This window comes from Gilliamella sp. CG16, from assembly GCF_046635785.1.
In the GTDB taxonomy this organism is placed as follows: Bacteria; Pseudomonadota; Gammaproteobacteria; order Enterobacterales; family Orbaceae; genus Gilliamella; species Gilliamella apicola_I.
On the sequence record NZ_JBIDFL010000002.1, the window covers coordinates 173014 to 354878 of the forward strand.

Below are 181865 nucleotides of genomic sequence, written 5' to 3' on the forward strand. Positions count from 1 at the left end.
TCAATTAGAAGGGGCTTGGCAAGCGGGTGGAAAAGGAATAAGTGTTGCCGATGTCATGACCGTTGGTTCGCCAAAAAGTTATCGTAAAATTACCGAAGGAATTATTGAAGGTGAGTATTATCCTAATCATGAAGCCATCGACTTTTATCATCATTATAAAGACGACATTAAACTTTTTGCCGAAATGGGCTTTAAATGTTTTAGAACGTCGATTGCTTGGACACGGATCTTTCCTAAAGGTGATGAGCTTGCGCCAAATGAAGAAGGCTTGAAGTTTTATGATGATCTGTTTGATGAATGTTTAAAATATAATATTGAGCCAGTTGTCACCCTATCTCATTTTGAATTGCCTTATTATTTAGTCACCGAATACGGTGGATTTCGTAATCGAAAATTAATCGATTTTTTCGTTCGTTTTGCCGAAGTGTGTTTTGATCGTTATAAAGATAAAGTCAAATATTGGATGACGTTTAATGAAATTAATAATCAAGCCAACTTTGATGAGGACTTTGCGCCATTTACCAATTCAGGGATTTATTATCAAGCAGGCGATAATCGTGAAGAAATTATGTATCAAGCGGCTCATTATGAGTTAGTTGCCAGTGCTAAAGCCGTGCAAATTGGTCATGCGATCAATCCCGATTTTCAAATCGGTTGTATGATTGCTTTTGTACCTATCTACCCCGAAACCTGTAAGCCGAGTGATATATTAATGGCGCAAAAAGTCATGGAACGTAAATACTTTTTTGCCGATGTGCATGTTCATGGTCAATATCCAAATCATATTATCAAATATTGGCAACATAAAGGCTTTAAGTTAGATGTAACCAGCCAAGATTTAGAGGTACTGGCAAACGGCACCGTCGATTATATTGGCTTTAGTTATTATATGTCCAATGCGATCAGGCATAAAGCTGGCAACGATCGTTATGAATTTAATGAAAAAACCGATTTGATCGGTAATCAATACGTCAAAAAATCGGATTGGGGTTGGCAAATCGATCCTGAAGGATTGCGATACGCATTAAATTGGTTTACAGATATGTATCATTTGCCGTTATTTATCGTGGAAAATGGTTTTGGTGCTTATGACAAAGTCGAGGCTAATGGTGCAGTACATGATCATTATCGTATTGAATATTTGCGTGAACACATTAAGCAAATGAAGCTGGCTGTTTTGCAAGACGGTGTTGACTTAATGGGCTATACCCCTTGGGGCTGTATCGATTTAGTTTCAGCAGGTACGGGCGAAATGGAAAAACGTTATGGTTTTATTTATGTCGATAAGGACAACAAAGGGAATGGCACGTTAAAACGTAGTCGCAAAGATTCATTTGCATGGTACAAAAAAGTGATTGAGTCAAATGGTGAAGTTTTATAAAAATTCTGATTTATAACCCATTTTATGGATAACAACTTTTTAGGAGAAGCTATGAAAAAAGCGTTAATTATTTGTGCTGCGGGTATGTCTTCATCGTTAATGGCAAAAAAAGCAACCGAATATTTTACCAATAAAAATAAGGCGATTTCAGTTGATGCTGTTTCAGCAACCGAAGGCAGTAGTATGATTAAAAATAGTGATTTTTCCCTGTTTTTAATTAGTCCACAAACGATGATGATGTTAGATAAATTCAAAAAATTGGGCGATGAAGTCGGTAAGCCTGTTGTCAGTATTCCTTTTCAAGCTTATATCCCTACCCCTTCGGGGATTGAACAATTAGCAAAATTGATTGAGGAAAATATCCAATAATTTTAGATCATTGCTGTTTTCAGTATTGGGCGCCGTTTTTTGACCGTTTTAGGATCGGCGCCCGGCGATGTTGCTTAGAGTGTGTCTGATTAGCAAACTAAAGCAACCACACTATTCTTTATCTTTTTAGCTGTTATAGGTGTGGATGATAATGATTAAAAATAAACAACGCGATCTTATTAGCCTATTAGTCGGCTCAAAAAATCAGTTTAAAAGCAGTGCGTTGCTGGCAACTGAGTTATCATTATCCGATAGAACTGTTCGTACTTATCTTAACGATTTAAAAGCATTGATTGAATGTAATGGCGCCAAAATTGTCAGTAAACAAGGCTATGGTTATCAATTGCAAATCTTGGATAGAACGGCGTTTAATTCGTTTTTGATTGAACATCATTTATTAGATCGGCATGAAGAACAAGCCAATATACGAGAAGTCTGTCACCGCAAACACTACATTCTTAATCTGCTATTACTGGAATGTCAAAAAATCGATATTGAAGCATTATCCGAACAGTTATTTATTAGTTCATCACAACTCAATAAAGATATGCTGGAAATAAAAACTCAGCTTCAACCTTTTGAACTGACTTTAAAGAAAAATAAACGGCTGTTTTATGTGGACGGTGCAGAAAAAGCCAAACGTCATTTTATTATGAGCTATTTTTTTCATGAAGAATCCATCAACTTTTTGCAGCGTTTAACTTATTTAAATAAGTTTAGTGATGCAATCAGTTTTGACACGTTAACCATTATTATTTTAGATGAGTGTCGTGAAGCAAACATAAAATTGTCCGATGTGATGATGCAAAATATTGTGTTGCATCTTTCTTTAAGCATTAAACGTTTACAATCTGGTCTGACCATTCAAAATCTGGATATGCCAGAAACAACTAAAAGTTCATTGGAATTTCACGTTGCGAAAAAAATAATTCATCGCATTGAGACAGTAATTGGTTTTGCTTTTCCGAAAGAAGAACAGATGTATTTAACCTTGCATTTGATGAGTAAATCTAACTTTATCCAACAAGATTTAGATGCGCAACTGAGCTTAATGTTAACCGATTTATTACTTAAGATTCAGCTTGAAACAGGCTATCAATTTTTGAAAGATGAGCAATTAAAAAATGGCTTGGTTCAACATTTAAAACCGATGTTAGTAAGGTTAGCGCAAAATATCAAACTTGAAAATCCATTACTGAATGAGATCAAAACCTGCTCGCCCGAATTATTTGACTTAGTTAAGCACTATTTTAAACAACTCCCTAATCTAACTAAGTTAACTGTTTCTGATGATGAATGGGGTTATTTAGCCCTGCACTTTTTGGCTTCGGTTGAAAAACTGAAAAATGCGCAAAAAATGAGAGTATTAATTATTTGTGCAACCGGATTGGGTAGCGCTCAACTTTTAAAAAATCGGATCGAGTGTGAATTTGATGAGCGTATTAAAATTATTGATACCCGAGGCTATTATGAAATTGAACCCGACATGTTAAACGAAGTGGATTTTATTATCTCTTCAGTCGATCTTTCTGCCAAAGTCTTTAAAATTCCGGTTTTTCATGTTTCTGTTTTTTTTACTGAAGAAGATGTGCAAAAAATTCGGCGTTATCTTTCTTCACGTCATGTCATAACTTCATCCAATCTGAACACGATATCATCGGCTTATATCGTCAATGAAAAAAGCCATTTGTCCTATCTTGAGCAAGTCGTTGAAGAGGTGACCGCTGATTACTTTTATTATTGCCAATGTCCATTAACGAAAGACGATATTTTAGATCTTTTATTGGAGCGTTTAGCGGTCAATGAAGCCTGTTGTTATAAATCAAAGATGATTAAACAAATGGCTAAACGAATGGCGTTAGGAGATATCTTTTTTAGTCCTAACATTGTGGTACCGCATCCTGCTGTTCCTGTAGGAAGATTATCTAAAATGGGGATTGCGCTGATTCCTCATGGTGTCTATTGGGATAAAAACTACCCTGATATTCGCTTTATTTTTCTTATTTCACCGTCTGTTTATCAAAATCCTTCTTTAGCAATGATGACAAAAGCAATCGTCAATTTGATTGATGATTCAGCGATGCAACACCAGTTATTGCAATGCCAAACTTTTTCCGAATTCAAATCACTGTTTATTAAACTTATAGAAAAGGGAGCGTAACAATGATTTCAAAAATGAGCTCAGAAGATATTCAACTAGTCGCTTTTAATATTATTTTGCATAGCGGCAATGCCAAAACCAAAATCCATGAAGCCTTTCAGGCAATGCGAACAGCCAAGTTTGACCATGCTAATCAACTTCTTGAAGAGGCTAATCATGAAATTTTAGCAGCCCATCAATCTCAAACCGAATTACTGCAATCTTATGCCAATGGTATGCAAATCGAAATGGAAATTATTATGGTGCATGCTCAAGACCATTTAATGACAACCATGACAATGCGTGAAATTGCAATTGAGATGTCATTTTTATATCAAAGATGTGATCAGCTATCGACTAACTAAAGAGGTTAAGCAATGATGATAAACGCCCAATTTGATAAGTCTAAAAAATTGAGTTTAACTAATCTTTATTTTAATCGTTTTTTAGCGATTCGCTACTCGACTGCTTTTTTGCTATTTTTGAATCTTTACTGGGCTGTTTTTTTGCTTGGCTCGAAGTCCTACACCGCTATTTTGCCTATTACGCTTTTTATTTTGGGTGCATTAACCGCTTTTGAACAAGTAAAGCTTTATCGCAATCATGATAACTTTATGCCATTTGCTAAGTTATTTTTTCAAATGATGCTTTTAATGTGTGGCGTGTTAGTTATCACCCTTTATACATCTTTATTTCATCTCTTTTTTCCATTTTTAAAAGATTCGCAATCTGTTTTAAATACGATCATGGGGCTACTAATTGGGAGTGGTGTAATGGCTTTTTTAATGCTTAAAAGATTGGCAAAAATTCAACGTAACGAGGATAAACATTTTAAACGAATCCAAGCTTATGAAGAAATTATTAATTAGATGAGGAAAACAAAATGAATACCGGATTTGTGTTTTTACAAAAGTATTTAATGACACCAATGGCAAAAATATCACAATTTAAAATTGTGCGCGCGGTAATGGCTGCCGGTATGGCATCAGTACCTTTTTCAATTGTTGGCTCTATGTTTTTAGTTTTTAATACCTTGCCAATGACATTCACGGGTTTAGAAGGTTTTTTCGAAAATACGTTTTTTCGGGTCAGTGATCTGTATATGATTGCCAATACCGCTACAATCGGTATTTTAGCGCTCTATTTTAATTTTGTTGTGGGCTATGAATTAACCAAAATTGAAGCGGAAGAGACAGGCTTAAAAGTGAATGCCCTTAACGGTGCAATGTTATCGGCTTTTGCATTTTTTATGACTTTACCGGAATTAGTCATGCAAAATGGGGTGATTACATTATTCAGTGATCAAAGTAACCTTGTGTTTAATGGTCTACGTTTAACGCCTTTTGTGTTTCGCTTAGGCACATCGGGGATCTTTATTGCTATTGTCATGGCAATAGTCGCCACGCATCTTTATTTTTTATGTGTCAGACGAAATTGGGTTGTTAAAATGCCCGAAACCGTACCATTAGGTGTTTCACGCTCCTTTACGGCGTTGATTCCAACGTTTGTTATTGCTTTTTGTATCATTATTTTAAATGGCTTTTTAGTGTTTATGGGGACAGATATCTTTGATATTGTCAGTATTCCGTTTACGTTTGTGACTAACTTAACCAAAAGTTGGTTAGGGATTATGGTTATTCTTTTTTTAATCCATGCATTATGGGTTGTAGGTATTCACGGGGCAAGCATTATTGGGGCGTTTATTACGCCAATTATGTTAGCCAATATGACCGAAAATACCGCAGGTGCACATATTCCATTCGCGGGTGAATTTAATAATTCATTGGTCATTTTAGGCGGCTCAGGTTCGACACTGTTAATGACGTTTTTTATTGCTTTTTTTGCTAAATCAAGCCAGTTAAAAATTTTAGGTCGTGCGTCTGCTGTTCCTGCCATATTTAATATTAATGAGCCGATTATTTTTGGTATGCCGATTGTTTATAATCCCTATTTAGCTTTACCTTTCTTTTTAGCGCCAATGGCATGTGGAACATTAGGTTACTTTGCTATTAGTTCGGGTATTATGAATCCCATCATTGCTTTAGTTCCTTGGCCATCACCAATGGGATTAGGCGCCTTTATCGGGACAGGTGGAGATTATAAGGCGGCCATTGTTGCGATACTGTCTGCTATTTTAGCGCTATTTATCTATCTTCCGTTTGTTAAACTTTATGACAATAAATTATTTAAAGAAGAGCAAGGCAAACCAGTTGATGATGTTCAAGAAGTTGGCGAAGCCGATTAAAAATAAACAAGTATAACCGTTTTATCAATTTATAAGTGTTAATTTAAGTCACGATTAATCATTCATCAATCGTGATTTTTTTTGATGAGTTTTTGCAAACTGAAAATTGTGTTGAATTATCAATACGTCCATTAACAATCACTGAACATAATTTACTCAATGCATGAATCTTCTATGCTATATTCATCTATTCCTCCACTTCAATTTTTGACTCGCTTTTCACATTAATAATAACGATGCCTAGCGACAAAAGTGGGGGAAGTTATCATGTATTTAGCAGGAGGTGTTGTATGTCCTATTTGAAAAATCTGTTCATTAAGTATTGCTGTTTTGCTTTGTTTTTATTGGTATCTCAGCAAGTGCTTGCTGTTGAAACTCATCAACTAAAATTAGAAGCAGGTGCAGTTGCTTCACCGGATAATTATGGTGCTATGGCAGCGAAGGAAATACTTGAAAAAGGTGGAAATGCAGCCGATGCCGCCGTGGCTACTGCATTTACCCTTGCCGTGACCTATCCTGAGGCTGGCAATATTGGCGGTGGTGGATTTATGACACTTTGGATGGATGGAAAACCTTATTTTATCGATTATCGTGAAGTTGCCCCCCATAATGCCTATAAAACCATGTTTTTAGATAGTAATAATGAAGTGAGCCCTGGTTTAAGTCTTTATTCTCATCAAGCTTCTGGTGTACCGGGTACGGTTGCCGGTATGTGGGCTGTTCATCAACGCTTTGGTCAATTAACCTGGCAAGAAGTGATGGCGCCAGCAATCCGCCTTGCTAATGAGGGTTTTATTGTCCCACCGCAACTTATTGAACGTTATCAAGAAGCGGTTGTGACTGCGCCAAACAACGGTTATTTTAAGCAATATTTTGGTAATATGAAAACCAATAAACTATTTAAACAACCTGAATTAGGTAACGTCTTAAATAAAATAGCGCAGTTTGGTCGTGACGGATTTTATAAAGGGGAAACAGCCAAACTGATCGCCCAACAAATGAAAAACAATAATGGTTTTATTACTGAATGTGATTTAGCAAATTATCAGATTAAATGGCGTGATCCTTTGATTGCCAATTGGCATGATATGCAAATCGTAACCGCTCCCCCACCAAGTTCAGGTGGCATTGGGCTGATTCAACTATTATTAATGAAGCAAGTAATAGCTGACATGTTTAAGGATATTAAGCCCAATTCTGCGCAATATATCCATTTATTAGCAGAAATTGAAAAACGTGTTTTTGCTGATCGCGCCGAATACATGGGCGATCCTGATTTTATCAGTGTCCCCGTTGCAAAACTTATCGATCAACAATATTTAGTTGAGCGTGCCAAACAAGTTAATCCTATTGCGATTTCAAAAACTGAGCAAGTGAAACCGGGTTTAGACTGGCAACATGAAAAGTTACAAACAACGCATTTTTCAATTGTTGATAAGTGGGGAAATGCAGTATCAAATACTTATACGTTAAATGGTTGGTTTGGTTCGGCTATTGTTGTCAAGGGTACAGGTATTTTACTTAATAATGAAATGGATGATTTTAGTAGCAAGCCCGGTATTGCCAATCAATTCGGTGTGGTCGGTAATGATGCAAATGCCATTGAACCCAATAAACGTCCATTGTCATCCATGTCTCCAACCCTATTTATCAAAAATAATAATGTAGAAATGGTGATAGGCACCCCTGGTGGTTCACGCATCTTTACCTCTATTTTTCAAGTCGTGGCTAATGTTTATGATAATAAGATGTCATTAAAAGATGCAGTGAATGCGGCACGTTATCACCACCAATTATTGCCGAACAATGTGATTTTTGTTGAGCGGTTTCAAACAAATGTACCGAATTTGTTTAAAAAAGAGTTAGAAAACATGGGATATCGCTTCGTGCAACAAGATTTTAGCGGAGATATTCAGGTGATTAAAATTCATAATAATAAACCAGAAGCCGTGTCAGATATTCGTGGTAGAGGTCAAGCGATTATCGTCAATTAGAGGATAAATTTAAGATTACATTAATAATCAATGTGTTGGGTAAATTGTGCTATCAATGATTAGGATTACACTTAGATTTTTTCTAGATAAGTATGGTAAAAAGTAAATAAAAAGCCCGTCAATGAGACGGGCTTTTTATCGCGATTTGAAGATAATTATTCTGCAATAATTTCAACAATAACTTTAGCAAAAGCTTCGCTGTGTACTTGGAATAACACTTCAAACTCACCTGTGTTACGTAATACACCATTTGGTAAGCGAACTTCGCTTTTTGATACTTCAATACCACGAGCTTTAACCGCATCAGCGATATCACGTGTACCGATAGAACCAAATAAACGACCTTCATCACCAGCTTTAGAAGTAATAGTCACTTTACCAAGTGCATTAATTTCAGCAACACGCTCTTCAGCGGCTTTTAATGTCTCAGCAAGTTTTGCTTCTAATTCAGCACGACGCGCTTCAAAAAATTCGATATTCTTTTTAGTCGCAGGTACTGCTTTACCTTGTGGAATCAAAAAGTTACGCGCATAACCCGCTTTAACATTAACTTGATCACCTAAGCTGCCTAAATTAGCAACTTTATCGAGTAGAATAATTTGCATTATATGTTCCCTCTGTTGCTAATTACTGATGGTTGTCAGTATATGGTAATAATGCCAAGTAACGAGCGCGTTTGATAGCGCGAGCTAATTGACGTTGATATTTTGCACTAGTACCAGTAATACGACTTGGTACGATTTTACCACTTTCAGTGATATAGCTTTTTAATAAAGAAACATCTTTATAATCAATTTCTTTAACGCCTTCTGCAGTAAAACGGCAGAATTTGCGACGACGGAAATAACGTGCCATTTGGCTATTCTCCTAATAGTTTAATTTGGTCAGCATGTAACACAAGTTGACTTGTTTGATTACGTTTAGTGTGTGTACTAATAAAGCCACTCACTAATACTTTGCTGCCTTTTTTTATGTAACTTAACTCTTGTTGTCCGCTGGCAATAACGGGCATTATACACCATGCTTGCCTTGTGAGTTCTGCTTCAATTTGTTCAGAAACATGTTCTAAATAAAATTGGCAGTGTGACACTCCACTTGGACTGATTTTTCTTATCGGGGTCTTGGTAACAATACCCGATAACACCAAACGATTATTCTTCGGAATCATCGTCCATGTTTACTTCGCTAAAATCTTCTTCAGCGTTACGACGCTCATCTTTAGCTTTTAACATTGGTGAAGTTTCAGTTACAGCATGTTTAGTACGCATAATTAAACTGCGAATGACTGCATCATTGAAACGGAAGTTATCTTCAAGCTCGTTAACAGCTTCTTGAGTCGCTTCAACATTCATTAACACATAATGTGCTTTGTGCAGTTTTTCGATAGGATAGGCTAATTGACGACGACCCCAATCTTCTAAACGATGAATTTTTCCACCATCAGTCGTTAATGTACCAGTATAACGTTCGATCATACCCGGTACTTGTTCACTTTGATCTGGGTGAACCATAAAAACAATTTCGTAATGACGCATTATCGCTCCCTACGGATTAATCAGCTTTCTGTCGGGGCAACCGCAACCCATTGAAAGCAAGGAACATGAAAATTTGGCGGTTGAAATCGACGGGGCATTATATATCAACTGACCATAATTGACAAATGAATATGTTAAGTTTAATAAATTTTTGTGCCAGACTAATACTGATGATAATTGTTTGATAACAATAAATTTAAGGAATACTTCACGCAAATTCTTAAATAATTCTTGATAAGTTTAATCATATTTTCATTCTCGGCTTTCTTTACCAATTAAAAAGGTCACCCTTTGGTGACCTGAATATAGCAAAACATTTATTGTTTATCTTTATGTTGTAATCTTATTTTGCCGCTTTTACGGCTAAGCCTAACTGCCATACTGCCATTGCATAATAGCTACTGTGATTATAACGGGTAATGACATAAAAATTAGGTAATCCATACCAGTATTGATAACGATTCCCCATATCAAGCCTTAACAAGCTAACCTGTTTATTGCCATCTAATGTGCTTTGTGGTTTCAATCCTGCTTTGGCCAATCTTTCAATCGAATATTTGGTACTAAACCCTGTTTCAAGCGATAATGCCTGTCCATCGGCTTTTACAGCCACTTTTTTTCCTTTTTGCCAACCATAGGCTTTAAAATAGTTGGCAACGCTGCCAATCGCATCTACCGGATCCCACAAATCAACATGACCGTCATGATTAAAATCCACCGCATGATTTCTAAATGCTGATGGCATAAATTGACCGTACCCCATTGCCCCAGCAAATGATCCATTTAAATCAAAAGGATCAACACCTTCATCTCGACACATAATTAAGTAATCTTCTAACTCTTTAGCAAAATAGGCCGAGCGTCTTGGGTAATAAAAAGTAAGTGTCGAGAGTGCGTCAATAATTTTTGTTTTTCCCATGACTCTACCCCACCCTGTTTCAACACCAATAATACCGACAATAATTTCAGGTGGAACACCATACTCTTTATAAGCTTGCGCTAACTCTTTTTCATATTTATGCCAGAACTCTACTCCTCTTGGCAGATTGCTAGGCGTGATAAATTTATTTTTATAGCGGATCCAAGCACCATTAGGGCCAGTCGAAGGCCCCGACTGTGGTGCTTGTTTGTCCATTAAATTTATAACCCAATCAAGTTTTGTGGTTTGTGCTAGTACTTCTCGAAGTTGTTCCCGATCAAAGCCATGTTTATTGACCATTTTATCGATAAACTTTTCTTGTTCAATAGCCAATGGCGCATCGTTGACAATGACAAGATCATGCTCTTTTTCAAGATAAACACCACCCGCTACATTTGATTGACCTCGATGTTGTTGCATCGGCGATGTTGTCGAGTTGTTACTTTGGCAAGCAACAAGTAACCATACCATACTGAATAAAATGACAATACGTTGCATAACCCATCCACATTTAAAGAGTTAAATAATAAACAGCATAATAATGTATTTCATGCTATTCAACAATGTTTTGACAAGGTTGCCCTTGAGAAATCTGCTTGATATTGGTTAATGTGGTTTCGGAGATATTCAATAAGGCTTCTTGCGTTAGAAAAGCTTGATGCCCTGTAAAAATCACATTATGACACGATGATAATCGACGGAACACGTCATCTAAAATAACATCATTCGATTTATCTTCAAAAAAGAGGTCTCGTTCATTTTCATAAACATCCATTCCTAATGCGCCAATTTTGGTTTGCTTTAAGGCATCGATTGCGGCTGTCGCATCAAGTAATCCACCACGACTGGTGTTAATAATCATGACGCCATTTTTCATTTTTTTAAATGAATCTTTATTAAGTAGATGATAGTTTTCAGGGCTCATTGGACAGTGAAGCGTAATCACATCGGATTTTGCATAGAGTTCATCAAGTTGGACATATTGCGCACCTAATTCGACTGCAATATCATTTGGAAAAGGATCATAAGCTAAAATATTCATACCAAAACCTTTTAGGATTCGGATCACTGCTTGTCCAATTTTACCAGTACCAATCACGCCTGCGGTACGATTATGCATGTTAAATCCAGTTAAGCCATCAAGGGCAAAATTCGCATCGCGAGTCCGTTGGTAGGCTTTGTGAGTACGTCGATTAAGCGTCATCATGAGTGCAACGGCATGTTCGGCTACTGCTTCAGGTGAGTAAGCTGGTACACGAACAACCGTAATGCCTAATTTTTTGGCTTCAGCAATGTCAACATTATCAAATCCGGCACACCGTAACGCTAAGATTTTTACCCCACAATGCGCAAGTTTTTGTAAAACGGTTTTATCAACTTCATCATTAACAAATACACAAACGGCATCATAACCTTGTGCTGTGACTGCTGTTTTATGACTGAGTTTATGATCATAATATTCGATATTAAAACCAAATTTTTTATTGGCAATCTCTAAATGTTCTTTGTCATAGTGTTTACTACTGAAAACCGCAATTTTGATTGAATGTTTCATTTTTTTGCACCTCTGTTCATGGTGATTAACGCATGTTTAGTTGTCTCTGTTTTTTATAGTTTTATTAAAACTATACAGACATTGTAAACCTAAATAAAATAATTTCAGCCAAATACCAAAATGAATGAATTGTTTGCTTTGACCTTAGTGATTATTTTGACAATGATATGTTATGATAGCACTTTGCTAAAAAACTAACCAATAATGTTAAATAATGAATAAGAAATTAACTGGTACATTTTTAAATAGAAAAATGTTGCTTTGTGTTTATACAGGCTTTTGTTCTGGATTACCATTTTTCTTTATAATTCAATTAATTCCGGCTTGGTTAAAAGTTGGTGGTGTCGATATTAAAACAATTGGCGCTTTTACACTAACACAAATACCGTATTTATTAAAATTTCTTTGGGCACCATTATTAGATCGTATTTCACCTTTTTCGCTTGGATATCGCAAAGGATGGTTGCTTTTAACACAATTAAGCTTATTGTTCATCATACCTATTTACGGTTTTCTGACACCGAAAAACAATATTGATATCATTGTGTTCCTTAGTTTACTGACTGCATTTATTTCAGCAACACAAGATGTTGCTATCGATGCATATCGAAGAGAAATTTTAAGTGATAATGAACTTGGTAACGGAAATAGCATACATATTAACGTTTATCGAATTGCTGGATTTATTCCTGGTGGTTTATCTCTAATTCTTGCTGATTATTTATCTTGGATTGAAGTTTTTGCTTTCACTGCAGCTTTCATTGTTCCAATGCTAGTTATTACAATGATGTTAAAGGAACCAATGCATAATAATTACATTCCATCGGATAAATCCGTTTTCGTGCAATCCATAATTGAATTTATTAAGCGTATATCGTTCCCAAAAGTTTTATTTGTATTATCTTTTGTGGCTCTGTACAAACTCGGGGACAGTCTTGCAACATCTTTAGCGACACCTTTCTATTTGGATATGAAGTTTGAAATGAGGCATATTGGTACTATAGCTAAAAATGCTGTCGTATGGCCTAGCCTTTTGGGGGCATTAATTGGTGGTGTATTTATATCAAAATTTGGATTGAATCGTTCGTTATGGATATCTGGTTTTGTTCAGATGTTTTCAATTTTAGGTTTTGTTTATTTATCTTGTGAAGGACCTTTTCAATCAATAACCTATAAACAATTAATTATGTTGGGGATTGTAATCAGTTGCGAATCAATAGGAGTGGGTATGGGTGCAACAGCATTGGTTACCTATATTTCTAAAAATACAAGCCCACTATTCACAGCAACCCAATTTGCTTTATTAACAGGTTTTTCAGCTATACCGAGAACATTAATCAATTCTATGTCTGGCTTTTTAACCTCTTATTTAGGCTGGACTAATTTTTTTTGGTTGTGCTTTTTTCTTGCTATACCAGGAATGTTATTACTTTTTGTAGTTGCGCCATGGAATAAAAAAACTTAGGAGAGAATATGGATCAATTAACTCAAGCATTAAATTTTCGGCATGCATGTAAAAAGTTTGATGACACGAAAAAAATCGCTCAGGCTGATATGGAATACATTTTAGAAGCGGGTCGATTATCACCGTCTTCTTTTGGTATTGAGCCTTGGCATTTTGTCGTTGTGGATAATGATAAAATCAAAACGGAATTACGTGCTGCTTGTTACAATCAAGAACAGGTAACTAGTTGTTCACATTTTGTCATTGTGCTTTATCGTAAAGCCAATAATTTTACATTACAAAGTGAATATTTGCGTCGTACCGTCGCCCGTGGATTACCGAATGCTAATGATCAAACTGCAATCGATACGGCAAGTCAATATTTCATCAATTTTTATGAGCATGGTTTAGCAAATGGATTAACCGTTAATCATTGGTCAGAAATGCAAGATTATCTTGCTTGTGCCAATATGCTAACAGCGGCAGCGTATCGAAGTATTGATTCGTGTGCTATTGGGGGATTTGAATACGACAAAATTGTGCAAATACTTGAAAAATATATGCCGCAATTTAGTGCTGAATCTTATGGTATTGGACTTGGTTTAGCGTTTGGTTATCGATTAAAAGAGCCAACAGCAAAAATTCGCTGGCCACTAAAAGATCTTACAACGTATTTATAAAATTAAAAAAAACTTCCGTGCCTAATGGCGACGGAAGGAACAAAATGAAAAAAACAACACCGAATTTATTTAACCGATTGGTATAAGGTTTCGGCATCTGTTGATGCCGAATCCATAATAAACACCACGCCAGATAAAATATTGCCAATTTGTGGATCGGTAATATTTTGTTGTAATGACGTTAATATTTCTTGCGCCCAATTGATTTTTCGTAGTACGGCTTCTACGTTTTCTTTTGAAGGATTATTCACTTTCATTTCCCTCCATCTTGCTAGGATTTCATCTTTAAAAATAATGAATAATAGTTATCAAAATAAGTAACAGGTTTTGAATAAGAAAAAAACACATTTTAAAGGCAAAAAAGATAAAAATAAAACAAATGTTGTTTTAAAAAACTTAAATTCAATTAAAAAAACCGAAAAGAAAAAGATAATCGCATTTTAACCAATTAAATAAATATATTGTGTCTACCTATCGCTACAATAATCAATTTTTTTGCCAGAATGAGATCGATAATGATAGACTTGTGAGCCAGAAATATCGTTAATATCAATTGGTAGACTGTTTGTTGGCTGTCAGTAATTAAAAAATTTTCTGCACGAAAATTGACAATAAGATGCCAGAACAAAAATGAGTAAGGATTTTAAAGATGAAGACTAAACATGTACGTTTGTTAATACTGGGTTCTGGTCCAGCTGGATATACCGCAGCGGTGTATGCCGCACGTGCTAACCTTTCCCCTACCTTAATTACCGGATTACAGCAAGGCGGACAGCTTACCACTACAACAGAACTCGAAAATTGGCCAGCAGGTGCACCTGATTTAACAGGCCCTGAATTAATGGTCAAAATGCGAGAACATGCCGAACGATTTAATACAGAGATTATTTTCGATCAAATTGATCGTGTCGATTTTAGCAGTAAGCCTTATAAGCTTTATGGCAGTGAAACAGAATATCATTGTGATGCATTGATTATTGCAACGGGTGCGTCTGCCCAATATCTAGGCTTGCCTTCTGAAGAAGCTTTTAAAAGTAAAGGGGTATCAGCTTGTGCGACTTGTGACGGATTTTTCTATCGTAATCAGAAAGTGGCTGTCGTCGGTGGCGGTAATACAGCTGTCGAAGAAGCACTTTACTTAGCTAACATTGCAAGTGAAGTTCACTTAATTCATCGTCGTGATACCTTTAGAGCAGAAAAAATATTAATGAATAGATTGCACGAAAAGGTACAACAGGGAAAAGTGATTTTACATACTCATCGCATTGTTGATGAAATTTTGGGCGACAATATGGGCGTAACGAGTGTCAGGTTACTCAGTACACAAGATCCGAATATCAGTGAAGAAGTCGCTGCTATGGGCGTTTTTATCGCCATAGGTCATAAACCAAATACCGAGATTTTCGAAGGACAACTTGAGTTAAAAAATGGTTATATCAAAGTCAAATCAGGTACTGAAGGGCGAGCAACACAAACCAGTGTCGAAGGAATTTTTGCAGCAGGCGATGTGATGGATCACATTTATCGGCAAGCCATTACTTCGGCAGGTACGGGTTGTATGGCGGCATTGGATGCAGAGCACTATTTAGATAATTTAAAATAGAAAAATATTGATATTCATGTCATTAGATAAACAACGTCAAACTTATTTATTAAATTGGCTAAAGCAGCATGCAAAAGGATATAAATCTGACTTGCGTGCCTCGACTTTAACCGGCTTTTTGTTAACCATTTTTGTGATCTTTCAAGCGGCTTTGTTAGCGACGATCTTACAAAAGTTAATTATTGAGCAACACAGATTTTTTGACATTTTGCCTTATTTTGGTTGTTTGGTTATTGTGTTTCTTGTCCGCGCTGGTTTACTTTATTTACGAGAGAAAATTAATTTTATTTTAGGCAAAAAAGTTAGAAAACAGATTCGTCATCAATTAATCAATCAGCTTGAAAAAATGGGCCCTGCTTATCTAAATCGAAGCACCACCGGTGCATGGAGTACATTAATTATTGAACAAGTTGATAATCTCCAGGATTTTTTTGCCCGCTATTTACCGCAAATGCGTTTAGTGAGTATGGTACCTATTTTAATTTGTATCGCAATTTTCCCTTTTAATTGGGCAGCAGCACTTATTTTACTCGCTACAGCCCCATTAATTCCGATTTTTATGATTTTAGTGGGTATGGGTGCTGCGGATATTAATCGTCGCCACTTTAAAGCATTGAGTTATCTAAGCGGTCATTTTTTAGATCGATTAAAAGGTCTAAATACCATTCGGCTGTTTAATCAAGGCGAAAAACAAGCTCAAGAGATTAAGCGTGCATCCGAAGATTTTCGCGTTAAAACGATGCAAGTTTTAAAAGTCGCTTTTTTGTCTTCTGCCGTTTTAGAGTTTTTCACCTCGATTTCAATCGCCATTGTGGCGGTATATTTTGGATTTTCTTATTTAGGCGAGTTTGATTTTGGTTCTTATAATGGCACAGTCACGCTTTTCGCTGGTTTTTTTGCGTTAATTTTGGCGCCAGAATTTTTTCAGCCTTTACGTGATTTAGGCACTTACTATCATGCGAAAGCCGAAGCTATTGCTGCCGCTGATAATATTGAATCTTTTTTAAATGATGAAAATTCATCAATAAATGCTGAACATCAAGTAAAATCGATTCCCTTTAATGAGCCATTAAAATCTATTGAAGCAGATAACTTAATCGTATTATCCAACGAGCGACACCCTATTGTTGGCCCTTTATCTTTTTCGCTAAAGGCGCCTTTTAAATTAGCATTAATAGGAACCAGTGGCGAGGGGAAAAGTTCGTTAATGCAAGTTTTACTTGGTTTTTTGCCTTATCAAGGTTCATTAAAAATCAATGGGATTGAGTTTAATCAGTTAAATATCACTGATTGGCAAAAACAAGTCAGTTGGATTGGTCAACATCCCTATCTTTTAAATAGTTCTGTACGAGATAATATTTTACTTGGTAATCCGCTTGCCAGTAATGAAGAACTTCAAGCCGTCATTTGTAAAGCACAGCTTATTGACGTTGTAGCTAAACTGCCCGAGGGGTTAGATACCCTTATTGGCGAAGATGCTATCCGGTTATCGATTGGACAAGCACAGCGCGTGGCTTTAGCCAGAGCGATGCTAAAGTCTTGCCAATTATTGATTTTAGATGAACCTACAGCAAGCTTAGATCAAGAAACAATTAATCATTTAGAACGACATAATATTGCCCCTAATACGATTACAATTACCCATCAGTCGGACGATATGCAGTACGCAGATCAAGTTTGGCAACTGGCTCATGGTCAATTAAATTGTAACGTTAAGGAGATCACATGCTAGCAATTTTGCGTCCATACATTGCTCTGTATAAACACTATTTTTGGCAAATCTTAATTGGATTATCTTTATCGATTCTCACCCTGTTTGCAAGTGTGTTTTTGCTCTCTTTATCTGGCTGGTTTTTAGCGTCAACCGCTTTTGTGGGGGTAGCTGGTTTGTATTCTTTCAATTATATGCTTCCTGCTGCTGGGGTTCGGGCAGCAGCGATTACCCGAACGGCAGCACGCTATATGGAGCGTTTAGTTGATCATAATACAACCTTCAAAATTCTTGCTTACTTAAGGACATTAGCTTTTCGCAAACTATTACCATTAAGTGCCAATCAATTAGCACAATATCAAAAAGCGGATCTGCTTAATCGATTTATTGTCGATATTGATGCGCTTGATCACCTTTATTTAAAACTTTTTTCACCCATTGTAACTGCATTGATAATGATCGCAATTTTATTTATCGGATTAAGTTACATTAATCTACCTATTGCGCTCATCATTACCATTATTCTCACGCTGACTTTGCTTACTGTACCTGTAATTTTTTATTATGCCGGTAAACAATTAGGCGAGACATTGGCAAAACAGCAAAGCGATTATCGTTCACAACTGATTAGCTATTTACAAGGACAAGCTGAACTCACTTTATTTAATGCCCAAGCAAAGTATCGTGATAAACTTGATGAACTTGAATCACAGTGGCTTAGTAATCAACAACGTCAATCAACATTAGTGGCGCTATCGAGTGCATTAATTTTATTAATCTCAGGTTTTTTAACACTGCTGGTATTATGGCTGATCACTCAATATACACTTTCGCCATTAGTTGCCTTATTTGTATTTGTTTGTCTTGCCAGTGCAGAAATTTTAATGCCCATTCCTAATGCCTTTATATTTTTAGGGCAAGTCATCGCTTCGGCATCCCGTATAACGGCTATTTTTAGTCAAACACCTGAAATTACCTTTGTGAAAGAAGGTAAAACACTTGATTTGACAATGGCTAAATTACAATTTGATAAAGTTAATTTTAGTTATCCAAATCAACCTTTTATCATATTAAAGGATTTTTCGTTAACGGTTGAATCTGGTGAGCATATTGGGTTGATTGGTAAAACCGGCTCAGGTAAATCAACACTGCTCAATCTGATTAATCGCATTTGGGAACCCAATTCGGGGTCAATCTATTTGAATGATACCCCTATTAACCAGTTGGATGAAAAAACACTTCGCCAAGCTATTGCTGTCGTTCCGCAAGTTATTACCATTTTTAGCGATACGTTACGGCAAAATTTGCTGATTGGTAATGAGCAGGCTACCGATCAGCAATTGATAGATGTTTTACATCAAGTTGAGCTGGATAAATTACTTATTACGGAAAAAGGTCTCGATTTACTTATTGGGCAAGGTGGGCGTGCGTTATCGGGTGGTGAAATTCGCCGTATTGGGATTGCTCGAGCATTACTGCATCATTCACCCTTGATTTTAATGGATGAACCAACCGAAAGCTTGGATCAACAAACGGAACAGCAGATCATTAAACTTATCCAACAATCCTGTAAAGGTAAAACTTTACTTATGGTAACACATCGTTTAATTGATAATCCGTTATTTGATCGAGTAATTTCGCTCTAACTTAGCGTGTAACATAGTGTTATTATTTATATGTTTTTTAGGATAAATTTTTAGAGAACGTACATTTTGTGACTGTTTAACATTTTAAACAGTCAAACTTGAATACGTGACAAACCAGTTAAGATGTTTAAATTTTTTGTAAGATAACTTTTGCCTAATGGTTATCTACACTGCAATTTTTAAAATATGTTATACTAGTGCTTTATTTAGATTGATAGAGAGTTTATTTTGCAACAGTCATTACAAGATTTCATTACAGATAAAATTGATGATTTAAAAGGCAAGGATATTGTCATTCTTGATGTGAAAGGTAAATCAAGTATTACTGATTATATGGTCATTTGCACCGGTACATCAAATCGTCACGTGTCTTCAATTGCAGGGCATTTAATTGATGAAGCTAAAAAGCATGGGTATCTTGTTTTAGGTAGTGAAGGACAAAGTGATGCTGACTGGGTTGTTGTCGATATGGATTCTGTGATTGTGCACATCATGCAAGAAGAAAGTCGTCAACTTTACGAACTTGAAAAACTTTGGGGTTAATTAGGTGAAAATACAGCTCATTGCTGTAGGCACTAAAATGCCTAATTGGGTCACAACTGCTTTTGATGATTATCGCTTTCGTTTTCCGAAAGATATGCCTTTAGAATTAATCGAAATACCGGCAGGAAAACGTACTAAAAATGCCGATATCGTTCGTATTTTAGATAAAGAAGGCGAATCGATGCTTAGTGCTTGTGGCAAAGGTAACCGTATTGTCACGCTAGACATTCCCGGTAGACCTTATACTACTCATAATTTAGCCGAGCAATTGGAACGTTGGAAGACAGATGGACGTGATGTCAGTTTATTAATTGGTGGGCCTGAAGGACTTTCACCAGCTTGCAAAGCAGCAGCAGAACAAAGCTGGTCATTATCCCCCCTTACCTTACCTCATCCTCTTGTTCGAGTTATTGTGGCTGAAAGCCTGTATCGAGCTTGGAGTTTAACCACTAATCATCCTTATCATCGTGAATAATGACAGAGTTTATCATGAGTGAAATTATCTTAGATCTGCAAATAGCAACAACGCTAACTGATCGCCTTCCCACTGAACAACAAATCATGCAGTGGTTAAACGTTATTCTGCCTCAATTTATGGATCAAGCAGAAATAACGATTCGTATTGTTGATGAAGCTGAAAGCCAACAATTAAATCATACCTATCGACAAAAAAATAAACCGACCAATGTGCTATCTTTTCCTTTTGAGTCGCCAATTGATATTGAAGTGCCACTTTTAGGTGATCTCATTATTTGTAAACAAGTCGTCGAAAAAGAAGCACAAGAACAACATAAATTATTAATTTCGCATTGGGCTCACATGATAGTGCATGGCTGTTTGCATTTACTCGGTTATGATCATATTGTTGACGAAGAAGCAGAAGAAATGGAAAGTATCGAAATTGATATTATGAAACAGTTAGGATTTGATGATCCTTATCAACCCATTGACTAATTAAAACAAATCATTACACTATTCTCATTCAATTTATAATTCACATTAACTAAGCTGAGTATAAGAATCATTTACATCATGCAAAATAACTAAGGAATCAAGCAAATGAGTGATGATAATCACCGGAGCCCTAAAAAAGGGTTTACTTTATGGTTAAGTCAGTTATTCAATTCAGAGCCCAAAGATAAAGAAGAACTGATTGAAGTAATTCGTGAAGCCGAAGAAAACGAACTGATTGATCCTGATACTCTCGACATGATCGAAGGAGTAATGGATATTGCAGAACAGCGTGTTCGCGATATTATGATTCCTCGTTCTCAAATTGTAACAATTAAAGATAATTACACGCTTGATGAGTGTTTGAATATTATTTCTGAACATGGACACTCTCGTTATCCTGTCATAAGTGAAGATAGAGATCACATTGAAGGTATTTTGTTAGCTAAAGATCTTCTTATGTTTATTCGTCAAGGTGTGGATAATTTTGATCTGAAAAAAATTTTACGCCCTACTGTTGTTGTGCCAGAAAGCAAACGTGTTGATCATATGTTGAAAGAGTTTCGAATGGAACGCTATCATATGGCTATAGCTATCGATGAATTTGGTGGTGTTTCGGGCTTAGTCACCATTGAAGATATTTTAGAGTTGATTGTTGGTGATATCGAAGATGAATTTGATGAGATTGAAGATCGTGATATTCGTCGCTTATCCCCTCAAGTCTATACTGTTCGAGCACTGACACCTGTTGAAGACTTCAACGATGTTTTTAAAACCGATTTTAGTGATGAAGAAATGGATACCATTGGGGGGTTAGTCATGCAACATTTTGGACGTTTACCCTTACGAGGCGAAAGTATCACTATTGAAGGTTATCAATTTAAAGTGACCATTGCCGATCGTCGACGGATCATTCAGCTTCATGTCACTATTCCTGAAGGGGCAACCGTTCCTAATCTAGAGTTACCTGAAAATGCTTAAACATCTGGCATTAGCTATAATTTTCGGGAGTATCGCTGTTTTCAGCTATGCTCCTTTTCAGATTTGGCCTTTAGCATTTATATCCTTTGCAGGACTGTTATGGCTCATAGCTAATAAGTCTAAAAAGCAAGCGATGCTGATAGGGCTTTGCTGGGGAATCGGCTATTTTACAGCCGGTGTGCATTGGATTTATATTAGTATTAAACAGTACGGCGAATTGCCATCATCTGTGGCATTAATCATTTTAGGATTTTTGATCCTTTACCTGTCACTTTATCCAATGCTTTTTGCGCTATTACTTAGCTGCTTAAAACGATTTGCACCGCCGTTTTCATTGAAACAGCTAGTCTTTGCTGCTCCTATTTTTTGGCAATTAACTGAATTTTTACGTGGTTATATTTTAACTGGTTTTTCATGGCTTGAGTTAGGTTACAGTCAACTTGACAGCCCATTACGAGCTTATTTTCCCCTTATTGGTATAAATGGTGTGACACTATTAACCACCATTTTATGTGGTTTAATAACATATTGTTTGTATAGACTTAAACAAAAAGCTTTCACAAAGCACTTTTTTGGTGCATTAATTGCACTTTTTACGATCTCGATTGCACCATTTTTATTCAATCAGATCAATTGGACTAAGGTAGATAATCACAGAGTAGCTAATTTTGCGTTGATACAAGGTAATATAGCACAATCATTACGGTGGTCTCATCAACAACTAAATCAAACTATTGATACCTATACCAAATTGACCAAAGCAAACTTTGGAAAAGATAAAATCATTATCTGGTCAGAAGCCAGTATTACAGATTTTGAAATAAATCAACAGTCATTATTGCAGTATCTTGATAATCAAGCCAGAGCAAATGAGACAGAAATCGCCGTTGGTATCATCGATTATCGTTTCAATGGAGGAAGATATGATGATGACGGTAATGTGTATAATACGCTACTGGTATTAGGTGATAAAACACCTTATGAATATCCAACCAATAATCGGTATCAAAAACACCACTTAGTGCCATTTGGTGAATTCACTCCATTGGAAGCCGTACTTAAACCGATTACGAATCTATTGGGTATTCCCATGTCATCGATGCAATCAGGTGACATAAAGCAAGCACCATTAATAATGAAAGGGTTTAAATTTACTACTGTGATTTGTTATGAAGTGATTTTGTCTGATTTAATGTGGCAAAATTTTTCAGCTAATACTGACTTTTTACTGACCGTTTCTAATGATGCTTGGTTTGGTAACAGTATTGGGCCTAAGCAACATCTTCAAATGGCACAAGCCAGAGCATTAGAGTTTGGTCGTCCTTTGATAAGGAGTACCAATAATGGCATCACAGCCATTATCGATCATCATGGTAAAATCATCCAACAATTACCCCAATTTGAAACATCAGTGTTATCTCAAACCTTATCCCCTACAATCGGTTTAACACCTTATGCAAGATGGGGAAACAGACCTTATTTAATTATCATGCTTCTTATGACACTTCCTTTTTTTATAAAAAAAAGGAAGTGATGTTGAGACTGGCATAATTATTGCTTAAATCTAACTAATTCTGATTAAAATTACTTCGTTCAGTTGTGACAAAATTTTGGTCACAATTGTTCGCATCTAGCTCCAATGATATATAAATAAACAGTAAAAAGTACTTTTATAGTAAAAAATAAGTTATAATATACTCCCTTTGTAAAAATATTAAATATATTTAATATGATACAAATTAAACAGTAGGAGATGAGTATGAACATAAAAACAAAATTAACCAAATTAGTGTTATCATTTGCAATGTTAGGTCTAATAAGTGGTTCAGCAGTTGCTGAAGAACTGACTGGCACATTAGCCAAAATTAAAGATAGTGGTGTGATTGTTGTTGGTCATCGTGAATCTTCTATTCCATTTTCCTACTATGGTAAAAACCAAGAAGTGATTGGCTATTCACAAGATTACTCTAACTTGATTGTTGACGCCGTCAAAAAAGAGTTAAATATGCCTGATCTTAAAGTAAAATATTTACCGGTTACCTCTAAGACACGTATACAATTACTGAATAACTACACATATGATTTTGAATGTGGTTCAACAACCAATAATCTTGAGCGTCAAAAAACGGTTGGTTTTTCAAATAGCATCTTTATTGTTGGTACACGTTTTTTAGTTAAAGCGGATAGCAATATCAATAGTATTGAAGACCTTAAAGGTAAGAACGTTGTAACTACGGCAGGAACAACGTCAGAAATTCGTTTAAATCAAATCAACAATAAGGAAAAATTAAATATTCGTATTATTACACCAAAAGATCATGGTGATGCATTTAATGCGCTTGAAACCGGTCGAGCAGCAGCATTTTTAATGGATGATGCATTATTAGCAGGAGAGCGTTCTCGTGCCATTAATCCAAGTGAATGGAAAATTATTGGCGAACCACTTTCTTATGAATCTTATGGTTGTATGTTAAGAAAAGGTGATGTCCAATTTAAGCAATTAATGGATAAAGCAATTGCTGATGCTCAAACATCCGGAAAAGCATTAGAATCATATAACAAATGGTTCACTCAACCTGTGCCACCAAAAGGGGCCAATATGGAACTTGAAATTTCACCAAAAATGGTTGAGTTATTTGCAAATCCTAATGATAAAGCATTAGATTAACACTTTTCTTCTCTTTCTAATCCCATGTACTAAATGTGAAAACATTTAGTACATAATCTAATTTATGTGAATTAAATATATTATGAGTTTTAATCGAATACTAGCTTTGGAACCTTTTACAGCCTTTTGGAAACATCTTTGTGATTCCATAATGAGCTTTAATTGGATGCTATTTTTTGAACCGACACCTTATGGAGACGGTATTTACTTAAACTGGCTACTCGATGGCGTTTTTGTGACAGTTTCGTTAGCAATCACCGCATGGATCATTGCATTTATACTAGGATCATTGGTTGGTATTTGCCGAACATTAGACAACAAGCTGTTAAACAAGTTTGCTGCTTGCTATGTCCAGCTATTCCGTAATATTCCTTTATTGGTACAAATGTTTTTATGGTATATGTTATTTCCTGAATTATTAAGCGGAAGTTTCAAAACATGGTTTATGTCTGAACTGTCCCCAAATATCAGTGCGTTTATTACCGCTGCAATTGCGTTGGGATTATTTACCTCTGCACGTATCGCTGAGCAGGTAAGAACAGGTATTCAAACATTGCCAAAAGGTCAACGATATGCGGCAATTGCTCTTGGTTTAACAAACAGACAAGCGTATTGTTATATTTTATTACCGAATGCTTATCGGCGCATCATTCCGCCATTAACTTCCGAGATGACCAATATTATTAAAAATTCATCCGTTGCTTCTACAATTGGGTTGATCGACTTAATTGGACAAATCGAACGTATCAATGATGCAACAAACTGTATTATTGAAGTGTTATGTGGCGTAACGCTTGCTTTCGTGTTGATAAACTATGCGGTTCTTTTCATTATGCGAAATGTTGAAAAACACATGCGTTTACCAAATATGAGTCAAGGAGGATAATATGCAGTTAATTAATTGGATTGCCGATATCCCTTCATTGGTCATTGAAAATTATCCATTATTATTAAGTGGATTATGGTTAACAACCAAAATTACTTTTATTGCCGTTGTTTTTGGTATAGTTTGGGGAACGGTACTGGCGTTAATGCGTCTATCAAATATTAAAATATTGAATGTTTTTGCCAAGTGCTATGTCAATTTATTCCGTTCCATTCCACTTTTATTAGTGCTGTTATGGTTCTATTTGGCACTACCACAGGTTATTAAACATTTGTTTAATCTTCCTCCTTATGCAGATGTGCGTATTGCTTCGGCTATGATTGCTTTTGCGCTTTTTGAAGCCGCTTATTATTCTGAAATTATTCGAGCAGGAATTAGCGCTGTTGCTAAAGGTCAATATCATGCTGCTTATGCTTTAGGAATGACAAAAAGCCAATCCATGCGTTTGATTATTTTACCTCAAGCATTCAGATCAATGATTCCATTACTGTTAACTCAAGGAATTATTTTATTCCAGGATACGTCTTTGGTTTATGTAATGAGCTTAATTGACCTGTTTGGTGCAAGTGTCACTCAAATTGGTAGTGTGCAAGGCGGCACAGTCAAATATTCTATGATTATTTTTGCAGCAGCAATTTATTTTATAATTTGTTTTACTGCTTCATGTTTAGTTAATTATTTCAAAAAAGGGATAAGTCGATGATCTCCTTAGAAAATGTATCAAAATGGTATGGACAATTTCAGGTATTAAAAAACTGTACTACACGAGTTGGTAAAGGTGAAGTTGTCGTGGTTTGTGGTCCTTCTGGATCAGGTAAGTCAACGCTGATTAAAACGGTTAATGGTTTAGAGCCCGTACAAAAGGGTAAAATTATTATTGATGGCACTGAAGTGACCAGCAAATCAACTAATCTAGCAAAATTACGCTCTAAAGTCGGGATGGTGTTTCAGCATTTTGAACTGTTCCCACATTTAACGATTTTAAAGAATTTGACGTTAGCTCAAATCAAAGTGTTAAAACGATCTGAAAAAGAAGCGCGTGAAAAAGCATTATCATTGTTAGATCGTGTTGGTTTACTTGCACATGCCAACAAATATCCTGCGCAACTTTCTGGCGGTCAACAACAGCGTGTTGCCATTGCACGTGCACTCTGTATGGATCCAATTGTCATGTTGTTTGACGAACCGACTTCAGCACTTGATCCTGAAATGGTTAATGAAGTGTTAGATGTCATGGTCGAACTAGCTTATGAAGGCATGACCATGATGGTGGTGACCCATGAAATGGGCTTTGCTCGAAAAGTGGCACATCGTGTTATCTTTATGGATGCTGGCGAGATTATTGAAGATACATCTAAAGAGCAATTCTTTAGTAACCCAGAATCAGATCGTGCTAAAGACTTTTTAGCAAAGATTATTCATTAATATTTAAAAACAAAAAAGCACTTGTTATTTCATCAAGTGCTTTTTTAATTTCTCTCTTTTTAAGCTGAGCAATACAGTCTTAAATTTTCAAACAAACAATGACTGATCCTTTTAACGCGTTATGCTATTTATCTTTTTGATTTCCATTAAGAAGATTGTAAATGGCTCAAAGTTATTACATTAGATCATTTGAAACAAATAATATACTTGGTGTTATTTTTTATTACTTCCTTTAATTTGCTGCGCTAAACCACTTTCACGATGTATTTGGTTTTTTACCGATAACGCTAAAATTTTACTTTCAGCATAAATCGCTACCGTTCTTTTCGCTCGAGTAATCGCCGTATAAAGTAAAGAACGATTCAACAATGGTGAATAATCAGTAGGTAAAATAATATTTACATGATCGAACTCCGATCCTTGCGATTTATGAATCGTCATTGCATAGGCGGTTTCGTGTTCTGGCAATCGATAAGGTGAAAAACCTTTAATTGATCCATCCGAAAAAGGAAAATAGACCCGTAATTTTGACTTATCATGTTCAGCGGTGAGCGTAATACCAATATCACCATTATACAATCCCAAAGCGGTACTGTTTCGTAAAATCATAATCGGTCGACCGATGTACCAGCCGTCCTTATGCTTTGGCTGTATTAATTTATTCTTAATGAGTAACGATTCAATTTGCTTATTTAAACCTTGTACACCAAATAAACCTTCCCTGACAGCACACAATAAACGATATTGTGCAAATTTTTCTAGAATTAAAGCTATATCATTATTGCCATGGTGCACTATCGCATCTAAATAATGCTGATAATGTTTTACACTATCGTGTAATAAAGCTTGATAAGATGATTTTGATGACAAAGGATGATAATTAATGTCATCCAATATTTCATCTTCTAATAACTGGCTAACTTTACTGTCATATCCTTCTTTTACTGCATTAGCTAATAGTCCAATCCCAGAAGATTCATTAAATCGGTAACTCTTTTTTAACAGACAAATACTATCGGTAATAGAAGCGACACTGGGTATAGAAGGAACGACATATCCGGTTAATTGGCTCAGTTCTGATGCTCTTGACTCACTATATCCATTCTCAATAAAATGACAAAGATCACCAAATACAGCACCCGCTTCAACTGATGAGAGCTGATCTTTATCACCTAATAATATTAAACGCGCTGATGGCGGTAATGCCTCGATCACTCTCGCCATCATATTTAAATCAACCATAGATGCTTCATCAATGACTAATACATCTAAATTAAGTGGATTTTTTTTATGATAGGTAAATGATCGGTTATCCGCTTTTGCACCTAATAATCGATGTAAGGTTATTGCTTCTGTTTTATTATTTAAAGATTCAAAAGGAAGCTTATTTAAGGCTTGGCTTAGTGATTCAGTCAGTCTTGAGGCCGCTTTACCTGTGGGTGCTGTCGTGACAATTCGAGCAGTAGGTTGTGTTTGTAAAATGGCGGCTAAAATTTTGGCAACTGTTGTGGTTTTCCCTGTCCCAGGCCCCCCTGAAATAATCGCAACTTTACGTGTTAATGCCACCGCAACAGCGACTTTTTGCCAATCTATTTCGGTGTGATGTTCGGTAAACAATTGATCAAGTATGGTGTTGAAATTAACGCTGCTATCTGTTTTTTCATTAAATGTTGTATGATTAAAATAGTATGCAACATTTTTTTCATCTAACCACATTCGTTGAAAATAGAGTTTGTTGTTAATAAAGATTAGTGGCGTTAGCGTAAGACCATCACTCACAACCTGATTATTTTGAGCTTGTTTGAGTGTATGTTTCCAATCAACATCTTGAGGGGATTCTAAATCTAACCATAATTTTGGAGCAATGGATGACTGATTTAATAAAGTAAGATCAAGGCAAACATGCCCTAATCTTACCTCTTTACTTAGTGATAGCACCATATAACTAAAGCGTTTAAGTGTGAGATCATCATTTAATTTTGCTTTATGACTTAAAAATGCAGCCAAATGAATGTCAAGTAAACTAATTTGACTGTCTTGTTTAAATTGGTTTAACCACTCGTTTACCATGCGTAGTTTCTGTTTTAACTGATTTATAATCCAATTATATCGTCAACATCATCTTTTGAATAAGATAATTTAAAACTTAAATTAAGATTTTTACTTTCGTTTGGATTTAACTTAAATTTCCACGTAAGCTTACCTGTATCTTTGTCATAGTCCGCATTACCATATTTAACATCATCCAGTGATATGGCTTTATTTAAGATTACCGGTAACTGATCATAAACAATAATATCTATCGGTAATGATTTATTGTTTTTTACATCAATCGTATAAGCATATTTTTGTGAAATACTGTTACCAAAGAAAGAAGGTTTAGATGTTTCATTCACATTGCGATTACGATTGATCAAAATATTTTTATCACGTCCTAAAGCGATGTCGAGAGTATCTTTAATATATTTGGTATCGATAAAACTTTCGCCAATATAACTACCATTGAAAAAAACTGTCAATTTTCCTGGTAAAAGATTGAGTCTATCCCAATCTGTTATTTGTGCCTGTAAATAGACATAGTTATTGATTTTTGGTGTTGCAACGTAATGATAATTTGCTACAACCTCTCTGTTTTGTAAGATCAGGATATTATCATTTTGATTTGATAGTATAGGGTAAGATAACTTCAAAGATAGTACTTATACCTAAAGTGTTAATCGTTGCATTATTTACAGTATTTGTATGACTCAATGACATCATATCATCTCTATCTTCTAACAATGGATAACCAATACCTAGCCTGTAATCACCCATATCGGGATTACTGGTTTTTATATACCAAGGAGATAAATTAGGGGCTGTTATTCCTTCGCTAGGATTCGAGGTGGATAATTTAAAATCAATGTTTTTCCAATCTAAACCGCTGTTTTGATGAATTTCAGCTTTATAAGTTAATTGTACTGGGGAATTAATATCATCAACACGTACATCATAAGTGGGATTCCAACTTGCTTCATTGGTAACATAAGATAAAGTAATCGGTAACGTGATATCTTGATCTGAGTACACTTTAACATCAATTGCATTCGTTAAGTTTTTTGTTGTTCTTGCTAACTTTTCAAATTCTTCCTGACATTGTTCGATTTGTTGTTCAAGTTGTTGGATTTCCTTTTCTAATGTGTATTGTTCGCTGAATGCAGACACTAAATTGGCTTTAATAAAATCCAATATATTTTTCATTCCGTTTACATTATCATTAGTCACTTTAGTGAGTTGATCTAAATGGTTTCCTTGTAAAAGGTTGATTTGCTCAGATACAGCTTTTAATTGAATTGCAGTAATATCATATTTTTCCTGCAATTGCTGTAACTTTTCAAGTAATGGTTTGGTATCATGATTTTGTTCATCATTATCAACATAGTTCTTATTTAATGAAGTCGACAATACTTTTACGTTGTTATTATTAAACCCAATACTTATCGAATTTGCTTTTGCCCCATTGGCAATACCTGTTAAAACAATTGCATTTTCACCCTTTTTTAATGAAACTATCGACTGACCTTGTAATTCAGCACCTTGTAGAAACAACGTTACCTTATTGAGTATTACGTCATTAGCGGCTAATACGTTGCTTGATATTAACGCACTTAATAATAATAATTTTTTCATTGTTTTTCCTTTGTTTATAATAAATTTACATTTTTCATTTTATTGAACTATTCCCGCGGACATGACTATTTTGTCTTAATTAATAAAAAAATCTAATATTTTTTGATATTTTTTTTGTTTAATATATTGAACATTTTATAAAATTAATATAAATTATGTTACAGATATAAAACACAAAAAGAGAGGTGTTGCTATGAGTAATTTTAGCTATCTAAAACAGGCAATTAAGCGAAAAAATTTATCCCTACAAACCGTTGCCGATGCTTGTAAAATGACAAAAGGTTATTTAAGTCAACTTATCAATGATAAAGTTAAAAATCCTAGCGCACAAAAATTACAATCTCTACATCACTATTTACAAATAGAAGAATCGACGATAAATAAAAAAGTCGGTGTTATATTTGGTAAATTTTACCCTTTACATACTGGTCATATTCATTTAATTCAACGGGCGATTAGTCAAGTCGATGAACTTTATGTTGTGCTCTGTTCAGATACTTTCCGTGATATGGCACTGTTTGAACAAAGTGCAATGTCTCGCCAACCAACAATTAATGATCGTATTCGTTGGTTACTGCAAACGTTTAAATATCAAAAAAATATCCATATTGAATTATTAAAAGAAGATGGAATTCCTGCGTATCCAAACGGTTGGCTTGAGTGGAGTGATCGTGTCAAAAAACTATTTAGAGAAAAAGGCATAAAACCTAATTGCGTCTATTCGAGTGAACCTCAAGATGTCGCTATGTATAAAGATTTATTCGATTTAGAAACAGTACTTATCGATCCAGAACGGAAATTTATGCAAGTCAGTGGGACTCAAATCCGTCAAGCACCGCTGCAAAATTGGCAATATATTCCGACTGAAGTAAGACCATTTTTTGTTAGAACCGTTGCTATTTTAGGCGGAGAATCCAGTGGAAAATCAACACTGGTTAATAAACTCGCCAATGTATTCAATACGACTAGTGCATGGGAATATGGTCGTGATTATGTATTTTCACAGCTTGGGGGGGATGAACGTGCCTTACAATATGCTGATTACGATAAAATCGCATTAGGTCACGCACAATATATTGATTTCGCAATAAAGCATGCCAATAAGGTCTCTTTTATTGACACTGATTTTGTCACCACTCAAGCTTTTTGTAAAAAATATGAAGGTAAAGAACACCCTTTTTTACAGGCGATGATCAACAACTATCGTTTTGATTTGGTGATACTGTTAGGTAATAACACGCCATGGGTTGCTGACGGACTACGTTCGCTAGGCAGTCCAAAACAACGTAAAGATTTTCAACAATTACTTATCTCAATTCTTGAAAAAAATAATATCAAATATATTCCAATTGATTCGCCTGATTACGAAGAACGCTATTTACGTTGTATTGAATTGGTTAATCAACTTATTAATGATAAAGAGTATTAATTATGAATAAATTAAGTCATCTTGCTATATTTATTGGACGTAATAAATTTTACCCTCTATTTTGTGTACTTTGTGTTACGTTAGCCTTTTTATATACTGATCCTTTTACCCATTTGAATTTACGTTATTTTGTTTCGTATATTGGTGCTTTTTGTGGGCTACTATGTGTTATTTTATTGGCTAAACGCAAAAATATGGGAAATGTTATCGGTATGCTGGCAGTGGTTGCTGAATGTTATGCCAACTACTTGGGTAACAATATTGGTGCAGGCTTGCCAACTTTCTACTATTTTGGATCGCATATTGTTGGGTTAATCACTTGGGAAAAAAATCAAGACTCACATAAAAATGTTAAAGTGCGTTCGTTGAGTGAAAATGCTTTTCTATATACCCTGATTTTTTTAATCGCAGCAGTATTTTTCAACGTCTACTTAACCAACGCAATTGGTGTTGAAAATACCGTTTATCAATTAATTACAAACTGTTTTATCTTCGGATTAGGCGTTGTAGCTCAACTACTATTAATGATGCGTTATTCATTCAATTGGTATTTATGGGTGATATTAAATGTGTTAGTGATTGGGTTAAATATATATACAAATAATATCGTAATCGCAACGCAATACTTAATCTACCTGTTCAATGCCATTTACGGGATTTGTGAATGGAAACAATCTGAATCAAAACAAACGACCTAACATATTGTTTATCATTAGCAGATTGTTGTTAAATGGATAATTTAATAAGCAAAAAATAGAAAATAATAAACTTATTTTCTATTTTTTGACTAGCAATGAGATAAACCTAAATTGATATTTTAATTTTTGAAGTTACCCTATCAAGATATTGGCATTAACATAAATAAACAGCCATTATTCAATTTCACCTTTCACCAAAGGTACAAATTTTACTTCGCCCATATTTTTCGTTATATAACTATCGCCATTACGCTCAATTAATTGTAAAACCTGATGGTTTACCCCTACGGGTATCACTAATCGACCTTTATCTGCTAATTGTTTAACAAGATTAATTGGTACTTCAGAAGCGGCTGCGGTAACAATAATACCATCAAAGGGACCACGCTCTGGCCACCCTAACCAACCATTACTATGTCGAGTGGCAATATTGTGAATGTCGAGTTGTTTTAAACGACGTTTAGTATTCCATTGTAAACTTTTGATTCTCTCGATCGAACAGACATGATCAACTAATTTTGCCAAAATTGCCGTTTGATAACCTGAACCTGTCCCTATTTCAAGAACTTTTGAATCGGGTTCAAGCTTTAACAATTCAGTCATTCGGGCAACGATATAAGGTTGTGATATAGTCTGTCCACTACCAATGGGCAAAGAACGATCATCATAAGCTTGATGAGAAAGGGCTTCATCAATAAAATGCTCTCGAGGTGTTGAGGCTATCGCGGCTAATACACGTTCATCTTTGATTCCTTGCTGACGCAATAATTGAATTAGAGACTGCATTTTTAAACTTTGCATGTTAGTTACTCATTTCCTGTAATCAATTCTCGTATTACACTTGTTGCATAACAACCTGATGTTAAATAGAAGTTAATCTCAATACTATTATCATTTATCCATTGCCAATTAAGTTGCTGAGGACGCAATAATATCGAACGTCTTGAGGTTTCAAGACGCTCTTTTTTAAATAATTCAGTAAATAGTGACCAGTTGACTAAACATTTTTGCTCAAATTCAAGTGAGCAAGATTGAGTACCAAGTTGAGAATCCCCTATCATTGGAGCAGTAATATTAACTTCCCCGTTTAACAGCCGAGATTGTAACAATGAAAGGTCATTTGATTGCGCAACAAACCAACTTCCTCGTTGAGCTAATTGCAAAATATCACCTTCTAAAACGGTTTGATGTAGACCTTGTTCTATACGTTTACTGACAACATCATTAAAAATGGCACTTCGTGCTGCTGAAAGATAAAAACTCCGTTTTTTACGATCTTTAACGGTAATTTCACCATTAGCCCATTTTAATGCTTGAGTTATATTATTATCATCTCGGCCAAAGCGCTGTTCGCCAAAATAATTGGGTACGCCATGTTGTTTAATGGAAGCTAATTTTGATTCAAGTTCAATAGTATCACTTAAGTGAGTTAGCTTTATTTTAAAATAATTACCTTTTAACGCACCTATTTTTAATTTTTTATTATGCCTTGTAACCTTTAAAATCTGACAGCCTGCCAAATCAAAACCAGTAAAATCAGGTGATTCCTTTCCTGGCATATGTAAACTGAACCATTGCCGTGTCACCGCATGGCGATCTTTAAGACCGGCATAACTCACCAATTTAGACGAAATACCGACATATTTAGCTAACTGTTCAGCAACAAAAATAGTATTATAATCTTTTTTTTCAAGATAAACTAAAACATGTTCACCTTCGCCAGTTAATTCAAAACCAAGATCTTCTGTCACTACAAAGTCTTCATATTGTTGCTTGTATTGTCCCGTTGTCTTCGGCTTTCCATATAAAAAATTAAGTTCTGCTAACACGAATAATGCCTATTATGTAAATGAATCAATTTAACGTTTTTGAGAAAGTAATACTACCGCTTCACATGCGATACCTTCTTTGCGACCAGTAAAACCTAGTTGTTCAGTCGTGGTGGCTTTAACACTGATTTGATCAAAATGAACATTGAGATCTTCAGCAATATTAACTCGCATCTGATCAACATGAGGACGCATTTTGGGTTCTTGTGCAATAATAGTGGTATCTAAATTGACCAACTGGTAACCTTTTGCTTGAACAATGCCATAGACCTCTTTGAGTAATATTCGACTATCAATACCTTTATATTTAGAATCAGTATCAGGAAAAAGTTTTCCAATATCGCCTAGTGCTAATGCGCCAATTAGCGCATCAGTAATCGCATGTAACACAACATCACCATCAGAGTGTGCAACCAAACCATATTGATAGGGTATTTTTACACCAGCTAAGGTGATGGGTCCTTCCCCTCCAAATTTATGAACATCAAATCCGTGCCCTATTCGCATAAATCACCTTTGTGCATTTGGTTAGTTAAAAAAAATGAGGCCAGAGCTAAATCTTCTGGATGTGTAATTTTTATATTATCCCGACGGCACTCAACTAATAGAGGATGTCCACCAGCATATTCAATCGCTGAGGCTTCATCAGTAATTGGCACATGATTATTTAAAGCAAGTTGTAAACAAGACTTCAACTCACCAACCTTAAATAGTTGAGGCGTTGCAGCCCCCCACAAATACGTACGATCTTCTGAAGATTCGATAACGTTGTCATTGGTCCGGTAAGCTCGTTTGACAGTATCACTGATACGCGTTGCTAAAATAGCACCTTGTTGTGTTTCAAACACGGTGTTTATCAAACGATTTATATCATTATGATCAACACAAGGTCTGGCTGCATCATGCACTAAAGCCCATTGTTTATCATTTAAAACCTGTAGCCCAGCTAAGACTGAATCAGCACGCGTTGAACCACCTTTGACAACATGAATTCGAGGATGAGTTGCAATAGGTAGAGTTGCAAAAAGATGATCTTTAGCATGGATAGCAACAATAATCTTGCCTATTCGTGGATGAGATAGTAACTTTTGTAATGTATGTTCTAAAATGGTCATTGAACCAATTTTAAGATACTGTTTAGGCGTTTGGCTATTCATTCGGCTACCAATCCCAGCTGCCGGAACGATTGCAATAATATTACTCGTGTTGTTCACATAATGCCTTATTATTGATGAGAATTTGAGTCGATAATGATTCGGTAAAAATATTCATTAGGCTTAACCATGCCTAAATGGCTACGTGCTCGCTCTTCTATCGCTTCTGAACCACGTTGCAAATCATTAATCTCGGCAAACATCTGTTCATTACGGACTTTAAGTTTATTGTTTTGTTCATGCAAGCTTGCAAGCATTTGCACATTTTCTTGATAATCATAGACATTATTTTTTCCAAACCATAAAGAGTATTGCAGATAACCAAGTAACACCAGCAATATTAATACTATTTTCCATTGCCTCATACGTTTAATTTTACCTTTAATCTAGATACATTTTACTGGTTTAGGTAATCCAGCCAATTTCGTTGCTTGTTTTGCTGGTCCTTCTGGGAATAATTTATATAAGTAACGGCTATTGCTTTTTTCTGGTCCAAATTTTTTTTCTAATGCTTTGACTAATGCTCGAATCGCAGGTGACGTTTTATATTCCAAATAGAAATCACGAACAAACAAGATAACATCCCAGTGCGCCTGAGTTAATTCGATCGATTCTTGTAACGCCAGTTCTGGCACAAGTTCAACAGACCAATCCTGCCAATTTTTTAAATAACCGTTATCATCTGTTTTTATCTGTTCTAACATTTTTTTAGTACGCTGTTTTATTTTCTGGATATTATACTCAATTATATGCAATCCAACACTAATTTTGATGTTTAAAGTCACAGTATGGAGCCAATAATGCTTAAAATTGACGAAAATTAAAGCAAACAAGCTTTTTTTCAAAAATAGCTATTTACAAATAAGTCCGACTCCTTTAATATTCACAGCCATTGCGGAAGTGTGGCTGAGCGGTTGAAAGCACCGGTCTTGAAAACCGGCGAGGGGCGACCCTCCCAGAGTTCGAATCTCTGCGCTTCCGCCATCTTCTTCAAAGAATCAACGTTTCCATATTCATTGGAATTCAGGTCTAATCGATCTTTTCTAACTTTTATTCTGATTTTTTAAAATAATTAATTATTGCGTCAGTGGTGGAATTTTTTCTTAAGTTTTTTCGCCAAATTAGAAAAATATCGATTTTTAATTTTAAATCTTGACTCCTAATTAATTTTTTATATGCAACTCCCTCAACTTTTGCTTGTGTCATTGACTGAGGCAATAGCATCATTCCTTTACCTAACGATACTTCAAGTAACATAGATAAATTATCTTGTAGTTCTGCACGCCGTACAATTGGAAGTTTGAGCGTTTTAAATACTCGTTCACACTGTTCATAAAAAACAGGATTTAAGTATTGTTTAAACCAAAAGAGTGGTAAATCGGTCACATCATCAAGATCTACTCTTTCTTGCTTACTACAGGGGTGACTAGTAGGTAAAACTAAAATCATCGGTTCTTTATAGACTAATAGCGAATTTTCGTTGATATCTCTCATTTGATAATCAGAAACAAAAGCAAAATCAATATTTTCTTTTTGTAGCTCTAACAACAGCTCTTTGGATGTGTAGTTGTGTTTATAAATTTCGGTTTCTTCGCTAAAATCCGACAAAAATAATCTAAAGTAAGGAATAAAGTCAAAACAAAGTGTTTTAGTTGTCCCTAGCACTACTTTTTTCACTTCTCTCGATTTGATCGATTTGGTTATGGAACAAAGATCATTTAATAATCGTGTTGCTTTTGATTTAAGATCTTCTCCTTCTTTAGTTAAAACCACATTATGGGAATTTCTCAAAAAAAGGGTGACCTTTAACTTTTCTTCTAAATCCCTGATTTGAATTGAAAGCGGTGGTTGGCTTACGCCTAACTTTTCAGCCGCTCCTCTAAAACTACGTTCTTCACAAACTGCTACGAAATACTGCAACTGCTTTATAGTAGGTAATCTTTTACTATAAATATCCACTATGCCTTAAACCTCTATACATTTAAATCCACATAATTTTCAATATGTTCTTTGAAAATTCTTACTCTATTAGGCATGTAATTTCTATCCTTAAATATTAAATAAATAGGTCTAGTGCTGCCAATCCAATCTGGTAATATTTGTATCAACTCCCCCTTTAATATACTATTTTTGACAAATTGAGATGGGACAAAGCAAATTCCCATTCCTTCTTTTGCAGCCTCAATGATCAGTTCCGTATCATCCATGACTAAACATGGGATTGACCTCACTTCATAATACTCATTTTGGGTTTTATTGGTCAGTGACCAAGTTAAATTATGATTAATATTGATTAAATTTTTATCCAATAAATCAATTGGATGAGCACAACCACCAATTCGTTCTAAATATTCTTTAGAGGTACACAATATATTTTTGGATAATAAGATTCTTTTAGCTACCCAACTGCTATCGGTTAGATCTCCTACTCGGATAGCAATATCAATATTCAAATCAGCCAAATCGACAACTTTATTAGTTGCCATCAAATCTATTTTTATATCTGGGTATTTTTTCATAAAAGAAAAAATACACTTACCAAACCATTGATGTGTCAGGCTTATTGGTGCTGTTATTTTAATTGTGCCCGATAATTTTATATAATAATCATTTAAATTTTCAGCTGTTTCGACAAACTCCTCTACTAAATTGGTAAATTTAGCAATATACATTTGTCCCAATGTCGTCAGCGTTATTTTTCTACTGCTTCTGAACATCAAAAGACCACCAATAGCTTCTTCTAACTGAGTTAAGCGCCTACTGATTGTCGGAGATGGTATTGAAAGCTTAGTTGACGCTTTAACGATACTACCTTCTTTAATTACATTAACAAATATGAGTAAGTCATCGATTGATAATTTCATTTTTGGAATTTAATGTTGTTATTTTGATCATAGTACTATAAATGAATTCTAAATAGAATGAAAAATAGTTTATTTATAATTTTTTATTTTAAGAGGAAAAATATTCATGAATATATTTGTTACTGGTACAGAAAGTGGAATTGGTCATCAAGTGGTAAGCATTGCTTTATCACAAGGGCACAAAGTTTTTGCTACTTATCTGTCAGAGAAAAAAATAAACGAGCTTAATTCAGATAGTTTATTTACTTACAAACTTGATTTGACAGATCCACTACTAATTAAGAATGCAATTTTAGAAGCCGGAATACATTTGGGAACCATAGATGTTTTAATAAATGTCGCTGGAGTATCATATTTTAACGATCCTTTCACAACAACAGATACAGAGTGGGTAAATACACTTAACGTCAATGTAAGTGGATATTTTTTCTTAACCCGTGGAATACTTCCTTTTTTGAAAAAAAGTCAAAATCCTCACATAATTAATATTTCATCAATATGGGGATTAAAAGGAAGTAAAGATATGTATTCTTATTCAGTGTCTAAACATGCAGTACAAGGTCTTAGTGAAGGATTAAAAGAATATTGCAAGCCTATAGGTATTAAAGTTTCCAATCTTGTTTTGGATAAAGTTGACACTGATTTTAGAGAACATATGGAAAAATATATAAGTTTTAACGATGAACAAAAATCTCGCATGCTTAAACCAAGTAATGTTGCTGAAATAATCATGTTTTTAATTAATACGCCGAAAGAGTTATTAGTGTCATCAATAACGTTAGATGCTTTTTTATGGAAATAAGGAAGATTAAAATGAAAAACAATAAATTAGCTTTTTTACTTGTCACTTTATCTGCCTTTTTTTGGGGTTCTAATTTTAATGCGGGCTCGATTGTTGTGGCATCTGTCACCCCTCTTACAGCTGCATCTGAACGTTTTATTATCGCTGCTATTGCCATTTTTATTTTTATGCTTATTAAAGATAAAAATAATATCATTGCATTTAAATCAAATTGGAAACCGTATACTCTTCTTGGTTTATGTGGTATCACCGGATTCAATTTGGCTTTCTTTATGGGATTACAAACAACATCTCCGATTAATGGTGCACTTATCATGGCAACGTCACCTATCACAACAACGTTAATTGCGTCAATTGTTGATAAATATCGAGTGTTATGGTCACAAGTAATTGGCATGTTAATAAGTTTGGTTGGTGTGATTTTTGTTATCAGTAATGGCGATATTAATAATATTATCAAGTTGCATTTTAACCGTGGTGATTTAATCATTTTATTGGGTAATTTAGCCTGGGCAATCTATACTGTCGGATGTCGTAAATTTATCAGCAACTCAACACCACTACAAACCACAAGTTTTACCATGTTAATAGGTACAGTAGGCATTGTTCTATTTACAATATTTCAGGGTAATTTAGTGAATGCAATCATTAATATTTCATTGTGTCATCACTTAATACTTATTTACATGGGAATAATTGGTTCAGTACTGGCTTATTTATTTTGGAACGTCGGTATAAAAAATCTTGGTGCGGCAAAAACGTCTGTATTTTTCAATTTAGTCCCCGTTTTTACTCTATTATTGGCTTTTATAAATGGCTTGATACCAACTGCTTTACAGTTAATCGGTGCTTTCATGGTGATTGGTGGCGTTATAGGTGCAACAGGTGCGTATAAAACTGTTATGAAAAAGGATTAATCAAAACGATGTAATAAATATATTCACAAACTGATTTAATAGTGTGGCAACTGACCACATTATTGAACAAATATCTTTATTAGCGAGTTTTGTCATGGCAATTCAGAATATCACAATACAATAATATGGCGATAACAGATTAATCATAATAAAACTCAATACCCATCTTTTTAGATCAGACAAATGGAATTTAGTTATTCAAATCCTTGCGTCAATATCAAAACACACTCTCTTGAATGATTTGTGTATAGCACTCTGCCTTTCATTCTAAATTTCTAACCATCATCACGAAATCATATTAAGAAAAACATTTAATTGGCAATTAAATCATCAAGTTAATGTTTAATAATTCCAATCAAATTCAATCGACTTAACACAGAAAATATTCTCTTTGATATCAATTTCATATCACAAAATAAGTATTTTTGTATTTTGTTATTTCCGTTTAGTCTTTCAACAGTTGTACAACTAATGATCACTTTTGTATATCAGAAAGAGGAAATAAAAAATGCCATCACAATATTTATTAATAAACCGATATCCTGTAAAAAAAGAAAAAGGACAGGAAATTGAAACATTCGCTTTAACCAAATCTAAAGATCTTATCAACAAACATAGTTCTTATATTTCGGATGATAAAGAAGAATTGATTGAATTTATCGAGTTAGGCTCGTTAAATGAATTAGCAGATTACGAAAAAAGTTTTGCACAGGATTTTACCGAATATGCTAACTATCTGTGCGGCGATATTAAGCGTGAATTACTTTTTTATGTTGAAAGTCCTATCCGTTCCGTTACTGTCATTCCTCAAACAAATTTTGTTCAACTTCGTCATGTCGAAGTATTACCTACAGCCTATAACGCTTATTTAAAATGGCGCAACGAAACTATTTTCAATGTTGTTAAAAGTAACGCTGACAAAATCACTTCTTTTGATGCTTATCATTCACTCATTAGCCAAATTCCTGGCGTAATGTTTATCTCATGCTTTAACGGAGCTATTGAAGATTACATAAAACCATTTACAGATGAGCATTACAAAACGATTGTTGCACAAGCAGGAGACAGCTACATCACCGGTGGTAAAGAAGGACTTTATACAAAAATCTATAGAAAATTAGGTGGTTAATAGATTTTCACTATTAATTATAAGGAGAATCATTTTGAATAAATTAGTTGTTGTTGGCGATAAATTCAATGAATTTGCAAAACTTGATGGAACGATTACGTTAAGCCAACTTGCCATAATGGCACAAATGCCTGCAAAAGTTTTTAACATTAAAAATCATTTATTTCCTGGATTGGGGTGTAAAAATGATGAAATAAGTAAATTTAACATTAGCAACAATAGCCCTGAACATTTGGATTTGAGTTCATTATTTTCATTTTATGGTAATAATTTTGCACCGAATATTTATACTCATCAACACAACACTTATAACGTGCTAATCGGTCAAGCAAAAAAATTGGATCAATCTAATTTTGAATTACCTTTTATTCTTGATGAAAGAAATATGCTTATGGGTGATCATCAAACTGGTAGTCATGTACAGGGAATGATTATTACTGAAGCTTTCAGACAAACTTTTATTGCAATAACAGAAGAATTTTTTCTCGCAAAAGAAAATAAAAAAGACACCTATTTTGTCATCAATGAAATGAATGTCAATTTTGAAAACTTTTTATTTCCTTTACCAGCCATCATTCATTTTGAACTTCTCGACATAGACCAAAATAATTATCGGTCAAAGTTGAAAGCCAAAATAACAATCAAACAGGCAAATAAAATTTGTGCCACGATGTTGACCAGTTACGTGGTATATCCGGCGAAAGAACTTTTAGAAAAAGAATCAAAGTTAGCTAAAGATGCAGTGGCTTTATATTTGATTGAATATAAAAGTTTTATGGCATAAAAAAGGAAAGCGTTATGTCAAAATTCCAATTAATTCCAACAACACAAGGCCCTTTATATCCACCTTCTGAAGTGGTTGATAAGCACGGTAACTTTGTCGTTGTAGGAAATTTAATCAAGGAGAATAATGCCATCTCGTGGGGGATGGCGTTAGTTTCCCCAAAAAGCCAATTACCCAAATTTGGTGAAACATGTGCTTATACAATTACTGAAGAATTAGATATTAAAAATGAAAAAAGACTCGCAGAAATAGAGCTTTTTACATTACCGCTTCCGCTACCTTTAAATAATTATCCAATGGTCTTTGCACCGGAACAATGCCCTAATGCTTCACAAATCCAACGCCCTAGTCTTCCATTAAGTAATGGTTATATCTATGACTATCGGGAAAATGACGGACTTCGAAAACTCAATAAAATTGTACTGAGTGATTGGTTAAAAGCGCAAGGAACACTTGATGTAACCATTGATGGTTCCGTTGCTCGATTTGATTTTTGTTTTAAAAACTTAATACCAAATAGCCTTTACACCGTAATGAGCTTAAGAGAAAAAGATCTTAATCCGCAAGAATTAACCCGCCCTGGGCCTTTAGGAATTCCTAATGTTTTTGTGACTGATAATAACGGTTTTGCTAACTATTATGCCATTTTGAACAATCCTTTTCCAAAACATGAAAAAGACAGTAATCGAATTATCAACGTCATTGTGCTGTTCATGAGTTCACAACAGTCTTATGGCGGTGCAATTGGATATTTTGGACTAGGAGGCGATGTCCATGCCCAACTCAAATTGAGTCAAATAGATTTATTTGACCATTTAATTACAACCCCAATTAAGGAGAAATAACATGCCACATATCAATATTATCAGCTGGCCGATATCTGATGATGAAAAAGCTAAAAAATTACTCGAGGAAATAACAGTTGCGACGCATAAAATTTTAGGTTGCCCTATCGATAAAATCTCGATTAGCCTTCAAGAAGTTTCCCCTTCACGGTAGTCAGATGCAGGCGTGATAGGAACTGATCCTAACTTTCTAACCAAAAGCAGGGCTTATATAAGTAAGGACTCTGAGCATGATGCAAACAAAAAGTAATACAAATCAAGCTATAGCTGCATTTTTTGATGTGGATGAAACACTTATAACGATCAAAAGTATGTTTAATTTTTTTGAATATCTGTCTGAAGTAAAAAAACTTCATGATCTCAAAGTTCAATTTGATGACGCATTCAAACAAGCAAGAGCTAACAATCGACCAAGAGAAGAACTCAGTTCCATGTACTACCAATTACTTTCGGGTATGAGCATGGATGAACTATTTTCAATCGGTAAGATTTGGTTTGAGCAAAATGTTGTCAACAAGAATGCCTTTATTCAAAAAACAGTTGATCGCTTACATCAACATCAAACTAGAGGCGAACGAACAGTATTTGTTTCTGGGTCAATGCTACCGCTTTTAAAACCGATTGCTGAATATTTAAAAGTAGATGACATTTTGTGTGTTAATCCGGTTGTTGACCAACAGCGAATTTTGACAGGTGAAATTACAGGGATACAAACTATTGGAGCGGGTAAAGCCACCGCAATCGAAAAATTTGCCTTAGAACAAGGAATCGATTTAAGCAGTAGCTACGGGTATGGAGATGATATTTCTGATTTAAATATGTTGTCTTGTGTCGGTCATTCTGTTTACGTCGGCGATCATCCTACGATGTTACAACTTGCCAAACAAAATAACTGGCAAGTTTTATGATTTAAAAAAAGCAATGTTAAAGATAATTAACATTTAGATTGGAGAAATTTTAATATGGAAGAAATTGTAATTGTAGCGGCCAAAAGAACCGCTATTGGAGCATTTCTTGGTAGTTTTGCTGACATACCAGCAACAGAATTAGGCGCAATGCTCATTAAAAATATGCTAAAAGAATCGAATATTCCTGCTAACGAAATCGATCAAGTCATTATGGGACAAGTTTTAACCGCAGGTTGTGGACAAAATCCAGCAAGACAAACAGCGATCAAAGCAGGTTTACCCGAAAAAGTAACGGGATTAACGGTGAATAAAGTCTGTGGTTTGGGTTTGGTGGCTATCAATTTAGCTGTTCAAGCAATTAGAAATGGCGATGCGCAAATGATCATCGCAGGAGGACAAGAAAGCATGTCAACCGCAGCGCATGCTGTTAAAGGAATTCGTAAAGGTAACCGTTTAGGGAATTCGGCATTAATTGACACACTCGTTCATGACGGATTAACCGATGCCTTTCATCAGTATCACATGGGGGTAACAGCTGAAAATATTGCAGAAAGTCATCATATTACTCGTGAAGAACAAGATATTTTTGCACTGTCCTCTCATCAGAAAGCCTTAAATGCAATACAGAATAATTGTTTTGCCAATGAAATCATTCCAATAACTTTAGCCACCAAAAAAGGTGAAGTCGTGATTGATAAAGATGAAGGACCGAGAGAAACAACACTGGAAAAATTATCAACATTAAAACCTGTCTTCAAAAAGGAGGGAGTTGTCACTGCCGGTAATGCATCATCCCTTAATGATGGTGCAGCAGCGGTAATAGTATGCAGTAAACAAAAAGCAATATCTTTAGGATTAACACCTATGGTCACGATATCTGCTTTTGCCAATACTGGTATCAATCCTTCTGTTATGGGGCTGGGTCCGATTAGTGCCATCGAAGCTTGTTTGAAGAAAACAGGTATGTCTATTGATGATGTCGATCTGTTTGAATGCAATGAAGCATTTGCTTCGCAATCTTTAGCTGTCCAAAAAGTATTAGCGTTAACTAACGATAAACTTAATGTTAACGGTGGTGCAATTGCATTAGGACATCCGATTGGTGCATCAGGTTGTCGTGTCTTGGTTACACTTATACATCAACTAATATCACAGAAACTCAATGTCGGTATTGCTGCATTATGTGTCGGTGGAGGTGAAGGGGTGGCAATGAGTATTCATCGAAATTAAAGAGGAATTAGATTATGGAATCAGGCATGAAATCAATACAGAAACAAGAACAATCAACTACAAGTATTCTTGTTTCTGCCGTACTTATTGTGCTTTTGGTCGGTTCAGTTTATATCAGCCAACTCATTTTTCAGGAAATTTCAAAAAGTTTTAACATTGATATTTTAGATGCAAGAAGTATATTTAGCTTATCTTGTTTTTTCTACGCTATTTCCTTTTTTATTTATGGTCCATTATCAGATAAAGTATCAACAAGATTTTTAGTGGTATTTGGGAGTATTGGGACCATTATTTGTCTTGGTTTATCTGGTATCGTCGAATCATTCAGTCTCTATTTAATCATTATGTCATTAATCGGTTTTTTTGCAGCATCAGTTCCGGCTGCATTATTTGCCTATACGGCTAAGAATACACCTAATGAAAAATTGCCTCAAGCAATGGGAGTGATGATTTCCGCCTCTATTGTCGGTATTATTTTTAGCCGTAGTGTAGTAGCCATGATGACTGATTATTGGTCTTGGCAAATTGCCTTCTTTATTTATGCATTGTTAATTGTTTTTGCTTGTCTTTTTATTCCAATGGGTATAAAAAACACGAACAACAATACTTCCAACATGAGTATCGCAAGTACTTATCTCACCGCGGCTAAGTTACTGCTAAATAAAACGGTACTTATTTTTCTGTTTGTTGGTTTTCTTCTGTTTTTTGTTTACCTTGGATTATCATCATTATTAACCTTCTATTTAAAAGGCTCGCCTTTTTATCTTTCATCAACGGTATTAGGATGGTTAAACTTTGCAGGAATCAGCGCCGTCATTGGTACTATCATCACAGGCAAATTATCTCAATTTATGACTAAAGGTAGATTATTAATTATTTGCCTTGTATTTGTCAGCATATCAGTTATCACTATCGGATTTAGTACCAATTTATTTTTTATCGCCTTAGGTATTTTTTGTTTATTTCTTTTTGTGTTTGGACTGCAACCTATAGTCATTTCAATACTTAATCAAATTGTACCGATTAATTCAAGAGGCGCTATTTCTTCTTTATATCTTTCATCTTGTTTGGCTGGAGGAAGTATTGGTACTTACGTATTAGGTATTTTCTATGAGAACTTTAATTGGAATGGGGTAATGATTACCAGTATTAGTCTGACGATCATCAATATAGCGATAGCGCTATTCGGTCTCAAATTAACAAAATAATAGGAAAAAATAAAATGGAAACTATCATGGTAACGGGTGGAACTGGGTCAATTGGCAAAGGGATTGCAAAAGTTCTTCTAGAAAATCATTATAAGGTTATCCTTGTCGGAAGAAATTCAGATAAATTATCCGCTACGCATCAAGAATTAGAGTTGTTAACAAACAATAAGCATATTCTTACTCAAATCATCGATATTACTCAAGAAGATCAAGTTGCCGAAAAATTATCGTCTATTTGGGCAAACACGCCAATTGACGGATTAATCAATGCTGCAGGTCTAGGGGAACCGATTGATTATTTTTTATCCACCAAAAATGATTGGGACGAATCTCTTCAAAGTAAACTTTGGGGCTCAATCAATATGACCAAACAGATCACAAAATTAATGGCAACCAATAAGCGTGAAGGAAAAATTGTCATTATTAATGGAACATTTTGTTACGATCCAAACCCCGATTTCATTATAAATAGTACCGTCAATGCAGCCCTATCAGGCTTTACTAAAGCTGCTTCAAAGTATTTAGGAAAGCATGGAATTCGCATCAACGTCATTAATCCTTGGATTACCGAATCTGAATCTTGGTACAAAACCTCAACCAGACTCGCACAATCTTTCTCAACAACTGCGGAATCATTAAATGATAATTTCAGAAAAATGAATCCATTAAACAAATTTACTGATGTCAATGATATAGGCAATGCCATTGTATTTTTATTCAGTAAAAAAGCTGGTTATATCAACGGTGCTTCAATCAATCTTGATGGTGGAGCATCAATCGGTTATTAAAACAATTTTAAGGAGAATACCTATTATGAAAAAATTTTTACTATCTACCCTCATTTTTATCTTTTCCACTTTTTATGGAGCGATGAGTATGGCCGAATTAAAAACTGTTTCTAAGTCATTTAATGCTCCAACTGGGATTGCCTTTGAAAGTTCTGGGGCGATGTATGTGACCAATTGGTCTGGTAATTCAGTGGTTAAAATAGATACTAAAGGCAACAAACAAACCGTTTATTCGAATATTTCCTCACCCGCTGGAATTGTCATAGATAAACAAGATAATATCTATGTATCTTCTTATAGTGATGATTATATTTTAAAAATTACCGCAAATGGAGAAGCTCAAAAAATTTCTGACGGTTATCATACTCCGACAGGCATTGCATTTTCAAATTCTGGAAATTTGCTTATTACCAATCGTTCGACGGGTGAAATCGTTTCACTCAATTTGAACAGTGGTCAGAAAGAAATTATCGTACGAGGATTATCTACTCCAGTCGGCGTCACACAACTTCCTGATAATAGTTTAGTGGTTTCTCAATATAGCGGTCGTTTAACAATGATTGACCCGAATGGCAATAAAACTGAGTTAGGTAGTGGATTTACTCGACCAGGTGTTGGTATTGTCACTGTTTCGCCTAGTGTGGTTGCGGTAATTGATAATGGAGCCAATATGGTACGTCAGATTGATGTAAAAACTAAAAAATTAGATACATTAGTTTCATCGTTATCAGGTGCTGTAGCATTAGCTTTATACAATAATCATTATTATATAGGAACATGGGGAGATGGAGCGGTATATAGGTTTAATAATGATTAATTATGACGGACAAATTGGAGAACTTTTAAATGCATAAATTACCACAAAGAGCGTTAGGCTCAGATATTAGTGTCAGTGCAATAGGTTATGGAGCTATGGGACTGAGTGAGTTCTATGGCCCTACTGATGATCAGCACTCAATTAGGTTGCTACATTCCGTTGTGGATAGTGGCATAACCTTGATTGATACAGCTGATATGTATGGTCGTGGGCAAAACGAATTACTCATTGGAACATTGCTAAAAGAATTAACTTCATCACAACGAGAACAATTATGTATTGCAACTAAATGTGGAATAGATAGAAGCAATACTATTGGCTATGAAAGAAAAATAAATAATGCTCCTCAATACATAAAATCATGCTGTGAAGCATCTTTAAAACGATTAGGTATTGAACAAATCGACCTCTTTTATATTCATCGAATCAATCCCGAAAACCCCATTGAGGAAACAATGGAGACGATGGCAACATTAGTAAAAGAGGGAAAAATTAAGCATGTTGGTCTTTGTGAAGTACCTAAAGATTTATTAATCCGCGCACATTCAGTCTTTCCAGTCGATGTTGTTCAAACTGAATATTCACTTTGGACTCGGGATATTGAAGATAATCTATTACCGCTATTAAAAGAGTTAAATATTGGGCTGGTTCCCTATTCTCCGCTTGGGCGTGGTTTTTTGACAGGAAAATATCAGTCAGGAAAAGATTTTGCAGACGGTGATTTTCGTAAAACTAACCCAAGATTTTTAGATGCGAACATAGAGCACAACAAACTACTATTAAATGCACTAAAACCGATGACAATTAAATATGATTGTACAAGTGGTCAAATTGCTTTAGCGTGGTTGCTTGCGCAATGGGAAGGTGTTGTTCCTATTCCTGGTACAAAACAAGAAAAATATTTGTTCGAAAATGTTAATGCCTGTTTTGTTACGCTTGAAAAAGAAGATCTTACCATTCTCAATGATTTAAAAAATCGTATTGATATTAAAGGAGACCGCTATACACCAGAAGGTATGAAAGGTATCTTTTAAAAATACTCTGACTGAGCATTGAACAATGAGAGCCTAATGTTGCTTTATTGAAACAATCAATCAGCAATATAGGTAACAGGTAATACACAATTATTGCTTAAATATTATTTTTATACCGCATAGAGATAATAAAAATCATAAAAAATAATCAGTTTGGAATATCCATAAACGCTATTTTATTTTGTTCATTATTAAAATTTTGATATTAGATATTAAATAAAAAAAAGCCCGAATAATTAGGGCTTTTTATGTGATTTATTATAACGATTAAGTTCGTTTTCTATTTTTTCTTGCCTTTGTATTCATCATAATACTCTTGAGCCAGTTTACGCATCGATAAGCCAATTGCCGCATATTGATATTCATTTAAGTTAGCTAATGAAGCACGAGCTGAAGGATGTTGTACAGCAAACCCTTTACCCGGTAATAGCACCACACCCGCTTCATCAGCAATTCTAAATAGCAATTCAGAAGGATTTTTATTTTTAAGAATCCATTTGGCAAACTTATCATCATAAAGTTCACGACAAATGTGTTCAAGGTCGATTAGCGTATAATAATCAACACTGTTTCCATCTGTTTTATGTTTCAGACCCACATGCTGATATAGCGAAGCCGCACGACGACGTATTAATGTTTTCAACGTTGTTTTATAGCTCTCATCCGTGTCCATCATTTCACAAAGTGCAAATAATACCATTTGCACTTGTTGAGGTGTTGAAAGTCCTGCCGTATGGTTTAATGCAACTGCACGACTGTCAGCAACTAAACGATCAATAAATTTAAGATTTTCAGGATCGGTAACAATTGAGCTATAACGTTTATTTAAAACTTGTTTTGCTTTACTTGGCAATGATCGAATTGTTTTATCAATGACATTATCTTGTGCGGTTGCAATTACCCCTAAACGCCAACCGGTTGCCCCAAAATATTTAGAGAATGAGTAAACTAAAATGGTATTTTTAGGGCAAATAGCAAACAAAGATTGGAAATCATCGGCAAATGTACCGTACACATCATCCGTTAAAATAATGAGATCAGGACGTTTTTTAACAATATCAGCTATAATTTTTAAGCTTTTATCATCAATTTTTACGGATGGTGGATTGGAAGGGTTAACAAGGAAGAAAGCTTTAATAGCAGGATCTTCTAATTTGCGTAATTCAGATTCAGGATACTGCCAATTTAAATTAGGATCCGAATTAATTAATACTTCAACTAATTGATAATCATTTAAGGCTGGAATTTCAAGATAAGGGGTAAAAATTGGTGCACCAATTGCAATTTTATCGCCATTATGAATCAAACCATTTTCTTTCATCGAATTGAAAACATAAGCCATGGCGGCTGTACCACCTTCGGTTGCAAAAAGGTCGATATCATCGATATTTAGATAGCTTGCCCCCATTTGTCTTAACACATAGGATTTGACGACTTTTTCGCTGAACCGTAGCATTCGATCAGGAACAGGATAGTTACAACCTAAAATTCCTTCTACCATTTCTTGTAAAAATGCATTTTCATCAAGACCAAGTTGATCACGAATATACGAAAATGCTTTACCTAAGAATGGAACACCAGGGGTATTGTAATTTTGACGAATAAAATGCTCAAAGCGCCCTGTTAATCCACCTTTAATTGGAAAACCACCTACCCCTTCATTGAGATAAGAATAAGACATTTCGGATTCTTGAATCGCAAAAACACCAAGCTGGAAAAAAGCTTGACGCGGCCAAGTTGCTAAAAAATTAGGATTACCACGTCCTGCATTTAACATAGCATGATCAGGATGGCTTTGGGCAAGTTTAATTAAGTTATCTTTTAATTCAAAAGGACTTAAATTAGCATATTTTGCGTAATCTGATTTGTTCTTCATAATCTTTTACCTTTAATTTGAGTTTTTGCTTAAACAAAAGCCACAACCAATGGACCTAATAAAGTTAGGAATACATTCGCCAGTGCGTAGGTAATAGCAAAAGAATTAGTCGGTGTTGAATTACCTGCTTTATTTAGCACTTCACCAAAGGCTGGGTTAGCACTTCGTGAACCCGCTAAAGCTCCGGCAAATACAGCGGAGTTTTTATAACCAAGCACATATTTACCAAAATAAATCGCCAGTAACATCGGTAACAGAGTAACCACAACCCCGATTAAAAACAGTGATAACCCTTGTTCTTTAATGGTATCGATTGCTTGAAGACCAGAACTTAAACCCACGACAGCGACAAAGCCTGCTAAACCAAAATCTTTTAAAAGTTGCAAAGCGCCAGTTGGAATATTGCCTACGGTTTGATGGAAAGATCGATACCAACCAAATAAGAGACCAGAAAGTAATGCACCACCACCTGCGCCTAGGGTAATTGGAATATCGCTAACACGAATTACAATTAATCCAATAATCAGCCCAACGACAAGACCTAAACCATGAAATATCCAATCTGTTTTTTCGCTTTTGGTAATCGGTGCACCAATTCGATCTATAACACGTCGAAGATCACTATCCGCCCCATAAATGGTTATCACATCACCTAGTTTTAAAACAATATCATTGTTTAATGGAAGGCTTTGACCATCGCGATGAATCGCAACTAAATAGATACCATGTTTTAAACTGATTACTTCGTCAGATGAAAGTACTTGTGTTAAATTCTCACCAACATAACGAGAATTACGCATTTCAACATCTTGAGTATTCATCACCACATCCATTCCTGATGCAGAATTAATTTCTGTACCCAAAAGATCATTCGCTTGAATCATGGCATCACGGTGACCAACAACTAAAATAATATCTTTAGCTTTAATCACTGTTTCAGGTGTTGCCTCAAGAATTTTATTGCCTCGTTTTATTCGTTCAATGCTAATGCCATTTACCGTTTTTTCAATATCAGAAACACTTTGATTGATCTTATTTGTCACCCGATACAAACGACCACTAATATCAGATAAAGCAAAATTTTGATTAGCACCTAATAACATCGAGCCATGAAGTTGTTCAGCCTGCGCCTTAATTGCATCATCGCTGATATCTCTACCCATGATTTTAGGTAAAATATTAACACAAACAATAATGGCACCAAGGGAACCAAAGATATAAGTTACAGCATAGCCAATGGTAACATTACCTTGTAAACGACTTAGCTCTTCTGCGCTTAAACCAAGCTGAGTTAACGCATCAGAAGCAGTACCCATAATAGCAGATTGTGTCAATCCCCCTGCGGCAAGACCGGCTGCCAACCCTTTATCTAAATCGAATATTTTTGCTAAAACAACGACAGTCACAAAACCTGCAACCGCAATGAAAAGTGCTAAAAAGATTTCTCGTAATGTTTTAATACCTAAAGATCGGAAAAACTGGGGGCCACTTTCAAACCCAACAGCATAAATAAATAGTGCGAAAAGTACCGCTTTAACGCCAGCATCAACAGTTACACCAAATACACTCAGTGCTACAGCGACAAGCAATGAACCGGCTACGCCACCCAGCTGAAATTTACCGATACGAATCCCACCAATTAAATAACCTAAACTCAATGAGAGAAATAATAATATTTCTGGTGAGTGTTTGAGTCCATCTAAAATCCAATTTGAAAGCCATTGAAACATAATCATTGTCCTCAAGTGCTAAAATGATGAATTAAGAATATATGAAAAGATATAAAAAGGAATTTGAAGAATATTCACTAATTTTTATGAATACATTAATATATTAAACTGCTATTTAAAGAATAGAAAGTTAATTTTAACAATTGATATCATCGTTAGAAAAATGGTAAAAAATTTTTTTTGTTCCTTTTTGAAAATAAGGAATTTTTACTGTAATAACTTATTTAAACTAATTCGAGAATACTTTAGAAGATTAGTGCGTTATCATTAAAAAATGATAACGCACTAAAATAGGTAATTATTAAGTTCACAATAAAGTGAGCTTAATTTTTATCAATTTTGGACAAATTTATGTTGAGATTAAATTCCATTCCAAATTGATTTTATTTACTGGACTTTGAAGATATTTTGGCGAATTCTATAATCTAGATCATTGACCCAACGATTATAGTTACGATGAACTTCACCCTTCTTATTAATTAAATTTGGGCTGACTGATTTATATTGAATTTTATAGCCTTCTGAAGAGAAATTGATATTCATGGTAGCTTCATATTTTTGATTTAATAGCGATGCACGAATATTGTTGTTATCAATTAAATCTAGTTTCCAAATACCATATCGAGTATCACGTTTTTTATTCACCGCTAAAATAGCATTTTTAACCTGCTCTTTACTCAAACCTTGCGATGATGACTCAACTGTTCTTGGTGCCTCATACTTATTGGCACAACCAAATAATAGACAGATAAAAAAAGTGGCTATTATCAACTTAAAAAACTTCATTTGTTTACTCCTTGAATAAAAGTGATTAATTTTTGATTTAACGTTTTTTACAAATTAACAACGTATGTCCATAACCTAAGCTATCAATATCTTTTTCAACATGAAACCCTGCTTCATTTAAACATTGATAAAATATTTTAGAATGGTAAAAACGACTATTGCCATTTGCTAAACAGGTGAAATATAAAGACGAGGCATTCAGACTTAATGCACCGGCCTCAAATGTCTGCCTATCCCAAAACAAATCCATAATGCAAACCGTTGCATCATCTTTCATACTGCGATGAATTAGTGTTAAAATGCGAGTAATTTGTTCACGACTAAAACAGTCAAGAAACTGACTCATCCACCAAACATCAGCTTGATTGGGTAAAATCTCATCTTTCAATAAATCAACTTCAAAGCCCTCAATCCGATCAGATAAACCAGCTTGTTGAATATTTTGCTTGGCAACATGAATTTGCTGCGGTAAATCCAAAAGCGTTATTCTAATATTCGGATTTTGTTTAGCACAAAAAAGTGCCCATTTACCGGTATTGCCACCCACATCATAAATATGCTTTGGATTTAATTGTTCAATATGTGAAAAAGCGGCAGGAAAGGAATGATCAGAATAGAAATGGTCAAATTCAAACCAGCTTTTTTTGGCTTTTTCAGGTAACACTTGTAAGGCAGGATATATGGTTGACCAATCACCAAAAACTTTTAAACCTTCTGGTTTTCCCGATTCAAGAGCAGATTGAAGATAGCGCATGCTTTCATAACAAATATCTTGAGTAAAATTAAGATTAACTTTCGTCATTTTGTCATGCAATAAATAATGACCAATTTTTGCCAAAAAATAACGGGAATGCTGTTGATAAATGACATGCATACTTAAACCAATATCGAGTAATAATTGAATTGCATATTCAGATAAATCAATCTCTTTAATGATTTCATCAACCGTTATTCCGTCAGTACTTGCTCGGTCTATACTTGCTAATATTCCTTTATCTCTCATACAAAGGACAGCTTGAAATAAAATAGGCGAAAATGCGATTTTTTGTGCTTCCGTTATCGCCTCTAACGCAGAGTATTTATCTTCGTTATATCCATATCTAATGTTTTCTTGTCCAGTCAATCTATTGCCTTTTTGTTGATTTAATGTATTGTATTAGTAAATTATCCGTTAAAGGATATTTTTTTGTAATAATATTACAAAATAGTGTTAAGTAAAGAATTAAATAATTAAAATGCTAAAAAATTGAAATAAAAATGAATTTTTCTTTTACCATTGAAAATTGGTTTGCTTTATCTTCTGGTCTCTCAACAAAATCTGACTGGGAATTATGGTCAACATCTTTTAATCATAATTGGGATATGCCCTTACCAAAAACGAAAAAAATACCGATGATGCAAGCCCGTAGAATGAGTATGGGCTCTCGATTAGCTGTGGATGTTGGACTTGAACTGATTGACAATCATCATTTGGATTTAGCGATTTTCACCAGCCAACATGGTGAATTGGAAAGAACCCATAAAATCCTAACTTCGATGAATCAAAATCATGATATTTCACCGACCGATTTCGCACTTTCTGTGCATAATACGGCATCGGGATTAGTCACTATCATCAGTAATAGAAGTATACCTATTAGCTCAATTTCTGCACACAATGACAGCTTTCAACAGGGGTTAATTGAAGCATTTTCAATCTTACATCATGGTAACAAAAAGGTCTTGCTTGTCGATTTTGATGGTTTTGTTCCAGAAACCTATCAAAAACAGATTAATTATCATGTTCCTGCTTATGCCGTTGGCTATATATTAACAAGCGGTGATCAATTAAGTTGTCAAAGCATCGATAAATCATCACAGGTCTACCAACCTATTTATCCTCAATCAATCGCTTTTTTACACGCTTATTTGTGTAAACAAAAACATTTTATTATTCAAGGAAATTCTCAAGATTGGCAATGGACATTAAATCAGTAACCTCAAAAAAAATCTATACTTTAAATCAATGTTGGCGATTATTCGCAATAGCATTTGGTTTCCTATTGTTTGGCGTTTTTGGTTTTGTTGTCTTATCAATTTTTTGGTTTAGTTTATTAAGACTAGCCATTTGGAATAAAAACGACCGAATAACAGTTGCTCAGTATAGTATAAGTATTTGCTTTAAAATTTTTATCGGCATTATAAAATCATTAGGGATTATTCAATATCAATTTGATGGACTAGAAAAACTGAAACAAGATAAAAATTGTCTGATTGTGGCTAACCACCCTTCTTTGCTTGATGTGGTACTGTTAGTTTCTGTTATGCCACGTTGCGATTGTTTAGTCAAAGGCGCATTATTAAATAACGTTTTTATTAGTCGTATTATCAAAACAGCCGGATATATATTAAATGCGGAATCGGAAAAGATATTACCACAATGCCAACAAATATTATCCAATAATGGGCGAATACTCATATTCCCAGAAGGAACTCGAACCGTTCCAGATCAACCGATGAAATTACAACGAGGTGCAGCAAATATTGCATTACGTTGCCATGCCGATATTCGGCTTATTCATATTCAATGCGATCCTCCTTTTTTGATAAAACAACAAAAATGGTATGACATCCCTATCAAAAAAACATCATTCAACGTTACGATTGGTGAAAAAATTTCGATTGATGATTTTGTCGAGCCAAATACAACTGTCGCAGCAAGAAAATTAACACGATATTTAACCTCTGTCCTGATTAAGGCTGAGAATAGTTAAGTTATAGCAAAGATAAAGGTACTTTAATGGAACAACTACACAATGAAATTAAAACGTTAATAATTAATGTATTAAATTTAGAAGACATCACTCCTGAGGATATAGATACTGAAGCCCCCCTATTTGGTGAAGGCTTAGGCTTAGACTCTATTGATGCGTTAGAACTGGGTTTAGCAATCAAAAACCAATTTGGTATTGTATTATCCGCTGAAAGTGATGATACCAAAAAAATGTTTTATTCTGTTAAAACATTAGCTGATTTTATCGTGTCTCAACAACAAGGAGCCTAAATATATGGACAAGCAACAAATTTTTGAACAAGTTCAATCTGCACTTGTACAACTTTTCGAATTATCGCCAGACGATATTAAACCCGAATCAAAACTTTTTGAAGAGTTAGATCTTGATAGTATTGATGCTGTTGATTTAGTCGTTCATCTACAAAAAAAGATTGGTAAAAAAGTTGATCCTGAGACATTTAAATCGGTAAGAACAGTCCAAGATGTTGTTGAAGCAGTAAACAAACTAGTTAATAATCAATAATAAAATAATAATATGAACAAAGTTAAGTCAATAATAAACAAGATAACCAATATTTTATTTGTCTTTTATCCATTTATTATTTACTTATCACTACACTACCAACATGTTGAATTAGCTATTTTTTATTTGATATTTTTATTTGTTTTTAGGTTAATCACATTACCAAAACTATTTTCAAATATTAAATGGCTAAGTATAGTTGTAACATGTTTTGGGTTATTGTTGACCGTAATTAGCTGGCTATTTTCAAAATATCAACTCCTACTGTTTTATCCAGTAGCCGTTAATTTGATATTTTTTATTGTATTTAGTTACTCATTAACTCAACCACAAACAATAATTGAAAAATTTGCCAGAATGAACAATCCACAATTACCCGATCAGGCTATACGTTATAAACGTAATGTGACTATTTTTTGGAGTCTATTTTTTATTTTTAATGGCTCTGTCGCCTTAATAACATGCTTACTTGAAAACATGTATTGGTGGACAATTTATAATGGCTTAATTAGCTACCTTTTAATCGGAATTTGTATGGGAATGGAATGGCTAATCCGTCAAAAATTTCAACGTTAAATCTATTATCACAGCAGTTACTGCGATCAGAACAAGAAGTTATCGCATTTAGACACAAACAACCTTTAACCGTTGCGGATCTTAAAACCAAAGTATTCGAAATTTGCCATGCATTAAAACACGATAATAACCAATTATGGGCATTATCAATGCATGATAGTTTTAATTTCGTAGCGGGATTATTGGCATTATTTTATTCAGGAAAACAGCCTCTACTCCTTAATCCATCTCATCAAGAGATGCACCAATACTACACCGCTCTTTTAACCGATAACGAGCTGAATAGCAGTCAATTTATCGATAAGAAGATCATCAATATTAATCAATTACCATTAGCAAATTTTTGCAATGAAAAACAGCAATTAACTTATGATTTTAAACAACAGACATTAACGCTCTTTACTTCTGGCTCAACGGGTCTGCCAAAACCTATTGAAAAATCGGTTTATCAGTTACAACATGAAATTGAAATACTTAATAAGGATTGGGGAAAATCAACTTCTGATCTTGTCATTGCATCTGTGTCACATGAACACATGTATGGATTAACGTTTAAAATCATGTTATCACTGTGCTGTAAAATACCTTTTGTTTGTGAACCCGTGCTTTATCAAGAACATTTGGCAACATTCAAGCATAAACGTATTATTTACATCACAACCCCATCGATTATTAAAACGTTAGATAATCATTTACCCGTGATAAATTGTGATAAAGTGATTTCATCAGCAGGTAAATTAAGTTATCAAGAATCACAATTTTGTTTCGAAAATTTAGGCGTTTTACCAAATGAAATCTATGGTTCAAGTGAAACCGGTATTATCGCTACTCGACAACAAACCCAGCCTGATACGCCATGGACGCTTTTTTCTTCTATGCGAATTGAGTATGATCAACGTTGGCAACAAGCCATTTTATACACGCCATTATTAGATCAACCTGAAGTTCTGAATGATAAAATTAAAATAGTCAGTAATAAGTACTTTCATCTATCGGGACGGAAAGACAAAATAATTAAGATCTCTGAAAATCGAGTATCACTTACCCATATAGAAAATAAAATTAATCAACTTAACGAAGTTGAACAAGTAATAATTATTCCATTAGAACAAAATAATCGAACAATACTTGGTGCCGTAATTCAATTAACGCCAAGCTATAAAAAACTTTTGCAAACCTACAATCACTTAAAATTAACACAATATTTTCGACTTTTATTAAAAGATACATTATCATTAATTGAAATGCCCAAAAGATGGCGATTTGTTGAGTTTCTTCCTAAGAATTCTCAAGGAAAATCCAGTTACATTGAATTAAAAGCATTGTTTAATGCGTTAAAGAAGAATAATGAATAAAAAATATGTAAATGAAATAATAACCAATGTTAGCGAAATAGATCATTTGACTAAAACTGAAGCAAGCATTGAATTTACTATTCCAGATGATCTTTTCTGGTTTAAAGGACACTTTCCGTCTCAACCATTATTACCGGGCGTTGTTCAACTAAACTGGGCGATTTATTATGCTAATCAAATCTTTGGCAGAAAATTTAATCTAATATCAATCGATCTTGTCAAATTTCAATGCCCTGTTTTGCCTAATGATCCTATTATTTTAAATTTAGTTTGGCATAAACAATCCAATAAACTTGAATTTAACTATACTATTACCAACAATGATAGTCATAAAGTTGCTAGTTCAGGAAAGCTAACCTTATGTCAGTAGCGTCATTACATCCAGCAACAGATTATTGCTTTGTTATTCCTTGTTATAATCATAGCCAAACGCTATCAGACGTACTTAAACGCATTGAATCTTATCAATTAACTTGTATTTTAGTCGATGATGGTAGCGACCCCGATGCAGCGCAGCAACTTAAACAAATCACGAGCCAATTTACGTGGGTAACCTTAATTCATTTACCGATTAATCAAGGTAAAGGAGCGGCGGTTATGGCGGGGCTCAATTATGCTTTAAATCAAGGCTATACCTATGCGATACAAATCGATGCAGACGGACAGCATGATACCAACATTATTGCCGAATTGATTCATCAGTCACAATCAAATCCGTATGCACTTATCTCGGGTTGCCCTGTTTATGATAGCTCTGTTCCTAAACATCGGCTCATTGCCCGATATATTACTCATTTTTGGGTCTGGGTTGAAACCTTATCATTTTCAATTAAAGATAGCATGTGCGGATTACGTATCTATCCTTTGCAACAAACATGTAATTTAATTGCGCATTATCAAATTGGCAAAAGAATGGATTTTGATACCGATATTATGGTGAGGTTGTACTGGCAAGGTATGCCATCGATTTTTGTTCCTACTCAAGTCACTTATCCTAAAGATGGCATTTCACACTTTAAACCATTAAAAGATAATTTACTCATCACATGGATGCATACCCGATTATTTTTTGGTATGTTGCCACGTATCCCAACATTAATTAAACGAAACACATCCCAAAAGGCTTCACCGTCACATTGGTCACAGATAGAAGAAAGAAAAGGTCTTTGGGGAATCAAATTGATCCTCAAACTTTACCAAATTTTTGGTAAAAAAGTGGCAAAAACGATCATGTTTCCGGTTATAAGTTATTTTTGGTTAACCGGAAAAAAACAACGTCAAGCATCAAAAAACTATTTGCAACAAGTTAAACAATTTTATGAAAATGTCCCGTTAGTTGATAAAAAACAACTGACTTCTTTTCGGCATTTTCAGCGTTTTGGCGATTCACTCTTAGATAAATTAGCCAGCTGGCAAGGGGATATCAACATTCAAGATATTTATTCATCCAGCAAACAAATATTTTTCGATTTAATAAATGAAAAACAAGGCATAGTATTAATCTGCTCACATCTCGGTGACATAGAAATGTGCCGAGCCATTGCAGAATGTTCACATGATGTAAAAATTAATGCATTAGTGTTTAAAAAAAATGCCGCACGATTTAACCAAGTATTAAAAGAAGTCAATCAAGCCTCAACCTTTAATTTAATTGAAGTTGATAGCTTAGGGCCAGATACAGCAATCTTACTTAAACAAAAGCTTGAAGCCGGTGAATGGGTCGCTATTGTGGGTGATAGAACATCAAGCAATCCTCACCAAAGAATTCAAGAAAACAGCGTAATCTGGGCTGATTTTTTGGGTAAACCAGCGCCATTTCCTAAAGGTAGTTTTGTTTTGGCATCAGCTTTAGGTTACCCTGTCTATTTAGTTTGGGGACTGAAACCCAATGGGCGTTATCAAGTCTATTTAGAGCATTTTGCCGATAAACTGATTACATCAAGAAAAAATCGCCAAGCTGAACTTGAAATGATCATTCAAAATTATGCAAAAAGATTAGAACATTACTGCCTTTTATCCCCTTTAGACTGGTTTAATTTCTTTGATTTTTGGCAATTCAGTCAACCCGATCCCAATAAATTAAATATAAGAAATAAAAGCAATGAACAATGATTTGAAACACAGCGTAACAATTGAATATACCACTTCATTCCATGATACAGATGCAATGGGAGTGGTATGGCATGGTAATTATCTAAAATTTTTTGAAAAAGCAAGAGAAGCCCTATTCCAAAAATTTAATTACGGTTATCAAAAAATGATCGACTCTGGCTATTTGTGGCCGATTGTTGATACACGAATAAAATACATATCGCCGTCGATAGCAGAACAAACATTAAAAATTGTTGCTACCTTGGTAGAATACGAACATCGGATAAAAATTAATTATCTCATTTTAGATGCTAAAACCGAAAAAAAAATGACATCGGGCTATACCATACAAGTTGCCGTCTCTGCTTCAACACAAGAAATGAGCTTTATCACCCCTCAAATTTTCTTAAATCAATTTGGATTATAAAAATGAATAAATTTATTGCGCTCCTATTGACTACCCTTGCAATATTTTTTTCAAGCCTAACTTATGCTATCACACTTGATGAACTACAACACCAATTCAGTAAAAATGAGGTGATTCGAGCGGATTTTACACAAAATCGTTATATAAATGGATTATCCAATCCGCTTCATTCAACCGGAAAGATGATTTTATCCCAAAAACGGGGATTATGGTGGCAACAACAAACGCCTTTTACGATGACTTTGAAAATGAATAATCAAAGAATGGAGCAACGCATCGATGATCAAACGCCTCAAATTATTACCGCTGAAAATCAACCTCAATTATTCGAATTTAACCATTTGCTAACAGCTATTTTCACTGCTGATAAACAAAAGTTAGAAAATAACTTCATGATAAATTTGTCTGAACAAGAGCATCAATGGACACTTATCCTTACCCCCAAACTTGCGCCATTGAACAAAATATTTAAAGAGATAATTCTGACTGGTCATAAACATTTAAATACGATAACACTCAATGATATGCAACATGATAAAACAGTGATCACTTTTTCAAAACATCAAACGACTAATTTGACAGAACATGAACTATCATTATTCAAATAATTCAATGAAATCAAAAAAACGAGCTTTTTGGTGGCTGTTAGTCGTTATGGGTTTGATGCTTGCGCTCGGTTATCTTATTTTGAATAGCAAACTTAACAGTAGTGTCTTATCACTGTTACCGAAAGAACAAACTCACGATGTGCCGACAGAACTTATTAATGGATTTCAAGACAGGCTTGATAAACAACTGGTTTGGTTAATCAAACCGACAGATCCCCATAATTTAGCCCCCATAACATGGTGGTACCAAAATCTAAAACAACAGTCTTTCATCGCTCAAGTTAATGGGCTAATTGACGAAAATTTTCAGCAAAATTGGGGGACTTTTACTTATCAATATCGTTATCAATTATTGGATGCAAAAACCATTGAACGACTTAAAACTGGTACTCAATTTAGTTGGATTCAAAGCCAACTTTATTCGCCATTTAGTGGTGTTAGTGCAGCCGAACTTAACCACGATCCCTTATTACTTACCCGTTCATCTCAACTAAATCAACTAAGTGACACGCATCATTTAACAATAAAAAATAATTGGCTAGCAGCCCATGATGCACAAGGTGACATTTGGTATATGATTTATGCCGAATTAAACGGTTCATCGTTTAATATGAACGCTTCACATCAAATGGTGACACAACTTAATTTGTTAGCTGAACAGTTAAAAACAAAGTGGCCTGATACTCAAATTTTAAAACGGGGCGTACTGTTCTATAGTGATCACGCAAGTACTGAGGCAAAAGCAGATATTACCACGATTGGCAGTTTATCCATTATTGGCATTATTATATTAATGATTACGGTATTCCGCTCTGTAAGACCTGTTTTTCTTTCATTGTTATCAATTTTTATTGGTATGATTTGTGGATTAGTTGCGGTTCTCTCAATATTTGGTGAAATTCATATTATGACACTTGTCATGAGTACCAGTATCATCGGCATCACAATTGACTATTCTTTGCATTATCTAACCGAGCGTTTGCTTCATGGCAACCGTGAATCAGCAATATGCAGTTTAAAAAAATTAATTTCTACATTGTCCATTGCATTATGCACCAGCTTTATTGCCTATCTTATTTTATTAATTGCCCCATTTCCTGGTTTAAAACAACTTTCTGTTTTTGCTGTATTTGGGTTAACCGGTGCATTTTTAACAGTCGTATGTTGGTATCCTTTTTTAGTTAAAAAATTACCTGTTCGTGAACAAGTTGGTCAACATTTATTAACATTTTGGCTTCAACTTTGGCAATCGAGCGTGATGCAATGGGGCATGATTATTTTTGCGTTAATCTTTATTGCTTATGGATTAATACATTTAAAAGTTGATGATGATATTAGTAAATTACAAACTTTGCCAGCCGAACTACAACAACAGGAAAAACAGATAGTGAGTATTACACACCAATCAAACGAACAAAAGTGGTTTATTGTTTTTGGCGATAATGCTCAGCAAACATTACAGCGGCTTGAAAATTTTATCCCGCAATTAGAACATGCAAAACAACAAGGCGTATTTACACAATATCAAACGATTAATTTGCCTTCTATTAAAAAACAGCAAAAAAATGTTGCGCTAATTCAGCAAAATGCCCCTAAAATCCTAACTTCATTGCAACAATTAGGTATTAATGCAAATCCACCAAACATTGTGCAACCTATTGATGTTATCACTCCCGAACAATGGCAACAAAGTGTAATTAGTCAAGGTAGAAAGTTACTCTGGTTATCATTGAAAGATGGGAAAAGTGCAACATTAATTCCCATTAGTGGGATTGAGCAATTAACTGAACTTAAAGCGTTATCCAAACCAGATCAAGGTATTTATTGGTTAGATCGCCGTTCAGAATTTAATACCATGTTTACCCATTATCGAATCCATTTATCACAATTAATGACTGGAGCCGTATTATTTATTTGTTTGTGCTTTATTTTTTATAATATCAAACAAGGTTTAAAATTTGCGTTAAAAAGCACATTACCTACACTGTTATCAATTGGTATCGCGCTATCGGTACATGGTATAATAGGGCAAACAATAAATTTATTCTCAATGTTAGCACTGATTCTTGTCATTGGCATCGGTATCGACTATAGTCTATTTTTAAGTAATGATAAAAGCCAAACTCAAAGTGCACTATTGGCAGTGATTTTGGCTGCCTTAACAACATTATTATCGTTTGGTCTACTCATTATTAGCCATACTAGTGCAATTATGGGATTTGGTTTAGTTTTAACAAGTGGCATATTTGGCGCTTTTTTATTTGCTCCACTTGTTATAAGAAATAAAACATAAAACACAAATAAATAGAAATATCAGGAATTTTTGGATGAAGAAATATTTAGTTTTACTGATTTTAGCACTAACAACACTCATTTCAGCGTGCGCACATCAATCTGAACAACCAAAAGCTTGGTTAACTAAGCAAATTAATATCAAATTGCCATCGCCCAAATTTAATCAACCTTATCACGACCAACAACTTCTTAAATTTAAATACCACAATCACGAAAATTCAATTATTACGTTAGTGGATGCGAATCAAAATCAATTGAAAGTTGTGGCATTATCTGCATTAGGAGTGCGGCTATTTGAACTTGAATATGACGGAAAAAATGTTAAAACTAAACAGAACATTTTTGTTAAAGAACTGCCTCCTCCAGAGCAAGTTCTATCAGATATTTTGTTTAGCATTTTACCAACCAAAGAGTGGCAATCTTCATTACCGAAAGGTTGGATTCTGGTTGATAATGAATTTAACCGAATCTTATCAGATGATAAAAATGAACCTATACTGACCATAACTTATCAAGAAAAACTGTCTGATCAGATCCGCAAACCGATCCGAATTGAACATCAAATATTTGGATATCAAATTATTATACAAAGTATGGATACAGCTAAATGATATATATAGCGGCACTTGGTGCAATTAATGCTTTAGGTAATAACCTTACAGAGATAAAACAAAATTTAACAGAAAAATCTGGCGCCAGACACTGTCTGGTTGAAGAAAATCACTGGTTATTAAATGGTAAAAAAACCTGGTTAGGCAAAGTGAAAGACAACTTGCCTGATATTCCAGAACATTTATCCCAATATGGAACACGCAATAATCAATTATTGTATGCAGCTTATTTACAAATTCAGCATGAAATTCATCAAACTATCAAAAAATACGGTACTCAACGTGTTGCTATCATAATGGGAACCAGCACATCAGGAATTCATGAAGGTGATATTTATATTAAACATTGTTTAACCAATAATAACCAACAAAACTTATTTACCTACAATCAGCAAGAATTGGGGGATCCTTCTTCGTTCCTTAAGGCTTTACTAAAATTACAAGGCCCAAGCTATACCATATCAACTGCTTGTACGTCTAGCGCAAGAGCAATTATCAGTGGTAAGCGACTTATTGAAGCAGGTATTGTTGATGCTGCAATAGTGGGCGGTGCAGATAGTCTTGGCAGAATGCCTATCAATGGTTTTAATGCCCTAGAAGCCCTATCAGAAAATCCTTGTATGCCTTTTGCCCAAAATCGTAATGGAATAAATATTGGTGAAGCAGGCGCAATATTTTTATTAACGAAAACTGAAACTAGTGACATTGCTGTTTTAGGTACTGGCGAATCCTCCGATGCTTATCATATATCTTCACCTCATCCCGAGGGCATTGGCGCTGAACAAGCGATGCAATTAGCGCTGGATGATGCCAAATTACAACCAAGCCAAATTGGTTATATTAATTTACATGGTACAGCAACCATATTGAATGATATCGCTGAAAGTAAAGCAGTCTACCGATTATTTAATCAAACATTACCACCCTGTAGCTCAACAAAACATCTGACCGGGCATACTTTAGGTAGTGCGGCTGCCACCGAATTAGCTATTAGTTATTTATTACTTGAACAAAATATTTATCTACCTAAACAAGATTTTTCAATATCGCAATATGATGAAAATCTGGATAAAATCAACATAGTTACTCAAGAAATGATGTTAAAAAAACCTATTATAATGTCAAATTCTTTTGCATTTGGAGGCAATAATACATCACTTATAATTGGAAAAGTTTAATGCAATATCATTTAGCAAGTTATTATTTACCACACGAAAAACCAATGGTCATGATTGAAAAGGTTCACTTTGTTGATGCACAGCAATGCATTTGCAGTGTTGAGGTAAATAAACAAGGCATACTATCCCCTTTTTTAAATGAAGATGATACGTTACCAAATTTTTATGCCATTGAGTTAATGGCTCAAACTATAGGTGTATGGAATGGTTATCATGGCATGGTGAATGATAAAAAACCCACACTTGGTATGTTATTAGGCGGACGCGCAATTAAAAGTACGTTAAACGCCTTTCCATGCAATAGTCATTTAATGATTCATGCAAATTTGGTACTTAATGATGCCAAATTGGCTAATTTTGAATGCAAAATTATGATCAATCAAGAAATCGTTACAACCGGAAAATTAAATGTTTATGAACCAGATGAATGCGAATTAGACAATTTATTTGGTCAACAGCGATTTGGATAGGAGAAGAACAATAATGGAAAGAACAGTACTTGTCACTGGGGCAAGTAAAGGAATTGGTCAAGCGATTGCTTACAAACTTTCACAAGATGGTTTCACTATCGCCGTTCATTACCACAGTGATAAGCAAGGCGCACTTGATACTCTAGCTACCATTGAAAAATTGGGTGGTAAAGCACGTTTAATACAATTTGATGTCAGTAACCATTCGCAATGTCAACAAACGATTGAGCAAGATATTGCACTTAACGGCGCCTATTATGGTGTTGTGAACAATGCAGGAATCATACGAGATGGCGCCTTCCCTGCACTAACAGAAAATGATTGGAAAGATGTTATTCATACAGATCTCGACAGTTTTTATAATGTTCTTCATCCTTGTATTATGCCAATGATTGGACTACGCCGTGGCGGGCGTATTATTGTTATCTCATCTGTCTCTGGCATAGCAGGCAATCGAGGGCAAGTTAATTATAGCGCAGCAAAAGCGGGGGTAATCGGCGCAAGTAAAGCATTAGCACTTGAACTGGCTAAACGAAAAATCACTGTTAATTGTATTGCTCCGGGATTAATTGATACTGGCATATTAGATATGGAGCCCATTGCACTGCAAGAAGCAATGAAAATGATTCCATTAAAACGAATGGGACAGGTTGAAGAAGTTGCGGGGCTTGCCAGCTATTTAATGTCAGATTTAGCAGGATATGTCACACGCCAAGTCATTTCAATCAATGGAGGAATGATATGACCAAAAGAGTCGTTATAACAGGTATGGGTGGTGTCACGGCATTTGGCAATGACTGGTTAAGTGTACAAACAAATTTAAAGCAATTAAATAATGCCGTCAGATATATGCCTGAATGGGAAATTTATGACGGACTGCACACAAAATTGGGTGCCCCTATCGACAATTTTACCTTGCCAGAACATTATACCCGTAAAAAAACTCGCTCTATGGGTAGAGTATCATTACTGTCTACTAAAGCAACAGAACTAGCGTTAGAAAAAGCAGGATTATTAGATGATCCAATCCTAACGAATGGTGAAACAGGTATCGCTTTTGGTTCTTCAACAGGAAGCACTCAGCCGGTTGCTGAATTTGCAACTATGTTAAACGAAAAACATACTAACAACATAACGGCGACCACCTATATACAAATGATGCCACATACAACAGCGGTAAACACTGGCTTATTTTTTGGATTAAAAGGTAGATTGATAACAACCTCGAGTGCTTGTACTTCCGGAAGCCAAGCTATTGGATATGCTTATGAAGCCATTAAATACGGGATGCAAACTATTATGGTTGCTGGAGGAGCTGAAGAGTTATGCCCTTCCGAAGCTGCTGTATTTGATACTTTATTCGCAACAAGCCAATTAAACGATCAACCAAAAAAATCACCACGACCTTATGATCGGGATAGAGACGGACTAGTTATTGGTGAAGGAGCTGGTGCACTTATACTGGAAGAGTATGAACATGCCAAAGCCCGAGGTGCTAAAATATATGGTGAAATTATCAGTTTTAAAACCAATTGCGATGCTAGTCATATTACACAACCACGCCAAGAAACAATTCAAATCTGTATGGAACAAGCTTTACAACAAGCAAGATTAGATCCTAAACAAATTGGTTACATTAGTGCTCACGGTACAGCTACCGCCAGAGGTGATATAGCCGAAAGTAATGCTGTTGCCAATATCTATGGTAACCAAACCCCAATATCGTCATTAAAAAGCTATTTTGGACATACACTTGGGGCTTGTGGTGCAATTGAAGCTTGGTTATCTGTCGAAATGATGCATAGTGGTTGGTTCAACCCAACTATTAACCTTGAAAATGTCGATCCTGCTTGTGGTGACTTGGATTATATTGTCGGTTCAGGCCGAAATTTGGATATTGAATATATGCAAACCAATAATTTTGCTTTTGGCGGTATCAACACTTCAATTATTATTAAACGTATTTAGTTTTTCTAAAAATAACAACTGTATAACTTAATTACAGTTGTTATTTTCTAGGGGGAAGTAATTAATACTCCGTTTCAAGCGAATAAAAAGGGCATTACAGCCCATTTCCTTGTCTGAAAAACAATTTTTCAACGCTTTTTACCACATTTTTTGAGATTTTCTCAGAAAGTTTTTGTCTACGTTGATAACTGACAGAAATAATCTTATGCGAATCTAAATGAGATAAAATAAAATCATCACTGGTACTGATTTGATCCACCAAGCCTTTATCTTTCGCTTGTGTTGCAAACCAGTGTTCACCCGTTGCCACTTGATCGATATCGATATTGGGACGATACTCTTTAACAAAATCTTTAAATAACAGATGAGTTTCTTCAAGTTCTTGTTTGAATTTTTGGCGACCTTCATCAGTGTTTTCACCAAACATAGTTAACGTCCGTTTATACTCCCCTGCTGTTTGTAACTCAATATCCACATCATGCTTTTTAAGTAAGCGATTAAAGTTAGGAATCTGAGCAACCACGCCAATCGAACCAACGATAGCAAAAGGTGCTGCAACAATTTTATTGGCAGTACATGCCATCATATATCCACCACTTGCGGCCACTTTATCAACGACAGCAGTAAAAGGAATATTACGAGTTCTGAAACGTAATAACTGTGACGCAGCTAATCCATAACCATGTACAACACCACCAGGACTTTCAAGTTTAATCACAACTTCATCTTCAGGTTTAATAATCGCTAATACCGCCGTAATTTCTTGACGTAATTCTTCAACTTCGTGCGCATCCATACTACCATTAAAAGATAACACAAATAGTTTGGGTTTGGTCTTTTCGTCCGTTTGGTTAATGGTCTGTGAATCAGACGAATCTTCGGAGATCCCTGCTTTAGGCTGTTCGCCCGCTTTTTCCTGTTTCTTTTTTTGCTTAGCGGCTAATTTTGCCTGTTTCTTCTCAAGCTTTTTCTGTTTTTTGAGATCTTTCATAAACTGCTTAGCTTCGAGCTCGTCCATGCTCGACATTAACATTTCATCTTTAACTTGTTCATACTCTTGACTGACATCTTTTACCGATAAGCGACCAGCAATCGTTGCCGATTTGCGACGCTGACTTAATATGAAGATCAGCACGGCTAAAATTGCAACAACAACAGTAGCTGTTTCAGCTAAGAAAAGAGAATATACTGAAAACCAATTCATTTAATAATTATCCTTTGATTGAATGTTTTATTTATTATAACAATATAATTGAGGATTGTGCCGAAAATCAACAAAGATAAAAATTGTCGCTTTATTCGGCAATTCAAATTATTTATACTGTTAGCCCAATTTATTGTTATATGAGAACGAATATGTCTTTACGCCCAATTACCGAAATTGCCAATCACTGTAATATACCTGAAGAATTTGTCCTTCTTTATGGTAAACATGTAGCCAAGATCGATTTATCCATTATCAAAGAAAATCAAAACAAAACAACAGGAAAATTGGTACTTGTTACTGCTATTACGCCAACTCCCCTTGGAGAAGGTAAAACGGTCAATACCATTGGGCTAAGTGAAGGATTGAATTACTTAGGCAAAAAAGCGATTGCTTGCATTCGTCAACCCAGTCTTGGACCGGTATTTGGTGTAAAAGGTGGCGCAGCCGGTGGTGGGCAAGCCGAAGTATTACCGATGGAGACATTAAATTTACATTTAACGGGTGATATCCATGCGATAACAGCAGCGCATGATTTAGCATCGGCAGCATTAGATTCACGACTTTATCACGAAGATCGTCTTGGTGATGAATTCACAAACGAAACGGGATTACCTCGTTTAAATATTGATATTCATCGCATTGTTTGGAAACGCGTCATTGATCATAACGATCGAGCATTACGTAAAATTACTGTTGGCGTCGGTGGCGGTGTAAATGGCGTTGAACGTCAAGATGGATTTGAAATTACCGCTGCTTCGGAGCTTATGGCAATTTTAGCTTTAGCTTCGGATTTACAAGATATGCGGGAACGCATTGGACGTATTATTTTAGCTTATAATACTAATGGCGAACCGATAACGGCTGAGCAACTTGAAGTAGCAGGTGCAATGACAGTTCTACTTAAAAATGCCATTAACCCAAATCTGATGCAAACTGTCGAAAATACACCGGTTTTAATTCATGCCGGCCCTTTTGCCAATATTGCGCATGGTAACTCTTCTGTTATTGCGGATCGCATTGCATTAAAACTTGCTGACTATGTGGTGACTGAAGCAGGATTTGGATCGGATATGGGGATGGAAAAATTCTTCAATATCAAATATCGCCAAGCAGGAATCAAAGCTGATTGTGTTGTATTGGTAGCAACTGTACGAAGTTTAAAATCTAACAGTGGTAAATATAACATTAAACCGGGTCAACCCATTCCAAAAGAGATATCGGAATCTAATGTTGAATTACTTGAAATTGGCGCAGCTAACTTGGCATGGCATATTAATAATGCCAAAAGTTATGGTTTACAAGTCATTGTGGCTATAAACCGCTTTCCACATGATAGCGAAGAAGAACTTGCTTTCTTACAAAAATACGCGGTTGAACATGGCGCATTGGCGTGTGAAATTAGTGAAGTCTTTACACAAGGTGGTAAAGGTGCTGAAAAACTGGCTGAGCATGTTATCAAAGCTTGCGCTATGCCGAGTACAATTCAATTGCCCTATCCAGATAACATGCCATTGATTGATAAGATTCAAACTATGGTAAAAAAATATGGCGCTAACAAAGCAAATTTATCAGCTAAAGCATTGGAAAACATTAAAGAGATCGAAGCATTGAAACTGGATCATCTGCCACTTTGTATTGCTAAAACACCTATGTCAATTAGTGCTGATGCCAACTTAAAAAATGTCCCTACGAACTTTGATGTCGATATCAGTCATCTAGCCATATCCGCTGGTGCTGGTTTTATTCGAGTTTATGCAGGAAACGTCATGACCATGCCAGGACTTGGTACCAATCCAGCTTATAGGCAAATTGATATTGACAAAGATGGTAATATTATAGGTTTAAGCTAATGCAAGAAGTGATTATGCAAACCAAACAACAATATAAAGCATTTATAGATGAACAAAACTGTATTGGCTGTGGCAAATGTATTCGCGTTTGTCCAACCGATGCAATTGTTGGCAGTAAACAAGTTTTACATACCATTTTGCCACAATTATGTACCGCATGTAGTAATTGTATTAATACCTGCCCAACGGACTGTATTACTTTAAGCACATTAGGCGTGAGACTAAGTGACGCAGAAGAGTTACAGTTAACGCAGAAAAAACAGCAACGGCTCAATCACAATCAGTTAGTCCCACCGACAATATTATTTCCTCGCACTGTGCCAGCAAGTAATACTCAAAAATCGGTCAATCAAACCGATCGTAAACAGTCAATTGCTGATGCGATTGCCAGAGTAAAAGCTAAAAAAAACCTCGCTAAGTAGCGAGGTTTTTATTTAAGACTCAATGCCAACCAATTATTCATTCGGTTAACATCAAACATGTATTAGTCTTTATTGCCACTTCTGAATGCTCGTTTACGATCATTTTCAGTTAAATGACGTTTACGAATACGAATCGATAATGGTGTAACTTCGACTAATTCATCATCATCAATAAACTCTAATGCTTGTTCTAATGACATCTTAACAGGTGGTGAAAGCGTTGTCGCTTCATCGGTACCTGACGCACGCATATTGGTTAATTTTTTACCTGTTAAACAGTTAACCGTTAAATCATTTGATCGAGTATGAATACCAATAATTTGACCTTCATAAACTTCAGCACCATGACCTAAGAATAATTTACCACGATCTTGCAAACTATAAAGCGCATACGCTAATGCTTTACCCGTACCGTTCGAAATCATTACCCCGTTATTACGTTGTCCAATTTCACCCGGACGCACATCATCATAATGACTGAATGTAGAATAAAGTAAACCAGTACCCGAGGTCATTGTCATAAATTCAGTTCTAAAACCGATAAGACCACGGCTTGGAATCACATAATCTAAACGTACACGTCCTTTGCCATCAGGTAACATATTAGTTAAATCACCTTTACGTAAACCAAGTGCTTCCATCACTGAACCTTGATGCTGCTCTTCAATATCAAGCGTCACTTGTTCAAATGGTTCTTGTTTTTTACCGTCAATGTCACGATAAATAACTTTCGGGCGTGATACCCCTAATTCATAACCTTCACGACGCATATTTTCGATTAATACTGATAAATGCAATTCACCTCGACCAGATACTCTAAATGCATCCGGATCTGGCGTTTCTTCTACACGAAGCGCAACATTATGCACGAGTTCTTTTCTTAAACGTTCCAAAATTTGACGTGAAGTGACATATTTACCTTCTTTACCGGCAAAAGGTGAACTGTTGACATTAAAGAACATCGTTACAGTTGGTTCATCAACACTTAAAGCAGGTAAAGCTTCAACACAACTATTATCACAAATCGTATCAGAAATACCTAACTCACCTAATCCGGTTAAAGCAATAATATCACCAGCTTCAGCAACTTCTGCTTCATAACGTTGCAAGCCTAAATGACCTAAAACTTGCCCTACTTTACCCGTTCGTTTATTCCCTTCACTATCAATAATAGTGACTTGTTGATTTGGTTTTACACGACCTCGTTTAATGCGACCAATGCCTATAACGCCAACATAATTATTATAATCAAGTTGTGAAATTTGCATTTGGAATGGGCCGTCTAAATCAACTTTCGGTGGCTCAACATATTTTACAATCGCTTCGAATAATGGAGTCATATCTTCAGCCATATTTTCATGGTCAAGCCCTGCGATTCCCATTAAAGCTGAAGCATAAACAATCGGAAAATCTAATTGTTCATCAGTCGCACCTAAATTGACAAACAAGTCAAACACTTGATCGACAACCCAATCAGGACGCGCACCCGGACGGTCAACTTTATTAATAACAACGATTGGTTTTAAACCATGAGCAAACGCTTTTTGTGTCACAAAACGTGTTTGTGGCATTGGGCCGTCCATTGCATCAACCAGCAATAGCACAGAATCCACCATAGACATAACACGTTCAACTTCACCACCAAAATCAGCATGTCCTGGGGTGTCAACAATATTTATTCGGTAACCATTCCAGTCAATCGCTGTGTTTTTAGCTAAAATGGTAATACCACGCTCTTTTTCAAGCGCATTTGAATCCATTATTCGCTCGTTATCGTCACCACGCAAATTATCAAGCGTACCTGACTGTTTCAACAATTTATCAACCAAAGTTGTTTTACCATGGTCAACGTGAGCAATAATGGCTATGTTTCTTAAATTTTCAATCACAATTAAAATCCCAATTAGGAGACAGATTCTTTAGGCGCAATATTGTACACCTTTTTGATCCAAATGTTGATCTATATCATAAAGTTTCTTTAAAAGAGTGCAATAAATTGATAACCATTTAGAATTTTTAAATTATATTACAAAAAATTAGATTATTAACACACTTCGGCATAAAACTGATCAGCAAACTCTTCTACTTTTGACCAATCTGTATATTCAATCATGGGTTTACTTACATCGGTATCACCTTTTCCAAGCCACATAATAAAACGGATCATATTACGGTCAAACCAATTATATTGTGGATAATAAAGTGCCCCGGCAAAGACAGCTTTGATGGTCGGTTTCCATAATATTTTAGCTAAAAACTTTCTGGTATATAAATTGGTTTCAGGGGTATTTTTATTGGGCTTTCTTGCCACCATATTCACCCCAAAAAATCCAGACTTTATTTGATTTAATTGCTGATAATGAGCATCAATAAATTTTTTCATTATTTTACTGTAAAAACCATAACGAATTGAACTTCCAAGTAGCACAGCTTGATAGGGTGTTAAATCGATTTTGGTATCCGGTAATAACTCAATCACGTCACAATTACACTTGTGACCCAAACGATTTTTTATTCGCTCCATAATTTTGAGTGTTTGTTTTTCGTGCGTAGTATAAAGTAACAAGACTTTAATAGCAGTGGTCATAACATTGCCTCTTTATTTTAAATATCGACTAATTATCAATATTACTTTTTTTATGATAAAAATTAACAAATTCGGGATGATTTCATGCAAAACTTTGATTATAGTATTAAGCTAATTTAACCAGACCGGAACTGAATATGACGATTTCACCTCCAAAACTGAGTGCAATTATTTTGGCGGCAGGAAAAGGCACACGGATGTATTCCAACCTTCCTAAAGTTTTACACAAAATCGGCGATAAACCGATGTTACAACATGTTATTGATACTGTTCAACAACTTAATCCCCATTATATCAATATTATCTATGGACATGGCAAAGATCAGCTTGAAAAGGCACTGGAAAATCAATCTGTAAATCTTGTTTTTCAAGCTGAGCAACTTGGAACAGGACACGCAGTCCAGCAAGCCATACCTTATATTCAAGATGAAGAAGATATTTTGATTTTATATGGTGATACGCCACTTATATCGGTTCAAACATTGCAAACTTTAATTAACAATAAACCCAAACAAGGTATTGCACTGTTAACCGTTAAACTAGATGATCCAACTGGTTATGGACGTATTGAGCGTAATAATGGCAAAGTGACCGCCATTGTTGAACAAAAAGATGCCACGCCAGAACAGCAAAAAATTAATGAAATTAATACGGGTATTATGATCGTAACAGGAAAACTATTGAAAAACTGGTTATCTCGTTTAACAAATCATAATGCACAAAAAGAGTACTATCTGACTGATATTATCAATTTTGCTTATCAAGATGGATATGACATTATTACTGCTCACCCTATTGAACAATTTGAAGTTGAGGGAGTCAATAATCGTCTACAATTGGCCACACTAGAGCGCCACTATCAACAGCGACAAGCAAAACGTTTACTTACCGCTGGCGTGACTCTACTTGATCCCGAGCGATTTGACTTACGAGGTACACTTTCACATGGTATGGATGTCACCATTGATTGTAACGTCATCATCAATGGCAATGTCAAATTAGGGAATAACGTCTTTATCGGTGCTGGATGTATCTTAAAAAACTGCATCATTGGCGATAAGAGTGAAATTAGTCCTTATAGCATAATTGAAGATTCAATCATTGCTGAACAATGTACGATAGGGCCTTTTGCTCGATTACGTCCAGGCTCAAAACTCGATGAAAAGACACATGTCGGCAACTTTGTTGAACTTAAAAAAGCCCATTTAGGCAAAGCCAGTAAAGCGGGTCATTTAAGTTACCTTGGAGATAGTGAAATAGGGAGTAACGTTAATATCGGTGCAGGCACTATCACTTGTAATTATGATGGTGCAAACAAATTTGAAACCATTATTGAAGACGATGTCTTTGTTGGCTCTGATACACAGTTAATTGCTCCAGTGAAAATTGGAAAAGGCGCAACCATTGCAGCAGGAACAACGGTTACTAACAACGTGGGGGACAATGAACTTGTGGTAAGCCGTGTTAAACAAAGACAAATTAGTGGCTGGAAGCGACCTACAAAATCAAAATAGCGAGGAGTAAACTGTGTGTGGAATTGTCGGTGCCATTGCTAACCGTGATGTAGCAGAAATTCTGTTAGAAGGCTTAAAACGATTAGAGTATCGGGGTTATGATTCGGCTGGTCTTGCCATTATATCGCCTCAAGGTGAATTACAAAGAGTAAGGCGAGTTGGAAAAGTCAATAAACTGAAAGAAGCACTTGATAGCAAACCATTAAAAGGCTCGATAGGCATTGCGCATACACGTTGGGCTACACATGGTGAACCGACAGAACTCAATGCGCATCCCCATATTTCCGATTATATTGCCGTTGTTCATAATGGTATTATTGAAAACTATGAACCACTCCGTGAAAAGTTGATTGCTAAAGGCTATCAATTTCGCTCAGAAACAGATACGGAAGTTATTTCCCACTTAGTTCACGATATTATTTCAACTGATAATTGTTCATTAATTAATGCGGTAAAAAAAGCCATACCATTACTACGAGGAGCTTATGGTACCGTAATTATGGACATACGAAATCCTGACCAACTTGTGGCGGCTCGTTCCGGTAGCCCGTTAGTAATTGGTTGTGGTATCGCTGAGCATTTTATTGCCTCAGATCAACTTGCTTTATTACCCGTGACCAATCAGTTTATCTATTTAGAAGAAGGTGATATTGCACTGATTACACACAAAACCGTTTCTATATTTGATAAAAATAACAATCAAGTTAAGCGCCCATTTGTCACCTCTGATGTTAAATATGATGCAGGAAGTAAAACAGGCTATAACCATTACATGCAAAAAGAGATATACGAACAACCTAATGCAATTAAAAATACATTGGAAGGTCGTATACAGCATGGCAAAGTCAATTTATCCGAATTAGGCGAACAATCTAACACGATACTTAAGCAAGTTGAGCATATCCAAATTGTTGCTTGCGGTACCGCGTATAATGCTGGTATGGTTGCTCGCTATTGGTTTGAAGCATTAGCAGGGATTCCTTGTGATGTTGAAATAGCCTCAGAATTTCGCTATCGTAAACCTGCTAAGCGTAAAAATAGTTTATTTATTTCACTATCTCAATCGGGTGAAACCGCTGATACACTTGCCGCATTAAGGTTAGCAAAAGAAAATCACTATTTAAGCACCTTAGCCATATGTAATGTCGCTGCTTCAACGTTAGTACGTGAAGCCGAACTGGTATTATTAACCAAAGCAGGGGTTGAAATTGGTGTAGCTTCAACGAAAGCATTTACCACTCAATTGACTATATTACTACTACTTGTTGCAAAATTAGGTCGATTAAATCAGATGGCTCAAAGCACGGAACAAGCAATTGTCCATGCTCTTCAAACCTTGCCCAATCGTATTGAACAGGTACTCATTGCGGAACCGAAAATCAAAAAACTGGCCGAACAATTTGTTAATAAACATCATGCGCTCTTTTTAGGGCGTGGCGAGCAATACCCGATTGCCATGGAAGCATCATTAAAATTAAAAGAGATCTCTTATATCCATGCAGAAGCTTATGCAGCAGGTGAATTAAAACATGGGCCTTTAGCCCTTATTGATGCCGATATGCCCGTCATTGTGATGGCGCCCACAAACGACATGCTAGAAAAGTTAAAATCAAATATTGAAGAAGTTCGGGCTCGGGGCGGTCAACTTTATGTTTTTGCCGAACAAGATGCAGGATTTATAAGCGATGATACAATGCATATCCTTAACCTGCCTTATATTGAAGAGTTAACGTCACCTATCTACTACACCGTACCGACACAATTATTAGCCTATCATGTGGCTTTAATAAAAGGTACAGACGTTGATCAACCTCGTAATTTGGCAAAATCGGTGACTGTTGAATAGCTTTTTAAATATATTATCTAACAGTCTTAAATTTTAAATTGACCTATCAGACAAGCCTCTTTTTTAACGAGTTTAAATAACCCAATATTATCCTTAGACTGATTGGGTTAAGTAAAAATGGATTAATTCAAAAATTATTTAAGTTTAAGCTGTAGCTTTTTTCTTTTTGAATATAAAGAATAGAATGAATGCGATTAGCATTAAAATGACATGGAAACCTACATAGAAAAAATAAACACCGCTATTTCCGCCATTATTAGCTGCACTTGCTAGTAATAATGAAGGCGATAAAAACGCAGTACTAATAATATTGATTCCGAATGTAACGCCTGAAAGTGTAGGGAATTGGACAAATGTGATCAAAGCTAAAATGCTACAACCCATAGCAATCCATAAACCACCAACTGGAATAAAAATAGATAATGCTGCAAAGATTAATGCAATAATAGATAATGCTTTCATGTATACCTCAATGTAAAAAACTAATCCTAAAATGAATATTTCATTTTCGAAATTATAAATATTAAAACTGCCTTGTAAAGGCAGGTAGTAATGATAACAGAAATTAACTTTACATCAAGTTAAAAGAATCAAATGGTTATCTAAAATATTTCGCTAAAGACCCACTGCAAAGCTTGTTTGAATTGTAATTCAATGACAATCAACAACCGATAAACGGAGTTATACAAAAGGTGACAGCAAAAATTTACTTAAAATATCCTTCTGATTAAATTCATATAAAAATAAGAAAAATTATTAAACCATATAGCGAAGTTAATTTTTCTTAACTCATTTAAAGCTATTTAACATATTGATTAACTACAAAAATATAATATCATTTCTAATTCAAATAATTATTTCCCACGATTGAAAATTAAATTTTTACCTATAATTAACGAATAATTTAAATTTTCGTTGACTTTAAAAATTTAATAACTTAGCATTTATTTTACTTTGTTAACATTTTCTTTACGAATTAATTATAAGAAGCTATTATTCATATAAAAAAATGCGAGACACATCTAAACTCAATGGGTCTCAAATAATCGACCTTAACGAAAATGAGATTAATTTAGTTAACGGTAGTCGTCGAGGAGTCATTAAAGATGGTTATCAAATTTCAAGGGGAAAAAGGTATAGATAAGTGGCATTATGATATTAATATCTGCACGTCATGGTAAATTCTAACTGAGTTTCACTAATATTTATGCAGTAATATAAACTTTTACTGCATAATTTTTTGTCATACAAATTATAGAACAGTTAAAATGAAAAAAATATTATTAAGTGTAGTTTTTTTTGCAATAATTCCATTTTTATCACAATCCCAAGAATTAGAATGGTTCTTAGATGAAGATGAGCAAGGTCTACTATTTATAGCATTAAAAATTAATGATCTTGATGAAGAACTTGTATGTATACTAGATACAGGAACTACAGAGGTCTTAAATTTACCAATAGATACTATTAATAAAATAGAAGATAAAGTTGAAAAAGATGATAAACGAAAGCGTACTGATATACTAGGCAACTTCCAATATTCTCGTCAATTCATGTTACGAAACGTTAAAATTAATAATTTATTTTATGAAAAATTAGAAATTGAAGAGTATAAACCTTGGGGAGCTATTTTAGATATAAATACTGGAGAGAAAAAAGCAAAAAAAGAGCAAAATTTTGATTATCAACATGTTGCAGTAGCTGGTTTAGGCTTTTTTGTAAATAAAGTCGTTACTTTTGATATCATAAGTAACAAACTCATTTTATCTGATAATTTTACAAAACAAATTGAAAACGATTGGTTAGAAATACCTTTCACTAAAGGTTCAAAAGGACATTTAATATTAAATGCTACTGATGATGTCAAAAGTTATGCATTAATATTCGATACTGGTGCAGGAAAAAATATAATTAGTTCTAAAAAACTTTCTAATAACAAAGAATTAATAAAATTAAAGGAGTTTCCTTTTTATATTACGGAACTATCTTTTGTCGATATTCCTAATTTCAAAGATGATTTTATAGTACTTGATGGGTTAACTGATGATTTGCCTGCTGATGGCATACTTGGCAATGATTTTTTATATAGTTATATCGTTAAGATTGATTTTAAAAATCAGAAAATGTGGATAAAACCTCAACCGGAAGAATAATATATCGTAAATTTACGGTATTTAAACTTACTACTCTATCAACATATGCAATATATGAAACAAGAACCAATTTTAAACAATAAAATTGGCATTAAATAAAAAAACTCCATCATAACTAAATTTATAGTAATAATGGAAAAAATTGAATAAGTTAAGAATTAAATTAGAAAGCATGACAAGCAAAAAATATAAATATTTATTTCCATTTTTTCTTTTTGTTAAATTCTTTAGGGTATTCAACCCACCATATCGCAAAAAAATCAATAAAAAACAATACAAATGTTGACCATATTAAAAAATTATAATCTGAATTATACTTGGAAATATCTCCCCCTTTAGATAATAAAAAACCATGAGAAATAGTGACAATATAGCTATAAATTAGACTGATACGCCTCTTCCATATTAACTTAGCATTATATCGATAATCATTAACGGTATATTTTCTAAATTGAAAAGAAATAATAATTCCGAGAAAAGAATACAAATAAAATAAAAAATAATTTAAAAACACCACGTTTATTCATTAACCTCTTCATTATTTTCATCGGAATATATAGGATATGTTGAACCGTCTGGTGTGATACATTTGTAATAACCCGAACTTTTATTAGGATCCGAATTGTCTGCCATAACAAAATTACATGAATGGATTATTTCACCTACATTATTAATATTTTCTGGTTGAGGAATATATAATGCAGGTTCATCAGTCTCTTTATTTTTAAAGAAAATATTTTTAGCTTCATCTACAATGTCAGTTAGAGATATAGCATCACTCACTATCTCAACCGTTAGCCATTTTCCACTCATCTTTTTGAATGCTCTTTGCAAATCCTGAACACCATAATAATATAATTTAAAAACTTCTTTATTTACTGGATTAAATTCATTGATTTTTAATGTTTTATCTAATTTAGGTTCTAATTTTAGTTTACCATGAACTGAAATGCCCAAATCGACGAAATCATAAGCAAGCGAACCAACATATTTAGACACACCCAACACTTGAGCAAATTTTGATCGTGATGATTTTATAAATATTAAACGATATTATCAAGGCAAATAATTTAATTAACTTTATGATTTAAAATTTCTTTTTTTATTATTGGTTATATTTTAAACCGATTACATATAACCATGATCAACTATAATCAGTCTTTTTGATAATCATTTTTGTTATCGTTTTAAATTATCAATTAAAAATATTAAATACTGTTTTTTCAAAATTTTTCAGATTTTTTCCTGCTGCTTTTGAATATTTTTAATTCATCACTCTTAAAATGTGATTTATATCACAAATTTTAAAAATACCCCTCCTTTTGCAACGTGATCTTGATCACGTTTACTGACATTTTCTAATGAATCCACGCCATGAACGTATCTAAAATAATGTTAATTCAATGACATCAATCAATAAGGAAGGTAACGAAAATGAGTCGTTCAAACATAAAAGTTAAAGTCCAAAATTTTGGGCGTTTTTTAAGCAACATGGTTATGCCAAATATTGGCGCATTTATCGCATGGGGGTTGATCACCGCTATTTTTTTATACAATGCAAGGGATCCCAGTGCTGGGGGCTGGTTTCCAAATGAACGTGTATCAACATCGTTTATTGGACCGATGATCACTTATTTACTGCCACTATTAATTGGTTATACCGGCGGTAAACTCATGTATAACGACCGTGGCGCCGTTGTTGGTGCGATTACGACTATTGGCGTAATTGTCGGGTCATCTATACCAATGTTTTTAGGCGCAATGATAGCGGGTCCTTTAGGCGGCTTTATGATCAAGCAATTTGATCGCTTAATAGATGGTAAAGTTAAAAGTGGTTTTGAGATGTTAGTCAATAACTTTTCAGCTGGCATTCTTGGTATGATGCTTGCACTAATTGCTTATTTTGCTATTGGTCCAGCCGTGGCTTGGTTAACCAATATATTGATTATCGCCGTCCAATTTATGGTTGATCATGGATTATTGCCACTCACCTCTATTTTGGTCGAACCGGCTAAAGTTTTGTTCCTCAACAATGCCATTAATCATGGTGTCTTTACCTCATTGGGTGTGACACAAGTAGCAGAAACCGGTAAATCGATTTTCTTTTTAATTGAAGCCAATCCTGGTCCCGGTTTAGGGCTTTTATTAGCCTATATGTTTTTTGGTAAGGGTGTCGCAAAAGGATCGGCTAGTGGTGCTGCGATCATTCATTTTTTTGGCGGAATTCATGAGATCTACTTTCCCTATGTGTTAATGAATCCCCGCTTGATTATTGCCGTTATTATGGGCGGAATGACCGGAATATTCACGTTAACAGTTTTTCATGCAGGTTTAACAGCTCCAGCTTCGCCCGGTTCGATTTTTGCTGTAATGAGTATGGCAAAAGGTTCCTATCTTGGCGTAATGCTTTCGGTCATGGCGGCGACGGCTGTCTCTTTTGTTATGTCAGCGATTTTATTAAAAACAACCAAAACATCGTCTAAAAGTCTTGATGATGCCAAATTAAGTCTCTCAAGCATGAAAGATGAGGCTAAAGGAAGAAAAAATGAAAAGTTTGATCTAACTAAAGTCAAAAAAATAATCGTGGCTTGCGATGCTGGCATGGGCTCAAGTGCAATGGGTGCCGGTGTTTTACGCAAGAAGATTGAAAATGCCAACTTGGCAATCAATGTTAGCAATCTAGCCATTAATGATCTGCCCGATGATGTAGATATCGTCATTACGCATCAAGATTTAACGCACCGAGCCAGACAGTATGCCCCCAATGCTTGGCATATTTCGTTAACTAACTTTTTAGATAGTGAGTTATACAGTCAATTAGTCGACCAACTTAACCAGGCATTAGGAATTGAACAAAAGATAACGACAAAAAATGCCCCCCAAACTTCCGATAATTCCCCTCTCTTCCAATTAACCGACAAAAATATTTTTTTAAATTTAACCGCCAAAACAAAAGAAGAAGCAATCCGTTTTGCCGGTCAAAAATTAGTAGAAAATGGCTATGTTTCCCCTGCCTACATTGAATCGATGCTAGAACGTGAAAAATTGACTTCAACCTATTTAGGTGAATTTATCGCTGTCCCTCATGGCACTATTGAATCTAAAAACAGTGTAATTAATACAGGTATCGTATTTTGCCAATACCCCTCAGGTGTTCAGTTCGGTGATAACAAAGAGGATTACGCCAAAATTGTTATTGGGATAGCTGCACGTAACAACGAACATTTGGACGTGATTGCAAAGCTGACCAACGCTCTCGATAACCCCAATACCATTACAAAACTCACAACAACTCACAGCGTGAAAGAGGTTTTAGCCTTATTAGGCTAATGCTGTTTTTGTACGCCTTACGTTTAGGTAAGAAAACTCGAACATTATTGAAATTCACAAGATATAAGGTATAAATTATGAAAGCATTACACTTTGGCGCGGGTAATATTGGACGCGGTTTTATTGGTAAATTATTATCTGATGCAGGATTTCACGTCACTTTTACCGATGTCAATCAGCAAATCATTGATGAATTGGCACATCGTCATCAATATTCGGTCAATGTAGTTGGAGAAGAAGCAAGTACTGAGATAGTCTATCACGTCGACGCCATTAACAGTACATCACCTAACATTTGCCACCACATTGCAACGGTCGATTTAATCACTACCGCTGTTGGTCCACAAGTATTGAATAAGATTGCCCCAATTGTTGCTCAAGGTATTTTGAAAAGATATCAACACGATAATCAAGCGCCGCTAAATATTATTGCCTGTGAAAACATGGTTCGTGGTACCACTCAATTTAAGCAAGCAATCTTTGCACTATTACCTAAAACATTACATCAATGGGTAGAAACTCATATTGGTTTTGTTGATTCCGCAGTCGATCGCATTGTGCCACCGACCCTATCACCATCAGGTGATATATTAGCCGTAACGGTTGAAACCTTTTCAGAATGGATTGTCGATAAAAAACAATTTATTGGCACTATTCCGAATATAGCCGGTATGGAGCCTGTCGATAATCTTATGGCTTTTGTTGAACGTAAATTATTTACGCTCAATACTGGGCATGCCATTACGGCCTATTTGGGCTTTTACTACAATTTCACAACTATTCGTGATGCAATATTGAATGATCAAATTCGTTTCATTGTTCGTGGAGCAATGGAAGAAAGTGGGCAAGTATTGATTCATCGCTATAATTTTGATGATCAAAAACACATGGCATATATCGAAAAGATTTTATCCCGTTTTGAAAATCCCTATTTACACGATGATACCGCCAGAGTTGGACGTCAACCCATACGAAAATTAGGAGCAAGTGATCGTCTCATAAAACCACTACTTGGCACATTTGAATATCAGATTAACAATTGTAATTTATTGATTGGTATAGCTGCTGCTCTTAACTATCGGAATAGTGATGATGAACAAGCAGTGCAATTGGCAAAACAGATTATTAATCATGGTGTGATACCCACTTTTTGTCAAATTTCGGGCATTGATAGTCATAATTCAGTTGTTCAACCAATCGAAGAACTTTATACTGCAATGCAAAATCATCAATTTTCATTAAAAGATGTCCAATAAAAGATTACAAGAAGATAGGATTCTGGAAAAACTCAATCAGCAAACTGATATTCACAGTTTGCTGACTGTTGCTATTAAACTAATCAACAAAAGTGTGAATCGGTTGATTCTCAATATTTTTTGTAAGGAACCCCATGCTATTAAATTCGTGATTCCGTCACTTGTTGGTAAAAATGGACCTTTAAATGATACATCTGTTTGTTTGAAATTGCTTTTTGCTTTGGGCATTTTAAGCCGTGCAGATTATGAAGATATCGAATTACTTATTGCCATTTTAGATGAACTGGATCTTAGTGATAAACACTATCACTATAGTGACGACGAAATTCTTGGCCCGATAAGCTTATTGCATGATATGGTTTTACCTCAAAATTGGGCATTACAGCAGGATCAAGCAACCGAACTCGGGATTGTCGATAATTTTAAATCATCCATTTTACAAAATCGTTATCAGCAAATGATCCGTTCAGCGCTGATTATTGCGATCACCGCTCTTATACTTCGAATAAGTAATAAATCCAAACATAAAGATCATGATTAACTGTCTATTACCGACTTTTTAACGTAAAAATTATTTTAAGTGGGTAAAGTTAGCGGTAATGATCGGCTTTATTTCCCACTCTTTCATTTAGTCGGTATAATGCCACCATTTTATTGTAAATTGGGTTATTCATGAAAACGTTATTTGCCAGCACCTCGCGCGGACTTGAGGAGTTACTTAAGAAAGAGTTAGAAGAGTTAGGCTCGATCAATTGTAAAATTACTCAAGGTGGTGTCTATTATGATGCCGATGAAACAACGTTATATCAGTCTTTATTATGGTCTCGTTTAGCATCACGCATTCTATTACCTCTTGCTGAATTTGATATATATAGTGATTTGGATCTCTATTCTTGCGTTTTTAATCTAAAATGGACTGATATTTTTGCCGTCGATAATTCATTTGTCATCAATTTTGTCGGGGTAAATGATTTTATCCGTAATAGTCAATATGGTGCATTGAAAATCAAGGATGCAATTGTCGATCATTTTGTCCGACAAACAAATACACGTCCTAATGTTGCAAAACACGATCCCGATATTCGAATTCATGCTTATCTTCATAAAAATCGTGTTACGCTATCCCTCGATTTAAGTGGAGAGAGCCTGCATCAACGTGGTTATCGTCAACAAACAGGTCAAGCACCACTAAAAGAGAGTTTAGCGACAGCAATCATTTTACGATCAGGCTGGCAAATTGATGAACCGCTACTTGATCCTATGTGTGGTTCGGGTACATTGTTAATTGAAGCAGCCATGATTGCAGCTAAAATCCCACCAGGATTTCATCGAAAACAATGGGGCTTTTTAGCATGGAAAGGGTTTAATCCTACACTTTGGAATGATCTGCTATTAAGAGCAAAACAGAATATTTGCCACCCCAAAGGCGTTTTTATTGGTTATGATAATAATGCAATAGTGTTGGAACGTGCACAACAAAATGCACGTTATGCAGGCGTGAGCGATTATATTAGTTTTGCCAAACAAGATGTAACTCAATTAATCAATCCACTTTCATCCGAATCATCAGGCATGATTATCAGCAATCCGCCTTACGGTGAGCGTTTAGAAAGTGAACCTGCACTCATTGCCCTACATACTGCGTTAGGTCAACTTATTAAACAACATTTTGGTGGTTGGCGCCTATCACTGTTTAGTGGAGCCCCACAACTATTAGATTGCTTACAAATGCGTGCAGATAAGCAATTTAAGGCAAAAAATGGCCCACTGGATTGTGTGCAAAAAAATTATGTCATCGCCAAACGTGATAACACGCTACCGGTTTCTAATCCTAATTTACCGGCAGCGGATTTTGCGAATCGATTACGTAAAAATAAGCAAAAACTGGAAAAATGGGCTACTCAAGAGCAATTGGAATGTTATCGTCTTTATGATGCTGACCTGCCGGAATATAATGTTGCCATTGACCGTTACAAAGACAAAGTTGTCGTGCAAGAATATGCAGCGCCCAAAAATATTGATCCTCAAAAAACACGGCAACGGCTATTTGATATCATTAATGCGACTATGTCTGTATTAGAATTAACAGCCGATCAACTGATCTTAAAAACACGGGAAAAGCAAAAAGGTAAACAACAATATCAAAAACTTGCTCAAAAGCAGGATTATTTTTTAGTGCATGAATACCCCATCAATCACCGTAAAACCCAATTTTGGGTAAATGTGACTGATTATTTAGACACAGGCCTGTTTTTAGATCATCGCTTGGCACGTAAAATGATAGGTGAAATGAGTGATAATAAAGATTTTCTTAATCTGTTTGCTTACACAGGAACTGCCACCGTTTACGCAGGGTTAGGCAATGCAAAATCAACTACCACCGTGGATATGTCACGTACCTATCTGGAATGGGCAGATCGCAATTTAAAACAAAATGATTTAACGGGTAAAAAACATCGCTTAATTCAAGCTGATTGTTTGCTCTATCTTGCACAATGCAATGAACAATTTGATCTCATTTTTATCGATCCCCCGACATTTTCAAATTCTAAACGCATGAATGAGACATTTGATGTTCAACGTGATCATCTTAAGTTAATGAGCGATCTAAAACGATTATTAAGACCAAATGGCGTTATTGTCTTTTCGAATAATAAACGAGGTTTTAAAATGGATGCGCAAGGTATGCAAAAATTGGGCTTAACCTTTCAAGAAATCACTAATAAAACACTCTCATTAGACTTTAAACGCAATAAACAGATTCATTGTTGTTTTATTGTCAAACATCTATAATTACAAACCCTCTTACGAGGGTTTGCTTAATCCCTTAGTGTCTGTTTTGCTATTTGCTTAAATTAACTGTTTTTTGGATTTTTTAGCGCACCACTAAAACCGAGGTTTGTGCGCCACGAACAACACCTGACGCATTCGATCCAAGCAGGTGAGTCGTGATATTAGGACGTCTGGATCCTAAAATAATTAAGTCTGGCTTGATTTCGTTTGCTATTGATAAAATTTCGTCACGTGGATTACCAAATGCAATTGAAAAGGATAAATTTTCGCGCGGAAGATTGATGGTATCGAGTAACCGGTGAAATGCTTGTTCTGTTTGCACCGTTGCCTTATCTTTAAATTCATCAAAACCAAATGAATAAGCATTTACTATAGCGGATGCAATAGGTAAAACGTGGAAAAAAATAACGTCTGCATTCGATAATTTGGCTAAACATTCCAAATGTGGGATCACTTTTTTGGTTAGATTATCTTCAAGAATATCAATCGGAACTAGAATTTTTTTATACATAATAAGTACCTCGCAAATAACATCTGATAACATATCTTTTATGTTAAAAAATAGAGTTAGTGAAAATTATCATACTAGTTTTAAATTTATTCGCTAATGTTTTTTCGATAAATAAGCTTGAAGAAACTTGCCACTGTTTTAACTTGTTTTCGATAAAACTAAATATTAGGTACTATGGTATCAATCTTGTTCCTAATCGTTAAAATGGTTTACCGTGGTGATCTAAATCAACTTATCGTAAGCAATAAAGTTATTTCAAAAATGTAATTTAGGTGAACGCTGAATCATTGATGATACTTTACACTTTCAATCAATGTTTGATAATGTTAATTTTATGATTACTTTATCGGGGGAAAAGAGACTAATTGAGATCATCTATTGTCCAGACCAATTCAGCCGATGTTACAATTAATGTAAACAATCAAAAAAAGCGTAGAAGTAAACAATTAATAGAAGAAGTCCCCCAAAATTCCAATGAATATTAATTTATTACATTATCCGCAACGCAACCCCTAAGACTATTGATTATTAGGAGCATATCGGGTTTAATGCTCTTCCTTCAGCTTGGATTTTAGAAGATAACTTAACATGAAAATCATATTAGCATCCACATCACTTTCACGAAAAAAAGTACTGGAAAAATTAGCCATTCCATTTGAGTGCGTGGCCCCTATTTGTGACGAAACTCCACTCCCAAGAGAATCTGCAAAACAATTAGTTGTGCGTTTAGCAAAGCTTAAAGCCCAATCATTAGTAGCTCAATACCCAAATAGCTTAATTATTGGTTCTGATCAAGTAGGCGTTTTAGATGATCACATTGTTTGTAAACCCCATACTGTCGAAAACGCCCGTATGCAATTAAGAAATAGCAGTGGTAAAGCGTTTTATTTCTATACTGGTATGACTGTTATCAATACCGTCAATGGACAATCCACCACAATTTGTGAACCTTTTAAAGTTACTTTTCGCCAGTTAACCGATGCTGAAATTGACGCATATATTTTAAAAGAGATGCCATTACAGTGTGCTGGTAGTTTCAAATGTGATGAGCTCGGCATTACTTTATTTGATAAATTAGAGGGTGAGGATATCAATTCGTTAGTGGGTTTACCCTTATTAAAATTGAATAAAATTATGATAACAATGGGATATAATCCGCTTTTGATCTCATAAGTCAGTGTTCACTAAGTAACACACTGACTTATCTTTATTCATCGGTCAATCGACCCGCTGACATTTTCATGATTTTTTGGCTATAACTTGCCACATCATTATCATGAGTGACAATTAATAACGCAGTACCTTGATGATGTATATCGGATAAAAGTTGCATAATATCGGCGGCGCTTTCGTCATCCAAATCACTTGTTGGTTCGTCTGCGATAATGATTTGAGGCTGGCAAATCAGTGAGCGTAAAATAGCAACACGTCGCATTTCACCGCCTGACATATTAGCAGGATAAGCATCTTGCAGATAACTGACCTTCGCCTTTTCAAGTAGGCTTTGTGCATAACTTAAACACTGTTGATTTTGGCGTTTGGTTAAATAAAAAGGTAAGCGAATATTTTCTAATACTGTTAAATTTGGCAATAAACTGCTACCTTGTGGAATGTAACCAATCTGTTGATTACGGAACGCAGACACTTGCTGATCATCCAGCTCAAATAAATTGGTCTTATTAAGTATGATTTTACCTTGAGTTGGCGTAAGTAAACCGGCAATCATGTTAAGTAAAGTTGTCTTACCACTGCCTGATTTCCCCATTATGCAAACAAACTCATCTTTATTCATTGTAAAACTTACGTTATTTACTGCTGAAAAAGTTTGCTTACCTCGTTGATAATCCTTGCGTAAATTTTTAATCTCCAACAACATTACTCACCCTCTCTTAATGTGCGATAAGTATCAAATTTAGTTATGGATAACGCAGAGTAGATACATGAAAATGGCCCTATAATTAAAGTAAGAATAAACACTATTGTGGCATAGATTAATGCATCTAACAGTGAAATGCTCATACATGGCAAACCAATAGACTGGCAAATCAATAAGCTAAACGCATATAACAACACCGCAGCAATGACAATTCCAGCGATAGCGCCTAATGCACTAATAATTAATGATTCACGTAGTAACATGCTGACAATATCACGACGTGAGGCGCCTAAAATACGCAGTAGTCCAATTTCTCGTTTACGCTCATTTAATGTCGAAGAAAAAATGATAAAGATCACCGCAATAGCCAGTATCCAGAAAGTAGCAGACAGACTATACACAATGGTCGAAAAGCTGTTTAAATATTTAGCTATATTGCTTAACATACCTTTAGTCATAACAAAGTCAATATTATAATCTATAGCATATTTGGGCATGATTTGATTGACGACATCTTTAGGTTGAGAATCGGGATCAACCTTGATAAAAATCGACGAGGCATAATTGGCAAAATGATCGACATCACCTTCAATTAATTTTGCTTCTTTCATTAAAGACTGTGCCGCTGACATGGTCATAAATACCGAGGTGTCAAACCCCATACCTGTTGAATCCATTTTTGCTGCCACTTTATAGGGATGATTATAAAACATAATTTCATCCCCAATATTTGATGTAATTTTTGCGCCGACCACGACTTCATTATCGTTTAATGGTTTAGTTAGCTGGGTTTGCAACCAAGGTTTTATAACAAAATCGCTATGTTGATCAAAACCAATTAATTGCACTTTAGAACTGCAACATCCAGCGTTTAGCGAAGCAATAAAAAGTTGCGGTGAAATGGACTGTATTCCTTTAATATTTTTGATTTTTTCCATTAAATCAACTTTCAAATAAAAGCTACTCGGTTCTCCACGCAATAATGCAACTTCAAGATTTTTTTCATAGCCATAAGGGACAATCAGGATATCCGCACCTAGACGATCGGCCATACCCGAAATCCCTAAACTCAGGTTTTTCATTAAGACACTACCACCAAACAACGTCGCCGAAAATAGCATAATAATGATAATTAAACTACAACTACGAAAAGGTCTACGCTGTATATTTCGCCATGCTAAATTAGCAATAGTTATTGGGGTTTCTTGCATGTTTTAAATCCATCTATCTACTATTTTTTAATATTCTTATAATTCACACTCAAATTTTTTTAACGATTTTATTCAAATAGAATACATTAATTAAAGACACCAAAAATAAAACACCAGATAGTAAAACTAAAGCTGGTTTAGCGCCCATATTACAACGCATCATCTCGTTTGAGCATACCCCAATTAAAACAGTCGGAATGGCGATAGCCAAAAGTGAGATACAAGCTAACGCCATACTTAAACCAAGACGAACAAACATTGTCCGACTTAGTAACATTAATGTGCCAATGGCGATAATCAAAGCACCAATACCTAATTCGGCTCGGGCTGTCCAAAAGCACTTCATAATTTTACCAGCTCCTGTATGACTATGTCCGGTATTAGCAACCTGATTATGTATGTCGTTAGCCGTATTTATTAGGGTATCGGGATGTGGACAGACAGGTAAAATATACAACGGAAATAGGATAATCATCAATCCAAGAAACATAATAAATAGTGATAAAATTATTCGATTTTTCATATCATTGAAGCCTTATTCATTATTAATCACACGGGCAACTTTGCCATGCTCTAAAACAACCGTGGTTTGTGCATGTTTTGAAACTTCAACAGAATGTGTTACAACAATAATAGTGCTGCCCTCTTCATGTAGTTGATGAAGTAAGTTCATTACCATTGCTTCATTACTTTCATCTAAATTGCCAGTAGGTTCGTCAGCTAATATTAATTTTGGATAGTTAATTAAGGCTCGCGCGATACATACACGTTGTTGTTCACCACCAGACAACTGACGCGGTAAATGTTTAGCTCTTGCAGCCAACCCTACTCGTTCTAATGCCTGCAAAGCTTCGTTTTCGTCAACCATACTATGATAATATTGCGCTACCATCACGTTTTCGAGTGCCGTTAAATAAGAGACTAAATGAAACTGCTGAAATATTAATCCAATTTTATCTCGGCGAATTTCGGTTAATTGTGGTAATGAGAGTTGAGTAATATCCTGACCATCAAGAATTACTGACCCAAGTGAAGGTTTATCCATGCAACCAATAATATTCATCAACGTGGTTTTACCACTCCCCGACGGTCCCATTATAGACAACCATTTTCCTTCTTCCACGGTTAAATTCACTTCCGATAATGCATGCAGTGAACCATAAATTTTAGAGACATTATTAACTTCGAGTATATTCATACTTATTTCCTATTCGCCACGTAACACAAGCGCTGGCTCGACTTCAAGCGCACGTTTTACGGGAATTAAACACGCAATGACTGTCACAATAGCTGAAATAACAATTGTTATTGGGATAAGATAAAACTCAATTACAATAGATCGACCAAATACATTAGTACTTATCACCTGTGCAAAAATCAGTCCACACACCACGCCTATCACTCCACCGATTATGCCTAAGATTAACCCTTCAGCCAAAAACTCTTTAGCGATACTTTTGTTATTTGCACCAATGGCTTTTTTCAGTCCAATTTCTTTTCGACGCTCCATGACAACCGTCATCATAGTCGTCGCAACACAGATCATGGTCAGTATTAGCACCACCAAAGTGACTAAATAAAGTAAGGAAGACAGTTTACCCAATACGGAGGATTCAGATTGAGTTACCCATTTAATTAAATGAGGATCGACCGTTAAAGAGTTTGCTTTTATTTTATCAATATAGTGTTTTAACTCATCTTGTGTGGCTGTAATACTCACTTCTACCACTTCGGCTTTATCGCTATCTTTCAAAAATTCATCTAAATCATGTAAACCAATAAAAATATAACCGTCTTCAGTGCGTCCTGTTTTAACAATACCCGTAATTGTTAACTCCTCGTTATAGCGAGAATTTTGTTTGGTTTTTCCTAAAACCGGCATTGTGCTACCAATGCTTAATTTGGCAAAGTTTGCAATATCGGTACCGATTAAAATTTCATGAGAATGTTTAGGTAGTTCGCCTTCAATTTTCCAGTAAGGACTTGTTTTAATCACTTGTTCAAAATCCGTACCGACCATAATATAAGGCTGTTGGTTACTGCGAATAGATTCATAACGAAACGGGGTTACGCCAAGTAGTTTTTCTTTGGGTAATAAACTTACCACTTGTGAGACATCTGCTATTGTCATCATTGATTGATTATCAGCAGGCAAGAACAACATATTGGCGCCATAGGAGCGAAACTCTTTTCCCATTTGGCGAGGAATATCATAACAAAGTGTTATCATACCAAGTAAAACTGTTGCCCCTATTGCCACACCAAGTAAAGCAATAAGAATACGTGAACGGCGACGAATAAGAGAGCTAAATATTGTTTTGATGATAAAGCGCTGATTTTTATTAATCATGATTTTGACCTTTCAATTACCGTCCATGTAAAACATCAGTTGGGCGTAAAAACATCATAAAACGCAATGCCGGTAAACTTCCCATAAACGTAATAAAACTCACCATAATCAATACCAATGGGATGATGAGCATTTTAGGCTCAATAAAAGAACCAAATACCGTGTGACCAATAATCTGTGCAAAGCCAAGACCGATAAAATAGCCGAAAATTCCGCCTAATAATGCAATAATAAAAATCTCGGTTAATACTAGCATTGCAACAGCTTTATTGGTTGCGCCAAGTGCCTTTAAAAGTCCGATTTCAGTACTCCGCTCAATGACATTAGCAGTCACTAAATTTGAAATAGCAAGTGCTGAACAAATTAACGATAGAACCGTTAATAAAAGCATTAATAACTGCGTTTTTTGTAAAATAGATCCCTCTGATTCGGCGACTTGCATAATGGCTTTTACTCGCACATCTGGCATCAACTCTTCTATTTGATAGGCGATCGAACTGATATATGCTGTACAATACCAAGTATCCCATTCTGCTCTTGATAAGCTATTAGGATCTTGCGCTGCTTTACGAGCCAATTCATTCTCTGGCGTTGTTAATGCACTCACTTCGACCCGTTCAACAAGCCCTTCTTTATTGGCTAAGTGTTGCGCAACAGGGAGAGAAACATACAGTTGAGAATCCTCAATTCCGCCACTATGAAAAATATTATTGATGGTCAATGTAATCGTATTTTTAGTGTGTGGCGAAATCAGTTCAATAGTATCGCCGATTTTTAAATTCCACTGTTTAGCGACTGTCTCGCCAACCATCACTCCTTGCAAGTTATCATCTTGCATGGCGCTTCCTTCAATCGTCCACCATGACTTCATCGCTAACATCCCCGTATCCACTTCATCGCCCGTTGGAATATTAAGATGCTTATTAAACCATGTTCCGACCAGAGTAATTGGTTTATCATTAAAGGTTGCTTGTGTGGTGAAATATGGGGAAAAATCAACAATATTATATGCCCAGAAAATCATTTTAATTTTGACTAAATCATCTTGCTTGATATATTGAATAGTGGCTTGATTTTCATCATTATCAATTTGATACAGTTCACTAACCAAAGCCGTTCCACGTGGCACAATGTTTAAATTAGCGCCATAGGCTTTAAGTTCTTGATTCACTTTATCACCTACATCAAACATGACATTCAACATGGCGGTTGCTAACGATACTCCTAAAGCAACGGTTAATGCTATCAAAAACAGCTTCTTTTTTTGACGAACTAATACGCTTAGTAACATTGTGCGAAACATATCTTCTTCCTTTGGGAAACCATTTACTTAAAGCGGCTTTTTTCTGCTTCAAGGTGAGCTGTACGAATTACCATGTTTCCGTCAATAATTTCATATTTAAGTGGAACCGGATTACAACCACCTGAAAATCCGATAGTGGCAATATTCATAACGACATCACATAAAATACAAACGACTTGATTGCCACGCTGATAATAACCACTTGCACCACATATATCACAAGCATCAAAGCCTACTCCATAAGCATTTTCACTCTTCTTGATAACGATAAAACGCACTAGCGTTCCATCGCTTGCTTGAAAACCATACCGATGCAAATTGCCGTCATTGACTTGAGTAAGTGGGATAACAACTAAACCCTCTTTATTTGCTGAAACCGGTTCAGCTGGCGTTAACTCTACCCCTTTTTCAAATATATAACGCGCACGTGTAACGGTATAAGCGGTCATTGCCATGCCAGCCATGAGTAATAACGAGGTTCTTCTATCTGTGCGTAGCTGTGCTTTAAGTTTACGAATCTGAGCCGGATTACTTCCTACTAACGAAGTCGTTTTAGATTTTATATATAAAATAACCGTGAATAACAGCACAATTGCCATAAAAATAAATGTAAATAAATTGACATGTGCCAGAATAAAAATAACTAAATCCATCATCCATTTTTGTGTGGAGATAAGACGTCGGACAATTAAAATTTGAAGTAAATTAATGCTGTTTGCAATCGTGTATATCAGCAAGGATAAAACAGAAATGGTAATAACCCATTTAGTTGATAACCGTTCACATATTCGACAAGTCAATTGACCAATTAATACCGCTAATAGCAACGCAAAACCATAACCAATCCATTTAAACAAATAATCATTATTAAAAATCGACTCCATTCCTACATCAAATTGGAAAGGATAAAGCATTAGATTAGGTAAGCACTGTGACATTATTAAACCAATTGCCAATATGAATAAACCATTAAATATGCGGTTAAAAAATAACGCCGACGAGCGGACTTGAATAAGTATAATAATTAACAACGGAATAGTAATAACTAACCAACAAATAATGACACCAAGATCATAATATTCACGCACTGCAAATGCTGTGTTACGTTTTAAAATGGTATAAGTTAATGCAACAATAGAGCCTAAAATAAAACCGACAACGATAAATGTTTTGATAGGACGGGGATTGAATTTAGTCAGTAGCGCACAAAGCAACGCTATCATAATTGCGGGAACAAAAGTATTATCAGTGACGTTGATAAGGTATTGAAGCATAATAATTGCCTAGCCATTACAATTTATTATTGACGAGTTTAAATCTCGTCAATAATAGAGTACTTTTTTAAAATTTTCTTATTGTTACAAAACAAAAGTTACCAAGCTCGTGGGATATAATCAAAGTCCCAAGATACTTCAATAGGTTTACTCCAGAAACGACCTTCTACGCCAGTTTCTTGATCTACATGTAATAAGTAACCTTGTTTTTCTGGATTTTCAATAGTGAAGGTAACTTTATATTTTCCAGCTCCATCAAGTTTAACGTTATTACCATAGTGAGGACCGTCAGAAGCATTCATCGGCATGAAATTACCTTCGATTGTTTTATCACTACCTTGTTTTTGAATTTTATATTTTACGGTTAAGTAAGGAACAAAATCACCGACACCATATCCTAAATTATTATCAGCTGTAGCTGAAATGTCAGCTTCAAGGTGCATATCCGATTTTGACGCAGGTAGTCCTCCCATTCCAGCGGGTTCCATATCCACTGGTTGGAAATATACGGCACCGATATGCAAAGGCCCTACCGTCACTTCATCACCAATAGGAAACTCTTCAAACCCTTTTTCTTCACCAGGTGCTGGCGCTGATGCAGCATACGCAAACGAAGATATTGCAAGTATTGACGAAATTCCTGCGGTTAATAATATTTTTTTCATTTCAAACTCCTCTAATTTTAACTACTCTTTATTACGAAATAACTAAATTGCTATCGCTACCAATACTTGCTTTTTTTCTATTTTTTCCGTCTTTTGAGATACTTTGTTTTATAGTACGAAATGGAAAATGCAACGACTATCACCATGAATATTTGTGGGAGTAATGTTTCAACAGTTGGATATATTCCAAGCACTTCAATTGAGCGTACAAAATCAACGGGGGTTACATGGATAATATCAGCTTCTTGTAACTCTTTGACACCACCACCGGCAAAAGCAATAGCCATGATATACATTAATATACTCGTGCCAATAAAAAATGGTTTAAGAGGCAGTCTCATTGTTCCAAAACGAATGATAATAAAGATTATGGCTAATACTAGCGTTCCGATTGCTAGCCCATACCAAACCATGTCCATGTGTTCTCTACTTTCACTCAACATAGCTTGATAGAATAAGATTGTTTCTGCACCTTCGCGGAAAACCGCTAAAAAGGCAGCAAATCCTAATGCAATACTACTGCCTGAAGATATAGCACTTTTCACCTTGCCTTCTACATAATTTTTCCAAGCTTCTGCTTCAGCTTTTGAGAACATCCAATTACTTATGAAAAATAAGACCACTGTCGCTAATAACATTGCGACACCTTCAATAATCTCTTGATTTGCCCCGCTAAGATTGACAATGGAATTAAGTGCAATTGCAGCAAGGACACTAGCAAAAACGGCGAAAAGTGAACTCATATAGACAACTTTCACCATTTGAATATTTCCTGAACGCACTAAGTAGGCCGAGATAGCAGCTATCACTAATATTGCTTCTAAACCTTCCCGGAAGATAATGATAAATGAAGCTAACAACACACTCCAACCGCTCTCTTTTTTGCCGTCTAATTCGTTAGCATCTTCATGAAGCATTTTCAAAATGACATCGATCTCGGCACGAACAGTTTTATTTGAAGCACCATCTGACATTAAACGCTTAATTTTTGCGAATTGATATTCAGTATCGGTTCCACGCTTACCCGAAATATAAGACATAACTGCGCGTTCAACACCGTGTTTTTCATAAAAACCAAAATAAGCATTATTAACACGTGCTTTAGCCTTTTCAGGATCTTTCATAAAATAGAGATCATAGGCATCATTAAGAATGACATCCATTTCGTCAATAATCGCATTCCATGTTTCATATTTTTTTTCAGCTGCATAAGATGAAGAAACAAAAGCAACTACGCTAACAAAAAATAGCAATGTTAGCGTTAAATATTTTTTCACAGCCATAATCTCTTATTTTCCTAATAACATTAAACCTATTGGTTTATTGTCTGAAGGTAACTGCAATTCTTGACTAATAACGTCTGGTTTGATGGCATGAATATAACGTGCACTTAAATCCAAAGCCGCTGAAGCCAAGTAGACGTTTTGACTCATCGCACCTACAGCAATATTGCCAAAATTATTAGCTTTTTCTTCTTTAATATTATTAAAAGCGGCTGAATCAGTAACAAAAATCAGCACATAATTAGCTCGTTTTACAAAATTTTGTAAACCAACATCGGCACGAATATCTTTATTGTTTATTTCTTTTAGATAGTGCCCTTCCCACTCATACAAAAAGGTTCCTTTTTCACTTGCAACATAGATTCTTACATAAGGTTGTTTACCCGTACCCATTGGAACAGTCCATCCTGTTGTTCCTCGATTCAAACCACTTGCAGCCCAAAGCACAGTAGAAAGTTCTTCATCCGAAATTTGTCCATTAGGAAAACCAGGACCAGGTGTTGATGACCGTTTTGTTAAACTTTCAAATAAACTCATGCCATCTTTTGTTTGAGGAGCAGGTAAAGTAATATCGGCATAACATAGAGAGATAGAAAATAATGATGAGTGTAATGAACCACTAATAATGAAAATATAGGGATCAAATAAAAATTTGCGGGAATAAATGGGACGGATATTGGTGGAAGCTGAGATTGTAGAAATTACAAAAATAAAATGTCAAAAAAACCAAAATGAAAATAAAAACACAAACCGGCTCGAAATTTTCGTTGAGCACGATAACGCCGGTTAGCCGTTTAAATTGAATTTAAAAAACGTTTAAAAAACTCCTCCCTCTTTTATTTTTTTGATAGCACGCGTTCCAATTTTGCGATGACCCTAAATGTGGGTTCGTCTTTAGGGGTTATCGTAAACGACTGATATTGTGCGTTATCACTGATAACGTTGTACGATGCTGTCACGGGGTTGTATTGCAGTCGTTTAACCATTAATACATTGTTAAATAGAATAACGTAGATGCCGTCCAATGGTCTTTGTTGTTCGGTTTCGTTATAGACGCTAACCATGAGAGTATCACCGTTGTTGATCGTTTCTGTCATGCTGTCGTCGGTTGCTGTAAATGTTGCTAGCTGGGCGTTTGCCAACCCTTGTTGCTCCACGAAATCCTTGGCTAATATAATTCGTGCTATACCGTTCGTCTTAACGTTTAAATTACCATTATCAGCAGTTTCAACACTTAAATCGCCAACCAAAACATAATTTTCAAAAAAATTGTTGTTGACTGGTATTCTATTGTTTGTTTTGTATTCGGTTGACGACTCTCGCAGTGTATTATCAGGATCTGCATCGTAATTCTGTAATAATTCAAATTTATTAATAATATCAGACACTTCGTATTCGTATCCACCTCCTTTTATACCCTTTGCTTTTCGTTTTTGCCAATTTTCATTTCTAGCTTTTTTTGTTAAACCCTGCACTGTGTTAGGTAAATTATATTTGCCAATTAAATTTTTTGCACTCAGCCAAATTGGTTTCATGTAAACCCCTTAAATTAATCCAATGGTTTCTATTTTATTTTGTCGGTTTAAATTTAAATAAAATTAAAATAAACAATAAGATAAGTTAAACTTTAAAAATTAGAAGCAAATTTAAATTGAAACTAATTAAAATTTAACTTGAAACTTAAGATTTATGTATGCTATCTTAAATTACACCTAGAGTTTAAAGTTGTGTATTTAAGACATCTTTAACCTTACATATTTACATAAATCACAGGAGAAATAAACATGAATCAACAAGATTGGCACCCCGAGGATATCAAATGCGCATTACGTAAAAAAAGGATTACTCTAAAAAAACTTTCGATTGATGCTGGGTTGGCGCCATGTACGTTAAATAATGCACTTAGAGTGTCTTACCCTAAAGCTGAGAAAATTATAGCTGGTGCACTCGGTTTGAGTCCTAGGGATATCTGGCCGTCACGTTATCAATATAAATGAGGTTAGATATGTGGATTACAGCACAGGAATTGAGTCAGGTTTCAGGTATGCCAACTACCACTCAAGGTGTTGCAAAGAAGGCACGACTAGAGGGGTGGGAAAAACGAACGGCGCAGGGTGTTAGGGGCGGTGCTTATGAATACAATCTCTTCTCGTTATCTATACACGATCAGGCTCGCGTATTGAAATCGAAAAACAAGATGTTGATCGGTGGTAATCAGATCGTGGATAGACCTAATTCAATAGAAAAAAATTATTGTGCAGAGGCATTGTGGACGCGCTGGGAACGCGTAACTGACAGGCAAAAATCCGACGCCAAAAAACGAGCGGCTGCAGTTATCGACGTCCGTCAGTTGGTTAGCTCGGGAACTAAAACGACCGAGGCGATCGAGACTGTTGCCAACGCCCACGGGGAGGCTGTTGGTAGCGTGTGGCGCTGGTATTTTAGGACGAGAAAATTAGATCAGTCTGATTTGTTGCCAGCGTTAATATCCGGTCACGCAACGCGTAATAATACCTCTCGACATTTTGATATGACGCCCGAGGCGTGGGATTTTTTTGTGGCCAGTTATTTCAGACCCGAACGCCCTGCATTTAACACGTGTTATCAATTATTGTGCGACGTCGCCAGCGAGCGGGGTTGGAAAATCCCGTCATTATCCAGCGTTCGCCGTAAAATTGAGCGAGAAATTACCCCGCAACAACGCGTACTGTGGCGTGAGGGTGAATACGCATTGATGCAGCTATACCCTGCTCAGCAACGCAGTGTTGAGGAGTTGAGTGCGCTAGAGTGGATTAACGGGGACGGCTATTTGCATAACGTGTTTGTTCGCTGGCACAACGGCGAGATTTTGCGTCCTAAAACGTGGATTTGGCAGGATGTTCGCACCCGTAAAATACTGGCGTATTACTGTGACGTTTCAGAAAACAGCGATTCAATTCGATTGTCGTTGGCTGACGTTATTGAGCGGTACGGTGTTCCTAAACACATCACTATCGATAACACGCGGGCGGCAGCCAATAAATGGTTGACCGGAGGCGTGCCAAACCGCTACCGATTCCGAATTAAGCCGGATGAGCCACTGGGTATCATTCCTATGTTGGGTATCCAGTTGCACTGGTCTAGCGTAATGCTGGGTCGTGGGCACGGTCAGGCTAAACCAATTGAGAGAGCATTTTCACACGGTGGGCTGGGTGAATTGGTTGATAAACACCCTCTGCTGGCTGGTGCATATACAGGTGCGAACGTACTCGAAAAACCCAGCAACTACAACAGCAAAAATGCCGTCGACGTTACCGTTTTCCTCCGCGCACTCGAACAGGGTATTGCAATGTTTAACGGCAAACCTAATCGTAATACTGAGGTCTGTGGTGGTGTACTGTCTTTTGATGACGCGTTTAGCGCGAGTTACCAGTCCAGTGTGGTTAGGCGAGCCACAGCTGAACAGCGTCGACTATTGCTGCTCCCGTCCGAGGCTGTCACGGTTCGTCACGACGGCACGTTTACAATTGACGCGGGTGGCTCAATTCGTGGTGCTAAAAACCGTTATTACAACGAACGTCTGATTGGTATCAGACCGAATAAAATCGTTGTCCGATTCGATCCTCGCAATTTGCACGAGCATGTTCTGGTTTACACGCTCGACGGGCGGTTTATCTGTGACGCCAAATGTCTGGATAGGGTTGCGTTCGGCGACACCCAGTCAGCCCGTGAGCATAAACGCGAACGCACGCAATTTGTTAAACGACACAAAGAGGCGGCTAAAAATCAAAAACGCATGTCTATTCTGGAGGTTCAGGCAATGATGCCAGATATTGAAATATCTGAACGCACAGAATCTGGGGCGATTGAGATTTTACAGGCAGTGAATGCGGAAACAGTGGCGGATTCTGATAACGACAATTTGGCTGACGTGATTGATTTTGAATCTGCATTCCAATTGGGACTAAAAAAACTAACAGAAATGAGCGAGAGGTAACGAATGTTTACAGACATCAGAAACGAGGTACGGTCAACTGTTGAGGGTGGTGAAAAATATAGTGTTATAGCTAAACAGACCAGTATATCACCCACAACGCTCAGTCAGTTTATTAACGGTTCGTATGCTGGGGATAATCAGCGTGTTGCGGATAAATTGGCGGTTTGGTTGGCGGATAGACGCACGGCGGGCAGTTTGAGGGCGGCGCCGAGTTTTGTTAAAACACCAACCAGTAAAAAAATTTTTAGTGCACTGGATTACGCAAAAATTTCTGGGGTTTTTGTAGTTATCTACGGTAACAGCGGGGTTGGAAAAACGAACGCAATCACCGAATACGCAAAAAAACCGAACACGTGGTTGATTACCGCACGCCCATCGTCATCTCGGCTGCTCGAATGTCTGAGCGATATTGCATACGCGCTCGAACTGGACTATGCGCCCAAACGCGTTGGCGCACTCAGTAGTCACATTTGCCGAAAATTACGAGGCACTCAGGGGCTGCTAATTGTTGACGAGGCTGACCACCTCCCCTACGACGTTTTGGAGGAAATCCGTTTGATTCAGGAGATGACTGGCGTCGGGGTTGTGCTCTGCGGTAATCATCAGATTTATTCAAAATTGTCAGGGGGAGGTACACGTAAAACTGATTTTGCACGACTGTTTTCGCGTATCGCAAAAAAATTAGCGATTCTCAACGTTACTGCCGATGATATCGACGCTATCGCCGACGCGTGGGGTATTGACGGCGAACGTGAGCGCAAATTGGTGCACGAATTAGGGCGACGAGCAGGGGCGTTACGTATTATTAAAACAACCCTCTCACTAGCTGCAATACTGGCAAATAGTAGTAATTCGGCAATTAGCGAGGTGCACATTAGTGCGGCAATTAGGGATTTGGAGGGGGTTTAATCATGAGTTCGAATAGCGAAATAGCGTCAACAATGAGCACCGTTTCTCAGGTGGTGTCTCAGCTCACCAGTGACGGTTTTTTGGTTAACAGGGTGATTGTTGGAAACGCTCAGCGCCCCACTATTTTTTTATTTGTTAACGACAGGTGTCGGGCGCTGATTAGTTCAGGTCGGGCACACTATCGGTATATAGGGAATCACTGCCGGATTAAACAGGGTGCGTTCGAGTTCGGTGGTTGTTGTGTCGTTTGGTCTGAGAATTTAATTAATTAGGAGGTCAATTATGCTGGGAGTTAGCGGGGGCTGGCGTCAGTATACCGCCGGTGAAATTGCCGCGGCGTTAATCGACGTTTCGGCGGTTGCGTTAAAAATGACGCGAGAGGGGTTTGCAATTCAAAAAATCAGTGTTACTCAGGGCGGTTGTGCGCCAGAGATTCAACTATTTAACAATGACGCGTGTCAGCAATTGTTGCGGACAGGTGTTGCGAGTTTGGGGTGGGCTGACAGTGATGGTTTGCATCGTAACGGTTTTTTTTATCAGCACGGTTGTAGATTTGTGTGGAGCGAGAGGTGATTATGAGAGTTTCAAAAAAAACAGATCGACTAATAGGCGTCTTTAGCGTTGCGTTAACCCGTAATGCTGCTGACGACGGGTTTGACGTTTATGTGACCGGCGAGTCATTTGGTGGAGAGCACAGGGGCACGGCGGATCTGATACGGCGCTGTATAGTAGACGCCCTAACAGAATTCAGTCAGGGTCACATCAACACCGGCAATCACAGTACTACACATTAATCAAATTGAGGAATGATGAATATGAATAACGAAAACGAATTTTATAAACAGTACACTAGCGAACAGGTGGTTGCAGGCTACTGGCGAGACGCGAGAGGTACCCTAGTCCCAGAATCAATGATTCGGGAGATTGACAGAGAGCGTGAGCAGGTTGTGGCTGAAATTATTGAGCATGCAAAAATACTCAATAGAGAGTTGTCGCTGTTTAAAGCGAAATGCTTAGGGGATATCGAGGCTTTTATTGAGTTATCTGCCGAGCAGTATAATGTTCACGTTGGAGGTGTGCGGGGTAACGTGGCGCTATTTAGTTTTGACGGTCGGTACAAAATTCAGCGTGCGGTTTACGATTGCATTGCACCTGACGAGCGCGTTTTGGCTGCAAAACAGCTGATTATTGATTGCGTTAATAGCTGGGCTGAAAACGCCAGACCAGAGCTAAAAACCGTGGTGAGTAGAGCGTTTGCCACTGATAAAAACGGCAGTTTGAGATTGGGTCGATTACTGGAATTACGACGACTGGATATTCAGGACGAACGCTGGTGTCGTGCAATGAGTGCGCTGGACGAATCGTTACAGGTTGTGGGTAATCGCACCTATGTTCGAATCTACGAACGAGTCGGAGATAGCGACGAATATCGCCCGCTATCGTTAGGTGTTTCGGGGGTTTGACGTGACTAAAAATCAATTGATTCAGTTGATCCATATAGCCCAGTCCCAGTTGGGACTGGACGACGAGACGTATCGCGCCCTGCTCGTTACTGAGACTCAAAAACGTTCGTGCGCTAAAATGACCAAACCTGAACTGGAACGTGTTTATGAGGCACTGAAAACTCGCGGGTTTAAATATACAGGTGTGAAAAAACGACATCCTGCGCCAGCTGTCAGGGTGTCTGACAGGCGGGGTGATATAAAAAAAATTCGCGGGATTTGGATTACTATGGGGTGTCAGGGATTTATTTCCGATTCCCGAGATGCTGCGCTCGATGCGTTTGTCGAGCGCATGACCAAAAAATTTACGGGCGGATTGGGCATTAAAAATCACGCGTGGCTGGATCCCAATTTGGCGGCGCACGTTTTGGAATCGCTAAAAAAATGGCACACTCGTGAAATTGTTGAACGGTTATCACTGGTTAGCGGGGTGCGGTATAATAACGGTGTTTTATATCTGCCAGACGGCACCTCGTACAATGGGTACGACAAAATCACTCAGCTATACGAGGCGGTAATTAATAAGAAATACAGGAGGGGCAAATGAAACTAGGACGCTGCCCAATCTGTCACTCCGACCTGCACCTCGATGCCCTCATTGAGGACGAGGCGGGTCGTGAGGTGTTGGCTATGTTGCTCAAATTCACACACAGCTGCGCCCGACCTCTCGTCGCCTATCTCGGGCTATTTCGCCCTGCCAAATCTAACCTGAGTAATTCCCGAACGGCAAAACTAATGCGCGAGGTGTTAGACCAGTTTAAACCGAGTCGGCATCTCGCACACGCACTCAGTGAGACGGTTAGGCAGATTCAAAAAAAACGTGCTGGTAGCGGTGACGTTAAACCGTTATCGAATCACAATTATCTAAAAACGGTATACGATTCAACTAGCAATTTGTTTTTGTACTCAGAGGCTGGTGGGGAGGCTGCCCCCGTCAAAGAGGGTAACGAGGTTTATTTTGAACAAATGTACCGTGCCGGTGCCGATTTTTCCAAAATTCAGGTTGCCGGTGCGCAGGAGTGGTTGGCAAACAGGAGACAAAAAAATGACGGATGATAGAACTAATAATTTGCAATTGTTCGATGACGACCACGCGGAATTTGGTGCAATGCTCGATACGCTGGACGGTATACCCGACGTTGTGGCGCTCAGAAAAAACTGGCCTAAATTGTTGTCAGAATTTGTGGATTTATTCTATTGTGAACTACGCAGGCAGGGGTTGTCTGAGGCGCAGGCTGTCGTGGCAGCGCCAAAATTGGCTGGCGTTCTGGGTAATTATTTTGGCGGTCGTGTTTGTTATATCCCCAGTGGTGAGCGGTTACAACAGGCAATTCGGGATAATCGGATTTTTCTGGATTATCAGGTTGGTAACGGTGATATTATTCCACTGGCCAAAAAATACCGGTTAACAGACAGTCACATTTATTCTATTATACGTGAGCAGTTGGCGCTGCACAGACGACGAAATCAGCCTGACATGTTCGAAAAATCTTAGATCCGCCACAAACCCAATCAACCTACCATATCAACTACCCTATCAATATCAATCATTGATAGGGTAAAAAATGAAACAACAACAATTATCATCCCATTTTAAACGTAGTGAGTTTGTATGTCGCTGCGGGTGTGGCGAATTCCGTTGCGCACGCGAATTAATAGCCGTTCTGGAAAATGCTCGCACGCATTTTAATTCACCCGTTGTTATTAATAGCGGTTTTCGTTGTGTTCAGCACAATAAAAACGTCGGGGGTCAACCGAATAGCCGGCACCTGCGTGGTGACGCGGCAGATATAACAGTCAGGGGTGTTGCACCAAAATTGGTCGCCGATTATCTGGAGTCACAGTACCCAGACAAATACGGTATTGGACGTTATCGTACGTTTACGCACGTTGACGTGCGCCCTACTCTCAGTCGTTGGGGTCGCAATTGATGGTTGAATCAGCGTACACAATTGCTGAGTACACAAAAATGTACCCAATATTGCGCAATCCTCGATTTTTGGCGGTATTCGAATTTGCTCGCGAGTCCGCCATGAGCCGTGCGTTACACGGCGAGGACTGTCGGAACGTGCCACTATATAGCCACGACGCTACCTATCAATCGGTTTTTACCCGCGGGTGGCGTAGTGTGAGTGCGCAGGACGTCAGGCTACAACGAGCGTTAAATGAGGTCAAAAAATGAAAAAAATTCTCGAATTAATCACAAATCCGGCAACGGGTCGTTTGTCGTCGTCAGACTGTGCTGTGTGCCTAGCGTTCGTGGTGTCAACAATTGTTGTGCTGTGGCAGGCTGTCAATTATCAACCCAACGAGTTACTGCTGGGTGCGTATCTGGCGGCATGGGTTACGCAGTCACAGACGAGTAAACGTGCTGCAATAAAACGAGACGCTAACAGTCGACGAGGTGAAAATGGGTATTTTGATTAGCGCGCTGAGAAAAATTCCGCCATCTCTATTTGTTATCGCCCTCCTGTCGTTCATCAGTTTCTACTGGATGCAGCAGAACGCAAATTTAAGGGGTGAGTTAGCGCAGGCAAATGAGCGTTTTGCTATTGAGCGCTTGGATATAGCTAACGCCTATAACGCAGAACTGCGACGTCAGGCGGCGCTCAACGACGAATTGACAGCACGATTAATTGAAAAACAGAATCAGATTACAGCACAGTTACAACAATTAGAGGGGGTGATAAACGATGCGGTTAATACTGATGGCAGCTATAACGGTATTGGCGCTGACAGCCTGTGCGTCTACAGACGGGCGTACGGTTACAATTGCAAATAGCCAGCCACCAACATCGGCGCTGGTATTGCCGGTTAGACCAGCACCACCGATAAACGGTCAACCGGCGGAGCTGCTGAGGTTTGCGATACGATACGGCGCGTACTGTCAGCGGTTGGAGAACAATATAAAAACAATTGCAGAATGGAGTGAGAATGGCGGATTTAGTGGACAACGGCGGTGAAACAGAACAGCTGTTGAGAGACATTGAAATTAATAATTGTATTAACAAAGTGCTGCCGCAGCGTATTGGCGATAATTGCGTTGATTGTGACGAGCCTATACCATCTGAGCGACTGAACGCGGGCGGCCACATCGTTCGCTGTATTGATTGTCAGCATACACATGAGTTACTGAAAAAACAGGGGCGGTTATGATCGATTTTTTTCGTCAACATTGGTCAACGCTCAGCTCGGTAGGTGCGTTTGCGTTGTCGTTTTTAGTGATGTTTTTAGCGACAAAATTCGCAAAACGTGAAGAGCTGAACGCTATTGTTAGCGATGTATCAAAACTAAAAAAAGATGTCTCCACTATTCAGGGGCGGCTTGAGTCATTGCCAACTAAGGATGATATCCATAAATTAAATCTTGAAATTTCAGGGTTGCGTGGTGATATTAAAGAAATAAAGCCTGAATTAGCAGGAGTCAAACGGATAAGTAATCTTTTATTAGAAAACGAATTAAAGGAAGGTAAAAAATGAGCCTTAGACAACTACTGGATGCTGACCGACGACTCGTAATTTTACGGGCATTGTGCGATTGTGGAGGCTCTGCAAACGAATCCGTGTTGCAGACATGTCTAGACCAGTACGGGCACCGCGTTAGTCGAGATTTGGTGCGCTTGTATATGGGTTGGCTGGCGGAGCAAAATCTCATACGACTGCAGGATATTGTTGGTTGTCTCGTTGCTGAAATTACCGGACGAGGTACAGACGTAGCGACGGGTCGAGCAACAGTTGTTGGCGTAAAAAAACCGCGAGCTAGTGATTATGACTAAAACTACACGCGGGCGACCGTCAAAAGTTGATTTACTACCGCAAACCATCAAAGACGAGTTGCACAAGCTATTGCGTGATAAAAGCATGACGCAACAAGATATCCGTATCGCGATAAATGAGCTTATTGATAAGCATGGGCTTGACGAAGATATGAAACTAAGCCGCACCGGCTTAAATCGCTATGCGACCCGCATGGAGGATGTCGGCGCCAAAATCCGCCAATCAAGAGAGGTAGCAGAGGCGTGGACGGCAAAGCTCGGTGACGCGCCAACTTCCGAAGTGGGCAAATTGTTACAGGAAATTGTCCGCACGCTAGCTTTTGAAACATCAATGCATCTGAGCGAGAAAGGCAAGGCGGTAGAGCCAAAGGCGCTCGCGCAAATGGCGCTTGCGATTCAACGAGTCGAGCAAGCGGCAATGGCAAGTCATAAGCGTGAGAAAGAAATCCGTGCTGCATTTGCTGAGGAAGTTGCTGAGTCTACTGAAAAGGCGGTAAGAACTGCGGGAATGAGCGCGGAAACCGCGCAAAGCATTAAACAGATGATACTGGGTATTGCATAATGACTGAATTTAAAACCGATTTAGGAGCTGTTTCAGCGTCAGTTAATGCCGTTTTAACTAATAAATTTAACCCAGACGAGGTGCTGCTCGGTTATCAAAAGCGCTGGGTGGCCGATACGTCAATTTTAAAAATTGCTGAGAAATCGCGGCGAACGGGGTTGACGTGGGCAGAGGCGTGTGATGCAACGTTAACTGGTGCACTGAGTCGCGATGCTGGCGGTCGCAATACGTTTTACGTTGGTTCATCAAAAGACATGGCTAGGGAGTTTGTCGATGCATGTGCGATGTGGGCTAAAATGTTCAATTACGCTGCCAGTGAAATTGTTGAGGAGTCACTCGTTATTGAGAATGAGCGTACCGACATTTTAACGTTTGTCATCTATTTTTCTAGTGGTTTTAAGGTTCAGGCTTTGTCGTCCAATCCAAAAAATCTGCGTGGTATGCAGGGTAACGTCATCATCGATGAGGCAGCGTTTCATGAGCATCTGCGTGAGCTACTGAAAGCGGCGATGGCGCTTACCATGTGGGGGGCGCGGGTACGTATTATTTCGACACATAACGGGGCTGAAAACGATTTTAACGAGTTAATACAGGAAATCAGAAAAGGTACGCGCAGGGGCTCTGTACATACAATCACCCTCGATGACGCCTGTCGTGACGGGTTGTATCGTCGAATTTGTCAGGTTAATCGGGTTGAATGGTCGCAGGCTCGGCAGGATGAGTGGGTGGCCGATTTGTTGCAGGGCTGTTTTACTGAGGATGACGCGCTCGAGGAATATTACTGCGTTCCCAAAAACGGTTCGGGTGCCTACATTCCTCGCGTGTTAATTGATAATGCAGCAAAACCGGAACACGTCGTTGTGCGCTACCAAATGCCTCACGGACACATGTTGTGGACTGAGTCAGCTCGAACAGATGAAATTAAAACGTTTTTTAACGAAAAAATCAAACCAATACTTGATAAATTAGATAAAAACACTCGTCACGCCTACGGTCAGGATTTTGCACGCAGCGGTGACCGTTCAACAATAGCGATTGAAAGCATAGAGCAAAACACAACCCGAAAAATGCGCCTCACGATAGAACTGCACAACGTGCCGTATAACCAGCAACGCGAACTGGCATTTTTAATTATCGATAACACACCGCGAATAATTGGAATTGCAACAGACGCAACTGGTAACGGTGGTTATCTGGGTGAATCGCTGCTCCTGCGTTACGGTCAATCAATGGTTGATGCTGTGCACATCGGTGAGAATTTTTATCGTGAGTGGTCGCCGAAATACAAATCGCTGTACGAATCAGGATTTATCGAAATACCGCGGGACGAGGATATTATCACTGACCAACGACACCTGCAGATAATTCGTGGCGTTCCCAAAATCGATAAATCGAGAGACACGGGACGAGATGGCCAGAGGCGTCATGGTGATAGTTGTGTTGCGTATCTAATGGCCGTTCGTGCGAGTTATTTAGAGGGGTTTGTCGCTGAGTTTACGGAGCTCCCACCGAGACATGAAAAATACAATTATGATGCTGAGGGGGATAGCGATATTCGCCAAAATTATGAGAGAGGGTGTTGGTAATGAGTGAAATGAAAAAAATTACGGAAAATGACCTGCCGGATGAGCAGCAAACAAGAAGCGGCGCACGAATTATCCAAATTCAGCAGCGATTCAGTGAGCACCCGTCCAGTGGACTAACGCCATTTCGGGCGGCTGTAATTTTGCGAGAGGCCGAACAGGGCAATATTCTGGCGCAATGCATGTTGGCGGAGGATATGGAGGAAAAGGATGTTCATATTTTATCTGAATTAGCAAAACGCAGGCGCGCTGTACAACGTTTGGGGTTTAGTATTGTACCACCACTCAATCCGTCACGCGAGGAGCGCCGCGACACTGAGATGCTCAACGAGATTCTGGATTCGTTCTCGTGGTTCGATGATTTTATTTTTGATGCCACTGATGCAATACTAAAGGGCCTTTCATGTCAGGAATTTACAGGATGGGAGCGGGCTGATAATTTAATTGTGCCGACTGGGGTTGAGTGGATTGACCCTAGCACGTTTCAGCTTAACCCCAACAATCGCAACGAACTGCGACTATCTGACGGCAGCTATGAGGGGGTCGAACTGCAACCGTTTAATTGGGTCAGACATATTTCACGTTCGAAATCGGGGTATTTAGCACGTACTGGACTGGTTCGTACGCTGGTGTGGCCGTTCATTTTTAAAAACTACTCGGTCAGAGATCTGGCTGAATTTTTGGAAATTTATGGTATACCGATTCGATTGGGTAGCTACCCAGCCGGTGCAACAGAGGATGAGAAACGCACTCTGTTGCGGGCTGTCATGTCGATTGGGCATAACGCAGGTGGTATTATACCGAGCGGCATGTCAATTGATTTTCAATCTGCCGCTAATGGAACATCTGACCCGTTTTTGGCTATGAATAATCTGATGGAACGAGCGCAGTCAAAAGCTATTCTAGGGGGCACCCTGACTAGTCAGGCGGACGGAGCGACCAGCACCAACGCGCTCGGCAATGTGCATAATGAGGTGCGCGTTGAGGTTTGTTATAGTGATGCCAAACAACTAGCAGCAACAATTACTCGTGATTTGATTCAGCCTCTTTACAGCCTAAATGGCGTGTCGTTCTCGAATCCGCGCAGGCACCCTCGTTTTGAGTTTGATATCACGCAAGCTGAGGATATTGCAGCGTATGCGACCGCTCTCCCCGCGCTGGTTGGTCTGGGTATGAGAATACCGCGCTCATGGGCACACGATAAATTGCAAATACCAGAGGCGAGGACTGGCGAGGAGATGTTGCAATCGATCCAATCTCCATCCTCAGCATTTTTGAACGCCAATCACAGCAACGGAATCGCTGCATTAAATGCAGAGCGTCAACCAGCTGACCCGTTGAGCGCCGCCCCCGCTGCCATTACGGGCGACGAGTGGCGACAGGCTGTCGACCCTATTTTGCAGCCAATTGTCGATATTATTATGCAAAACGATTTGCCGACAGCTAAATCTAAAATCGGTGAATTATATCGTGATCTGGACAGTGAGCAACTTCAGGATATGATTGCGCGTGGTATCTTTGTCGCGCAAATATGGGGGCAATTAAATGCACAGCGCGGATATTGATTTGGGTTATGCGATGAAACTGGAGCCCAAGCTTGCTGTCGATTATTTTCGCAGCAAAGGCCTCAAAATCACATGGAACTGGCAAGAAATGTCAGCGCAAGCGCATGCTCGAGCATTTACTGTTGCAAAATCGACATCGCTTGATGTGCTTGAGTCTATTCGGCTTGAGATTGACAAAGCGTTAGCGATGGGAACAACAGAGCGTGAGTTTAAAAAGAGTCTAGCTCCAGTGTTGCAAAAGCTAGGTTGGTGGGGAAAGCAAATCAATATTGATAGCAATGGTGAAGCAAGGGAGGTGCAGCTCGGTAGTCCACGGCGGCTCAGCACAATTTACCGCACAAACCTCGCGACAGCATATCAGGCTGGGCGTTATCAGCAACAGCTAGCTAGTAGCGAGACGCATCCGTATTGGCAGTATGTTGCAACAATGGATAGCCGAACGCGGACCGCTCATGCCGCGTTGCATTTGCGGGTATTTAGATACGACGACCCAATCTGGCAAAAATTATACCCGCCCAATGGCTGGGGGTGTCGTTGCCGTGTTCGTGCGTTAACTCGGGCGCAGGTGGAGCGTGAGGGGTTGATTATTGAATCCAGCGCAGGAAAATTGGACACGTACAACGTAAATTCAGGTGTTGATGACGCAACTGGCGAGATTTACCAGTCAGAGGTTACGGAATTTAAATCGGGTGGTCAGACAACTAGAACTGATGCGGGCTGGTCTGGTAACGTTGGTAGTGTCGCCATGGGGGCGGATGTCAGTATTGCCAAAAAGCTCACAACATTACAAAATAGAAAATTGCGCCAGCAGGTTATTCAGTCATTAAATAATGCGCCTGCTCGTCGTGATGCGTTTGCGCAGTGGGTTGGCAATATTTTAACGACGAGGCGAGCGGGTAATGCACTGCAACCGCTCGGTTTTATGACCAATGATATTGCAGAGCAAGTCAAAAAAATATCAGGCATTGAGCCTGCTAGATTATTTGCCGTGAGTGAAAAAAATATATTACATGCTGACAGCCTAAAACATAAAAAAACCGGCGTTAAATTAACGCTAAAAGATTATCAATCATTACCTAAATTGATTGTTGATGCGCAAGCAGTGTTGTGGGATAAGCGAAAGAACAACTTGCTTTATATAGCTAAAGGTAGCGACACAATGAAAATTGTTATTAATGCGCCATATAATTTGAGGGGGCAGAAAGACGCGCTTGATATCGTAATTAACGCATACAAAGCTAGCATAGTTGATTTGCAAAAGAGCGTAAAGGGTGGGCTGTATGCTGTACTCAAGGGCGGGATATAAATAAAGCCCTGACATGCAGGGCTTATTGCTGTGGTGGGAGTTGAACCCACATAAACATGTGGCGCTGAGCGCTTATGCCGAATTACCATTATCCGTACACAGCTTAGTGATAACTATAAAACAAGATTAAATATTATGCAAATAGATTATAAGTTCAGTGATGAAGCAATCCAAGCCAGTATAAAACGCGTGCAAGGTCTTGGCGCAGACATGACGCCCATTACTCGCGGCATTGCTGCCGTGCTAGCAAGTGAGGCTGATGATGCTTTTCAAAAGGAAGCCGACCCTACAACCGGCAGACAGTGGCAACAACTTACGCCGAATTATGCTGCCAAGTTAACAGCCAAAGGACTGACCGGTAAAATGCTAAATAGAACAATGGGCGGTTTGGCAATGTCATTAACTACTGATTTTGATGCTGTCAGTGCGGTTATTGGTTCAAACAAAGTTTACGCGGCAATTCACCAATTGGGTGGCACCCCTGACATGTCGGCCGCTCCTGCAGCTGTTCCTGCGCGCCCGTACATGGGGTTGTCTCAATACGGCATCAGGGATATTATCGATATAATTAATACAACGCTCTCTAACGCAATCAACACCAAAACGTGAGCGTAGATATTCCCCAAATTATTTAAACGTTTTTGGTGTTTTTTAAACGGGTTTTAAATTAGGTTTGTACCCTCTATCTCTGCAATATCCCCCTCTCCTATATATTGTCTGTTAAAAAATATTTGAAACACCACAAATCCAAAAAAAAATCACATCCGCTATTCTGGCGTTATGAAAACGAAAAATAACCAAACAAAAAATAGCGTTGCCATTTTATCGGCAGACCTAAATTTATCGTCAGATAACGACGGCTGGTATCAACTGCTGCCGGCTGGAAAATTCAAGGCTCGTGACGGCAGACCGTTTGACGTACCTGACGGACACTGGTATCTGGATGAGGCTGTGGCAGCAGCGTTTATTCAGAAAACAATTGTTGAGAGCAACAACAAACCAATTTTAATTGATTATGACCATTTAACGCTGCATAGGCAGGAACACGGGCAGAAGACGCCTGCTGCTGGCTGGATTGCGCACCCGTCCGACGACGTAAAATGGCGCTCTGACGGTATTTATATACGCCCACACTGGACACCAATTGCCAGAGCTGAGATTGATAATCGAGAATTTAACGAGTTGTCGGCTGTATTTGAATACGATAGGGAGACGGGGCAACCAATATATTTGAGAATGGCGGCAATCACAAACGATCCGGGCCTGCTCGGTATCCAATCGCTGGCCGCACTCACTGCTGAATTTATTAATAATGACCAACTGGAGGGGGATGTAATGAATGAATTGTTAAGAACAATTCTGCAATCGCTAGGCGTGATTTCGTCAGACAACGATATTGATATCACTGCCGATAATGTTCAGCGCTATGCGGAACAGGCCGTTGAGGCTATTGCTAATTTGAAAACGACGGCTGAGGCGGCTGTAAATATTAAGGAGGTGGTCGATACGACAGAGGGCTCTAGTGCAATCGCCGAGCGGGCACAGGATATTGTAGCGGAGAACGCTGACGAAATCGCCGAAACTGAAAAACTGATTGCGGAGGCGGAATTGTCCAGTATTGACCTGAGCAAATATGTGCCGGCACCAACGTACCGAGCTGCAATGCGCCAGCTGGCCGCATTGAGCGCAAATAACGCTCAGCTATCAGCGGAGCAGTTAATTAATAACGCACGCAATCAGGGAAAAATTCTGGCTAGCGAGGTGCCCTACTATCATGGAGTGGCTCGCCAGCAGGGTATAGCTGCGCTCAGCGCACTGATTGATGGACGCCGCCCTCTAGCTGCACTAACCGCGCGTCAAACCAGCACAGTCGCGGTACGTAAATCAAATTCGCAGGCGGAATTGACAGCGTCTGATTTGCAGGTGATTGCGGCGACTGGGGTCAATCGGGACGATTATTTGAAAACCAAACAGGAGATGATTAATGAAAATTAACCCGCAGAATTTGCGTTCAATTTATACAGCTGTTAATACCGCATTTAATGGTGGTCGGGACTCGTATCAGCAATTGTATCGACAAATAGCGACCGTTGTGCCGTCAAATAATCTGACCGAGGATTACAGTTGGATCGGTGAATTTGCTCGATTTAGAGAGTGGGTTGGTGAGCGTGACGTAAAAAAAATGTCGGCCAACCGGTACACGTTAACTAATATTAAATTTGAGGCGACCGAGGGGATTCCTGCTGAATACGTTGAGGACGACAACTACGGGTTATTAATGCCCAAATTCCAAGATATGGGATATGCAGCCGCAACACATCCGGACGAGCTGACGTTCGGATTAATCAGTCAGGGTTTTGAGCGACAATGTTACGATGGGCAGAATTTTTTTGACGCAGATCACCCCGTCGGTGATGCGAGCGTATCGAATATGCAGGCTGGTAGCGGGGCACCGTGGTTTTTACTTGATACACGCCGACCACTAAAACCGCTAATTTTTCAGAATCGACGTGAATATCGTCTGCAACAAAAAAATGACCCCGCAACCAGTGATAGGGTTTTTATGACCGATGAGCTGCTCTATGGTGTTGACGCTCGTGTTGCGGCAGGGTTTGGGTTTTGGCAGCAGGCGTTTGGTTCACGGGCTGAGCTCGTTGAGGATAATTTTAATGACGCGATTTCAGCAATGATGGGGTTCAGATCTGAGCAAGGGCGAAAACTGGGTATTAATCCTAATCTATTGGTTGTTGGCCCTAAAAATCGTGCTGCAGCCAAACGAGTAGTGGATGCTGAAAATAAAGTTCACGGTGAAAGCAACATCAACTATCGAGCTGTCGATGTGTTGGTTGTGCCGTGGCTGGATTAGGAGGTTTTTAATGAGAAGCATAAGCAGTGTTGTAGGTATTAAGGTTGTTAATACTCGTCATGACGGCTATCGACGTGCGGGACTAACCCTCAGTCGAGGTGAAAATAAATTTACGAATTTGACGGTTGAGCAGATTAATGCGTTGCAAACAGATTCTGCACTGACCGTAACAATTATTGAGGGGGGAGATATTAATGAAATATTTGATGATGCTGGTCGCCCTGCTACTGACGCTACTGGTAATTCAACAGGTCTGGAATCGCGTGGTGCCAGCGGAAAAACTGCGGGTGCGGCTGAGGATTCAGGAGGCGCTGACGAGGACGATGCTAAAATTCCGTCAATTTCTCAATCGTATATTGAACTGTCTCAGGCGGTTGTGGTTGCCCTAGCAGAAAGTGACGAGGCTGTTTATTTCAATAGCGATGGCTCACCCAGAATCACAAAATGGCGCGAAGTCACTGGTAACGTTGAGTTAACTAAGGGTGACGTCATCGAGGCAATTGAGATGTTCGAAACCGCAAAATCTGGAGAATAAAACGATGTACGCAACAGTGCAGGACGTATACAGTAGATACAGTAAAACAGTCATCAATCAGTTAGCTGACAGCAAAATTGACATTGATGAGACAACTGGCGAGCCGTTGCAAACGCGTGAACAAATTATTAGTAATGCGATTCTGGATGCGTCGGCCGCGATTGACGGATATATCAGTGGGCGAGTTACGCTACCTATTGACAAAATCCCCGCTGTATTAGTCCGCGCTGCGTGCGTACTGGCGTATTACAATCTAGCTGACAATGTTGCAACAGAGAAAGCTGAAAAGGACAAGGACGATATTGTTAGGTTTTTGGAGCGGGTGGCATCCGGTCAAATCAGTTTGGGGTTGTCGATTGATAACTCGAAATTGGATGAGGTTGGTGAGGTTGCAGTAATCACCAGCGCCGGCTCGGTCTGGGCTCGCGGTCGTTCGAGGGGGTTTATCTGATGAGGCGGCTATCCCCTACTGCTGCGCTGGAGCGGGAATTAATCGATTGTGTCAGAGAGCATTTTACCGGTGAAATAAAAACGGTTGAGGCGCTCGGTGGTGCGTGGACTGACGAGACACTGCGTACGTTGTTGAGGGTGGCACCTGCAATTTACGTCGCGTTTATCGGTAATTCCCAGAGCGATCTACGCGATTGCGTGCGTCAAACGTGGGCGTTATTCGTGTCAGTTAACGTGCTAAACGGGGTTCGAATTGAGCCTGAACGAGCCTTTTTAATTCACGACTATCTGATCAGGCTGCTCAATAATCGGCAATTCAATTGTGCTGCGCGTGCAATGCGGTTTGCTCAATCGGCGAATTTGTTCGGCGATTTATCAGCAAAACGGGGGTTATTCGTTTACGGCGTTTATTTCACGGTCGACGTGCCACTGCCGTCAGATGACGAACACCATACAATCGACAATTTTGTTACCTATTATCACAAATTTATATCAGTAACCCCTAACTGGGAATCATTAAATACATTGCCACAGGACAATAATAATGACTGAATTTTTTATTAAACCCGTTAGCGGCGTCACAGTTCGTGACCCCGAGACATTAGATCCACTGGCTGAAAGCGGGGAGTTAAAACCTAAAAATAGTTATTGGCTTCGCAGGTTGAACGATGGCGACATCGAAGTCGTTGAGCCAGCAAAGAAGAAAAATAGAGGAGCTGAATAATGACAGTTTCATTTAATACAATACCCAACACTGTGCGTGTACCGCTGGCGTACGTTGAATTTGATAATTCGCAGGCGATTACAGGAACACCGGTTAAAAATAATAAAACGCTGGTGCTAGGTCTGCGTCTGCCAACAGGAAGTGTTGCTGCCGGTCAACCTGTTCGTATAACACGTAGTGAGCAGGCCGTGACGGCGTTTGGTCGGGGGTCGATGCTCTCTGAAATGCTGTGTGCGTTTTTGCGCGCAAATCCCTACAGCGATTTATATGCACTGGCGCTCGACGACGTTGCCGACCCAGTGTGTTCGACGGGGAAAATAACCGTTACTGGCACGTGTAGCGCTGCTGGACAAATTGCGCTACTAGTTGCCGGTGTGCGGGTTCCCGTGACCGCTCGTGCAAACGATACGTCCGCAACAATTGCAAATAAAATTGCTACAGCGGTTAACGCTAATGCCGCCCTGCCCGTTACAGCCAGTGTGTCTGGCTCTGAGGTGACACTGACGTGTCGCTGGGGTGGTATCACGGGTAACGACGTGGACGTTCGTGTTAATTATTTTACGGGTGAAACGGTGCCGGCAGGAATTGCGGTTGACGTTTCAGGTATGGCTGGGGGTGTGGGTAATCCGGACGTATCGCAGGCTATTGCGGCGTTGGGTGACACGTGGTGGACAGATATTGTTAATCCGTTTACAGACACCAATAACCTGAATTTGCTCAGTGAGGAGCTGCAATCGCGCTGGGGCGGTATTCGTCAAATTGACGGTTTATGCTGGATTGCGTATCGTGGCACACACGCACAGGCCAGCACATTTGCGTTATCACGCAACGATTATCTGTTTACCTGTATACCGACCAATATATCGCCAGAGCCGCCGTATATCTGGGCGTCTGTTAACGCTGCGGTGTGTACGTACGCGCTAAATATTGACCCAGCACGACCTGTCCAAACATTGGAGTTGACCGGTATTAAACCGCCAGCGGTCGCCGATCGCTGGCAGTGGAATGAGCGAAACCTGCATTTATTTGACGGGCTGAGCGCGTATAACGTTAACGCCAACGGGGCTGTTCAGTTAGATCGGGTTATCACGATGTATCGCGTGAATAAATATAACGTCGAGGATCCGAGCTATCTGGACGTTGAGACTATTAAAACGTTGTCGTATATACGCTACGCAATACGGGCGCGCATCACGCAGCGTTTTCCACGTCATAAATTGGCTGACGACGGTACTCGGTTTGGTGTTGGTCAGGCGATGGTCACGCCGTCAGTTATCAGGGCTGAGCTAATTGCGCTATTCACCGAATTGGAATCAGCAGGGTTGGTCGAAAATTTTGACGCGTATAAAAGTTCGTTGATTGTGGAACGTGACGCTAATGACAGAAATCGAATTAACGTACTGAGCAATGACGATCTGGTTAATCAGTTCAGAATCTATGCGCATTCAATTCAATTTTTATTGTAACTAGGGGGAATTATGCAATTTCAGGGTACTGCGGTTATTAGAATCAATGGGCGTGAAATTAAATCACTGACTGGTGCAACATTTACAACTGGTGGATTTACACGTCAACCGGTTAAGGGTGCGCGGGTATACGGTTTTAATCAGACACCGACAGAGGCAGTGGTCAATCTGACAATCCCCAATGGTGCGGATACCTCAGTTGACGAGCTGAATAACATAACTGACGCGACAATTACTATCACGCCTGACGCCGGCAGACAATGGTTAATGCCGAACGCGTGGTCGAACGGTAACGCCAGTATTAACAGTGAGGGGAATATCAGTTGTGGTTTTTCGTCGTGCGAGGCAAAGGAGATTTAAATGGAGATTAAATTAACGAACGGTTTACAAATCGGAGATGAGCGTGTCACTACGTTAACGTTACGCAGATTAACTACGGGTGATCTGCTCGATAGTGAGATGGCAGCAGAACAGGTTAAGTTGACGTCACAGGGGTTCCAGCTCATTGCGAGCGCTGCGGTTATGTCCGCCGAGTTGTACCGCCGTAGTGTTGCAAAAATTGGTGATTTAGATGGCCCGCTATCAATGGGCCAACTCAAATCGTTATCACTGACCGATTACAATTTGCTGAGAAACGCGTACGACGCGCTCAATAATCCGGTTGTTGTAGAGGTGGCTGAATATAGCGCTGAGGGGCGATAAGTTGATGCTCGTTCGCAGGCTCGAACGGGCAGCGCTTGCGCTCAGCGCTCGTGTGAATGCAGCCCCAGATTGGGTGTTGGGGCTGCCATTAAATCGGTTTTATCGGTATTTGATGTGGGTGTTCAAAAATGACAGTGCAAAATAGAGCGCAGTTTATTGTTGATTTAACTGGTAACGTTGCACAGCGAGCCAAATCGTTTGGTAGCTCAATTTCAGCGATGGGCCGGACGGGCTCCCGTTCAATGCAAATGTTGTCGTCAGCAATGTCTGCGTCAAACAGGATGTTAGATAAATTTGACAATAAATTGGTCGGATTTGCAACAGGCGGCGGTTTAGTCATGGCTGCCAAACGAGTTGGCGACTGGCAACAACAACTCACAGAGCTCGGCACGAGCTACAACCTGACCGCAAAACAGTCTGACGAATTTTTAAATGCTGTATATGCAGCGGGTACAGTATACAAAATGCCGTATCGCGACGTTATCACCGCATTAGATAAAATTCTCGAACGCACCAACGATGTGTCGGGTAGTGTCAGTAATGTTGATAATATCGCTAAAGCAATCAGAGGGCTCGGTTTAAGTGCTGACGAAGCCGGAGCTCATGTCGCACAATTGATGAATAAAGGCTTCACGCCTGACGGCATTAATCAATTATTTAACGGTGTTGCATCGGCGTCGAAAATTGGCACAGGGAATATTAGGGAGCAATTTGCAGGCGTTGTTGAGCTTACAAAAAACACGCAATGGCAATCGCCAGAGCAGTTAATGCAGTTGTTGGCAATCCAGCGTCTAAGTGATTCGCAACTCGGTAATAGCGCCGATGCCGCATCAGCGTTGAAATCATTTGCCGACACCATCAAAGATAGGAAGGCTCAGCAAATATTAAAATTAAACGGAATTGATGTTTATTCAGATGCGAATAAGTCGCAATTTAAAGATCCTACGCAACTACTACTGGAAATCGGCAATCGCTCCAGATTCAAGGATCACAATTTAAAAACCGTATTTCCAGAAAAACTGATAAAAACAACTCAGGCATTTGCAAATTCTGAGCAGCAACAAAAGCTGTTGGCCGGTGTAAAAATTGAGGACGGTTTACTGGAGAGCAAGACGTCAAAAAACATCAATACGTTCAATGGTGCGCTGACATCACTAACTAACGCTGGGGAGCGCTGGGCGCAATTAAAATTGGCTAAACCGATCCAGGATCTGGCTGATGCAATCAACTCTCTCACCCCTGAACAGCTAGACGCGTACACCAGCAAACTCGAAACGGGTGCCAAAATTATTGGTGGAGCGATTGCTGCGAGATACGTCTATAGGGGGTATCGAGGTATTAAAAATATGCTGGGTGGCCACAAATTAGGGGGCGCTATTGATTCGGCGGTGTCGTCAGCTGGTGCGACACCTGTGTTCGTAACCAACTGGCCAAGTGATTTTTCGGGCGCTGGTGGTAATAATCGGAGGGGGGGGGTTGGTTTTGGGCGAAATAACGCAAAATCACTCAATGTCGTTGCAGCTGCTGCCGAATTACTGATAAACAGACCGTCGATTGATGAGCTGCCGGAGACTCACCAGTTGCGACGATTGCAGGAAATGCGTGAGCACCCTGAGAGGTTTTACGATTTGGGTAACGAGCAAACATGGCGCAGGCACCTGTTTAATCCTGAAATAGATAATTCGCTGCAAAATTTTGACAGAAAATTAACTCACGCGCTCACGTCGGCAATCGACGCTGTAGTTCCGACAGGGGCTAGCGCGAACAGAGCGGTTAACGGCAATATCCCAATTCTGGCTGGTGCAAATAACGGTCGTTCAGAAATTGTACTGAAAATCGAGCCCGCCAACGGGCTGACGGTTAAAACAAAATCGGTCGATAATATTGCCAGCACTGATATTGTTGTTAATACAGGTAAAACGTACAGTATGTACGGTGGGGGGGCGTATTAATGCTGGATATTTTGAGGGGAGGTGGCACAAAAAACATCGGCAGAGGATCGTTTCGTGGGGTGCCGTTTTACGTTATCGATGAAGCGGCGCGCACGGGTGGCAATCGGCTGATCCGGCACGAATATCCGTTGCGCGACGTTGGTCTGGTCGAGAATATGGGGCGAACCACTGCGTCAACAACAATTAACGTTGTTGTTGTGGGTGACGATTGTAGGCAGCAGGCTGATACGCTGATTGACGCACTGGATAGTTCGGAATCGGGTGAATTACAGCACCCAGATTTCAAGACCCAGTTGGTTTACGTTGAGCAGTGGAGCTCCAGAACGGTCGCTAGCGAACAGCGTGTTGTTTATTTTTCTGTAACGTTTGTTCCGGATACGGACGAACAATCCCCTGTCGCCACACCAAACGGTATATCGATAATGGGCGCACTGTCTGACGTTCTCGGTGAGGGTCTGGTGAGTGATTTTGTTCGTGTTTTTGACGCTGTTGGTGAGGCCGTGTTATTTATCGAGGACTGTCTGGCGTACGGAGAGGCAATCGCCAACGGTATCACCAACGCGATTCGTGGCGCAGTTGGTGGGTCTGGTCTGTCGTCGTTACTGGGCAGAGTTAAATCGTATCAGGCGTCACTGAGGAATTTGTTTAAATCCCCCCAGATTGTAGCTCGTGAGCTGAGGGGATTGTTGGGTGGTATCGAGGAATTGTGTCGTGATAACAGGCAAAATAAAAATACCAATCAGGTTGTCGAGCAATTGGGGCTGGCGCGTCGGAATATAGTAACACCACCCGCAGCACTGCTGGTCGAATCAGGTACGAGCACCACCCAAATACTCGAATCAGTTGAGTTAAATGTCAAAAATGCGACTGCGACTAAATCCAGAAATGTCGTAACCGACGCGTTGCAGTTGCTGGTTGATATGGTTATCGCCACTGAGGTTGCAAAAATCGCAGTGCAGGACGCGGCTAATGCCGTCAAAACGCAGCAGCCAGAAATTATTGTGACATATAACGACTGCCAGCGCGTAATCGGGGAGCACGGCAATAAACTGCAGGAACTGATTATTGCTAGTAGCGATGTGTATTGGTATAAATCAGCGCAGGCACTCAGGGACGTTCGGTGGGCGTTTGTTGCCCAGCTGGAGGCGTTATCGATAAAGCTACCTGCTGGCAAAATTATCGCGTTGTCGCAAACCGAGCCAGCGCTAGTAGCTCTTTATCGTGAGACCGGTAACGCTGCCCCCGTTGGGCAGTTTATACGCAGAAACGGACTAAGACACCCAACGTTTGCAGTTGGTGGCACTAGCTATGAGGTGATTGAAAATGAATAACGGGCCAGTTGTTGAGCTATATATCGGCCATTTGATATATAGTGGCTGGACAGATGTGCGTATCACGCGTGGTATTGAGGATATGAGCGGCTCGTTTAGTCTGCAGCTCACGTCAAAAATTACTGTCAGTGACGGAAATATTCAGGTCGGTGCTGAATGTTACGTGGAAATTAACAATAACAGAGTAATAACGGGATATATCGATGACGTTGTAATTAATATTAGTGATACCGAGCACACAATAACGGTTACAGGTCGAGACAAAGTCGCCGACCTAATTGATTGTGCAGCAATTCACGCCTCGGGACGCTGGTGCAATGCGTCGCTACAAAAAATTGCGACGGATTTGTGTGGGGCGTTCGGTATTAATGTTGTCTGGAATGTGGACGATGGCGAGGCTGGAGAGGTGTTTAGGTGGCTGCAGATAGAGCCTGGCGAAACCGTGTTTGAGATACTGGCCAGAGCTGCGCGTCAACGAGGGGTTATACTGACCAGTGACGTTTACGGGAATCTCGTATTCACGGGAGCGGGCAAAAAAAACATCTCCATATTAACGTTAGGTGACAATATCAAAAATTTGTGTATAACCCGCTCGTGGCGCGACAGATTTAGTCTGTATCGAGTTATCGGCGATTGTGCGGGGGGGGCAATTTGGGGTGAAACTCAAACCGCAACCCAGTCAACCGCAGTTTACGCCAACGCTGTTGATGAGTTGGTCACCCGTTACCGCCCTACAATTATCGTATCTGACGATAACCTCAATAAAAAAAGTGCGACGGTACGGGCCAACTGGGAGCGTCGTCGAGCCGCCGCACACGGACAGCAGTTTTCAGTTACCGTTCAGGGTTGGCTGTATGACGACGTCAATTTGTGGCTGCCAAACCACATGGTTTTTTTGACCGCTGAAACGTACGGATTGTTTGCTGAGGAGTTGCTGATTATAGAGGTTGAGTTCGGCGTCAGTAACGACGATGGTATGACAACAAAATTATTGTTGATGCCTCGCGACGGATTCCTCGCCCCCGCAGAGCCAGAAAAGCGGAGTGCAATATGGAGATAAAAATGTTTAGTCAGTTAAAGCGAAAGCTGCAGCTATTGGTTTCGCGTGCGGTTGTTAATATTGTCAACGATTCGTTCAAACAGCAAAACGTGCAGGTTAGTCTGCTATCCGGTGAAACAGCAGACGATGTTGAGCGATTTCAGAACTACGGGCACACGTCAGTGCCACCGACGGGCTCTGAGGCGATAATGCTCTCTGTGGGCGGAAAACGCCAGCATCTGGTCGCTGTTGTTGTTGATAACAAAACCGCTAGGCTAAAAGACCTGAAAATTGCAGACAGCGCTGTTTATCATGCTGAGGGGCACTACCTACTACTGACAGAGGAGCAATTAGTAAAAATGTTGTGCAAAAATTTGCACGTAATAGCTGATGAATTAATTTTGTTTGAAACGCCGCAAACCCAGTTTACGGGGAACGTGCGTATTATGGGTGGATATAGTGTGACAACAGGTACGAGCACTGCATCAGATCATATCAGTGGCAACGTTAGTTTTTTGAATCACGTGCACTATTGTCAGAAATGCGGGACAACAACGTCAAAACCAATGGTTGGGTAATGTGATGCAATTGACATGGGATGCCTATGCGGCAGATATCGATTATATTCACGGTAATGAGGTGTTAACGAATATTATCATATCACTGTTTACAGATGCCAGAGCGCACGCAGACGACGTCCTGCCAGACGGCGGCACAGACCGTCGTGGTTGGTGGGGTGATACGTTCAGTAACAAAAAAATTGGCTCACGTTTATGGTTACTCAGTCGGGAAAAGCAGCTGTCGTCAGTCCTGCGGCGAGCACAGGAGTATGCTGCAGAATCACTGCAATGGATGGTCGAGGAGAATTTGGTAAAATCCGTCGAGGTCGTTGCAACAAATCCGTCGCGTGGCGTTTTAATGTTGACGGTTCGACCTGTCCTGTTGAGTGACGCTGACGTTCCGGAGTATTCGTTCACAGCAGTTTTAAATAGTATTTAGATGAGGTTTAAATGTCGTACACACCACCCAGATTAACGGAGTTAATTAAACGGACGGCGGAGGATTTCCGTGCCGTCGGAATTCAGTCGTTATTGATTGAATCAATTGCGATGGCCCACGCGGGGCAGGTGAACGGATTGTATGAGTTTTTGGGTTGGATATCGCGTCAGATTGTGCCACATCTCGCTGATGACGAAATCCTGCTGCTGTTTTGTCAGTTTTGGGGGGTTCAACGAAAAATGCCCGCCCGCTCGTCAGGGCGATTAAAATTGACTGTTCGAGGGGATGCTGCAATTACTGCGGGCACTCAGTGGCAAACAGAATCCGGATTTATCGTTGAGTGCGTTCAGTCTGCCCTGTTGGGTGCGGGAATATCGACAGTAGAGGTTACTGCTGTGACTGAGGGCGCGTTAGGTAATATGGATGGCGGCACTAAATTTGAATTGATTTCGCCTGTTGCAAACGTTGAGAGTGCGGCAATTTTGGATTCAGCGGGGCTGACTGGGGGCGCTGATATTGAAAGCATTAGCTCGTTGCGTACGCGATTGTTGTTTCGTGTCCAATATCCGCCGTCGGGTGGTAACCGGTGGGACTATATCCGGTGGGCACGAGAATGCGCCGGTGTTACGCGTGCGTGGTGTGTTCCGGCGCCAATGTATTGCAATTATGTGATAGTCCTGTTTGTGCTGGATGAACGACCGAATATTGTGCCCACTGACAGCGATCTGGCTCGTGTGCGTGAACATATAAATGGACACGTCAATCCGGTTACAAATCAGTTTGAGGGTAAACCACCAGCGGCAGAGTTAATTGTTCGTGCGCCAGTAATCAAACCGATTAACCCGCAGATCCGATTATTTCCGGACACGCCCGAAACGCGAGCCGCAGTTCATCAATCGTTGACTGAATTGTTAAATGGATCACAATTGGGCGAAAATTTTTACCTGTCCCACATACGCGCGGCAGTTTCAAATACAACAGGCGTTATTGACCACAGAATTAATCTGGTCGAGGACGTTGAGGTGAATAACGACGAACTGGCTGTGTTAGGGGTAATTACGTGGCTATGACACCGTTGGACTATCAGCGTGCTGGACTGCAATTACTGCCAAATGGTTACGCGTGGAATAAAGAGGCAGGTAGCGAAAACGCAAAACTGCAATTGGGATTTGGTCACGAATTTTCACGTGTTGAATCAACCGCAGAATCGCTATTGCGGGAGGTGTTGCCCAGTGAATCAATGTGGTTACTGGCAGAATGGGAGGCGTTTGCGGGACTACCTGACTGTACCACTGACGAAACAGCAACTATCGATACGCGCCACCACGCGCTATCTGCAAAACTGCGGATGTCGCCGTCGCTGTGCGCCCTATTTCTGGAAAAAATTGCGGCTGATCGAGGGTATAAAATTAAGATAGTGGATAAACACCCCCATCATTGTCTGCGCAGTGTGAATTATCCGCTGAATCCGTGGCGTAACTGGTGGGTGGCGTATGTACAGGTTTTTAACCGTGCGTCACGTTGCATGACAGTATTAGACGGTGTTCAAACCTATCTACGGGTCAGCGATTACGGCGATTTGGGGTGTCTGCTGGAACGATATAAGCCGGCGCACGTCAATTTAATTTACGAGGAGATGTGATGTTTCACCTAGATAACAATAGTGGCATCGATGTAATGCCGACAATCAAACAAACGTCATCAAGAATGGAAAAGTGGTTTACTGAGGGAGATACTCAAACACCACCTAGTTATCCTGGCGCAGACTGGTTTAATATTGTTCAGGCTGAATTGCTGAATGTATTGGGTGCGGCTGGGATTCAGCCTGTAAAAAGTGAGCTAGGCCAGTTGAGTGCGGCTGTCAGGTCGTTGGTGTCAGCTGGTGCGTTTTTGCCAGCCCAAAAATCCGATGACGTAAATTATCAGGTTGACAGAATCGTCAATTTTTCGAGACGCCCAATGCTCAATGGTTCTGATGTGGTGGTTAAATCGGATTTTGTGTATGAGGTGACGCCGTCCACCACTGTTTTGAGGCGCGCTGATGGGTTAATTATTCAGCATTTCAGAGCTAGCTACCACGCAGGGCACGGTGAGATCGGCACGGTTGTTTCACTGCCGGTGGCGTTTCCAACAGGGTTTTATTTTGTGATGTGTGGTGATGGATATAACGGCTGTCACTCTGTTAGCGCAGTTCCGAATTCGCTATCGTCCGTGAGAATTTGGGGTAAAAATGACGGTGTGTATACAGATTCGTCAGTGCAAATGATGGCTATCGGGAGGTAGGATACGTGATTTATTACAATGCGACAAATAACGGGTTTTATGTTAACGAAATTAATGAGATTCCTAGTGAATCGGTTGAGATAACTGCAGAATTACACGCAGAATTAATGCAAAAACAGTCAGAGGGGTTCACTATTAAGCCGGATGAAAATGGTGCTCCTGTAGCCGTTAAACCCACTCTGAATACCGATGAAATCAGGGCGGTGAATAAAGCTAGAAAGAGCCAGCTAATTAGCTATGCCAGTCAGCAGCTCTCAATACTACAGGATGTTGTTGAATTCAGTGAGGCCACTGATAATGATATAGCTCAATTAATAGAGTGGAGACGATATCGAGTTGCGCTATCCAAAATTGATGCTGATGTTGGTCATGAAATAGAATGGCCAGAACAGCCAGTCTAAGTTTTGCTATTGGTAAATTCGGTTAGTGCGATAATAATTTGGGTTGTCGCGTTGACCGGATTTTATTTTCGTTGTGGCGGGCGCGCTACAATGAGAATAAAATGACAACTATTTTTCGCACAATATACTGCATAATTACCTCTGACATTTTTGTAATCTAATGGAGGTGCTATCTTATTGCTAATAATTCCAATTATCAATACAAACTATCATTTTTATCATTAAAGTAATAAGAAAATTAGCGATAATTTTTTAACGTATTGATTTGTAATCACCTATTTTTTAAAAAAACGTTAATACCTTTAATCCGATTAAATTACCTTTACTTAAATTTTTTTATAACTAACTTTTATCTTATTTATTACTGAAATGTTATAGACACTTTGTTATCATTAACACAATTTTTAATTCAAAATTAAATGCTTCTTCTCGAAATCTTTGTTTGCAGGCTAGGGACATTGATAAAAGTCCTTTTGGAAGGTAGATTTTTATTAGCAAAGGCGTACAAGAATAGAAAAAATTTGCCACAAGTTGAATTTAATTCATTTGCTTCGTAAAATAGCCAAAATTTTATTTTTGGCTGATTATGCAACTTCATTTAGTCGTTAATACATTTGGTTCTGACCTGCAACGCCGTTATGGCGAAAAAATTTATAAACTGACTTTACATGGTGGTTTTAGCTGTCCTAATCGTGACGGAACTATCGGTGTTGGTGGTTGTACCTTTTGTAATGTCGCCTCGATCATTGATGAGTCCATTCAAGTAAAAACGATTTCACAGCAGCTTGCCCAACAAGCGCATCAGATGAAAAAATCCAAGCGCTATCTTGCCTATTTTCAAGCCTATACCAGCACTTATGCCGAAGTTGAAATACTCAAAAATATGTATGAAGAAGCACTCAATAGTGCGGATATTGTCGGTCTTTGTGTCGGTACTCGCCCAGATTGTGTGCCAGATGAAGCGCTGAATTTACTTGCCAGTTATCAAGCAAAAGGCTTCGAAGTTTGGCTTGAGCTTGGCTTACAAACGGCTCACGATAAAACGTTACACAATATTAATCGTGGACATACATTTGATATCTATCATCAAACGGTGCAAAAGGCTCGTCGTCTTGGTATAAAAGTTTGTACTCACTTAATCATTGGTCTGCCTAAAGAAACCAAGCAGGATAATTTAATGACGCTTGATAAAGTGTTAAATAGTGGTGTAGATGGTTTAAAACTGCATCCGTTACATATCGTAGAAGGCAGTATTATGGCTAAAGTGTGGCGTGCAGGTCGGCTCGACATACTCTCTTTAGAGCAGTATGTCGATATTGCTGGCGATATTATTAGGCAAACACCAGCCCATATTTTGTATCACCGCATCTCTGCCAATGCTCGTAAACCTACCTTACTTGCCCCTGATTGGTGCGAAAATCACTGGCAATCAATGAATGCTGTAGACCACAATTTAAGGCAATTTGGTGCTCAAGGTAGCGCGATTAATGACACATATCATTGTAAACAATCTAAAGATTCAATTGACAATTTAGGCAGTTAGCGGTTTAATTCCTAACAAAGATTTTAAAAAAACAACATAGTTTAAGGATTCTATTTTTTAAGGATGAAAACATCAAGAGTTAACATTGCATCTAAAAGATTTGCAAGCGTTATTAAAGTTAATATTCTTCCATTTATATACTGTATTTTTTTATTTTTTTTAATAAAGATTTTTTCAGCAGATAAATATGAATGGTTGGTCGATTCAGGCGTGTTCAATAATCTATGTCAATTACCAGTAGGAGGACGATTAACTACTGAACCCATCATTGCTTTAATCCCTTGCTTTCTTATTTTATTTTTACTCAAAAATAAAATGATCCGATACACATATATGTTAATTGTGCTTATCTATATTTTGTGGTCTTTTTATTTGCGTTTCAATTGGTGCTAAAGGTAAAATTAAAAAGTCTGTTTAGATAATTTGTTTTTAACAGCCCCATTAAGGTTTAATTTTGCTAATAAAGCTTTGGAGTACAATTTTGTGAAAATTAGATCCTTTATGCTATTAAAAAGGATCTAAAAAGGCATAAAGTATCAATATTAACGTTGATAGACATTGCCTTCAACAATGCATGTTAACGTATTAGTATGAATTAAAATAAAAGTGTAAAGATCGTTAGATTGTGGAACCGAAATAAAGAATAACCAAAGCGAAATTACCGATTTAAAATCATTTAACATCGCTTTGGTTCATTAAGATTTAGGGGGATTTTCAATAAAAATGATTCAAATCTAAACTTTTGAATGATTGTCTAAACGTTCATTTATATCACTGACAATTTTAGATAATGTTTCACGCTCTAAAAGAGAAATATCAATTTCACACTCTTTGTTATCATACTTAATGCATAATGTTTCATTAACACTACAAAATAATACTAACAATCCTAATGGCAGTAGTAAAATAGATAGAATGATTTGCACAATATCTCCAAAATGCGAAAACAAATCGATAATTTCTTTTATTCCTAAACAGACTATTATTGCGCCGATCAATCCGCCTTTAAGGTTATATGTACGAGTAATGGAAAGAGAATGAATACTTTTTATTGGAATTTCTCTTTTTTTACCGGCAAGATTGAATAAAGGATTCTTACTAAAAGAATTAGTTAATTCATCAATGTTGACAACATCATCATTAATTTCAATTTTAGTTTTCTGCCAAGGCGTTAGCAGTAATTGTTTGAATTGATAGACGACCATTTTTGTTCCTTGTTATAATTTTTAGATAAAATAATAAAGATATAACTTTATGCGCGCAGAATACTATCATTTAAAAACCATTCTAACAACGAAATACACCATGTTTAAAATTAAAAGTGCAAGCAAAAAACGACCTATTTTTTTCGCTAAAAATTAACAATAAAATCTATTTTTTGTACCTTGTCTAGCAACAAGTATATAATACGCCTTTCACACTTGAGGCAATGTGCATGCAACTCGCTTTTTGTATCTATAAATATTTTCCTTTTGGTGGTCTGCAACGTGATTTTTTGCAGATTGCTAATGCTTGTCTGGCTCGTGGGCATAAAATTCGTGTCTATGTCATGGATTGGCAAGGCGATAAGCCTGGCAATTTTGATATCATCTTAGTACCCAAAAAAGGGCTTTCAAATCATCATCGAAACCAAAATTATTATTATTGGGTAAAAACACATTTACAAACGCATCCTGCTGATTGTGTTGTTGGTTTTAATAAAATGCCTAATTTGGATGTCTATTTTGCAGGCGATACTTGTTTTGCAGAAAAAGTGTCACATAAGGGCTTTTTTTATCAATTATTACCACGCTGTAAGCATTACTTGGCATTTGAAGATGCGGTATTTAATCCACATCACCACACACAAATAATGGCTCTTACTAAACAGCAAATACATGACTTTGAAAAGTATTATCACACCCAACCTTCACGTTTTTCATTACTACCACCTGGTATTGCACAAAATCGTCAATATAATTCTGATTCACCAATAAAACGTCAACTATTTAGACAAACCAATCAGATAAATCAGGATGATTTTGTCATAGTACAAATTGGTTCAGACTTTAAACGTAAAGGGGTTGACCGTACATTATATGCAATTGCTGCATTGCCTGAAGACTTAAAACAAAAATTGGTTTACTTAGTTGTAGGACAAGACAAAGCTGATGATTATCAAAAATTAGCTAAACAGCTTGGTATTTTACCGCGAGTTCGCTTTTTTTCGGGTCGTGATGATATTCCTGATTTTCTATTTTCAGCCGATTTACTGCTGCATCCGGCAAGACAAGAAGCCGCAGGTATGGTATTAGTTGAAGCATTAGCAGCAGGTGTACCGGTCATTGTATCTGGCATTTCAGGTTATGCCTATCATATCCACGATGCTAATGCTGGCGTTGTGCTTAACGAACCGTTTGTTCAATCTGAACTCAATCAAGCCGTCTATCATGCCATCACGGATAAACAACAATTGTTAACTTGGCATAATAATGCCATCCACTATGGCGAAACAGCGGATTTATATCATTTGGCTGAACGTGCCACAGACATTATTTTAGGTTGTAGACATTATGAATGAAATCAAACTTAAATCACCGTTCGATCAGATATGGAAAAATAAAGATCCATTTACTGAAGTTGAACTGATTTCGGGCACTATCTATCGAGCAGTTAGTCAACGAAAAACATTAAATTTTGAACAAGATGGACAATCATATTTTATTAAAATTCATCGTGGTACAACAATAAAAGAGATCTTAAAAAATCTGTTATCATTCAGATTGCCCGTTTTAGATGCCAAACAAGAATGGGATGCAATACATCGTTTAGAGCAAGTGGGTGTCAATACGATGGATGGACGCGCTTTTGGGCGTAAAGGTTTCAATCCTCTTACCCGTCACTCCTTTATTATTACCCATGATCTCAATCCTGCTATTAGTTTAGAAGATTTCACACAATCATGGGCGACAACACCGCCTAGTTATCACTTAAAGCGTTCATTAATTATTTATCTGGCAAAAATGATCGCCAATATGCATGCAGCAGGTGTTAATCATCGTGATTGTTATCTGTGCCATTTTTTACTTGATTTACCACTGTTTGAAAATCATCAACAAATAAAATTGTCGGTTATTGACTTACATCGAGCACAAATTCGTCAGCAAGTACCCACCCGCTGGCGTGATAAAGATCTGATTGGACTCTATTTTTCATCCCGCAATATTGGCTTAACAACGCGAGATATTTGGCTATTTTTAAAAGTTTATTTTAATAAGCCGTTAAAAACAATTTTACGAGATGAACACAAGTTGATTAGTCACACTCAACAAAAAGCAGAAAGAATTCGCAAACGTACGGAAAAATATCATCTTTAGCAATAAGGAGATACTATGTTTATTGAACAAATCGATATTGAAGGATTTCAAGGAATAAGCCGATTATCATTAAAATTAAATTCACAAGCCAGTGTTCTGATTGGTGAAAACCGTTGGGGACGTTCAAGCTTAATCCGTGCACTAACCCTTTTATCACTGGATAAAAAATTTTATCAATTTGTTGATTCCGATTTTTATCACGATAAACATGAAAATTATGGCAATAAAATTAGTATTACTGCAACTTATTGCGAATCTTATGAAAATGAGCTGAATAACCAAAGTCATCAAACTTTACAAGCTGTTGCTTATCAAATAGAACAAGATAATTTTAGACGAATTACTTATCAACTCACGGCTAATAAACACAATACAAATATTATTAGCCAACATAATTTAGTTGATTATCACAACAAGCGCTATACGCTTTCCGATCCAGATTCATTCATTGCAACCCTTATTGAACTTAATCCAGTAGTCGCCCTTAAAAATGCAACGAATACGCCTAACCTACCTGTCACCAATCAACCTTTATCAGAATATTTTATAGATCAACTTTCTAAACAGTTACACGAACACTCAGCACAGTTAAGTCAAAATGAATTGCAACAAGGCTTAAAAGCTGGACGTGCTTTATTAGAATACTATTTTGGCAATCCTGAACAACGTTATCAAAATGTCGCAAAGAAAAATAGCCCTCGTAGTGAAGATTGGAATTCACTTGAACGCATTAATAATATTTTAGATGAGCTTGATAATCGCTATTTACGGACAGCTTTGTTAGATATTTTCGGCTCTATTATGATTGCCAAAAGTGATAATCCTTTAACGCAAAACGCAGTACCAATTTTAATTTTAGAAGAGCCAGAAAGCCAACTTCATCCAATTATTCTATCAATTGGTTTCCGATTACTTAAAAATCTACCTACACAAAAAATCATCACCTCCAATTCAAGTGATCTCGTTTCTCTCTTTCCATTAGAAAATATTTATCGGTTGATTCGTCTACCTGATCAGATAGTGACAAAATATATTGCACCGAATTCATTGAGTGTTGATGATAACCGTCGAATCTTATTTCACGTTCTCTATCGACGGGCAAGTGCTATCTTTGCACGTTGCTGGCTATTAGTGGAGGGTGAAACGGAAGTCTGGTTACTACGAGAACTCGCAGAACAAAGCGGATATCATCTTAGTTCTGAAGGCGTGCAGTTACTGGAATTTGCTCAATGTGGTTTAAAACCATTAATTAAGTATGCCAATAAAATGGGGATTCACTGGTATGTCATTACCGACGGCGATATGGCAGGTAAAAAATATGCTGAAACGTTAAAATCTTTGTGTCCTTCGGATAAAGACCCGAATGAGTATTTAACTATTTTGCCCGCTCGAGACATCGAGAATTTTCTTTTTAAAAATGGTTTTAGCCATGTGTATAAATTAGCGGCCTATCATACTGTTGAATATATTGATTTTCCCGTCCATAAAATTATTCAAAAAGCGATCCATAATAGCTCAAAACCTGATTTAGCGATTGCAGTTTGTGATGATGCAAAATCAAGAGGAGTAAAATCGATTCCTCCTCTTTTAATTGACGCTTTTTCGAAAATAATTAAAGCCTCAAATAAGCTCGATCCAACATTATAGCCAGTTAAGTCCCTGTCATATTCCGCCGTAGTTATCGGCGGAAGTCGATACAACCTATTTTGCTATACGTTTGTATTTGGCACGTTTCGGCTCTAAGGCTTCTGCCCCTAAAGTCCGTTTTTTCCACTCTTCATATTCGGTAAAGTTACCTTCAAAGAACTCCACATGCCCTTCATCTTGGTAGTCTAAAATATGGGTTGCAATACGATCTAAGAACCAACGGTCATGCGAAATAACTAATGCACAGCCCGGAAACTCTAATAACGCATTTTCCAGTGCTCGCAGTGTTTCGACATCTAAGTCATTGGTTGGTTCATCCAGTAATAGTACATTACCACCAACTTGTAATAACTTAGCTAAATGCACCCGACCACGTTCACCACCAGACAACTCACCAACTCTTTTTTGCTGATCAACGCCTTTAAAATTAAAGCGACCAACATAGGCACGGCTTGGAATTTCGAAGTTACCAATACGCATAATATCTTGCCCATTTGAAATTTCATCCCAAACAGTCTTATTATCATCCATACTGTCACGGAATTGATCGACAGAGGCAAGTTGTACGGTATCACCTAATGTGATAGTTCCTGAATCTGGTTGTTCTTTACCCGATAGCATTCTAAATAGCGTCGATTTACCCGCACCATTTGGACCAATGATCCCAACAATCGCCCCTTTAGGAATACTAAATGACAGATTATCGATTAATACTCGATCACCATAGGATTTAGTTAAGTTTTGCACTTCGATAACTTTATCACCTAAACGTTGCCCAGGCGGAATAAAGAGTTCATTAGTTTCATTACGTTTTTGGTAATCGTTGCTATTAAGCTCTTCAAAACGGGCTAGACGGGCTTTGCTTTTTGCTTGGCGACCTTTTGGATTTTGGCGTACCCATTCAAGCTCTTTTTCAATCGATTTACGGCGAGCAGATTCGGTTGCCGCTTCTTGCGCTAATCGCTGATCTTTCTGTTCAAGCCAAGATGAGTAATTACCTTCCCATGGAATACCTTCGCCTCGGTCTAGCTCTAAAATCCAACCAGCAACATTGTCTAAGAAGTAACGGTCATGGGTTACAGCGACCACAGTGCCTTCATAGTCATGTAAAAAGCGTTCTAACCATGCCACAGATTCAGCATCTAAATGGTTAGTCGGTTCGTCAATTAATAACATGTCCGGTTTTTCCAGCAATAACTGGCAAATAGCAACACGGCGACGCTCACCACCCGATAAATTTTCGATTTTTGCATCCCAATCAGGCAGGCGTAGCGCATCGGCAGCTCGTTCTAATTGATTATCCAGATTATGCGCATCTTGCGATTGAATAATTGCTTCAAGTTCAGCTTGTTCTTTGGCTAATTTGTCAAAATCAGCATCTGGATCAGCATAAGCCGCATAAACTTCATCTAAACGAGCCAATGCTTTTTTGGCATCACCAACAGCTTGTTCAATTGCTTCACGTACAGTTTGCTTAGGATCAAGTTTAGGTTCTTGCGGTAAATAACCTATTTTTATGTCCGGCTGTGGACGAGCTTCACCTTCAATTTCGGTATCCACTCCTGCCATAATTCGTAGTAATGTCGATTTACCTGCCCCATTTAAGCCAAGAACACCAATTTTAGCACCAGGGAAAAAACTTAAAGAGATATCTTTTAAAATATAACGTTTAGGAGGAACAATCTTCCCAACACGATTCATGGTATAAACATATTGCGCCATAAAACATCATCCGTTTGTTAAATTAATCATAGCCAAGTTAATTTTACTTGCTATAAAAGTCATGCCGTATATTGTAACGATTCTGTCAATGGGGTCTAGGGTTATTTGTCGAATTGATTAGATTTATTCACTCTCCTTTATGTTTAACATGCAATATAATTGGTTTTATATATAATTAATAACCTATTAAATTGACAGTATGAGTGATAAAGACCATTTTAGGAGCAAGAATGAGTAACATCACAGTTAATTGCCATATTGATCGACAATATATTGTCGATACTTATTACGCGCTGCAAGATTGTTTGGATGATGAGTTTACACAAAAAATAGATGATTCAATTGCTGATAATATGCGTAATTTAACCTTCACCTTCGATAATGAAAAAATAGTGAGGCTAAATAACGATAAAAACGAAGTCAGTACTTTCTATTACTCTGATCTATATCAAATAAAAGAAACCATAACTGGGTTATTTTTTTTTAGTAACAAGATAATTTTTGAATTTGTTCGTTATGATCTGTTTCAACAGGATGAGTTACTGCTGCTAAAAGATTATCTGGCTCCTTATTTAAGCAAAAATCAACAACCCGAAATAGCAACGATAAATTATCAATTTGACTATCAACGATTATATGTTTTATTTCGTCATATATCTCGCAATCATTACAAAACTACGTTGACTTTATCTATTTTCTTTTCCGTTTTAGGTTTGTTGGCGGCAATTATAAAAAATTTGCCACTGTCTGTATTAGCTTTCATATTAGCTATTATTTTATTACCTACGATACTTAATTTTAGTCTTAAACAGCAAGCAAGAAAACAGGTTTTAACATTAAATGAACGCTTTCGCAGTATGACCTGTATTTTTTATAATGATCATATAGCATTCAATTACCAAAAAAGAGTAGAAAATTATTTTAATATTAACTATGCTGAATTTTTCAAAATCGAGAAAACACCAAAAGGTTATGCGTTTTTTATACAGCAAGATATGGGTTATTTCTTTTTTTATGAAGAGTTTTCTTTTAAACAACAAGTGCTGGAAGAGAAACTGAAACACTATAACAATTATTCAGAGAAGTAATACCATACCCTTTTTACTCATCCCACCTAATACGAGGTGGGATGTTAATCAGATTATAAGAAGGTGAAGATTTGATCTTTCGGCAGACGTGATTTAGGACGATGCGCATTACCATCATCTTGAGCACGATAACCTAATGTTGCAACCACAATGCTTTTCAATCCTTTGTTTTTAAGATCTAAAATTTCATCCATTTTTGCAGAATCGTAACCCTCTATTGCAGTAGAATCCACACCAATTGCCGCAGCGGCAAAAAGCAATTGCCCTAACGCAATATAGGCTTGTTTACCTTCCCAACACTGTTGCGATTCAGGTGTCTTGCTGTTTAAATTTACAAAATAACGTCGACCCTGATCTTGAGACGCCTTTAATTCCGCCGAAGGCAAACGTCCGTCTTTCTCTTCTTGATTAAGGAGATTGACTAAATGGGCTTCATCCAACGGGGTTTTAATGCAAAAAACAATAGTATGTGATGAGCCGGTGACACGTGGTTGATTAAAATCAGCTATTGCTGGCAAAATTTTATTTTTAGTGGCTTCGTTATCAATAACATAAAAATGCCACGGTTGAGAGTTAACCGAAGATGGACTGTTTCTTAATACTGTTAAAAGTTGTTCAATCACCTCAGCCGGAATTTTTTTAGTTGGATCATAATGTTTTGTGGTATAACGTTTTTCTGAAATTTCAACTATGTTCATTTTAATGTCCTTAATTAATGATTTAAATAATTAATACCATAAGAAATAGTATAACCAGAATGATAAGACGCTCAATATATTATTTTGATAGGACGAACTTTGAAAATTAGTCGAGAATAATAGTTAGAATAAGGCATAGACAATTTTAGTTTAGAATATTTTTTATTCATTGACAAATAATCGTTGACACATTCATCAGCATTTGATAAAAATAACACCAATTTATTTTGTATAACTGTTGAATTTAGAGATTTTTATGTTTATTAACTTTTTAACTCACAACCTCAGCCTCCTCCTCGCATTGTCTTGCGCGGATAGCTTGTGTTTGGAGTAAAAGTTTTAAATATAAAATACTCGACAAATTAACAAGAACCCGCGCTAAAGTGCGGGTTTTTTGTTTTATAACGCTAAACACCGAGATAGCGCTAAATAAGAAAAGGAAAAAACAATGAGCAACCAAGTCATTATTTTTGATACAACATTACGTGATGGCGAACAGGCATTACAAGCAAGTCTAAGTGTAAAAGAAAAATTGCAAATTGCATTAGCTTTAGAACGAATGCGAGTTGATGTTATGGAGGTTGGTTTTCCTGTTTCATCTCCCGGTGATTTTGAATCGGTACAAACCATTGCAAAAACCATTAAAGATAGCCGGGTTTGTGCGCTATCACGCTGTATTGATAAGGATATTGATGTTGCAGCTGAAGCATTGAAAGTTGCGGATCAGTTTCGCATTCATACGTTTATGGCAACATCGACGTTACATGTACAAGATAAATTAAAAATGACATTTGATGATGTCGTTGACAGGGCTGTGCACTGCATTAAGCGTGCACGTAATTATACTAATGATGTGGAGTTTTCTTGTGAAGATGCAGGTCGTACCCCAATTGATAACTTATGTCGGATCGTTGAAGCGGCAATTAAAGCCGGGGCAACGACGATCAATATCCCAGATACTGTCGGTTATACTGTTCCTTATCAATTTGGTGGCATTATTCGTACCTTATTTGAACGTGTCCCGAACATTGATAAAGCGATTATCTCTGTTCATTGTCATGATGACTTGGGTATGTCGGTGGCTAACTCGATTAGCGCGATTCAAGAAGGTGCTCGGCAAATTGAAGGGGCGATGAATGGTTTAGGTGAACGAGCAGGAAACACCGCTTTGGAAGAAGTGATTATGGCGATCAAAGTTCGTCAAAATATCCTAAATGTTCATACTAATATCAATCATCAAGAAATTTATCGTACCAGTCAAATTGTCAGTCAAATTACCAATATGCCAATACCGGCGAATAAAGCCGTTATTGGCAGTAATGCTTTTGCGCACTCATCCGGTATTCATCAAGATGGTATTCTAAAAAACCGAGAAACCTACGAAATCATGACCCCAGAATCAATTGGGTTAAATCAAGTTCAATTAAATCTTACCTCACGATCAGGGCGTGCAGCCGTTAAACATCGATTAGAAGAATTAGGCTACCATGATACAGACTATAATTTAGATCAAGTTTATGAAGCTTTTCTTGAATTGGCAGACAAAAAAGGACAAGTTTTTGATTATGATCTTGAAGCATTAATATTCATTAATCAATTGAAAGATGAACAAGATCATTACAAATTAGATTACTTTAATGTTCAATCAGGTTCCACGGTCGTATCGACTGCATCAGTAAGCTTAATTATTGGTGATCAAAAATTCTCTGATGCAGCAACTGGTAATGGCCCCGTCGATGCCGTTTATCAAGCAATAAATCGTATTACTGGCGAACCTATTTCAATTGTTAAATATCAATTGGCATCAAAAGGTCAAGGCGAAAATGCGCTAGGTCAGGTTGATATTGTTGCTGAATATAAAGGTCGAAAATTTCACGGCGTTGGGCTAGCTACCGATATTGTGCATTCGTCAGCTTTAGCATTGATAAATGTCTTGAATAATGTTTATCGAGCAAACCAAGTTGCCGAGGAAAAACAAAAATTACATCATGATTGAGAACGAATCTTGTTTTGTTCATCAGGAACAAAATAACCAATTTTAATGAGATTGTTAAGGAATAAAAACATGTCACAAAATTACCATATTGCAGTATTACCTGGGGATGGAATTGGGCCAGAAGTCATGAAACAAGCCTATAAAGTGCTTGATATTATCCGTCAAAAATATCAACTTTCTATTACCACAAGTGAATACGATGTGGGTGGCGCAGCGATTGATATTCATGGCTGTCCACTACCTAATGACACACTTGAAGGTTGTGAAAAAGCCGATGCCATATTGTTTGGATCTGTTGGCGGGCCTAAATGGACACATTTACCCCCTGATCAACAGCCAGAACGTGGTGCATTATTACCACTACGTAAACATTTCAAATTATTTGCTAATATGCGACCAGCAAGTCTTTATCAAGGTTTAGAAGAACTTTGTCCTTTACGTGAAGACATTGCTAAACGTGGCTTTGATATTTTATGTATGCGGGAATTAACTGGCGGAATCTATTTTGGTTTACCCAAAGGACGTGAAGGCACAGGTGCCCAAGAAAGAGCTTATGATACCGAAGTCTATCATCGATTTGAAATTGAACGTATCGCAAAAATGGCTTTTGAAGCAGCTAAAATTAGACGTAAAGAAGTCACCTCGGTAGATAAAGCCAATGTTTTACAAACATCAATATTATGGCGAGAAGTTGTCACTGAAATTGCTAAAGATTATCCCGATGTCACGCTTGAACATATGTATATTGATAATGCCACTATGCAACTGGTGAAAGACCCTTCACAATTTGACGTGATTTTATGTTCAAACCTATTTGGCGACATTTTATCGGATGAATGTGCCATGATAACCGGTTCAATGGGAATGCTACCTTCTGCGAGTCTAAATGAGCAAGGTTTTGGGTTATATGAACCTGCCGGTGGTAGTGCGCCCGATATAGCAGGAAAAAATATTGCCAATCCAGCCGCCCAAATACTCTCTTTAGCATTATTAGTCCGTTATAGCTTAAAACGTGATGATATTGCTAAAGCAATTGAAAATGCAGTTAATCAAGCGCTGGAACAAGGCATCAGAACAATTGATTTAGCTCGAGGCGGTCAGTATGTTTCAACCGATGAAATGGGCGATGCTATCTGCCGTTTTATCTAACAAAATTTAATATGCTTAAGTTGAAAAAATTCGGTTAATCTTCAGGATAACAATAAAGGAATAAAGCAATGTCAACAAACCCAAAAACATTGTATCAAAAATTATATGATGCGCATGTTGTGTATGAAGCGCCAAATGAAACACCTATTTTATATATCGACCGTCACTTAGTTCATGAAGTGACCTCACCTCAAGCTTTTGATGGTTTACGGGCGATGAATCGAAAAGTGAGACAACCCCATAAAACCTTTGCAACCATGGATCATAATACCTCAACCAAAAGTAATGATTTAAATGCATGTAGCGAAATGGCTCAAATTCAATTAACTGAACTTGCCAAAAATGCTGAAGAATTTGGTGTTTCACTTTATGGGCTACACAGTCCATTGCGAGGTATCGTCCATGTTGTCGGCCCAGAACAAGGGATGACATTACCCGGTATGACAATAGTTTGTGGGGATTCACATACCGCAACACATGGCGCATTTGGCGCACTCGCTTTTGGTATTGGCACATCAGAAGTTGAACATGTATTAGCAACGCAAACCTTAAAACAAGGTCGTGCTAAAACCATGAGAATCGAAGTGAAAGGTCAAGTGGCCGACGGCATTACCGCTAAAGATATTATTTTAGCCATTATCGGTAAGACAACCAGTGCTGGTGGCACAGGGCATGTCGTTGAGTTTTGTGGTGAGGCCATTAAAGCCTTATCAATGGAAGGCCGTATGACACTATGTAATATGGCAATTGAAATGGGAGCTAAGGCTGGTCTGGTAGCACCCGATGAAGTCACCTTTGCATACTTAAAAGGTCGCCAATTTTCACCAAAAGGGGACGATTTTGACAAAGCGGTAGATTATTGGAAAACCTTAAAAACCGATGACGGTGCACATTTTGATCGTGTTGTTACTCTTGAAGCCAAAGATATTGCCCCACAAGTCACTTGGGGAACCAATCCCGGACAGGTCACATCCATTGATGCCGCCGTGCCAAATCCAAATGATTTTGCCGATCCCATTGAAAAACAGTCTGCTCAGCGTGCATTAACCTATATGGGATTAACCGCAGGGACAAAAATGAGTGATATCAAGATTAATAAAGTCTTTATTGGATCCTGTACTAATTCTCGAATTGAAGATCTCCGTGCCGCGGCAAAAATTGCTCAAGGACGTAAAGTCGCTAACGGCGTGCAAGCTTTAGTGGTGCCTGGTTCGGGGCCTGTGAAGCAACAAGCTGAAGCCGAAGGTTTAGATAAGATTTTTATCGATGCGGGTTTTGAGTGGCGTCTACCTGGTTGTTCAATGTGTTTAGCCATGAATGATGATAAATTAGCACCGGGGGATCGCTGTGCATCGACCAGTAATCGTAATTTTGAAGGGCGACAAGGTCGAGACGCCAGAACGCATTTAGTCAGTCCTGCTATGGCAGCCGCAGCAGCAATCACTGGCTATTTTACAGATATTCGCAAACCATTTTAAGGAGACGGTCATGGCAAAATTTACAACACACACAGGACTAGTCGTTCCTTTAGATGCGGCTAATGTTGATACCGATGCGATTATTCCAAAACAATTTTTACAAAAAGTGACTCGCACTGGATTTGGTAAACATGCTTTTCATGAATGGCGTTTTTTAGATGATATTGGCGAACAACCTAATCCTGATTTCGTTTTAAATAAACCTCGTTATAAAGGCGCCAGTATTTTATTAACACGTGAAAATTTTGGCTGCGGTTCATCCCGTGAGCATGCACCATGGGCATTAGCAGATTATGGGTTTAAAACGATTATCGGTTCGAGTTTTGCCGATATTTTTTATAACAACTCGTTTAACAATCAACTATTGTTAGTGAATCTGTCAGAAGAAGACATTGATGAACTTTTCAAAATTGTTGAAGCCAATGAAGGAATCGAATTTACTATCGATCTGGTTAACGAAGTCGTGATTGCAGGCGATAAGCAATATCCTTTTAAAATTGATGCTTTTAAACGCCATTGTTTATTAAATGGATTAGATAATATTGGTTTAACGCTACAACATGAAGATGCAATCAGTGCATTTGAACATAAAATCCCTTCTTTTTTAGCATAAACTCTTAATGAAGATATCATCGCTTATTACTATTTAAGCGATGATATATCACCTTTTTTTAAAATAAGTTACCCAAGAACATTTCACTTAGATGACCAATATAATATATACTTCCGCAACTTATTTTTACATCAGAAAATTATGACTATAAATTGTTCATAAGGAATAAAAAGTAACAAAGAATACGACAATAAATCATCAAGATGAGTGAATTCAATTAAACAATCTAGCAATCATTTTCAATGGTTGATAGATTGTGCTTCATCACCAGTCAGTAAAGATATCACTCCCTAAATGATAATTGAATAAAATTAACGGTATAACTAAAGTTGTTTACGTTGATTTGACGGTGGAATAGATAACGCTTCTCGATATTTGGCGACGGTACGGCGTGCAATAATAATACCCTGATCTTCAAATATTGAGACTAACTTACTATCACTTAACGGTTTTTTTCGGTCTTCTGCTGAAATATATTTTTTGATTAAAGCTCGAATTGCAGTAGATGAGGCTTCGCCACCTGATTCCGTATTAACATGGCTGGAGAAAAAGAACTTGAGTTCAAATATTCCCCTCGGACATTGCAAATATTTTTGCGATGTTACTCTCGAAACAGTGGATTCATGCATATCAATTGCCGTGGCAACATCAGATAAAATCAACGGTTTCATCTGCTCTGTTCCATGCTCAAAAAAAGCTTGTTGATGTTCAACAATAAATTGACTCACTTTGAATAAAGTTTCATTGCGACTTTCAATACTTTTTATAAACCAATTCGCTTCTTGCAAATTTGCACGAATATATTGACTATCGCTATCATTAGCCGATTTTGCCATTTTCGCATAGTGTTGATTAATGCGTAGGTTGGGTATGGTATCAGTATTCAACTCAACCTGCCATTTACCCGCCACTTTTTTAACTAGTACATCGGGAACAACATAATCAGGTTGCGTCGTATTCAGCAGGTCACCAGGATAAGGATGTAAATGCTTGATAAATTCAATCGATGCTTTAAGTTGTTCCTCACTCACATTGAGTAATTTTTTCAATGTTCGATAATCACGGCTTGCCAATAATTCCAAATGATTATCAATTATCTGTTTAACTAATTTTGGGGCATCTAAATATTGAATTTGAATTGACAGACACTCTTGTAGCGTTCTGGCTCCCACGCCAATTGGGTCAAAATGCCAAATCCGCTTTAAAACAGCCTCAATTTCATCAAGCTCTATTTCAGCATTACCTTGCGCTTCAAGCAGTTCTTGAGTTGTCGCCGTTAAATAACCGCGATCATCAATGGCTTGAATGATTGAAATTGCAATGGCGCGATCAGTCTCGCTAAAAGGGGTAAGATCAAGTTGCCATTTCAAATAATCGTATAGCGTTTCATGAGTTTCACCCTGATAGATAGGTAATTCATCGTTACAATAATCCGAATAAGTACCAGACGGCGTCCCAGCTGAATAAATATCATCTAAGGATGCATCTAATGGTACATCCTCAGGTATTTCTGGGCTATCTAATGCGTCACGGGTATCTAAATTTTCAGTCACCGCACTTTCGTCAACGTTAATTTCGTCATAGTGTTCAGCAATTTCTAATAAAGGATTATTTTCAAGTGCGGTTTGAATTTCTTGTTGTAATTCCAACGTTGACAACTGAAGTAATCGAATAGCAAGTTGTAATTGTGGCGTCATCGATAATTGTTGGGATACTTTCAGCTGAAAACTAGGTTTTATCATAGTCTAAATTCATTTCCTAAGTAAACGCGTTTGACATATTCGTTACTTAAGATACTAGTTGGTGTTCCATCGGCAATCAAATGACCTTTATTGACGATATAAGCTCTTTCGCAGACATCTAAAGTTTCACGTACATTGTGATCAGTGATTAAAACACCAAGTCCACGATCACGTAGATGTTTTATTATATTTTTAATATCAATTACTGAAATCGGGTCAACGCCAGCAAAAGGTTCATCCAACAAAATAAATTTTGGATTAGCCGCTAAAGCTCTGGCAATTTCAACTCGTCGCCGTTCACCACCCGATAAAGATTGACCAATACTATCCCGAATATGCGTAATATGAAATTCTTCAAGCAGTTCTTCTGCTCTTTCTAATTTTTCATTTTTATCTATGTCTCGGCGAGTTTCTAAAATCGACATGATATTATCAATAACAGATAGTTTTCTGAAAATTGAGGCTTCTTGAGGTAAGTAACCTATTCCTTTTTGAGCACGTTCATGTAATGGTAAAATACTAATATCATCGTCATCCAGATAGATTTTACCCGCATCTAACGCCACTATACCAACGACCATATAAAATGTGGTTGTTTTACCTGCGCCATTAGGCCCTAGCAATCCGACTATTTCGCCCGAATTGACTGTTAAGCTCACATCTTCCACAACGCGCCGTTTTTTATAAACTTTGGCTAAATTTTCTGCCTTTAATATTGACATTTTATTTATTCATCTCTTTTACTTGATTAGGTAAGATAGTGCTCTTAACTCGTGCGTTATTATTTGAATGTGCAGTAATGTATTGTTTTTTGACATCATAAGTAATGAGTTCACTGCTAACATGATTATCTTGTTGATACATGTGGGCATTACCTTGCAATGTTACCTTATTGTCTTTAACGCTGTAGATTACTTGTGAAGCGTGACCTGTTACAATTTTATTTTTTTCAGGTAAGATTTGCTTAAACTTTACTGGTTTGCCATAAGCAGTGATTTTTTGTTTTGATGAATCTTGCATATCTGTAATAACAACTTTATCTGCAATAATAGTTAATTCATCTTGAACAATATTCACATTACCACTAAAAGTAATGGTATTTTTTTCAATATCAATTTGTTGATTATCGGCATCAATAGCAATCGGTTTATTGTTAATTGTTGTTTTTGGCGTTTGTTCTTGATTTTCATTTGAAATTTGAATATTGGATTGATCCGCAAAACAACAAAATGACACAGATAATAGTAAAAATAATGGAAGAATAACTTTTTTTTGCGAACTCATTTTTTATTTTGCCTCAGTATTATAATACGTTTTTATATTTTCAAGGATATTAGCCGTTTTGGCTTGTAAATCACCATCTAACCCAATGCCTGTTGAGTAAAATCCAATGCCTTTGAGTATTACAGGGTCTTTAGATGTGACATGTTGTGTATTTAAATCAACCACCGCTTTATCCGTTTTTACTTGTTGCAATTGAGCATCTGGCACAAGATTATCTAACTGAACATCCTGATAAAGATAAATCAATTTATCATCAGTCAAGGTTGCTTTTTTTGCTTTAATATGCCAAGTGGCAACATGATCGGCATCATAAAGGGTAAAATTAGGTAAATCAAATTCGGTATTATCCGTATCATCAAAATAACGGACATGTGCTGATTCAATTTTATAAATAATTTCTCCTGATAAATCATAAATTTTAGTTATCATTTCATCACTTTGATAAATAGGCGTATTAGATAAATCTGTAATAGGTTGAGTGACAACATCATTATCTTTCTGATAATTATAGTAAACGCCAATCACAATAATGAGAAGTAAAATACAGATTAAGTTTTTTTTATTCATAACAGAAGTCAATTACGCTCATAAAGTTAATCACAAGTTAGGAAAAAATATTATTTAATTAAGCCAGAAATTTAAGATATTTTACTGCATTTTTCATTAAATTAATATCTGACATTAAAAGAAGTTAAATTTTCTTGGAGTGGTAATTCACTCATATTAATTTGGGTAATGCGAGCAGATCGCGGTCCACCATGCTCTAACCACAGTATTAGCTGTGAAATCTGTTGATTATTACCTTGTGCAATTATTTCAACGGCACCATTTTCTAAATTCTTAACATAACCCACTAAGCCTATTTTTACTGCTTGTTGATAAGTAAAAAAACGAAAACCGACACCTTGCACCGAACCACTTACTATAATTTTAATTAGTCTTATCATGTCACAACCTTATACGACTATTTTCTTAGTCAATAATAATGAAGTTATATTGATATTTGAATCAATATATTCATATTTTATATATTTTACTTTTATTGATAAAAAGCTATGATGAATAAAAAACAAAACCTAAATACTCAAATGATTAAATAAGGAATAACAATGAAACGACTCTTCAAATATAAAAAAAGTTTGTTTTTAATTATGTTGATTTTGTCATTAAGTAGCTACCTTTTTTGTCAACAAATTTATGCGTATTTTCTGGTTGATACAGATAAAGTAGGCGTTGTTGTCGATGAATTTAATGGTGTCAAAGTTTACTATAATGGTCATGTAGGTAATGTGAGTGGACGCAATACGTCTAAAGATGGATATAATCTCGGTTTGAAATACCAATGCGTCGAATTTATTAAGCGTTATTACTATGAGCGCTTTGATCATAAGATGCCAGATAGTTATGGTCATGCGAAAGATTTTTTTGATGATTCTATCGCCGACGGAAAAATCAATCCCAAACGTAATCTACTGCAATATCACAATGGTTCAGGGTCAAAACCTCAAGTTGAGGATATCATTGTCATGGGATGGAGCAGATATGGTCATGTCGCTATTATCAGTAAAGTCAGCGATAATGAGATAGAAATTGTCCAGCAAAACCCTGGTCCTAATGCTAGCTCTCGTGAAACGATTCCTTTAATTTATAAAGACGGTCTATGGAAGATTGATTCATTTCGGGTTTTAGGCTATCTGCGTAAAAATTAATGTTAAATTAATCATTATTAAGAGAATATAAATTTAAAAACTATTTATAATTTATATAAATAGTTAATTACGATCCCAGTTTTTTCCATCAATAAACTAGGATCGTTATTGTTTCTTGTAAAAAAGCAGTTCAATAATTTACTTATAACTCTTTACTTTTGATATCTCCAATAATCAATCCATTATTGATTAGTTCAGGAACATCAACATAAATATTAATACCATAAATTTTACCGTGCCAATCATTATTAACTTTTTTTGCTTTTATATAAAGCTCTTTATCCCCAATTAGTTGACCTTGATTATAAACTTTATCAACATCAATTTTCTGTACAGTGTTAGATCTAACTAGATTGTGATTTTCAAATTCGTTACCTGATATTGATAATCCTAATCCAGCAATAATTACACCGTTCCAATCATTGAACAGTTTAGTTGGTGTTAAATCTATCGTATGTTCAGAAATAAGTTTTCCTTGATTATAAACATCCTTAGATTTTATAGACATTGTTTTGTATACATCAACAATATTATTATTTTCAAACTTTTCTCCTGAAATATTGATATCATATCCTTGCATTTGACCTTTCCAATCATTTATTAAATAATCTGAATTGGTATTTAAGGTTTGTTCAGAAGCTAATGTTCCTTGATTATAAACTTTTGTTGAATCTATACTTAATAACTTTTCTGCAGTAACTTGGTTATGGTTTTCAAAATTTTTTCCAGTAATCGTGATATTGCTACCTTTAACGAATCCATTCCAATCATTTTTGAAATAGCCTTGACTTATCAACGCTGATTTAAAAGATGATAATTCGCCTTGGTTATATAAATCAGTAGCGTTAATTGTTAAGTTATTATACCCTTCAATTAAATTATGATTTTCAAGTTTTTCACTTGATAGTGATATATTGTAAGAAGTAATCCTACCATTCCAGTCATTTTTGAAAATTTTGCCGTAAATGGACAGATCCCCTTTTGAATTCAGTTCTCCTTGATTGTAAAGATATTCTTTTTCAGAAATAGATAAATTTTCACCTCCATATATTACATTGTAGTTTTCTAAATTTGAACCAGTTAAAGATATTGAATTAGCTGTTAACTCACCTTTCCCTGCATTTATAAAGTAAAAAGCGTTTATATTAATGCGATCGGATAAAAGTTTTCCATAGTTATTCAAATGAATTACCGAACTATCTAAATCAACTGAAGACTTAACTAAACCATAATTTTTAAATGACGACCCCTTTATATTAATATATTTACCAATTTCAATATTTCCAGTGCTGTTATTTATAAAGTCATCACTATTTACATAAAGATGATATGATTTTATCGTGCCTTGATTTTCAAAAATACTAGAATTTAGTTGGATGTTTTGGTTCTGTGATTGAATCAAACTTTGTTTGTCGTTAAAAATAGTGTAACCAGATAGGGCAATATTATTTTCCGCCAATATTTTGTTTGCATTATACGTGTTGTTAGCTTTCATAGTTATATCATTACTTGCTTCAATAACACCATAATTTTTAACATATTGAGCTTTAAGTTGAACATTTTTTGATTTGATATCATTTGTATTTAATATATAACCGCTATCAGCAGTAAATTGTTCTCCAGCGGAAATCTTACCGAAATTTTCTACATATTGACTTTGTATATTAAGATTTTTTCCACTTTCTATAGTCGTATTGTTTCTTATTTCAGAACTATTAAAATTGATTGAGTCCTTTGCCGTCATATAATTGTTATTAATAATGATACCATTGGCATTGATGTTAAGGTCTCCAGCACTTACGCCCAACGTTCCTGAATTACGCACACCGACACCTTGTTCATTTGCACTCAATGTAATTTTACCTGCGTACATGCCACCTAAAGCAGATACATCAATACCATAATTAAATCTATCTTGATAGATTTCATCTTTTTTATTCTCAGTAAAGCTTAAATCTGTACCGACATTATTTTGACCTGCTATCACATTAATTTCTTTATTAGCCCATAATTCAGCATTAATTTTCACACTTCGAGCAATGATATCCGTATAATCTTGCCCGGTATTTTTTAAGCCTTGACCCGTAACATAAATATGTCCACGTTCAACTTGATACCCAGTCAATTTTCCGTTTTCTACTAGCGGTTTACCGGTTGTTAAAGTTGCTCGGTCAGCATTGATAAAACCACATCCATTACAGGTTATACCCGCTGGGTTGGCAATGATCACTTGTGCTTTTGGACCGGCCACTTCAATGTATCCATTCAACTGACTAATATTAGGTGAATTGACTTCATTCAAAATGACTTTAGCGCTTTGTGCGAGTAATATATTTGGGTTAACAAACTCCACTAATTGCGTTTTATATCGATCTGTTCCATTATTTAATATCACTCCTTTTTTGGATACATCAAATTGAGTATATTTATTATGTGAAACCCCACTACTCGATGGATTAGTAATATTAATTATTTTGATACCGTCAGAATGTTGATAAATATTGGGGCGTTGACTACGGTCGGCTGTATTGTCTACGACAATATTGCTAGCATAACAGCTAGCAATCAGACTAACCATTCCCAATGCGATATACGATATAAATATTAAAGGTTTTATTTTGAAGGGTTTTGCTGGGTAAATTGAACCGTGTTTTTGATGAATTATTCCAACTTTATTTTTATTACTTGCCACCATTTGATGCGATTTAACCAGTTCGGATACAACAATAAATACATTTCGAGCTTTATTAAAAATAATTCGATATAAATTTCTATTCATATTATTTCCACCTTTCATCAATTGTTAATGCATTAAGTTATATACAGCTAATTTTTAGATAAATAAAAGTTCAGTGAATATTGAAAAAATTTGACACAGTAATTAAAACTTAAGAATTTTTATCTTTTATTAATATCATCAATAAGATCTATTAATTTTTTTAGTCTAATGTTACATCAAGAACATTTAAATTAGATAAGGAGGATCAGCGAAACAATTTAAGTTAATTACAACTCATTGAGGGAATTATGATAAATTCCCTGTGATATCGATTTTTTTATTGAATAATAACAATAGGATACCTCATCAAACCTTAGTATAAAGATAAGATTTTATTGATTTTTCTGATTGTTATAATCGCGATGCATTATATGGAAAATAATCATATCCGTAATATTAGATATGATAGTTTCCGTTTTTATTGTATTTTGTTTGTCATTGGAAAAAGTATTATTATCTAAAGTGAAAAATATCTCTGAAGCCGAATTTTCGATTTTATATCGCTGATTATGTTGAGTGTTATCTAATTTATCAACATTAATTGTACCTAAATTGTTGATATTATTTCCACCTGCTACATTGATATTATTAGTTTTGATAATTCCTAACCAATCATTCTTAAATTGCTTAGTTTCTGTATATATCTCATTTTTGGCAAATATCTCGCCATTATTATAAATTTGTCCAGCTTTAATAACGAGTTTATCCTTTGCGTTTACGATTTTTCGATTGTCAAAATTTTCACTGTTTATTTCAATTTTATTAGCGCTGATTTCCGCTTGCCAATCGTTTTTAAAATTAGTGCTTTTAGTCGTTAATCGCTCAACAGCTATTAATTTCGCTTGATTATAAATATCAGCTGTATCAAGTTTTAAATTTTTATTGGCAGTAACTTTATTGTAGTTATCAAACCTACTATCTTCAAATGAAACCAAATCATTAACAGTAATACCATTTAGACTTATTTCATCGGCATTCACCTCTCCTAACCAATCATTTTTAAAATAATTACTGGATATTGCTATTTTATCCTGAGCCAATAATTTTCCTTGATTATATAATATTTCAGTAGAATTGATTTCAAGTTGTTCTTTAGCAATAATTTGATTGTAATTATAGATTTTTGATGAAGATAATTTAACTTTATTCGATTTTATTATGCCTTCCCTACCATTTTCCAATTTGCTAGCGTTTAAAGATAGCGACTCCTTTGCTAACAATTGACCAAAGTTGGATACTTCTTCAAGTTGTAAATTCATGTTATCTGCATCAATAACACCAAAGTTAGTTAAATCTGTCCCTAAGTCATCATTTTTGATACGTATTTTTGAACTTTTTAAAATACCTTGCCAATCATTTTTTAAGTTTTTGATATTTAATTCCATCTTATCTTTAAATGCGATATTACCATTATTGTACATTCCGTTAGTTAATCTTATATTAGCCCAATTACCGGTAATCCAACCATGGTTATCAAATTGCATACCGTTTACATTGATTCGATCCTCTGCAATGATTTTACCTTGCGATGTATTGGTTATTTTCGATTCAGATGTGTTTCCTAAGTTTACCGTTGGTGATTTTACTTCACCTTCATTAACGATATTATTTCCTTCTAATGAAACATTTTCTCCAGCTTGAATTGAGCCTTTATCCTTATTGGTGATATTATCACTATGTACGATTAAATCTTTTTCTGAGGTTAATTTGTTCTCATTTGTCACGTCATCTGCAACTATGTTTAATTTATCCTTAGCTTCAACTTCACCGTAATTTTCAACGTTTTTCCCCTCTAAATCTACATCTGCTGATTCAATTTTCCCTTCCCAATCATTTTTTATATTATCACCTGATACACTAATTTTATCGGTGGTTGATACATTTCCCGCATTTTCAGTATAATTAGCAGAAATTTTTATCATTTGTGCTCTTAATCTTCCAACATTTTTGGTACGTTTGGCTGTTATTGTAATAGCTACAGCATTTATATTACCTGTCCATGTACTAATAAATTCTTGACTAAATGAAGTAATATTTTTTCCTGCTGACAATTTACCCTCATTCGCAACCAATTTAGATGCTTTTAGATTGATATCTTCTTTCGCTTCAACGATTCCATAATTTTTTACTTCTGTTTTTGCCATTAAACTGACATTTTTTTGAGCAGCAATTGTGCCATGATTTTCTATTTGTTGACTGTTTAATAAGATGTCTTTTGTTGCTTTAAGATTACCACCGACATTATTTAAAATTTTACCATCCACCGATAAATTTAACGTCCCCGCATTAGCCATAAGTATTCCATTATTACGTACACCTACCCCTGTTTCGGTACCTATCATCTTAATTTTTCCAGCATACATTCCACCTAACGCTGAAACATCCAGTGCAAACTCAGGTTGCGCAGTATTGGGGTCTGATACGATTTTTTCAATCTTAGTCAGATCTGCTTTCACTTTGCCTTGACCGGTCACAATAGTGATTTCTTTATTTGCCCATAACTTGGCATTGACATTCACACTACGTGCGATTAAATCGGTGTAATCTTGCCCTGAATTTTTTAATCCATCCCCTGTAATGGCTATTTGCCCTTTTTCAACATGATAACCAATCAATTGTCCATCTTTCATTAATGGTTTACCGGTCGTCAAGGTTGCCCTATCTGCATTAATAAAACCACAACCATTACAGGTTATACCGGCCGGATTGGCGATGATCACTTGGGCTTTTTGACCGGCCACCTCGATATAACCATTTAATTGGCTGATATTTTGCGAATTCACTTCGTTTAGTATGACTTTGGCGCTATTTTGCAGTGATGCATTACCATTAATATCACCGGCTAATTGTGTTTTACTACCGTCACGAGAGTTATTTAAAATGACGCCATTTTTTGAAACATCAAATTGCGTATATTTATTATGTGAAACGCCCCCTTTTGTTGGCGTTGCGATATCAATTTGTGTTACGCCGTTTGGTAAGCCTTGAATGGCTGGGCGTTGTGCTTGATTGGCATTTTGATCGACAACGATATTATTTGCGTAACTAGATTCAACAATGCCAACCATACCTAATGCGATATAGGATAAAAATACTAAGGGTTTTAACATAAAGGATTGATTTTTATGTTTAGAAATCACTTCAATTTTTTTTGTAGTCTGATTATGACTTGTCATGACTTGATGGGAACTAACCATTTCGGATACCACAACATACAATCCACGAGTCTTATTAAAAACAATACGAAAAAAATTCTTGTTCATAGTATTTCTCACCTTTCATCTATTTTCTAACATGCTAAGACAAATCATATTTATCTATTAAACAATGGGTCATGCTCAATAAATCCATATTTTTTTTATAATTAACCAAACAAATAATTATTGAAATTGATACAACTAAAAATGACAACGATAAGATTTATATATTTGGAACCATTACCACAATTTGATTGCCCCTAAAATAAACAGGCAAATAGCAACGGAAAATTTTATATGATTTAGATAACTTAATTTTTTTATAATAAACTTTAACTTCATATTTAGTCAAAGATTTTATTTATTTTTTTGTCAATTTTCGAGTTTAACTAAGTTAGACTTTAATTCTTTTGAAGTTTATGCCACACAATAAAATCTTAATATTTGGTTTGATAGTCCACGTATTAAGGAGTTCATGTCAAATCAGATGCATTATTAATCCGATTAACAAATCATTGATGTTTTTTGAACAGTTAAATGATCAATGTTTTTAATAAACCTTCATCACAAAATTATCGATGAAAAACAAAATTTTATTTCAAAATAATCTGTCAATAGAGGGAAGAAAATTGAACGAAAGGATTATCAAAGGAACGAAATGTGGCATTATTGGCTTATCAGTCATTTAAACACAACTGATAAACCAATATGATATTTTACCGAGATAAAATTTTATTTATCATGATTAAAACTTTTAAATATTGGATAAATACTAATCACTGATTTCTTGTAATTCTTTTGCATTTATCTGTCCAAAATTTTCTATCCCATTTTCAACTTTTAATACAAGAAGATTAGTATCGATAACGCCAAACCAATCATTTTTGAAATGTTTACTGACACCGTCTATTTTATTTTGGGCAAATAACTCTCCATTATTGTAAAACTCTGTTACGTTAATCTTCAATGTATCATTAGCACGGATTGATTTTCGATTATCAAATCGTCCTTCAATTATTCCTTCTTCATTTATTTGTCCTTCTATTTTAATCGTGTTGGCACTGATTTCACCTTGCCAATCATTTTTAAAGTTGTTACTGATTATATCTAATTCTTTTGATGAATGAATTTTTCCTTGGTTATAGCCATCTGTAACTTTAATCGTTAACTTTTTAGCAGCAGTGATTTCATTGTAATTTCTAAAATTTTCAAACTGAGTAAATATTTCATTAGCCTTTATTAGGCTTTGCCAATTATTTACAAAATTACTGCCTGATAAATAAAAATAAGTCGCTAAAATTTTCCCATAATTATATAAATTATTAGTAATCACATTCATCGAACCAACCTCTATTAGACCATAGTTGGTAATATCATTATCAAAATTAACAGAACTAGGCTCAATCATAGCGTAATTGGAAGATAGTTTACCGTTCCAATCATTTTTAAATTCATGATAGTTAAAATGTAAATTTGATTTTATCGCAATTTGACCTTGATTATACACTTTTCCCATCGATTCAATATCTCCAGCATCACCACTTACCAATCCCCAATTATCAAAATGTTTCATCGTTATGGAAACAGCTTTATCGGCTTCTATTTTTCCACGCCAAGTATTAACCACGGTTCCAACATGTCCGGCACTTAAAACTACAAATGAACTTTTAATATTACCTTCATTAACTATATTTGTTCCAGATAATGAAACAACTTCTCCAGCTTGAATTAAACCTGTATCTTTATTGATAATATTTTTTTCACTAACGACCGATATTTCCTTTCCAGATGTTAGTTTATTTACGTTCATAACATCAGCAACAATGCTTAATTTAGCCTTGGCATTTACTTCGCTATAATTCTCAAAATCTTTCCCTTCTAAGGTAATATTTTTCGACTGAATTACACCAAACCAATCATTTTTGATTTTATCACTCGATACAGTAACGCTTTCTCCTGCTGATAAATCACCCGCATTTTCGGCATATGATGCTTTAATTTCCACCTTTTCAACCGCATTCATTTTGCCCACATTTTTAGTGTGCCCTGATTTTAATACAATTGTGTTGGCGCTCACATTCCCTGTCCATGTACTAAGAAAGCCCTCACTTTCTGCGCTAAGATTATTGCCTGCAGACAATCTATTTTCGTTGGTAATCAATGTATTAGTTTTGATTTTGATATCTTCTTTCGCTTCAATAATCCCATAATTTTTTATCTCTGTTCTACCCAACACGTCGACATTTTTTTGACTGGCAATTGTGCCATGATTTTCTAATTGTTGACTGTCTAGCAAGATATCTTGTGTTGCCTTAATATTACCCCCCACATTATTTAAAATTTTACCACTAACCAATAGATTCAACATTCCCGCACTTGCCATGAGTGTCCCATTATTACGAACACCTACCCCTGCGTCAGTACCCACCATCTGAATTTTTCCGGCATACATTCCGCCTAACGCTGATACATCTAGAGCAAACTCAGGTTTTACAGTATTCGTGTCTGATACCACATTTTTAATTGTTGCCAGATCTGCACTCACTTTGTTTTGACCTGTCAGAATAATGATTTCTTTATTCGCCCACAATTCCGCATTAACCTTTACACTACGTGCAATTAAATCGGTATAATCTTGCCCTGAATTTTTTAATCCATCCCCTGTTATGGCTATTTGCCCCTGTTCCACGTGATAACCCGCCAATTTTCCATTTTCCATTAGCGGTTTACCGGTGGTTAAAGTTGCCCTGTCTGCATTAATAAAACCACAACCGTTACAGGTTATGCCTGCCGGATTGGCGATAACTACTTGGGCTTTTTGACCGGCTACCTCGATATAACCATTTAATTGACTGATATTTTGCGAATTTACTTCGTTCAATATTACCTTGGCGCTATTTTGTAGTGATGCATTACCATTGATATTACCGGCTAATTGCGTTTTACTACCGTTTGAAGAGTTATTTAAAATGACACCATTTTTTGATACGTCAAATTGGGTATATTTATTATGGGATACGCCATCATTGTTTGGTGCTGTGATATCAATTTGCGTTACACCGTTTGGTAAACCTTGAATCGTTGGGCGTTGCGCTTGATTGGCACTTTGATCGACAACGATATTATTTGCGTAACTGACGCCAGTCATACTGACCAGTCCTAACGCAACATAGGATAAAAAAACTAACGGCTTTAATAAATAAGATCGGGGATTATCGATCGAGTTATTGTTGACGTGAATACGCTTGCCTTGCTGACCCTTACTAACCACAACGTGATGTGATTGTGCAATATCAGACACAACAACAAATAATCCACGAATCCGATTAAAAACAATACGATAAAAACGTTTATTCATAATATTTTACCTTTCATCTTTTTGTTAATAGCCGTAATAAATCATATTAATATTAAATTATGGACAGCAAATTTTCTAAAATGACTTCAGAATCAGATAAGACTATTAAAAAATTTAATACGAATTCAACTATAACGGCTGCGTTATGATTAATGCTTTAAAAAGCACGCAAATGACTTACAGAACACTTAATGACTTTTATTAAGCTAACGGTGCAAACAAAATTTTTATATTGTTTAGATAACTTAATGTTTATATATTAAACTTTAAATTTTCATTTAGTCAAAGAATTTTACCTAATGAATTGTAAGCAAATTTTATTTTCAAATTTCAAAATGGTTAAAAACGAAGACTTGTATTGATATCTTTTTTTGATAATGATTAAAGGTGAGAGATAACTGTAGATAACATTTAACATAATAGAATCTTAATAACCTGATTTAGCAAACGAGAAATAACGTTTGGTAAACCAGGTGAGTAATTTTATCAATTATAACTTACTGTCATGCATTTTATTGATTAACGAAAATACCATTGATCACGCCAATGTTGTTAATATAGGCTATTTTAGATTCAATATATTTTGCATTAATTATTCCATGGCTGTCGTTGGTCAATGTCCTAGCTGTTAATTTAATATAATCATCTGAAGTTATTTTTCCTTCGTTATAGATGAGGTTAGCGAGTATACTAATTGATTTATTGACAGATAGCGTTCCATAATTATTAAAATTATAGTCAATATCTAAATCAATAGTGTCTGATGCTATCCAACCAAACCAATCATTATGAAAATTTCTACCGTGTAACTGTATTTTATTTTTAGCTAGTAACTGACCATTATTGTATAAACTACTTACGTTTAATTTGAAATCATCATTGGCTTTTGCAAAATTTCGGTTATCAAAATTTCCGCCTTTGATTTCGATTTGGTTAGCATTGATTTCGCCTTTCCAATCATTTTTAAAGTTATCAGTTTTTATTGCCAATTTATCGGATGCAAAAATCTTCCCTTGGTTATAGCCGTCTTTCACTTTGATCACCGATGAATTTAATGCACTAATTTCATTATAATTATCCAACTTATTGGTATCCATTGTAATTAAATCGGCTTTGATTTCACCTTTCCAGTCATTTTTAACTTCATTGCCTTTTAAAATGATTTGTTTATTGGCAAATAATTTTCCTTGATTATAAAACTGGTTACCTCCATTAATTGACAGTAATTGACCCGCCTTGAGTTCATTATGATTTTCAAAATTACGCGTATTTATATCCACCTCATCAGATTTGATAATACCTTGCCAACTATTTACAAATGCATTGTTTACTACAGATAAAGTATGATTAACTAAAAGTTGACCATAATTATAAACATTATTATTCAAAATATTTAAATTATCAGCATTGATGACGCCATAATTAGTGATAGTAGCATCCGATTTCGTTTTGTTGATATGCATATAATTACTGGCTAATTTGCCATTCCAATCATTTTTAAAATCTTTAATGTATAAATTCAAATTGTTATTTAGCGTAATTTGACCTTGGTTATACATATAATCTTGTAATTCCATTGATCCATTATCCGCATTTATCTGTCCAGAATTCTCAAATTGATTAGCATGAATATCAAATAATTGCTTAGCATTGATTTTTGCTCGCCAAGTATTCACAATTTTCCCAACCTCTCCTTCCCCTAAAAATACTGAGTCACTATTGATTGTGCCATCATTGATGATGTTCTTTGCAACTATTGAAACTTTGTCCTCAGCTTTGATCAATCCTGTATCGCTATTTGTAATGTTGGTTCCTTTTAACAATAATTGCTCATCTGATAGTAATTTATTGATATTATTTATATTTTCTATCGATATCACTAAGTTTTCAGCAGAATTAACTTCGCCATAATTTTCAAAATTTTTCCCATTCAAGTTAATATTTTTAGCGTTAATAATCCCTTGCCAATCATTTTTGATATTGTCGCTTGTTAGGGTAATTTGTTTTCCTGCCGTTAAGTTCCCATTATTTTCTGCAGTTGAAGCATTAATGGTGACAGTTTCATAGGCTTTCATTTTACCCACATTTTTAGCTTGCTTAGCATTAATCACAATGTTATTCGCTTTTACATCCCCTGACCAAATACTAATAAAATCATCACTGGTTGTTGAAAGAGAATTTTTTGCAGACAGTTTTCCTTCATTGGTAATTAACGTATGGGATTGAAGTTTAAGGTCATTTTTGGCTGTGATTGTGCCTAAATTTTTAATTTCAGATTGACTTTTTAAGACAGTTCCTTCAGAGGATTGCATCGTTCCTTTATTAATAATTTTGCCATCAGCAGAAAGATTCAATGAACCGGCACTCGCCATCAGTTTTCCTTCATTTCGTACCCCTACACCATTTTCGGTACCGACCATTTTAATTTTACCTGCATACATTCCGCCTAGCGCAGAAACGTCCAATCCAAACTCAGGCTGATCAACTTGATTATTAAATCCTTGCTTTTCAATGGTATTCAAATCAGCACTTACTTTAGCTTGTCCTGTGATAACATTAATTTCATTATTTGCCCATAATTCCGCATTAACATTGACACTACGTGCAATTAAATCGGTGTAGTCTTGACCTGAGTTTTTTAAACCATAGCCATTAATTTCAATACGTCCGCCATCAACTTGGTAACTTTGCAATTTACCATTATCCATAATGGGTTTACCCGTCGTTAACGTGACTCTATCAGCATTAATAAAACCGCAACCATTACAAGTTATACCGGCAGGATTGGCGATAATGACCTGCGCTTTTTGACCTGCAACTTCAACATAACCATTTAACTGACTAATATTTGGAGAGTTAACTTCATTTAAAATCACTTTTGCACGATTTTGTAATAATCTATTACCATTAATGTCGCCAGCTAATTGGGTATTAGTTCTTCCTGTCGCATTATTGAGTATGACACCATTTTTGGATACATCAAATTGGTTATATTTGTTGTGAGAGACACCGCTATTACTTGGCGCTGCAATATCAATTTGTGTTACGCCATTTTGCAAGTTGTGCACATTAGGGCGTTGTGCTTGGTTAGCCGTTGGATCGACAACGATATTATTGGCATAACTGACATTAACCACACTAACCAAACCCAATGCAATATATGACATAAAGACTAAAGGTTTTAATCTGCAAAACTGAACATGCTGGATTGGATTAGGGTTAACATGAACTGTTTTGATTTGTTTAGCATTATTGGTTACGACTTGATGCGATTTAGTCATTTCAGATACCACAACAAACAATCCACGGACTTTATTGAAAATAATGCGATAAAAATTCTTATTCATAGTATTTACACCTTTCACCTATTATTTTGTTAAAACGTAAAAAATAAAATCATCATATTAAACAAATGATTATTTCAATAAATCTACAAAAATAGTTAAATACGGCAATACAAATAATATTTTGAATTTAATGCAACAAAAGGAAATCGATAGGATGATAAATTACGTTAACATTAGCTAGTTATCCACTAATTAACCATCATCCTTGGTAGAACAGAAAGAAACAGACACACCAAATTAACATCATTTAGATAATTTGATTCATGTATAATAAACATTAAATTTATATTTAGTCAAAGTTTTATTTGTGCATCCGTAATTTACATTTCTTTGTTAATCCAAACAATTTTTAGGGTTAGCTAAGACTTTTGATAACAAGATTTTTTAATTTATTAATTTATCACTTAATTTATTTTCTGTTTTGTTAAAAAAGTATTTCTATTAAGCAGATAGTTGGTGTGATCAAATCGGTTTTAATATTTGGGCACTTGATGATGTTTTAATTTTATTCGGTCTAGATATTTCTATTACCAGTAATTTTATTGATATTAATTAGGTAAGTTATAGAAATTTTTATGTTTTTTGGGGATTAAAGTGAATGAGTAGAAAGCTCATAAGTTGACAAAGATTGAAAAAATTAATTTTTAAGATCCTAGCTTACCTATTGATGATATATTTCAGTAAACTAGGATCTTATCTTTACAACAAAACAGAATTAATTGATCAAATTAATCTATTCATCTTTTGCATTAGTGGACTTTCCATTAATTAGACCACGATTAACGATTTTATCAGATAAATTGTCAGTAATAATTTCAGCATTAATCACACCATGCCAATCATTGAGAAAATGATTACCCGCTAATTTAATCTCTCTTTTCGAAATCACATTGCCTTGGTTGTATGTATAATTAGAATTAATAGTTAACTGATCACCAGCTTCAACCTCACCAAAGTTTTCCATATTTGTTATAACATTCAGATCAATATTTTCAGCTTTAATTGAACCAAACCAATCATTTTTTAGGTTGTGACTGACTACTTTTACTTGTTGGTTAGCCAATAATTCACCATTGTTATTAAAATCATTCAGGTTAATATTCATTGTATCATTCGCTATTAATTTATTACGGTTATCAAATCTATTACCTGTGATTTCAATGTTATTTGAATTTATTTCACCAAGCCAATCATTTTTGAAATTATTGCTATTAATTAATAATTTGCCTTCAGTTAAGAGCTTAGCTTGATTGTAAGCGTTTTCGACATTGACATTCAGCTCAGAATTAGCAAAAACTTGATTGTAATTGTCAAATTTTGCACCTACCAACGTAATATTATTAGCTTGTACTTCGCCTTTCCAATCATTTTTGAAGTTGTCACTCGTTATAGATAAATCATTTTTTGCCAATAATTTACCTTGATTGTAAACATTCTTAACATCAATATTGAGTAAGTCATTGGCATTCATTTCGTTATAATTAATAAATTCACCCGTTTCGTTAACTTGATCATTGTTGGTTTTAATGTTCACAAGATTTATTTGATCAGCATTAACTTTACCGTTCCAATCATTTTTAAATGAATCAAAAGATAGATTAATTTTGAAACTTGGTGTTTCTGAACTTTCAGAATGTGGTGAAGGTTCGGGTGAAATTGATGATAAAATTCCTTGATTATAAAGTATTCCTTTTACGGCGATATCGATGGATTGTACACCATTAACAGCACCATAATTTCTAAAGTTATTGCCTTTTAAATCAACGATTTTCGATTGCATTGTACCATTCCAATGATTAAAGACATCATCACTAATAACATTCATATTTTCTATTGATGCTAACACACCGTTATTGGATAACATTTTGGAATTTATGGATAATTCTTTTTGCGATCGAATCAGACCTGTTGAATGATTTTGAATGTTCTGACTTGCTAGCGTTAATTTATTATCTGAGGTTAACGTATTAATATTATTTATATCTACAACGTTAATGATCAAGTTGTCAGTTGCGTTAATTTCTTTATAATTTTCTAGATTTGTTCCTTCAAGTTCTATATTTTTTGACTGAATCACACCAAACCAATCATTTTTGATTTTTTCACTTGATACAGTAATACTTTCTCCTGCTGATAAATTCCCAGCATTTTCAACACTTGATGCTTTAATTTTCACACTTTCAGCCGCATTAATTTTCCCCACATTTTTGGTTTGCGCTGCGTTTAATGTAATATTATTAGCACTCACATTCCCTGTCCAGGTACTCAGAAATTCCTCACTTTCTGCACTAAGATTATTGCCTGCTAATAATCTATTTTCGTTGGCAACCAATTTTTCAGCTTTTAGATTAATGTCTTCTTTAGCATTAACAATGCCATAATTTTTTACTTCTGTTTTTCCCGTTAAAATGACATTTTTCTGACTAATGATTGTGCCATGATTTTCAATATTGTCACTCTTCAATAAGGTGTCTGTCGCAGAATTAAGATTACCACTTACGGTATTTAAAATTTTGCCATTTGTTGATATATCTATCGTTCCCGCACTGGCCATAAGTATCCCATTATTACGAACACCTACCCCTGCTTCAGTACCGACCATCTTAATTTTTCCGGCATACATTCCACCTAACGCTGAAACATCCAGCGCAAATTCAGGTTGTTCAGTATTGGTGGCTGAGGCGACTTTTTCAATCTTTGTCAGGTCTGTACTCACCTTCGCTTTACCTGTCACAATATTGATTTCTTTATTAGCCCATAACTTGGCATTGACATTAACACTGCGTGCGATTAAATCAGTATAATCTTGCCCTGAATTTTTTAATCCATTCCCAGTAATGGCTATCTGACCTTTTTCTAATTGATAACCTGTTAATTTTCCATCTTCCATTATCGGTTTACCGGTGGTCAAGGTTGCTCGGTCTGCATTAATAAAACCACAACCATTACAGGTTATGCCGGCCGGATTGGCAATAATCACTTGGGCTTTTTGACCCGCCACCTCGATATAACCATTTAATTGGCTGATATTTTGCGAATTCACTTCGTTTAATATTACCTTGGCGCTATTTTGTAGTGATGCATTACCATTAATATTACCAGCTAATTGTGTTTGGCTATCATCACGAGAGTTATTTAAAATGACACCATTTTTTGATACGTCAAATTGGGTATATTTATTATGGGATACGCCATTATTGCTTGGTGCTGCGATATCAATTTGTGTTACACCGTTTGGTAAACCTTGAACGGTTGGACGTTGTTCTTGGCTGGCATTTTGATCAACAGCGATATTATTTGCGTAACTAGATTCAACAATACTAACCATACCAAATGCAATATAGGATAAAAATACTAAGGGTTTTAACATACAGGATTGATCTTTTTGCTTACAATACCCTTCCATTTTTTTTGTGGTTTGATTATGACTAGCCATGACTTGATGAGATTTAACTATTTCAGAAACCACAACAAATAATCCACGAACTTTATTAAAAACGATGCGATAAAAATTTTTATTCATAGTATTTTTCACCTTGTATCTAATGCTGATGTCTGAAAACAAAAGCATATTAAGTTATTAAAAATTAATTAAATTTATAAAAAAAATTAATATCCTTTTATTAACAAGCAAAGATATTAATGGGTTACTACAACTTGAAAAAAATATACAAATTCTGTCATTCGGGTATTTATGGGGATTTTCTATTAACCAACAGAAGATTAATTAGTTTTGATTATCATCAATTTTATGTCGTTAACATGAATAGTTTGACCACTGACTCAATATTTAAAAATTGACGTAAAAAGAACAGTATTTCAAATCACTCATTGGATCTTATTAACAAATAGCTATTGGTTAAATATTGTTTTTATTTGATATATAAATGTAAGTTAATCTTATTTAACATGACTAATAAATATCAAAAAAACAAATAATACTGGAACTGATTGATTTCACAATGGTGTGTCTTTTATTGATTGATGTGAAATTGTGCCTATACCACAAGGCATTCATTGGATAAATAAAGTGTACTATATAAACATTTATTTGAGGTTCGGTCAAAGACTTTATTAAATTATTTTATATATTATTGAAAGAATTTAATTCAATTTTAATTTAAATCAAAAAAATTTAACTTTAGTAAATTTTTATATCAATGTTTTGCGATTTTAATGTTTATTTTTTAATAAGATGAAAAAATTAGTTTCTAATTAACCATTATTTTTACTTTACTACGTTTTTTCGACATTTATTGCTTTTTAAAGAATAGTGGTGGTTTTAGGGGTAAAAATTTATATGAACAGCATCTAAAAACAGCAATGTTAGAGAAAAGAAGAATTCCATTTGGTCACAATTTTTTTAAGATAGCTAACATTAAAGAGCAGGTTAAATCGGTTTCTATTTTCAGTATATGATTATTTAAATTTCGAAAAATAGACCCTGGTTTTCTAATTTTTTATACATAGAAAACCAGAATCTTAAGTTATAAACAACTGTTCAAGTTAAAAAACATTAGCAATCCATAAGTTATAGTTGATTTTCATCATTTATAATTCCTGTTATTAATCCATAATTCTCAATGTGATTCACTTTCGTTTTAATGTATTTTGCATTCATCACAGCTTTCCAATCATTTCTAAAATAATCAGCATATAACCAGATGTGCATATCAGAATCAACTCGTCCGTAATTATAAAAATTCTTTGTCACAATATTCATTAAATTACTTGTTTCAAATTTTCCATAATTCGATAACTGAGTCGAAAGAATATCTAGGTTTTCAGCTTTAATCAAACCATACCAATCATTTTTAAAATTGGTGCCGCCTATTTCTAGATCTCCAAATGTAAATAAAGTCTTGTTATTGTAGAAATCATTAACGTTGATAGTTATATATCGATTAGCTTTTATTTCGTTCATGTTGTTCATTTTTCCACCGGCGATATCCAGTTTATCGGCATCAACATGACCTGCCCAATCATTTTTAAAGTCTGCACTATATATACCAATATGATTATTAGATGTGAACCGACCTTGATTGTAGATGTTGTTAACAATGATTTGTAGATCATTAGTCGCATTAAAGGTACTATGATTGTCCAGTTTATTAGCAAATATTGTCACTAAATCAGCTTTAACAAGACTTTCATTTCCTTCATTTGAAAAATATGAGGTATTAATATCTAAATTTTCATCAGATAATAACTTAAATTTGTTATATAACTGTTTAACATCGATTTTTAGGGAATCTTGAGCAGTTATCAAACCTTTATTTTCTAATGTTGTACCGGATAGATCAATTTTGTCAGCGCTTATTGAAGCATTCATCTCATTTTTTAGTTTGTCACCCTGAATGCTTAATTCATGTTTCGCCAATATCTTCCCTTGGTTATAAAAATCCTTAGATTTAATTTTAATTTGATCTTTTGACTGTATCGAACCAAAGTTAGAAAAACTTTCATTGACGATCTGTTGGTCGAATTCAATTAAATTAGCGTTGATTGTTCCTTGCCAATCATTTTTAAAATTCTTATTCTGATTTACTTTTAGAGTTTTTATTGCATCAAATTGACCATTATTGTAAAAATCATTACTTTCAACGATTATTTTACTGGATGAGTATACCGAACCTTTATTTTCAAAATAATCATTATTGGCATATAATTCACCGACTTTTATTTTGCCAAAAGCGGTATTAATAAAGTCACTACCCACTTCATAAAAATAGCCTACATCGATAAGACCTTCGTTAACACTTTTATGTGGATTTATTAACTTGAAATAATCAGCTATTATTTTGCCATTGATGCCATTGTTATAGTTTATTTCAGCAGATATATCCAATGCGCCAGTTAAAATTGTACCATCAGAATCGAAATTTTGTGTTATAACTTCCGCATCATAAGCGTTTATTATTCCGTCTTTTTTGTTAGAAAATTCTATACTATTAATCCTGATTTCGTTTCTTCCCACTAATTCATTAAGATTCGTGATACTTTTAACATTCATAGTTAATCTATTGTCGGCAACAAGTTGACCATAATTGACAAATTCGTCACCAAAAATTTTGATATTATTTGATTCAATTTTGCCTTTCCAATCATTTTTGAATTTTCTACTGTTTATAGTGACTTCTTTTTTAGCAGCTAATTTTTTATTATTTTCAAACTGATTTGCGAGCAGATTAATTGTGTCATTTACGTTAATATTGCCTGTATTTTTTGCCATATTCGCATTAATTTTTAGATTTTGCGCTTTTATATTTGCTGAATAACTATTATCAAACTCTTTACTCGTTGTTGTAATCTGTTTACCCGAAGATATTAATCCTTGGTTACCAACCCAACTTTCTGCATTAAGCGTGATATCACCTTGCGCATTTAATCTATCAACATTTTTTATTTCTGCTTTACTGGATAATACAATGTTTTTTGAACTTTCAATTGTTGAATGGTTTTCAATTCCACCATAAGTCGTTTTGAATTCAAGGTTTTGCGCTGAACTGATATAACCAGCATTAATTACTTTGCCATCGTTGGTTACAGTTAATGTTCCTGCATTTGCCAATAACGTCCCATTATTTCGTACACCAACGCCATGTTCTGTCCCAACCATTCTAATTTTATCCGCATACATGCCCCCTAATCTTGAGACATCTATGCCAAACTCGGGTTGTCCAACGTGATTATCAAAGCCTTGTGTATCAATATGTTTTAAATCCGCGCTAACTTTTGCTTTACCCGTTATGACATTGATTTCTTTATTTGCCCATAATTTAGCATTGATATTGACACTTCGAGCGATCAGATCACTATAATCTTGTCCGGTATCATTTAGACCATTACCTGTAATTTGAATATGACCTTTTTCGACCAAATAGCCTTCTAGGTTACCATTTGTTACAATCGGTTTACCGGTTGTTAACGTGGCTCTATCTGCATTGATAAAGCCACAATTATCACAGGTAATCCCAGCTGGATTAGCGATTATCACCTGTGCTTTTTGTCCGGCGACTTCAATATAACCATTTAATTGGCTGATATTGTTAGAATTAACTTCATTTAAAATGACTTTTGCGCTGTTTTGTAATAGTGGATTACCATTGATATTTCCTGCTAGTTGTGTATTCGTGCCACCAGTAGCATTATTAAGAATCACACCCTTTTTTGACACATCAAATTGAGTATATTTATTATGAGACACACCGTTTCTACTCGGTGCAACAATATTGATTTGTGTTGTACCATTTTGTAATTCCTTAACGACAGGACGTTGATTTTGATTGGCTAAGGGATCAACCACAATACCTTTTGCATAAGTTGTACCAACAATACTTACCATACCTAATGCAATATAGGATAAAAATGCAAGTGGTTTTAATGTGCAATATTTTGTATCGTTATTTGAATTCTGTTTAATATCCGTTTTTTTAGCTTTTCGGCTGCAACGTGATATCGCCTGATGTGATTTTACAATTTCAGATACCACAACGAACAATCCACGAGTTTTATTAAAAACAATGCGATAAAAATTTTTATTCATAGTATGTCTCACCTTTCATAGATCTACTCTTTTTTACTCAAAAAGAATCGGAATTTTCTTAAAAACCAGTCATTTTATAAAAATCAATTTATTCTATAATCAAGGCATAAATTAAGATTACTGTTTTACAAAATGACTAATATCAATTAGTTACTACAATGAAAAAATGACTACAGTGTAATTAACAATCTGTTAATTGAATTGAATCAAATCCAATTAATATCAATAGTTAATATAACTTTTTACTGCAAAATGTAATGTGAAATTAAGCTCATATCCTTTAGTCATCGTTTTGTATAAGTTATCGATAGTTAACTTTCATAAAATAGAACTATTCAAATAAGGTTAATTCAAGTTATAAAAAGGAAATTTAATAGAATCTAACAACCTGTATAGCGAAATTAGATGGCTATTCTTTTATGGCTGACTGAATGCTTACAATCAACAAAAATAGTGACCTTTTTAATGTTATGTATCTTATCTTGGTGGTAAGAGTTAAGACTTTTCCGCGATTAATAAACACTTAAAAAAACTGTAATCAATTTATTAATATTTGATCGTTTTATCATCAGTTTACAAAGTAATGATAAAACCCATAATTATGCGGTTTAGATAAGATAACTTATATATAATAATCTTTAAATAAACTTTCAGTCAAAGGTTTATTTAAAATATCTTCATTAGCTTTACAAAAAATTTTTTTAATTTTTCTTCATTAACTAATGCATTAATTATTATGGAGTTATTTAATTGATTTTATTTAGTACTTATTATTGTTTATTGAAAACAATAATAAGTACTAATTTATTGTTGGCTAAATGATAGGTAACACTAATAAGTCCAATTTAAATAGAATCCGAGTGTTAAATGATTAGTATTAAATTTGTCAGGTTTATGTAGGGGCACGCCAGCAAACATATCATAATAAAGACCAAAGTGACGTCCTCTGATTCCGATAGCCGAACCGACTAATTTTTTACCCGTCAGATTTTCGGAATTTCCCCCAAATACGCCACCGGCATCCAGTCCTAAATATAATTGCTGGTTTAGTGGCGTATACCATATTAAATCATTGCGAATAAACCAGCCATTATCGGCACTTAACATCTCTTCACCATCAAATCCTCGTACCGTCCAACGACTACCAATCGAAAATCGATCCGGTGCAGTTAATTTATTACGTCGAGTGTATTGTCCTTGTGAATCAAGGCTGTATCCAAAATTTTGATTACCGAGTTTAAAAGGCACATAAACCGACAAATTAGCATTAATGATATCGGTTAGAGCACTACCGATTTCAGATTTTTCTTCAAATGCTTTTTGTGCGCCAAACCAACGTACGCCTTTTTGATAAGATGCACCTGCATAAACAACGATATTATCGAAGTAGTGACTATGCTGTAAGCCAATTCGCCAATTGCTTGTTTTGCGCCGCTGAATTTCGATTTCGGTATCATTGATGAAATTGTGAGACTCTCTTAAATTGATGCCATAACTTAATATTGTTTTTTGCGCTTCATTACGGTGCAATACTCGGCTTATTTGAAAATTATAATATTTACTCCGTCCTTTATATTGATAATCGACCACATCCGAAATTTTTTGATTATAGGTATTTGCATACATCGAGGCATCAAAAAGCCAATAACCAAATGGGACAGAATAGGCGAATAGATAATTTTTTGAGCCATAATCGTCCACGCCCTCTAAATTATGTCCACCAGAAACATAAAAACTGTCACTAAGACCAAGTGGATTATCCAAATAAAGTGTGAGCCCACCTTGATAGCGACCCGTACTTTTTGATCCCGAATTATCTAACGATAATCCTATTCGCCAATATTTCGATTGTTGACGTTGGATAACAATATCTGTTTCACCGGCCTCTTCTCCTGGTAATAATTGGATTTGAGCACTGGCAGTTGGAATTCGCTGAAAATTTTCAAGTCCTTGTTCGATAGCGCGTAAGTTAAGTAAATCCCCTTTTTTTAATGGCATATTACTTGTTAAATTGGCTCTGGTGTCACTATCTGATGAATAAAAAATATTTCTTACCGTTCCTTTCAGCAACAATAAAGTAAATGTTCCTGAATTAAGATCTTGTTGAGGCGCCAAAACCCGTGTTGTGATATAGCCATAACTAATAAGCTGATTTTGTAATTCCGTCATCAGTAAATTTAAACCTTTGCCACCCAAGCAACGACCTTCCGCTTGTTTGGCTAACGTATTTAACGGTATGGTAATTGGAAAGGCATCACGTTCTAACAATTCAACATGTTGAATCGGAAAACAAAATTCCTCTTCAGGAAAATTGATCGTCTGAATTTTTTGTAAAGGTGACATTAAACTTACATTAGGTGTTTTAGTTGACAATGCCTCTTCTGTTGCTTTTTGCCTTTCTTGTTGGTAGATCAGCTGCTGATCACTGATCTTTCGTTCTTGTGCTGTCGGTAACTGCTCAGCAAATACGTTATTTGAAAAGATAAAACTTATTACTACAATTAACAATACTCTGATTTTCATCATTTTTCCTATTATTGTATTTTAGTTTGCGCTAATGTTAATTCGATAATCGAATTTAGTCCATAAAAAAATAGACATGCGTTAAAAATAATCAGTTCAATCGTTAAAATCTTTTCTAAATAAAAGAAAATATATTAGGATATATCAGCATGAAAATTTGAAATAAATCGTTTGAAATCTCGCAGGCAATATTTTGATTATACTAATTGATAATTATGATTCTTTTACGTTTAATATTTATGATTATCTTTGTCGAGCTAAAGCCAAAGTTAAAGTGATTAAAAATAATGAGATGACAATTGACCAATTGAAAAAATTAAACTTTTCTAAAATTGTTCTCTCACCAGGACCGGGGAGTCCTAGCAATGCAGGAATAACTCTTTCCGTTCTAGCTGAATTCAATCGTAGCTGCCCAATATTCGGGATCTGTTTAGGACATCAAGCAATAGCACAGTATTTTGGATATGAGATTGTCAAATCTCCGCAACCAATGCACGGTAAACTCGATAATATTAATCATGATAGTCAAGGAATCTTTACTGGAATTGACAATCCACTGACGGTAGTGCGTTATCACTCTTTAATGGTAAGGGATAATTTATTACCTACATCATCACCACTCATTGTCACCGCACGAAATAAACAAGGATTGATTATGGGATTACGCCATAAATATTTACCTATTGAGTCGGTACAATTTCATCCTGAAGCAATCAAAACAGATTGTGGTTTGCAAATCATCAAAAATTTTGTTCATCAATAGGATTTACATGAAAGTTCATATCGATTTTGAAGGTCAACATAAATATTTTTGCGATCCCATAAAAATATTAGCAACAACTAAAGTGTCATCCGTAAAAAAATGCTTAGAAGAGATTGAATCATTTATTGCACAAGGATTTTATGCAGTAGGATATTTAGCCTATGAGAGTGCAATGGGCTTTAATCAGGCTAATCAAACCCAATCCAATCCGCCTCAAGATACCGATTTACCTCTACTATTATTTGGTATTTATGATAAATACTCATCTCACCCCCCTAAATCAATACCTCATTATCAGGCAGAACCATTAGTATTAAGCTGTGATACAACTATTGAAGAATATAATCAAAAAATTGATTTTATCCGTTCTCAAATTGAATTAGGAAATACTTATCAAACCAATTATACCATTCAATTTAAAGCGCCTTTTGACGGAAATCCGATTGATTATTACTATTTTCTTCAAAAAAATAATCAGGCAGATTATTGCGCTTATTTTGAACATGATGATTATCATATTTTATCGATTTCACCCGAGTTATTTTTTAGGATTGAAAATAAAACGATTACCACCAAACCGATGAAAGGCACGGTAGGACGAGGTTTGACTACACAACAAGATAATCAACAACGCCTTTTGCTGATGTCAGAAAAAAATCTAGCAGAAAATATGATGATTGTTGATTTACTTCGCAATGATTTAAGTCAAATTTCCAAACCAGGCACGGTTGTTGTACCAACGCTCTTTTCTGCTGAAAAATATCCAACCGTGTGGCAATTAACCTCAACTATTGAGGGGCAATTAATTGAAGATATTCATTTATTCGACATTTTTCGAGCATTATTTCCATGCGGTTCAATCACCGGTGCGCCAAAAGTTAGTACGATGCAAATTATCGCTCAAATTGAGAACACTGCTCGAGGGGTCTATTGCGGCACGATTGGATATATTGAACCATTTGGGCATAAAATGGTATTTAACGTGCCAATTCGCACATTAACGATAAATCAGCAATATATGCATTATGGTGTGGGTGGAGGGATTACCTGGGATTCCACTTCGCAAGATGAATATAACGAAATTTTAATTAAATCAGCAATTTTAAATCGTACAATTACCATACCAGAATACATTATTGAATCACTGTTACTTGAAAATGGTCAGTTTTTTTTATTGGATCAGCATTTAACAAGATTAACTGATTCTGCAAGTTATTTTAATTTTGAGTGCAATATCCGTATCATTAAGTTAGCCCTAATGAATCTGGCAAACACCTATTCTAAAAATTTGTATAAAATACGGATTTTACTTAGAGAAAATGGGCAGTTTGAGATTAATCATGATAGTATTATCACGCCTTTGCAAATCGCCGAAATTGAGTTTGCTCCAAATTGTGTTAATAACCAGAATCTCTTTTTATACCACAAAACATCAATTCGGCATCATTTTCCGGCACTACTCCCTGCAAAAGAGTATATTAACTTTAATCAACATGACGAAATCACAGAGTTTGTTAATGGTAATATCGCGTTATTGGTTGATAATCAATGGGTAACCCCCAAAATCACCTCTGGCTTACTGGCGGGGACAATGCGGCAATTTTATTTGGAATCAAAACAATTAGTTGAAAAAACACTGACTAAAAAAGATGTATTATACGCTGAAAAAATTGCATTCATTAATAGTGTTCGCAAATGGGTGGAAATTGATGATAAAGTTTTTAACCACTTCAAACAACAATTAAAAACTCAATGATATAAAGGTAACGATTTCGCCAACTCAATGGCGAAATGTTATCGAATCACTTAACGTATTATCAAGGTGGAAAAGTCACGCTCTTCATCCTGCCAACCTTTCGATAATGCATTGACTAATGCGGCATAGCCATTATTTTTTAACGCTATACGATGTTCAAAAAATTTTGTTTCAATATTATCTTTACTATCTTTAACAACCCAACGCCCTTTTATTATCGCATCGCCGGTGTAACTGCCATGAAATCCATCAATAAATAGTTTGACGGTCATTGTTGGGGTAGTAATTGCTTTGGTTGAAACTAAATAATGAGGTAAAAAAATCGCTAAATCTTGTTCTAAACGATCACCAAGTTGTTGTGAAAGCGATGATCCCCATAAATTGTTTGAGGCCGTAACAAACTGAATATTATCCGTTTGCAAGACAATCCCTTGTTTGTTTAAAAAACTAGCTACATCTATGGATTCAATCCATATAAAACCATGCGCTGAATTCAAGGTTTGTGAACGTTGATTTTGTAAATGACTCTCTAATTGAAAGTAATGTTTTTCAGCGGTTCCTGAAGAACAGCCAACTAATGTCGTTAATAATGCCATAATCCCAATTGTAAAAATGCGATTTATTATGCTTTTCATTATTTTTTACCTTTTGCTTTGGGTTCCAAATCTTGTTTAACAGGTGCAGAGAATATTAAAGCATTGCTTTTATCATTCAATGTGCTTAACAATGGCGTTAACTCATCCATCATTTGTTGAATTTTTTGCAAACTCTCTTTTATTTGATTATTCATTTCTGAACCAGGTTGTAATTCTTTCATTGTATCGTTCAATGAGCGTAACGCTTTTTGCAGATCTTTTGGCATCGTTTGCATCTCTTTGCTTGCCATGATCTTATTCAACGAATTCATTAAACGCTCACTCGATGCCAATGATTGATTAAACTGATCCATTGTTTTATTTAGTGGTAAATTATTGAAGTTATCTAATAATTGTAAAATTTTAGCTTGTATTTGTGCTATGCCTGTTGAAGTAGTGTCGATGGTATCATAACCATATTGCACAGCTGTTTTTTCATTGTATTCATTTTTTAAATCAGGGTAAAAATCCAAATCAATATACAGCGCACCCGTAAATAAATTTGATGTTTTAAGCGAAGCTCTTAAACCATTTTTTTGTTCTTCCATGATCTGCTTTGCAATATCGATTTTTTCATCCACTAAATCGGATAAACGATCAGGCTCAATCTTAATTAAGACCGGTACTTTTTGATTCAGTATTGACGATTCATTTAACATGTCTATGGTATAAAATGGCACTTTGCTAACCGTACCGAGTCTTATTCCATGATACTCAACCGGTGCGCCAACATTTAGCCCCGATATGGAATCTGAAATCATGATCAGGAACTCTTTATATTGAGTGTATTGAGATTCTTGTATCGACTTTTTATCATCGTATAATTGATATAATGCATACTGCTGTGCTGGAGCCCCCAATTTAGATCCGTCGGGTAAATCAAAACTGATTCCCCCAGATAACAGAACATCTAAAGAAGGAAAATTCAAACTTGCACCCATAGAAGAAAGTGTTAAATTAACTCCACCTTCTTTCCAAAATCTAACATTTTGTGTCACTAGCGCATCATAAGGCTCTTTGATGAAAATTTGATATTTCATTTTACGCGCTTCAACATCAAACAACGAGGTTTCTACATTCCCTACCCGATAGCCTCTAAACATCACTGAAGCACCACGCGGTATCATTCCGCTTTGATCACTTTCTAAATTTAACCGAATACCCTTAATACTAGGATCGGATATGGGTGGCGAATCGGACAATTCAAACGGATCATTTTTAAAGCTATGTTTATCATTTCCTGCGACTAATTCAATATAAACACCCGATAAAATCGTACCTAATCCCGTAACTCCATCACGCCCAATTTCTGGTTTAACCACCCAAAATATGGAGTCATTTTTAAGCAAAGGCTCCATATTTTTATAGATTCGTCCTTTGATGACAACTTGATTATAATCATCCGATAACGTCACTTGATCTATTATGCCTACATCAACACTACGATTTTTAATCACCGTTTTTCCAGCAACAATACCACTAGCATCTTTTGCCAGCAAAGTGAAGGATGTACCTCTATCAGCAAAATGAGAGTAAATTATCCAAAGCCCAACAATTACAGTAACAATAGGGATAATCCATATTGCTGAGATAGCTCTGATTTTGATAATTTTTGCTAATCTATTTGAATTTGTCATATGTTTCCTATAACGCTAATTTCTAATTGGTCTACGATCCCAAATTAATCGAGGATCAAATTTTTGCGATGCAATCATTGTCACAATTACGACGGTGGCAAAAAATACAACACCAATATCTGGATATACCCCCATCATTTGTTGATTTCTAACTAATGAACACACGACAGAAACCACAAAGATATCAATCATTGACCATTTACCGATAAATTCGACAGCACTATATAATTTTTTCATTCTCAAACAATTTTGTTTATTTTTTCGCTTAACCGCTAAGGCAAAATAACAAAGCCAGCTAAGTGAAATAATTTTCAAAATTGGAATAACAACACTCGCTGTAAAAATAATTAACGCAACAGGAACATCACCCGCTTGCCACATATAGATGACCCCATCCATAATGGTTGAAGTCGATGATGAACCAAATACAACCGTTATCATAATGCCATATAAATTTGCTGGAATATAAATTAGTAATGAAGTTGTTAGTAATGCAATCGTCCATTGTATTTTATTACGGTTTCGAATCTGACTTTTCTGTTTGCATCGAGGGCATTTAGCATACTCAAAAGGAACAATAGCCTGACAACAGCTACATAACTTTAATTTTTGACTGATTGCCGTTTTACCTGTTTTTAATTCGCCTTTAGCAAAATTATTTGTTTTAATCTCATTCCAAATTGCATCCGGAGAAAAAATAACTAACGCTTTTATATAAAAAAAGGCGAATAAACAAAAAGCCCAAAAAGAACTGGTTACGCCGATATTACCGTAACTCATCAATTTTACAAAGCTAACCAGTACCCCTGTTAGAAATATTTCTGGCATGCACCAGTGTTGAAATCTTTCGTATACAACTAACAGATCTCTTTTGCGATATTTTGAAAGCGCTATTTTAGAGCAAAGTAGCGCAATAATTGCTAAATTAATAACGGGAAAAAGCAATACAAACACGACAAAAAGCGCCGAAATATAACTGTAATTATCATCAAATAGTGTTTTAGGTATATCAATAACACTCACGCCATTAAAATTACCGACCAGACGAATATCAATAAATATAAAATGACTTGCTGCGATAACCATTATCAATGCACATATGGCGTAGATCATCGCTTTAAACTTCATATCTGCATTATTTTTAGCTAAGGTGGTATTACAACGAGGACATACCGCCTTATGTTTTAAAAGAATATCAGATAGCTCTACAACCAAATCGCAATTTGGGCACAATTCATATTCATTACATTGTTTATCAATGGTCATTATTTCCCTTTATGTAAGCGCTAATGAGATATGTAAAAAAAGTTAAGTTTAGCATAACATTTAAGTCTAAAGCTTTAAACAATTTGATCGACAAAAAATTGACTTCAATAAGATTAACTTAATTCGTATATGACTTATTAATCGCATTAAACTCACAGTAACAAATACCATTTTGCAGGAAAAACGAGCAAGTAATATCCAATTTTTACCTTATTTACTTTCTATTTTTTCAATTATTTTTTTGATAAACAAGTTCATTGGTTTTTATTTGTCCCAATGTATTGCTGGCTAACACTTATCTCGAATTGAACTAAACTATCTCTATTTTTAGTCCCTCACTTAAGTCTAAATTAGCGCATGAATTTAGTCGACATCATGAAAAAAAACATTTTATTATGTATCAGTTATTATCTATTTTATTTAAAGCAAAAAAAACTTGATACTGTATAACAATACAGTATAATACCACCCAATATGCTAACTCAGTGGAATTTTATTATATGAACGAAAACAAACAACGTGCACTTTCAGCAGCATTAAGTCAAATCGAAAAACAATTTGGTAAAGGTTCTATTATGCGTTTAGGGGATACCCAAACGTTAGATGTTGATGCCGTCTCAACTGGTTCTTTAGGACTTGATATTGCATTAGGCATTGGTGGCTTACCAATGGGGCGAATAGTTGAAATTTTTGGACCAGAATCATCAGGTAAAACCACATTAACATTATCGGTTATTGCACAGGCTCAAAAAGAAGGTAAAACTTGCGCATTTATTGATGCAGAACACGCCTTAGATCCAATTTATGCAGCTAAATTAGGCGTACAAGTTGATGACTTATTAGTTTCACAACCCGACACCGGTGAACAAGCACTTGAAATTTGTGATGCATTAGTTCGTTCTGGCGCAGTTGATGTGATCATTGTCGACTCGGTAGCAGCATTAACACCTAAAGCTGAAATTGAAGGTGAAATGGGTGATTCGCATATGGGGTTACAAGCTCGTTTGATGTCACAAGCCCTGCGAAAACTTACTGCAAATATTAAAAATGCGAATTGTTTAGTCGTATTTATTAACCAAATTCGGATGAAAATTGGTGTGATGTTTGGTAACCCAGAAACCACAACTGGTGGTAATGCACTTAAATTCTACGCATCTGTTCGTTTAGATATCCGTCGTACTGGTGCAGTAAAAGAAGGCGAAGATGTGATTGGTAGTGACACACGAGTTAAAGTTGTTAAAAATAAAGTCGCAGCGCCATTTAGACAAGCTGAATTTCAAATACTATATGGTTGTGGTATTTCTAAAGATGGTGAATTAATTGATTTAGGTGTCAAACATAAATTAGTTGATAAAGCGGGGGCATGGTATAGCTATAACGGCGAAAAAGTGGGTCAAGGAAAAGCGAATTCAATTAAATTTTTACAAGAGCATCCCGAAATTGCCAATGAACTTGAAACTAAATTACGAGAACTATTATTAAATAGTCCTGCGGTTTTTTCTGATGAAGACGCATCACCAGAAGATGAAAGTTTTGAGTAATGAGCAAAAAACTCAATAAATCTATCTTAAATAAAGCTGTGCAATTACTTGCACAGCGTGACCATTCATCCTATAAATTAAACCAAAAACTAACACTATTTTTTGCCAAAAAAATCAAAAGTTCGGACGAAGAGTATCACGAACAATACCATCAACTTAGCTCAGAAATTAATGATGTTATTGAGTATTGTATTGAGCAAAATTGGATGAATGATGCCCAATATATTGAAAAATATATTACTATGCGAGCTAACAAAGGATATGGTAAATACCGAATTGCATTAGAACTTAAGCAACGAGGTTTACCAACCGACTTAAGCCGTGAAATTCTGAATAATTCAGATATAAATTGGTCTGAAATTGCTCACCAACAATTAATTAAAAAATTTAAACAAATTGATCCCAAAAATAAACCTTTGTGGTACAAAAACATACAATTCTTAACAACCCGAGGTTATACACAAGATGATGTAAAAAATGTGTACAGTTTGTTGACTTAAACTGGTAAAATATCTAAAATGTATTCAATCGAAGTTTGAACGATACCCTTTACGAATAAAGCTCACTAGGTCATTTTATTTTTTCCTTATTTACTTGTAATATTAGCTAGATTCACTGCAGTATAAAGAACATCTACTATTCAACTTTAGTTGTAACGGGTATATTACTATATTTAAATATCTATCATTTTTATATGGAAGCCTAAATGAAAAGCACTGCAGAAATTCGTCAAAATTTTCTTGACTTTTTCAATAGCAAAGGACACGAAATCGTAGCAAGTAGTTCCCTTGTTCCACATAATGATCCAACATTACTATTCACTAATGCTGGAATGAATCAATTTAAAGATGTATTTCTTGGTATAGATAAACGTCCTTATAGTCGAGCAACAACAGCACAACGTTGCGTACGCGCTGGCGGTAAACATAACGATCTTGATAATGTTGGCTACACAGCTAGACATCATACTTTCTTTGAAATGCTAGGTAATTTTAGTTTTGGTGATTACTTCAAACGTGATGCAATTCATTTTGCATGGGAATTATTAACCAGTAAAGAATGGTTTAATCTTCCAAAAGATAAGCTTACTGTGACTGTTTATGAAACAGATGACGAAGCTTATGCTATTTGGGAAAAAGATATCGGTATTCCAAAAGAACGTATTATACGAATTGGCGATAATAAAGGTGCGCCTTATGCATCTGATAACTTTTGGCAAATGGGTGATACCGGCCCTTGTGGACCGTGTACCGAAATTTTTTATGATCATGGTGATCATTTATGGGGTGGACCGCCAGGTAGCCCTGAAGAAGATGGTGACCGTTTCATTGAAATTTGGAATATCGTCTTTATGCAGTTTAATCGCCATGCCGACGGTACCATGGAGCCTTTACCTAAACCTTCTGTTGATACAGGTATGGGACTTGAACGTATTGCTGCCGTACTGCAACATGTTAACTCTAATTACGATATTGATTTATTTAAACAGTTAATTAAAGATGCAGCTGAAATTATTCAAACTAAAGATTTAGAAAATAAATCTTTGCGAGTTATTGCCGATCATATTCGATCTTGTGCGTTTTTAATTTCAGATGGTGTGATGCCTTCCAATGAAGGTCGTGGCTATGTATTACGTCGAATCATCCGACGAGCAGTACGACATGGTCATATGCTTGGCGCAAAAGGAATATTCTTCTATAAACTGGTAAAACCATTAATTAACGTAATGGAAAATGCCGCAGTAGAATTAAATAATAATCGTGAACATGTTGAAAATACCCTGAGACTAGAAGAAGAACAATTCTTAAAAACATTAGAACGTGGTTTATTCTTACTTGATCAAGAATTAGCAAAAATTACAGGTCATGTTTTACCGGGTGATATTGCCTTTAAGCTTTATGATACTTACGGTTTCCCATTAGACTTAACGGCTGATGTCTGCCGTGAAAAAAATATCACGATTGATGAAGTCGGTTTTAATAACTGTATGGAAGAGCAACGAAAACGCGCGCGTGAATCAAGTTCATTTAGTGTTGATTATAGCAATGTGATTAAACTTGATGAGGTAACTGAATTTTTAGGTTATCAAGCAACAGAATCTTCCGCAAAAGTTATAGCGATTTTTAAAAATGGCCAAAAAGTTGACAGTATTCATGCCGGTGAAGACGCTATTGTGATATTAGATAAAACCCCTTTCTATGGTGAGTCTGGTGGTCAAATTGGCGATAAAGGTGTCTTAACCAATGCTAACCTTGAATACACCGTTTTTGATAGTCAGAAATATGGTAAAAGTATTGGTCATTTAGGGCAGATCGTAAAAGGATCCCTAAAAGTTGGTGATAATGTTACTGCAGCGATTGATGTTGAGCTACGTGAACGCATTCGTCGTAATCACTCTGCTACACATTTATTGCAAGCTGCACTGCAACAAATTTTAGGCAATCATGTTCATCAAAAAGGTTCATTAGTCAATGATAGCTATCTGCGTTTTGACTTTTCACATAATCAAGCCATAACAGCAGAGCAAATTACTGAAATTGAAAATCTGGTGAATCAACAAATACGTCGTAACTTACCTGTCGATATTGAGTTAATGCCAATAGATGAAGCTAAAAATAGAGGCGCTATGGCATTATTTGGTGAGAAATACGAAGACATTGTTAGAGTGCTAACAATGGGAGATTTTTCGATTGAATTGTGCGGAGGTACGCATGTTGATCGAACTGGTGATATAGGTCTATTTAAAATTACCTCAGAATCCAGCATTGCTTCTGGTGTTCGTCGTATTGAAGCTACAACAGGGCAAAATGCAATGGAGTACATACACCATGAATCCAATTTGTTAACGCAAATTGAACAATTGGTAAAAAGCGACAAATCTACAGTTTTAGTTCGTATTGAGCAATTGCTTGAACAAACTAAACAGTTAGAGAAAACCATAGAGCAATTAAATGCACAAAAAGCTAGCCAACAAAGTGCACAACTGCTCAATCAATGTGAAAACATTGGTAATAAAAATTTGCTAATCGCTAAACTTGATAATGTCGAAGCGAAACAATTACGCACAATGATTGATGATCTTAAAAATCAATTGAAGTCTGGAGTAATTGTTCTTGCTGCTGTTAATGGTGACAAAATTAATTTAGCTGCTGGTGTAACAAATGATTTAATTAATATTGTTAAAGCTGGCGAATTAGTATCTCAATTAGCATTAATGGTAGGTGGTAAAGGTGGTGGGCGGCCTGATTTCGCCCAAGCAGGTGGAATGGATCTTTCAGCGTTACCAGGAGCGTTATCTTCTGTGAAAAAGGAAATCAGTAATAAATTACAAGCTAGTTAGTGAGATAGATTCGATTGACTTAAAACAAGCCAACAGAGTTTGTCTTTTAAATCCATTATTGTGTTTATTGATGGACTAACGAAGCTACTTTTTATAACAGTTTGGATATATAAATAACTGAGAGTAGGAGATCGAATGTTAATTTTAACTCGGAGAGTAGGTGAAACACTAATTATTGGTGACGATGTTGTTATTACCATTTTGGGCGTGAAAGGCAATCAGGTCAGAATTGGTATTAATGCACCTAAAGAAGTTTCTATTCATCGTGAAGAAATCTATAACAGAATCCATCAAGCACAAAACAAGGCTGATGAGGTTTCTGAGCCTAAAGAATAGCAATATTTTGGGCACGAATTAAACAACTAGAACGCGTAAGCAAAAAAATGTTTGACTTATTTTTTGTAAACCGTAATATGTGCGCCACACATAATGATTTTGTTGTTCAGATAAAATCATGGTTGTTTTGGTGAGATGGCCGAGAGGCTGAAGGCGCTCCCCTGCTAAGGGAGTATGCGGTCAAAAGCTGCATCGAGGGTTCGAATCCCTCTCTCACCGCCATTTTTAAAAATTTAAAATATGCATCCGTAGCTCAGCTGGATAGAGTACCCGGCTACGAACCGGGCGGTCAGGGGTTCGAATCCCTTCGGATGCACCATTTTAACAAAATTCAAAATATGCATCCGTAGCTCAGCTGGATAGAGTACCCGGCTACGAACCGGGCGGTCAGGGGTTCGAATCCCTTCGGAT

The 181865-nt window shown here is 36.6% G+C and carries 174 protein-coding genes and 4 tRNA genes (1 of these 178 running past the window's edge); 120 read left to right on the forward strand and 58 right to left on the reverse strand.

Going from position 1 to position 181865, the window contains the following annotated elements; genetic code table 11:
* The 7 genes from ACGH47_RS03210 to ggt all read left to right on the forward strand — a co-directional run.
* Window positions 1-1381, forward strand: partial view of a 6-phospho-beta-glucosidase gene (locus ACGH47_RS03210; RefSeq protein WP_267359201.1) — the 3' portion only. 56 nt of this gene lie to the left of the window's left edge; only the last 1381 of its 1437 coding nucleotides appear in the window; its start codon lies beyond the left edge, outside the window; its stop codon occupies window positions 1379-1381.
* 51 nt (window positions 1382-1432) lie between these two features.
* Window positions 1433-1750 carry a PTS cellobiose transporter subunit IIB gene (locus tag ACGH47_RS03215; protein WP_411603958.1) on the forward strand — a complete coding sequence of 106 codons (318 nt, stop codon included), beginning with the start codon at window positions 1433-1435 and terminating at the stop codon, window positions 1748-1750.
* Window positions 1751-1901: 151 nt separating this feature from the next.
* Window positions 1902-3911, forward strand: a complete 2010-nt coding sequence (locus ACGH47_RS03220; protein WP_411622723.1) for a BglG family transcription antiterminator — start codon at window positions 1902-1904, stop codon at window positions 3909-3911.
* Between the two features lie 2 nt (window positions 3912-3913).
* Complete coding sequence (locus ACGH47_RS03225; RefSeq protein WP_411622724.1) at window positions 3914-4255, forward strand: PTS cellobiose transporter subunit IIA; 342 nt, start codon at window positions 3914-3916, stop codon at window positions 4253-4255.
* Between the two features lie 12 nt (window positions 4256-4267).
* Complete coding sequence (locus ACGH47_RS03230; RefSeq protein WP_411622725.1) at window positions 4268-4759, forward strand: hypothetical protein; 492 nt, start codon at window positions 4268-4270, stop codon at window positions 4757-4759.
* A 14-nt stretch (window positions 4760-4773) separates the two neighbouring features.
* Window positions 4774-6135, forward strand: coding sequence for a PTS cellobiose transporter subunit IIC (celB, locus tag ACGH47_RS03235; protein WP_411622726.1), 1362 nt, complete (start codon window positions 4774-4776; stop codon window positions 6133-6135).
* 290 nt (window positions 6136-6425) lie between these two features.
* On the forward strand, window positions 6426-8129 hold the full coding sequence (gene ggt / locus ACGH47_RS03240; RefSeq protein ID WP_411622727.1) for a gamma-glutamyltransferase: 1704 nt from the start codon (window positions 6426-6428) through the stop codon (window positions 8127-8129).
* Between the two features lie 155 nt (window positions 8130-8284).
* Here ggt and rplI read toward each other — a convergent pair whose 3' ends face one another.
* The 6 genes from rplI to ACGH47_RS03270 form a co-directional block, all read right to left on the reverse strand.
* Window positions 8285-8734 (reverse strand): 50S ribosomal protein L9, encoded by a 450-nt coding sequence (gene rplI / locus ACGH47_RS03245; protein WP_267351555.1) that lies wholly within the window; start codon window positions 8732-8734, stop codon window positions 8285-8287.
* Window positions 8735-8756: 22 nt separating this feature from the next.
* Complete coding sequence (gene rpsR / locus ACGH47_RS03250) at window positions 8757-8984, reverse strand: 30S ribosomal protein S18 (RefSeq protein WP_025314965.1); 228 nt, start codon at window positions 8982-8984, stop codon at window positions 8757-8759.
* A gap of 4 nt (window positions 8985-8988) precedes the next feature.
* Complete coding sequence (gene priB, locus ACGH47_RS03255) at window positions 8989-9294, reverse strand: primosomal replication protein N (protein ID WP_411596968.1); 306 nt, start codon at window positions 9292-9294, stop codon at window positions 8989-8991.
* Window positions 9281-9664, reverse strand: coding sequence for a 30S ribosomal protein S6 (gene rpsF / locus ACGH47_RS03260; protein ID WP_065559156.1), 384 nt, complete (start codon window positions 9662-9664; stop codon window positions 9281-9283). Before rpsF ends, priB begins: the two co-directional genes overlap by 14 nt.
* A 343-nt stretch (window positions 9665-10007) precedes the next feature.
* Window positions 10008-11081, reverse strand: coding sequence for a lytic murein transglycosylase B (mltB, locus tag ACGH47_RS03265; protein ID WP_411622728.1), 1074 nt, complete (start codon window positions 11079-11081; stop codon window positions 10008-10010).
* A gap of 55 nt (window positions 11082-11136) precedes the next feature.
* Window positions 11137-12126: a 2-hydroxyacid dehydrogenase gene (locus ACGH47_RS03270; protein WP_267351759.1), complete on the reverse strand. Its 990-nt coding sequence runs from the start codon at window positions 12124-12126 to the stop codon at window positions 11137-11139.
* A 226-nt stretch (window positions 12127-12352) separates the two neighbouring features.
* Here ACGH47_RS03270 and ACGH47_RS03275 point away from each other — a divergent pair, with 226 nt between their 5' ends.
* The gene (locus tag ACGH47_RS03275; RefSeq protein ID WP_220216675.1) at window positions 12353-13603 is read left to right on the forward strand and encodes an AmpG family muropeptide MFS transporter; all 1251 of its coding nucleotides are present in this window, start codon (window positions 12353-12355) and stop codon (window positions 13601-13603) included.
* A gap of 8 nt (window positions 13604-13611) precedes the next feature.
* Complete coding sequence (locus ACGH47_RS03280) at window positions 13612-14262, forward strand: NAD(P)H-dependent oxidoreductase (protein WP_267351560.1); 651 nt, start codon at window positions 13612-13614, stop codon at window positions 14260-14262.
* Window positions 14263-14327: 65 nt separating this feature from the next.
* Here ACGH47_RS03280 and ACGH47_RS03285 read toward each other — a convergent pair whose 3' ends face one another.
* On the reverse strand, window positions 14328-14519 hold the full coding sequence (locus ACGH47_RS03285; protein ID WP_267351562.1) for a hypothetical protein: 192 nt from the start codon (window positions 14517-14519) through the stop codon (window positions 14328-14330).
* 392 nt (window positions 14520-14911) lie between these two features.
* Here ACGH47_RS03285 and trxB point away from each other — a divergent pair, with 392 nt between their 5' ends.
* The 12 genes from trxB (at window position 14912) to ACGH47_RS03345 (ending at window position 26676) form a co-directional block, all read left to right on the forward strand.
* Window positions 14912-15865, forward strand: a complete 954-nt coding sequence (gene trxB / locus ACGH47_RS03290) for a thioredoxin-disulfide reductase (RefSeq protein ID WP_411622729.1) — start codon at window positions 14912-14914, stop codon at window positions 15863-15865.
* A 16-nt stretch (window positions 15866-15881) separates the two neighbouring features.
* Window positions 15882-17597: a heme ABC transporter permease/ATP-binding protein CydD gene (gene cydD / locus ACGH47_RS03295; protein ID WP_411622730.1), complete on the forward strand. Its 1716-nt coding sequence runs from the start codon at window positions 15882-15884 to the stop codon at window positions 17595-17597.
* Complete coding sequence (gene cydC / locus ACGH47_RS03300) at window positions 17591-19222, forward strand: heme ABC transporter ATP-binding protein/permease CydC (protein ID WP_411622731.1); 1632 nt, start codon at window positions 17591-17593, stop codon at window positions 19220-19222. The genes cydD and cydC overlap by 7 nt, the downstream gene beginning before the upstream one ends.
* Before the next feature lie 225 nt (window positions 19223-19447).
* Window positions 19448-19765 carry a ribosome silencing factor gene (gene rsfS, locus ACGH47_RS03305; RefSeq protein ID WP_065559148.1) on the forward strand — a complete coding sequence of 106 codons (318 nt, stop codon included), beginning with the start codon at window positions 19448-19450 and terminating at the stop codon, window positions 19763-19765.
* Between the two features lie 4 nt (window positions 19766-19769).
* Window positions 19770-20240, forward strand: coding sequence for a 23S rRNA (pseudouridine(1915)-N(3))-methyltransferase RlmH (gene rlmH, locus ACGH47_RS03310; RefSeq protein WP_267351570.1), 471 nt, complete (start codon window positions 19770-19772; stop codon window positions 20238-20240).
* A gap of 14 nt (window positions 20241-20254) precedes the next feature.
* Entirely contained in the window at window positions 20255-20719 is a 465-nt protein-coding gene (gene ybeY, locus ACGH47_RS03315; protein WP_411622732.1) for an rRNA maturation RNase YbeY, read from the forward strand.
* Between the two features lie 105 nt (window positions 20720-20824).
* Window positions 20825-21697: a CNNM family magnesium/cobalt transport protein CorC gene (corC, locus tag ACGH47_RS03320; RefSeq protein ID WP_267378026.1), complete on the forward strand. Its 873-nt coding sequence runs from the start codon at window positions 20825-20827 to the stop codon at window positions 21695-21697.
* Complete coding sequence (gene lnt / locus ACGH47_RS03325; RefSeq protein WP_411622733.1) at window positions 21690-23231, forward strand: apolipoprotein N-acyltransferase; 1542 nt, start codon at window positions 21690-21692, stop codon at window positions 23229-23231. Before corC ends, lnt begins: the two co-directional genes overlap by 8 nt.
* 225 nt (window positions 23232-23456) lie before the next feature.
* Complete coding sequence (locus ACGH47_RS03330) at window positions 23457-24365, forward strand: glutamate/aspartate ABC transporter substrate-binding protein (protein WP_267351577.1); 909 nt, start codon at window positions 23457-23459, stop codon at window positions 24363-24365.
* Window positions 24366-24516: 151 nt separating this feature from the next.
* Window positions 24517-25251: an amino acid ABC transporter permease gene (locus tag ACGH47_RS03335; RefSeq protein ID WP_065559143.1), complete on the forward strand. Its 735-nt coding sequence runs from the start codon at window positions 24517-24519 to the stop codon at window positions 25249-25251.
* A gap of 1 nt (window position 25252) precedes the next feature.
* Complete coding sequence (locus ACGH47_RS03340; protein ID WP_267351580.1) at window positions 25253-25954, forward strand: ABC transporter permease subunit; 702 nt, start codon at window positions 25253-25255, stop codon at window positions 25952-25954.
* The gene (locus ACGH47_RS03345; RefSeq protein ID WP_065559141.1) at window positions 25951-26676 is read left to right on the forward strand and encodes an amino acid ABC transporter ATP-binding protein; all 726 of its coding nucleotides are present in this window, start codon (window positions 25951-25953) and stop codon (window positions 26674-26676) included. The genes ACGH47_RS03340 and ACGH47_RS03345 overlap by 4 nt, the downstream gene beginning before the upstream one ends.
* 213 nt (window positions 26677-26889) lie before the next feature.
* Here ACGH47_RS03345 and recD read toward each other — a convergent pair whose 3' ends face one another.
* From recD to ACGH47_RS03360, 3 genes are read right to left on the reverse strand one after another with little or no spacing between them, the layout of a single operon-like run.
* Window positions 26890-28746 (reverse strand): exodeoxyribonuclease V subunit alpha, encoded by a 1857-nt coding sequence (recD, locus tag ACGH47_RS03350; protein WP_411622734.1) that lies wholly within the window; start codon window positions 28744-28746, stop codon window positions 26890-26892.
* 23 nt (window positions 28747-28769) lie between these two features.
* A complete protein-coding gene (locus ACGH47_RS03355) occupies window positions 28770-29366 on the reverse strand; it encodes a DUF4139 domain-containing protein (RefSeq protein WP_411622735.1) in 597 nt (198 codons plus the stop codon).
* Window positions 29329-30345, reverse strand: coding sequence for a mucoidy inhibitor MuiA family protein (locus ACGH47_RS03360; protein WP_411622736.1), 1017 nt, complete (start codon window positions 30343-30345; stop codon window positions 29329-29331). The genes ACGH47_RS03355 and ACGH47_RS03360 overlap by 38 nt, the downstream gene beginning before the upstream one ends.
* A gap of 193 nt (window positions 30346-30538) precedes the next feature.
* Between ACGH47_RS03360 and nadR the strand changes: the two genes are divergently transcribed.
* A complete protein-coding gene (gene nadR / locus ACGH47_RS03365) occupies window positions 30539-31774 on the forward strand; it encodes a multifunctional transcriptional regulator/nicotinamide-nucleotide adenylyltransferase/ribosylnicotinamide kinase NadR (protein WP_411622737.1) in 1236 nt (411 codons plus the stop codon).
* A 2-nt stretch (window positions 31775-31776) separates the two neighbouring features.
* Window positions 31777-32472 (forward strand): nicotinamide riboside transporter PnuC, encoded by a 696-nt coding sequence (gene pnuC / locus ACGH47_RS03370; protein WP_411622738.1) that lies wholly within the window; start codon window positions 31777-31779, stop codon window positions 32470-32472.
* Between the two features lie 174 nt (window positions 32473-32646).
* On the opposite strand, the gene ACGH47_RS03375 is transcribed toward pnuC, so the two are convergent.
* The 6 genes from ACGH47_RS03375 to ACGH47_RS03400 are packed head-to-tail and all read right to left on the reverse strand — an operon-like array spanning window position 32647 to window position 36159.
* Entirely contained in the window at window positions 32647-33273 is a 627-nt protein-coding gene (locus tag ACGH47_RS03375) for a protein-L-isoaspartate(D-aspartate) O-methyltransferase (RefSeq protein ID WP_267378011.1), read from the reverse strand.
* Window positions 33274-33278: 5 nt separating this feature from the next.
* Complete coding sequence (gene truD, locus ACGH47_RS03380; RefSeq protein WP_411622739.1) at window positions 33279-34301, reverse strand: tRNA pseudouridine(13) synthase TruD; 1023 nt, start codon at window positions 34299-34301, stop codon at window positions 33279-33281.
* 30 nt (window positions 34302-34331) lie between these two features.
* Window positions 34332-34808 carry a 2-C-methyl-D-erythritol 2,4-cyclodiphosphate synthase gene (ispF, locus tag ACGH47_RS03385; protein ID WP_267359168.1) on the reverse strand — a complete coding sequence of 159 codons (477 nt, stop codon included), beginning with the start codon at window positions 34806-34808 and terminating at the stop codon, window positions 34332-34334.
* A complete protein-coding gene (gene ispD / locus ACGH47_RS03390) occupies window positions 34799-35515 on the reverse strand; it encodes a 2-C-methyl-D-erythritol 4-phosphate cytidylyltransferase (protein ID WP_411622740.1) in 717 nt (238 codons plus the stop codon). Before ispD ends, ispF begins: the two co-directional genes overlap by 10 nt.
* Before the next feature lie 11 nt (window positions 35516-35526).
* Window positions 35527-35820 (reverse strand): cell division protein FtsB, encoded by a 294-nt coding sequence (gene ftsB / locus ACGH47_RS03395; RefSeq protein WP_267351592.1) that lies wholly within the window; start codon window positions 35818-35820, stop codon window positions 35527-35529.
* Window positions 35821-35841: 21 nt separating this feature from the next.
* Complete coding sequence (locus tag ACGH47_RS03400; RefSeq protein ID WP_065559132.1) at window positions 35842-36159, reverse strand: TusE/DsrC/DsvC family sulfur relay protein; 318 nt, start codon at window positions 36157-36159, stop codon at window positions 35842-35844.
* Window positions 36160-36351: 192 nt separating this feature from the next.
* Between ACGH47_RS03400 and ACGH47_RS03405 the strand changes: the two genes are divergently transcribed.
* Window positions 36352-36439 (forward strand) — tRNA-Ser (locus ACGH47_RS03405).
* Window positions 36440-36505: 66 nt separating this feature from the next.
* Here ACGH47_RS03405 and ACGH47_RS03410 read toward each other — a convergent pair.
* Together ACGH47_RS03410 and ACGH47_RS03415 are read right to left on the reverse strand one after the other, a co-directional pair.
* A complete protein-coding gene (locus ACGH47_RS03410; protein ID WP_267351597.1) occupies window positions 36506-37414 on the reverse strand; it encodes a LysR family transcriptional regulator in 909 nt (302 codons plus the stop codon).
* 14 nt (window positions 37415-37428) lie between these two features.
* On the reverse strand, window positions 37429-38319 hold the full coding sequence (locus ACGH47_RS03415; protein WP_411622741.1) for a LysR family transcriptional regulator: 891 nt from the start codon (window positions 38317-38319) through the stop codon (window positions 37429-37431).
* Between the two features lie 106 nt (window positions 38320-38425).
* Here ACGH47_RS03415 and ACGH47_RS03420 point away from each other — a divergent pair, with 106 nt between their 5' ends.
* The 12 genes from ACGH47_RS03420 (at window position 38426) to ACGH47_RS03475 (ending at window position 48781) form a co-directional block, all read left to right on the forward strand.
* Complete coding sequence (locus tag ACGH47_RS03420; protein WP_267351601.1) at window positions 38426-39121, forward strand: SDR family oxidoreductase; 696 nt, start codon at window positions 38426-38428, stop codon at window positions 39119-39121.
* 11 nt (window positions 39122-39132) lie between these two features.
* Window positions 39133-40038: a DMT family transporter gene (locus ACGH47_RS03425; RefSeq protein ID WP_267351603.1), complete on the forward strand. Its 906-nt coding sequence runs from the start codon at window positions 39133-39135 to the stop codon at window positions 40036-40038.
* Between the two features lie 508 nt (window positions 40039-40546).
* Window positions 40547-41167 carry a hypothetical protein gene (locus ACGH47_RS03430; protein ID WP_411622742.1) on the forward strand — a complete coding sequence of 207 codons (621 nt, stop codon included), beginning with the start codon at window positions 40547-40549 and terminating at the stop codon, window positions 41165-41167.
* A 34-nt stretch (window positions 41168-41201) separates the two neighbouring features.
* The gene (locus tag ACGH47_RS03435; RefSeq protein WP_411622743.1) at window positions 41202-41951 is read left to right on the forward strand and encodes an AfsA-related hotdog domain-containing protein; all 750 of its coding nucleotides are present in this window, start codon (window positions 41202-41204) and stop codon (window positions 41949-41951) included.
* Between the two features lie 14 nt (window positions 41952-41965).
* Complete coding sequence (locus ACGH47_RS03440; protein ID WP_267377992.1) at window positions 41966-42796, forward strand: hypothetical protein; 831 nt, start codon at window positions 41966-41968, stop codon at window positions 42794-42796.
* 1 nt (window position 42797) lies between these two features.
* Window positions 42798-42950, forward strand: a complete 153-nt coding sequence (locus tag ACGH47_RS03445) for a tautomerase family protein (protein WP_411622744.1) — start codon at window positions 42798-42800, stop codon at window positions 42948-42950.
* A 76-nt stretch (window positions 42951-43026) separates the two neighbouring features.
* Window positions 43027-43704 carry an HAD family hydrolase gene (locus ACGH47_RS03450; RefSeq protein WP_411622745.1) on the forward strand — a complete coding sequence of 226 codons (678 nt, stop codon included), beginning with the start codon at window positions 43027-43029 and terminating at the stop codon, window positions 43702-43704.
* A gap of 54 nt (window positions 43705-43758) precedes the next feature.
* Window positions 43759-44934, forward strand: coding sequence for an acetyl-CoA C-acetyltransferase (locus ACGH47_RS03455; protein ID WP_411622746.1), 1176 nt, complete (start codon window positions 43759-43761; stop codon window positions 44932-44934).
* Window positions 44935-44960: 26 nt separating this feature from the next.
* Entirely contained in the window at window positions 44961-46142 is a 1182-nt protein-coding gene (locus tag ACGH47_RS03460) for an MFS transporter (protein ID WP_411622747.1), read from the forward strand.
* 14 nt (window positions 46143-46156) lie between these two features.
* Complete coding sequence (locus tag ACGH47_RS03465) at window positions 46157-46930, forward strand: SDR family NAD(P)-dependent oxidoreductase (RefSeq protein WP_411622748.1); 774 nt, start codon at window positions 46157-46159, stop codon at window positions 46928-46930.
* Window positions 46931-46955: 25 nt separating this feature from the next.
* Window positions 46956-47747 carry a serine/threonine protein kinase gene (locus ACGH47_RS03470; RefSeq protein WP_411622749.1) on the forward strand — a complete coding sequence of 264 codons (792 nt, stop codon included), beginning with the start codon at window positions 46956-46958 and terminating at the stop codon, window positions 47745-47747.
* A gap of 29 nt (window positions 47748-47776) precedes the next feature.
* Complete coding sequence (locus ACGH47_RS03475; RefSeq protein ID WP_411622750.1) at window positions 47777-48781, forward strand: aldo/keto reductase; 1005 nt, start codon at window positions 47777-47779, stop codon at window positions 48779-48781.
* A 280-nt stretch (window positions 48782-49061) separates the two neighbouring features.
* Here ACGH47_RS03475 and ACGH47_RS03480 read toward each other — a convergent pair whose 3' ends face one another.
* The 4 genes from ACGH47_RS03480 to ACGH47_RS03495 form a co-directional block, all read right to left on the reverse strand.
* Window positions 49062-50657, reverse strand: coding sequence for a bifunctional aspartate transaminase/aspartate 4-decarboxylase (locus ACGH47_RS03480; RefSeq protein WP_411603900.1), 1596 nt, complete (start codon window positions 50655-50657; stop codon window positions 49062-49064).
* A 29-nt stretch (window positions 50658-50686) separates the two neighbouring features.
* Window positions 50687-52387 (reverse strand): aspartate-alanine antiporter, encoded by a 1701-nt coding sequence (gene aspT, locus ACGH47_RS03485; protein ID WP_267359133.1) that lies wholly within the window; start codon window positions 52385-52387, stop codon window positions 50687-50689.
* A 387-nt stretch (window positions 52388-52774) separates the two neighbouring features.
* On the reverse strand, window positions 52775-53173 hold the full coding sequence (locus ACGH47_RS03490; RefSeq protein ID WP_411622751.1) for a hypothetical protein: 399 nt from the start codon (window positions 53171-53173) through the stop codon (window positions 52775-52777).
* Window positions 53174-53210: 37 nt separating this feature from the next.
* On the reverse strand, window positions 53211-54278 hold the full coding sequence (locus ACGH47_RS03495) for a class I SAM-dependent methyltransferase (RefSeq protein WP_411622830.1): 1068 nt from the start codon (window positions 54276-54278) through the stop codon (window positions 53211-53213).
* A gap of 152 nt (window positions 54279-54430) precedes the next feature.
* Here ACGH47_RS03495 and ACGH47_RS03500 point away from each other — a divergent pair, with 152 nt between their 5' ends.
* The 16 genes from ACGH47_RS03500 (at window position 54431) to ACGH47_RS03575 (ending at window position 68048) form a co-directional block, all read left to right on the forward strand.
* Window positions 54431-55150 carry a beta-ketoacyl synthase chain length factor gene (locus tag ACGH47_RS03500; protein WP_267351630.1) on the forward strand — a complete coding sequence of 240 codons (720 nt, stop codon included), beginning with the start codon at window positions 54431-54433 and terminating at the stop codon, window positions 55148-55150.
* A complete protein-coding gene (locus ACGH47_RS03505) occupies window positions 55132-55926 on the forward strand; it encodes a lysophospholipid acyltransferase family protein (protein ID WP_411622752.1) in 795 nt (264 codons plus the stop codon). Before ACGH47_RS03500 ends, ACGH47_RS03505 begins: the two co-directional genes overlap by 19 nt.
* Before the next feature lie 26 nt (window positions 55927-55952).
* Window positions 55953-56216 carry a phosphopantetheine-binding protein gene (locus tag ACGH47_RS03510; RefSeq protein ID WP_065559113.1) on the forward strand — a complete coding sequence of 88 codons (264 nt, stop codon included), beginning with the start codon at window positions 55953-55955 and terminating at the stop codon, window positions 56214-56216.
* Between the two features lie 4 nt (window positions 56217-56220).
* Window positions 56221-56469 (forward strand): acyl carrier protein, encoded by a 249-nt coding sequence (locus tag ACGH47_RS03515; RefSeq protein ID WP_267351635.1) that lies wholly within the window; start codon window positions 56221-56223, stop codon window positions 56467-56469.
* 288 nt (window positions 56470-56757) lie between these two features.
* Window positions 56758-57045 (forward strand): hypothetical protein, encoded by a 288-nt coding sequence (locus ACGH47_RS03520; protein ID WP_411622753.1) that lies wholly within the window; start codon window positions 56758-56760, stop codon window positions 57043-57045.
* The gene (locus ACGH47_RS03525; protein WP_411622754.1) at window positions 57015-58400 is read left to right on the forward strand and encodes an AMP-binding protein; all 1386 of its coding nucleotides are present in this window, start codon (window positions 57015-57017) and stop codon (window positions 58398-58400) included. The genes ACGH47_RS03520 and ACGH47_RS03525 overlap by 31 nt, the downstream gene beginning before the upstream one ends.
* Window positions 58393-58770 carry a 3-hydroxyacyl-ACP dehydratase FabZ family protein gene (locus ACGH47_RS03530; protein WP_267351641.1) on the forward strand — a complete coding sequence of 126 codons (378 nt, stop codon included), beginning with the start codon at window positions 58393-58395 and terminating at the stop codon, window positions 58768-58770. The genes ACGH47_RS03525 and ACGH47_RS03530 overlap by 8 nt, the downstream gene beginning before the upstream one ends.
* Complete coding sequence (locus ACGH47_RS03535; protein ID WP_411622755.1) at window positions 58761-60512, forward strand: glycosyltransferase family 2 protein; 1752 nt, start codon at window positions 58761-58763, stop codon at window positions 60510-60512. Before ACGH47_RS03530 ends, ACGH47_RS03535 begins: the two co-directional genes overlap by 10 nt.
* On the forward strand, window positions 60502-60918 hold the full coding sequence (locus ACGH47_RS03540) for an acyl-CoA thioesterase (RefSeq protein WP_411622756.1): 417 nt from the start codon (window positions 60502-60504) through the stop codon (window positions 60916-60918). The genes ACGH47_RS03535 and ACGH47_RS03540 overlap by 11 nt, the downstream gene beginning before the upstream one ends.
* A 2-nt stretch (window positions 60919-60920) precedes the next feature.
* Window positions 60921-61526, forward strand: a complete 606-nt coding sequence (locus tag ACGH47_RS03545; protein WP_411622757.1) for an outer membrane lipoprotein carrier protein LolA — start codon at window positions 60921-60923, stop codon at window positions 61524-61526.
* 4 nt (window positions 61527-61530) lie between these two features.
* Window positions 61531-63819, forward strand: coding sequence for an MMPL family transporter (locus ACGH47_RS03550; protein WP_411622758.1), 2289 nt, complete (start codon window positions 61531-61533; stop codon window positions 63817-63819).
* A 34-nt stretch (window positions 63820-63853) separates the two neighbouring features.
* Window positions 63854-64432, forward strand: coding sequence for a DUF3261 domain-containing protein (locus ACGH47_RS03555; RefSeq protein WP_267351650.1), 579 nt, complete (start codon window positions 63854-63856; stop codon window positions 64430-64432).
* Window positions 64429-65610 (forward strand): beta-ketoacyl-[acyl-carrier-protein] synthase family protein, encoded by a 1182-nt coding sequence (locus ACGH47_RS03560; RefSeq protein WP_411603879.1) that lies wholly within the window; start codon window positions 64429-64431, stop codon window positions 65608-65610. Before ACGH47_RS03555 ends, ACGH47_RS03560 begins: the two co-directional genes overlap by 4 nt.
* Entirely contained in the window at window positions 65610-66080 is a 471-nt protein-coding gene (locus ACGH47_RS03565; RefSeq protein WP_411622759.1) for a 3-hydroxy-fatty acyl-ACP dehydratase, read from the forward strand. Before ACGH47_RS03560 ends, ACGH47_RS03565 begins: the two co-directional genes overlap by 1 nt.
* Before the next feature lie 13 nt (window positions 66081-66093).
* On the forward strand, window positions 66094-66825 hold the full coding sequence (locus ACGH47_RS03570; protein ID WP_411596922.1) for a 3-ketoacyl-ACP reductase FabG2: 732 nt from the start codon (window positions 66094-66096) through the stop codon (window positions 66823-66825).
* On the forward strand, window positions 66822-68048 hold the full coding sequence (locus ACGH47_RS03575) for a beta-ketoacyl-ACP synthase (protein ID WP_411622760.1): 1227 nt from the start codon (window positions 66822-66824) through the stop codon (window positions 68046-68048). Before ACGH47_RS03570 ends, ACGH47_RS03575 begins: the two co-directional genes overlap by 4 nt.
* Before the next feature lie 94 nt (window positions 68049-68142).
* Here the strand turns inward: ACGH47_RS03575 and sohB are convergent, their stop codons facing one another.
* On the reverse strand, window positions 68143-69252 hold the full coding sequence (gene sohB / locus ACGH47_RS03580) for a protease SohB (protein ID WP_411622761.1): 1110 nt from the start codon (window positions 69250-69252) through the stop codon (window positions 68143-68145).
* Window positions 69253-69404: 152 nt separating this feature from the next.
* Here sohB and ACGH47_RS03585 point away from each other — a divergent pair, with 152 nt between their 5' ends.
* Together ACGH47_RS03585 and ACGH47_RS03590 are read left to right on the forward strand one after the other, a co-directional pair.
* The gene (locus ACGH47_RS03585; protein WP_411622762.1) at window positions 69405-71105 is read left to right on the forward strand and encodes a formate--tetrahydrofolate ligase; all 1701 of its coding nucleotides are present in this window, start codon (window positions 69405-69407) and stop codon (window positions 71103-71105) included.
* A complete protein-coding gene (locus ACGH47_RS03590) occupies window positions 71105-71527 on the forward strand; it encodes an RnfABCDGE type electron transport complex subunit B (RefSeq protein ID WP_294826443.1) in 423 nt (140 codons plus the stop codon). The genes ACGH47_RS03585 and ACGH47_RS03590 overlap by 1 nt, the downstream gene beginning before the upstream one ends.
* 62 nt (window positions 71528-71589) lie before the next feature.
* Here ACGH47_RS03590 and typA read toward each other — a convergent pair whose 3' ends face one another.
* The gene (gene typA, locus ACGH47_RS03595; RefSeq protein WP_065559098.1) at window positions 71590-73416 is read right to left on the reverse strand and encodes a translational GTPase TypA; all 1827 of its coding nucleotides are present in this window, start codon (window positions 73414-73416) and stop codon (window positions 71590-71592) included.
* A 155-nt stretch (window positions 73417-73571) separates the two neighbouring features.
* A complete protein-coding gene (gene hemG / locus ACGH47_RS03600; RefSeq protein WP_411622763.1) occupies window positions 73572-74114 on the reverse strand; it encodes a menaquinone-dependent protoporphyrinogen IX dehydrogenase in 543 nt (180 codons plus the stop codon).
* A gap of 137 nt (window positions 74115-74251) precedes the next feature.
* Between hemG and glmU the strand changes: the two genes are divergently transcribed.
* Both glmU and glmS read left to right on the forward strand, forming a co-directional pair.
* The gene (glmU, locus tag ACGH47_RS03605; protein WP_411622764.1) at window positions 74252-75628 is read left to right on the forward strand and encodes a bifunctional UDP-N-acetylglucosamine diphosphorylase/glucosamine-1-phosphate N-acetyltransferase GlmU; all 1377 of its coding nucleotides are present in this window, start codon (window positions 74252-74254) and stop codon (window positions 75626-75628) included.
* Between the two features lie 13 nt (window positions 75629-75641).
* Window positions 75642-77474: a glutamine--fructose-6-phosphate transaminase (isomerizing) gene (gene glmS, locus ACGH47_RS03610; RefSeq protein WP_411622765.1), complete on the forward strand. Its 1833-nt coding sequence runs from the start codon at window positions 75642-75644 to the stop codon at window positions 77472-77474.
* A gap of 144 nt (window positions 77475-77618) precedes the next feature.
* On the opposite strand, the gene ACGH47_RS03615 is transcribed toward glmS, so the two are convergent.
* Entirely contained in the window at window positions 77619-77936 is a 318-nt protein-coding gene (locus tag ACGH47_RS03615; RefSeq protein WP_267377941.1) for a hypothetical protein, read from the reverse strand.
* An 806-nt stretch (window positions 77937-78742) separates the two neighbouring features.
* Here ACGH47_RS03615 and ACGH47_RS03620 point away from each other — a divergent pair.
* Complete coding sequence (locus tag ACGH47_RS03620; RefSeq protein WP_411622766.1) at window positions 78743-79627, forward strand: hypothetical protein; 885 nt, start codon at window positions 78743-78745, stop codon at window positions 79625-79627.
* Window positions 79628-80146: 519 nt separating this feature from the next.
* Here the strand turns inward: ACGH47_RS03620 and ACGH47_RS03625 are convergent.
* The gene (locus tag ACGH47_RS03625; protein WP_411622831.1) at window positions 80147-80671 is read right to left on the reverse strand and encodes a DUF4225 domain-containing protein; all 525 of its coding nucleotides are present in this window, start codon (window positions 80669-80671) and stop codon (window positions 80147-80149) included.
* 390 nt (window positions 80672-81061) lie between these two features.
* On the opposite strand from ACGH47_RS03625, the gene ACGH47_RS03630 reads away from it, so the two are divergent.
* From ACGH47_RS03630 to rlmKL, 4 genes are all read left to right on the forward strand, one after another.
* Complete coding sequence (locus ACGH47_RS03630) at window positions 81062-82957, forward strand: PTS mannitol transporter subunit IICBA (RefSeq protein ID WP_411622767.1); 1896 nt, start codon at window positions 81062-81064, stop codon at window positions 82955-82957.
* A 77-nt stretch (window positions 82958-83034) separates the two neighbouring features.
* Window positions 83035-84213, forward strand: coding sequence for a mannitol-1-phosphate 5-dehydrogenase (locus ACGH47_RS03635; protein ID WP_411622768.1), 1179 nt, complete (start codon window positions 83035-83037; stop codon window positions 84211-84213).
* A complete protein-coding gene (locus ACGH47_RS03640) occupies window positions 84203-84754 on the forward strand; it encodes an MltR family transcriptional regulator (RefSeq protein WP_411622769.1) in 552 nt (183 codons plus the stop codon). The genes ACGH47_RS03635 and ACGH47_RS03640 overlap by 11 nt, the downstream gene beginning before the upstream one ends.
* Before the next feature lie 131 nt (window positions 84755-84885).
* Window positions 84886-87006 (forward strand): bifunctional 23S rRNA (guanine(2069)-N(7))-methyltransferase RlmK/23S rRNA (guanine(2445)-N(2))-methyltransferase RlmL, encoded by a 2121-nt coding sequence (gene rlmKL, locus ACGH47_RS03645; protein ID WP_411622770.1) that lies wholly within the window; start codon window positions 84886-84888, stop codon window positions 87004-87006.
* 82 nt (window positions 87007-87088) lie between these two features.
* Here the strand turns inward: rlmKL and ACGH47_RS03650 are convergent, their stop codons facing one another.
* Window positions 87089-87517 (reverse strand): universal stress protein, encoded by a 429-nt coding sequence (locus ACGH47_RS03650; protein WP_065559088.1) that lies wholly within the window; start codon window positions 87515-87517, stop codon window positions 87089-87091.
* Window positions 87518-88105: 588 nt separating this feature from the next.
* On the opposite strand from ACGH47_RS03650, the gene ACGH47_RS03655 reads away from it, so the two are divergent.
* A complete protein-coding gene (locus tag ACGH47_RS03655) occupies window positions 88106-88690 on the forward strand; it encodes a Maf family protein (protein ID WP_267351677.1) in 585 nt (194 codons plus the stop codon).
* A 34-nt stretch (window positions 88691-88724) separates the two neighbouring features.
* On the opposite strand, the gene ACGH47_RS03660 is transcribed toward ACGH47_RS03655, so the two are convergent.
* The 11 genes from ACGH47_RS03660 to ACGH47_RS03710 all read right to left on the reverse strand — a co-directional run bounded on the left by ACGH47_RS03660 (window position 88725) and on the right by ACGH47_RS03710 (window position 99014).
* Window positions 88725-89393 (reverse strand): ABC transporter ATP-binding protein, encoded by a 669-nt coding sequence (locus tag ACGH47_RS03660; protein WP_267351679.1) that lies wholly within the window; start codon window positions 89391-89393, stop codon window positions 88725-88727.
* Window positions 89393-90604, reverse strand: a complete 1212-nt coding sequence (locus tag ACGH47_RS03665; protein WP_411596939.1) for an ABC transporter permease — start codon at window positions 90602-90604, stop codon at window positions 89393-89395. Before ACGH47_RS03665 ends, ACGH47_RS03660 begins: the two co-directional genes overlap by 1 nt.
* 49 nt (window positions 90605-90653) lie before the next feature.
* Window positions 90654-91127, reverse strand: coding sequence for a DUF4418 family protein (locus ACGH47_RS03670; RefSeq protein WP_267377917.1), 474 nt, complete (start codon window positions 91125-91127; stop codon window positions 90654-90656).
* A gap of 12 nt (window positions 91128-91139) precedes the next feature.
* Window positions 91140-91802 carry an ABC transporter ATP-binding protein gene (locus tag ACGH47_RS03675; RefSeq protein ID WP_411622771.1) on the reverse strand — a complete coding sequence of 221 codons (663 nt, stop codon included), beginning with the start codon at window positions 91800-91802 and terminating at the stop codon, window positions 91140-91142.
* Between the two features lie 9 nt (window positions 91803-91811).
* Window positions 91812-92954: an ABC transporter permease gene (locus ACGH47_RS03680; RefSeq protein WP_411622772.1), complete on the reverse strand. Its 1143-nt coding sequence runs from the start codon at window positions 92952-92954 to the stop codon at window positions 91812-91814.
* Window positions 92955-92970: 16 nt separating this feature from the next.
* Window positions 92971-94257, reverse strand: a complete 1287-nt coding sequence (locus tag ACGH47_RS03685; protein WP_411622773.1) for an ABC transporter permease — start codon at window positions 94255-94257, stop codon at window positions 92971-92973.
* Between the two features lie 23 nt (window positions 94258-94280).
* Window positions 94281-95531, reverse strand: a complete 1251-nt coding sequence (locus ACGH47_RS03690) for a Fe-S-containing protein (RefSeq protein WP_411622774.1) — start codon at window positions 95529-95531, stop codon at window positions 94281-94283.
* Between the two features lie 98 nt (window positions 95532-95629).
* On the reverse strand, window positions 95630-96196 hold the full coding sequence (locus tag ACGH47_RS03695; RefSeq protein ID WP_267351689.1) for an iron transporter: 567 nt from the start codon (window positions 96194-96196) through the stop codon (window positions 95630-95632).
* A 77-nt stretch (window positions 96197-96273) separates the two neighbouring features.
* Window positions 96274-97479 carry an FTR1 family protein gene (locus ACGH47_RS03700; protein WP_411622775.1) on the reverse strand — a complete coding sequence of 402 codons (1206 nt, stop codon included), beginning with the start codon at window positions 97477-97479 and terminating at the stop codon, window positions 96274-96276.
* 6 nt (window positions 97480-97485) lie between these two features.
* Window positions 97486-98016, reverse strand: a complete 531-nt coding sequence (locus ACGH47_RS03705) for a nitroreductase family protein (RefSeq protein ID WP_411622776.1) — start codon at window positions 98014-98016, stop codon at window positions 97486-97488.
* A 299-nt stretch (window positions 98017-98315) separates the two neighbouring features.
* Window positions 98316-99014, reverse strand: a complete 699-nt coding sequence (locus ACGH47_RS03710; RefSeq protein ID WP_411598772.1) for a helix-turn-helix domain-containing protein — start codon at window positions 99012-99014, stop codon at window positions 98316-98318.
* Between the two features lie 249 nt (window positions 99015-99263).
* Between ACGH47_RS03710 and ACGH47_RS03715 the strand changes: the two genes are divergently transcribed.
* From ACGH47_RS03715 to ACGH47_RS03910, 40 genes are all read left to right on the forward strand, one after another.
* Window positions 99264-99476 carry a helix-turn-helix domain-containing protein gene (locus tag ACGH47_RS03715; RefSeq protein WP_411598773.1) on the forward strand — a complete coding sequence of 71 codons (213 nt, stop codon included), beginning with the start codon at window positions 99264-99266 and terminating at the stop codon, window positions 99474-99476.
* 8 nt (window positions 99477-99484) lie between these two features.
* Window positions 99485-101455 (forward strand): transposase domain-containing protein, encoded by a 1971-nt coding sequence (locus ACGH47_RS03720; RefSeq protein ID WP_411622777.1) that lies wholly within the window; start codon window positions 99485-99487, stop codon window positions 101453-101455.
* 3 nt (window positions 101456-101458) lie between these two features.
* Complete coding sequence (locus ACGH47_RS03725) at window positions 101459-102364, forward strand: AAA family ATPase (RefSeq protein ID WP_411622778.1); 906 nt, start codon at window positions 101459-101461, stop codon at window positions 102362-102364.
* Window positions 102365-102366: 2 nt separating this feature from the next.
* A complete protein-coding gene (locus tag ACGH47_RS03730) occupies window positions 102367-102636 on the forward strand; it encodes a hypothetical protein (protein WP_411622779.1) in 270 nt (89 codons plus the stop codon).
* 10 nt (window positions 102637-102646) lie between these two features.
* Complete coding sequence (locus ACGH47_RS03735; protein WP_411622780.1) at window positions 102647-102937, forward strand: hypothetical protein; 291 nt, start codon at window positions 102647-102649, stop codon at window positions 102935-102937.
* 242 nt (window positions 102938-103179) lie between these two features.
* Window positions 103180-103827 (forward strand): DUF3164 family protein, encoded by a 648-nt coding sequence (locus tag ACGH47_RS03740; protein WP_411622781.1) that lies wholly within the window; start codon window positions 103180-103182, stop codon window positions 103825-103827.
* Window position 103828: 1 nt separating this feature from the next.
* On the forward strand, window positions 103829-104413 hold the full coding sequence (locus ACGH47_RS03745) for a gp16 family protein (RefSeq protein ID WP_411622782.1): 585 nt from the start codon (window positions 103829-103831) through the stop codon (window positions 104411-104413).
* Window positions 104410-104922: a hypothetical protein gene (locus tag ACGH47_RS03750; RefSeq protein ID WP_411622783.1), complete on the forward strand. Its 513-nt coding sequence runs from the start codon at window positions 104410-104412 to the stop codon at window positions 104920-104922. The genes ACGH47_RS03745 and ACGH47_RS03750 overlap by 4 nt, the downstream gene beginning before the upstream one ends.
* Entirely contained in the window at window positions 104876-105361 is a 486-nt protein-coding gene (locus ACGH47_RS03755; RefSeq protein ID WP_411622784.1) for a Mor transcription activator family protein, read from the forward strand. The genes ACGH47_RS03750 and ACGH47_RS03755 overlap by 47 nt, the downstream gene beginning before the upstream one ends.
* 70 nt (window positions 105362-105431) lie before the next feature.
* Complete coding sequence (locus tag ACGH47_RS03760) at window positions 105432-105797, forward strand: D-Ala-D-Ala carboxypeptidase family metallohydrolase (protein WP_411622785.1); 366 nt, start codon at window positions 105432-105434, stop codon at window positions 105795-105797.
* A 331-nt stretch (window positions 105798-106128) separates the two neighbouring features.
* Window positions 106129-106293, forward strand: a complete 165-nt coding sequence (locus ACGH47_RS03765) for a hypothetical protein (RefSeq protein WP_411622786.1) — start codon at window positions 106129-106131, stop codon at window positions 106291-106293.
* The gene (locus ACGH47_RS03770) at window positions 106277-106648 is read left to right on the forward strand and encodes a hypothetical protein (RefSeq protein WP_411622787.1); all 372 of its coding nucleotides are present in this window, start codon (window positions 106277-106279) and stop codon (window positions 106646-106648) included. The genes ACGH47_RS03765 and ACGH47_RS03770 overlap by 17 nt, the downstream gene beginning before the upstream one ends.
* Before the next feature lie 152 nt (window positions 106649-106800).
* Window positions 106801-107022, forward strand: coding sequence for a TraR/DksA C4-type zinc finger protein (locus tag ACGH47_RS03775; protein ID WP_411622788.1), 222 nt, complete (start codon window positions 106801-106803; stop codon window positions 107020-107022).
* Window positions 107019-107345 (forward strand): DUF2730 family protein, encoded by a 327-nt coding sequence (locus ACGH47_RS03780; RefSeq protein WP_411598787.1) that lies wholly within the window; start codon window positions 107019-107021, stop codon window positions 107343-107345. Before ACGH47_RS03775 ends, ACGH47_RS03780 begins: the two co-directional genes overlap by 4 nt.
* Window positions 107342-107641, forward strand: coding sequence for an ArsR family transcriptional regulator (locus tag ACGH47_RS03785; protein WP_411622789.1), 300 nt, complete (start codon window positions 107342-107344; stop codon window positions 107639-107641). The genes ACGH47_RS03780 and ACGH47_RS03785 overlap by 4 nt, the downstream gene beginning before the upstream one ends.
* Window positions 107634-108203: a DUF3486 family protein gene (locus tag ACGH47_RS03790; protein WP_411622790.1), complete on the forward strand. Its 570-nt coding sequence runs from the start codon at window positions 107634-107636 to the stop codon at window positions 108201-108203. The genes ACGH47_RS03785 and ACGH47_RS03790 overlap by 8 nt, the downstream gene beginning before the upstream one ends.
* On the forward strand, window positions 108203-109789 hold the full coding sequence (locus tag ACGH47_RS03795) for a terminase large subunit domain-containing protein (protein ID WP_411622791.1): 1587 nt from the start codon (window positions 108203-108205) through the stop codon (window positions 109787-109789). The genes ACGH47_RS03790 and ACGH47_RS03795 overlap by 1 nt, the downstream gene beginning before the upstream one ends.
* Window positions 109789-111351 carry a DUF935 domain-containing protein gene (locus ACGH47_RS03800; RefSeq protein WP_411622792.1) on the forward strand — a complete coding sequence of 521 codons (1563 nt, stop codon included), beginning with the start codon at window positions 109789-109791 and terminating at the stop codon, window positions 111349-111351. Before ACGH47_RS03795 ends, ACGH47_RS03800 begins: the two co-directional genes overlap by 1 nt.
* Complete coding sequence (locus tag ACGH47_RS03805; RefSeq protein ID WP_411622793.1) at window positions 111332-112657, forward strand: phage minor head protein; 1326 nt, start codon at window positions 111332-111334, stop codon at window positions 112655-112657. Before ACGH47_RS03800 ends, ACGH47_RS03805 begins: the two co-directional genes overlap by 20 nt.
* Before the next feature lie 135 nt (window positions 112658-112792).
* A complete protein-coding gene (locus ACGH47_RS03810) occupies window positions 112793-113266 on the forward strand; it encodes a phage virion morphogenesis protein (RefSeq protein ID WP_411622794.1) in 474 nt (157 codons plus the stop codon).
* 171 nt (window positions 113267-113437) lie between these two features.
* The gene (locus ACGH47_RS03815) at window positions 113438-114652 is read left to right on the forward strand and encodes a phage protease (RefSeq protein ID WP_411622795.1); all 1215 of its coding nucleotides are present in this window, start codon (window positions 113438-113440) and stop codon (window positions 114650-114652) included.
* Window positions 114642-115523 (forward strand): Mu-like prophage major head subunit gpT family protein, encoded by an 882-nt coding sequence (locus ACGH47_RS03820; protein ID WP_411603719.1) that lies wholly within the window; start codon window positions 114642-114644, stop codon window positions 115521-115523. The genes ACGH47_RS03815 and ACGH47_RS03820 overlap by 11 nt, the downstream gene beginning before the upstream one ends.
* Window positions 115524-115533: 10 nt before the next feature.
* Window positions 115534-116058 carry an HI1506-related protein gene (locus ACGH47_RS03825; RefSeq protein WP_411622796.1) on the forward strand — a complete coding sequence of 175 codons (525 nt, stop codon included), beginning with the start codon at window positions 115534-115536 and terminating at the stop codon, window positions 116056-116058.
* 4 nt (window positions 116059-116062) lie between these two features.
* The gene (locus ACGH47_RS03830; RefSeq protein WP_411622797.1) at window positions 116063-116509 is read left to right on the forward strand and encodes a gp436 family protein; all 447 of its coding nucleotides are present in this window, start codon (window positions 116063-116065) and stop codon (window positions 116507-116509) included.
* Window positions 116509-117060: a phage protein Gp37 gene (locus tag ACGH47_RS03835; RefSeq protein ID WP_411622798.1), complete on the forward strand. Its 552-nt coding sequence runs from the start codon at window positions 116509-116511 to the stop codon at window positions 117058-117060. Before ACGH47_RS03830 ends, ACGH47_RS03835 begins: the two co-directional genes overlap by 1 nt.
* Window positions 117053-117232, forward strand: a complete 180-nt coding sequence (locus ACGH47_RS03840; protein WP_411598799.1) for a DUF2635 domain-containing protein — start codon at window positions 117053-117055, stop codon at window positions 117230-117232. Before ACGH47_RS03835 ends, ACGH47_RS03840 begins: the two co-directional genes overlap by 8 nt.
* Window positions 117232-118698, forward strand: coding sequence for a phage tail sheath C-terminal domain-containing protein (locus tag ACGH47_RS03845; protein WP_411622799.1), 1467 nt, complete (start codon window positions 117232-117234; stop codon window positions 118696-118698). The genes ACGH47_RS03840 and ACGH47_RS03845 overlap by 1 nt, the downstream gene beginning before the upstream one ends.
* Window positions 118699-118710: 12 nt before the next feature.
* A complete protein-coding gene (locus ACGH47_RS03850; protein ID WP_411622800.1) occupies window positions 118711-119058 on the forward strand; it encodes a phage tail tube protein in 348 nt (115 codons plus the stop codon).
* The gene (locus tag ACGH47_RS03855; RefSeq protein WP_411622801.1) at window positions 119059-119400 is read left to right on the forward strand and encodes a phage tail assembly protein; all 342 of its coding nucleotides are present in this window, start codon (window positions 119059-119061) and stop codon (window positions 119398-119400) included. It begins immediately after the preceding gene.
* A 128-nt stretch (window positions 119401-119528) separates the two neighbouring features.
* Complete coding sequence (locus tag ACGH47_RS03860) at window positions 119529-121352, forward strand: hypothetical protein (RefSeq protein ID WP_411622802.1); 1824 nt, start codon at window positions 119529-119531, stop codon at window positions 121350-121352.
* Window positions 121352-122683, forward strand: a complete 1332-nt coding sequence (locus tag ACGH47_RS03865) for a DNA circularization protein (protein ID WP_411622803.1) — start codon at window positions 121352-121354, stop codon at window positions 122681-122683. Before ACGH47_RS03860 ends, ACGH47_RS03865 begins: the two co-directional genes overlap by 1 nt.
* Window positions 122676-123743 carry a phage baseplate assembly protein gene (locus ACGH47_RS03870; protein ID WP_411622804.1) on the forward strand — a complete coding sequence of 356 codons (1068 nt, stop codon included), beginning with the start codon at window positions 122676-122678 and terminating at the stop codon, window positions 123741-123743. The genes ACGH47_RS03865 and ACGH47_RS03870 overlap by 8 nt, the downstream gene beginning before the upstream one ends.
* Complete coding sequence (locus ACGH47_RS03875; RefSeq protein ID WP_411622805.1) at window positions 123734-124300, forward strand: phage baseplate assembly protein V; 567 nt, start codon at window positions 123734-123736, stop codon at window positions 124298-124300. The genes ACGH47_RS03870 and ACGH47_RS03875 overlap by 10 nt, the downstream gene beginning before the upstream one ends.
* 4 nt (window positions 124301-124304) lie before the next feature.
* A complete protein-coding gene (locus tag ACGH47_RS03880) occupies window positions 124305-124721 on the forward strand; it encodes a phage GP46 family protein (protein WP_411622806.1) in 417 nt (138 codons plus the stop codon).
* An 11-nt stretch (window positions 124722-124732) separates the two neighbouring features.
* Window positions 124733-125791 carry a baseplate J/gp47 family protein gene (locus ACGH47_RS03885; RefSeq protein WP_411603693.1) on the forward strand — a complete coding sequence of 353 codons (1059 nt, stop codon included), beginning with the start codon at window positions 124733-124735 and terminating at the stop codon, window positions 125789-125791.
* Complete coding sequence (locus ACGH47_RS03890; protein ID WP_411622832.1) at window positions 125788-126363, forward strand: YmfQ family protein; 576 nt, start codon at window positions 125788-125790, stop codon at window positions 126361-126363. The genes ACGH47_RS03885 and ACGH47_RS03890 overlap by 4 nt, the downstream gene beginning before the upstream one ends.
* Entirely contained in the window at window positions 126363-127004 is a 642-nt protein-coding gene (locus tag ACGH47_RS03895; RefSeq protein ID WP_411598809.1) for a hypothetical protein, read from the forward strand. The genes ACGH47_RS03890 and ACGH47_RS03895 overlap by 1 nt, the downstream gene beginning before the upstream one ends.
* A 5-nt stretch (window positions 127005-127009) precedes the next feature.
* Window positions 127010-127405, forward strand: a complete 396-nt coding sequence (locus tag ACGH47_RS03900) for a tail fiber assembly protein (protein WP_411598810.1) — start codon at window positions 127010-127012, stop codon at window positions 127403-127405.
* A gap of 586 nt (window positions 127406-127991) precedes the next feature.
* Entirely contained in the window at window positions 127992-128948 is a 957-nt protein-coding gene (locus tag ACGH47_RS03905) for a TIGR01212 family radical SAM protein (protein ID WP_411622807.1), read from the forward strand.
* A 63-nt stretch (window positions 128949-129011) separates the two neighbouring features.
* On the forward strand, window positions 129012-129341 hold the full coding sequence (locus tag ACGH47_RS03910; protein ID WP_411622808.1) for a DUF2645 family protein: 330 nt from the start codon (window positions 129012-129014) through the stop codon (window positions 129339-129341).
* A 149-nt stretch (window positions 129342-129490) separates the two neighbouring features.
* On the opposite strand, the gene ACGH47_RS03915 is transcribed toward ACGH47_RS03910, so the two are convergent.
* On the reverse strand, window positions 129491-129631 hold the full coding sequence (locus ACGH47_RS03915) for a hypothetical protein (RefSeq protein WP_411622809.1): 141 nt from the start codon (window positions 129629-129631) through the stop codon (window positions 129491-129493).
* Between the two features lie 51 nt (window positions 129632-129682).
* Window positions 129683-130153 carry a hypothetical protein gene (locus ACGH47_RS03920; protein WP_411622810.1) on the reverse strand — a complete coding sequence of 157 codons (471 nt, stop codon included), beginning with the start codon at window positions 130151-130153 and terminating at the stop codon, window positions 129683-129685.
* A gap of 230 nt (window positions 130154-130383) precedes the next feature.
* Between ACGH47_RS03920 and ACGH47_RS03925 the strand changes: the two genes are divergently transcribed.
* The 3 genes from ACGH47_RS03925 to ACGH47_RS03935 are packed head-to-tail and all read left to right on the forward strand — an operon-like array spanning window position 130384 to window position 133951.
* Entirely contained in the window at window positions 130384-131508 is a 1125-nt protein-coding gene (locus tag ACGH47_RS03925) for a glycosyltransferase family 4 protein (RefSeq protein ID WP_411622811.1), read from the forward strand.
* A complete protein-coding gene (rfaP, locus tag ACGH47_RS03930) occupies window positions 131501-132304 on the forward strand; it encodes a lipopolysaccharide core heptose(I) kinase RfaP (RefSeq protein WP_267351700.1) in 804 nt (267 codons plus the stop codon). Before ACGH47_RS03925 ends, rfaP begins: the two co-directional genes overlap by 8 nt.
* Before the next feature lie 15 nt (window positions 132305-132319).
* Complete coding sequence (locus ACGH47_RS03935; RefSeq protein WP_267351702.1) at window positions 132320-133951, forward strand: DUF2813 domain-containing protein; 1632 nt, start codon at window positions 132320-132322, stop codon at window positions 133949-133951.
* Between the two features lie 54 nt (window positions 133952-134005).
* Here the strand turns inward: ACGH47_RS03935 and ettA are convergent, their stop codons facing one another.
* Window positions 134006-135673: an energy-dependent translational throttle protein EttA gene (gene ettA, locus ACGH47_RS03940; RefSeq protein WP_267351704.1), complete on the reverse strand. Its 1668-nt coding sequence runs from the start codon at window positions 135671-135673 to the stop codon at window positions 134006-134008.
* 230 nt (window positions 135674-135903) lie between these two features.
* Here ettA and ACGH47_RS03945 point away from each other — a divergent pair, with 230 nt between their 5' ends.
* Window positions 135904-136761, forward strand: a complete 858-nt coding sequence (locus ACGH47_RS03945) for a hypothetical protein (protein ID WP_411622812.1) — start codon at window positions 135904-135906, stop codon at window positions 136759-136761.
* A gap of 53 nt (window positions 136762-136814) precedes the next feature.
* Here ACGH47_RS03945 and nfsB read toward each other — a convergent pair whose 3' ends face one another.
* Window positions 136815-137459, reverse strand: coding sequence for an oxygen-insensitive NAD(P)H nitroreductase (nfsB, locus tag ACGH47_RS03950; protein WP_267351708.1), 645 nt, complete (start codon window positions 137457-137459; stop codon window positions 136815-136817).
* 448 nt (window positions 137460-137907) lie between these two features.
* On the opposite strand from nfsB, the gene leuA reads away from it, so the two are divergent.
* From leuA to leuD, 4 genes are all read left to right on the forward strand, one after another.
* Window positions 137908-139455 carry a 2-isopropylmalate synthase gene (gene leuA / locus ACGH47_RS03955; RefSeq protein WP_267351710.1) on the forward strand — a complete coding sequence of 516 codons (1548 nt, stop codon included), beginning with the start codon at window positions 137908-137910 and terminating at the stop codon, window positions 139453-139455.
* Window positions 139456-139524: 69 nt separating this feature from the next.
* Window positions 139525-140604 carry a 3-isopropylmalate dehydrogenase gene (gene leuB / locus ACGH47_RS03960; RefSeq protein ID WP_411622813.1) on the forward strand — a complete coding sequence of 360 codons (1080 nt, stop codon included), beginning with the start codon at window positions 139525-139527 and terminating at the stop codon, window positions 140602-140604.
* A 68-nt stretch (window positions 140605-140672) separates the two neighbouring features.
* Complete coding sequence (gene leuC, locus ACGH47_RS03965; protein WP_411598938.1) at window positions 140673-142082, forward strand: 3-isopropylmalate dehydratase large subunit; 1410 nt, start codon at window positions 140673-140675, stop codon at window positions 142080-142082.
* A gap of 10 nt (window positions 142083-142092) precedes the next feature.
* Entirely contained in the window at window positions 142093-142695 is a 603-nt protein-coding gene (gene leuD, locus ACGH47_RS03970) for a 3-isopropylmalate dehydratase small subunit (protein ID WP_267351714.1), read from the forward strand.
* 323 nt (window positions 142696-143018) lie between these two features.
* Here the strand turns inward: leuD and ACGH47_RS03975 are convergent, their stop codons facing one another.
* The 5 genes from ACGH47_RS03975 to yccX all read right to left on the reverse strand — a co-directional run bounded on the left by ACGH47_RS03975 (window position 143019) and on the right by yccX (window position 146668).
* On the reverse strand, window positions 143019-144434 hold the full coding sequence (locus ACGH47_RS03975) for an RNA polymerase factor sigma-54 (protein ID WP_411622833.1): 1416 nt from the start codon (window positions 144432-144434) through the stop codon (window positions 143019-143021).
* Window positions 144434-145159: an LPS export ABC transporter ATP-binding protein gene (gene lptB, locus ACGH47_RS03980; protein WP_411622814.1), complete on the reverse strand. Its 726-nt coding sequence runs from the start codon at window positions 145157-145159 to the stop codon at window positions 144434-144436. Before lptB ends, ACGH47_RS03975 begins: the two co-directional genes overlap by 1 nt.
* A gap of 1 nt (window position 145160) precedes the next feature.
* Window positions 145161-145721, reverse strand: coding sequence for a lipopolysaccharide transport periplasmic protein LptA (gene lptA, locus ACGH47_RS03985; protein WP_065559063.1), 561 nt, complete (start codon window positions 145719-145721; stop codon window positions 145161-145163).
* A 3-nt stretch (window positions 145722-145724) separates the two neighbouring features.
* Window positions 145725-146288: an LPS export ABC transporter periplasmic protein LptC gene (lptC, locus tag ACGH47_RS03990; protein WP_065559062.1), complete on the reverse strand. Its 564-nt coding sequence runs from the start codon at window positions 146286-146288 to the stop codon at window positions 145725-145727.
* Window positions 146289-146389: 101 nt separating this feature from the next.
* Window positions 146390-146668: an acylphosphatase gene (gene yccX, locus ACGH47_RS03995; protein ID WP_267351719.1), complete on the reverse strand. Its 279-nt coding sequence runs from the start codon at window positions 146666-146668 to the stop codon at window positions 146390-146392.
* 162 nt (window positions 146669-146830) lie between these two features.
* Between yccX and ACGH47_RS04000 the strand changes: the two genes are divergently transcribed.
* Window positions 146831-147430 (forward strand): CHAP domain-containing protein, encoded by a 600-nt coding sequence (locus ACGH47_RS04000; protein ID WP_267351721.1) that lies wholly within the window; start codon window positions 146831-146833, stop codon window positions 147428-147430.
* A 142-nt stretch (window positions 147431-147572) separates the two neighbouring features.
* On the opposite strand, the gene ACGH47_RS04005 is transcribed toward ACGH47_RS04000, so the two are convergent.
* The 7 genes from ACGH47_RS04005 to ACGH47_RS04035 all read right to left on the reverse strand — a co-directional run bounded on the left by ACGH47_RS04005 (window position 147573) and on the right by ACGH47_RS04035 (window position 170183).
* Window positions 147573-150209 carry a filamentous hemagglutinin N-terminal domain-containing protein gene (locus ACGH47_RS04005; RefSeq protein ID WP_411622815.1) on the reverse strand — a complete coding sequence of 879 codons (2637 nt, stop codon included), beginning with the start codon at window positions 150207-150209 and terminating at the stop codon, window positions 147573-147575.
* A gap of 332 nt (window positions 150210-150541) precedes the next feature.
* Window positions 150542-153472, reverse strand: a complete 2931-nt coding sequence (locus ACGH47_RS04010) for a filamentous hemagglutinin N-terminal domain-containing protein (RefSeq protein WP_411622816.1) — start codon at window positions 153470-153472, stop codon at window positions 150542-150544.
* A 706-nt stretch (window positions 153473-154178) separates the two neighbouring features.
* Window positions 154179-156764 (reverse strand): filamentous hemagglutinin N-terminal domain-containing protein, encoded by a 2586-nt coding sequence (locus ACGH47_RS04015; RefSeq protein ID WP_411622817.1) that lies wholly within the window; start codon window positions 156762-156764, stop codon window positions 154179-154181.
* 512 nt (window positions 156765-157276) lie between these two features.
* Window positions 157277-160111, reverse strand: coding sequence for a filamentous hemagglutinin N-terminal domain-containing protein (locus tag ACGH47_RS04020; protein ID WP_411622818.1), 2835 nt, complete (start codon window positions 160109-160111; stop codon window positions 157277-157279).
* 733 nt (window positions 160112-160844) lie between these two features.
* Entirely contained in the window at window positions 160845-163634 is a 2790-nt protein-coding gene (locus ACGH47_RS04025; protein WP_411622819.1) for a filamentous hemagglutinin N-terminal domain-containing protein, read from the reverse strand.
* Window positions 163635-164642: 1008 nt separating this feature from the next.
* The gene (locus ACGH47_RS04030; protein ID WP_411596957.1) at window positions 164643-167657 is read right to left on the reverse strand and encodes a filamentous hemagglutinin N-terminal domain-containing protein; all 3015 of its coding nucleotides are present in this window, start codon (window positions 167655-167657) and stop codon (window positions 164643-164645) included.
* A gap of 831 nt (window positions 167658-168488) precedes the next feature.
* Complete coding sequence (locus tag ACGH47_RS04035) at window positions 168489-170183, reverse strand: ShlB/FhaC/HecB family hemolysin secretion/activation protein (protein WP_267414180.1); 1695 nt, start codon at window positions 170181-170183, stop codon at window positions 168489-168491.
* 190 nt (window positions 170184-170373) lie between these two features.
* Between ACGH47_RS04035 and ACGH47_RS04040 the strand changes: the two genes are divergently transcribed.
* Window positions 170374-170943: an anthranilate synthase component II gene (locus ACGH47_RS04040; protein WP_411622820.1), complete on the forward strand. Its 570-nt coding sequence runs from the start codon at window positions 170374-170376 to the stop codon at window positions 170941-170943.
* Window positions 170944-170950: 7 nt separating this feature from the next.
* Window positions 170951-172699, forward strand: coding sequence for an aminodeoxychorismate synthase component I (gene pabB, locus ACGH47_RS04045; protein WP_411622821.1), 1749 nt, complete (start codon window positions 170951-170953; stop codon window positions 172697-172699).
* 50 nt (window positions 172700-172749) lie between these two features.
* On the opposite strand, the gene ACGH47_RS04050 is transcribed toward pabB, so the two are convergent.
* Genes ACGH47_RS04050 through ACGH47_RS04060 form a run of 3 tightly spaced genes read right to left on the reverse strand, consistent with a single transcriptional unit; the run spans window position 172750 to window position 176237 of the window.
* On the reverse strand, window positions 172750-173334 hold the full coding sequence (locus ACGH47_RS04050; RefSeq protein WP_411622822.1) for a membrane integrity-associated transporter subunit PqiC: 585 nt from the start codon (window positions 173332-173334) through the stop codon (window positions 172750-172752).
* Window positions 173334-174971, reverse strand: a complete 1638-nt coding sequence (pqiB, locus tag ACGH47_RS04055) for an intermembrane transport protein PqiB (RefSeq protein WP_267377872.1) — start codon at window positions 174969-174971, stop codon at window positions 173334-173336. Before pqiB ends, ACGH47_RS04050 begins: the two co-directional genes overlap by 1 nt.
* A gap of 15 nt (window positions 174972-174986) precedes the next feature.
* On the reverse strand, window positions 174987-176237 hold the full coding sequence (locus ACGH47_RS04060) for a PqiA/YebS family transporter subunit (RefSeq protein WP_411622823.1): 1251 nt from the start codon (window positions 176235-176237) through the stop codon (window positions 174987-174989).
* Between the two features lie 500 nt (window positions 176238-176737).
* On the opposite strand from ACGH47_RS04060, the gene recA reads away from it, so the two are divergent.
* The 7 genes from recA to ACGH47_RS04095 all read left to right on the forward strand — a co-directional run bounded on the left by recA (window position 176738) and on the right by ACGH47_RS04095 (window position 181865).
* Window positions 176738-177778 carry a recombinase RecA gene (gene recA, locus ACGH47_RS04065; RefSeq protein WP_267351741.1) on the forward strand — a complete coding sequence of 347 codons (1041 nt, stop codon included), beginning with the start codon at window positions 176738-176740 and terminating at the stop codon, window positions 177776-177778.
* On the forward strand, window positions 177778-178278 hold the full coding sequence (locus ACGH47_RS04070) for a regulatory protein RecX (protein WP_267377868.1): 501 nt from the start codon (window positions 177778-177780) through the stop codon (window positions 178276-178278). Before recA ends, ACGH47_RS04070 begins: the two co-directional genes overlap by 1 nt.
* Window positions 178279-178484: 206 nt before the next feature.
* Window positions 178485-181118 (forward strand): alanine--tRNA ligase, encoded by a 2634-nt coding sequence (gene alaS / locus ACGH47_RS04075; RefSeq protein ID WP_267377866.1) that lies wholly within the window; start codon window positions 178485-178487, stop codon window positions 181116-181118.
* 135 nt (window positions 181119-181253) lie between these two features.
* Complete coding sequence (csrA, locus tag ACGH47_RS04080; protein ID WP_065559044.1) at window positions 181254-181454, forward strand: carbon storage regulator CsrA; 201 nt, start codon at window positions 181254-181256, stop codon at window positions 181452-181454.
* Window positions 181455-181583: 129 nt separating this feature from the next.
* Window positions 181584-181676 (forward strand) — tRNA-Ser (locus tag ACGH47_RS04085).
* A 20-nt stretch (window positions 181677-181696) separates the two neighbouring features.
* Window positions 181697-181773: transfer RNA gene (locus ACGH47_RS04090), tRNA-Arg, on the forward strand.
* A 21-nt stretch (window positions 181774-181794) separates the two neighbouring features.
* A tRNA-Arg gene (locus ACGH47_RS04095) sits at window positions 181795-181865 on the forward strand.

Excerpts from the sequence above, each read along its gene's own strand:
- ACGH47_RS03215 (WP_411603958.1), top strand. The coding sequence starts at position 1,433 with ATGAAAAAAGCGTTAATTATTTGTGCTGCGGGTATGTCTTCATCGTTA.
- ACGH47_RS03220 (WP_411622723.1), top strand. The coding sequence starts at position 1,902 with ATGATTAAAAATAAACAACGCGATCTTATTAGCCTATTAGTCGGCTCA.
- ACGH47_RS03225 (WP_411622724.1), top strand. The coding sequence starts at position 3,914 with ATGATTTCAAAAATGAGCTCAGAAGATATTCAACTAGTCGCTTTTAAT.
- ACGH47_RS03230 (WP_411622725.1), top strand. The coding sequence starts at position 4,268 with ATGATGATAAACGCCCAATTTGATAAGTCTAAAAAATTGAGTTTAACT.
- celB (WP_411622726.1), top strand. The coding sequence starts at position 4,774 with ATGAATACCGGATTTGTGTTTTTACAAAAGTATTTAATGACACCAATG.
- ggt (WP_411622727.1), top strand. The coding sequence starts at position 6,426 with ATGTCCTATTTGAAAAATCTGTTCATTAAGTATTGCTGTTTTGCTTTG.
- rplI (WP_267351555.1), bottom strand. The coding sequence starts at position 8,734 with ATGCAAATTATTCTACTCGATAAAGTTGCTAATTTAGGCAGCTTAGGT.
- rpsR (WP_025314965.1), bottom strand. The coding sequence starts at position 8,984 with ATGGCACGTTATTTCCGTCGTCGCAAATTCTGCCGTTTTACTGCAGAA.
- rpsF (WP_065559156.1), bottom strand. The coding sequence starts at position 9,664 with ATGCGTCATTACGAAATTGTTTTTATGGTTCACCCAGATCAAAGTGAA.
- mltB (WP_411622728.1), bottom strand. The coding sequence starts at position 11,081 with ATGCAACGTATTGTCATTTTATTCAGTATGGTATGGTTACTTGTTGCT.
- ACGH47_RS03275 (WP_220216675.1), top strand. The coding sequence starts at position 12,353 with ATGAATAAGAAATTAACTGGTACATTTTTAAATAGAAAAATGTTGCTT.
- ACGH47_RS03280 (WP_267351560.1), top strand. The coding sequence starts at position 13,612 with ATGGATCAATTAACTCAAGCATTAAATTTTCGGCATGCATGTAAAAAG.
- ACGH47_RS03285 (WP_267351562.1), bottom strand. The coding sequence starts at position 14,519 with ATGAAAGTGAATAATCCTTCAAAAGAAAACGTAGAAGCCGTACTACGA.
- trxB (WP_411622729.1), top strand. The coding sequence starts at position 14,912 with ATGAAGACTAAACATGTACGTTTGTTAATACTGGGTTCTGGTCCAGCT.
- cydD (WP_411622730.1), top strand. The coding sequence starts at position 15,882 with ATGTCATTAGATAAACAACGTCAAACTTATTTATTAAATTGGCTAAAG.
- cydC (WP_411622731.1), top strand. The coding sequence starts at position 17,591 with ATGCTAGCAATTTTGCGTCCATACATTGCTCTGTATAAACACTATTTT.
- ybeY (WP_411622732.1), top strand. The coding sequence starts at position 20,255 with ATGAGTGAAATTATCTTAGATCTGCAAATAGCAACAACGCTAACTGAT.
- corC (WP_267378026.1), top strand. The coding sequence starts at position 20,825 with ATGAGTGATGATAATCACCGGAGCCCTAAAAAAGGGTTTACTTTATGG.
- lnt (WP_411622733.1), top strand. The coding sequence starts at position 21,690 with ATGCTTAAACATCTGGCATTAGCTATAATTTTCGGGAGTATCGCTGTT.
- ACGH47_RS03330 (WP_267351577.1), top strand. The coding sequence starts at position 23,457 with ATGAACATAAAAACAAAATTAACCAAATTAGTGTTATCATTTGCAATG.
- ACGH47_RS03335 (WP_065559143.1), top strand. The coding sequence starts at position 24,517 with ATGAGCTTTAATTGGATGCTATTTTTTGAACCGACACCTTATGGAGAC.
- ACGH47_RS03340 (WP_267351580.1), top strand. The coding sequence starts at position 25,253 with ATGCAGTTAATTAATTGGATTGCCGATATCCCTTCATTGGTCATTGAA.
- ACGH47_RS03345 (WP_065559141.1), top strand. The coding sequence starts at position 25,951 with ATGATCTCCTTAGAAAATGTATCAAAATGGTATGGACAATTTCAGGTA.
- recD (WP_411622734.1), bottom strand. The coding sequence starts at position 28,746 with ATGGTAAACGAGTGGTTAAACCAATTTAAACAAGACAGTCAAATTAGT.
- ACGH47_RS03360 (WP_411622736.1), bottom strand. The coding sequence starts at position 30,345 with ATGAAAAAATTATTATTATTAAGTGCGTTAATATCAAGCAACGTATTA.
- nadR (WP_411622737.1), top strand. The coding sequence starts at position 30,539 with ATGAGTAATTTTAGCTATCTAAAACAGGCAATTAAGCGAAAAAATTTA.
- pnuC (WP_411622738.1), top strand. The coding sequence starts at position 31,777 with ATGAATAAATTAAGTCATCTTGCTATATTTATTGGACGTAATAAATTT.
- ACGH47_RS03375 (WP_267378011.1), bottom strand. The coding sequence starts at position 33,273 with ATGCAAAGTTTAAAAATGCAGTCTCTAATTCAATTATTGCGTCAGCAA.
- ispF (WP_267359168.1), bottom strand. The coding sequence starts at position 34,808 with ATGCGAATAGGGCACGGATTTGATGTTCATAAATTTGGAGGGGAAGGA.
- ftsB (WP_267351592.1), bottom strand. The coding sequence starts at position 35,820 with ATGAGGCAATGGAAAATAGTATTAATATTGCTGGTGTTACTTGGTTAT.
- ACGH47_RS03400 (WP_065559132.1), bottom strand. The coding sequence starts at position 36,159 with ATGTTAGAACAGATAAAAACAGATGATAACGGTTATTTAAAAAATTGG.
- ACGH47_RS03415 (WP_411622741.1), bottom strand. The coding sequence starts at position 38,319 with ATGAAATTATCAATCGATGACTTACTCATATTTGTTAATGTAATTAAA.
- ACGH47_RS03420 (WP_267351601.1), top strand. The coding sequence starts at position 38,426 with ATGAATATATTTGTTACTGGTACAGAAAGTGGAATTGGTCATCAAGTG.
- ACGH47_RS03425 (WP_267351603.1), top strand. The coding sequence starts at position 39,133 with ATGAAAAACAATAAATTAGCTTTTTTACTTGTCACTTTATCTGCCTTT.
- ACGH47_RS03430 (WP_411622742.1), top strand. The coding sequence starts at position 40,547 with ATGCCATCACAATATTTATTAATAAACCGATATCCTGTAAAAAAAGAA.
- ACGH47_RS03440 (WP_267377992.1), top strand. The coding sequence starts at position 41,966 with ATGTCAAAATTCCAATTAATTCCAACAACACAAGGCCCTTTATATCCA.
- ACGH47_RS03445 (WP_411622744.1), top strand. The coding sequence starts at position 42,798 with ATGCCACATATCAATATTATCAGCTGGCCGATATCTGATGATGAAAAA.
- ACGH47_RS03450 (WP_411622745.1), top strand. The coding sequence starts at position 43,027 with ATGATGCAAACAAAAAGTAATACAAATCAAGCTATAGCTGCATTTTTT.
- ACGH47_RS03455 (WP_411622746.1), top strand. The coding sequence starts at position 43,759 with ATGGAAGAAATTGTAATTGTAGCGGCCAAAAGAACCGCTATTGGAGCA.
- ACGH47_RS03460 (WP_411622747.1), top strand. The coding sequence starts at position 44,961 with ATGAAATCAATACAGAAACAAGAACAATCAACTACAAGTATTCTTGTT.
- ACGH47_RS03465 (WP_411622748.1), top strand. The coding sequence starts at position 46,157 with ATGGAAACTATCATGGTAACGGGTGGAACTGGGTCAATTGGCAAAGGG.
- ACGH47_RS03470 (WP_411622749.1), top strand. The coding sequence starts at position 46,956 with ATGAAAAAATTTTTACTATCTACCCTCATTTTTATCTTTTCCACTTTT.
- ACGH47_RS03475 (WP_411622750.1), top strand. The coding sequence starts at position 47,777 with ATGCATAAATTACCACAAAGAGCGTTAGGCTCAGATATTAGTGTCAGT.
- ACGH47_RS03480 (WP_411603900.1), bottom strand. The coding sequence starts at position 50,657 with ATGAAGAACAAATCAGATTACGCAAAATATGCTAATTTAAGTCCTTTT.
- aspT (WP_267359133.1), bottom strand. The coding sequence starts at position 52,387 with ATGTTTCAATGGCTTTCAAATTGGATTTTAGATGGACTCAAACACTCA.
- ACGH47_RS03490 (WP_411622751.1), bottom strand. The coding sequence starts at position 53,173 with ATGAAGTTTTTTAAGTTGATAATAGCCACTTTTTTTATCTGTCTATTA.
- ACGH47_RS03500 (WP_267351630.1), top strand. The coding sequence starts at position 54,431 with ATGAATTTTTCTTTTACCATTGAAAATTGGTTTGCTTTATCTTCTGGT.
- ACGH47_RS03505 (WP_411622752.1), top strand. The coding sequence starts at position 55,132 with ATGGACATTAAATCAGTAACCTCAAAAAAAATCTATACTTTAAATCAA.
- ACGH47_RS03510 (WP_065559113.1), top strand. The coding sequence starts at position 55,953 with ATGGAACAACTACACAATGAAATTAAAACGTTAATAATTAATGTATTA.
- ACGH47_RS03515 (WP_267351635.1), top strand. The coding sequence starts at position 56,221 with ATGGACAAGCAACAAATTTTTGAACAAGTTCAATCTGCACTTGTACAA.
- ACGH47_RS03525 (WP_411622754.1), top strand. The coding sequence starts at position 57,015 with ATGGCTAATCCGTCAAAAATTTCAACGTTAAATCTATTATCACAGCAG.
- ACGH47_RS03530 (WP_267351641.1), top strand. The coding sequence starts at position 58,393 with ATGAATAAAAAATATGTAAATGAAATAATAACCAATGTTAGCGAAATA.
- ACGH47_RS03535 (WP_411622755.1), top strand. The coding sequence starts at position 58,761 with ATGTCAGTAGCGTCATTACATCCAGCAACAGATTATTGCTTTGTTATT.
- ACGH47_RS03540 (WP_411622756.1), top strand. The coding sequence starts at position 60,502 with ATGAACAATGATTTGAAACACAGCGTAACAATTGAATATACCACTTCA.
- ACGH47_RS03545 (WP_411622757.1), top strand. The coding sequence starts at position 60,921 with ATGAATAAATTTATTGCGCTCCTATTGACTACCCTTGCAATATTTTTT.
- ACGH47_RS03550 (WP_411622758.1), top strand. The coding sequence starts at position 61,531 with ATGAAATCAAAAAAACGAGCTTTTTGGTGGCTGTTAGTCGTTATGGGT.
- ACGH47_RS03555 (WP_267351650.1), top strand. The coding sequence starts at position 63,854 with ATGAAGAAATATTTAGTTTTACTGATTTTAGCACTAACAACACTCATT.
- ACGH47_RS03560 (WP_411603879.1), top strand. The coding sequence starts at position 64,429 with ATGATATATATAGCGGCACTTGGTGCAATTAATGCTTTAGGTAATAAC.
- ACGH47_RS03565 (WP_411622759.1), top strand. The coding sequence starts at position 65,610 with ATGCAATATCATTTAGCAAGTTATTATTTACCACACGAAAAACCAATG.
- ACGH47_RS03570 (WP_411596922.1), top strand. The coding sequence starts at position 66,094 with ATGGAAAGAACAGTACTTGTCACTGGGGCAAGTAAAGGAATTGGTCAA.
- ACGH47_RS03575 (WP_411622760.1), top strand. The coding sequence starts at position 66,822 with ATGACCAAAAGAGTCGTTATAACAGGTATGGGTGGTGTCACGGCATTT.
- sohB (WP_411622761.1), bottom strand. The coding sequence starts at position 69,252 with ATGAATTGGTTTTCAGTATATTCTCTTTTCTTAGCTGAAACAGCTACT.
- ACGH47_RS03585 (WP_411622762.1), top strand. The coding sequence starts at position 69,405 with ATGTCTTTACGCCCAATTACCGAAATTGCCAATCACTGTAATATACCT.
- ACGH47_RS03590 (WP_294826443.1), top strand. The coding sequence starts at position 71,105 with ATGCAAGAAGTGATTATGCAAACCAAACAACAATATAAAGCATTTATA.
- hemG (WP_411622763.1), bottom strand. The coding sequence starts at position 74,114 with ATGACCACTGCTATTAAAGTCTTGTTACTTTATACTACGCACGAAAAA.
- glmU (WP_411622764.1), top strand. The coding sequence starts at position 74,252 with ATGACGATTTCACCTCCAAAACTGAGTGCAATTATTTTGGCGGCAGGA.
- ACGH47_RS03615 (WP_267377941.1), bottom strand. The coding sequence starts at position 77,936 with ATGAAAGCATTATCTATTATTGCATTAATCTTTGCAGCATTATCTATT.
- ACGH47_RS03620 (WP_411622766.1), top strand. The coding sequence starts at position 78,743 with ATGAAAAAAATATTATTAAGTGTAGTTTTTTTTGCAATAATTCCATTT.
- ACGH47_RS03630 (WP_411622767.1), top strand. The coding sequence starts at position 81,062 with ATGAGTCGTTCAAACATAAAAGTTAAAGTCCAAAATTTTGGGCGTTTT.
- ACGH47_RS03635 (WP_411622768.1), top strand. The coding sequence starts at position 83,035 with ATGAAAGCATTACACTTTGGCGCGGGTAATATTGGACGCGGTTTTATT.
- ACGH47_RS03640 (WP_411622769.1), top strand. The coding sequence starts at position 84,203 with ATGTCCAATAAAAGATTACAAGAAGATAGGATTCTGGAAAAACTCAAT.
- rlmKL (WP_411622770.1), top strand. The coding sequence starts at position 84,886 with ATGAAAACGTTATTTGCCAGCACCTCGCGCGGACTTGAGGAGTTACTT.
- ACGH47_RS03650 (WP_065559088.1), bottom strand. The coding sequence starts at position 87,517 with ATGTATAAAAAAATTCTAGTTCCGATTGATATTCTTGAAGATAATCTA.
- ACGH47_RS03655 (WP_267351677.1), top strand. The coding sequence starts at position 88,106 with ATGAAAATCATATTAGCATCCACATCACTTTCACGAAAAAAAGTACTG.
- ACGH47_RS03660 (WP_267351679.1), bottom strand. The coding sequence starts at position 89,393 with ATGTTGTTGGAGATTAAAAATTTACGCAAGGATTATCAACGAGGTAAG.
- ACGH47_RS03665 (WP_411596939.1), bottom strand. The coding sequence starts at position 90,604 with ATGCAAGAAACCCCAATAACTATTGCTAATTTAGCATGGCGAAATATA.
- ACGH47_RS03670 (WP_267377917.1), bottom strand. The coding sequence starts at position 91,127 with ATGAAAAATCGAATAATTTTATCACTATTTATTATGTTTCTTGGATTG.
- ACGH47_RS03675 (WP_411622771.1), bottom strand. The coding sequence starts at position 91,802 with ATGAATATACTCGAAGTTAATAATGTCTCTAAAATTTATGGTTCACTG.
- ACGH47_RS03680 (WP_411622772.1), bottom strand. The coding sequence starts at position 92,954 with ATGATTAATAAAAATCAGCGCTTTATCATCAAAACAATATTTAGCTCT.
- ACGH47_RS03685 (WP_411622773.1), bottom strand. The coding sequence starts at position 94,257 with ATGTTTCGCACAATGTTACTAAGCGTATTAGTTCGTCAAAAAAAGAAG.
- ACGH47_RS03690 (WP_411622774.1), bottom strand. The coding sequence starts at position 95,531 with ATGCTTCAATACCTTATCAACGTCACTGATAATACTTTTGTTCCCGCA.
- ACGH47_RS03695 (WP_267351689.1), bottom strand. The coding sequence starts at position 96,196 with ATGAAAAAAATATTATTAACCGCAGGAATTTCGTCAATACTTGCAATA.
- ACGH47_RS03700 (WP_411622775.1), bottom strand. The coding sequence starts at position 97,479 with ATGGCTGTGAAAAAATATTTAACGCTAACATTGCTATTTTTTGTTAGC.
- ACGH47_RS03705 (WP_411622776.1), bottom strand. The coding sequence starts at position 98,016 with ATGAGTTTATTTGAAAGTTTAACAAAACGGTCATCAACACCTGGTCCT.
- ACGH47_RS03710 (WP_411598772.1), bottom strand. The coding sequence starts at position 99,014 with ATGAAACCAATTTGGCTGAGTGCAAAAAATTTAATTGGCAAATATAAT.
- ACGH47_RS03715 (WP_411598773.1), top strand. The coding sequence starts at position 99,264 with ATGAATCAACAAGATTGGCACCCCGAGGATATCAAATGCGCATTACGT.
- ACGH47_RS03720 (WP_411622777.1), top strand. The coding sequence starts at position 99,485 with ATGTGGATTACAGCACAGGAATTGAGTCAGGTTTCAGGTATGCCAACT.
- ACGH47_RS03725 (WP_411622778.1), top strand. The coding sequence starts at position 101,459 with ATGTTTACAGACATCAGAAACGAGGTACGGTCAACTGTTGAGGGTGGT.
- ACGH47_RS03730 (WP_411622779.1), top strand. The coding sequence starts at position 102,367 with ATGAGTTCGAATAGCGAAATAGCGTCAACAATGAGCACCGTTTCTCAG.
- ACGH47_RS03735 (WP_411622780.1), top strand. The coding sequence starts at position 102,647 with ATGCTGGGAGTTAGCGGGGGCTGGCGTCAGTATACCGCCGGTGAAATT.
- ACGH47_RS03740 (WP_411622781.1), top strand. The coding sequence starts at position 103,180 with ATGAATAACGAAAACGAATTTTATAAACAGTACACTAGCGAACAGGTG.
- ACGH47_RS03750 (WP_411622783.1), top strand. The coding sequence starts at position 104,410 with ATGAAACTAGGACGCTGCCCAATCTGTCACTCCGACCTGCACCTCGAT.
- ACGH47_RS03760 (WP_411622785.1), top strand. The coding sequence starts at position 105,432 with ATGAAACAACAACAATTATCATCCCATTTTAAACGTAGTGAGTTTGTA.
- ACGH47_RS03770 (WP_411622787.1), top strand. The coding sequence starts at position 106,277 with ATGGGTATTTTGATTAGCGCGCTGAGAAAAATTCCGCCATCTCTATTT.
- ACGH47_RS03775 (WP_411622788.1), top strand. The coding sequence starts at position 106,801 with ATGGCGGATTTAGTGGACAACGGCGGTGAAACAGAACAGCTGTTGAGA.
- ACGH47_RS03780 (WP_411598787.1), top strand. The coding sequence starts at position 107,019 with ATGATCGATTTTTTTCGTCAACATTGGTCAACGCTCAGCTCGGTAGGT.
- ACGH47_RS03785 (WP_411622789.1), top strand. The coding sequence starts at position 107,342 with ATGAGCCTTAGACAACTACTGGATGCTGACCGACGACTCGTAATTTTA.
- ACGH47_RS03790 (WP_411622790.1), top strand. The coding sequence starts at position 107,634 with ATGACTAAAACTACACGCGGGCGACCGTCAAAAGTTGATTTACTACCG.
- ACGH47_RS03795 (WP_411622791.1), top strand. The coding sequence starts at position 108,203 with ATGACTGAATTTAAAACCGATTTAGGAGCTGTTTCAGCGTCAGTTAAT.
- ACGH47_RS03800 (WP_411622792.1), top strand. The coding sequence starts at position 109,789 with ATGAGTGAAATGAAAAAAATTACGGAAAATGACCTGCCGGATGAGCAG.
- ACGH47_RS03805 (WP_411622793.1), top strand. The coding sequence starts at position 111,332 with ATGCACAGCGCGGATATTGATTTGGGTTATGCGATGAAACTGGAGCCC.
- ACGH47_RS03810 (WP_411622794.1), top strand. The coding sequence starts at position 112,793 with ATGCAAATAGATTATAAGTTCAGTGATGAAGCAATCCAAGCCAGTATA.
- ACGH47_RS03815 (WP_411622795.1), top strand. The coding sequence starts at position 113,438 with ATGAAAACGAAAAATAACCAAACAAAAAATAGCGTTGCCATTTTATCG.
- ACGH47_RS03820 (WP_411603719.1), top strand. The coding sequence starts at position 114,642 with ATGAAAATTAACCCGCAGAATTTGCGTTCAATTTATACAGCTGTTAAT.
- ACGH47_RS03825 (WP_411622796.1), top strand. The coding sequence starts at position 115,534 with ATGAGAAGCATAAGCAGTGTTGTAGGTATTAAGGTTGTTAATACTCGT.
- ACGH47_RS03830 (WP_411622797.1), top strand. The coding sequence starts at position 116,063 with ATGTACGCAACAGTGCAGGACGTATACAGTAGATACAGTAAAACAGTC.
- ACGH47_RS03835 (WP_411622798.1), top strand. The coding sequence starts at position 116,509 with ATGAGGCGGCTATCCCCTACTGCTGCGCTGGAGCGGGAATTAATCGAT.
- ACGH47_RS03840 (WP_411598799.1), top strand. The coding sequence starts at position 117,053 with ATGACTGAATTTTTTATTAAACCCGTTAGCGGCGTCACAGTTCGTGAC.
- ACGH47_RS03845 (WP_411622799.1), top strand. The coding sequence starts at position 117,232 with ATGACAGTTTCATTTAATACAATACCCAACACTGTGCGTGTACCGCTG.
- ACGH47_RS03850 (WP_411622800.1), top strand. The coding sequence starts at position 118,711 with ATGCAATTTCAGGGTACTGCGGTTATTAGAATCAATGGGCGTGAAATT.
- ACGH47_RS03855 (WP_411622801.1), top strand. The coding sequence starts at position 119,059 with ATGGAGATTAAATTAACGAACGGTTTACAAATCGGAGATGAGCGTGTC.
- ACGH47_RS03860 (WP_411622802.1), top strand. The coding sequence starts at position 119,529 with ATGACAGTGCAAAATAGAGCGCAGTTTATTGTTGATTTAACTGGTAAC.
- ACGH47_RS03865 (WP_411622803.1), top strand. The coding sequence starts at position 121,352 with ATGCTGGATATTTTGAGGGGAGGTGGCACAAAAAACATCGGCAGAGGA.
- ACGH47_RS03870 (WP_411622804.1), top strand. The coding sequence starts at position 122,676 with ATGAATAACGGGCCAGTTGTTGAGCTATATATCGGCCATTTGATATAT.
- ACGH47_RS03875 (WP_411622805.1), top strand. The coding sequence starts at position 123,734 with ATGGAGATAAAAATGTTTAGTCAGTTAAAGCGAAAGCTGCAGCTATTG.
- ACGH47_RS03880 (WP_411622806.1), top strand. The coding sequence starts at position 124,305 with ATGCAATTGACATGGGATGCCTATGCGGCAGATATCGATTATATTCAC.
- ACGH47_RS03885 (WP_411603693.1), top strand. The coding sequence starts at position 124,733 with ATGTCGTACACACCACCCAGATTAACGGAGTTAATTAAACGGACGGCG.
- ACGH47_RS03890 (WP_411622832.1), top strand. The coding sequence starts at position 125,788 with ATGACACCGTTGGACTATCAGCGTGCTGGACTGCAATTACTGCCAAAT.
- ACGH47_RS03895 (WP_411598809.1), top strand. The coding sequence starts at position 126,363 with ATGTTTCACCTAGATAACAATAGTGGCATCGATGTAATGCCGACAATC.
- ACGH47_RS03905 (WP_411622807.1), top strand. The coding sequence starts at position 127,992 with ATGCAACTTCATTTAGTCGTTAATACATTTGGTTCTGACCTGCAACGC.
- ACGH47_RS03910 (WP_411622808.1), top strand. The coding sequence starts at position 129,012 with ATGAAAACATCAAGAGTTAACATTGCATCTAAAAGATTTGCAAGCGTT.
- ACGH47_RS03915 (WP_411622809.1), bottom strand. The coding sequence starts at position 129,631 with ATGTTAAATGATTTTAAATCGGTAATTTCGCTTTGGTTATTCTTTATT.
- ACGH47_RS03920 (WP_411622810.1), bottom strand. The coding sequence starts at position 130,153 with ATGGTCGTCTATCAATTCAAACAATTACTGCTAACGCCTTGGCAGAAA.
- ACGH47_RS03925 (WP_411622811.1), top strand. The coding sequence starts at position 130,384 with ATGCAACTCGCTTTTTGTATCTATAAATATTTTCCTTTTGGTGGTCTG.
- rfaP (WP_267351700.1), top strand. The coding sequence starts at position 131,501 with ATGAATGAAATCAAACTTAAATCACCGTTCGATCAGATATGGAAAAAT.
- ACGH47_RS03935 (WP_267351702.1), top strand. The coding sequence starts at position 132,320 with ATGTTTATTGAACAAATCGATATTGAAGGATTTCAAGGAATAAGCCGA.
- ettA (WP_267351704.1), bottom strand. The coding sequence starts at position 135,673 with ATGGCGCAATATGTTTATACCATGAATCGTGTTGGGAAGATTGTTCCT.
- ACGH47_RS03945 (WP_411622812.1), top strand. The coding sequence starts at position 135,904 with ATGAGTAACATCACAGTTAATTGCCATATTGATCGACAATATATTGTC.
- nfsB (WP_267351708.1), bottom strand. The coding sequence starts at position 137,459 with ATGAACATAGTTGAAATTTCAGAAAAACGTTATACCACAAAACATTAT.
- leuA (WP_267351710.1), top strand. The coding sequence starts at position 137,908 with ATGAGCAACCAAGTCATTATTTTTGATACAACATTACGTGATGGCGAA.
- leuB (WP_411622813.1), top strand. The coding sequence starts at position 139,525 with ATGTCACAAAATTACCATATTGCAGTATTACCTGGGGATGGAATTGGG.
- leuC (WP_411598938.1), top strand. The coding sequence starts at position 140,673 with ATGTCAACAAACCCAAAAACATTGTATCAAAAATTATATGATGCGCAT.
- leuD (WP_267351714.1), top strand. The coding sequence starts at position 142,093 with ATGGCAAAATTTACAACACACACAGGACTAGTCGTTCCTTTAGATGCG.
- lptB (WP_411622814.1), bottom strand. The coding sequence starts at position 145,159 with ATGTCAATATTAAAGGCAGAAAATTTAGCCAAAGTTTATAAAAAACGG.
- lptA (WP_065559063.1), bottom strand. The coding sequence starts at position 145,721 with ATGAGTTCGCAAAAAAAAGTTATTCTTCCATTATTTTTACTATTATCT.
- lptC (WP_065559062.1), bottom strand. The coding sequence starts at position 146,288 with ATGAATAAAAAAAACTTAATCTGTATTTTACTTCTCATTATTGTGATT.
- yccX (WP_267351719.1), bottom strand. The coding sequence starts at position 146,668 with ATGATAAGACTAATTAAAATTATAGTAAGTGGTTCGGTGCAAGGTGTC.
- ACGH47_RS04000 (WP_267351721.1), top strand. The coding sequence starts at position 146,831 with ATGAAACGACTCTTCAAATATAAAAAAAGTTTGTTTTTAATTATGTTG.
- ACGH47_RS04005 (WP_411622815.1), bottom strand. The coding sequence starts at position 150,209 with ATGAATAGAAATTTATATCGAATTATTTTTAATAAAGCTCGAAATGTA.
- ACGH47_RS04010 (WP_411622816.1), bottom strand. The coding sequence starts at position 153,472 with ATGAACAAGAATTTTTTTCGTATTGTTTTTAATAAGACTCGTGGATTG.
- ACGH47_RS04015 (WP_411622817.1), bottom strand. The coding sequence starts at position 156,764 with ATGAATAAACGTTTTTATCGTATTGTTTTTAATCGGATTCGTGGATTA.
- ACGH47_RS04020 (WP_411622818.1), bottom strand. The coding sequence starts at position 160,111 with ATGAATAAGAATTTTTATCGCATTATTTTCAATAAAGTCCGTGGATTG.
- ACGH47_RS04025 (WP_411622819.1), bottom strand. The coding sequence starts at position 163,634 with ATGAATAAAAATTTTTATCGCATCGTTTTTAATAAAGTTCGTGGATTA.
- ACGH47_RS04030 (WP_411596957.1), bottom strand. The coding sequence starts at position 167,657 with ATGAATAAAAATTTTTATCGCATTGTTTTTAATAAAACTCGTGGATTG.
- ACGH47_RS04035 (WP_267414180.1), bottom strand. The coding sequence starts at position 170,183 with ATGATGAAAATCAGAGTATTGTTAATTGTAGTAATAAGTTTTATCTTT.
- pabB (WP_411622821.1), top strand. The coding sequence starts at position 170,951 with ATGAAAGTTCATATCGATTTTGAAGGTCAACATAAATATTTTTGCGAT.
- ACGH47_RS04050 (WP_411622822.1), bottom strand. The coding sequence starts at position 173,334 with ATGAAAAGCATAATAAATCGCATTTTTACAATTGGGATTATGGCATTA.
- pqiB (WP_267377872.1), bottom strand. The coding sequence starts at position 174,971 with ATGACAAATTCAAATAGATTAGCAAAAATTATCAAAATCAGAGCTATC.
- ACGH47_RS04060 (WP_411622823.1), bottom strand. The coding sequence starts at position 176,237 with ATGACCATTGATAAACAATGTAATGAATATGAATTGTGCCCAAATTGC.
- recA (WP_267351741.1), top strand. The coding sequence starts at position 176,738 with ATGAACGAAAACAAACAACGTGCACTTTCAGCAGCATTAAGTCAAATC.
- ACGH47_RS04070 (WP_267377868.1), top strand. The coding sequence starts at position 177,778 with ATGAGCAAAAAACTCAATAAATCTATCTTAAATAAAGCTGTGCAATTA.
- alaS (WP_267377866.1), top strand. The coding sequence starts at position 178,485 with ATGAAAAGCACTGCAGAAATTCGTCAAAATTTTCTTGACTTTTTCAAT.
- csrA (WP_065559044.1), top strand. The coding sequence starts at position 181,254 with ATGTTAATTTTAACTCGGAGAGTAGGTGAAACACTAATTATTGGTGAC.